Annotated in this window: 229 protein-coding genes, 1 tRNA gene, 3 pseudogenes and 2 riboswitches (1 of these 235 only partly in view); of the genes and pseudogenes, 80 read left to right on the forward strand and 153 right to left on the reverse strand. The window is 38.9% G+C overall.

Annotation, left to right across the window (positions count from 1 at the left end; translation table 11 throughout):
• The 9 genes from ACLHK8_RS04585 to ACLHK8_RS04625 form a co-directional block, all read right to left on the reverse strand.
• Nucleotides 1–647 carry the 5' end (the start) of a peptide ABC transporter substrate-binding protein gene (locus ACLHK8_RS04585; protein ID WP_323707575.1) on the reverse strand. Its footprint begins 1,330 nt before the window's first position, so 647 of the gene's 1,977 nt are visible here — the first part of the coding sequence; the start codon lies at nucleotides 645–647; its stop codon lies beyond the left edge, outside the window.
• 249 nt (nucleotides 648–896) lie between these two features.
• Entirely contained in the window at nucleotides 897–1,550 is a 654-nt protein-coding gene (locus ACLHK8_RS04590) for an amino acid ABC transporter permease (protein ID WP_057774119.1), read from the reverse strand.
• Nucleotides 1,551–1,563: 13 nt separating this feature from the next.
• Nucleotides 1,564–2,202: an amino acid ABC transporter permease gene (locus tag ACLHK8_RS04595; RefSeq protein ID WP_057774121.1), complete on the reverse strand. Its 639-nt coding sequence runs from the start codon at nucleotides 2,200–2,202 to the stop codon at nucleotides 1,564–1,566.
• Nucleotides 2,199–3,032, reverse strand: coding sequence for a transporter substrate-binding domain-containing protein (locus ACLHK8_RS04600; protein ID WP_323707574.1), 834 nt, complete (start codon nucleotides 3,030–3,032; stop codon nucleotides 2,199–2,201). The genes ACLHK8_RS04595 and ACLHK8_RS04600 overlap by 4 nt, the downstream gene beginning before the upstream one ends.
• Before the next feature lie 12 nt (nucleotides 3,033–3,044).
• On the reverse strand, nucleotides 3,045–3,785 hold the full coding sequence (locus ACLHK8_RS04605; RefSeq protein ID WP_057774125.1) for an amino acid ABC transporter ATP-binding protein: 741 nt from the start codon (nucleotides 3,783–3,785) through the stop codon (nucleotides 3,045–3,047).
• Between the two features lie 204 nt (nucleotides 3,786–3,989).
• Complete coding sequence (locus ACLHK8_RS04610) at nucleotides 3,990–4,847, reverse strand: DUF6681 family protein (protein ID WP_057774127.1); 858 nt, start codon at nucleotides 4,845–4,847, stop codon at nucleotides 3,990–3,992.
• Nucleotides 4,848–4,866: 19 nt separating this feature from the next.
• Complete coding sequence (locus ACLHK8_RS04615) at nucleotides 4,867–5,334, reverse strand: hypothetical protein (RefSeq protein WP_057774130.1); 468 nt, start codon at nucleotides 5,332–5,334, stop codon at nucleotides 4,867–4,869.
• A gap of 166 nt (nucleotides 5,335–5,500) precedes the next feature.
• Nucleotides 5,501–5,938 (reverse strand): Fur family transcriptional regulator, encoded by a 438-nt coding sequence (locus tag ACLHK8_RS04620; RefSeq protein ID WP_057774132.1) that lies wholly within the window; start codon nucleotides 5,936–5,938, stop codon nucleotides 5,501–5,503.
• A 76-nt stretch (nucleotides 5,939–6,014) separates the two neighbouring features.
• Complete coding sequence (locus ACLHK8_RS04625; protein ID WP_057774134.1) at nucleotides 6,015–6,584, reverse strand: hypothetical protein; 570 nt, start codon at nucleotides 6,582–6,584, stop codon at nucleotides 6,015–6,017.
• A gap of 254 nt (nucleotides 6,585–6,838) precedes the next feature.
• Here ACLHK8_RS04625 and ACLHK8_RS04630 point away from each other — a divergent pair, with 254 nt between their 5' ends.
• Nucleotides 6,839–7,018, forward strand: a complete 180-nt coding sequence (locus tag ACLHK8_RS04630) for a hypothetical protein (RefSeq protein WP_046871436.1) — start codon at nucleotides 6,839–6,841, stop codon at nucleotides 7,016–7,018.
• Nucleotides 7,019–7,071: 53 nt separating this feature from the next.
• On the opposite strand, the gene ACLHK8_RS04635 is transcribed toward ACLHK8_RS04630, so the two are convergent.
• Both ACLHK8_RS04635 and ACLHK8_RS04640 read right to left on the reverse strand, forming a co-directional pair.
• Nucleotides 7,072–7,623 (reverse strand): ECF transporter S component, encoded by a 552-nt coding sequence (locus ACLHK8_RS04635; protein ID WP_057774136.1) that lies wholly within the window; start codon nucleotides 7,621–7,623, stop codon nucleotides 7,072–7,074.
• Nucleotides 7,624–7,627: 4 nt separating this feature from the next.
• Entirely contained in the window at nucleotides 7,628–8,473 is an 846-nt protein-coding gene (locus ACLHK8_RS04640; protein WP_057774138.1) for a PfkB family carbohydrate kinase, read from the reverse strand.
• A 404-nt stretch (nucleotides 8,474–8,877) separates the two neighbouring features.
• Between ACLHK8_RS04640 and ACLHK8_RS04645 the strand changes: the two genes are divergently transcribed.
• Nucleotides 8,878–10,281, forward strand: coding sequence for an APC family permease (locus tag ACLHK8_RS04645; protein ID WP_057774140.1), 1,404 nt, complete (start codon nucleotides 8,878–8,880; stop codon nucleotides 10,279–10,281).
• A gap of 96 nt (nucleotides 10,282–10,377) precedes the next feature.
• Nucleotides 10,378–12,816 (forward strand): Xaa-Pro dipeptidyl-peptidase, encoded by a 2,439-nt coding sequence (locus ACLHK8_RS04650; protein WP_057774142.1) that lies wholly within the window; start codon nucleotides 10,378–10,380, stop codon nucleotides 12,814–12,816.
• Nucleotides 12,817–12,855: 39 nt separating this feature from the next.
• On the opposite strand, the gene ACLHK8_RS04655 is transcribed toward ACLHK8_RS04650, so the two are convergent.
• Nucleotides 12,856–13,734, reverse strand: coding sequence for a biotin--[acetyl-CoA-carboxylase] ligase (locus ACLHK8_RS04655; RefSeq protein WP_158694965.1), 879 nt, complete (start codon nucleotides 13,732–13,734; stop codon nucleotides 12,856–12,858).
• An 87-nt stretch (nucleotides 13,735–13,821) separates the two neighbouring features.
• Here ACLHK8_RS04655 and ACLHK8_RS04660 point away from each other — a divergent pair, with 87 nt between their 5' ends.
• Complete coding sequence (locus ACLHK8_RS04660; protein WP_057774146.1) at nucleotides 13,822–14,376, forward strand: DUF2179 domain-containing protein; 555 nt, start codon at nucleotides 13,822–13,824, stop codon at nucleotides 14,374–14,376.
• 53 nt (nucleotides 14,377–14,429) lie between these two features.
• Nucleotides 14,430–15,338, forward strand: a complete 909-nt coding sequence (locus tag ACLHK8_RS04665) for a proline-specific peptidase family protein (protein WP_057774147.1) — start codon at nucleotides 14,430–14,432, stop codon at nucleotides 15,336–15,338.
• 205 nt (nucleotides 15,339–15,543) lie between these two features.
• Here ACLHK8_RS04665 and ACLHK8_RS04670 read toward each other — a convergent pair whose 3' ends face one another.
• The 6 genes from ACLHK8_RS04670 to ACLHK8_RS04695 all read right to left on the reverse strand — a co-directional run bounded on the left by ACLHK8_RS04670 (nucleotide 15,544) and on the right by ACLHK8_RS04695 (nucleotide 21,471).
• Nucleotides 15,544–16,512: an IS3 family transposase gene (locus ACLHK8_RS04670; RefSeq protein WP_226997409.1), complete on the reverse strand. Its 969-nt coding sequence runs from the start codon at nucleotides 16,510–16,512 to the stop codon at nucleotides 15,544–15,546.
• Nucleotides 16,440–16,973: a helix-turn-helix domain-containing protein gene (locus ACLHK8_RS04675; protein ID WP_002331365.1), complete on the reverse strand. Its 534-nt coding sequence runs from the start codon at nucleotides 16,971–16,973 to the stop codon at nucleotides 16,440–16,442. The genes ACLHK8_RS04670 and ACLHK8_RS04675 overlap by 73 nt, the downstream gene beginning before the upstream one ends.
• Nucleotides 16,974–17,052: 79 nt before the next feature.
• The gene (locus tag ACLHK8_RS04680; protein WP_245080610.1) at nucleotides 17,053–18,342 is read right to left on the reverse strand and encodes an ISL3 family transposase; all 1,290 of its coding nucleotides are present in this window, start codon (nucleotides 18,340–18,342) and stop codon (nucleotides 17,053–17,055) included.
• Between the two features lie 166 nt (nucleotides 18,343–18,508).
• On the reverse strand, nucleotides 18,509–19,357 hold the full coding sequence (locus tag ACLHK8_RS04685; RefSeq protein ID WP_320531864.1) for an IS3 family transposase: 849 nt from the start codon (nucleotides 19,355–19,357) through the stop codon (nucleotides 18,509–18,511).
• A 20-nt stretch (nucleotides 19,358–19,377) separates the two neighbouring features.
• A complete protein-coding gene (locus tag ACLHK8_RS04690) occupies nucleotides 19,378–19,863 on the reverse strand; it encodes a helix-turn-helix domain-containing protein (protein WP_063698689.1) in 486 nt (161 codons plus the stop codon).
• 60 nt (nucleotides 19,864–19,923) lie between these two features.
• Nucleotides 19,924–21,471 (reverse strand): ABC-F family ATP-binding cassette domain-containing protein, encoded by a 1,548-nt coding sequence (locus ACLHK8_RS04695; protein ID WP_323707571.1) that lies wholly within the window; start codon nucleotides 21,469–21,471, stop codon nucleotides 19,924–19,926.
• A 139-nt stretch (nucleotides 21,472–21,610) separates the two neighbouring features.
• On the opposite strand from ACLHK8_RS04695, the gene ACLHK8_RS04700 reads away from it, so the two are divergent.
• Nucleotides 21,611–21,988: a VOC family protein gene (locus tag ACLHK8_RS04700; RefSeq protein ID WP_057775264.1), complete on the forward strand. Its 378-nt coding sequence runs from the start codon at nucleotides 21,611–21,613 to the stop codon at nucleotides 21,986–21,988.
• A gap of 69 nt (nucleotides 21,989–22,057) precedes the next feature.
• On the opposite strand, the gene ACLHK8_RS04705 is transcribed toward ACLHK8_RS04700, so the two are convergent.
• The 6 genes from ACLHK8_RS04705 to ACLHK8_RS04730 all read right to left on the reverse strand — a co-directional run bounded on the left by ACLHK8_RS04705 (nucleotide 22,058) and on the right by ACLHK8_RS04730 (nucleotide 27,348).
• A complete protein-coding gene (locus tag ACLHK8_RS04705; protein ID WP_057775265.1) occupies nucleotides 22,058–23,305 on the reverse strand; it encodes a glutamate-5-semialdehyde dehydrogenase in 1,248 nt (415 codons plus the stop codon).
• Nucleotides 23,302–24,132, reverse strand: a complete 831-nt coding sequence (gene proB, locus ACLHK8_RS04710; protein WP_057775267.1) for a glutamate 5-kinase — start codon at nucleotides 24,130–24,132, stop codon at nucleotides 23,302–23,304. Before proB ends, ACLHK8_RS04705 begins: the two co-directional genes overlap by 4 nt.
• A 158-nt stretch (nucleotides 24,133–24,290) precedes the next feature.
• Nucleotides 24,291–25,106, reverse strand: a complete 816-nt coding sequence (map, locus tag ACLHK8_RS04715; protein WP_057775270.1) for a type I methionyl aminopeptidase — start codon at nucleotides 25,104–25,106, stop codon at nucleotides 24,291–24,293.
• A gap of 48 nt (nucleotides 25,107–25,154) precedes the next feature.
• On the reverse strand, nucleotides 25,155–26,054 hold the full coding sequence (locus ACLHK8_RS04720; protein WP_057775272.1) for a DegV family protein: 900 nt from the start codon (nucleotides 26,052–26,054) through the stop codon (nucleotides 25,155–25,157).
• Nucleotides 26,055–26,058: 4 nt separating this feature from the next.
• On the reverse strand, nucleotides 26,059–26,379 hold the full coding sequence (gene trxA / locus ACLHK8_RS04725) for a thioredoxin (RefSeq protein WP_057775274.1): 321 nt from the start codon (nucleotides 26,377–26,379) through the stop codon (nucleotides 26,059–26,061).
• Nucleotides 26,380–26,607: 228 nt separating this feature from the next.
• Nucleotides 26,608–27,348 (reverse strand): TerC family protein, encoded by a 741-nt coding sequence (locus ACLHK8_RS04730; protein WP_057775276.1) that lies wholly within the window; start codon nucleotides 27,346–27,348, stop codon nucleotides 26,608–26,610.
• A gap of 182 nt (nucleotides 27,349–27,530) precedes the next feature.
• Here ACLHK8_RS04730 and ACLHK8_RS04735 point away from each other — a divergent pair, with 182 nt between their 5' ends.
• Together ACLHK8_RS04735 and ACLHK8_RS04740 are read left to right on the forward strand one after the other, a co-directional pair.
• Nucleotides 27,531–28,451 (forward strand): magnesium transporter CorA family protein, encoded by a 921-nt coding sequence (locus tag ACLHK8_RS04735; RefSeq protein ID WP_323707570.1) that lies wholly within the window; start codon nucleotides 27,531–27,533, stop codon nucleotides 28,449–28,451.
• Nucleotides 28,452–28,594: 143 nt separating this feature from the next.
• Nucleotides 28,595–31,276 (forward strand): MMPL family transporter, encoded by a 2,682-nt coding sequence (locus ACLHK8_RS04740; protein WP_434520423.1) that lies wholly within the window; start codon nucleotides 28,595–28,597, stop codon nucleotides 31,274–31,276.
• Between the two features lie 53 nt (nucleotides 31,277–31,329).
• On the opposite strand, the gene ACLHK8_RS04745 is transcribed toward ACLHK8_RS04740, so the two are convergent.
• Genes ACLHK8_RS04745 through ACLHK8_RS04755 form a run of 3 tightly spaced genes read right to left on the reverse strand, consistent with a single transcriptional unit; the run spans nucleotide 31,330 to nucleotide 33,682 of the window.
• Nucleotides 31,330–32,094: a YibE/F family protein gene (locus ACLHK8_RS04745; protein WP_057775449.1), complete on the reverse strand. Its 765-nt coding sequence runs from the start codon at nucleotides 32,092–32,094 to the stop codon at nucleotides 31,330–31,332.
• Nucleotides 32,091–33,209: a YibE/F family protein gene (locus ACLHK8_RS04750; RefSeq protein ID WP_323707569.1), complete on the reverse strand. Its 1,119-nt coding sequence runs from the start codon at nucleotides 33,207–33,209 to the stop codon at nucleotides 32,091–32,093. The genes ACLHK8_RS04745 and ACLHK8_RS04750 overlap by 4 nt, the downstream gene beginning before the upstream one ends.
• Before the next feature lie 44 nt (nucleotides 33,210–33,253).
• A complete protein-coding gene (locus ACLHK8_RS04755; RefSeq protein WP_057775451.1) occupies nucleotides 33,254–33,682 on the reverse strand; it encodes a GNAT family N-acetyltransferase in 429 nt (142 codons plus the stop codon).
• A gap of 178 nt (nucleotides 33,683–33,860) precedes the next feature.
• Here ACLHK8_RS04755 and ACLHK8_RS04760 point away from each other — a divergent pair, with 178 nt between their 5' ends.
• Nucleotides 33,861–36,020: an LTA synthase family protein gene (locus ACLHK8_RS04760; RefSeq protein WP_057775454.1), complete on the forward strand. Its 2,160-nt coding sequence runs from the start codon at nucleotides 33,861–33,863 to the stop codon at nucleotides 36,018–36,020.
• Between the two features lie 60 nt (nucleotides 36,021–36,080).
• On the opposite strand, the gene ACLHK8_RS04765 is transcribed toward ACLHK8_RS04760, so the two are convergent.
• Nucleotides 36,081–37,064, reverse strand: a complete 984-nt coding sequence (locus tag ACLHK8_RS04765) for an NAD(P)/FAD-dependent oxidoreductase (protein WP_057775456.1) — start codon at nucleotides 37,062–37,064, stop codon at nucleotides 36,081–36,083.
• A gap of 724 nt (nucleotides 37,065–37,788) precedes the next feature.
• On the opposite strand from ACLHK8_RS04765, the gene ACLHK8_RS04770 reads away from it, so the two are divergent.
• Nucleotides 37,789–38,748 carry a nucleoside hydrolase gene (locus ACLHK8_RS04770; RefSeq protein ID WP_057775422.1) on the forward strand — a complete coding sequence of 320 codons (960 nt, stop codon included), beginning with the start codon at nucleotides 37,789–37,791 and terminating at the stop codon, nucleotides 38,746–38,748.
• 146 nt (nucleotides 38,749–38,894) lie between these two features.
• Nucleotides 38,895–40,892 carry a cation:proton antiporter gene (locus tag ACLHK8_RS04775; RefSeq protein ID WP_434520424.1) on the forward strand — a complete coding sequence of 666 codons (1,998 nt, stop codon included), beginning with the start codon at nucleotides 38,895–38,897 and terminating at the stop codon, nucleotides 40,890–40,892.
• Between the two features lie 64 nt (nucleotides 40,893–40,956).
• On the opposite strand, the gene ACLHK8_RS04780 is transcribed toward ACLHK8_RS04775, so the two are convergent.
• Nucleotides 40,957–41,892 (reverse strand): alpha/beta hydrolase, encoded by a 936-nt coding sequence (locus tag ACLHK8_RS04780; protein ID WP_057775426.1) that lies wholly within the window; start codon nucleotides 41,890–41,892, stop codon nucleotides 40,957–40,959.
• A 259-nt stretch (nucleotides 41,893–42,151) separates the two neighbouring features.
• Between ACLHK8_RS04780 and ACLHK8_RS04785 the strand changes: the two genes are divergently transcribed.
• From ACLHK8_RS04785 to ACLHK8_RS04795, 3 genes are all read left to right on the forward strand, one after another.
• Nucleotides 42,152–42,577, forward strand: coding sequence for a helix-turn-helix domain-containing protein (locus ACLHK8_RS04785; protein ID WP_057775428.1), 426 nt, complete (start codon nucleotides 42,152–42,154; stop codon nucleotides 42,575–42,577).
• Between the two features lie 39 nt (nucleotides 42,578–42,616).
• Nucleotides 42,617–43,468, forward strand: coding sequence for a hypothetical protein (locus ACLHK8_RS04790; RefSeq protein WP_057775432.1), 852 nt, complete (start codon nucleotides 42,617–42,619; stop codon nucleotides 43,466–43,468).
• Between the two features lie 312 nt (nucleotides 43,469–43,780).
• Nucleotides 43,781–44,407 carry a VTT domain-containing protein gene (locus tag ACLHK8_RS04795; RefSeq protein WP_057775430.1) on the forward strand — a complete coding sequence of 209 codons (627 nt, stop codon included), beginning with the start codon at nucleotides 43,781–43,783 and terminating at the stop codon, nucleotides 44,405–44,407.
• 222 nt (nucleotides 44,408–44,629) lie between these two features.
• Here the strand turns inward: ACLHK8_RS04795 and ACLHK8_RS04800 are convergent, their stop codons facing one another.
• Together ACLHK8_RS04800 and ACLHK8_RS04805 are read right to left on the reverse strand one after the other, a co-directional pair.
• A complete protein-coding gene (locus ACLHK8_RS04800) occupies nucleotides 44,630–45,559 on the reverse strand; it encodes an IS3 family transposase (RefSeq protein ID WP_406827452.1) in 930 nt (309 codons plus the stop codon).
• On the reverse strand, nucleotides 45,508–46,044 hold the full coding sequence (locus ACLHK8_RS04805; RefSeq protein WP_320531966.1) for a helix-turn-helix domain-containing protein: 537 nt from the start codon (nucleotides 46,042–46,044) through the stop codon (nucleotides 45,508–45,510). Before ACLHK8_RS04805 ends, ACLHK8_RS04800 begins: the two co-directional genes overlap by 52 nt.
• A gap of 165 nt (nucleotides 46,045–46,209) precedes the next feature.
• Between ACLHK8_RS04805 and ACLHK8_RS04810 the strand changes: the two genes are divergently transcribed.
• Nucleotides 46,210–47,448, forward strand: a complete 1,239-nt coding sequence (locus tag ACLHK8_RS04810) for an ISL3-like element IS1165 family transposase (RefSeq protein ID WP_105782166.1) — start codon at nucleotides 46,210–46,212, stop codon at nucleotides 47,446–47,448.
• Between the two features lie 266 nt (nucleotides 47,449–47,714).
• Here the strand turns inward: ACLHK8_RS04810 and ACLHK8_RS04815 are convergent, their stop codons facing one another.
• Entirely contained in the window at nucleotides 47,715–48,359 is a 645-nt protein-coding gene (locus tag ACLHK8_RS04815) for a L,D-transpeptidase (protein WP_082623340.1), read from the reverse strand.
• Between the two features lie 8 nt (nucleotides 48,360–48,367).
• Nucleotides 48,368–48,826: a hypothetical protein gene (locus ACLHK8_RS04820; protein WP_057775501.1), complete on the reverse strand. Its 459-nt coding sequence runs from the start codon at nucleotides 48,824–48,826 to the stop codon at nucleotides 48,368–48,370.
• Between the two features lie 647 nt (nucleotides 48,827–49,473).
• Here ACLHK8_RS04820 and ACLHK8_RS04825 point away from each other — a divergent pair.
• The 3 genes from ACLHK8_RS04825 to ACLHK8_RS04835 all read left to right on the forward strand — a co-directional run bounded on the left by ACLHK8_RS04825 (nucleotide 49,474) and on the right by ACLHK8_RS04835 (nucleotide 51,667).
• Nucleotides 49,474–49,932 carry a universal stress protein gene (locus ACLHK8_RS04825; protein ID WP_057775503.1) on the forward strand — a complete coding sequence of 153 codons (459 nt, stop codon included), beginning with the start codon at nucleotides 49,474–49,476 and terminating at the stop codon, nucleotides 49,930–49,932.
• A 73-nt stretch (nucleotides 49,933–50,005) separates the two neighbouring features.
• On the forward strand, nucleotides 50,006–50,896 hold the full coding sequence (locus ACLHK8_RS04830) for an RluA family pseudouridine synthase (RefSeq protein WP_057775505.1): 891 nt from the start codon (nucleotides 50,006–50,008) through the stop codon (nucleotides 50,894–50,896).
• Between the two features lie 24 nt (nucleotides 50,897–50,920).
• Nucleotides 50,921–51,667: a nitroreductase family protein gene (locus ACLHK8_RS04835; protein ID WP_323709059.1), complete on the forward strand. Its 747-nt coding sequence runs from the start codon at nucleotides 50,921–50,923 to the stop codon at nucleotides 51,665–51,667.
• 57 nt (nucleotides 51,668–51,724) lie between these two features.
• Here the strand turns inward: ACLHK8_RS04835 and ACLHK8_RS04840 are convergent, their stop codons facing one another.
• The 3 genes from ACLHK8_RS04840 to ACLHK8_RS04850 form a co-directional block, all read right to left on the reverse strand.
• Entirely contained in the window at nucleotides 51,725–52,186 is a 462-nt protein-coding gene (locus ACLHK8_RS04840; RefSeq protein ID WP_057775509.1) for an AP2 domain-containing protein, read from the reverse strand.
• A 167-nt stretch (nucleotides 52,187–52,353) separates the two neighbouring features.
• Nucleotides 52,354–54,720, reverse strand: coding sequence for a phosphoketolase family protein (locus tag ACLHK8_RS04845; protein WP_323709058.1), 2,367 nt, complete (start codon nucleotides 54,718–54,720; stop codon nucleotides 52,354–52,356).
• A gap of 508 nt (nucleotides 54,721–55,228) precedes the next feature.
• Nucleotides 55,229–55,951, reverse strand: coding sequence for a GntR family transcriptional regulator (locus ACLHK8_RS04850; RefSeq protein WP_057774522.1), 723 nt, complete (start codon nucleotides 55,949–55,951; stop codon nucleotides 55,229–55,231).
• A 122-nt stretch (nucleotides 55,952–56,073) separates the two neighbouring features.
• Between ACLHK8_RS04850 and ybaK the strand changes: the two genes are divergently transcribed.
• Entirely contained in the window at nucleotides 56,074–56,577 is a 504-nt protein-coding gene (gene ybaK / locus ACLHK8_RS04855; RefSeq protein WP_323707583.1) for a Cys-tRNA(Pro) deacylase, read from the forward strand.
• A 33-nt stretch (nucleotides 56,578–56,610) separates the two neighbouring features.
• On the opposite strand, the gene ACLHK8_RS04860 is transcribed toward ybaK, so the two are convergent.
• Nucleotides 56,611–57,042 carry a MarR family winged helix-turn-helix transcriptional regulator gene (locus ACLHK8_RS04860; RefSeq protein ID WP_323707567.1) on the reverse strand — a complete coding sequence of 144 codons (432 nt, stop codon included), beginning with the start codon at nucleotides 57,040–57,042 and terminating at the stop codon, nucleotides 56,611–56,613.
• 105 nt (nucleotides 57,043–57,147) lie between these two features.
• Here ACLHK8_RS04860 and ACLHK8_RS04865 point away from each other — a divergent pair, with 105 nt between their 5' ends.
• Nucleotides 57,148–58,503, forward strand: coding sequence for an FAD-dependent oxidoreductase (locus ACLHK8_RS04865; RefSeq protein WP_057774516.1), 1,356 nt, complete (start codon nucleotides 57,148–57,150; stop codon nucleotides 58,501–58,503).
• 69 nt (nucleotides 58,504–58,572) lie between these two features.
• Here ACLHK8_RS04865 and asp1 read toward each other — a convergent pair whose 3' ends face one another.
• The 4 genes from asp1 to ACLHK8_RS04885 all read right to left on the reverse strand — a co-directional run bounded on the left by asp1 (nucleotide 58,573) and on the right by ACLHK8_RS04885 (nucleotide 64,152).
• A complete protein-coding gene (gene asp1, locus ACLHK8_RS04870) occupies nucleotides 58,573–60,102 on the reverse strand; it encodes an accessory Sec system glycosyltransferase Asp1 (RefSeq protein WP_057774513.1) in 1,530 nt (509 codons plus the stop codon).
• Nucleotides 60,103–61,662: a glycosyltransferase gene (locus ACLHK8_RS04875; RefSeq protein WP_057774510.1), complete on the reverse strand. Its 1,560-nt coding sequence runs from the start codon at nucleotides 61,660–61,662 to the stop codon at nucleotides 60,103–60,105. It lies immediately after the preceding gene.
• Between the two features lie 143 nt (nucleotides 61,663–61,805).
• On the reverse strand, nucleotides 61,806–63,206 hold the full coding sequence (locus ACLHK8_RS04880) for an aldehyde dehydrogenase family protein (protein WP_057774507.1): 1,401 nt from the start codon (nucleotides 63,204–63,206) through the stop codon (nucleotides 61,806–61,808).
• A 403-nt stretch (nucleotides 63,207–63,609) separates the two neighbouring features.
• Complete coding sequence (locus ACLHK8_RS04885) at nucleotides 63,610–64,152, reverse strand: DUF1836 domain-containing protein (protein WP_057774504.1); 543 nt, start codon at nucleotides 64,150–64,152, stop codon at nucleotides 63,610–63,612.
• Nucleotides 64,153–64,304: 152 nt separating this feature from the next.
• Here ACLHK8_RS04885 and ACLHK8_RS04890 point away from each other — a divergent pair, with 152 nt between their 5' ends.
• On the forward strand, nucleotides 64,305–64,640 hold the full coding sequence (locus tag ACLHK8_RS04890; RefSeq protein ID WP_057774501.1) for a hypothetical protein: 336 nt from the start codon (nucleotides 64,305–64,307) through the stop codon (nucleotides 64,638–64,640).
• Nucleotides 64,641–64,649: 9 nt separating this feature from the next.
• Nucleotides 64,650–65,216, forward strand: a complete 567-nt coding sequence (locus tag ACLHK8_RS04895) for a DUF5067 domain-containing protein (RefSeq protein WP_057774498.1) — start codon at nucleotides 64,650–64,652, stop codon at nucleotides 65,214–65,216.
• 196 nt (nucleotides 65,217–65,412) lie between these two features.
• Here the strand turns inward: ACLHK8_RS04895 and ACLHK8_RS04900 are convergent, their stop codons facing one another.
• The 4 genes from ACLHK8_RS04900 to ACLHK8_RS04915 all read right to left on the reverse strand — a co-directional run bounded on the left by ACLHK8_RS04900 (nucleotide 65,413) and on the right by ACLHK8_RS04915 (nucleotide 70,403).
• Nucleotides 65,413–66,357 carry an aldo/keto reductase gene (locus ACLHK8_RS04900; RefSeq protein ID WP_063696673.1) on the reverse strand — a complete coding sequence of 315 codons (945 nt, stop codon included), beginning with the start codon at nucleotides 66,355–66,357 and terminating at the stop codon, nucleotides 65,413–65,415.
• A gap of 190 nt (nucleotides 66,358–66,547) precedes the next feature.
• Nucleotides 66,548–66,976, reverse strand: a complete 429-nt coding sequence (locus ACLHK8_RS04905) for an Hsp20/alpha crystallin family protein (RefSeq protein ID WP_057774491.1) — start codon at nucleotides 66,974–66,976, stop codon at nucleotides 66,548–66,550.
• 232 nt (nucleotides 66,977–67,208) lie between these two features.
• Complete coding sequence (locus ACLHK8_RS04910; protein ID WP_057774488.1) at nucleotides 67,209–67,589, reverse strand: hypothetical protein; 381 nt, start codon at nucleotides 67,587–67,589, stop codon at nucleotides 67,209–67,211.
• A 75-nt stretch (nucleotides 67,590–67,664) separates the two neighbouring features.
• Entirely contained in the window at nucleotides 67,665–70,403 is a 2,739-nt protein-coding gene (locus tag ACLHK8_RS04915) for an HAD-IC family P-type ATPase (protein WP_057774486.1), read from the reverse strand.
• 245 nt (nucleotides 70,404–70,648) lie between these two features.
• Here ACLHK8_RS04915 and ACLHK8_RS04920 point away from each other — a divergent pair, with 245 nt between their 5' ends.
• Nucleotides 70,649–72,034: a hemolysin family protein gene (locus ACLHK8_RS04920; protein ID WP_057774480.1), complete on the forward strand. Its 1,386-nt coding sequence runs from the start codon at nucleotides 70,649–70,651 to the stop codon at nucleotides 72,032–72,034.
• 166 nt (nucleotides 72,035–72,200) lie between these two features.
• On the opposite strand, the gene ACLHK8_RS04925 is transcribed toward ACLHK8_RS04920, so the two are convergent.
• Nucleotides 72,201–73,013, reverse strand: coding sequence for an HAD family hydrolase (locus ACLHK8_RS04925; RefSeq protein WP_063696669.1), 813 nt, complete (start codon nucleotides 73,011–73,013; stop codon nucleotides 72,201–72,203).
• A gap of 165 nt (nucleotides 73,014–73,178) precedes the next feature.
• On the opposite strand from ACLHK8_RS04925, the gene nrdI reads away from it, so the two are divergent.
• Nucleotides 73,179–73,658, forward strand: a complete 480-nt coding sequence (gene nrdI / locus ACLHK8_RS04930; protein WP_434520425.1) for a class Ib ribonucleoside-diphosphate reductase assembly flavoprotein NrdI — start codon at nucleotides 73,179–73,181, stop codon at nucleotides 73,656–73,658.
• Nucleotides 73,659–73,721: 63 nt separating this feature from the next.
• Here nrdI and ACLHK8_RS04935 read toward each other — a convergent pair whose 3' ends face one another.
• Nucleotides 73,722–74,582 carry an aldo/keto reductase gene (locus ACLHK8_RS04935; RefSeq protein WP_057774651.1) on the reverse strand — a complete coding sequence of 287 codons (861 nt, stop codon included), beginning with the start codon at nucleotides 74,580–74,582 and terminating at the stop codon, nucleotides 73,722–73,724.
• 143 nt (nucleotides 74,583–74,725) lie between these two features.
• Here ACLHK8_RS04935 and ACLHK8_RS04940 point away from each other — a divergent pair, with 143 nt between their 5' ends.
• The 3 genes from ACLHK8_RS04940 to ACLHK8_RS04950 all read left to right on the forward strand — a co-directional run bounded on the left by ACLHK8_RS04940 (nucleotide 74,726) and on the right by ACLHK8_RS04950 (nucleotide 77,232).
• On the forward strand, nucleotides 74,726–75,382 hold the full coding sequence (locus tag ACLHK8_RS04940) for a YczE/YyaS/YitT family protein (protein ID WP_057774648.1): 657 nt from the start codon (nucleotides 74,726–74,728) through the stop codon (nucleotides 75,380–75,382).
• 88 nt (nucleotides 75,383–75,470) lie between these two features.
• On the forward strand, nucleotides 75,471–76,262 hold the full coding sequence (locus tag ACLHK8_RS04945) for a tyrosine-protein phosphatase (RefSeq protein WP_323709131.1): 792 nt from the start codon (nucleotides 75,471–75,473) through the stop codon (nucleotides 76,260–76,262).
• 25 nt (nucleotides 76,263–76,287) lie between these two features.
• Nucleotides 76,288–77,232, forward strand: coding sequence for an alpha/beta hydrolase (locus ACLHK8_RS04950; RefSeq protein WP_057774639.1), 945 nt, complete (start codon nucleotides 76,288–76,290; stop codon nucleotides 77,230–77,232).
• Between the two features lie 101 nt (nucleotides 77,233–77,333).
• Here the strand turns inward: ACLHK8_RS04950 and ACLHK8_RS04955 are convergent, their stop codons facing one another.
• Nucleotides 77,334–77,744, reverse strand: coding sequence for a Spx/MgsR family RNA polymerase-binding regulatory protein (locus tag ACLHK8_RS04955; RefSeq protein ID WP_057774636.1), 411 nt, complete (start codon nucleotides 77,742–77,744; stop codon nucleotides 77,334–77,336).
• A 234-nt stretch (nucleotides 77,745–77,978) separates the two neighbouring features.
• Here ACLHK8_RS04955 and ACLHK8_RS04960 point away from each other — a divergent pair, with 234 nt between their 5' ends.
• Nucleotides 77,979–78,461 (forward strand): TspO/MBR family protein, encoded by a 483-nt coding sequence (locus ACLHK8_RS04960; protein WP_063696665.1) that lies wholly within the window; start codon nucleotides 77,979–77,981, stop codon nucleotides 78,459–78,461.
• A 262-nt stretch (nucleotides 78,462–78,723) separates the two neighbouring features.
• Complete coding sequence (locus tag ACLHK8_RS04965; RefSeq protein WP_057774634.1) at nucleotides 78,724–78,981, forward strand: hypothetical protein; 258 nt, start codon at nucleotides 78,724–78,726, stop codon at nucleotides 78,979–78,981.
• Between the two features lie 39 nt (nucleotides 78,982–79,020).
• Here ACLHK8_RS04965 and ACLHK8_RS04970 read toward each other — a convergent pair whose 3' ends face one another.
• Together ACLHK8_RS04970 and ACLHK8_RS04975 are read right to left on the reverse strand one after the other, a co-directional pair.
• Entirely contained in the window at nucleotides 79,021–79,800 is a 780-nt protein-coding gene (locus ACLHK8_RS04970) for a tyrosine-protein phosphatase (protein ID WP_434520426.1), read from the reverse strand.
• An 11-nt stretch (nucleotides 79,801–79,811) separates the two neighbouring features.
• Nucleotides 79,812–80,582 (reverse strand): tyrosine-protein phosphatase, encoded by a 771-nt coding sequence (locus ACLHK8_RS04975; protein WP_063696660.1) that lies wholly within the window; start codon nucleotides 80,580–80,582, stop codon nucleotides 79,812–79,814.
• A gap of 202 nt (nucleotides 80,583–80,784) precedes the next feature.
• On the opposite strand from ACLHK8_RS04975, the gene ACLHK8_RS04980 reads away from it, so the two are divergent.
• From ACLHK8_RS04980 to ACLHK8_RS04990, 3 genes are all read left to right on the forward strand, one after another.
• Nucleotides 80,785–81,246: an ASCH domain-containing protein gene (locus tag ACLHK8_RS04980; protein ID WP_063696658.1), complete on the forward strand. Its 462-nt coding sequence runs from the start codon at nucleotides 80,785–80,787 to the stop codon at nucleotides 81,244–81,246.
• Between the two features lie 90 nt (nucleotides 81,247–81,336).
• The gene (locus ACLHK8_RS04985; protein WP_057774622.1) at nucleotides 81,337–81,696 is read left to right on the forward strand and encodes a hypothetical protein; all 360 of its coding nucleotides are present in this window, start codon (nucleotides 81,337–81,339) and stop codon (nucleotides 81,694–81,696) included.
• Nucleotides 81,697–81,790: 94 nt separating this feature from the next.
• Nucleotides 81,791–83,014 carry an MFS transporter gene (locus ACLHK8_RS04990; RefSeq protein ID WP_063698269.1) on the forward strand — a complete coding sequence of 408 codons (1,224 nt, stop codon included), beginning with the start codon at nucleotides 81,791–81,793 and terminating at the stop codon, nucleotides 83,012–83,014.
• Between the two features lie 209 nt (nucleotides 83,015–83,223).
• Here ACLHK8_RS04990 and purB read toward each other — a convergent pair whose 3' ends face one another.
• Entirely contained in the window at nucleotides 83,224–84,519 is a 1,296-nt protein-coding gene (gene purB / locus ACLHK8_RS04995) for an adenylosuccinate lyase (RefSeq protein WP_063698271.1), read from the reverse strand.
• 243 nt (nucleotides 84,520–84,762) lie between these two features.
• Here purB and ACLHK8_RS05000 point away from each other — a divergent pair, with 243 nt between their 5' ends.
• Together ACLHK8_RS05000 and ACLHK8_RS05005 are read left to right on the forward strand one after the other, a co-directional pair.
• Entirely contained in the window at nucleotides 84,763–86,052 is a 1,290-nt protein-coding gene (locus ACLHK8_RS05000) for an adenylosuccinate synthase (RefSeq protein WP_063698274.1), read from the forward strand.
• 25 nt (nucleotides 86,053–86,077) lie between these two features.
• Nucleotides 86,078–87,043: a GMP reductase gene (locus tag ACLHK8_RS05005; protein ID WP_057774612.1), complete on the forward strand. Its 966-nt coding sequence runs from the start codon at nucleotides 86,078–86,080 to the stop codon at nucleotides 87,041–87,043.
• 137 nt (nucleotides 87,044–87,180) lie between these two features.
• Here the strand turns inward: ACLHK8_RS05005 and ACLHK8_RS05010 are convergent, their stop codons facing one another.
• From ACLHK8_RS05010 to ACLHK8_RS05020, 3 genes are all read right to left on the reverse strand, one after another.
• Nucleotides 87,181–87,624 (reverse strand): MarR family winged helix-turn-helix transcriptional regulator, encoded by a 444-nt coding sequence (locus ACLHK8_RS05010; protein WP_323715234.1) that lies wholly within the window; start codon nucleotides 87,622–87,624, stop codon nucleotides 87,181–87,183.
• 71 nt (nucleotides 87,625–87,695) lie between these two features.
• Nucleotides 87,696–88,586 carry a YihY/virulence factor BrkB family protein gene (locus ACLHK8_RS05015; protein WP_063698278.1) on the reverse strand — a complete coding sequence of 297 codons (891 nt, stop codon included), beginning with the start codon at nucleotides 88,584–88,586 and terminating at the stop codon, nucleotides 87,696–87,698.
• Between the two features lie 44 nt (nucleotides 88,587–88,630).
• Nucleotides 88,631–90,052, reverse strand: coding sequence for an MFS transporter (locus tag ACLHK8_RS05020; protein ID WP_323707561.1), 1,422 nt, complete (start codon nucleotides 90,050–90,052; stop codon nucleotides 88,631–88,633).
• A gap of 182 nt (nucleotides 90,053–90,234) precedes the next feature.
• On the opposite strand from ACLHK8_RS05020, the gene ACLHK8_RS05025 reads away from it, so the two are divergent.
• Nucleotides 90,235–90,687, forward strand: a complete 453-nt coding sequence (locus ACLHK8_RS05025; RefSeq protein ID WP_057774600.1) for a Fur family transcriptional regulator — start codon at nucleotides 90,235–90,237, stop codon at nucleotides 90,685–90,687.
• Nucleotides 90,688–90,766: 79 nt separating this feature from the next.
• Here the strand turns inward: ACLHK8_RS05025 and ACLHK8_RS05030 are convergent, their stop codons facing one another.
• From ACLHK8_RS05030 to ACLHK8_RS05045, 4 genes are all read right to left on the reverse strand, one after another.
• Nucleotides 90,767–91,675 carry a dihydroorotate dehydrogenase gene (locus ACLHK8_RS05030; RefSeq protein WP_323715235.1) on the reverse strand — a complete coding sequence of 303 codons (909 nt, stop codon included), beginning with the start codon at nucleotides 91,673–91,675 and terminating at the stop codon, nucleotides 90,767–90,769.
• A 1,008-nt stretch (nucleotides 91,676–92,683) separates the two neighbouring features.
• Nucleotides 92,684–93,661, reverse strand: coding sequence for a phosphate acetyltransferase (pta, locus tag ACLHK8_RS05035; protein ID WP_434520427.1), 978 nt, complete (start codon nucleotides 93,659–93,661; stop codon nucleotides 92,684–92,686).
• 43 nt (nucleotides 93,662–93,704) lie between these two features.
• Nucleotides 93,705–94,907 carry an acetate/propionate family kinase gene (locus ACLHK8_RS05040; protein ID WP_320531946.1) on the reverse strand — a complete coding sequence of 401 codons (1,203 nt, stop codon included), beginning with the start codon at nucleotides 94,905–94,907 and terminating at the stop codon, nucleotides 93,705–93,707.
• A gap of 236 nt (nucleotides 94,908–95,143) precedes the next feature.
• Nucleotides 95,144–95,854 (reverse strand): glucosamine-6-phosphate deaminase, encoded by a 711-nt coding sequence (locus ACLHK8_RS05045; protein WP_434520428.1) that lies wholly within the window; start codon nucleotides 95,852–95,854, stop codon nucleotides 95,144–95,146.
• 768 nt (nucleotides 95,855–96,622) lie between these two features.
• Nucleotides 96,623–96,733, forward strand: a riboswitch (TPP riboswitch).
• Between the two features lie 105 nt (nucleotides 96,734–96,838).
• Here ACLHK8_RS05045 and ACLHK8_RS05050 point away from each other — a divergent pair.
• From ACLHK8_RS05050 to ACLHK8_RS05075, 6 genes are all read left to right on the forward strand, one after another.
• Entirely contained in the window at nucleotides 96,839–97,135 is a 297-nt protein-coding gene (locus tag ACLHK8_RS05050; RefSeq protein WP_057773424.1) for a thiamine-binding protein, read from the forward strand.
• Nucleotides 97,107–97,871, forward strand: a complete 765-nt coding sequence (locus ACLHK8_RS05055) for an ABC transporter permease (RefSeq protein WP_323715236.1) — start codon at nucleotides 97,107–97,109, stop codon at nucleotides 97,869–97,871. The genes ACLHK8_RS05050 and ACLHK8_RS05055 overlap by 29 nt, the downstream gene beginning before the upstream one ends.
• Complete coding sequence (locus ACLHK8_RS05060) at nucleotides 97,868–98,875, forward strand: ABC transporter substrate-binding protein (protein ID WP_434520429.1); 1,008 nt, start codon at nucleotides 97,868–97,870, stop codon at nucleotides 98,873–98,875. Before ACLHK8_RS05055 ends, ACLHK8_RS05060 begins: the two co-directional genes overlap by 4 nt.
• Nucleotides 98,876–98,885: 10 nt before the next feature.
• Nucleotides 98,886–99,620, forward strand: a complete 735-nt coding sequence (locus tag ACLHK8_RS05065; protein WP_323715239.1) for an ABC transporter ATP-binding protein — start codon at nucleotides 98,886–98,888, stop codon at nucleotides 99,618–99,620.
• Between the two features lie 161 nt (nucleotides 99,621–99,781).
• Nucleotides 99,782–100,021 carry a hypothetical protein gene (locus tag ACLHK8_RS05070; protein WP_057773416.1) on the forward strand — a complete coding sequence of 80 codons (240 nt, stop codon included), beginning with the start codon at nucleotides 99,782–99,784 and terminating at the stop codon, nucleotides 100,019–100,021.
• Nucleotides 100,022–100,059: 38 nt separating this feature from the next.
• The gene (locus tag ACLHK8_RS05075; protein ID WP_323715241.1) at nucleotides 100,060–100,323 is read left to right on the forward strand and encodes a helix-turn-helix domain-containing protein; all 264 of its coding nucleotides are present in this window, start codon (nucleotides 100,060–100,062) and stop codon (nucleotides 100,321–100,323) included.
• Between the two features lie 215 nt (nucleotides 100,324–100,538).
• On the opposite strand, the gene ACLHK8_RS05080 is transcribed toward ACLHK8_RS05075, so the two are convergent.
• Nucleotides 100,539–100,739 (reverse strand): cold-shock protein, encoded by a 201-nt coding sequence (locus ACLHK8_RS05080; RefSeq protein WP_057749326.1) that lies wholly within the window; start codon nucleotides 100,737–100,739, stop codon nucleotides 100,539–100,541.
• Nucleotides 100,740–100,992: 253 nt separating this feature from the next.
• On the opposite strand from ACLHK8_RS05080, the gene ACLHK8_RS05085 reads away from it, so the two are divergent.
• Genes ACLHK8_RS05085 through ACLHK8_RS05095 form a run of 3 tightly spaced genes read left to right on the forward strand, consistent with a single transcriptional unit; the run spans nucleotide 100,993 to nucleotide 102,990 of the window.
• Nucleotides 100,993–101,682, forward strand: coding sequence for a sunset domain-containing protein (locus tag ACLHK8_RS05085; protein ID WP_323715244.1), 690 nt, complete (start codon nucleotides 100,993–100,995; stop codon nucleotides 101,680–101,682).
• Nucleotides 101,683–101,700: 18 nt separating this feature from the next.
• Nucleotides 101,701–102,648 (forward strand): DNA/RNA non-specific endonuclease, encoded by a 948-nt coding sequence (locus tag ACLHK8_RS05090; protein ID WP_323715245.1) that lies wholly within the window; start codon nucleotides 101,701–101,703, stop codon nucleotides 102,646–102,648.
• A 9-nt stretch (nucleotides 102,649–102,657) separates the two neighbouring features.
• Nucleotides 102,658–102,990: a DsrE family protein gene (locus ACLHK8_RS05095; protein ID WP_057773409.1), complete on the forward strand. Its 333-nt coding sequence runs from the start codon at nucleotides 102,658–102,660 to the stop codon at nucleotides 102,988–102,990.
• A gap of 365 nt (nucleotides 102,991–103,355) precedes the next feature.
• On the opposite strand, the gene ACLHK8_RS05100 is transcribed toward ACLHK8_RS05095, so the two are convergent.
• The 7 genes from ACLHK8_RS05100 to lysA all read right to left on the reverse strand — a co-directional run bounded on the left by ACLHK8_RS05100 (nucleotide 103,356) and on the right by lysA (nucleotide 110,680).
• Nucleotides 103,356–104,417 carry an aspartate-semialdehyde dehydrogenase gene (locus tag ACLHK8_RS05100; RefSeq protein ID WP_323715246.1) on the reverse strand — a complete coding sequence of 354 codons (1,062 nt, stop codon included), beginning with the start codon at nucleotides 104,415–104,417 and terminating at the stop codon, nucleotides 103,356–103,358.
• Between the two features lie 35 nt (nucleotides 104,418–104,452).
• Nucleotides 104,453–105,646 (reverse strand): aminotransferase class I/II-fold pyridoxal phosphate-dependent enzyme, encoded by a 1,194-nt coding sequence (locus tag ACLHK8_RS05105; RefSeq protein WP_057773405.1) that lies wholly within the window; start codon nucleotides 105,644–105,646, stop codon nucleotides 104,453–104,455.
• Nucleotides 105,647–105,664: 18 nt separating this feature from the next.
• Nucleotides 105,665–106,447, reverse strand: a complete 783-nt coding sequence (gene dapB / locus ACLHK8_RS05110; protein WP_063698293.1) for a 4-hydroxy-tetrahydrodipicolinate reductase — start codon at nucleotides 106,445–106,447, stop codon at nucleotides 105,665–105,667.
• Entirely contained in the window at nucleotides 106,440–107,363 is a 924-nt protein-coding gene (dapA, locus tag ACLHK8_RS05115) for a 4-hydroxy-tetrahydrodipicolinate synthase (RefSeq protein ID WP_434520430.1), read from the reverse strand. Before dapA ends, dapB begins: the two co-directional genes overlap by 8 nt.
• Nucleotides 107,364–107,386: 23 nt before the next feature.
• Entirely contained in the window at nucleotides 107,387–108,553 is a 1,167-nt protein-coding gene (locus ACLHK8_RS05120) for an N-acetyldiaminopimelate deacetylase (protein ID WP_323715248.1), read from the reverse strand.
• A gap of 4 nt (nucleotides 108,554–108,557) precedes the next feature.
• Entirely contained in the window at nucleotides 108,558–109,268 is a 711-nt protein-coding gene (gene dapD / locus ACLHK8_RS05125) for a 2,3,4,5-tetrahydropyridine-2,6-dicarboxylate N-acetyltransferase (RefSeq protein WP_323715249.1), read from the reverse strand.
• A gap of 104 nt (nucleotides 109,269–109,372) precedes the next feature.
• Nucleotides 109,373–110,680: a diaminopimelate decarboxylase gene (gene lysA / locus ACLHK8_RS05130; RefSeq protein WP_434520431.1), complete on the reverse strand. Its 1,308-nt coding sequence runs from the start codon at nucleotides 110,678–110,680 to the stop codon at nucleotides 109,373–109,375.
• Nucleotides 110,681–110,783: 103 nt separating this feature from the next.
• Nucleotides 110,784–110,967: riboswitch (Lysine riboswitch) on the reverse strand.
• A 168-nt stretch (nucleotides 110,968–111,135) separates the two neighbouring features.
• Here lysA and ACLHK8_RS05135 point away from each other — a divergent pair.
• Together ACLHK8_RS05135 and dapF are read left to right on the forward strand one after the other, a co-directional pair.
• Complete coding sequence (locus tag ACLHK8_RS05135) at nucleotides 111,136–112,524, forward strand: aspartate kinase (RefSeq protein ID WP_057773394.1); 1,389 nt, start codon at nucleotides 111,136–111,138, stop codon at nucleotides 112,522–112,524.
• The gene (dapF, locus tag ACLHK8_RS05140; protein WP_057773392.1) at nucleotides 112,514–113,515 is read left to right on the forward strand and encodes a diaminopimelate epimerase; all 1,002 of its coding nucleotides are present in this window, start codon (nucleotides 112,514–112,516) and stop codon (nucleotides 113,513–113,515) included. Before ACLHK8_RS05135 ends, dapF begins: the two co-directional genes overlap by 11 nt.
• Nucleotides 113,516–113,620: 105 nt before the next feature.
• Here dapF and ACLHK8_RS05145 read toward each other — a convergent pair whose 3' ends face one another.
• Nucleotides 113,621–114,139 (reverse strand): DUF4811 domain-containing protein, encoded by a 519-nt coding sequence (locus ACLHK8_RS05145; protein WP_057773391.1) that lies wholly within the window; start codon nucleotides 114,137–114,139, stop codon nucleotides 113,621–113,623.
• 1 nt (nucleotide 114,140) lies between these two features.
• Nucleotides 114,141–115,444 (reverse strand): annotated as a pseudogene (locus ACLHK8_RS05150) (MFS transporter).
• A 206-nt stretch (nucleotides 115,445–115,650) separates the two neighbouring features.
• Here ACLHK8_RS05150 and ACLHK8_RS05155 point away from each other — a divergent pair.
• Nucleotides 115,651–117,051 carry a L,D-transpeptidase gene (locus tag ACLHK8_RS05155; protein ID WP_434520432.1) on the forward strand — a complete coding sequence of 467 codons (1,401 nt, stop codon included), beginning with the start codon at nucleotides 115,651–115,653 and terminating at the stop codon, nucleotides 117,049–117,051.
• Between the two features lie 653 nt (nucleotides 117,052–117,704).
• On the opposite strand, the gene ACLHK8_RS05160 is transcribed toward ACLHK8_RS05155, so the two are convergent.
• Nucleotides 117,705–118,415: a uracil-DNA glycosylase family protein gene (locus tag ACLHK8_RS05160; RefSeq protein WP_057773389.1), complete on the reverse strand. Its 711-nt coding sequence runs from the start codon at nucleotides 118,413–118,415 to the stop codon at nucleotides 117,705–117,707.
• 417 nt (nucleotides 118,416–118,832) lie between these two features.
• On the opposite strand from ACLHK8_RS05160, the gene ACLHK8_RS05165 reads away from it, so the two are divergent.
• Both ACLHK8_RS05165 and ACLHK8_RS05170 read left to right on the forward strand, forming a co-directional pair.
• Complete coding sequence (locus tag ACLHK8_RS05165; RefSeq protein ID WP_434520433.1) at nucleotides 118,833–119,120, forward strand: AbrB/MazE/SpoVT family DNA-binding domain-containing protein; 288 nt, start codon at nucleotides 118,833–118,835, stop codon at nucleotides 119,118–119,120.
• Complete coding sequence (locus ACLHK8_RS05170; protein ID WP_057773385.1) at nucleotides 119,114–119,479, forward strand: type II toxin-antitoxin system PemK/MazF family toxin; 366 nt, start codon at nucleotides 119,114–119,116, stop codon at nucleotides 119,477–119,479. Before ACLHK8_RS05165 ends, ACLHK8_RS05170 begins: the two co-directional genes overlap by 7 nt.
• Nucleotides 119,480–119,670: 191 nt before the next feature.
• Here ACLHK8_RS05170 and yjeM read toward each other — a convergent pair whose 3' ends face one another.
• From yjeM to ACLHK8_RS05245, 15 genes are all read right to left on the reverse strand, one after another.
• Nucleotides 119,671–121,197 (reverse strand): glutamate/gamma-aminobutyrate family transporter YjeM, encoded by a 1,527-nt coding sequence (gene yjeM, locus ACLHK8_RS05175; RefSeq protein ID WP_434520434.1) that lies wholly within the window; start codon nucleotides 121,195–121,197, stop codon nucleotides 119,671–119,673.
• 159 nt (nucleotides 121,198–121,356) lie between these two features.
• Nucleotides 121,357–121,572, reverse strand: coding sequence for a hypothetical protein (locus ACLHK8_RS05180; RefSeq protein ID WP_057773383.1), 216 nt, complete (start codon nucleotides 121,570–121,572; stop codon nucleotides 121,357–121,359).
• 18 nt (nucleotides 121,573–121,590) lie between these two features.
• Complete coding sequence (locus tag ACLHK8_RS05185; protein WP_057773380.1) at nucleotides 121,591–122,175, reverse strand: hypothetical protein; 585 nt, start codon at nucleotides 122,173–122,175, stop codon at nucleotides 121,591–121,593.
• Nucleotides 122,176–122,200: 25 nt separating this feature from the next.
• On the reverse strand, nucleotides 122,201–122,641 hold the full coding sequence (locus tag ACLHK8_RS05190) for a MarR family winged helix-turn-helix transcriptional regulator (protein WP_434520435.1): 441 nt from the start codon (nucleotides 122,639–122,641) through the stop codon (nucleotides 122,201–122,203).
• A gap of 151 nt (nucleotides 122,642–122,792) precedes the next feature.
• Nucleotides 122,793–123,296: a hypothetical protein gene (locus ACLHK8_RS05195; protein WP_434520436.1), complete on the reverse strand. Its 504-nt coding sequence runs from the start codon at nucleotides 123,294–123,296 to the stop codon at nucleotides 122,793–122,795.
• Nucleotides 123,297–123,738: 442 nt separating this feature from the next.
• The gene (locus ACLHK8_RS05200; protein WP_057773375.1) at nucleotides 123,739–124,056 is read right to left on the reverse strand and encodes a metal-sulfur cluster assembly factor; all 318 of its coding nucleotides are present in this window, start codon (nucleotides 124,054–124,056) and stop codon (nucleotides 123,739–123,741) included.
• Nucleotides 124,053–125,450, reverse strand: a complete 1,398-nt coding sequence (gene sufB / locus ACLHK8_RS05205; RefSeq protein WP_057773373.1) for a Fe-S cluster assembly protein SufB — start codon at nucleotides 125,448–125,450, stop codon at nucleotides 124,053–124,055. Before sufB ends, ACLHK8_RS05200 begins: the two co-directional genes overlap by 4 nt.
• Nucleotides 125,447–125,890, reverse strand: a complete 444-nt coding sequence (gene sufU / locus ACLHK8_RS05210; RefSeq protein WP_434520437.1) for a Fe-S cluster assembly sulfur transfer protein SufU — start codon at nucleotides 125,888–125,890, stop codon at nucleotides 125,447–125,449. The genes sufB and sufU overlap by 4 nt, the downstream gene beginning before the upstream one ends.
• Complete coding sequence (locus ACLHK8_RS05215; RefSeq protein WP_323715256.1) at nucleotides 125,880–127,115, reverse strand: aminotransferase class V-fold PLP-dependent enzyme; 1,236 nt, start codon at nucleotides 127,113–127,115, stop codon at nucleotides 125,880–125,882. Before ACLHK8_RS05215 ends, sufU begins: the two co-directional genes overlap by 11 nt.
• Complete coding sequence (gene sufD, locus ACLHK8_RS05220; protein ID WP_434520438.1) at nucleotides 127,108–128,301, reverse strand: Fe-S cluster assembly protein SufD; 1,194 nt, start codon at nucleotides 128,299–128,301, stop codon at nucleotides 127,108–127,110. Before sufD ends, ACLHK8_RS05215 begins: the two co-directional genes overlap by 8 nt.
• Before the next feature lie 2 nt (nucleotides 128,302–128,303).
• Complete coding sequence (sufC, locus tag ACLHK8_RS05225; protein WP_323715258.1) at nucleotides 128,304–129,101, reverse strand: Fe-S cluster assembly ATPase SufC; 798 nt, start codon at nucleotides 129,099–129,101, stop codon at nucleotides 128,304–128,306.
• 11 nt (nucleotides 129,102–129,112) lie between these two features.
• The gene (locus ACLHK8_RS05230) at nucleotides 129,113–129,718 is read right to left on the reverse strand and encodes a VIT1/CCC1 transporter family protein (protein ID WP_434520439.1); all 606 of its coding nucleotides are present in this window, start codon (nucleotides 129,716–129,718) and stop codon (nucleotides 129,113–129,115) included.
• A 111-nt stretch (nucleotides 129,719–129,829) separates the two neighbouring features.
• A complete protein-coding gene (nrdG, locus tag ACLHK8_RS05235; RefSeq protein ID WP_057773363.1) occupies nucleotides 129,830–130,411 on the reverse strand; it encodes an anaerobic ribonucleoside-triphosphate reductase activating protein in 582 nt (193 codons plus the stop codon).
• Nucleotides 130,356–132,563 carry an anaerobic ribonucleoside-triphosphate reductase gene (gene nrdD / locus ACLHK8_RS05240; RefSeq protein ID WP_434520440.1) on the reverse strand — a complete coding sequence of 736 codons (2,208 nt, stop codon included), beginning with the start codon at nucleotides 132,561–132,563 and terminating at the stop codon, nucleotides 130,356–130,358. The genes nrdG and nrdD overlap by 56 nt, the downstream gene beginning before the upstream one ends.
• Before the next feature lie 277 nt (nucleotides 132,564–132,840).
• The gene (locus ACLHK8_RS05245; protein WP_434520441.1) at nucleotides 132,841–133,803 is read right to left on the reverse strand and encodes a serine hydrolase; all 963 of its coding nucleotides are present in this window, start codon (nucleotides 133,801–133,803) and stop codon (nucleotides 132,841–132,843) included.
• Between the two features lie 260 nt (nucleotides 133,804–134,063).
• Between ACLHK8_RS05245 and ACLHK8_RS05250 the strand changes: the two genes are divergently transcribed.
• Nucleotides 134,064–134,285 (forward strand): hypothetical protein, encoded by a 222-nt coding sequence (locus ACLHK8_RS05250; RefSeq protein ID WP_057773356.1) that lies wholly within the window; start codon nucleotides 134,064–134,066, stop codon nucleotides 134,283–134,285.
• Nucleotides 134,286–134,382: 97 nt separating this feature from the next.
• Here the strand turns inward: ACLHK8_RS05250 and ACLHK8_RS05255 are convergent, their stop codons facing one another.
• From ACLHK8_RS05255 to ACLHK8_RS05280, 6 genes are all read right to left on the reverse strand, one after another.
• On the reverse strand, nucleotides 134,383–136,023 hold the full coding sequence (locus tag ACLHK8_RS05255; protein WP_434520442.1) for a peptide ABC transporter substrate-binding protein: 1,641 nt from the start codon (nucleotides 136,021–136,023) through the stop codon (nucleotides 134,383–134,385).
• 275 nt (nucleotides 136,024–136,298) lie between these two features.
• Complete coding sequence (locus ACLHK8_RS05260; RefSeq protein WP_434520443.1) at nucleotides 136,299–137,204, reverse strand: alpha/beta hydrolase; 906 nt, start codon at nucleotides 137,202–137,204, stop codon at nucleotides 136,299–136,301.
• Between the two features lie 109 nt (nucleotides 137,205–137,313).
• Complete coding sequence (locus tag ACLHK8_RS05265; protein WP_434520444.1) at nucleotides 137,314–138,384, reverse strand: hypothetical protein; 1,071 nt, start codon at nucleotides 138,382–138,384, stop codon at nucleotides 137,314–137,316.
• A gap of 109 nt (nucleotides 138,385–138,493) precedes the next feature.
• Nucleotides 138,494–139,627: a glycosyl hydrolase family 8 gene (locus tag ACLHK8_RS05270; RefSeq protein WP_434520445.1), complete on the reverse strand. Its 1,134-nt coding sequence runs from the start codon at nucleotides 139,625–139,627 to the stop codon at nucleotides 138,494–138,496.
• Nucleotides 139,628–139,792: 165 nt separating this feature from the next.
• On the reverse strand, nucleotides 139,793–140,455 hold the full coding sequence (locus tag ACLHK8_RS05275; protein WP_434520446.1) for an EAL domain-containing protein: 663 nt from the start codon (nucleotides 140,453–140,455) through the stop codon (nucleotides 139,793–139,795).
• Between the two features lie 14 nt (nucleotides 140,456–140,469).
• A complete protein-coding gene (locus ACLHK8_RS05280) occupies nucleotides 140,470–145,311 on the reverse strand; it encodes a mucin-binding protein (RefSeq protein WP_434520447.1) in 4,842 nt (1,613 codons plus the stop codon).
• A 431-nt stretch (nucleotides 145,312–145,742) separates the two neighbouring features.
• Between ACLHK8_RS05280 and ACLHK8_RS05285 the strand changes: the two genes are divergently transcribed.
• The gene (locus tag ACLHK8_RS05285; RefSeq protein WP_434520448.1) at nucleotides 145,743–146,714 is read left to right on the forward strand and encodes a hypothetical protein; all 972 of its coding nucleotides are present in this window, start codon (nucleotides 145,743–145,745) and stop codon (nucleotides 146,712–146,714) included.
• 221 nt (nucleotides 146,715–146,935) lie between these two features.
• Here the strand turns inward: ACLHK8_RS05285 and ACLHK8_RS05290 are convergent, their stop codons facing one another.
• From ACLHK8_RS05290 to ACLHK8_RS05300, 3 genes are read right to left on the reverse strand one after another with little or no spacing between them, the layout of a single operon-like run.
• Nucleotides 146,936–147,820: a hypothetical protein gene (locus tag ACLHK8_RS05290; protein ID WP_434520449.1), complete on the reverse strand. Its 885-nt coding sequence runs from the start codon at nucleotides 147,818–147,820 to the stop codon at nucleotides 146,936–146,938.
• Nucleotides 147,821–147,841: 21 nt separating this feature from the next.
• Complete coding sequence (locus ACLHK8_RS05295) at nucleotides 147,842–148,135, reverse strand: hypothetical protein (RefSeq protein WP_434520450.1); 294 nt, start codon at nucleotides 148,133–148,135, stop codon at nucleotides 147,842–147,844.
• A gap of 1 nt (nucleotide 148,136) precedes the next feature.
• Nucleotides 148,137–149,051 (reverse strand): hypothetical protein, encoded by a 915-nt coding sequence (locus ACLHK8_RS05300; RefSeq protein ID WP_434520451.1) that lies wholly within the window; start codon nucleotides 149,049–149,051, stop codon nucleotides 148,137–148,139.
• A gap of 313 nt (nucleotides 149,052–149,364) precedes the next feature.
• Here ACLHK8_RS05300 and ACLHK8_RS05305 point away from each other — a divergent pair, with 313 nt between their 5' ends.
• The 8 genes and pseudogenes from ACLHK8_RS05305 to ACLHK8_RS05340 all read left to right on the forward strand — a co-directional run bounded on the left by ACLHK8_RS05305 (nucleotide 149,365) and on the right by ACLHK8_RS05340 (nucleotide 154,167).
• Nucleotides 149,365–149,712 (forward strand): hypothetical protein, encoded by a 348-nt coding sequence (locus ACLHK8_RS05305; RefSeq protein ID WP_434520452.1) that lies wholly within the window; start codon nucleotides 149,365–149,367, stop codon nucleotides 149,710–149,712.
• Nucleotides 149,713–149,809: 97 nt separating this feature from the next.
• Nucleotides 149,810–150,088 carry a hypothetical protein gene (locus ACLHK8_RS05310; protein WP_434520453.1) on the forward strand — a complete coding sequence of 93 codons (279 nt, stop codon included), beginning with the start codon at nucleotides 149,810–149,812 and terminating at the stop codon, nucleotides 150,086–150,088.
• Nucleotides 150,085–150,744, forward strand: a complete 660-nt coding sequence (locus tag ACLHK8_RS05315) for a hypothetical protein (protein WP_434520454.1) — start codon at nucleotides 150,085–150,087, stop codon at nucleotides 150,742–150,744. Before ACLHK8_RS05310 ends, ACLHK8_RS05315 begins: the two co-directional genes overlap by 4 nt.
• Nucleotides 150,745–150,991: 247 nt before the next feature.
• Nucleotides 150,992–151,282, forward strand: coding sequence for a type II toxin-antitoxin system Phd/YefM family antitoxin (locus tag ACLHK8_RS05320; protein WP_323715271.1), 291 nt, complete (start codon nucleotides 150,992–150,994; stop codon nucleotides 151,280–151,282).
• Complete coding sequence (locus ACLHK8_RS05325) at nucleotides 151,257–151,541, forward strand: Txe/YoeB family addiction module toxin (RefSeq protein WP_434520455.1); 285 nt, start codon at nucleotides 151,257–151,259, stop codon at nucleotides 151,539–151,541. Before ACLHK8_RS05320 ends, ACLHK8_RS05325 begins: the two co-directional genes overlap by 26 nt.
• Nucleotides 151,542–151,631: 90 nt before the next feature.
• On the forward strand, nucleotides 151,632–151,988 hold the full coding sequence (locus tag ACLHK8_RS05330; protein WP_323715273.1) for an MmcQ/YjbR family DNA-binding protein: 357 nt from the start codon (nucleotides 151,632–151,634) through the stop codon (nucleotides 151,986–151,988).
• 151 nt (nucleotides 151,989–152,139) lie between these two features.
• Complete coding sequence (locus ACLHK8_RS05335) at nucleotides 152,140–152,676, forward strand: hypothetical protein (RefSeq protein ID WP_434520456.1); 537 nt, start codon at nucleotides 152,140–152,142, stop codon at nucleotides 152,674–152,676.
• Between the two features lie 207 nt (nucleotides 152,677–152,883).
• Nucleotides 152,884–154,167, forward strand: a pseudogene (locus ACLHK8_RS05340) (ISL3 family transposase).
• A gap of 138 nt (nucleotides 154,168–154,305) precedes the next feature.
• On the opposite strand, the gene ACLHK8_RS05345 reads toward ACLHK8_RS05340, so the two are convergent.
• From ACLHK8_RS05345 to ACLHK8_RS05380, 8 genes are all read right to left on the reverse strand, one after another.
• Nucleotides 154,306–154,824 carry a YjbQ family protein gene (locus tag ACLHK8_RS05345; protein WP_434520457.1) on the reverse strand — a complete coding sequence of 173 codons (519 nt, stop codon included), beginning with the start codon at nucleotides 154,822–154,824 and terminating at the stop codon, nucleotides 154,306–154,308.
• Nucleotide 154,825: 1 nt separating this feature from the next.
• Nucleotides 154,826–155,509 (reverse strand): triose-phosphate isomerase, encoded by a 684-nt coding sequence (locus tag ACLHK8_RS05350; RefSeq protein WP_434520458.1) that lies wholly within the window; start codon nucleotides 155,507–155,509, stop codon nucleotides 154,826–154,828.
• A 17-nt stretch (nucleotides 155,510–155,526) separates the two neighbouring features.
• The gene (locus tag ACLHK8_RS05355) at nucleotides 155,527–156,360 is read right to left on the reverse strand and encodes a class II fructose-bisphosphate aldolase (protein ID WP_434520459.1); all 834 of its coding nucleotides are present in this window, start codon (nucleotides 156,358–156,360) and stop codon (nucleotides 155,527–155,529) included.
• 11 nt (nucleotides 156,361–156,371) lie between these two features.
• Nucleotides 156,372–156,656 (reverse strand): PTS sugar transporter subunit IIB, encoded by a 285-nt coding sequence (locus tag ACLHK8_RS05360; RefSeq protein ID WP_434520460.1) that lies wholly within the window; start codon nucleotides 156,654–156,656, stop codon nucleotides 156,372–156,374.
• Between the two features lie 67 nt (nucleotides 156,657–156,723).
• A complete protein-coding gene (locus ACLHK8_RS05365; RefSeq protein WP_434520461.1) occupies nucleotides 156,724–158,019 on the reverse strand; it encodes a PTS galactitol transporter subunit IIC in 1,296 nt (431 codons plus the stop codon).
• 27 nt (nucleotides 158,020–158,046) lie between these two features.
• Complete coding sequence (locus ACLHK8_RS05370; RefSeq protein ID WP_434520462.1) at nucleotides 158,047–158,508, reverse strand: PTS sugar transporter subunit IIA; 462 nt, start codon at nucleotides 158,506–158,508, stop codon at nucleotides 158,047–158,049.
• Nucleotides 158,509–158,523: 15 nt separating this feature from the next.
• Entirely contained in the window at nucleotides 158,524–158,964 is a 441-nt protein-coding gene (locus ACLHK8_RS05375) for a PTS sugar transporter subunit IIA (RefSeq protein WP_434520463.1), read from the reverse strand.
• A complete protein-coding gene (locus tag ACLHK8_RS05380; protein ID WP_434520464.1) occupies nucleotides 158,942–159,292 on the reverse strand; it encodes a hypothetical protein in 351 nt (116 codons plus the stop codon). Before ACLHK8_RS05380 ends, ACLHK8_RS05375 begins: the two co-directional genes overlap by 23 nt.
• A 169-nt stretch (nucleotides 159,293–159,461) precedes the next feature.
• On the opposite strand from ACLHK8_RS05380, the gene ACLHK8_RS05385 reads away from it, so the two are divergent.
• Both ACLHK8_RS05385 and ACLHK8_RS05390 read left to right on the forward strand, forming a co-directional pair.
• Nucleotides 159,462–160,703, forward strand: coding sequence for an ISL3 family transposase (locus ACLHK8_RS05385; protein WP_105782168.1), 1,242 nt, complete (start codon nucleotides 159,462–159,464; stop codon nucleotides 160,701–160,703).
• 11 nt (nucleotides 160,704–160,714) lie between these two features.
• Nucleotides 160,715–161,890: an ISNCY family transposase gene (locus tag ACLHK8_RS05390; protein WP_434520491.1), complete on the forward strand. Its 1,176-nt coding sequence runs from the start codon at nucleotides 160,715–160,717 to the stop codon at nucleotides 161,888–161,890.
• Nucleotides 161,891–162,085: 195 nt separating this feature from the next.
• Here the strand turns inward: ACLHK8_RS05390 and ACLHK8_RS05395 are convergent, their stop codons facing one another.
• Both ACLHK8_RS05395 and ACLHK8_RS05400 read right to left on the reverse strand, forming a co-directional pair.
• On the reverse strand, nucleotides 162,086–163,396 hold the full coding sequence (locus tag ACLHK8_RS05395; protein WP_434520465.1) for a PTS sugar transporter subunit IIC: 1,311 nt from the start codon (nucleotides 163,394–163,396) through the stop codon (nucleotides 162,086–162,088).
• A gap of 9 nt (nucleotides 163,397–163,405) precedes the next feature.
• The gene (locus ACLHK8_RS05400; protein WP_434520466.1) at nucleotides 163,406–164,773 is read right to left on the reverse strand and encodes a glycoside hydrolase family 1 protein; all 1,368 of its coding nucleotides are present in this window, start codon (nucleotides 164,771–164,773) and stop codon (nucleotides 163,406–163,408) included.
• Nucleotides 164,774–164,878: 105 nt separating this feature from the next.
• Here ACLHK8_RS05400 and ACLHK8_RS05405 point away from each other — a divergent pair, with 105 nt between their 5' ends.
• Nucleotides 164,879–165,646 carry a GntR family transcriptional regulator gene (locus tag ACLHK8_RS05405; RefSeq protein ID WP_434520467.1) on the forward strand — a complete coding sequence of 256 codons (768 nt, stop codon included), beginning with the start codon at nucleotides 164,879–164,881 and terminating at the stop codon, nucleotides 165,644–165,646.
• Between the two features lie 89 nt (nucleotides 165,647–165,735).
• Here the strand turns inward: ACLHK8_RS05405 and ACLHK8_RS05410 are convergent, their stop codons facing one another.
• Nucleotides 165,736–166,068 (reverse strand): hypothetical protein, encoded by a 333-nt coding sequence (locus tag ACLHK8_RS05410; RefSeq protein ID WP_434520468.1) that lies wholly within the window; start codon nucleotides 166,066–166,068, stop codon nucleotides 165,736–165,738.
• A 332-nt stretch (nucleotides 166,069–166,400) separates the two neighbouring features.
• Here ACLHK8_RS05410 and ACLHK8_RS05415 point away from each other — a divergent pair, with 332 nt between their 5' ends.
• From ACLHK8_RS05415 to ACLHK8_RS05425, 3 genes and pseudogenes are all read left to right on the forward strand, one after another.
• Nucleotides 166,401–167,246 (forward strand): metallophosphoesterase family protein, encoded by an 846-nt coding sequence (locus ACLHK8_RS05415; RefSeq protein ID WP_434520469.1) that lies wholly within the window; start codon nucleotides 166,401–166,403, stop codon nucleotides 167,244–167,246.
• A gap of 389 nt (nucleotides 167,247–167,635) precedes the next feature.
• Complete coding sequence (locus ACLHK8_RS05420) at nucleotides 167,636–167,857, forward strand: hypothetical protein (RefSeq protein WP_434520470.1); 222 nt, start codon at nucleotides 167,636–167,638, stop codon at nucleotides 167,855–167,857.
• A gap of 25 nt (nucleotides 167,858–167,882) precedes the next feature.
• Nucleotides 167,883–168,266: pseudogene (locus ACLHK8_RS05425) on the forward strand (type II toxin-antitoxin system death-on-curing family toxin); the annotation flags it as partial.
• 247 nt (nucleotides 168,267–168,513) lie between these two features.
• On the opposite strand, the gene ACLHK8_RS05430 reads toward ACLHK8_RS05425, so the two are convergent.
• From ACLHK8_RS05430 to ACLHK8_RS05460, 7 genes are all read right to left on the reverse strand, one after another.
• Nucleotides 168,514–168,585: transfer RNA gene (locus ACLHK8_RS05430), tRNA-Arg, on the reverse strand.
• An 81-nt stretch (nucleotides 168,586–168,666) separates the two neighbouring features.
• On the reverse strand, nucleotides 168,667–169,485 hold the full coding sequence (locus tag ACLHK8_RS05435; RefSeq protein ID WP_434520471.1) for a Cof-type HAD-IIB family hydrolase: 819 nt from the start codon (nucleotides 169,483–169,485) through the stop codon (nucleotides 168,667–168,669).
• Nucleotides 169,486–169,501: 16 nt separating this feature from the next.
• The gene (locus ACLHK8_RS05440) at nucleotides 169,502–169,825 is read right to left on the reverse strand and encodes a hypothetical protein (protein WP_434520472.1); all 324 of its coding nucleotides are present in this window, start codon (nucleotides 169,823–169,825) and stop codon (nucleotides 169,502–169,504) included.
• Nucleotides 169,826–169,957: 132 nt separating this feature from the next.
• Nucleotides 169,958–171,853, reverse strand: a complete 1,896-nt coding sequence (locus ACLHK8_RS05445) for an ABC transporter ATP-binding protein (protein ID WP_434520473.1) — start codon at nucleotides 171,851–171,853, stop codon at nucleotides 169,958–169,960.
• Nucleotides 171,840–173,576 (reverse strand): ABC transporter ATP-binding protein, encoded by a 1,737-nt coding sequence (locus ACLHK8_RS05450; protein ID WP_434520474.1) that lies wholly within the window; start codon nucleotides 173,574–173,576, stop codon nucleotides 171,840–171,842. Before ACLHK8_RS05450 ends, ACLHK8_RS05445 begins: the two co-directional genes overlap by 14 nt.
• The gene (locus ACLHK8_RS05455) at nucleotides 173,576–174,028 is read right to left on the reverse strand and encodes a MarR family winged helix-turn-helix transcriptional regulator (RefSeq protein WP_434520475.1); all 453 of its coding nucleotides are present in this window, start codon (nucleotides 174,026–174,028) and stop codon (nucleotides 173,576–173,578) included. The genes ACLHK8_RS05450 and ACLHK8_RS05455 overlap by 1 nt, the downstream gene beginning before the upstream one ends.
• A gap of 166 nt (nucleotides 174,029–174,194) precedes the next feature.
• Entirely contained in the window at nucleotides 174,195–174,875 is a 681-nt protein-coding gene (locus ACLHK8_RS05460) for a YjjG family noncanonical pyrimidine nucleotidase (protein ID WP_057774380.1), read from the reverse strand.
• Nucleotides 174,876–175,202: 327 nt separating this feature from the next.
• Between ACLHK8_RS05460 and ACLHK8_RS05465 the strand changes: the two genes are divergently transcribed.
• Nucleotides 175,203–175,391 carry an LBP_cg2779 family protein gene (locus ACLHK8_RS05465; RefSeq protein WP_057774383.1) on the forward strand — a complete coding sequence of 63 codons (189 nt, stop codon included), beginning with the start codon at nucleotides 175,203–175,205 and terminating at the stop codon, nucleotides 175,389–175,391.
• Between the two features lie 160 nt (nucleotides 175,392–175,551).
• Here ACLHK8_RS05465 and ACLHK8_RS05470 read toward each other — a convergent pair whose 3' ends face one another.
• The 4 genes from ACLHK8_RS05470 to ACLHK8_RS05485 all read right to left on the reverse strand — a co-directional run bounded on the left by ACLHK8_RS05470 (nucleotide 175,552) and on the right by ACLHK8_RS05485 (nucleotide 178,961).
• Nucleotides 175,552–176,055: an O-acetyl-ADP-ribose deacetylase gene (locus ACLHK8_RS05470; protein WP_434520476.1), complete on the reverse strand. Its 504-nt coding sequence runs from the start codon at nucleotides 176,053–176,055 to the stop codon at nucleotides 175,552–175,554.
• 12 nt (nucleotides 176,056–176,067) lie between these two features.
• Nucleotides 176,068–177,234, reverse strand: coding sequence for a hypothetical protein (locus tag ACLHK8_RS05475; RefSeq protein WP_434520477.1), 1,167 nt, complete (start codon nucleotides 177,232–177,234; stop codon nucleotides 176,068–176,070).
• An 11-nt stretch (nucleotides 177,235–177,245) separates the two neighbouring features.
• Nucleotides 177,246–178,439 (reverse strand): MFS transporter, encoded by a 1,194-nt coding sequence (locus ACLHK8_RS05480; RefSeq protein WP_434520478.1) that lies wholly within the window; start codon nucleotides 178,437–178,439, stop codon nucleotides 177,246–177,248.
• A 141-nt stretch (nucleotides 178,440–178,580) separates the two neighbouring features.
• Nucleotides 178,581–178,961, reverse strand: coding sequence for an iron-sulfur cluster biosynthesis family protein (locus ACLHK8_RS05485; protein ID WP_434520479.1), 381 nt, complete (start codon nucleotides 178,959–178,961; stop codon nucleotides 178,581–178,583).
• A 140-nt stretch (nucleotides 178,962–179,101) separates the two neighbouring features.
• Here ACLHK8_RS05485 and ACLHK8_RS05490 point away from each other — a divergent pair, with 140 nt between their 5' ends.
• Nucleotides 179,102–179,626 carry a GNAT family N-acetyltransferase gene (locus ACLHK8_RS05490; protein WP_434520480.1) on the forward strand — a complete coding sequence of 175 codons (525 nt, stop codon included), beginning with the start codon at nucleotides 179,102–179,104 and terminating at the stop codon, nucleotides 179,624–179,626.
• Here the strand turns inward: ACLHK8_RS05490 and ACLHK8_RS05495 are convergent.
• The 3 genes from ACLHK8_RS05495 to ACLHK8_RS05505 form a co-directional block, all read right to left on the reverse strand.
• On the reverse strand, nucleotides 179,623–180,486 hold the full coding sequence (locus ACLHK8_RS05495; RefSeq protein WP_434520481.1) for a ribonuclease H family protein: 864 nt from the start codon (nucleotides 180,484–180,486) through the stop codon (nucleotides 179,623–179,625). The genes ACLHK8_RS05490 and ACLHK8_RS05495 overlap by 4 nt on opposite strands.
• Before the next feature lie 144 nt (nucleotides 180,487–180,630).
• Nucleotides 180,631–180,810 carry a hypothetical protein gene (locus ACLHK8_RS05500; RefSeq protein WP_057774402.1) on the reverse strand — a complete coding sequence of 60 codons (180 nt, stop codon included), beginning with the start codon at nucleotides 180,808–180,810 and terminating at the stop codon, nucleotides 180,631–180,633.
• Nucleotides 180,811–181,767: 957 nt separating this feature from the next.
• Nucleotides 181,768–183,081, reverse strand: a complete 1,314-nt coding sequence (locus ACLHK8_RS05505; RefSeq protein ID WP_057774408.1) for an NCS2 family permease — start codon at nucleotides 183,079–183,081, stop codon at nucleotides 181,768–181,770.
• Between the two features lie 285 nt (nucleotides 183,082–183,366).
• On the opposite strand from ACLHK8_RS05505, the gene ACLHK8_RS05510 reads away from it, so the two are divergent.
• Nucleotides 183,367–184,332, forward strand: coding sequence for a hypothetical protein (locus tag ACLHK8_RS05510; RefSeq protein WP_434520482.1), 966 nt, complete (start codon nucleotides 183,367–183,369; stop codon nucleotides 184,330–184,332).
• Between the two features lie 311 nt (nucleotides 184,333–184,643).
• Here ACLHK8_RS05510 and ACLHK8_RS05515 read toward each other — a convergent pair whose 3' ends face one another.
• Nucleotides 184,644–186,563: a M13 family metallopeptidase gene (locus ACLHK8_RS05515; RefSeq protein WP_434520220.1), complete on the reverse strand. Its 1,920-nt coding sequence runs from the start codon at nucleotides 186,561–186,563 to the stop codon at nucleotides 184,644–184,646.
• A 70-nt stretch (nucleotides 186,564–186,633) separates the two neighbouring features.
• Entirely contained in the window at nucleotides 186,634–187,605 is a 972-nt protein-coding gene (locus ACLHK8_RS05520) for an asparaginase (protein ID WP_434520221.1), read from the reverse strand.
• Between the two features lie 198 nt (nucleotides 187,606–187,803).
• Here ACLHK8_RS05520 and ACLHK8_RS05525 point away from each other — a divergent pair, with 198 nt between their 5' ends.
• Nucleotides 187,804–188,562 carry a potassium channel family protein gene (locus ACLHK8_RS05525; protein WP_434520222.1) on the forward strand — a complete coding sequence of 253 codons (759 nt, stop codon included), beginning with the start codon at nucleotides 187,804–187,806 and terminating at the stop codon, nucleotides 188,560–188,562.
• 60 nt (nucleotides 188,563–188,622) lie between these two features.
• Here ACLHK8_RS05525 and ACLHK8_RS05530 read toward each other — a convergent pair whose 3' ends face one another.
• Both ACLHK8_RS05530 and ACLHK8_RS05535 read right to left on the reverse strand, forming a co-directional pair.
• Nucleotides 188,623–188,949, reverse strand: coding sequence for a heavy metal-binding domain-containing protein (locus tag ACLHK8_RS05530; protein WP_434520223.1), 327 nt, complete (start codon nucleotides 188,947–188,949; stop codon nucleotides 188,623–188,625).
• A 451-nt stretch (nucleotides 188,950–189,400) separates the two neighbouring features.
• Entirely contained in the window at nucleotides 189,401–190,051 is a 651-nt protein-coding gene (locus tag ACLHK8_RS05535) for an MIP/aquaporin family protein (protein ID WP_057774425.1), read from the reverse strand.
• A gap of 215 nt (nucleotides 190,052–190,266) precedes the next feature.
• Here ACLHK8_RS05535 and ACLHK8_RS05540 point away from each other — a divergent pair, with 215 nt between their 5' ends.
• Nucleotides 190,267–190,704, forward strand: a complete 438-nt coding sequence (locus tag ACLHK8_RS05540) for a hypothetical protein (protein WP_323715343.1) — start codon at nucleotides 190,267–190,269, stop codon at nucleotides 190,702–190,704.
• 206 nt (nucleotides 190,705–190,910) lie between these two features.
• The gene (locus ACLHK8_RS05545; RefSeq protein ID WP_434520224.1) at nucleotides 190,911–191,642 is read left to right on the forward strand and encodes a C40 family peptidase; all 732 of its coding nucleotides are present in this window, start codon (nucleotides 190,911–190,913) and stop codon (nucleotides 191,640–191,642) included.
• 481 nt (nucleotides 191,643–192,123) lie between these two features.
• On the opposite strand, the gene ACLHK8_RS05550 is transcribed toward ACLHK8_RS05545, so the two are convergent.
• The 9 genes from ACLHK8_RS05550 to ACLHK8_RS05590 all read right to left on the reverse strand — a co-directional run bounded on the left by ACLHK8_RS05550 (nucleotide 192,124) and on the right by ACLHK8_RS05590 (nucleotide 200,885).
• The gene (locus tag ACLHK8_RS05550) at nucleotides 192,124–192,276 is read right to left on the reverse strand and encodes a hypothetical protein (protein WP_156486311.1); all 153 of its coding nucleotides are present in this window, start codon (nucleotides 192,274–192,276) and stop codon (nucleotides 192,124–192,126) included.
• A 476-nt stretch (nucleotides 192,277–192,752) separates the two neighbouring features.
• Nucleotides 192,753–193,076 (reverse strand): DUF4870 domain-containing protein, encoded by a 324-nt coding sequence (locus tag ACLHK8_RS05555; RefSeq protein WP_063696630.1) that lies wholly within the window; start codon nucleotides 193,074–193,076, stop codon nucleotides 192,753–192,755.
• A gap of 144 nt (nucleotides 193,077–193,220) precedes the next feature.
• Nucleotides 193,221–194,762: a MucBP domain-containing protein gene (locus tag ACLHK8_RS05560; protein WP_063696628.1), complete on the reverse strand. Its 1,542-nt coding sequence runs from the start codon at nucleotides 194,760–194,762 to the stop codon at nucleotides 193,221–193,223.
• Nucleotides 194,763–194,975: 213 nt separating this feature from the next.
• Nucleotides 194,976–195,965, reverse strand: coding sequence for a ribose-phosphate diphosphokinase (locus ACLHK8_RS05565; RefSeq protein WP_063696626.1), 990 nt, complete (start codon nucleotides 195,963–195,965; stop codon nucleotides 194,976–194,978).
• Nucleotides 195,966–196,052: 87 nt separating this feature from the next.
• The gene (gene glmU / locus ACLHK8_RS05570) at nucleotides 196,053–197,462 is read right to left on the reverse strand and encodes a bifunctional UDP-N-acetylglucosamine diphosphorylase/glucosamine-1-phosphate N-acetyltransferase GlmU (RefSeq protein ID WP_057775191.1); all 1,410 of its coding nucleotides are present in this window, start codon (nucleotides 197,460–197,462) and stop codon (nucleotides 196,053–196,055) included.
• Nucleotides 197,463–197,478: 16 nt separating this feature from the next.
• Nucleotides 197,479–198,306 (reverse strand): pur operon repressor, encoded by an 828-nt coding sequence (gene purR, locus ACLHK8_RS05575; RefSeq protein WP_082623323.1) that lies wholly within the window; start codon nucleotides 198,304–198,306, stop codon nucleotides 197,479–197,481.
• Nucleotides 198,307–198,503: 197 nt separating this feature from the next.
• Nucleotides 198,504–199,295 carry a metal ABC transporter permease gene (locus ACLHK8_RS05580; protein WP_057775193.1) on the reverse strand — a complete coding sequence of 264 codons (792 nt, stop codon included), beginning with the start codon at nucleotides 199,293–199,295 and terminating at the stop codon, nucleotides 198,504–198,506.
• Nucleotides 199,288–199,983: a metal ABC transporter ATP-binding protein gene (locus ACLHK8_RS05585; RefSeq protein WP_063696623.1), complete on the reverse strand. Its 696-nt coding sequence runs from the start codon at nucleotides 199,981–199,983 to the stop codon at nucleotides 199,288–199,290. Before ACLHK8_RS05585 ends, ACLHK8_RS05580 begins: the two co-directional genes overlap by 8 nt.
• Nucleotides 199,980–200,885 carry a metal ABC transporter solute-binding protein, Zn/Mn family gene (locus tag ACLHK8_RS05590; protein WP_063696621.1) on the reverse strand — a complete coding sequence of 302 codons (906 nt, stop codon included), beginning with the start codon at nucleotides 200,883–200,885 and terminating at the stop codon, nucleotides 199,980–199,982. The genes ACLHK8_RS05585 and ACLHK8_RS05590 overlap by 4 nt, the downstream gene beginning before the upstream one ends.
• Nucleotides 200,886–201,488: 603 nt before the next feature.
• On the opposite strand from ACLHK8_RS05590, the gene ACLHK8_RS05595 reads away from it, so the two are divergent.
• A complete protein-coding gene (locus ACLHK8_RS05595) occupies nucleotides 201,489–202,667 on the forward strand; it encodes a GNAT family N-acetyltransferase (RefSeq protein WP_063696619.1) in 1,179 nt (392 codons plus the stop codon).
• Nucleotides 202,668–202,744: 77 nt separating this feature from the next.
• Here the strand turns inward: ACLHK8_RS05595 and ACLHK8_RS05600 are convergent, their stop codons facing one another.
• The 6 genes from ACLHK8_RS05600 to ACLHK8_RS05625 all read right to left on the reverse strand — a co-directional run bounded on the left by ACLHK8_RS05600 (nucleotide 202,745) and on the right by ACLHK8_RS05625 (nucleotide 206,319).
• Nucleotides 202,745–202,948, reverse strand: coding sequence for a hypothetical protein (locus tag ACLHK8_RS05600; protein ID WP_057775205.1), 204 nt, complete (start codon nucleotides 202,946–202,948; stop codon nucleotides 202,745–202,747).
• A gap of 34 nt (nucleotides 202,949–202,982) precedes the next feature.
• Nucleotides 202,983–203,327 (reverse strand): CPBP family intramembrane glutamic endopeptidase, encoded by a 345-nt coding sequence (locus ACLHK8_RS05605; RefSeq protein WP_063696617.1) that lies wholly within the window; start codon nucleotides 203,325–203,327, stop codon nucleotides 202,983–202,985.
• Between the two features lie 36 nt (nucleotides 203,328–203,363).
• Nucleotides 203,364–204,293, reverse strand: coding sequence for an IS3 family transposase (locus ACLHK8_RS05610; RefSeq protein WP_320532114.1), 930 nt, complete (start codon nucleotides 204,291–204,293; stop codon nucleotides 203,364–203,366).
• Nucleotides 204,242–204,778, reverse strand: coding sequence for a helix-turn-helix domain-containing protein (locus ACLHK8_RS05615; RefSeq protein ID WP_063696809.1), 537 nt, complete (start codon nucleotides 204,776–204,778; stop codon nucleotides 204,242–204,244). The genes ACLHK8_RS05610 and ACLHK8_RS05615 overlap by 52 nt, the downstream gene beginning before the upstream one ends.
• Before the next feature lie 236 nt (nucleotides 204,779–205,014).
• Nucleotides 205,015–205,701 (reverse strand): hypothetical protein, encoded by a 687-nt coding sequence (locus ACLHK8_RS05620; RefSeq protein WP_063696603.1) that lies wholly within the window; start codon nucleotides 205,699–205,701, stop codon nucleotides 205,015–205,017.
• Between the two features lie 30 nt (nucleotides 205,702–205,731).
• Nucleotides 205,732–206,319 (reverse strand): hypothetical protein, encoded by a 588-nt coding sequence (locus tag ACLHK8_RS05625; RefSeq protein WP_063696601.1) that lies wholly within the window; start codon nucleotides 206,317–206,319, stop codon nucleotides 205,732–205,734.
• Between the two features lie 399 nt (nucleotides 206,320–206,718).
• Between ACLHK8_RS05625 and ACLHK8_RS05630 the strand changes: the two genes are divergently transcribed.
• Nucleotides 206,719–207,354: a TetR/AcrR family transcriptional regulator gene (locus ACLHK8_RS05630; protein ID WP_406827444.1), complete on the forward strand. Its 636-nt coding sequence runs from the start codon at nucleotides 206,719–206,721 to the stop codon at nucleotides 207,352–207,354.
• 50 nt (nucleotides 207,355–207,404) lie between these two features.
• Here ACLHK8_RS05630 and ACLHK8_RS05635 read toward each other — a convergent pair whose 3' ends face one another.
• From ACLHK8_RS05635 to ACLHK8_RS05685, 11 genes are all read right to left on the reverse strand, one after another.
• Nucleotides 207,405–208,277 (reverse strand): lysophospholipid acyltransferase family protein, encoded by an 873-nt coding sequence (locus ACLHK8_RS05635; RefSeq protein ID WP_063696599.1) that lies wholly within the window; start codon nucleotides 208,275–208,277, stop codon nucleotides 207,405–207,407.
• Complete coding sequence (locus ACLHK8_RS05640) at nucleotides 208,264–209,250, reverse strand: glycosyltransferase family 8 protein (protein ID WP_057774971.1); 987 nt, start codon at nucleotides 209,248–209,250, stop codon at nucleotides 208,264–208,266. Before ACLHK8_RS05640 ends, ACLHK8_RS05635 begins: the two co-directional genes overlap by 14 nt.
• Nucleotides 209,247–210,083, reverse strand: a complete 837-nt coding sequence (locus tag ACLHK8_RS05645) for a glycosyltransferase (RefSeq protein WP_057774974.1) — start codon at nucleotides 210,081–210,083, stop codon at nucleotides 209,247–209,249. Before ACLHK8_RS05645 ends, ACLHK8_RS05640 begins: the two co-directional genes overlap by 4 nt.
• The gene (locus tag ACLHK8_RS05650; protein WP_057774977.1) at nucleotides 210,080–210,667 is read right to left on the reverse strand and encodes a hypothetical protein; all 588 of its coding nucleotides are present in this window, start codon (nucleotides 210,665–210,667) and stop codon (nucleotides 210,080–210,082) included. The genes ACLHK8_RS05645 and ACLHK8_RS05650 overlap by 4 nt, the downstream gene beginning before the upstream one ends.
• A gap of 400 nt (nucleotides 210,668–211,067) precedes the next feature.
• Complete coding sequence (locus ACLHK8_RS05655; RefSeq protein WP_057774980.1) at nucleotides 211,068–212,153, reverse strand: DUF871 domain-containing protein; 1,086 nt, start codon at nucleotides 212,151–212,153, stop codon at nucleotides 211,068–211,070.
• A gap of 18 nt (nucleotides 212,154–212,171) precedes the next feature.
• Nucleotides 212,172–212,633 (reverse strand): hypothetical protein, encoded by a 462-nt coding sequence (locus tag ACLHK8_RS05660; RefSeq protein WP_057774982.1) that lies wholly within the window; start codon nucleotides 212,631–212,633, stop codon nucleotides 212,172–212,174.
• A 614-nt stretch (nucleotides 212,634–213,247) separates the two neighbouring features.
• On the reverse strand, nucleotides 213,248–214,567 hold the full coding sequence (gene celB / locus ACLHK8_RS05665; protein ID WP_057774987.1) for a PTS cellobiose transporter subunit IIC: 1,320 nt from the start codon (nucleotides 214,565–214,567) through the stop codon (nucleotides 213,248–213,250).
• 315 nt (nucleotides 214,568–214,882) lie between these two features.
• Nucleotides 214,883–215,647 carry a MurR/RpiR family transcriptional regulator gene (locus ACLHK8_RS05670; RefSeq protein WP_063696597.1) on the reverse strand — a complete coding sequence of 255 codons (765 nt, stop codon included), beginning with the start codon at nucleotides 215,645–215,647 and terminating at the stop codon, nucleotides 214,883–214,885.
• Between the two features lie 120 nt (nucleotides 215,648–215,767).
• Nucleotides 215,768–217,219: a 6-phospho-beta-glucosidase gene (locus ACLHK8_RS05675; protein WP_057774995.1), complete on the reverse strand. Its 1,452-nt coding sequence runs from the start codon at nucleotides 217,217–217,219 to the stop codon at nucleotides 215,768–215,770.
• Between the two features lie 77 nt (nucleotides 217,220–217,296).
• Nucleotides 217,297–217,653 carry a PTS lactose/cellobiose transporter subunit IIA gene (locus tag ACLHK8_RS05680; RefSeq protein ID WP_323707556.1) on the reverse strand — a complete coding sequence of 119 codons (357 nt, stop codon included), beginning with the start codon at nucleotides 217,651–217,653 and terminating at the stop codon, nucleotides 217,297–217,299.
• A gap of 133 nt (nucleotides 217,654–217,786) precedes the next feature.
• The gene (locus ACLHK8_RS05685; RefSeq protein WP_057775000.1) at nucleotides 217,787–218,101 is read right to left on the reverse strand and encodes a PTS sugar transporter subunit IIB; all 315 of its coding nucleotides are present in this window, start codon (nucleotides 218,099–218,101) and stop codon (nucleotides 217,787–217,789) included.
• A gap of 430 nt (nucleotides 218,102–218,531) precedes the next feature.
• Between ACLHK8_RS05685 and ACLHK8_RS05690 the strand changes: the two genes are divergently transcribed.
• Nucleotides 218,532–219,236, forward strand: a complete 705-nt coding sequence (locus ACLHK8_RS05690; RefSeq protein ID WP_063696595.1) for a GntR family transcriptional regulator — start codon at nucleotides 218,532–218,534, stop codon at nucleotides 219,234–219,236.
• Nucleotides 219,237–219,288: 52 nt separating this feature from the next.
• Here ACLHK8_RS05690 and ACLHK8_RS05695 read toward each other — a convergent pair whose 3' ends face one another.
• Complete coding sequence (locus ACLHK8_RS05695) at nucleotides 219,289–220,005, reverse strand: GntR family transcriptional regulator (RefSeq protein ID WP_057775005.1); 717 nt, start codon at nucleotides 220,003–220,005, stop codon at nucleotides 219,289–219,291.
• A gap of 198 nt (nucleotides 220,006–220,203) precedes the next feature.
• Here ACLHK8_RS05695 and ACLHK8_RS05700 point away from each other — a divergent pair, with 198 nt between their 5' ends.
• The 3 genes from ACLHK8_RS05700 to ACLHK8_RS05710 are packed head-to-tail and all read left to right on the forward strand — an operon-like array spanning nucleotide 220,204 to nucleotide 223,147.
• Entirely contained in the window at nucleotides 220,204–221,577 is a 1,374-nt protein-coding gene (locus tag ACLHK8_RS05700; RefSeq protein ID WP_323707555.1) for a glycoside hydrolase family 1 protein, read from the forward strand.
• Nucleotides 221,578–221,603: 26 nt separating this feature from the next.
• Nucleotides 221,604–222,959, forward strand: a complete 1,356-nt coding sequence (locus tag ACLHK8_RS05705; RefSeq protein WP_063696591.1) for a PTS sugar transporter subunit IIC — start codon at nucleotides 221,604–221,606, stop codon at nucleotides 222,957–222,959.
• 11 nt (nucleotides 222,960–222,970) lie between these two features.
• Nucleotides 222,971–223,147, forward strand: a complete 177-nt coding sequence (locus ACLHK8_RS05710; protein ID WP_156406527.1) for a hypothetical protein — start codon at nucleotides 222,971–222,973, stop codon at nucleotides 223,145–223,147.
• A gap of 54 nt (nucleotides 223,148–223,201) precedes the next feature.
• Here ACLHK8_RS05710 and ACLHK8_RS05715 read toward each other — a convergent pair whose 3' ends face one another.
• Nucleotides 223,202–223,513, reverse strand: a complete 312-nt coding sequence (locus tag ACLHK8_RS05715; RefSeq protein ID WP_057774197.1) for a hypothetical protein — start codon at nucleotides 223,511–223,513, stop codon at nucleotides 223,202–223,204.
• Nucleotides 223,514–223,630: 117 nt separating this feature from the next.
• Complete coding sequence (abc-f, locus tag ACLHK8_RS05720; RefSeq protein ID WP_063696589.1) at nucleotides 223,631–225,139, reverse strand: ribosomal protection-like ABC-F family protein; 1,509 nt, start codon at nucleotides 225,137–225,139, stop codon at nucleotides 223,631–223,633.
• A 595-nt stretch (nucleotides 225,140–225,734) separates the two neighbouring features.
• On the opposite strand from abc-f, the gene trpX reads away from it, so the two are divergent.
• Genes trpX through ACLHK8_RS05735 form a run of 3 tightly spaced genes read left to right on the forward strand, consistent with a single transcriptional unit; the run spans nucleotide 225,735 to nucleotide 228,407 of the window.
• The gene (gene trpX, locus ACLHK8_RS05725; RefSeq protein WP_063696587.1) at nucleotides 225,735–226,727 is read left to right on the forward strand and encodes a tryptophan ABC transporter substrate-binding protein; all 993 of its coding nucleotides are present in this window, start codon (nucleotides 225,735–225,737) and stop codon (nucleotides 226,725–226,727) included.
• Nucleotides 226,724–227,650, forward strand: a complete 927-nt coding sequence (locus tag ACLHK8_RS05730) for an ABC transporter permease (protein ID WP_063696585.1) — start codon at nucleotides 226,724–226,726, stop codon at nucleotides 227,648–227,650. The genes trpX and ACLHK8_RS05730 overlap by 4 nt, the downstream gene beginning before the upstream one ends.
• On the forward strand, nucleotides 227,643–228,407 hold the full coding sequence (locus tag ACLHK8_RS05735) for an ABC transporter ATP-binding protein (protein WP_057774206.1): 765 nt from the start codon (nucleotides 227,643–227,645) through the stop codon (nucleotides 228,405–228,407). The genes ACLHK8_RS05730 and ACLHK8_RS05735 overlap by 8 nt, the downstream gene beginning before the upstream one ends.
• Before the next feature lie 77 nt (nucleotides 228,408–228,484).
• On the opposite strand, the gene ACLHK8_RS05740 is transcribed toward ACLHK8_RS05735, so the two are convergent.
• Nucleotides 228,485–230,020 (reverse strand): multicopper oxidase family protein, encoded by a 1,536-nt coding sequence (locus ACLHK8_RS05740; RefSeq protein ID WP_063696583.1) that lies wholly within the window; start codon nucleotides 230,018–230,020, stop codon nucleotides 228,485–228,487.
• A 97-nt stretch (nucleotides 230,021–230,117) separates the two neighbouring features.
• Entirely contained in the window at nucleotides 230,118–230,567 is a 450-nt protein-coding gene (locus ACLHK8_RS05745; RefSeq protein ID WP_063696609.1) for a universal stress protein, read from the reverse strand.
• Nucleotides 230,568–230,686: the final 119 nt, after the last annotated feature.

Below are 230,686 nucleotides of genomic sequence, written 5' to 3' on the forward strand. Positions count from 1 at the left end.
AGAATTCCATCGGCTTGTGCCTTACCAAAGTCTTTACCCTTTTGAGCTAAGAACTTAGCATTAACTGGGAACATAACCCCATAAGTTAATTTAGAATTCCAATATGTTTCTGGTTGATTCAAAGTGTATTGCACTGTGTATTTGCCAGTTGCTTTAACACCAACCTTTGAAAAGTCTTTTGTCTTGCCACTTACATAATCGTCAAGGCCTTTAATGCTGTCTTGAACCACATATAAGGTTTCTGATTTAGCAGCAACCGCATGCTTCAAACCAGTTACAAAATCCTGAGCTTTGACGTCGGCGTAATCATTACCTTCGCTATCAACCCATTTGACGCCCTTACGCAAATGATATGTATAAGTCTTGCCATCTTTGCTGACTGACCATGATTTAGCTAAGGCCCCTTTAAGTTGCCCCTCTGGATTGCGTTCCAAAAGTCCGTCCTCAAAGTTTGAATAAATGTCACTATTTGATGCCCGTGATGACACTGTATAATCCAAATTATCTGGATCAAGTGTATACACATAATTATAACTTGAAGCTAATTTACTAGAACTACCTGAGTTTGCTTTGCTATTACCACAGCCAGCTAACACAAGTGCGCCAACCAAAAACGTTGCGACTAGCCATCCTTTTTTTACCTTCATACGCCCAACTCCCTTATTTTTTTATCTCCTCAAACGCCCGTGCTCTTTTTATGAGATTATTTAAATAATAGCTTCACTTTTTTTTAATGTCAATGATAAATTTAATATTTTTTAAATTTTGTCTAATACTATATTAGATAAATGCCTTTATAAAGGGATTAAAAATGATTTTAAAAAGTTAGAAAGATTAGAAACAAATGAGATAAAAAAGGATGCATGCTTTCGCATGCATCCTTTTCAATCGATTTTTTAAGCCAAGCGTTTTTCCAAATAGTGTGACAAAATTGAAAGCATATAACACACCACAAAATACATAACAGCTAATGCCAGAAACATCGGTAAAATATAATTACTGTTTTGTCCGTAAATAATTTGTGCGTGATACATTAAATCCGGTAACACGATGATTGTCGCCAAGGAAGTATCCTTAATCAATGAAATGAATTGGCTCACAATTGTTGGAATCATTTTCTTTTGTGCTTGTGGCAAAACAATGTGCCACATGGCCGCCCAGTATGAAAGCCCGTTTGCCCGGGCCCCTTCCATTTGACCAGAGTCCACTGCACCAATCCCACTACGAATAATCTCTGCTAACATGGCTGATTCAAAGATCGTCATCGCTAAAATGGATGACCAAATCGGATTTAAACGAATCCCTATGTTTGGAAGACCAAAGTAAGTGAAGAAAATAATCAGCAACAATGGTAAATTACGAATCAAATCAATGACAAAGCCAACAACAGCTGATAAGTATTTAACTTTGATATAACGAATCAGCCCTAAAATAGCTCCTAAAATATAACTAAATACAATCGAAACCACCGAAACCTCAATCGTAATCCAAAGTCCTTCAAGGAGATAATGAATATTTACCCAAGAATAAGCATTAATAAAATTTTGCAATTTTCTTCACCCCCTAATCCAAACGTTTTTCAAGATATCGCATATAATAGCTAAGCGGCATCGTGATGATTAAGTACAAAATTCCTACTACAAAGTAGGCATTCAGTGTATCAAAACTTGTTGAAGCGATTGTATTACCTTGATACATCAAATCAAATCCAGCCACAAAGGCCAAGACAGAGGAATTCTTCACTAAATTAATAAATTGGTTACCCAATGGCGGAATAACAATTCGGAATGCTTGTGGTAAAACAACAAACCGCATTGCTTGCGAAAAGGTCATCCCGTTTGCGCGGGCCCCTTCCATTTGGCCAGGATCCACTGACTGGATTCCCGAACGGACGGTTTCTGCAATAAATGCCGATGTATAAATCGTCAGGCCGATCGTTCCGGCAGTAAAGCCGTTTACCTTCACAAAGAACATTGGAATGACCACGTAAAAGAACATGGTGATTACCAATAAAGGAATGTTTCGGAAAATTTCAATATAGACTCTCGCAATGATTCTCAGTGTTTTACTGGGAACCACTTCAAAAATGGCAAAAAACGAACCAATAATCAGACTAAAAAAGAGCGCTAAAATACTGCATAACAACGTTTGACCTAATCCATAGAGGAGGTCTTGCCAATGATTCGCGATAATACTAATCATTTCTCTGCCTCCTTATAGTCAAATCCAGAAATGTTACCAAACCACTTTCTAACAATGCGATCGTACTCACCATTTTCGCGAAGTTTTACCATGGCTTGATTGATCTTATTTACAAATGGTTTTTGTCCCTTGTTCACGGCAATTCCATAAGGTTCCTTAGTAAAGGCGCCACCCACAACTTTATATCCTGGGTTTTCAGCAGCCATTCCTAGAAGAATCCCATTATCCGTTGTCAGGGCCTTTCCTTGACCAGACTTCAAGGCTTGTAGTGCTTGGGCGTAATCTTGTAATTCCAAAACTTTGGCCTTAGGCGCCACTTTTTGGAAGTTTTCAACCGAATTAGCACCTGTAACAGCCAAAACCTGAGTTCCTGTCTTGTTTAAATCTTTGACACTTTTAATTGAACTGCCGTCTTTTACCATCAAGGATTGACCGGCATTAAAATAATGATCAGAAAAATCAACCACTTTTTGACGTTCAGGTGTAATGGTCATTGTGGCAATAATGGCATCAATATTACCGTTCTTCAACAGTGGAATCCGAGTTTGACTAGAAACCTGAATAAAACTAGCTTTTCCACTTGGTCCTAGAATTTGTTTTGTGAGCGCCTTGGCCATATCAACATCAAACCCTTTAATGGTCGAATCATTTACGTCCATCAACCCAAACAGTTTGGTGTCAGCTTTGACACCCCAAACAATTGTGTTGCTCTTCTCTGCATTGCTCAAGACACTTTGACTCTTGGTTGTCGTTGCACCACAACTACTAAGAATCATGACGAGCGCACACAGCGAGGTCAGCAATCCTAAATATCGAATTATTTTTTTCATGCGGATCCCCCTCTAGTGCTTAATAATCTTGCTAAGAAACTGCTTTGCTCGTTCATTTGAAGGCTGCCCATCAAAGAATTTCTCCTTGGTATCATCTTCCAAAATATGTCCATCAGCCATGAAAATAACCCGATCACCCACTTCACGCGCAAATCCCATTTCATGTGTAACAACCAACATTGTCATGCTGGAATCTCGCGCGATATCTTTCATAACGTTCAAAACATCATCGATCATTTCTGGATCAAGGGCACTTGTGGGTTCATCAAACAAGATACACTTAGGTTCCATGGCTAAACTACGAGCAATGGCGATTCGTTGTGCTTGGCCACCAGAAACTTGAGCAGGATAACTTTGTGCCTTGTCGGCCAACCCTACCTTGTCCAAAAGCTGCATAGCAAGTTCTTTATTCTTAGCTTCATCCTTTTTTAAAACAATTCGAGGAGCTAACATAATATTTTCCAAAACCGTTTTATTTTGATAAAGATTAAAATGTTGAAATACCATTCCGACATTTTTACGGATTTTGTTCATATCCGTTTTCTTATCAGCCAGATCAAATCCATCAACAATTAGTTGGCCTTGATTGATGCGTTCCAATCCGTTGACTGTTCGAATCAACGTACTTTTTCCAGAACCAGATGGTCCAATTAAAACAACTGTTTCTCCGGCTTCAATTGTCAAATTAATATTGTGTAAGGCATGGAAATCTCCATAGTACTTTTCAACATCGTGAAATTCAATCATTGACATGTAATCTTCCTCTTTTTCTTCAATATACGACTTGTGCTTAAATTCATCTCTGCATTTACTCGTCGTGTTTGGTACTCCTTAGCAAAATGAAAATTAATGTTCATTATCTATTATATCAATTTTAAGGTACAAAAAAGAGCCTGTCAAAAATTTAATAATTTTGATAGGCTTTTTCTCATTCTTATACATTTATAATTCATGCTTTTAATACGATTTTCTTCTTACTTGGGTAGTTTCATCTTCCCTTTTTTTGTACGCCATTTGAATTTTTGCTTGATAAGGTGCTTCTTCAGTCATCAAACTGGAACGCCCGGCAAATTTTCGCTGTCCACCAATCAAAACGGCCTGTGCCAAATATAACTCATATTGTTTTTTGGCGCTAAAGTAATCTGATAGGCCAACACTAGCTACTTTACCAATTCGCACTAAGCTCATCTGATTCATCCCAGCGTACACATTAGCCTCACCATCTTCTTCACGAAGTTCAAAATATGGAAAAGGCATCCCTTGACCAATGGCATTCATTTCCGTTTCGTTAGATTCCTGCAAATGATTTAAAATTTCATCATCGCTAAGGCCTTCATAGTCTGCCATCGCAAAATTATTTTGAATCATTTGTTCTGCAAGTTGCTGAATATTGTGTAGATCGCTCTGATTAGATTTGATTGTGGCTGGTAAAATTGAATTTTTCTCAAAAATTCCGGTGGAGGGCACAATTGCTGTTCGACCTCGGTTTGCCCGGTTACGCAGATTTTCGTTTTCGATTGCTTCTCGTGGCTTTCCGCCTAATATTTTTTCGATTTTGGGCGAAATATCAAACGGCGCCTTTTTAGTGGTGAAATAATAATAAATATTCATAATCAAAAAGTAGAGAAAAATAATAAAAACCGCAATAAATCCAAGGCCCCGGAGCCAGCGACCATTTTCGAAGAAGCGATATGCCAGATATAACATGTAAAAGTTACCGACAAAACCAACAATGGTATAAATGCGATTTTTTAGTTTTAGATTAACGTTAATATAACCTAAGTAATGGTTAATCATATCAATAATTGAAAACAAGTCTGATCACTCCTCCCTTTTAGTCACCCGTATCATTTTGAGTCGTTGTCGCCGTGCTACTTGATGAGCTAGCCGCTTTTGTAGTTGCCGAACTCGCTGCGCTAGACGAAGCCGAAGTTGCACTTGAACTATTGGTTGTCGGAGCAGTTGAAGAACTACTACTGGAGTAGACACTACTGCTTGCGGCCGACGAGGACCCACTATTTTGTGCAGAACTGGACGAGCTATTAGAATCAGAAGACGAACTTGAGCTATCGTCGCTCGAGCTGCTATCTTCTTTTTTACTACTATCATCAGAGCTCTTCTTTTTTGAAGCAGAACTACTTGAGTCTGAATCAGAAGTTTTATTAACTGTTTGTGTTGTTCTTGCGGATCCACCATCCGTCGTGCCCGTAACCTTGTTGACCACAACGTTTGTGGCACTCAAAGCAATTAGAATACTTACAATGGCAAACGGCGTAATAAAAGGTGGTGTTCGATAGACCATAACATTTCTCCTTCACGGTTATTTCTTAGTTACTTAAATTTTAACAAACCAAACGGTATTTGCATCTCAAAACTTAAAAAACATAGTAATTCTTTAAAACTATTATTTGAATATTAAAGACATTAAAAATGCCGTACAAATTATCAGAACGGCAAATTTAATCTTATTAGGCTTGCTGCTTTTTTGCACAGTTGGCACATAGTCCGTATAACTCAAAGCGATGCCCTGAAATCTGATAGCCCGGTAATTGGCGTTCAAAGAAATCAAGTGGACACATCTCCACTTCTTCTACCTTGCCACAATTCGTACAGATAAAGTGGTGATGATGTTGTTGAGTGACGTCACACTGATACTTTACTTGGGCATGCTCACCTTGAATAATTTGCTCTACCAAGCCGATGGATTCAAATTCTTTTAAGTTACGATAAACGGTGTTATGACTCATTTTAGGATAATGGGTCCGCATTTGTTCATCTACTTGAGTGACATCAATATATTTGTTTTCATGTTGCGTCATAATCTGAATTAAGGTTTGACGTTGTTGCGTGATTTTTAAATTATTTTGTTTTAGTACTTCAATTGCAGCGGTTAACTTGGTATCCATTTTTAACTCCTCTAATCCTAAATAGTAATAATTACTCTTTATAAAAGTTTAGCATACCTAAGCCAAACTTGATAGATTATTGATTGGCCACAACTTTTTGTAAATTCTGAACAATCTCGTCAATTTGTTTGCGGGCATCTTCCCATTGATCATTTAAAATCACGTGTGCCTTACCTCGAAGCGCTGTCGGCAACTGAAGATCGCGTTGATATTCTTCACTCGCGAGCCTTTTTTCAACCATTTCGGCATCATCCCCACGTTCGTGGAGGCGTTTGGCCAAACTTTTATGATTTGAAACTGTCATGTATAAAACGACCACTTGTGCGCCAAGTTTTTCTACATAGGTCACAGCACCCTTGGTATCTAACACAATACTGGCAAGCGCATTTCGTTTCCAGCCCCGCTCTAATCCTTCATACGAAGAACCATAATGATACCCTGCATAAACCACATTTTCAAGATAATGATTATCGAAAAAACTTTTATCCGTTTCAAAATAATAGTCTTTTCCAGAAATTTCATCCTTGCGCGCAGGTCTTGTTGTGTGAGTGATGACTTGCGGGATCCGATAATAAGTTTTTAAGTAGTCACTAACAGTTGTTTTACCAGTCCCCGTGGCACCAGTAATGACAATGATTTTATTCATCAATTTTCCACTCCATAGTTATTTCATTTGTCTTTTATTGTAACATGCTGTAGAATAAAAAAATAAAGTTAGATGTAAGCGATTTCTAAAGTTTTCTGAAATCTTTTCAACTTAATAAAATAAATGTGTCAAAAAGCTGCTTCTATCCGATTAGCTTAGATAATCAAACGATTCCCAATTAGGATCATTTGACTATCTAAGCTTCTCTGACCGCTAAGCCTTTTGCGACACTAAAACAAAGGAGGGTCAACATTATGACCTTTGAAAAATATAGCCACAACTGGTTCAGCATTGCTCTTGATACGGAAAAACAAGTTTTTATCGCCAATGACAAAGCTGACCCAACATTTGAAGCGACTGGAATCACCATTGAATCAGCTGTTCAAAACTTAAAAACGATTATGGCCATTCAAGGTAATCTACAGGATGCCTAACCAAATAAATAAGGGGTCAGAGAAATTTTATCATTTCTCTGATCCCTATTTATTTAACCTAATCCTGAGCGTTTTAAGATATTTTTTAATGGATAATAAAGAATCATCACTAGTACAAACGTGGTAATCGAATTAACGATGGTCGCGGGTTCGCTGGCAATCGCCCCAACAACTGCCGCATGTAATTGCATCCCTTCATACGCAACCCCTTCAATCACTGAGTTCCCAAATGAAGTAAAAATTTTCGTGAATCCAGCTACAAATGCGACAAGGACAATATGCCATTTTTTTGTATCATCACGCCGCAAAAGTCGGAACACCAAGGTGACAACTGCCGCCACAATAATCACTTCAATGATTGTGAGATAGGCCGTACTTGCATATCCATGGGTGACATCAAACAGTCCCAACCCAATTGCCCCTGCTAACGATCCGTATCCGAAACCTAAAAACATAATTGCTAAAGCGGTCAAGGCATTGCCAAAGTGGACAAATGGCCGGCCAATCATGGCAGGAATTGGAATTTGAAATACTGAAATACCAATAAAAATAATTGCAGCAAATAACGCCGTAACGATAATTTTTCTTAATTGATTGTTATGCATAACGTTAACTCCCCTTGTATGCTAATATTTTTGAAAAAACAGTTTGTAACCGAACTCCCATTCGTGGGTCTCGTGAAATTTGTTTGATTGTATCAGCTACTGCTTCACTTGTCCATTGATTGGCAAGGGTTAAAGCAGTCTCAAATGATTCTTGATTTAAAAGAAATTCAAATACCAAACTCGAGAAAAGATCTCCAGTACCAAAATAATCTCCGGAAACTTTTTGGGAAGAAACATATTTAACTTGTTGGTCACTCATAAATACCATGCCAATTTGGTTATCTCGTTCAATTCCAGTGATGGCAACTTTAGAGAGACCCGTTTTTTTTGAAAGCTCGGCAAGAATTATAGCCAATTCTGATTTAGTGACATGCTCAGGTACTTTCCGATTCAAAATCAAGCAAGCTTCTGTAAAATTCGGCAGAAACACTTGAACATGCTTACACAACTGCAAATAGTTCTCCACAACTACCGCAGTCATCCCTGTGTACAACTTTCCATGATCGGCAAATGCGGGATCTAAAACCACCAGATTAGGCTGATCCGCCTTTAACAAGTTGTTTACTTCATGATAGACTTTTTGATTATTACCTAGATATCCAATTAAAACATTTTTAAAACGAACATCGGCTGTTTGCCAATGGTGACGAAATTCTGGGATTGCTGTTTCCATGGATACTGAGGCAGGTTGCCCAAAACCACCGGTGTGTGTGGACAAAAGGATTGAAGGCAAAATGGCTGGCTGTTCCCCGAATACAGTTACGACTGGCGTGGCAATACTCATAGAAACTGATCCAACTGTAGATAAGTCTTCGATTAACAATGCTTCATTTGCCGTAATGACCGCCACCTTTGCTCAGATTTTAATTTTTTTCATTATACCATGAAGACGAATAGCTAATGGTAGATGTTGTTTTGGTGGTCTGCAATCACTGTTAATGTTTCTGCTAGGCAGTAGGACAACTCCACAAGTCAGCAATGAATATATAAGTAAGGTTCCCACTGCTACGCTTCAGTTGTTGGTTTTCGGAACGAAAACCTTTTATGCTTCGGTCGTTGTCGATTCTTGTGGCAAAGTTCGGCCGCAATAACTCGCAGCGGGATGCGATCCCGCTTCCACCTCACTTATATATTCATTGCTTAACGACTTGTTACGTTCACTTTTATTTTTTCTCATTGACTTTTAATATTTTTCTGGATATAGTCTAATAAACTGGTTACAGTTTGAGTCACTACATTTAGGGAGTGTTGTTTATGTCATTACGCGGACGAATTTTCCGCAAAGAAAGTCGTGATCGTTACATTGAGCGCGACAACCGTTTCGAAAAAACCATGAACGGTTGGGATTTAATTGCCCTTGGAATTGGTGCCGTCATTGGTACCGGAATCTTTATTTTACCTGGAACCGTCGCCGCAACCAAAGCTGGTCCTGCCATTATTCTTTCCTTCGTGGTTGCTGCCATTGTTTGTTCTGTCGCTGCCATGTGTTACGCTGAATTTTCTTCCGCGTTGCCCGTTGCCGGTAGCGCCTATTCTTATGGGAACGTCGTGTTTGGTGAAATCGTCGGTTGGATTTTAGGTTGGGCCCTCATTTTAGAGTATGTCCTGGCCGTCGCGGCGGTTTCCACCGGTTGGTCGGCCTACTTTAGTTCATTTATATCAGGATTTGGCCTTCATATTCCTCAAGCCTTGTCTGGCCCATTTGATCCTGCCCATGGGACTTACATAAATATTGTGGCCATCATAATCGTTTGTATCATTGCGTTATTTCTATCGAAAGGATTGAAATCATCCCTTCGAATTAACAACATCATGGTCATCGTCAAACTTGTGATTATCGTGCTATTTTTACTAATTGGCGCATTTTACGTCAAGCCAAGTAATTGGCATCCCTTTATGCCCTTTGGTGTTAAAGGGATGTTCCAAGGCGCTTCTACCGTTTTCTTTGCTTATCTTGGGTTCGATGCCGTTTCTTCTTCGGCAGCCGAAGTAAAAGATCCAGATCACAACATGCCATTTGGAATTATCGGGACTTTGATTATCGCAACCGTCCTGTACATTGGCGTTTCAATCGTATTGACTGGGATGATTCCATTCACCAAATTAAACGTCGCAGATCCCGTGGCCTTTGCTTTACAAGCTGTTAATCAAAACTGGCTAGCTGGTCTTTTATCTTTAGGCGCATTAGCCGGGATGACCACCATGATGGTGACAATGATCTTTAGTAGCTCCCGATTAGTTTATTCCACTGGTCGTGATGGCTTATTGCCAAAAACATTGGGCAAAGTTAGTGCTAATCATTCGCCACTCCATGCCATGACGGTTGTCACAATTGTCATTGCCATTTTGGGTGGTCTAGTTCCTTTGGACCAATTAACTAACCTTGTTAACATTGGTACACTAATTGCGTTTGCCGTTGTATCCTTTGGAATTATTCCCCTTCGGAAACGAAAAGATATCCCTAATCATGGATTTAAAGTCCCATTTTATCCAGTATTACCAATCATTTCGGGATTCTTATGTATCTTCTTAATGACCACTTTATCTAAGGAAACCTGGATTGCGTCTCTATTGTGGTTTGCATTTGGTCTACTAATTTACTTTACTTACGGAATTCATCACAGCCAACTGGCACAAAAAGATAACGAAAAAAAGTAAATTAGATCATTAAAAATTAATTAGTTAAATTACCTCCGAATAGTTGCAGAATGGCGTATAATTGGTGCCATACAACTTTTCGGAGGTTTTTATATTATGAAAAATAACCAATTTGCAATTGAACCTGTCGATAGAACAACCGAACTTAAAGAGTTACGAGCGACCCACTTTATCGATGACTCAATTGATCAATTAGATGATCCAATCGCAGTTTGGCAAGAGCTTTTACACAAAACAGTCCTTGAAGCAAAAAGCCAAACCGTCTTCAAACAAAAATTGAATAATTATTTAGCTACCCCAGAAATGACCTTGGGAGACTTTTTAGACTCCCAACAGGCACTTACCAATGACATTTTTTATCGTGTGGCTATGCAGCTTCTTGAATTCGATGTAGATATCGATTTTAAGCTTGATAACCCCATTGAAGCCATGAAACAAATTAAGCTCCCCATCGTTGGTGAGCCAATCAAAACCAAGTCTGACTTACTGCATGCCTGGTATCTATTGCTTTGTACCCATACGAAAAAGGGCCAGACTTACTTAGACAAGTTAGCACAGGCCGGCTATTTTGTATCTTTCTATGCAACAACCACTAAACCTTTATTTTTCAACGGCAAGGCCCAAGCTGTTTTTGATCCTCACCAATTAATTCGTGACGTTGTTTATGTGGAGGCGCCGCTAGACACCGATGAGGATGGCAAACGAGATCTATTGAAGGTCGAAATCCTTCGGGCTAAACAAACCGCAGATGACTATCGTGCACCAGTTTTATATACGGCTAGTCCTTACAATCAAGGTATTAACGACGAAGCTGGCAGTGCAGCTATGCATAATGTTGACGTACCTTTAGAACCTAAAGAACCCAATCAACTCACTTACGCAGACGTCCATTATCAAGAGACACCAAAGAAGTTACCTGCTAAACGCAAAATTGCTGGTGAACAACAAGAAGCCGACGAAACCTTTGCGATGGAATCGCCTTATACTTTAAACGATTATTTCCTAACCCGCGGATTTGCCGTTGTTTATGCAGCTGGAATTGGAACTAAAGATTCTGACGGAATTCGGGACACAGGGGCCGTTTCCGAAACAGTTTCAACCATTGCCGTTATTGAATGGCTCGCTGGAAATCGTACGGCTTTCACTAACAAAACTGATAATATTGAAATCAAAGCTTCTTGGTCTAACGGTAAGATTGCGATGACCGGCCGCTCTTATTTAGGTACTTTAGCTGTCGCAGCTGCCACAACCGGCGTGGATGGACTAAAGACAGTCGTGTCTGAAGCAGCAATTTCAAGTTGGTACGACTATTATCGTGATGGCGGTTTAGTTGCCGCGCCCGATACTTTCCAGGGTGAAGACATGGATGTCCTCGCTACGGAAGTATTTAGCCGGATGCAAAAGCCTGGTGACTATTTGAAGATCAAGGACTTCTTTGATCAAGTTTTACAAACCATGACCAAAGATCAGGATCGTCAAACTGGGAATTACAGCCACTACTGGGACGAACGTAATTATGTCAACAATGTTAAAAACATTAAAGCTGATATGATTATGGTGCATGGTTTAAATGACTGGAATGTTAAGCCACGTAACGTTGGTAATTTATGGAACGCCTTAAGAGATGCCCCAATCACTAAAAAGTTGATTCTGCATCAAGGTCAACACATTTACGTCAATGGATTTCGTTCCCTCGATTTCACTGACATGATGAATCTTTGGTTTAGTCATGAACTCTTTGGTTTAGATAATCATGCAGAAGATTTATTACCTGATGTGCTAATTCAAGATAACGTGCAGCCTGAAACATGGACTAGCTATGAAGATTGGCAAGCACCAACTGATCAAAAACAGGTTTTCAATTTTGAAGCCAAAGAGTTGGTTCCAGAAACCGTTCCAGTTCGGACTGCCGCAGCTTCGTTTAGCGATCATCTTGATCCTGAAGTATTCGACTTCTATAAAAAACATTTAAATGTCTGGGAACGTGATTTACTAACCACAAACCATGACACAAAAGGTGAAAATCAATTGCGTGATAATCGCTTGATCTTCAAAACCAGTCGCTACGATCATGACACTTATATTGATGGGTGTGCACAACTCAAAATTCGTGTAGCCGTCAACGAACCATTTGGAATGCTGAGTTTTCAGTTGGTTGATTACGGCGATGCCAAACGCCTCACCGTAAGCCCAACGATTCTAGCAGGAAAATCATTGAGTGGTGCTTATGATTGGCGTCGTGATAATCTCCGCGAGTTCACCTTGCAAAAAGAGGCCACCCCTTGGAAGATGATTACCAAGGGCCATATTAATTTGCAAAATCGTCATAATGCTTATCAAGTAGATGAACTGAAGGCAAATGATTTTTATGATTTGACCGTCGATTTACAACCCACTTTTTACCATTTGTTAGCTGGTCACCAGCTTGGCTTAGTCGTTTATGCAACTGATTTTGCAACAACTGTTCGTGGTAACCAAGAATTACAATATTCATTACAAATTAATCAATGCAAAATAACTTTACCAATCAAATAAATAAAAAGGCGTCCGGAAAATTAATTTCCGAACGCTTTTTTAATTGGATTTAGTTGGACTTACGTGAATAATTTCGCCACTTGAGATGACTAGCCTTTGTTGTGTGGTTTGTAAAATTAGTCTTCCTTGGTCATCAATCGTTTCAACGACGCCAACAACGGTCTTATTTTGAAACTGAACTTGAACTTGCTGGCCAATTACAGATGATAGCTGCCGATACTTCGACATAAAATCTGCGTTTTGATAAGTTTTTAGGTGGTTTAAAAAGTTATTCACAAAATCAGCCAAAAAGTCCGTTTGGTCCTTAGCCTCCGCTTGATCACTTAAAGAGGTCGCAATTTGTTGAATCTCTGCTGGAAAAGATTGGGTATATAAATTTACACCAATCCCGATCACCACTCCTGCTAATTGATTGGTTATCGGATCAGTGATTGCCTCAGCCAGAATTCCGCCCACTTTTCGCTTATTTAAAATCAAATCATTTACCCATTTGATCTGCAACTGAACCGAAAAATGTTTTTGAATCGCTTCTGCACTGGCCACCGCAGTCATTGTTGTCAATAATCCCGGATTAAATGTCTTCCCCACCACTGGAATTAAAAAACTAATGTATAAGCCACTGTCTTCAGGTGAATAAAAATCACGTTTTAATCGTCCATATCCTGCTGTTTGATGATTCGCAATAAAAATTTGCGGCTGGGTTATGCGTTCAAGTTGCCGACCCACTCGTTTGGCCTCTGAGTTAGTCGAATCAATCTGATCAAAGATGTGAAAGTCAATATTAAATCCCGCTGCGATACTTTTTTGTTGAAGTTTTTTAAAATTAAATTTGATTGCGAAAACTTCCTCTACTTTTTTCTTAATCTTATCAATTGATTGAGATAAGAACAAGCAAACGTCTTTTAGTGATTTTAACAAAAATTCACTTCCAAACACCTTGCATGATTTCCTTGCACTTTGGTATACTTTCCTAATATTCAAATTTCTTGAAAGAAGGCCCGCACCATGAATTACGGACAACTTGCACTTATTTTTACCCTTAGTTTTGCTTACATTACCATGAACACTATCCGAACTCTTTTAGAGATGAAAGGCTATAAACTATGGGCTTCCTTACTTTCGATTGCAGAAATTGTGACCTACGTGGTGGGTTTAAGCTTGGTGTTAAGCAAACTTAATAATGTCTGGAATATTGCTGCTTACGCCCTCGGTTATGGCGCCGGTATTTATTTTGGAACCTGGCTGGAGGACAGACTACGCCTCGGATTATTGAATGTAAATGTCATTCTACCTAAAACGGACGAAAGCAAAAAGTTTGCTGAAAACATCCGTGACGAAGGTTATGGTGTAACTGTCAAAAATGCCCAAGGACGTGAAGGTGCTCGCTTAGAATTTGAAATCTTAACCCCTCGTAAACGAGAACAACATCTCTACAACTTTATCGAGGCCAACAATCCAGACGCTTTTATTATTTCTTATGAACCAAAATTCATTAAGGGTGGCTTTTGGCGCAAAAATTTACGAAAACGGGTTCAAAAACAAAACCGAAACATTGAGTAGTTGCCTTAGTTTTGCTAGAATAAGGGTTAACTAAAACGAAATAGGGTGATCTAGTGAAACAAGGAACAAAGATTTTAACGTTGAACAACGGCTACCATTTGTGGTCACACACAGATGGCGAAGATAGTCAGATTCATTTACTAGCATTGCATGGTGGCCCTGGTGGGAATCATGAATACTGGGAAAATTTCCATGATGAGCTCAAGAAACAAGGCTTAAACGTGCAGGTTCATTATTATGATCAATTAGGATCATGGTATTCTGACCAACCTGATTATTCAGATCCAAAAATTGCTGCTAAATACCTAACTTACGACTACTTCTTGGATGAAGTTGAAGAAGTTCGTCAAAAGTTAGGGATTGACCACTTCTACTTGATTGGTCAATCTTGGGGCGGTGCATTAACCATGCTTTACGCTTTAAAATACGGTAGCCATTTAAAGGGTGCCATCATTTCCAGCATGGTAGATAACATTGATGAATATTTAGAGCACCAAGACGCTATCCGTGATGAAGCTCTTTCTCCTAAAGATGCCCAATTCATGCGCGATTGCGAAAAGAATGGTGATTGGCATAATGAACGTTACCAAGAGCTTGTTGAGGTTTTAAACGAAGGCTACGTCGATCGTAAGCAGCCACCAGCAATTTCTCATTTGGTTGACACAATGGCTGTCCCTGTTTATAACGCTTTCCAAGGTGACAATGAATTTGTTGTTACTGGGAAACTAAAAGAATGGGATATTCGTGATCAAATCCACAAGATTAAAGTCCCAACGTTGTTAACTTTCGGTGAACATGAAACAATGCCACTGAAGTCCGCACAACGAATGGCACAAGCAATTCCAAATTCACGTTTGGTCACAACGCCAAACGGTGGTCACCATCATATGATTGATAATGCCCCTGTTTACTTCAAACATTTGGCAGATTATCTCCGTGATGTCGAAAGTGGCAAATTTTAGAGTGTGAGACAAGGCGGTTAGCTTCTGAGCATAGCCTAGATTGACGAATGGTCCGCACTTGGGACCGTTTGTTAATCGTAGCTAAGCGGAGGAAGCTGCCTTATCGAACACATTTTCGGGTCTCTGTCAAACTGTATTGGTAGAGATTTTTGAAGGCATGTTCACTTTAAAGTGCAACACAAAAGTTAGACAAAATTGAATATTTTTAAACTGCTAAGGCATGTTCCCTGTATTCGCAGGGAGTCATGCCTTTTGTTTTCTGTGATATTCGTCGATTGTTAAACCAATCGACGTAATTCTTTGTGATTTCCTTGAATTCTCCAATATCTTTACACTGTGGAAATCCATTAAGACATTCTGTTTTAAGAAGATGAAAGAAGCTTTCAATTGGCGCATTATCAAGACAGTTTCCCTTACGAGACATGCTTTGTATAAATTTTTTTTCAGAGAGTTTATCGGTATAGTAATTCAATTGATAATGCCAACCTTGATCTGAATGAATTATTGGTTTTATTCCTTCCGGAATATTTTCTGTGAGTTCATCGAGTGTATCCATAATTAGTTTACTGTTAGGACTATTACTTACTTGAAATGCTAAAACTTCCTTGCTTGCTTCGTCAGTAATAGCTGAAACGTAAGCCCACTTAGTATCGGCCAAGCGTACTTGTGTAACATCGGTATGTAATACTTTGAAAGGTACGGTTTCATTAAAATGCTGATGTAGAACGTTACGGGCCACTTTTCCAACTGTACCTTTATAAGATGAATATCTACCATTTCTGTGGCGGTTATAAAGGCTTACTTGAACATTTAATTCATCCATCAAACGACGCACTACGGCGTCTGATAGATGGATATCTAATTTAATGAGCTCTTCTTGAACGCGACGATAACCGTAGGTTAGACGTCCGCGATATCTTCCGCTTTCGGCAATTTTTAGTATCTCTACTTTTACATCTTCATACTTATCTACATAATTTTTGATACGTTTACGTTCATCATGATAAGTCGCTTTCTTAAGTCCAATGGTCTTAAGAATATCGCCGACTTTATACCGGTTAGATTTCGGAAGAGACTCTTGTTCGACCCTGATCTGATCAACTATTTGTGTTTTCTTTCGTCCTTTGAGGTTCCGAACAGGGTCATTGATTTTTTTAAGATTTCGTTCTCCAATTTTGCATCATATAATTCTTGATTCTTTTTCGTCAATTCTTCACGAAGTTGATCGATTTCGTTCTTGTTTACTAACTTACGTAATTTCTTCTTATTATGTTTCACTTTGGTTTTTCTGCCTTTCGGATGAGGCTTCAAGGCTTCTATACCATACTGATTGAAGGCTGTCCTCCAAAGACTGATTTGACAAGAATTAACATCAAATTTTGCGGATACTTCGGCTAAAGTTTCATCATGAGTTTGATAGTAGTTTATCACATCAACTTTAAACTCAACTGAGAAACTTCGTTTAACTCTTCTTCGTTTAAGAGCGTCTGCGCCGCTCAAACGAAAGTTTTGTATCCATCTACCTACTTGTATTCGAGGCAAGTTACGTTTCTTTGAAAGAAGACTGATACTAATGTCACCTTGAAGATATTCACTAACGACTTCTGCTTTTAATTCTGAACTATATTTGACCATAGAAAAAGGTGCTCCATAACTGTTAGATTTCTTGTCTAACAATTATGGAGCACTTTACTTCGGTGAATGTGCTTTTTGTTTACTCATGAATTAAACTGATACGAATGAAGAAGTTATGAATATTTCGAAAACCAAAACAGCTACGCTTTAATACCTTGATTTTACGATTAAGTCCTTCAATAGGACCGTTAGAATACGGATAACGACAACTGTTGAGCACTGCTGAGCCGTTCTTAACGAAGGTTGAAATGGTGACGTCCATTTGATTACCAGCTACTTGGTAGTTGGTAATCAAATTTTTAAATTCCGTGGCATCCTTTTGGTGAATAGCGGTTAGAATGCCTTGATAAGTTTGATACACAGTTTTGAATTCTGGAAATTCATCTAAGGCAAGGTCGATGGCGTTCTGTTGGGTCATATACTCGTTAATGCCTCGTAAATAGATAAGCTTAGTGTCATTGATTTTCTCTTCTGCCAAATGAAATAAACGCCATTGAGATTTAAGGATGCGGTAAATGCGTGAATGCTTATCTTGAAAAGTACGGATAATACATGTACGTTCATTGTCTAGTGCACGACCAGCAAGCTGAATAATGTGGAAACGGTCAATAATCGTGACAGCATTCGGGAATAAACGATGAATAAAGCTAGCATATTCGGCGTTCATATCAATAGTAATTGTTTGAACTTTCGCACGTTCTTGAACTGAATAACGAGCTTCAAAGTAATCAATGATATCCTTACTGAGACGATCTTTGAGGGTCACAATGCGGCGATGACTAACGGCATCGCAACAGTTAAAGGACATTAGATGATTACAGGAACGAAATTCATCGAAACAAAGATTTGGCGGAAGTTGCTTAACACGGTAAGCCAAGTGAATATTTGCATTTAAAATACGTTGCACACTACTTGGTGAAATGCCACAAATTTTAGCGATTTCTTTACTGGTCAGCATGTCACGAGCTAGCACAATGACCTGATGTTTAACATTGTGGGTAAAAGTTTCATTACGTCTAACGAGGTTAGTTTTAGCTCCACAGGTTTTTAAACAATGTTGGCATTGATATCTTTGTCGTCTTAGCTGCATTTCATAACGTCCGCCTGATAAGGTTCCCAACCTTAGATGACTAACGTGGGTACCGTTTTTAATTAGACTTTTATGGCCACAATGGGGACATTTCACAAGCTGATAAGAAAGGTTGGCGTGAACGACATGAATTCGTTGTCCATTCGGGCAACGTTTCTTGGTAACACCAGTTACGGTTATATTTGGGTCTGTCATTTCAAACAAGCTTAAGATAGAATTAGTTAGGGACATCTGTTTTTCCTCTTTTCGATTTTGTTTGGCGATTAAATCGTAGCACAAAGAGGACAGATGTCCTTTTAATTTTCAAAATAAAAACTGGTATCAGTTATTCACCAATACCAGAAAGTGTAGACCCACATTTTCGACAATAAAATCTAAAGATCACAAAAAAGGAACCTGAGATTTTTTCTCAGGTTGAACTGAACCCCATAATTTGGAGTGAATTTTAAGCAACCAACTGGTCGGATAGGTTTCGGTATTGTACCGGAGTTTTTCCGGCCAGTTTTGTTCTAATTCTTTTATTATTATAATAACTAACGTATTCAGTTATGGCTATTCTTAATTCTTCGTAGGAGGAATAGTGGTTATTATGCACCGTTCCAACTTTTAAAATATGGAAACAACTCTCAGCAACCGCATTATCCAGACAAGTCGCTTTGCGACTCATACTCTGCATAATGTGGTTTTTCTTTAGCTTGGAAACATACTGATAATTCTGATATTGAAAACCTTGATCTGAATGAATTGTCATCTTATAAGGTAATTGTGGTTTTGAACGAATTAAATCCATTAAAGGTTTTGTGACAAACGCTACATTAGGGCTAAGACCAATATTCCATGACAATATCTCGTTACTGTAAAGATCAACAAATGAAGTAAAATAAGCACGCTCAGAAATCGAACCAGAACCCCAGCGAACTTCAGTCACATCGGTCACTACTTTTTGATAAGGTCGATCCGTATTGAATCTGCGATTCAGTTTGTTTTTAGCAAGTTTACCAACAGTACCTCGATAAGAATTATATTTTCTAGTTTTTCGATCAAAAGCATGACAAAGCACGTCATTTTGTTTCATGATCTTTAATACCACTTTATGGTTAACAATTTTACCGTTGTTCCTTAATGCATCGGTAACCGTACGATACCCGAAATCTGGATTATCTTGTCTAATTTGAAGAATTTCATCCACTAAGTCCTGGGAATAATTAGTTTTATATTGTCGGTTAAGTGCATCATGATAACTACTACTTGACATACCGACAACTTTTAAAATAAAGCTAAGCACTTCGTTCAAATCACGCCTTAATTCAGCAACTATTTGTGCTTTTTCCTGGTTTTTAATGCTTTCTTTTTCTGAACCAAGGCGTGTAATTTTTCCAAATAAGCTAATTTAACTCTCAATTCACGGTTTTCTTCTTCTAATTCCTTTTTAGACTTTTCATTATTACTATCTGACATGGTATTTGACCGCCTTTGATTAGGATTAAGGCGTCCTTGTTCAAGAGCTCGTTCCCATTGCCAAATTACAGCTGGATGTTTAATTCGAAACTGCTTAGCAGTTATCGGCAAGGATGCATTTTGATCTAAACGCCATTTAATTACTTTCATTTTAAACGAATAATCAAAGTAAGTCTTCTTATGGTTTAAACTTAGACCTTCAACACCGAACTGTTCTAACCTGCGTTTCCATTCATATAAAGTGGCAGAGCCCTTGATACCGTACTTTTTCATGATAATACTTTGCGGCAGGCCACTAGTTAATTCTAAAACTGCATTTATTTTATTTTCCTTTGAGAACATAACAAAACCCCGATAATTTGGATTACTCCAATTATCGGGGTTCAGTTCAGGTTCCTTTTTTTACTTATCAATTCGTAATTTTTCAACGTTCAATTCTTTGTCAATCCAGTCAGTATAAAACCCATCTTCATGACTGACGACAATCAAATTACCCTTAAATCTCTGCAAAGCCTCACTCAAAGCTGATTTCGTTTCGTCGTCCAAATGGTTTGTTGGTTCATCCATAACTAAGAAGTTTGCTTCAACCAATTCCAACAAACAAATTTTAACCTTCGTCTGTTCCCCACCACTTAAAATACTCATCGCCTTTTGGGTATCCGCCGCATTAATGCCACATTTGGCTAACTTTGTGCGGATTGTTCTTGGCTGCATATCTGGATACACATTTTGAATCGTTTGTAGCGGCGTTAATTCAGGCTTTTCCCAAACTAATTCTTGGCTAAAATAATTAACCTTAGCCGAAGGTGAAAATGAAGTCGTACCACTAAGTGCTGGAATTTTTCCCAAGATCGACTTGATCAAGGTAGACTTACCGGCACCGTTAAAACCAGAAAAGGCAATTTTTTCACCAGCCGTCAAACTAAAGGTGACAGGTTCCAGCAATTGTCGTTTGCCATAACCAACTGCTAACTTTTTAACAGTTACGGAATTCTGCGAACCAGTTTCCAAATATGGAAAATCAAAATGCGCACGTAGATTTTCGCTTGGTGGATCCACCCGATCAATATGTGACAACATCTTTTCCCGTGATTTGGCCATCGTCGAATGAGATCCAGCCTTATTCTTGCGAATAAATTTCTCGGCTTTTTCAATCACAACCTGTTGTTTTTCAAAAGCCTTTAGTTGGGCTTCTTTCCGAGCTTCTTTTTGACGCATAGCAGACTTGAAATTACCACGATACTTAATAATTTTGCCAAACGCCACATCACAAATACAATTAGTTACTTCTTGCAAAAAATCATAATCATGAGAAATTACAATAAAAGTACCATCAAAAGTGGTTAAATAGTTCTCTAACCATTCAATGTGCGCCGTATCCAAGTAGTTAGTCGGTTCATCCAAGAGAAGAACATCAGGATTTTGTAAAAGCAATTTTGCCAAAATAATCTTTGACCGTTGTCCCCCACTCATCTCACTCACAATGTGATCTCTACCGATGTCATCTAACCCAAGTCCACTCATTACCCGCGCAATTTCGGTATCAATTTCATAAAAATTCTTAGCTTCCAAAGTTTCTTGAATCCGACCAGCTTTTTCAAGCAGATCGTCGTCTAAGTTCTCTGCATAATCGGCATAATCTTGATCCATACGATCTTTCAACTCAAACAAATGAGCATAGGCTGTTGTTAAAAATTGGTAAAGCGTATCGCCAGCCGGAATATCTGCATATTGATCCAAATAACCATAAGTAACTTTATTCTGCCACTTAATTGATCCCTCATCAGGCAAGATGGCACCAGTTAATATTTTGATTAAGGTACTTTTTCCAGCCCCATTTTGACCAACGATCCCCATATGATCCTGTTTATTGAGGTCAAAATTGGCATCGTCATACAATCTTTTGTCCGCAAATCCATGTGATAAATTTTCAACTGCTAGTATACTCATATTTCTCACTTTCTATCCGTTCGTAAATTACTATCATCAACCGTATCACAAACGGCCAAACAGCGTCAACTACAGCAATTCACAATCAGGAAATATGCTATACTATTGGTAATTAAATTCAGTAAGGAAGTTATCTATTATGAATGTACGTGAAATTGACCACATTGTCTTAACTGTTACCGATATTGAAAAGAGCCTCCGTTTTTATCACGAGGTCTTCGATATGCCAATCATGACCTTTGACGATGATCGGAAGGCAGTTTTATGTGGGAAACAAAAAATTAATTTTCAACTCAGCGATCACCCTCACAATCCGGTCGCATCCGAGCCCACCCCTGGATCAGCAGACTTGTGTATTGTGGTAAAAGACAAGTTACCTGAGGTCATTAATCACCTCAGGAGCTACTACGTTGATATCATTGAAGGCCCAGTTCAAAAAACCGGTGCTCACGGAAAACTGACTTCCGTATACGTCCGCGATCCCGATGGTAACTTGATTGAAATCAGTAACTATTAATTTTCCATTGATACTAAAAACAGCTTTTGGTTTAGAAAAATTCTAAAACCGAAAGCTGTTTTTTTATTTTTATTTTCGAACTTGTCCGTTTCCACGAACCACATACTTCGTAGATGTAATTTCGTTTAAGCCCATTGGTCCACGGGCGTGTAGCTTTTGAGTACTAATGCCAATTTCGGCACCAAATCCAAATTCCACCCCATCCGTAAATCTGGTTGAAGCATTTACGTAAACAACTGCAGCATCGATTTCTTTTGTAAATCGTTCACTATGCGCATAATTGTTGGTAATGATGGCTTCACTATGCTTGGTGTTATAGCGATTAATATGCGCAATTGCCTGGTCTAAATCATCCACCACTTTGATTGCCATTATATAATCGTTGTATTCCGTACCCCAGTCGGCTTCTGTCGCTGAACTGATTTCTGGCAAAATTTGCTTGGCACGTTCATCACCACGCAAATCCACGTTAAAAGGCTTCAGCGCCTCAGCAACCATTGGTAACAGTTTAGCTGCAACAGCTTGGTTCACAACTAATTTTTCCATCGCGTTGCAAACAGAAGGTCGTTGCGTTTTGGCGTTAACCACAATATCTGTGGCCATTTGCAAATCAGCACCTTCATCCACATATACGTGGCAATTGCCGGCTCCTGTTTCGATTACCGGAACTTTGGCCTTGTCCACAACCATCTTGATAAATTTGGCGCTCCCACGAGGAATCAAAACATCCAAATAGTCTGTCAACTGCATTAAAGCCGTCGCCGTTTCATGTGAAGTATCAGTAATTAGTTGAATACTGTCCACAGAAACCTCTTCAGTTTGCAATCCCCGACGTAGGGCGGTAACCAACGCCTGATTAGAATTGATGGCTTCTTTTCCACCCCTTAAAATAACCGCGTTACCAGCTTTAAAAGTCAGTGCTGCAGCATCGACGGTCACATTTGGCCGAGCTTCGTAAATCATCCCGATCACACCCAAAGGAACCCGTACCTGAGAAATATCTAGTCCAGCTTCAGTCGTCCAGCCTTTCAGTTCTTCGCCAATTGGATCAGCTAACCCAGCAACTTGTTCTAGGCCCTCGGCCATGCTATTGATCCGCTCTTTATCTAGTTGCAAACGGTCCAACATCACTTTTCGAACACCATTTTTTTCAGCATTTTGCATATCAATTGCATTAGCTTTCAAAATTTCAGGGGAGGCTTGACGAACTTGTTTAGCCATGGTTTTTAAAACTTGATTTTTCTTGACAGTCGCTAACTGAGAAAGCTGTTGTTCTGCAGCTTGCGCCTGTTTACCCATTTCTATTAAAGTAATCATGCTAATCCTTCTTTCGTAGCTACCTGTTTGGGTTCGAAAAGCGTCCCCACCGGTTCACCGGCCAAAATATTATAAATTATCCGCGGATTCTCTCCATTTGCCAAAACCATTTTCTGATTATTACTTAAAATCCGTTTTGCGGCTTTTAATTTAGTCACCATTCCGCCTGTGCCAAACTTAGTTCCCCGGCCACCAGCTGATTGAATGATTGAGCTATCAATACTAGTCACGGTATGATACAACTCTGCGTTAGGATCTGTTAACGGATTGCTAGAATAAAATCCGTCAATATCTGACAACATAATTAACAAATCTGCGTTTATCAAGTCTGCAACAACTGCTGATAATTGGTCATTATCACCGAATTTAGTTTTATGGTCCAATTCATCAACCGAAACTGTATCATTTTCATTTACAATCGGAATCACATTTAGCTTCAATAACTCCTGAAAAGCATTAAAGACGTTCTTTTTGCTTTGCGGATAAACCAAAACGTCGCGAGTTAACAGCATTTGGGCAACTGATTTTCCATAATTCTGAAATTCACGCTCATAGATCCCAAGTAACTCACCTTGACCAACAGACGCCACTGCTTGTTGAGCAGGAATTGTTTCCGGTCGTTTAGTTAATCCCAATTTACCCATTCCGACCCCAATAGCTCCCGAAGAAACCAAGACAACTTCTTTGCCTTGATTTTTCAAATCGCTGAGCACAAATGCTAAGCGCTCAATGGCTCGCAAATTTAGTTGGCTGGTATTTTGATAAAGTAATGAGCTGGTCCCAATTTTAATTACAATGCGTTTTGCTTCTAAATCTCTTTTATTCATACTGCCACCGTTTTTCATTTATAAAGTTTAAATCGTAATGTTCTACACGCGTACTATCATACCGAAATTTCTGTGTTTGTCCAAGTATTCGTCTTTTGCGGATACAAAAAAGTTGGCTACTTAAAAGTAAACCAACTTTTATTATTTTAAGTGAATATTTATTTTAGAATTTTAGCATCAAATTCTGGCTTTAATAAATACTTAGCATCAAACTCAGGATCCTGTGACGTTAAGATCTTTGGACCATCGTTTGTAACTACCAAAGTATGTTCATACTGACAACTTAAGCTGCCATCCATGGTGGTCACTGTCCAGCCATCAGGAGCAGAGGTGTCACAACGCCAATCACCAGTGTTCACCATTGGTTCGATGGTAATTGTCATACCCGCCTTCAAACGCAAGCCACGACCAGCATCACCATAACCCGGGACCATTGGATCTTCATGCATGGTTGGTTGAATACCATGTCCGACAAATTCACGTACATCACCATAGCCATTTTCATCTTCAATATAGTGTTGCATTACATGACCAATATCGCCAATTCGGTTACCCGGAACAGCGGCATCAATTCCAAGGTACAAAGCCTTTTTTGTCACGTCCATTAACTTTTTAACTTCATCGCTCACATCGCCCACTGCGTATGCCCAGCATGAGTCTGACATGTAGCCATCAACACTAACCACTGTATCAACCTTAACCAAATCGCCGTCTTTGATCAGCAAATCTTTGCGGGGAAAGCCATGACAAACTTCGTTATTAACACTCACACAAGTTGCATATTCATAGCCTTCAAAACCTTTTTCTTCAGCTTTAGCATTGTTTTCTGCAAGGTAACGAACAGCAAACTTTTCAATATCCCAGCTCGAAATTCCAGGCTTGATAATATCACGTAAGCCAAGATGCATGCCGGCAAGCACTGCGCCAGATTTTTGCATCCCTTTTACTTCTCGTTCTGATTTTAATGTAATCATTTCTATATCTCCCAATTTTTTAATTCAACAATACTATCTTAGCACAAGTCACACTTTTGGTTTAGCCTGACCCTGACCATCCTCAATCATGTCTCGCCAGTCAGGCGCCCAAACAATCGCCATTGATTTGTATCCTGCGTGAACACCTAAAAAAGGACCAATTTTTCCTGTTTCAACAACCGATTGGGAATAAGTCTTCGCAAGTTCATCACTCCACTGCTGACTTAATTCTTCGTTATCAGCATCCAAAACACTGATCCGGACATGTGTTTTTTGTTTTTGAAGGTCAGTATCTAGTCTCAGTTTAGCTTTCTTAAAGGCACGATTCATCCGATGCGCATTGGTAACTAACTCCAAACGGCCGGCCTCATTAAAGGTTAAAATTGTTCTCGTTCCAAGAATTGCCCCCATTAATGGCGAGCGACTCACAATGCGACCGGTTTTAGATAATGCCCGCATATTATAAACAATTAACAAAAAATGCGTGGCTTTCTGTAAGTCCTCTACCTTACTCAAAACGTCATGAACGGCATAACCCCTAGCAACCAGCTCTGCGGCCAACAGCGCCAAATTGCCTTCAGCCGTTCCGGCAAATTTAGAATCAACTGTGTAGACCTCTAAGTCTTTTACAGATGGCGCAAAGGCTGCCAAATTAGAAATAAATCCACTTAAACCACTAGAGATTCCAAAACAAATTGCTGCTTGGTACCCTTCACTAGCCAATTTTGTGAAAACATTTTGCATTTCCGTCATCGCCACTTGTGAAGCAGTAGGAACAGTTTTATCCTTTGTGAGTCGTTCGTAAAATTCAGTTGAAGTTAGATCAACTCCTTCACGATAAAGATGATTACCAAATAAAATCGGTTGGTTAATTACAACTAAATGATATTGTTTGACCAGTGCTTCCGGAACATACGCAGAACTATCAATCACAATTGCGGTTTTCATTTTGTCACCTTGTCTCTACTTTGGAATCCAGATATTTCGTTAATTTGTCTTTTGGATAATAGCCTGTCACTTTTTCAACAGCTTTCCCGTCTCGAAATAAGACCAGGGCCGGAATACTCATGATCTTATACTGCTCAGCAATTTCTTGTTGATGATCGACGTTTAATTTTGCAAATTTAATTTTTCCAGTATACTCAGTTTCGAGCTGATCCAAAACAGGTTCCATCATTTTACAAGGGCCACACCAAGGAGCCCAAAAATCAACAATGGTCAGGCCTTGGTCTGTCTCTTTATCAATATTATAGCTTGTAAGTGTTACAGCCAAATTGCTTTCCTCCGTTTTCAAATCTTATGGGTAAATTATAGCATAGTGAGTGAATTCAGACGTTTTGTTTTGAGGTTTAAGAATGTCGTTAGCGAGATTGCATCTCGCGGTTAGCATGCTTACAAATTCGTAACTGACTTACTGAACTGTCCTTGAATAGTGAGCGAAGTAAGTTGGGAGTTACGGAATTGCAAGAAGTCTCACAAAACTGCAAACCCCCTTTCAAATTTACCGTGCTTTACGAACTCTAAAGTAATGAATAACCAATGTAATCAATACCGCAAAAACCACAATCAGCGCAAATATGCCAGATGGAATTTCCCAACCAATCATTGGAATGGACACAAACAGTTTCACACCAATAATTGCAATTAACACATAGGCCATTGTTTCCAATTCTGGGATTTTACGCATCACATTCATGATCACTTCGGCAATTCCCCGCATACATAAAATTCCGATCATTCCACCAATTAGTACTACAACTGGATTGGACGAAATCGCCAGGGACGCTAAAACAGAATCCACTGAGAAAATGATATCCATCATTTCAATCTGAATAACAACGGACCAAAATAACGATATGTGACGTTTCTTTTTGATTGATTTTTGTGGTGTTTTGCTCGTTTTTTTCGTTTTAGGCGCAAAATAACGATAAACCATGTACAGTAAGTACAGGGCCCCAGCAATTTTAATCTCCCAGATATGAATTAGATACGTCCCAATTCCAATTACTAGAAAACGAAAAATATACGCTCCCCAAAGTCCATAAAACAAAGATTTTTCTCGTTCTTTTAAGTTTGTTAAGGCCTGCGTTTGTGTTGCAAGCACAACGGCATTATCAACGGACAATAGACATTCAATCATAATTAACGATAAAATAATCATCCAATCACTACTGGATGTTAAGACGGTTTCCCAATTATGTAGATCAAAAAAGGGACCATATAATTTTGAAATTATTTGCACATTTCTGCACTCCTTGTTCACTATATTTCGAAACTTTCATTGAGTAGAATCATACCACATTCACGAATATTCTTTCAAAATTAAGTTTTGTTTTTACATCGCATAGACGGCGGCGTTTTAATGGATTAAAATTGGGGTGGTGCAAGATTTTACAATTTCCACTTCAAATGAGGATAAAAATTATGATTACTGAAAAAAAGATCAATAAACAACACACTTGGGTTGCAATTAATGAACCAACTCAGGTAGAAAAAGAAAAATTAATTCACCACTACCAGGTAACTGATGAAATGATTGGTTACGCAATTGATCCAAATGAAAGAGCCCGCATCGAAACCGATCGTGACGCAAATATTTTTTTGCTTATTTTCGATGTTCTTTCTAAAGATATTACTGCCAGTGGGAGTACAGAGCCTATCGGGATCATGTTAGTTAATGATTATGTTTTAACTTTTACTCGATCTTCTACAGAATTTGTTAATACGGTTTTTGCCCGTCATCTCAACAACGCCTTACTTCATAGTAAAGAAGAAGTTGCGCCATTAACCATCATTTTCCGGACCCTCTATGAGCTTTCGGTTCAGTATTTTGACGCTGTAAATAACATTAATCGGCAACGGCAACAAATTCAAAAATCGATGACTCATCGCATTTCACGAAAATCTATTTCTGACATGTTGGGTTTAGAAACTAGTTTAGTTTATTATTTAACCTCTCTAAGATCTAATAATGCCCTTTTAACCAGTATGAACCGGATGCAAGAAATTCAGATGACCACTGGCCAACATGAACAACTAGAAGATGTCATTGTTGAATCACAACAAGGCGAGGAAATGGCGCAGTTAGCGACCGACATTATTGAACGGGTCGCAAACGCCAATTCAAATATTCTCGATAGCGATTTAAATAATACCATGAAATTTTTAACTGTCTTTTCAATTGTGTTGGCAGTTCCTTCAATCGTTTTTGGCTTTTTTGGTCAAAACGTCCTTGTTCCTTTTAGTCACTCCATCATTGGCTGGGAACTCACCATTTTAATCACTGTGATCCTCATTTTGATTGTCCTGCTCATTTTGAATTTGAATAACTTTTTCAAAAAATAATGGCATTATAAAAAATATGCATCTAAATTACGTATTTTCTCTTTATAGCGTAACCAATCTTTTATTTTCAGCTTAAACACAAAGCATCGTCTATGGTAAACTCAGAATAGCAAATACGTAATACATAAGGAATGAATAACGAAATGTCAAAGACAAAAAAACTTAAAATTGCCAGTCTGATCACGTGGGCCGTTCTTCTGGTTGGCTTGATCGTCTTACTTCCCAATTCACTGACTTGGAACAATCGTTACAGTCAGCAATTGCCTACCGACACAAGCACAAATAAGAAGCAGCAACGAACCTCGGCGACCATTGTTTATACAAATCCTAATGGTTCACTGACAAGTAAACAAAAAAAGGCTATCCAAGATACTCAAGAAAAATTACAAGCAAACAAAAAATTTCTGGGCATCCAAACCATTGAGTCTGCTAACGATTCGAATGCATCCCATCGTTTAAATTCGGCAGATAAGTCAACCGAACTAACCATTCTTCATTTCAAAAATAAACAATCTCAGTTTCATATTCTCATTCCCCAAGTCTATAGTTTGGTTCATACACCCGGTGTTACGACCTACGTAACTGGAAATGATGTCCTCCAGGTTGCAAGAGCTCAGGCCATTCAGACGGCCACAAAAATTATGATTGGTATTTGTTGTGTACTGATGCTAATTTCAATAGGACTCATTTTTCGATCAGTGATCGCCCCATTAATCACGCTGTTACTCTCTGGAATTACCTACCTAACCAGTCTTTCCGTTGCAGCAAGTGCAGCTCATTTTTTTAATGCACCCTACACTGCTCAAACCGATTTGATTATGGCATTTATCAGCTTTGGCATCTTGCCAATTGTTATTGCTGTTTTCTATCACTCTTACAGTAATCATTTTGAGACTCTTCAATCTGCTGATCCACTTTACAAACGGTCGTGGCTACCTTCGCTGATCACAATTGTTCCTTTAATCATCACTGGATCCGCTTTACTTTTAGCAAAGAACGAAACCCTTAGTTCGTTGTGGATTATTGGCGTTTCTTTGGGCTTAGGCTGGCTAATTTTTTACACTTTAATGCCTGCTTTAACCGAGTTTTTGGAAGATTTATTTTTCTGGCCCGGTTCCGCAAGAAAGCTATCCACTACAGTGAATTTTTGGCACTTCAATACCACTCTAGGAAATAAACATGCTATTTTAACCTTAGTTGGTATTTTTATTGTTATTTGTGCGGGTCTTTTCATAAAAACTCGGCCGCTTAACTGGTCTTCTTCGACAGACACGCCGTTTTCAAGCCAAGCTAAGACAGGCGCAAATGTTGTTTCCAGTCATTATCCGACCGGAAAGCTTTCACCAATCACCATTTCGCTAACCAATCAATCTGCAATAACCACAACTCAGGATCTAGCGGTGATTAATCAGTTGACCCAAAAGTTAAAACCCGTACCAAACGTGGCAGCTGTTTTCTCTGTAGTGCAACCTGCCGGAACACCGTTATCCAGTTTATACGTGAATCAACAACTTAAACTCATTACCAGCCAGCTTTCGGCGGCCAACTTGAACTTAACTAAAACACAAACGTCACTTAAAAATTCTCAAAAACAATTAAAATCCTTAAAACTTAGTTCCACTTTAAAGACCTTATCAGAAAGTCTCACCAATTTAGATGCCATCGGATCTCAAAGCTCACAGGTATCCGAACAAGCAAGTGACTTGGCTAGTGATATTACCACGATTGAAGACCAACAAACCACATTGACTAATTTGCTTAACTCACGAAGCCTATCACAGGGATCAAAAAACACGCGACAAGTTTTGACTTCTTTAAAAACACATAATAGAAATCCATTAAGTGATCTTAAAACATTGCATCGCAACATCAAAGTGATCAGTTCCAACAACTCGGTCATTGCTGATAATATCAGTCAAGTTGAAGATGACCAACAAACCGTTAATGATGATTTTCAAGATGCTGAAACGGCCATTGAAAATACTAAGACTGCCCTATCAAAGGATAGTAAGAACGTAGAAATTGCCCAACAAAACTTGGCTGCTGATAATAGTTACCTAACTGGCTTAAGCAAATCTGGTATTGTTAGCACCCTGTACATGACGGCAGCAGACTTAAAAACGGCCCCAATGAAAAATGCATTAAATCAATTTAATCTAAATAAGAACAAAACAACAACCATCTCAATTGTTTTAAATAAAGAACCTTCTTCCAATTCTGGCGTAAAAACACTTAAACAATTAAAAACAACCACGAATTCGACCTTGCAAGGAACGTCGTTATCAAAAAGCAACTTAGCCTATTCTGGTGAGACTGTTTCAGTTACCAATCAAAAACAAGCTCTTAAACATGATGTTACTCATCTGTTACCTTGGCTAATTGGTTTTCTGATCATTTATTTATTGGCTATTTCACAGTCTTTGTTTGCTATTTATGCGAGTGGTACTTTATTAGTCGCCTTTGGAGGAAGCTTTAGATTAATCAATCTATTATCGACTAGTCTTTTAAAAGAATCTTTATTAGCGGATGTTCCCATGCTTGCTGGAATTCTTTTTACCTATGTCAATTTAGCTTTGATCATTCCAATTATTTTACGAACGGCTCGTTCCTCAACCACGCAATATTTAAATGCCATGAATAGTTTTGATAAAATTCTTGGTTTTATTGGCCTATTAAGCTTAATTCCATTGCTTGCACTTGGTTTTACGCAACTACTTTCGTTCATTCAAATGGCACTGGTACTTTTCGTTGCAGAGGTTATTTGGCTGTTCTTATTTCCACTTGGTATTTCGGCTGCCCTGCATGTAACTTACGATAAAGTGTGATCTAAAAAGACATCTCAGACAGAATTTTTTCTGCTGAGATGTCTTTTTTAATATTATTGATGGGCGCGTTTTTGATGACCCACTTTTAAGCGAATCACCCACGTAGTAATCGGGATTGTCAAGATAACCCCAATAAACGAAATTAAAATCATTAAAAGCTCTGAGACAAATATTTTATTATTTAAAAGCTCACCAAACGTATAATTCAACCGTTCAAACCAAATGAACAATCCTAAAAAGCCTCCAAAGAATCCAAAAAATAGCGTATTGAAGGTTGTTCCAATAATTTGTTTGCCAATGGCCATGCCATCTTTAAAGAGCTGCTTAGCTTCTAATTCTGGCTTCTGTGCCAAAATTTCTCCTAACCCCGCAGAAATAGCAATTGCTGCTTCTGCGATTGCCCCTAAACTACTTAGAATGGTGGTTGCAATACTGACATCTAAGAATTTAATGCCCACCAATAGTGATAAGCCTTCCAGGTCTTCGGTATTTTCATTACCAAACCCTTGAACCGTGGCCCAGTGTTCAACCGGAATAATAAGAATCACAATGATAACCATCACCAAGACAGACCCGTAAAACGCTGTTTCGGTTGTCAGTGGATCATCATCCCCCAAATAAATTGTCACGGCTAAAATAATTGTGGCGTTTAAAAGCGTAACCCACATGATCGGAAAATTCAGCCCGATCAAGACGACAGTCATAAAAATAACTGCAAAATTAATTGTTAAACTCAAAAATGATTTTAAGCCTTGGCCACCACCAACAATGAGCATGAGAACAAATAAGATCAAAATTAAAGCTGAAATGGTACTCACAGTTGGTCACCTCTTTTTAAGATACTGCTGGCAAACCAACTGGCGGCAGGAATTGCCAATACGATCCCAATTCCACTCACCAAGCTTTGAACCATTCCTAACGACATATTCATTGTAAATGCATATGCCCAGCTATTACCGTTACGCAAGTACAAGACCATCATCCCAAATGTGTCGGCCATAAAAATAAGAAACAACACATTGATTAATGGTCCCATAATCGATTTGCCAATTTCTCTGCCCGATAGAAACAATTGCCATCTGGTCAGGCTTGGTGTCTCTCGGTGAAGGGCAAATAAACTGGAAATAATATCCGTGGATTCATCCATCACAGCCCCTAGAGATCCTAAAATAGTTTCTGCTAAGAAAACCGTTTCCGGATTCTGGGTAACATACTCCATCGTCTCAAAATGAAGACACTTTTCATGCGTCACGGCTAACACTAACAAAGTGACCAGGACTGATCCTACCGTGCCTAACACCGTAGCACCAAATGTCACAAGCATTTGCTTTGTTTTGCCAAGTACTAAAAATAAAGTGAGTCCGGCAAAGATAAAAGCTAAAACACTAAAAATTGCTAGGACATTAGTTGCCTGCAACATGACATCCAATTTAATGGCCAAAAAGAACAGCACACCATTCAATAAAACGCTCAGCAATGCCATCAAGCCACTAAATTTCATCGTTAACAATAACAAACTAATTGCTAGCCAACTTAAAAATACAATCACTGTATCCCGTTTTAAATCCGTAACCGTTGCTTGTAATTTTCCGTTTGATCCTTTTTGAATGTGTAAAAACACCTGCTGATTGCCACGAAAAGCCTGATCCATTGCTTTAGACTCAGAAAAAGTGTTTTGTGCGCGTAACACCTTGCCCCGATCTTTGCCATTAAGCACCTTCACGGTTAAAATCTGTTTTTGCTCATAATCATGATTATGAAAGTTATCTACTTGAGAAACACGTTTCTGGTTTGTCACGTGCGTTATTTGGGCAACCGGTGCTTTATACAATTGCGCATCATGCTGCGTTAAGAAACATAAAATTCCTCCAAGTACCAATACTAACAAAATCGTCACCCAATTCACTGAATATTTGGGTTGAATTTTATTCACGATATCTTCATCTCAATTCAATTTTAACTAAACCACAAAATCCATTAAATTTCTTTGACCATTTTGTGGTGCGGAATTCCAGCTTCCATAACTTGATCCCCAACCACTGTAAATCCGTTATTTAAATAAAACTTTTGGGCGTGATCTTGCGCAAATAGCCAGACCTGCTTAATTTCCTTTGCTTTTGCATCTTGTTCAATAGCTTGAAAAATTTGCGAAGACAATCCTTGGTGGCGATAAGCTTTCAAGGTACACACCCGCTGAACTAGGGTTCCTTCATCTGTTTGCATGACTCTAGCCGTCGTGACTGGCTCCTGATTTACATAGCCGACGTAGTATCGACACCGACTTTCATTTTCGTCTTGTTCTAACGCAGCATCAATATTTTGTTCTTCAATAAAAACGGCCTTTCTTATTTTCATCCCATCTTCATAAACGGTTCCGTTATTTCCAAACGCTGACTTTATATCCATTTGATCACCCATTCATAATTTGTATTTATTTTGAATTATAAGCTTTTTTTGCCTGGGAAAACAAACTGAACCCAAATTTAAGAATTTGCTTAATAAAATTATGTTAAAATGACTCTATATTTGTGAATCAAATTTACACTAAAAAGTCGATTTACACGGGAAGGTTAACAATCTAATTATGAAACGGTTTATTGCAAAAATTAACACCAGAATGGGGTTTTTCTTTCTATTAGTCTTTCTTTTCTGGCTAAAAACACTCCTCGCTTATTTCGCTGATTTTTCTCTTGGGGTAACTGGTGTTTTTCAGTGGTTTATTCTTTTAATTAATCCGTTGGCAACCACCTTTTTCCTATTCGGGTTAGCGCTTTACGTAAAAAAAGCAAAAATTTTCTACCCATTAATCTTATTGATCGATATCGGTAATACACTGTTACTCTATTTGAACGTCATCTACTATCGTGAATTTACAGATTTTATGACGGTTAACACCATGTTAGGTTACTCCAAAGTTAACCAAGGACTAAGTGGTAGTTCCCTAGCCTTAACTGAACCACACGATTTATTGTTTTGGCTCGATATTGTCATCATTTTAGTTTTAATGCTCATGCGCAAAATCAAGTGGGACAAAAATAGTTTACCTAAGCGGTTAGGCTTTCAAGTAACTTCATTATCTGTTTTGCTTTTTGGCTTTAACCTGATGTTTGCCGAAATTGATCGGCCTCAGTTGATCACCAGAACCTTTGATCGTTCTTACATCGTTAAATATTTAGGGATTGATCCATTCACAATTTACGATGGTGCTAAAACTGAACAAACGAGTAAGATGCGTTCTAGTGCCACCAAAAGTGAATTAAAAAACGTTGAAAAGTACGTTAAAGGACACTACGCAAATTCCAACAAGAAGTATTACGGAATTGCTAAAGGTAAAAATGTCATCGTGATTCATCTGGAAAGTTTCCAACAATTCTTGATTGATGATAAGGTTGAAGGCCAGACGGTAACCCCATTTTTAAACAGTCTTTATCACAGCAAGAGTACCTATTCGTTTTCTAATTTCTTTAACCAAGTTGGCCAAGGGAAAACCAGTGATGCTGAAAATATGCTTGAAACTGGTACATTCGGTTTACCCCAAGGTTCCTTATTTGCCCAGCTTGGAAATGATCAGACTTTCCAAGCGGCGCCGGCCATTTTAAAACAGCAACAAGGTTACTCGTCTGCCGTTTTCCATGGCAACGTAGCTAGTTTCTGGAACCGAAATAATGTTTACAAAAATATGGGTTATCAGTACTTCTTCTCAGCTAGTTACTATGATACTTCTGGTGACAAGGCCACTGGTTACGGCCTAAAGGATAAGTTACTGTTTAAGGATTCCATCAAGTATCTGCAAGCTTTACAGCAGCCTTTCTATGCCAAATATATTACAGTTTCTAACCATTTTCCTTATGATCTAGATTCAGAAGATTCAAGTTTTAAAGTTCCTGACACTGGAAATACTTCTGTGAACAACTACTTTAAAACAGCTAATTACCTTGACCAGTCAGTCAAAGAATTCTTCACTTTCTTAAAAAAATCAGGCCTATACGATAATTCCGTCATCATTTTATACGGGGATCATTATGGGATTTCTGATTCTGCAAATAAAGATCTAGCGAAAACATTTAGTCAGGACCCAAGTCATTTCACTTCGTATGGCAAAGACCCTGTTGATAACTGGACTGATTGGGATAATACCCAGTTACAAAGAGTGCCGTTTATGATTCATATTCCAGGAGTTAAAAACGGTGGCATTCAGAAACAATATGGTGGCGAAATTGATGTCTTACCTACCTTATTGCATTTGTTGGGAATTAACTCAAAACCTTACATGCAGTTTGGGACTGATCTCTTCTCTTCAGAACATGATCAAGTTGTCGCGTTCCGTAATCAAGATTTCATTACCCCAAACTATACATCGATTGGTGGTACCATTTACAACAACTCAACTGGCCAAGTCGTCACGCCAACTGGTGCTTTAAAAAAACAAGTTGCCAAGGCTCAAACGGCAGTCAATAAACAGCTTAATATGTCTGATGCTTTGAACGAGAAAAATTTACTCCGTTTCTATACACCTAAAGGCTTTAAAAAGGTTAATTCGACAGCCTATAATTATTCAAACGGTTTAGAAAAAGAACTCGCTATCCAAAAGAAATTAGGCTTAAAGTCCACGTCGATGTACTCTAAAAACCGAGATCGTTCCCTTGAGGATCTATATAAAACTGATGCTCCGGAAGCAACGCATTCAAAGTCAAAGAATAATCGAATTGAAATCACAAATCCAGATTCCACTTCAGGAAACTAACAGTAGAGTGATCAAAAAAAGTTCTAGACTTCAAGTAAATTCTTGAAATCTAGAACTTTTTTATAACTCCATAGAAGTGCTGTGCAATGGTCCTCGCCGGTCCGGATAGAGTTCCTTCATAATTGCACTTACTGCCATTGGACCCTCAGCAAAAGCGGTCGCAATCAAATCTAGTTTCCCGTCATAATCTACTCCGTCACCGATTGCATAAATTAAGGGGATGTTTGTTTTCATTTGGCGATCTACGGTAAACATCCGGTGTTGTTGTTCGGGTTGAACCTCCCATTGCCGAATTGTTTTGTTGTTCGAAATAAATCCATAATTCACCACGACATCGTCCACTTGTTTTTGAAGCAGACGTTCTCCTCTAACTTCTTTCATCGTTAATAAAAGATGACCGTCAGTTGGATCAATTTGTTTTAACAAATAGGGGGTTAACAGTTCAACATTTGATTGTTCCAGAATTTTAACGCTATGTTCCATCCCTCTAAATTGAGTCCGTCTATGCATTAAGTAAACGTGTTTTGCAACCTTTTCAAGCATCAGTGCCGTATCAATCGCTGAATCGCCACCGCCAGCAATCAACACAGTTTTATCTCGAAACCGTTGTGGATCAGGGATTGTGTAAAAAACATGGGTGTTTTCTAATTTATCGGCGCCGTCTACGGCCAAGCGCCGCGGACTGAAAGCCCCCACACCAGTTGCCACAATGACAGATTTTGAGTGATAAGTATCATGATTGGTCACAATTTCAAAATTATTTTCTTGTTGAATTAAATTAGTGACCGTTTCGTTTAACCGAATATCAATTGGTAGTTGTTCGACTTGTTCTTGGAGATGCGCGACTAAATCATTAGCCTTGATCCCCATAAAACCAGCCACATCATGAATATACTTTTCGGGATAAAGTGCACTAACCTGCCCACCCAATTGAGAAAGGCTTTCGATAATTTGAACTTTAGCTCCTCGCAATCCGCTATAAAAACCGGCGAACATCCCAGCGGGGCCCCCACCAATGATTGTAATGTCATAAATTTCGGACACGTTTATCCCTCTTTCTTTTTTAGCTAACAGTTTATTTCGATCATAATTTAGTTTTTGGGGAATGGCGTAATTCTAATAGCCTCAAAAACCAGCTTTCACTTCATATGCGTTTCCCATCGGTGATCCTGAATTTGGAAAAACCTCTCACCATTTTTTTTGAAAGATTTTTCCCGAAGCTTTTGTTTTTGCTTCTTAATTTTACATGACCAAGGCGGAAAGCCCAAGGATAAAAAATGACTAATCTAATAAATATTACTCCAAGTAAGCAAAATTTTAAAACTAGTGACATGGCGGCTTATGTATAAAGAATGTGCATACGTAGTTTAGCAACTTATCACTAAAAAACATGCGAGGCTGATAAGCTAGCCACACGGCCAAGTGAAAAAAGCCTTTTTAAAACACGAGAAGACCGTTAATCTTCTAATTAGGTGTAGTGGAGGCGTTGATGAGAGAGTGTGTCGATGTCACTTGGCGATTTTATCGCTTAGTGACATGGGAAGACTGGAGAGATCCACTTCTGGCCTGAAGGGCGAGAAGTTAGCTCGTAAGCGACCCACACGACCCACATCAGCGCCGGAACGGAACCAAAAGCAGATAAAATCTAATTAGAGGTACTACTTACTAAATCTTGACACATACCTAATAGACAACTATTTTTTGATTGTATTTAGGATACTTATTTCGTATGATTAAGATGTTAAAAATAAAATTTGGGAGGCTCCTCATGGCAACACGCAAAATGATCTTAGATTTAGATACTGGTATTGATGATGCAATGGCCATCGCATATGCAGTGGCAGCCCCAGATGTTGACTTAATTGGAATCGTCTCTTCATATGGAAATGTGTTAACCCCGTTGGCAGCTCAAAATAGTTTAAAAATTCTTGAGTTATTGGGTCACTCTGACATTCCAGTTTACCTTGGTGAATTATATTCTTCAACAACTACTCATTTCGATGTGATGCCAATTAGCGCCCAAATTCATGGCAAAAACGGGATCGGAGAAGTGCCTCTACCAACTGCAAAACGCCAACCAGAAACTGAATCTGGAGTCGACTTTTTAATTCAGTCTGCGCATGCCTATGGTAAAGATTTGATTTTGGTGCCAACCGGTCCCATGACTAATTTAGCAAAAGCTTTAAAAATCTCCCCACAAATTCAAGACGAAATCGGTAACGTCACACTTATGGGCGGTGCATTAACCGTTCCGGGTAACGTTTCACCAGTGGCAGAGGCTAATATCAACCAAGACCCTCAAGCTGCCGATGAAGTCTTTGAGAGTCGGCTCAATCTTACTATGGTCGGTTTAGATGTAACCTTGCGCACCTTGCTAACTAAATCAGAGACTGCCAAATGGCGAGCACTAAAAACTGCAGCCGGGGAAAAGTTTGCTGACATCGTTGATTATTACATTGATGTTTACAAAATTACAAGTCCCCATTTACATGGGTGTGCCCTTCATGATCCACTGGCTGTTGGCGTTGCCTTAGATCCTTCCTTGGTTTCAACGCTAGATTTAAATATGTTTGTCGATACCACAAAAGAAATGTGGGGCCGTACCATCGGTGATCCCGCTAGACTAACAGATAAAAATCCAAACGTAACTGTCGCTTTAACCGTTGACCAAGATAAATATCTGGCCCGCTTTATGGATTATCTTACCAAACTCTTCTCTAAAAACTAATTATTTCTAATTTAAAGCCCCCCTAGGCAAAGGTGTAAGAAACTTTGTTTATGGGGGCTTTTTTAGACACTGCAGACCGTTGTCCACCATCATTTTATAATCGCTATGGTAAACTAGAATTAGATTAATTTTTAGGAGTGAACATTATGGAAGTTGTTATTCTAGTTCTAGTCCTCGTGATTGCTGTGCTCATTTCCAATGTCATTGCCAGCAAAATTACGCAGATCCCATTAGCTTTCATTGAAATTGCAGTGGGCCTGTTGATGGCCTTTTTTGTCCCTTATTATCGTCACTACACCATGAATCCTGAACTTTTTATGTTAGCCGTTTTGGCACCTTTAATGTTTTACGAAGGCCTAAATACCAATATGCGGGCCCTCCGTCGCTCGATGTCGACAACCTTTTCATTAGCTGTTGGTTTAGCGCTGGTTACCGTCAGCATCGTCGGTGTCGTAACTCATTTAGCACTCAGTGAATTAGCCTTACCTCTGGCATTTGCCCTTGCCGCGATCATCACGCCAACCGATGCGGTAGCCGTTTCCTCTGTCACCGCCAACATTGCGATGCCCGAACAGGCCATGGAAACTTTGAAAAATGAATCTCTGTTTAATGATGCATCTGGAATTGTAATCTTTAATTTAGCCTTACAAGCTTTTACCACCGGGAAATTTTCCTTTACATATGGGTTCTTCGATTTCTTGTATGTGTTTATAGGTGGCTTACTATTAGGTCTTGTATTGGGAAGTTTGTTGGTTTCTTTACGGACACTACTAATCAACCATCGCATGGATAATTCTTCCGTCATTGTGACCCTAGGCATCTTAACACCGTTTTTTGTTTACTTTGTCGCAGAATCTATTCACGTTTCTGGTATCTTGGCAGTGGTGGCTGCCGGACTTGTTCACGGGGTTCAACAAGGACGTCTCCGTTTGACTTCCACAAAACTGCAGGTGGTCGGAAACACCACGTGGGAAGTCCTTTCAGATAATTTAAATGGTTTTGTGTTCGTGCTCTTGGGAGTTTCTTTACCAACCGTTATTTCTGATATTTCCTATCGAAACAACTCTTTTTTACTATTTTTAACCGGCTTGGCTGCTTTACTATATGCAATCATGACTGTCCTACGTTACTTATGGGTTCGGTTTGGATTAGCAACGGTCCGTGTCCGTCCAGAATATAAAAACACTAATTCTTGGATTATTGCCCTCAATGGGATTCACGGAACCATTACTTTAGCAATGGCCTTCTCGCTGCCTTTGACCTTTCATGGCGTCACATTTCCTTATCGAAATGATCTCTTATACATCGCAACCGTTGTAATTGTTTTAAGTATGTTAGTGCCATCCGTCATTTTGCCAATTCTACTCCCCAAACAAAAGCAGCCATATTCCGCGGCGGACGCTAAAAGAGCTCGTAAGCAAATGATTAACTATACAATTAAAAAAATTAAAGACTTAAATCAAAATCCACTGGAAACACAAGCCGTCATTGCCACTATTCATAGTCAAAACCGACCGGAAATTATAAAAAACAGACGAATTTTAAAGCAACTATTTGCACAAACCCGAGATGTTGAAAACGAAGTTCTGACCGATTTGGTTTCTAATGGCGACATTACCGAAAAAGACCGGCGGCTTTACCAGCGGACCATGTTTACCCGTGACTTTCACTTAGATAATAGCTTGTTACGCAGTATCTGGTTGCAAATCTCTTATCGGTTTATCTACACCGTCAAACGAATTACCCATGGCAAAAAGCTTAAAAACAAGCAGCAACAACTTAGTCATAACCCAGCTTTAGCCAAAAAATTTAAGAGTAAGCATGAACTTCTTGCCCAAATTGAGAACCAAACTTCTCAGGAAATATTTAAATACCTCCGGAGTCCGAAAGTTAATAAAGAAAGTAAAACTGATATCTCAATTGTGCAGCGCTATTATCGCGAACGTCAGCGCCGCTACCAAAATAATCCCGATAGTAATGAAATTCAAGAGGAATTATTTATCAATGCTTTTCAGTTTGAATATAACTTTGTTCAAAACCAGTTAAATGAAAACAAGATTACAAGAGAACTCGCCAGTGCTTTGTACGAACAAATTTCAAATGATGAACTTGTTTATATGCAAAACGACGAAATTTACGACTAACCATAAAAACAGGATTGAAATTAGAAGGAACCACCTTCAATTTCAATCCTGTTTTTAATAAGTCTTATTTAACGTACTGGCTCAAGAATTTTTTAACTGTTCTAATATATAGTTTCGGCTGAGTTGCCATTGATTTGGCATGTGCTGCACCCTTTATAATCAGAAGCTGTTTTGGTCCGTTATCCGCTCGGTACAGTGGATATACCATTCTCGTTGGCACAAACTTATCCTTACTACCGTGAATAAATAACATTGGTCGATGATTTTTTGCAACTTGTTTTAAAGCACTTGCCTCTTTAAAGTTATACCCAGCTCTCACTTGTGTCATTGCACTCAATGATGGTACAAGTGGCCAGTATGGTAAGTGATACATCGATTTAGCTTCATACGTGATTTCATCATTAACTGACGTATATCCACAATCTTCAACGTATGCTTTTAACTGCTTAGGGACGTTCTTTTCACCACTAACCATCATCGTTGTGGCACCGCCCATGCTCACACCATACATGACAAGTTGTTGATTCTGCCCATTTCTTTTAAGCAAAAGGTTCATCCATTTAATATAATCAAGGCGATCCGGCCAACCAAATCCAATATAATTACCTTGGCTGTCTCCTTGACCACGATCATCGGGAATCAAAACGTTGTATCCCATCTTATGAAACATTGCTGCAGATGCCCCCATTTTGGTCTTATCATCCATGAATCCATGAGCAATGACGGCCGTTTTTGTACTTTTATGTGCCGCCGGAATATAATAGGCATCCAACTTTAAGTTATCTGTAGCTGAAGTCTCATGCCATACCTGCTTATGAGCGCTTTGAAACCAACTTTTTTGTTTATATAGCGGATCACTTTTTTTCAGAGCCGTTTGACTACTCAAAAAATCTTTGTGCCCCGGGACAACCGCCACGTGGTAAAAATAGGCAGTCGCACCAATATCTGCCACAAGTAGAATTGCAATTACAATTAAAAACCATTTCCAAAATTTTTTCACTAGTTTCATCCCTCATACTTAGATTCAAAAAAACGTTGCTTGATTATTATTCCGCGATTTTAATTTTTATGCAAAGTACCCAGAACCGTTTGCTGGATTGTATTCGCCATCAATCCCTTTTCTGATGCCACTAAAACTTTTTTAACAAAGTGTGACACATATATAAAACTGTCGCACCTAAAAAAGAAAATTCGCCTTTCAAGCCACCTAACAGCCTGTGGTTATGCTAAAATTGAGATAACAGAAAGGGAGTAATCATATGTTTCCTGAAAGACTTCGTGCACTCCGCCATGGTCAAAGTATTACTTTGGAACAACTAGCGGCGGACTTAAATAAACAATATCCTGGACCTGACGAACGGGCCAACACTTCTTCACAAATTGGAAATTGGGAGCGTGGCGTTCGAACTCCCTCTTATATTGAGATCCGCAAATTAGCTGAGTATTTTGATGTCACCATGGATTACTTAAGTGGTAAAGCGGATCACGACGAATATGATCTTGGTAAATTGTTCTTGTCTGGTAAACAGCTCTCCTTCAACCATAAACTTCTTACTAGTGAAGACCGCTATGGTTTATTTCAGTTAATTGAAGGATACCTGCACGGTAAAAAGCGCCGAACAGTTCATGATGAAAATGATCAACAAGAAGAACTGGACCTTGGTTTGGACGACAGTAAGAAATAAAATTTGCTCACCAATCGACCAACAGAATGGATTGATAGTTTGAACTCAAAAAAATTAAAAAAGCTTCGCCATCAAGCTAAAATTAGCAAGAAGCAGGAGCAAGAACCCGATTATATCGGCCAAATAAAAAAGTATGATAACTTATTTCAGGAGTTTCCGCAAATTACTTTTTTAACCCACAATGTGTTAGAAAGTGATCGATTAATTGCCCAGAATCTCCTTCCCCAGTCATTACCTGTCCTGCAAGTCCCAGATGATTTTCAAGACACACTTTTCCAAAGTCTGCTCCAAAAATATCCAATGGGCGATCCTAAGGGCGATGAGTTGTGGAATCAGTACTCACAGGCTCTTCCTAAATTAGACAAATTGTTGCGCTCATTCCGAGACTATTTAGAAAATCATTACGGAATGTGGGCTTATATTTCTGCACCATTCATCAAAGATCTGGCTAAGTTCCTCAATGGTGCTCCAACCCTAGAAGTAATGGCTGGTAACGGGACGATTTCTGCAGGCCTTCGTGAATTAGACCAGCCAGTGATTGCGACTGATAATAAAGGCTGGATTGCTGAAAATGAAACAGGAAAACATTCTGTTACTGAAATTGAAAAATTAGATGCTCTGGAAGCCTGGAAGAAATACCAAGATCAAGTTAAGTTTGTGATTATGTCATGGTCACCAGATGGTGTCTCAATTGACTGGAACTTGTTACAGAAAATGCGTGAAACAAATCCCGATGTAACGCTTATATGTATTGGTGAAAAATTTGGTAGTTCTGGTAGTAAGCCCTTTTGGCAAGGTGCGCACTACGTTAATCCCAAGGCTACCGAACAGTTAAACCAGCATTTTGCTCGGTTTGATTTAGTTCACGATCAAGTTTATTTAATTCAATAAAAGGACGTAAAAAAAGGCTGAGACTAATGTCCCAACCTTTTTTTGAACGGTACTTGATTTCTCAAATAGATCTCGCACGGTTCACACATGTTTAATCAGATACGCCACACAATCCGGTGGAAGAAAAGTATCCCGTTCCAAGCAAACCACTAGTCACTCGAAAGTGAAACAACCGAAGTTATCTGGTTTTTACTCGACTCATCGCATAAATTTATAATAACACAGTTTTATCCTTTTGCAAACACACCCCTAGTCTTTTAAGACGTTTCATTATATGATTAGGGTAGATTTTTACGGGAATGGAGTTCCATCATGTTAAATTTAATCATTAATTTCTTTATACATCCACTCGCTTATATTGTGCCAATCGCAGACCAATTAAACGGCTGGATTTACTTATTCTTATTTATTTGGATTTTTTTAGAAACGGCGTACGTTATTTTTTCGTTTTTACCTGGGCAGTCAGTCCTATTTCTAACTAGTACCATCGCCGCCAGCCCACATTCCAGCCTGAATGTTATTTGTTTATTTATTATCTTTTTAACCGCAGCTACTGCTGGTGCCAATGTGAAATATCACGCCGGAGCCACTTTAAATCAACGTTCTAAGCTCTCACAAGAAATCCAAGCCTCAGATCAAATGGAAAAAACCCAAGCCTACTTTGATCGTAACGAAAAAAGCTCCCTGTTATTGTCCCGCTTTGTTCCCTTTGTCGGCCTGTTTGTCCCTATTATTGCAGGTAATTCCGACATGAGTTTACAACGATTCAATAAATTAAACTTTCTGGGCGCTTTAATCTGGGTTGGTGTTTGTTGTTTGGCAGGTTATTATTTAGGTGCCACCCCGTTTGTCCAAAAGTATTTCAGCTTGATTTTCTTCCTATTGGCTATAATACCAGCCATTTTTAAACCAGTATTCAAGCACCTTTTCCAAAAATAAGCTGATCTTACCGTTTTGCTTGATAGATTTCCCAACTATGCCAGGCTACTAAAAGCACCATGTAAAATATGGTGACTCCAATAATCTTTGGCCAACTCAAGAAAACAATTCTTGTGAAGACATAACCAATGAGACGATATAAAACCAAAAGGAGAAAAAGGCTCAAAATGCTGATTCCAGCATCTTGATACCTGAAGTGAACCCATAAAATTGGACAAATATTTATGCTGCTTTTTGAACGGCGAGTTCTCGGTATTTTACCGGGGACTTGCCGTTCAATTTTGTTTTAATTCGACGATTATTATAAAAACCTATCCATTCGGTCATTGCTTGGATTAAGCTAGCTTTATCTTCAAAATGTTCATCCATCATTTCAGCTTTCATAATGTGAAAGAATGACTCCATCGCCGCATTATCAAGACAAGTTGCTTTACGTGACATGCTTTGATAAGCGTGATGTTGCTTTAAAACCTGCTGCCAGTGTCGATGTTGATACTGAAAGCCTTGGTCAGTATGGACTGTTGTCCGGTAATTTAGTTTTGGTAGCTTTTCTAAAGCCTCTTTAAGCGGTTTAATTGCGAATTTAACTGTTGGATGTTCACTAATATTGAATGCTAGAATTTCTCCAGAAAACAAATCAAGAACTGGTTCGAGGTAAACTCGTTCGTTCATTCCCATGTTTCCATATCTGAATTCACTAACGTCTGCGACGAGCTTTTGATAAGGTCTATCGGTTTTGAAGCGTCGCTTTAAGCGATTAGCGGCGATTTTACCCACTAAACCTTTATATGAATTATATTTTTTGGTTTGTCGATTAAAGGCATGACACAACCACCCGTGTTCCTGCATAATTCGCAAAACGCGTTTATGATTAACTTTAAATCCTAAATCATGTAATGCATTTGTAAGTCTTCGATAGCCGTATTTTTTGGTGTATTTTGGATCTTTTTGGCGAATCTCGTCTATTGCTTGAATAATCTGGTCATCATCAAATTTACGTCTCTCATGACTCTGAGTGTAGTAATAGGTACTGCGTGGAATTTGGATTACTTTAAGAATCAGTTTGATAGAAGTTTGGAATAGTTGCCTTAACTCGATGGCTATTTCTGAGATTTCTTTTGTACTGATTTTTTCCGAGTTAAGGCCTCTAATTTTTTTAGGTAGGTGTTCTCAATCTTTAACATTTCATTTTCTTTTTGAAGCTGTTTTAAATCCTCTTTGGCTGTGGAATTGTCCTTTTGGACAATGGGTTTGCGACTTTTATTCTTGTGTTTTACCATGTTCTTGGCGTTGCCTCGCTTTCGCTCTAGACCCACAATTCCTAATGCCTTAAACCGACTTTCCCATTGCCAAATGGTACTCGGCGAGGATAAATTAAAATGTAAGGCAGTTACTGGAAGCGAGGCCTGATTTTGTTTTCTCCAGTTTAATACATCGACTTTGAACTGGCTAGCATATTCTAAATCCATTGCTTTGCGTTTAAGACCGTTAAGGCCAAATTTCTCATATCTTTGAATCCAATTGAAAACTGTGGCACTACTACCAATCCTGTATTTGTGTGCTAATGAATTAACGGGCAGACCACCTAAATATTCAGTTACTACTTTCACTTTGAAATCAAAATTAAATTTAACCATAAAAGAACCCCCAAGATTAGATTTTATGGGTCTAAAATTTTTGGTGTTGGAAAGTATTTCCATTCCAAAAGTACTAGGCCCTTTTTGATAACAAAAAAAGGCATCTAAGCCTCCCTAGTGCTATGCTTTAAGCGACGAAACTCAAGATAAGCGGGGTAGGAATAGATGTCTCAACTAGATAATACACTTAAATTACTGGGAATTACAGACACAAACATTCAGGTGTTCGGTACTCGTGATGAATTTCATGGTCGGGGCTCGGGTCGCAAAAAGTATTTGGTCATCCAGGCAGAGCTTACCTACACACTCAGGCGCTGTCCCAGCTGTGGATACAATACGTTGCACCCTAACGGACACAAGCTCACTCATGTCCACATTGCAGGACCCATGGACCGGCCCGTAATTCTAGAGCTAAACAAGCAACGCTGGCGTTGTAGTAACTGCCATAGCACTTGTACGGCCACCACTCCAGTGGTATCAACCAACCACGCCATCGGTCACGGACTAGCGACTCATGTGCTGAAGCTAGCCAGTAAATCACTCCCGGCTAAGACTATCGCCAGTCTCACCGGTATTTCGACAAACTCAGTTCAGCGTATTTTGACGGCTAATATTCATCCACACGCGAGCCGCCGGTTACCGATTAATCTATGCTTTGATGAATTCCGTTCCACGCACGGCTCCATGTCGTTTATTTGCATTGACGCCGACACTCACAAATCAGTTAAAGTACTTAGCGACCGCCTTAATAGAACCATCAAACAGTTCTTTCTTAGTCAGTACAGCACCGCAGAACGGGCCGCGGTTCAACGCGTCATCATGGACATGAACGCCTCCTATCAGGCATTCGTGCACGAACTATTCCCTAACGCCGAACTCATTATTGATCGGTTCCACATTATTCAATTAATGGGCCGGACGATGGATACCATTCGCACTCAATGTTTGAAGCAACTCGACAAGCATTCGCGGGAATATAAAGTACTGAAATCACTATGGCGCCTATTCCACAAGGCCACCCCTGACGCACAAAAGAGCCGCTACCTCTTCGGCCTGAATGAGTACTCGACCGAACAGAACGCTATTGATATTGGAACCGATACGTTTCCGGCCTTCAAAACAGCTTATGAAACCTACATCGATCTCCACGATGCTTTGATGGGGCGTCACGCTGATGAACTCAAGAATATCATCACTAACTATCAGCCTAACGGCACGCCCCTAGATACGGCCATGCATACCCTACGAAAGAATCTTAATGGAGTAATTAACGCCGCCAAATCGTCCTACTCTAACGGACCGATAGAGGGCATCAACCGTAAGATCAAGGAGCTCAAACGTGCTTGTTATGGCTTCTCCAATCAGGCCAATATGTTCACACGCGTCTACCAGCTGATTGCCTAGATTATCTACCACAATAACGTCACGATGGTAGGCTTATTTGTTATGCCTTCAAGTACGATATTCAGACAACACACCAGATTAAACGCTGCAACTAATAAAACAACAAAAAAGATCTCCCACACGAGGAGATCTCCAAAGGATAGAAACTATCCTTCAACACCATTTGACAAACTTCCGATTTTATCTGTCCAATCTTGGGGGTTCACTTCAACCATTTTCTTTTTTTATTTAAAAATTCGCGAATTTTATTTTTCATAACTTAACCCCTAGTGAATGACAACTTTCGTTCCTTCTTGAATATTAGTGTACAACCACTTTGCATCTGGTACTGCCAATCTTATACACCCATGCGAATTAGCTTCTTTTCCAAGCTTTTCAGCCTCTTTCACCAGAAACTGCCCTTGTTCATTAGTTGGGACGGAATGGAATAAATACACGCCATGATCTTTCCAAGAAACGTAGTATTTCGCGCCTTCTTTAGATTGCGCGTTATAAAAGAACGTTCCCCGTTCAGCCTGAATATGATAAGTTCCGGTTGGTGTTGGCGAACTCTTTGACCCTGTAGAGGCATACATGGTGTATAAACGAGTTTTATTGTTAAAAATGTAAACACGTTGTTTAGCAATTGACACTTTTATCCACACATCACTATATTTTTTTAAATCCGGATAAGCTTTAGTTTCTGAAGATTTTTTCCAATTAACTGCCCGCATGTACGCGGGGCGGGCTGCCTTTTTCTTAGCTTTAGACTTTGAACTTGATTTCTTTTCTTTTGGTAAATTAGAGACCGAAACCTGATTCAAATTTTGTTGCTTTGTTTTTGTAGCTGCCGGATGAAACCGTAAGCTAATCAAGAACACAGCCAGAAACAAAATCCCGGCTACTGTTAACATTTTAAGTAAACGATTCATAGGCACCTTTACTCCTGTTTTGTTTTATCTGAATCTAGTTTTTCGAATTGCAATGCTAGCCAATCCGTAATATTTTTATACACATCCGCATCCCCAGCTAGAAAATTATCTACCGTGCCCATCAAATCAATTCTGAGGTGTGAAGCATTAATATCTTCTGCTTCAAAAATTGCATAGAGTTGAAGCTCATATTCTGTGTCGGCGTCTGTTAGTTGCTCAATCTTGTTTGGATAATTGTACGGTAGATTAATAATATTTGTTTGAAACTTGCACACAACGTCCTTTTTAATTGTGACAGTTGCTTCCACAGCAGTTGGATTCTTTAGGTTTTCTTGTAAATATCCAAAAACTGGTGTTAAGGCCATTTTTGGATCCTTTTTAAGTTTCGTGCTTGTAATCTTAAATGTCTCTCGTTCAATTTTTTCGTCTCGAATACTTTCTAGTAAATCACTTGGTTTAATTTTCATTTTTGCACCGTCCTAATATTGGTTAAAGCCTACTTACATAGTCTAACATCTCAATAAAAAGTTACAACTTACATTTATATTTCAATTGAACAAAAAAACACCGCGCTAATCGAAACTAGCCCGGTGCTTAAATATTAATGGCGGTATTTGTATCGCCATCATCTATATACACATATTGTAACCGTATTCTTTTGAAAAGTATAGTAATTAGTTCTGGTTAAACTACGAATTTTAAATAAATTGCCAGAATTTTCTGCTAAGCTTTAGGACAGCTCGGCAAATCAGAGAGATAAAAATAGACACGACTCACACTGCTTCGCCTTGCTGGTGGTTTTCATACAGAAAACCTCCTGTTCTTCGGTCGTTGTCGATTTTTGTGGCACAAACCAGCCGCAAAAAATCGCAGCGGGATGCGATCCTGCATCCGTCGCCTGCTCGGCAATTTTCTGCTAAAACTTAGGACAGCTCGGCAAATCAGAGAGATAAAAATAGACACGACTCACAGCGGGATGCGATCCCGCCTCCATCATGTCTATTTTTATCTCTCTAGCGATTTGCCTCACTCACTTTGAACTAAAACACTTACATTTCCTTCAAAAAATGATATAGTATTCATAGGAACCCATATGAAATGGAAGGTGAGCAACATGTTACAACAATATAAAAACATTTTAGCTCCAATCGATGGCTCAAAGGTTACAGACACCGTTTTGAAAAAGGCAATTGAAGTTGCCAAACGGAATGACACCCATCTTGATATTCTAAATGTTCTTGAAGTGAACCAATTCAGTGACACATATGGGGGTGCTGTTAGCGGCGACGTCATTTACAAGCTATCCGAAGACGTTCAAAAACGCTTAGCAGAGCTTAAAAAACAAGCTGAAGACGCTGGCGTAAAAGATGTTAGTGTCCACGTTCGTTTTGGTAACCCTAAACCAGTTATTGCTAACGAATTCCCCAAAGATCATCATAATGAACTTATTATGATTGGTTCAACTGGACTTAATGCTTTGGAACGCTTAATGGTTGGTTCAGTAGCTACATATGTGGGCCGAAACGCTATTTGCGATGTTTTAGTTGTAAAACCTGAAGCAGAAGCTAAGTAATTTTAGATTTTAAAACCTAAGGGCCTCACAAACACTGGTTTGCGATGGCCCTTTTGTATTGGAGTGATTTAAAATGAAGTGGACCTACAAACGCATTTTATCAGATGATTTTCAACCAACCGCTCTAAGACAACTTCTTCAAAAAAATTGGGCTCTTTCCAAAAAAGAAGTCCACTTTTTACGTATCGACAGAAGTGTCTTAGTAAATCATCGCTACCAATCGATGAACACGGTATTAGCGCCCCATGATCAAATTGAAATGACCTTTGATTCACAAAATTTTTCCACTCCAATTCCAAGCTTTTTACCCGATAGCACCGCTAATCTTCAAGTTTTGTTTGAAAACAACGATCTTCTTATCGCAAATAAGGCAACCGGCGTAAAAACGCATTCCAACCAACCAGGTGAAACCGGTAGTTTGATGAACCATCTGGCCGCCTATCTACAAAATACCGATAGCTATCCTTACAATGTGCATCGGCTAGATCAACAAACAAGCGGTGCTATTCTGGTAGTTAAGAACCCGGTTTTAATTCCTATCTATAATCGTTTTATTAAAACAAAGGTTGTGCATCGAACCTATCTTGCCGTTGTACAAGGTAAATTTCAGCACGCACACGGCATTATTTCACTGCCTATTGGTGAAACCTTGGCTGACAAGCGCAAACGTGTGGTGAACGGCACACAGGCCGCCATGGCTGTGACAGAATTTAAGGTTCTCAAAGAAACTGACCATCAGTCGTTAGTAGAAGTTCAATTACAAACCGGGCGCACCCACCAAATTCGTGTGCACTTTGCGAGCTTAGGACACCCAATTATTGGCGATCCGTTGTATAATCCTAAGTATCACTCTGGTGAACGATTGGCTTTACACTCTTGGAAAATCGAATTTCCACTTCCTTTTTCAAACGAAACTAAATGCGTAACCGCTCCGATTCCTGATTATTTCCAGTTTGAAAAATAGTTTTATAGAAAGAAGATTCTGACTTTGGAAAATAACAAAACCTTACATTTACTGACGCACCACCGATCCATTCGCCATTTTAAAAACCAAGCCTTATCTGCAGACGTTATTCACACTTTATTAGAGGCGGCACAACGAACTTCTTCAAGTATGTTTATGCAACAATTTAGCGTCATAAGTGTAACTGATGCTAATTTAAAGAAACAACTTGCCGACATTACAACTTATCCTTTCACAAAAAGTAGTGGCCACCTCTTTGTCATGGTTGCCGATCAGCGTCGAAACGAATTTATCGGTCAAGAAGCCGATACCGATACGCACTTACTTCATGATGGTGACCGAAGCCTTGCTGCATTTGATGATGCCGCTCTGGCTGGTCAAAGTATTGTGACTGCTGCAGAAAGTATGGGACTTGGCGCAGTCATTCTAGGTAGCATTTTAAATGATGCCCAACAAGTAATTGACCTCCTTCATCTCCCAAAATTAACTTTTCCAGTATTCGGAATTGCGATTGGTTATCCAGATGAAAAGCCTAATTTAAAACCCAGATTGCCGTTAGAAGCTGTCCACTTTGATAATTACTATCAAGATCCAGACAAAAAAACGCTTGATGCTTACGATCAGACCATCGAAAAATACTATGCGCAACGCGGGACTAATAATCGTGTTGAAACCTATCGTCATCATATTTTGCATGACATGCAGGTCAGCCCCCAAAAACGGTCACAGATATTAATAGTCTTAAAACAACAAGGATTTTTTGAAAATTAATTGTCTTCAAAAAAGGGTGAAAATCAAAATTGATTTTCACCCTTTAACTATCTATGATTACCGATTCTTTCCATAATATTTAAGTTCTGCTTTTTTTCGGGCCGCAACTGCATCATCAAAGTCTTTAAAACTCTTGGCAAGCACATATTTATAATTAATCATCAAATGCGCAAACCAAGTATCCGATGCCTTATCATATGACACACCAACCACTCCGGTTTTATTACGTTTTGTCAGATCTCGTGAAGTATAGTTAATACCGTCCTTGTCGGTAAGGTTATTTGCATTTCCCACATTTTTTTGGAACGCAGGGTTATGTTTGATGCTTTCACGAGAAGTTTCCCGTTTTAAACAACCGCAACTTCTTGTTTGCCCACAACGAAGGGAATAGCCATCAACCACAACTTGATTTCCGCAATCACATTGACATAACCACAGCGCGTTACCATTATTCGGATTAGAACCTGCCCTTTTTAATACCAGCAGCCGAGCAAACCTTTTTCCAAGCATTGGAACCATTATCATCATCGCCTTTAATTATTCGTTCAATATTAATATACGCATATTATGACACTAACCACGTAAAAAGTTCAATGATTTGAACGATTTTTTTGGTTTGATTATATTCTTTTCCAAAACAAAATGCACAACGTCGTATGATTAACGTTGTGCATTTTTATGATTTTTTATTTTAAATCTTTCCAAGTCCAATCTTTCACTTCAGGAAGATCGTCTCCGTGATCCCGGATATACTGATAATGTTCAGCCAATTTGTTATCCATCTTCTGAATAAAGTCAGCGCCACTTTCAGCAAACTCAGGAATTGCCATAATCGCTTCTTTTGATAAATTGAAACGATCAAGCTGGTTAACTACCCGAATATCAAATGGAGTGGTAATATCTCCGTTTTCACGATAGCCGTGCACATGCACATTGTGATTATGACGATCAAAGAATATGGACTTCACAAGATCTTCATAGCCGTGGAATGCAAAGATCACGGGTGTGTCTTTGGTAAAGTAATGATCAAATTCTTCATCAGAAAGTCCGCGTGGATTAACCTTTGGACTCTGTAACTTGAGTAAATCAATCACATTGATAAACCGGATTTTCAAATCTGGAAATTGATCATGCAAAATGTTGATAGCTGCTAAACTTTCCATATTAGGTTCTGTTCCGGCAGCCGCAAAAATGACATCTGGTTTGGCACCTTGATCCGTACTTGCCCAATCAATAATTCCAAGGCCATTTTTCGCTAATACTTCTGCTTCTTCAATTGAATAAAATTGAGGACGCAACTGCTTTGAAGTAACCAAAACATTGACTTTTTCACGGTCATTCATAATTAACGGGCTAACTGCCAACAATGAATTAGCATCTGCAGGCAAATATTCACGCACAAATTCTGGTTTCTTTTCCGCCATATGGGTCAAAATACCTGGATCTTGATGAGTGTAGCCATTATGATCTTGTTGGAAACTAGTCGATGTTGAAACCACGTTCAAAGATGGATAATCTTTCCGCCATTTCAACTCACTAGCTTTACGTAACCACTTGAAGTGTTGGGTCAACATAGAATCCACAACCCGTAAAAAGGCTTCGTAACTTGTGAAAATCCCATGACGACCAGTCAATGTATAACCTTCTAACCAGCCTTCAGCTTGATGCTCAGATAATTGAGCATCCAAAATCCGCCCAGCAGGTGCGAGATCTTCATCCCAATCTTTTTTGATAGGGTCGATCCACTGTCGGTCAGTTGTTTCAAACAATCCATAAAGTCGGTTAGACATGGTTTCATCTGGACCAAACATCCGGAAGTTCTCAGGATTCAATTTAACGACATCGCGTAAGTAATCAGACCAAACAATCATATCTTGTTTGACAGATTGGCCCCGTTTGCTGGTATCCACTGCGTAATCTCGAAAGTCAGGCAAACGTAAATCTTTTGGATCAACGCCCCCATTGGTAATTGGGTTGGCAGCCATCCGTTTGTCACCTTTTGGGGCAATCGCTGCAATTTCTGGTTTAAGTTTACCAGCGTCATCAAATAATTCTTCTGGTTTATAAGATTCCATCCAATCCAGAAGCGCATCAGCATGTTGCATGTCTGCTTGGTCAACTGGAATTGGAATTTGATGCGCACGGAAAGTTCCTTCAACGACCTTACCGTCCCATGTCTTTGGACCTGTCCAACCCTTTGGTGAACGGAAAATGATTAAAGGCCAACTTGGAAGAGATGGATCGTTATTTTCACGCGCATTCTTTTGAATCGCTTGGATCTGCTCAACAGCCGTGTCCATTGCTTTGGCCATTTCCGGATTCATCTTTTCAGCGTTATCGCCTTCAACAAAGATTGGACTCCAATTCAAGCCTTCAAAATACTGCTTAATTTTTTCATCTGACATCCGACTAAACAACGTTGGATTGCTTAGCTTATACCCATTAATATCAAGGATTGGCAAAACTGCCCCATCATTAATTGGATTAATAAACTTATTTGATTGCCATGATGTTGCCAGTGGACCAGTTTCAGCTTCACCATCGCCCACTACAACAGCCGCAATTTGATCAGGACTATCTAAAATTGCACCTACTCCATGAGATAGAGAATAGCCAAGTTCGCCACCTTCATGAATGGAACCTGGTGTTACAGGAGCGGCATGTGATGCCACACCACCAGGCCAAGAAAACTGTTTAAACAGCTTCTGCATCCCGGATTCATCCTGTGTAATTTCTGGATAAGTTTCAGTGTAACTACCGTCCAAATAAGAGTTTGAAACCATTACTTGACCACCATGACCAGGGCCTTCGATATAAAACATGTTTAAGTTGTACTTATTAATGACACGATTTAAATGAGCATAAATGTAATTTTGACCAGGAATTGTTCCCCAGTGTCCAATTGGATGAACCTTTACATCCTCATTTTTCAATGGACGTTTTAATAACGGATTATCTTTTAAATAAAGTTGCCCAACTGACAAGTAATTTGCAGCCTGCCAAAATTTATCAAGATTTTCAAAATATGATTTTGATGAATAATCAGTTGCCATTGTATTGCTCCTTTTCATGTATAAATGTCTATTTTGCTCTCGCAAAATCCTATATTCAAAACGGATGTCCATCCTCTCTACTCTGCTAAAGCAGTTAGTCGGACTGGCTCCTTTTCATGTATAAATGTCTATTTTGCTCTCGTAAAATCCTATATTCAAAACGGATGTCCATCCTCCCTACTCTGCTAAAGCAGTTAGTCGGATTGGCTCCTTTTCATATGCTAATGTCTATTCTGCCTCTCGCAAAACCTCACATTCAAAATGTTTAGTTTTTTTGAAGTTGTTACCGAATACAACATAATAATAACCCGATATTTCCTTGTGGTCAACTAATTTGAAAATTGATACGGTCCAATTTTTTAAAAATAAAAAAACTGTTGATTACACGTTACATGATGTAATCAACAGTTCAACTTTTATGCTTACAGTGCCGCGAAATTCTCACCTCATAACCCCACTCGTTGGTTATGATTCGTTCATCTGGCTAGATAAATTTATAGTAATTTTCCTATTTCAGCTCAACCACTGCATTATACTTCATATATTTATAATGCAATCGCATGTTTGATAACTCAAATGGCGTCCCATCATCCAAGAAAAAGATTCCAGACATGACCCCCACTGGCTCTTGGGGTGTCAAATGCAAAAGTTCTTGATCATCAGAGGTTGAAGGTTGGGCTTCAATTGACAAGAAAGATTTAGTGACCGTTTGATTCTTTTTATCTTCTAAATAATTAAAAATTGATTTTGAGACAATTGTTCGTGATAACTCAGGGACAATTTTAATGGGAATATACCCCGTCTCAATCATGACTGGTTGATCGTCCAACAACCGTAACCGCCGAATTTGATAAACAAAATCTTCTGCTTCCAAGAATAAATCTGTCTGCATTTCTTTTGTTGCCGGAATAACAGAAAAGTCCAGGACTTTGATGCTAGGTTTTCGCCCATCCGCACGCATACTGTCGGTTACCCCAAGATTGGAGCCCTCATATGTAAACAACGAGCGATTCTTTAAATAAAGTGGATTCACAAAAGTTCCGGAACCACGCTTTTTAAACACAATCCCTTCATCTGCTAATACACTTAACGCGCGTTTGATCGAACTACGACTCACACCATACTGGCTCGTCAACGTTCGTTCATCTGGTAACTTTTTAGCAGGAAATTCATTATTGAAGATTCGTTTTTCCAAATCTTTTAAAATTGTTTTATACAACAAATCAGCCAAATCATTCCCACCTTTCAGTTACCCGTTAATTTATACCTTTAAATTATAGCATACCCCAAAATTTCTCGGTTCCTCTTTTTTAAGCCACTATGCTAAAATGAATTTGCAGGAAGGTGAACAATATTTCTAAAAAAAGCAAAAAAAATAAAATTGATAAAACTCTAGTCGAAAAGATTCTTGATAAAGCTAATATGAAGTATGAACAATATATCTTCCCCACAAAACAGGAAGGTGACGTCGAACAACTGCAAGTCGACCATCTCGCTGAAGATGAACATCATATCTATAAGACGTTAGCCCTAACTGGCAACAAAACTGGTCCGCTTGTTGGCGTGCTGCCAATTGATGAACACCTTAGTTATAAAAAGTTGGCTAAGGTTTCTGGCAATAAAAAAGTTGGAATGATTCCGCTGAAAGAACTGGTTAAAACCACAGGCTATGAACACGGGGCCAACACACCAATCGGAATCTATGAATCTAAACATTTCCCAATCTATATTTCTGACATTGCGCAAAAACAAGGTGAGATTATTGTCTCCTCTGGAAAGATTGGCCGCTCTGTTAAAATTGATGCGCAAGATCTAAAAAAATTAGTCCATGGTACCTTCGCAGATTTAACTGAATAACAAAAATCCACTAACTGTGAAAGTTAGTGGATTTTATTTTACCTTGGCCTCAATTGTTGTCGTCCACTCATTCAAATTTGCGACCACCCTATCGCGTTGTTCAGCACTTCCAAACACGCGACAAGTTTCTTGATCCATTTTTGCTAAACACTGATACGCAATTTTAACCATTTGCTTGCCAGAATCAGTCAGGCTCAACGCTACTTTGCGCCACTGATAATCCCTAGCGACGTACCCTTTCTTTACCAGGCTGTCCACAAATCGGGACATGGTAGACGGTGAATAATCCATTAAATCCGCTAAATCATGAAGTAAAACGGTCTTTTTTTCATCAATTGCCATTAACACATAGCTATACGTGGGATTCATCCCCGTTGGTTGATAAACTTTTTTTGCAATTTTCTCCGTTTCTCGTGCCAAACGGTTCGACACAAAATACGTACACGACTCTAAAACTGATGCCATGCAATAACCTTCTCTCTACCAATCTAATCTGTTGACAAAAGTATACCAGCATTTTACTATGTATGTACAGTAATATGTATGTACATATTAAAGGAGGAATTATTCATGATTACAGCAAAAAATGTTTTTATCGGATTTGGTAAAGCTGCGAAAACGCTCGCTGGTGCCCTTGCCTCTCGAGGTGAATCGGTCATTATGATTGAAGCGTCCGACAAAATGTACGGCGGAACCTGTATTAACGTCGCCTGTATTCCAACTAAAACACTACTAACTAGTTCCCAAAATAATCAACTTGGCAATGCTCAAGAAAATTATACCCATGCTATTGTTAATAAAAATGATGTAACTGGCACGCTTCGTGAAAGTAATTTGCACAAAATTGCCGACAAATCAACCGTAACTGTTTTGAATGGCCGCGCTGAATTTGAAGCTCCCAAACAACTTAAAGTTACTTATCAAAATGGAAAAACTGATGAAATTTCAGGAGACCACATCTTTATCAACACGGGAAGCACGCCAATCTTACCTGATGTTCCTGGTTTACAACAAAGTACCTTTGTTAAAACTAGCGAATCCTTAATGGACCAGCGCCACCTTCCTAAACATCTTGTAATTATCGGGGGTGGTTACATCGGCTTGGAGTTTGCATCCATTTACGCAAACTTTGGATCACAAGTGACCATCATTGATGCAGGTAAAAAGTTTATGCCTCGCGATGAACGAGAACTTGCGCAAGAAGTCAAAAAGAACCTTGCTGAAAAGAACGTGCGTTTTGAATTCAATGCCCAAATTGCAAAAATCGAGGATAATGATGGCTTTGCCCAAATTTCATTTACACAGGGCGACCAGGCTAGGACCATTGATGCCGATACAATCTTAGTGGCGACGGGCCGAAAAGCTAATATTGCCAATTTGGGTTTGGATAAAGCCGGTATAGAAACTAACAACCACGGTGTCGTCGTCAATGATCATCTTCAGACTAATGTCAAAGACATCTGGGCAATGGGTGATGTTCGGGGTGGTGCCCAATTCACTTACATCTCCTTAGATGACTATCGCATTGTCCTAGATCAATTGGTCGGTGATGGTAAACGATCACTTAAAGAACAAAGCCTTGTGCCTCACGTGGTGTTCTTGGATACACCTGTCGCAACAATCGGAATGAACGAGGAACAGGCCAAAGAAGAAAATGTCGCCTATCTCAGCGGTAAAATTATGACAGCTTCAGTTCCCAAGGCTCACGTTATTGGGAACACAACCGGTTATCTTAAAGTGCTAGTTTCACCAGATAGCCATGAGATCTTAGGCGCAACTCTTTATTGTGTGGACGCTCAAGAATTGATCAACACGATTTCATTAGCCATGCATCAACACATCCCTTATGAAGTGCTTCGTGATCAAATTTATTCTCATCCAACTATGACCGAAGCGTTTAACGATCTGTTTGGGGCTGTTAAATAATCAAACTTAAGAAACTAAAAACGAGAGTAAGATCAGATTTAAATCTGATGCTACTCTCGTTTTTAATTTTTAATTATCATGTGTCAACAATAATTGCCAGTCAGCCAGGACATGTTCTTCTGAATACCGATCGCCAATTTCATAAGCTTTCTCACTATATTCAGCCAGTAAGTCCGGATCACTCAACAAATCAATCACGGCCCGGCTAAAGAGGAAGACGTCTTCATCGCCCTCTTCAATTAGGCGCCCATTTTGCTTATCATCGATGATTTCGCTTGGACCATAGTGACTTGCGTATGCAACTGCTGGAACCCCATGAGCCATGGCTTCCACCATCGCTAGTGGCATTGCATCAGAATGACTTGCACTAACAAACAACCCCGCCTGGTTATATACCGTTGTCAAATCGTAGACAAAGCCTTTGAAGTGGACTAGCTGATCAACCTTTAAATCCTGCGCAAGCTTCTTAAAGGCGTTGACATCCTCTTCGCTACCATAACCATACAAGTCCAAAGTGACATCAGGAATCTTTTGACTAATAATTTGAACCGCGCGAATTAACCGCTCAATCTGCTTATCAGGCGTCAAACGCCCTACATACAATAAACGATCTTGTACTCGATTTCGGTACAAAACATGTGGTTCATTTCGGGTTTCATTAAGAACAACCGCTCCAGGAATAACATAGATTGGCGTTTTGGGATGATTCAAACGTTTACCTAAGTCACGTTTTTGCGCTTGAGTCATGACAATAATGCCATCTAATTCATCAATTCGGGGACCAAACACGGTTGTGTATGCAGGATCAAAATTGCTATGGACCTGATCATTTGGATCCACACCATGCACAATTGGTAGAGAAACATATTTATGTGCCAACGTCACCATATTCATCATTGGCATGTTTGTCTGGGCTGGTCGATCCGCAATAAAGGTCTGGTGACTCCCATCACGACGATTTAACTCATCTAAAAAGAACGTGAATAGTTCCTCTAAATTATCAAAATTATGGTCTTCACCTTTATAATCAACTAGTTTCAATAAAGAATTTACAGGATTTCCGTTCACATCATTCATGTAATATGACTCGTAAACGCGTTTTCCTTCGGGTGTAAATAAAAATTCGGCTGCCGGAGCTCCCGTCGGCGTGAAGTACTTATCCATCGACTTAAACCCACGCCAATCATAATACTCTGTTTTGGCAACATTCATATAGGCATCAAAATAATTCACATACGAAACGCGGCCAAAGGTGCCACTGGCAAAATGAACATCGGCCACCACGCGATCACCATCAGTTACGCGACTAAAATCGGCCCCTTGATCAATTTCGTAACTTTTTGGCAAATTTAAATCAATCGTTTTGAGGACTTTTGGTGTTTCAACATGTTCTGCATGCTGGAAATAGTCAAACATGTTGACCATGTCATCCGCTTCTAAACCCAGAGTCTGCATATTACGATGCAATTCCTGATTGTAATCTCGGGTTACAATTTTGGCTGGGACATGATTATTTTTGAGCAGTTTAATCCGATTAATTTCAGCATATTCTAGACCAGAGTTTAAAGCCATCAAATACTCATTTAAAAAATAAATCATCTACTCCACCGTCCCTTTCGTTTGAATTTGATCAAAAAATTGATCGGCATTATCAACCACCTGCTGCCATGCTTTCCAAATGGCTGCTTCACTGTAACGTTCACGGCTTACATAGGCGTGATTACTATATTCCTGAAGTTTCTTTTGATCACCCATAAGCGCAATTAGCGCCTGGGCAAAGCTCTTATAATCACCTTGTTTAACTAATGTTCCGCTAAAACCATCTTCGATAATGTCAGATGGTCCATAAGGAATATCGTAGGAAACAACTGGTAACCCATGAGATTGGGCTTCCAAGACTGCCAACGCAAATCCTTCAACATTACTGGTCAACGTTGATACCTGCGCGTGATCCATCACGTCGCCAATATTTGGCGTATAGCCTTTAAACTGCACGACTTTTTCAAGGCTTAAATCTTGAACTAGTTGTTTTAATCCTTTATCTGTTTTTCCATCCCCATATCCCCAGAGATCCAGTGTAGTTTGGGGTAATTGTTTATGCACAATCGCAAAAGCTTTGATGAGATGATCCAAACGTTTTTCCGGAAACAGACGCGCAACCACAATAATTTTCCCTGGTGTCCGATCACTGAAGGCTACCTGTGGTTTTTGCATCAACTCATTTGTCACAATTCCAACTGGAACGGTGTAAATTGCCGTTTGTTTGGAATCAAAACGTAATTTAACATCTTTGGTTTGCCGATCTGTAGAATCAATTACCGCATTCCATTCTGCAAAATTGTTTAAGGAGAATTCAAAATTATTATTTAAGACACGATCCATGGGGTCATTTGCGTCAGCGGTATGGGCATTATGCAAAAACAACGCCTTGTAGGCTGGAGTTTTCATATGTAATAAAGCCCACTCAGTTTCAACTGCTCGGTCAGAAGTAAAGACATTTTTGCCGTTGTCGACTTTGTTTAATTGATCGAAGAAAAATCGTTGTAACCCTCGTAACCCTGTAAATTCGTAATCTTGTCCGTGAAAATCTACCACGCGCAACAATGAATTCACAATTTTACCTTGGCCATCTTTAAAATAGAAGGATTCATAAACCAATTTGCCTTCAGGAGAGAAGATTTGTTCATTACTAACCCCTCCTTGAGGATTATGAATTTCTGCAATCGATAAAAAGCCACGATGATCATAGCGCTCGCGACGCAATAAGTTACCCGCGTAGTCATAATAATTGACTGCCTGCACTTGTGAATCATGTTCGCCCCAAACTTCGATCCGAACGGCCAACCGATTCTTAATATCTTTGGCCACAAAGTAATCTTTTTCAGCCTTTAGCTTACAACCGTGGGGCAATTTAATATCACGTGGTTTAACCTGTTTTGGCTTAAAATTTCCCGATCCTTGTAGGAATTCAAATAAATTTACATGGTTTTTTTCGTCGATTCCTGCGACTTTCAGATTATGATGTAAATCCACTTCAAAATTACGGGTCACAATTTTATTTGCAACCTTATAATTGTTAAATAAATTTACCCGTTTTATTTGGGCATGTTCAATGCCAGATTTATTTAAAGGAATGGTCGTATTCAAAAAATAATACATAAAATCCCACCTTTTTCTCAAATTTAAGTTACTGATACAATTATAACAGAAAGCGTTATCTACGTTTAGAAAAATAACGCGATCACTAATTTCAAAGAGCTAATTGAAATTAATGATCGCGTTATTTTACTCAACACATTTATTTAGAAATCCAAACTTTCATGGCGAAGTTTTGGTAAACGTTTTGCGACTGTCTTGATATTCAAGAGATCCCAATCCTCTAAGTTATGTGAAAGGGAGTTTTTACCCCATGATCCACAGCCCAAAGTTAGAGAAGGCGTCACATTATTATATTTGTAGCCAATTGCACCTTGTGAAGTTGGGGTATTAATTAAGATTCGGCAAGCGTCCATTTCTAAGGCAAAACGGTTAATCAAGTCATCATCTTTTGTGTGCAAGCCAACTGTATGACCAAGGCCACCAAGATTCAATCCCCGTTTCATTAAATGAACAGCATCATCTTGGTCTTTAGCCTTAACCATTGTCAAAACTGGAGACAACTTTTCGTGAGAAAGAATATATTCTCCACCGAGTCCATCCATTTCAGCAACCAAGAACTTAGCATCTTCAGGACAATCCTCAATCCCAGCCCACGTTGCAATACTGTATGCAGATTGACCGGCCACTTTAGGATTAACTGATTCTTTTTCCCGATTCATGACTGTTGACTCAAAGTTTTCCATATCAGCGTCTTTAACGAAGTAAGCACCTTGATCCTTCAAACCTTTTTTAACTTCATCATAAACTTCGGCATCAACGACCATATTAGATTCAGATGCACAAATCATCCCATTGTCAAAAGTTTTTGATAAGACGATATCATCAATTGTTTGTTTGAGATCAGCTGATTTCTCAACGTACACTGGAACGTTACCAGGGCCAACTCCAAGAGCTGGTTTACCGGTAGAATATGCGGATTTAACCATCCCAGCACCACCAGTTGCGACAACGGTTGCGACACCATCATGGTTCATTAAATCTGTTGTTGCTGCCATGCTAGGTTTTGTAATCCACTGGACACAGTTCTCTGGGGCACCAGCTTTTACAGCTGCCTCAGCCATAACCCGACCAGTTTCCACACACGTTTTTTGTGCAAATGGATGGAAGGCAAAAATAATTGGATTCCGAGTTTTAATTGCTAACAAGGCATTGTGAAAAGCTGTTGAACTAGGATTTGTTACGGGAGTTGCACTCGCAATCACACCAACTGGCTCAGCAACCTTCATGATTCCTGTTTCTTTATCATCGCTAATAATTCCAACTGTGCGATCATTTTTAATTGAGTTGTAAATATCTTTTGTAGCGAATTGGTTTTTAATCACCTTATGTTCATAAACACCACGGCCAGTTTCATCGACTGCCATCTTGGCCAACTTCTGACGAGCATGATATCCTGCTTCTGCCATTGCATGCACAATCTTGTCGATCTGTTCCTGATCCATGACACTGAGACGATCTAAAGCAATATGAGCTTTTTTAACAAGATCATTGACCATTACTTGTGGTTCATCAATTTCCTTCTTATTATCCAAATCTTTAATCATATTATTATTCTTCCTCTCAGAATGAGTATGTTATTCGCTTCACAAGTTTCATTGTAGCTTTCAACTATTCGTTTGTAAATACGTATTGTTTACATAATATGAAATTGATAGAAACCATTGTTCATCACGATATACTTAAGGTTTCGCCTTGTGAAAATTATGAAATTACCGAATGCTTTCAGATAAAGAGTTTGTGAAACAGAACACAAAAAGTAATCGCTTTCTTCACAAACTATTTACGGATTGGTTGATTTAAGTGTTTTGAGAAACCTATCTAATTATTAAGTGGACCGTTCCACTTTTTAAAGAATCATTCAATAAACAAAAAATTCCACAAAAATACATCTACTACGGAATTTCTCCGTTTATAGTGCATTTATGTGGAACTAATTACTGATTTGTCTTACTTACTTTTTTTATTTAACGTCGTCGGCTTATGTTCTGCCGATTTTTGTAATAATCTGATCAATTCACTGGTTTGCACTTGATCCACAATCATATTTGATGTGACCTGCATCAACTGTTCAGCTAAATTTTTGGCCACCATGGTTGTATGCTCCACACCGATTCTGGCAATCTTTTGGTTCACAATATCAATAAAACGATCATACGCCTGTTTTGGATAATCTGTTGCCGTAATGCGATCAATTCCGGAACGAATCACATTAATTGGATATGACTGTTTTAATAAAGTAATCAATAAAATGTCTGCCACTTGCATAACCTGGTACTTCTTTTTCGTAGGGGCAACCACGGCTTTTTGTTTCACATAGTTATTAATCATTGTCGAAGTTACAGGATCCATTCCTAATGGCCCGGTAAAACCGGTCAAAAGGGCAACTACTTGATCCATATACAAATCGAAGTTGGGTAATTCGTCCCAGTGAGGCAGCCTTACGTCTCTAACTGTTTTTAACCACCGATTATATGTTTCTAATTCATTCATTTCTTTTCACCTCATCCATAGATGTTACCGTCAGTATAACACGATCAGCTAGTTTTTATAACTAGATTGCCCATTTTTAGCCTATTTGCATGACGAAACTAAGGATAGTGTGCTATTCTTAGAAAAATACTAATGAATTGAGGCACTTTATTTTGTTTGAAATCACGAAGAAACGACGCGTAACCGATGAGGTTAAAGAAACTATTCCCCAACCCGTAATTGACGGAATTTGGAGAACACTTAAACAAATGCAGGCTGATGACTTAGTTGTTTCATCAGTGATTGCTTTTGTTTTCAGTGATGATTATACAGAAGACACCATTTATGTAATGGGCTTGCAAAACTCTGGTGATGTTGCTAAAGAATATGATCTTGCCTACAATGGAAACAAAGACTTTTTAGGTAAAGGGACAATTATCATCGTGAAAGATAAACCCAAAACTGTCAGCATGAGCATTAGCGCCTTGAACGACCAAACAAAGGAGTAACACACAATTTTGAAAAGCTTCAAAAAAATATTTTTAATTTTACTGATTGGTTTTGTAGCGAGTGGCGTAACTGCCTGTAGCGCTGGAAAGGCTTCAAATTCCGGGAAAACTAGCACTTCAAGCGCCAAAAAGACTAGTTCGGTCAAAAAAGTTGTGCAGAAAACAGCTACTTTGGCTGGGCAAACTTTTACAACCAAGCAAGGAACATTTTTAATTACCGAGAATCATGTCACGGCATCCGCTACCAAAAATAAACAAGTCTTAATTTTAAAATATACCTTCACCAATACCGGAAAATCTCAGCTCGTTCCATCGGACTGCTGGTATAAATATGTTAAGGCGACTCAAACCGTCAATGGTAAGCCTAAAACGCTTGAACAGGGATCCCTTCCCTTCTCAACGTCAGCAACCAATGATGATAATTTGGAAAATGCCTCGGTTAGTGAAATTAAACCTAACCACCATATCAAGGCTGAAGGTTCATGGCAGCTTGTGAAAAACGGCGCCCCCGTGAAGGTTAGTTTTTATGATACGCATCATCAATTGATCGGCACACGCCAATACAGTACTGATTAATTAGATTTTTAGAAGAATTCTGACTCAAACAATTGAAATTTGAGCTAGGATTCTTTTTTGGTCCATTATCTACTAAGATTTCTTAGGCCGGTTAAAAACAACAAAAGGTTCATAATAACCACGACTACTGCGGGAGTTTTCTCGCATACGTCGCACTTATTATGAACCTTTTTCGCGTTATTTTTACCCACTGGATTTAAGGCATATCATTTCCAGCTGCGTAGTAAATGTCGTACCACTCTTGGCCTGTCATTTCTACATCACTACCTGCCAATGATTCCTTAATATTTTGTGGATTCATTGAGCCCACTAATACTTGGAATTTAGCCGGATGACGCAAAATCCATGCTGTAGCAATAGCATTTTTTGTGACCCCATACTGATCAGCCAATTCTTGCATTTTTTTATTTAATTCAGGGAATTTAGGATTGTCAATAAATGGCCCATTGAAATTTCCCCATTGATATGGTGACCAAGCTTGGATCACGATATCATGAATTCGAGAATATTCGAGGAATTGCCCGTCATGATCAACACTATGGTCATCTTGCATGTTTGTATGCATCCCAAAATCAATCATGTTGCTGTGCATAATTCCAAACTGTAATTGATTAAACATCAGCTTTTGTGAAACTGCGCCTTGCAACATTTCAAATTGCATTGGATTGAAATTAGAAACACCAAAATGACGCACTTTACCAGCTGTTTGCAATTCATCAAAAGCTTCTGCAATCTCATTTGGTTCCATCAATGGGTCTGGACGATGAAGTAAAACGGAATCCAAATAATCCAGATTTAAGCTCTGCAACTCATGATTCACGGCATCAATAATATGTTGTTTAGAGAAATCGTAACGGTTTCCATAAGGCTTGCCTGAACCGTCATCATTGCCATTACGAATCCCAACCTTGGATTGAATCCATAAGTCATCACGATCTACGGATGATTTAGCTAAAGCATCACGGAAAACGAGATCTGATTTACCGCCTCCATAAATGTCCGCAGTATCAATAAAGTTTACACCGTTATCAACGGCTGTCTCAATTACTTTTTTTGCAGCGTCTGTATCCAACGCGTCCATTCGCATAATTCCTAAGGCTACGTTAGAAACCTTTTTGCCACCAATTGTAATTTGTTTCAAAATTATCACTCCTAAAATTATAGATTTAAGAAACTATCCAAGTTCCAGCTTAACACCTTTTTAGGCGAAACAAAATTAATTTGATATCGGTTACATAAAGAATTCAATTTATAAGCAGTTTTTGGCCCCATGATTACGCAAAAAAGCTGCGACAGTGTAGTCACAGCTTTTTAAAGAGTACCATTCAATTTTAGTTAATTTGAATTTGTTTGCCAGCTTCTAACTTTTCTTCACTCTTTGGCAATATTACTTTTAAAACGCCACCGTCATATGAAGCACTGATCTTTTCACGATCGATGTCTGGTAAATAAAATTGACGTGAAGTGTTACTGAAACTCCGTTCTTGACGAATCAAATTACCTTTTTCGTCTTTCTTTTCCTTTTCAACGTTATGCTTGCCTTCAATAGTCAACGTATCGTTGTCATAATTCAAAGAGATATTTTCCTTCTTGAAACCAGGTAGTTCTGCGGAAACTTCATAATTTTTATCGTTTTCACGGATGTCCGTCTTCATTGAGCTACCTTGAGTCATCGATTTGAAGAAATTCTTCCCAAAATTATCGAAAAAATCAAGTGGTGCAAAATCATCAAAATCTCTGTTTCTTAACTCGTTAGCCATAATTCAAGACTCCCTTTTAATATTATTTTTTGTACCTCATTTCTTGGTACATTTATATAGTATGACCTTTTAGAAACGAATGCAAGAATTTAGCACTCTTTATGTAAGAGTGCTAAATGTGTGTCTTAAAAAGCCGGTATCATAGGATTAACAATTCATTAATTTTAACAATAAAAAAGTTTCTAAACTAGCTTAACGCAGTTTAGAAACTTTTAATTTAGTCCGCTATTGTTTAATAAGTAACTACTTTATGTGTTTCATTAGGCTTATCTTGAACCTTTAAATCTGAAGCATCCCCTAAAATATGCAATGCTTTTTCTCTTGTTTCAACTTGGTCCATGTCGAAGATAATTGATTCAATGGCACCACCGATAAAGTCAAAACGTTCAAAGAAAATGTATGGATCTTCGTTATCACGATGATGAAATTCATCTTCAATTTGTTCGTAAAATCCTTCGCTCCACAGCCGATCTTTTAAATCGGGAAAATCATTTCTAGTAACGAAACCTTTTTCTGCGATCATGTCAGCTGCTTGCTTAACATCTTCTTTATCGAAGTCGATTTTTGCAATCCGTTCTTTATCTGTTTCAACTTTAACTGCTTCTTTTGCCATTTTCGAAATCTCCCTAATCATATTTTTACGACTTCATCCTAGCACCACTTTTTAAAATGGTAAAATGAAACCCCTTTATTTTTGATTACGAGACGTCGCTAAATGCAGTCGATGGCGGAGATCAAACAGTTTATCAAGCTCAGTAACAATTAAAACAACAATTCCGGCCACAATTGGCAATAACCAAAGGGGGGCGCTTAACCCAGCAGTGCTAAAGATACTCTGCATAAATGGTAAATAGGTAATTCCGGCTTGCAATACCAGGAGAATCCCGATGATGACAAAGGCCATCTTATTACGTAAAACATCTTTTGAAATTGCTGGCTTGGGCGTCCGAATGTTAAAGAGATAAAAGATTTTTCCGAATACAATTACGTTTAAGGTAACGGTACTTGCAACGGTCGAACTAACCCCTTGCATCGTTAACCAGTTGAAAGCTCCAATTCCCAGAGCAGCAATCAAAATTGCCACATAGATAATTTGCCAAACATCTTTTCTATTTAAGAAAGACTGATTACTCTTTCGTGGCATCCGCTTCATGATACCTTCCTCAGCTGGTTCAAATAAGAACGCGAACTGAATTGTGACTGCGGAAACCATGTTAATCCATAATAACTGGGTTGGCACCAAAGGTAATTCTTGTTGGAACATAATCGATATCAACACAATCAAACCTTCAGCAAAACTAGTGGGTAATAAGAACCGAATCGTTTTTTTGATATTATCGTAAACGTGACGTCCCTCTTTAATTGCGGTCGTCAACGTTGCAAAGTTATCATCTGCTAAAACCATATCGGCAGCTTCTTTCGCAACATCGGTTCCTTTGATCCCCATCGCAATTCCAATATCAGCTTTTTTCAAGGCTGGCGCATCATTAACACCGTCACCCGTCATGGCAGTGACAAGCCCATTAGCTTGGTATGCTTCCACAATTCGCAACTTGTTCATCGGCGTTGTCCGCGCAAACACATTGTAATCCTGGATAACTTCTTTTAGTTTTTCATCTGAAAGCTCATCAATTTGCGCACCTGTGATGGCCGAAACATTTTCATCTAAACCAAGCTTTGCAGCAATCGCAGACGCCGTTTCAGGGTGATCACCAGTAATCATTTTAACTTTAATTCCGGCTTCACGCATTTGCTTCAATGCCACGATGGTTTCTTCTCTAGGGGGATCAATAATCCCAGTAATTCCTAGAAAATGAACTCCTTCTGCCATAACTTCTGGGGTAAGGTTATGGACATCACGCGAAACTTCACGATAACCCAAGGCCACCACTCGTTCACCGTCTCTTGCCAACTGAGATACCCGGTTTGTCCAGTCTGGAATATCAAAGCTACTATCTGCTTGTTTGGCCATTGTAAAGATCTTATCTGGAGACCCTTTCACCAAAATAACGCGTTGTCCGTCTGAATCCTCATCCAGTTTAGCAATATAACGATATTCTGAATCAAATGGAATTTTGTCCAATTCAACTAAGTCAGGCTCAGTTTCTTTAAACACCTTATGATACAGTGCTAAAAATGCGCCATCAGTAGGTTCTCCGTTGATTTCCCACTTATCATCATTTTTAATCAGGCGTGTGTCATTAGCTTCGTGTCCAGCAACCATCAACCGGTCTAAATCTTCATCTTGACCGACAGCGACCGGTTGGCCATTTTTAGTAATATGCCCAGTTGGTGTATAACCCGTTCCGGTTACCGCATACTTACCATTTTTGGTAATCAGCGTATCAATTGTCATTTCATTTTTTGTTAAGGTTCCCGTTTTATCAGTATTAATCACATCAACTGACCCAAGGGTTTCTACAGCCGGCAAAGTTTTGACGATCGCATTTTGTTTCGTCATTTTTTGCACACCCATGGCCAAAACCACTGAGGTACTAGCTGGCAAGCCTTCTGGAAGGGAACCCACCACCATGGTAATCACCGCCACCATCAAGGCAGAAACCGAGTAAACTCGTGTCACTAAACCATAAACAGCTAATAAAACGGCTACCGCCACAATCGCGTAAGAAATATATTTACCTAAACCATTAATTTCTCGCATTAGTGGGGTTGTTTTTGATTTTACACTTTCCATGCTGGCGTTAATTTTACCAATTTCACTATTTGCACCAGTGGCCGTCACAATTCCTAGCCCACTACCATTTGTCACCGCAGTTGATGCATAAGCCATATTCAAACGGTCTCCCAATGGCGTTTTAGGATCTGTTAACGGTTCATCATTTTTTAAAACGGAGTCAGTTTCTCCAGTTAATGAAGATTCCTGAATTTTTAAATTATCAGCAGCTAAAATTCGGAGATCCGCCGGGACGTTATCACCAGCTTCAAGGAAAACTAAGTCCCCTACAACTAACTCCTCGGCCTCGATATCATCTCGTTTACCATCGCGAATAACCGTTGCAGAAACTTGCAACATCTGTTTAATATTATCGATAGCTTCCGAAGCTTTACTCTCTTGAAAATAACCGATCAGTGCGTTAACAATTACAACCAGCCCAATTACAATCGAATCTGAATATTCTCGCAATAGAAAAGTCGCGATCGCGGCGACAATAAGAATATAGGTAATACTGTTATTGAACTGTTTGAAAAAGCGTACCCACTTGCTTTGCTTCCTTTGGACCAATGCGTTGGGCCCATCCTGTTTCAATCGTTCCTGGGCTTTCTCACTTGTCAGGCCTTGATCAAGCGCAATCTGATCTTTAGCCAAGAGTTGATCCGTTGTCTGAGTTATAAACGCATGAGGAGGTTTACTCTTTTCTATTTCCCCACCATTGTCAGTACTACCAGAAGCAGAACCTTTTGTCATAATTTAAATTTCCTCCTATATATTGAATTATCTTTTGTAAGTAGTATCATATCCAATTATCACTTAAATGTCAAAAGATACTTATCGGACTTATAAGAATTCTAATATCATTCATCATTTTTTCAAACTTTTTTATAAATATGTGACAAATTAACTGGTATCCTTGACTAATTTGAAAGATTTTTCTCTAGAGACGCGCTATAATATAAAGATAATGTAATTACAAAAGAAATGGGGAATGGTCCTTGGACAGTGGTCAGATAATCAGCGATACTATTATCATTTTGATTACCTTTATCATGGCATACTTTTTCGTCGCTGCTGAATTTGCGCTTGTCGAAAGTCGGTTAAGTGCCTTAGAAGAAGCAAGAGCAACAGCAGTTGGTGGGCGGCTCAAAAAGCTCGATCGAGCAATCCACATGGTTTCAAATCTAAATGAGTACCTTTCTACAACCCAGGTTGGAACATCCGTCTGTGGGATTATCCTAGGTTGGATTGGTGAATCGTACGTTGAATACTTTATTATTTTGTTTTTCGGTTCTACACATCTAATTAACCAGACTTCTCTGCATGCCATTGGAGCGGTGATTGGGGTTCTTCTTTTAACCTATTTAGAAGTTGTTATCACAGAAATTGTGCCAAAGAATATTAGTATTGATATTCCCTTAAAAGTTTTAATGAGGCTTGTAACCCCATTACACTGGTTTCATACCGCGTTCTATCCCTTTGTTTGGTTACTAAATGCTTCAGCAAATGGTATTGTCAAATTAATGGGGATGGAACCTGCTGACGAAAGTAATGAAGTCTTCTCACAGGCTGAAATTTTAAGCTTATCAAAAAATGCCGTCACTGGTGGTGAACTTGATCAAAACGATTATGTTTACATGCAGCGGGCGTTTGACTTTAATGATAAAGTTGCTAAAGACATCATGATTGATCGTACTCAATTAGTTGTTTTAGATGTTGACGCAACGGTTGATGAAGCATTGCTACTATATTTACAGAAACGTTTTAGCCGTTTCCCAGTCGTTGCTAATAACGATAAGGATAAGATCCTAGGTTATGTTTACAACTACGATTTAGTTCGTCAAAGTCGTGTAGACGGTAAAGTTAAGGTTAGCAAGTTACTTCGAAACATCATTACCGTTCCTGAAACAGTCCTTATTCAAGAGGTTCTCCAAAGAATGCTGCAAAAGCAAACCCCCATTTCCGTTGTTGTTGATGAATATGGTGGGACTAGTGGGATTATCACGGATAAAGATATTTATGAAGAAGTTTTCGGAACAATTAGTGATGAAGTTGATGATGTTTCTGGCGACTATATTCACAAAGAAACAGATGGCTCCTATCAAGTCAGTGGTAAAACTACGATGTACGATTTTGAACGGTACTTTGGAATCGATGTCCCTGGATTTGAAGGAGAAGATGTTGTCACACTTGGTGGTTATGTCATTGATCATCACCCAAATATTCAAGTGCACGATAAAGTTCGCATCGATCGGTATAACTTCGAAGTTTTAGATAATGAAAATGCTCATATTGATTGGTTCCACGTCACAAAAATCTCTGATGAAGAATTCAAAAAGCTAAAAGACAAAGCTGAAACAGATCGATTAAACATGGATAACTAAATACGAAAGACCAGTTTGAGTTTCATCAAACTGGTCTTTTTTGTTATTACTTTTTTTGAGGACGGCTCGGCAATGCAAGAGGCAGAAAATAACTATCCTTCCCGCGGGATTGCGATCCCGCATCCAGGACAGTTATTTTCTGCCTCTTAACGCATTGCCGAGCCCACTAATCTAAGAACCTTCTCTTCAAATACTTGGGCAATCCGTCATCTTCACTTGCTTCTGTCACCGCGTCCGCTTGGGCCTTTATTTCATCCGCACTATTTCCCATTGCAACACCCGTTCCGGCCGCCTTTAACATTCCCAAATCGTTTTTATCATTTCCAAACGCAATCGTATGGTCTACCGGAATTCCATATTGATTTGTAATCGCGCGAACCGCACTTGCCTTATCAATTCGTTTTGGAATCAACTCAATATTATCCGGACTCGAAGACGACACACTCAACACATCTGCCTCTACTAATTTTTGGCGCGCAATTGACAGTTTGTCCAATTGTCCTTGAGCAATCACGATTCCATTTATAATTTGTTCACTAACCTCATTCAAATGATCGCGATCATGCACATCTTCAAACTTACCAGCACCATCCTGCATAACCCGCATTCTCGCGAGTCGACTCAGATCCCAGGGCTTATTCCTTGTATAAAACGTTCGATCTGTACTAAAAAAATTGGTCGATAATTCTAATTCCGTTGTGATGTCATAAACGGTACTAATTGCCTTCCACCCCAAATGATCTTGGTGCAAATGATGTCCTTTTTGATAAACGGAACCATTCGAAGCAATTATTTCTACCTTTGAATTAATTCTTTTTTGAATAACTTGCGCTAACGATAACATTCTCCCCGTCGCAATATAGAAAATAAATCCTTGCTGTTGCAATTGTTCGATTACTTTTTTAGTCATTGTAGAAACGTTTTGGTTATGTGAAATCAGCGTCCCATCAATATCCATAAATACAATATAAGGTTCCAAATTAACGACCCCAATTCTTTTTCATTTAATTTGTTATAGGTCTAGTTTACTACTTTGTTAAAACGGTTTCAGGATTTCAAGAAAACTATTTTCCAAAAATTTTAAGTGGTACAATATCCTTAATGACTTACAATTATAAACGGTAATCCTTAAGGAGGTCCCACCATGTCAATTATTAATATTTTATACATTTCTGTTGCGGGAAATACACGGTCTTTTACACAGGATCTTCAAGATTATGCTGAAGAACAGCATTCAAAAGATGCAGCCAATCCTCTCGTTTCTTTAAAAGAAATCTCTGAAGAATCCGATTTTGATAGCGAACAAGAACCTTATTTTGCTTTTGTGCCTACTTATCTTGATGGTGGGAATGGTGTGGATAATGGTGTTAAGGAGCTTATGACTAACGTTTTAGGCGAATACATCGCTTATAAAAATAATCGTAAACTTTGCCTTGGCGTAATCGGCAGTGGTAATCGCAATTTTGGTTTGCAGTATTGCTTAACCGCTAAACGATATGCCCGCGATTATGGCTTCGACTATTTAGACAACTATGAGTTGCGTGGAAATTCTACTGATTGCAAACGCATATACGAAACTATGAAGAAAAATAATGTATTAAAAAACTCTACCGAAGAAGTTTAATTAATAACCGATCTAAAAAAATGCCCGATTCATAAAAATGAATCGAGCATTTTACTTTGCTGACTACCAAGTAATGGTATCTGGATCCGTAGCTAAACCTGCAAGCCCCCGTAAACCATCAATTGTTTTCATATCTGCATCATCAATTACAAAATCAAACAATTTTGTATTTTCAATAATTCGTTCATTATGCACAGACTTTGGTAGTGGTAAAAATCCGTGTTGCAAAGACCAACGCAAGACAACCTGCGCGACTGACTTATGGTATTTTTCACCCATAGATTTCAGCTCTGAAACACCAAAGATTTTTCCTGTCCCTAGTGGGCTATATGCTTCAGATAAAATATTATGTTCATCATTGTATTTCACAACTTCTGGCTGTAAATCGCTTGGGTTAAGGAAAATTTGGTTAACCTGAGGGACAACCGTTGCCGTTTTTAAAAGTGCATCCAAATGCTTAGGACGGAAATTAGAAACACCAATCGTGCGCAGCTTGCCAGCTTTTTGAGCCTCTTCCATTGCACGCCATGTATCCGCATTGGCTTGTTCCCAAGTATCCCGATAAGCAATTGGATTTGGCCAATGAATTAAGAACAGATCCAAGTAGTCTAACCCTAAATTGGTTAAGGATTTATCAATCGCCTGCTTGGTATTTTCATAGCCATGATCTTTACCATCTAACTTAGAAGTAACCCAAAGTTGATCGCGAGCAATCCCACTATCTTTAATTCCTTTGCCAACACTTTGTTCATTCCCATAAGCGAAGGCGGTATCGATATGGCGATAACCAGCCGCTAAAGCCTCTTCAACTGATTTCTCAGCAACGTCACCATCTGGTGTTTGCCAAGTACCAAAACCGACAATGGGAATTTTTACCCCATTATTTAATTCATAAGTATCTGTTAATTTCGTTAATTTTGCCAAAATATACCCTCCTGTCAAGTAATGGTTCCATTATAGAGCAAATTTGTAAGCGTTAAAAATATTTGGCATCTTTCTGCAAAATATTCTATGATGATCACATACATACTGTGCTGTATGAATTCAGCTAAAAAGGAAGTTCCGTTGTGGACAAACATGCAGATTTTAAAAAAAGGCTCTTTTTCTTGGCCGTTTCAATCGTCTTAAACTCATTTTCAAACGCACTGACGGTTGCTAGTCACTGCGGAAGCGCCCTTTGGACTTCCTCATCGGTCAACTTAAGCAACTGGCTGCATTTCTCTTTAGGGAGTGTTTTATTTGTCGAGGGAATCGCGGTGGTTATTGCTAACGCTGTGTTACTCAAAAGGTTTGACTGGCACCGGGCGCTTGGAAATTTAGTATTTATGATTCCATTTTCTTTTCTGGTGGGCAGTATTAGTACTGGTTTAGATGCCCATGGCTTTTTAAACTTGCCACTGTGGGTCAGAGTCGTAGCTGACATTCTTGGGATCGTCGGAATTGGTGTTGCAGTCTCTATTTATCAACGTGCTAATATCGTGTTGCATCCTAACGACGATCTGACCTACATCGTGCGGTTTAAATTTATGCACGGTCATGCGGCCAAAGCACAGTGGATCAGCTATATTCCGGCAATTTCAATCATCTTGCTGACATTTATAATGACTCATCATGTTTATGCGGTCGGGCTTGGAACCGTGTTGGCCTTTGTTTTACAAGGTGCCGTCACTGGTTGGGCAGATCGCCATGTCTTCACCACACTTAAACATCATCTAAATGTTTAAGTAAATTTAATAGGAAGAAAATCAGGACTGTGCTATCATTTTTTATATAGGTTGTACGTTAAATAAAGATACGGGAGGATTTATCATGGTGAGATCGCGAATACTACAATTGCAAAAAGGCGGTAATTTTAGAGAGCTTGGTGGCTATCAAACAATATCCGGTGAAACTATCAAATGGCACAAAATCATTCGATCAGCAAAACTGGCGGATTTGACAGATGCTGACCTTACTTTTCTAAGCGATTATGGATTAAAATATGACATTGACTTTCGCTCTCCAGAAGAAAAGGCAACCTCTCCAGATCGTGTTCCAAATCACGCAAAGTATTTATTCATCCCCGTTTTTTCAACGGATGAAACTCAAAATTCCAAACAAACTGACCGCTTGCAACGAAAAATGGATACCGATCCCACAACCGGCCGTCAACAAATGCAACGTGCTTACCAAGATATCATCACAAATCCTCATTCTCAAAAAGCCTACCGAAGTTTCTTTGATGTGCTACTTGAAAATGATGACGAGAAAAGCACCTTATTGTTCCACTGTACCGCTGGCAAGGATCGCACAGGTATGGGAGCCGTCTTCTTTTTAAGTGCGTTAGGTGTGAATGAAGACACCATCAAGGCCGATTATCTCTTGACCAACAAAGTCATTCAACCGCAACAAGCTGCGATGATTAAATCCTTAAAACTCCAAGGAGCTTCTTCAGCATTTATTCAAAGCATGCGCGACTTACAAAGTGTCCAAATTTCATTTTATAACACGGCCATGGATCAAATTCAGAAAACCTCAGGGGATATGCCCACGTACCTCCATGACTATTTGAACCTTTCAAAAAATAATATCCAAGATTTACGTCACATTTATCTCGAAAACTAGTACAAACTAACAAGGATGGTGATTTATGAAGAGAAAAAATTTAATTGGCCTCGGTGTTGTAGCTCCTTTAGCTTTAGGAATTACCGGGCTAACTGCCGCGAGTGCTAAATTATATGATTATGCCTTTCGCCGCGTAGATTACGTTCCCGAAACTTCAGCTGATAAACAAAAATATGCAGATGATTATTATACCTATGTCAATTGGTTTCACGGAGTAACTTCCCATCACTGGACATTACATCACGACGATTTAGAAAACCGCGTCGAGGCTACTTTTATTCCAGCTGCCCAGGCCGACTCAAAAAAGACGGTTATTATTGCTCATGGCTATAAAGGAAACGGCGAAACCATGTCCAACTATGCCAAAATGTTTTACGATATGGGTTACAACGTCTTATTACCAGACGATCGTGCTCACGGACACAGTTCCGGTGATTACATTAATTTCGGCTGGATCGATCGGTTAGATTTTGTGGATTGGGCTAATTCTGTAGTCAGTCGGATCGGTTCGGATTCCCAAATTATTATGTTTGGGGTTAGTATGGGTGGCGCGACGATACAGATGACCAGTGGTGAGGATTTGCCCTCTCAAGTCAAACTTATGATTTCTGATTGTGGCTATTCAAACCTACGTGACGAACTTTCTTATTTATTAAAAGAACAATTCAATCTACCTGCCAAAATATTTGTGCCCCTGATTAATGCAATTAATCGCCACCGCATGGGGTTTTCGATCGATGCTGTTTCTTCCATCCGACAGCTACGCAAAAACACCCGACCATTTTTATTTATTCATGGGGAAAAAGACATTTATGTCCCGACCTCCATGGTTGATGAAAGTTTCGAAGCTTGTGGTGATCCTAAAGAAATTTGGATTGTGCCCGAGGCCTCTCATGCGGAGAGCTTTTGGATAAATCCTCAGGCTTACCAAGAAAAAGTTCAACAATTCATTGATGAATATTTAAATTAGCTATCAAAATAAAAAGACTAAGTAAGAAATCACCAGCTGCCCACGTTTATTGGCGTGGTCGACTCTGATTTTTAGCTTAGTCTTTTTTTATTATCTAATTATTAGGCATCATGTAAAATGCTCAACATTTGCGCAAATGACACGCGTCTCGTTTCTCTTGGGATAAAGCTACGAATTTCATCTTCATTGAACCCAATTTGTAATTTATTGTGTGTAAAAATAATTGGTTTTTTAATTAAACTTGGATAGTTCACTAATAGTCGATGTAATTGACTGATAGTTAGTGAATCAATATACTTCCGCCCAAATTTTTTGAATGCCTTTGATCTTTCGGAAATAATCTCTTCCGCACCATACTCAGTAAGTGATAAAACTTTTTTTAAAGTGTCTAGTGTAATGGCTGTTGAAACAACATTAACTCTGTCATAAGCTAAATCATGTGTATCTAACCAGTGACACGCGCGCCGTGCGGACCCACAACTAGGTCCCCATAATACTGTTATCTTTTCCATACTTGAAACACTCCTTTTTGTTTTACTTATCATTTACATAAGACTAACTATAAACTAAATAATTAGTTTTGTCTACTGTTTTTCATAATTAAAATAAATTATTTTTTCAATTAGTAACTCGGCTTGTCGGAAATAGCTAAGCGCTTACTTTTTGAGCATTTCTCTTTAGCAGTCCCGGTGGGGTTGGTAAACTCTAGGTAATTACTAAAACTTTTATCTGGGAGGATCAGAATAATGAAAACCAAAAAATCGATTAATTGGATAGTACTTATATGCTTCATCCTTGGAGTTGAGATTCTAGGAAGCCTTTCATCTTTGTTTGCGGGAAACATTAAGGCCATCTATAATGCTTTGTCTCTACCACCATTGTCACCGCCTGATTATATTTTCGGGATTGTTTGGCCACTACTCTACTTATTGATTGCACTCTCTGGTTATTTTATCTTTCAGTCAATTGCCTTTAAGCGTGACAAAGTAGCTAGTTTCATTCTATTTACGACCCAACTTGTTTTAAATTTCGTATGGAGTATTGTTTTCTTTGGCGGAGATTTTTATTGGTTTGGACTGTTAATCGTAGTTATTTTAGACCTAGTCGTTCTGGGGTGTATCTGGCACTTTTATAGAGTCAGCCGAATTGCATCCCTGCTCTTGTTACCTTATTTTGTCTGGATTCTGTTTGCGACCTACCTTACCTTAGGAGTTGCCGTGTTAAACTAGTGTTAATAAACCTTTTAACTTTTCGTCACAAAAAATTCATACATGCAAGGTATTATATAAATATAGATAAAGCCAATAACTTTACCTATATGAAATTAGCATACTCCTCCAAAGTTACTATATTTCATTGTTTTTCATGATAACAACCTACTCCCCTATATAAAGAACCCAGCCATGCATGGCTGGGTTTCTTTTTTTTCATTGTTATTTATTCGCCAAATAAGGTAGTATAGAAACAATAATAAACATAGGATGTGTTAATGTGCGTGTAAAATATTGGTCAGATTTTGTCATTGGAATTATCGTCATCATTGCCTGTATCGTGGGCTGGTTTACTGGTTACTTTAACAATGGTAATAGTTATTCAGAAATCGAAAAAATGCTGATTCTCATTTTAGCTTTTAGTGTTTTGTTTGGCTTACGGATGGATATGAAAGGTGCCAATCGTTTTGAAGCCGTTTCGGCCGCATTCCTCGGAATCGCCTTTCTGCTGGCCGTTGTTTTATTAGTATTTCTATAAAATAAAAAGTTTGAGACAGATTATCTGTTTCAAACTTTTTTATTCGGTATAGAGATCTCTTAACTGCTCCAACTTTTTGTCAGACAGGTTCATCGCCTCGTGAAGATAATTTGTCATCCCTTGATAGGAAACATCAATTGCCTGTTTAGCTAAATGTAAACTTTGTAGATTTACGTTTCTGGCTTGGTTCATCCGCTCAATGGCCGCACTTTTTGTTCCAGAAGCCGATTTTAATGACGGCATTTTCCCAAACAAAACTTGATTTGATAATAAGTAATCTGTGTCAATCGTTTCTTGATCGACACCTAAAGCACTTAAAACCAGGAAAGCTGCAATTCCAGTGCGATCTTTGCCTGCTGAACAGTGGAAAACAACTGCCTGGTTTGGTTGATCATTTTTAAGCAAAATTTGAAATAATTCTTTAAACGCCGCTTGGGCATGTTGATCAAGCACCATTAGCTGATACGGATCAGAAAGGATGCTCGGCTGATGCGCATCTTTATGAAAAATATTTTTCCACCACTGCTTTAGACTCATCTTTTTATGAGCCGTAAACGGATAAACTGACGCTGAAATGTGGACCATTTCAGGAATTGTCGGATCCGGATTTCGCGAAATTTCGTAATCTGACCGTAAATCAACATCGTAACGAAGCCCATAATCTGTCAGAAACTGTTTGTCCGTTTTCTTAAGCACAGATAGATAGCCGGAACGTAAGAGTTTGCGCCATTTAATTGTTTTACCATCCTGTGTCGGATAACCACCTAATTCGCGAAAATTCAATCCCGACTGAATGGGCAAGATTCGCTGCTTTTCCATAATTAGCCTCTTTACTCCAGATATATTTTCTTGAGTGCATCTAAATCACTTTTTGAAAGGCCCATCGCTTGATCAAAATAAGTTTCATAATCACCATAATTATCCATAATCGCCTGTTTAGCAATATCCAAAGTATCCCCTTGCACTTGAAAAACAGTATTCATTTTATTGACAAAACTTGCTGCCTTGTCGTTTTGCAGCTGTTTTCGTAAACCATCTTGATCCATTGTGCTATATACAAGGTTAGTCAAAACAAAATCCTGTTTAATCGTCGCATAATCGACACCCAAAGCGGTTAGGATTAGGAATCCAGCGACCCCCGTTCGATCTTTACCAGCCGCACAATGGAACAGTAACGACTTCTGCGGTGTTGAATTAGCCAACAAATCTTGAAACATTGTTCGAAAGGCCAACTGACTTTGGGGATTTAAAATCATCAAAGCGTATGGATGTGAATAATCGGTTGATTCTAGTTTATCGGGTAGTGGTGGCAAATCAGATTCATCATTTTGGGCGATCGGGTAAACGGGATATGACCGATAAATCGTATCTTCAGGTAAACGATCCTGTAGCCAGCTGGCTTCTGAAGGAGAACGTAAATCGATATCATAGTGAAGTCCATAATCTGCCAGATTTTTAACATCTTTTTCTGTTAATCTACTAAGATCACCAGATCGCAATAGTTTTTGCCATTTAATTGTTTTACCATCTTTGGTTGGATAACCGCCAAGTTCACGGAAATTGACACCGCCAGTTATATTTAAAATCCGTTCTTTCTTCATTGTTATCCCTCCAAGCCACTTTGCGTCCATTATACCAAAGAAAAGTTAGTTCGTTTAGAAATGAACATCACATTTTATCACCTAATCTTCCTCATATATAAAAGGCTTACATTTTTCTTAAATTCCAGCCTTGTTTCGTTTTATTTCTGCTCTCAAAGTGCTACACTACAGACATTAAATACGAAAACGAGGATTGATTATTATGGCTTTAAGTGCAGAAAAAATTTGGACCGATTTTGCGGAATCCCATCAACTTACTGACAAGACTTTTCAAACACGCTGGTTTGGTGAACAATCTAATTCCGAAGAAGTTAGTGAACTTACCGAAAAAATTCTTGCTGGTGACAAGACTGCTACATCAAAACCATTGGCCTACTATTCTTCTAAAGATGAACCAATCCCTCAAGTTGGCGATTACTTCGTCCTTTTGAACGCCGACATGCATCCTGTCGGAATTATTGAAACAGTCGTGTCAGAATTGGTTCCATTTTTCCGTGTTTCAGCAGAACATGCTTATAATGATGCTGAAGGAGACCGAACTCTTTCCGATTGGCAAGAACGCAGTAAAGAAAAATTCTCCAGTCAAATGCGTAAATTTGATCGTGAATTTTCTACAAATGATCCGGTTGTTTGTGAAGTTATCAAAGTCGTTTATCGTGTTTAGCTTTTAGTTATCATATGGCTTTACTTATAATATTCATGCATGTATAATACACATTATAGAAAATTTATTCCGACAAAAAGGAGAATGTGTATGAAAATTTATCCAGCTATTTATTCTGTTCAAAACGGTTCTGTTGAGCTCTTAATTCCAGATTTTCCGGGAATGCTAATTGAGGGTGAGACTTTGGTTCAAGCTACTGAAAAAGCAGAAAAACTAATTCTGGCTCAAGACAAAATGCCTGCCCCTTCTGATATGAAAAGTACTCATTTAGTCGAAGGTGAACATGTCATTATGGTCCCGATTGCAGAGCACGAAACAAAAAACACAAAACGCATTCGGCGGAATGTTACCATCCCTCAGTACTTAAATGATTGGGCCAAGCAGACCGGCATCAACGTTTCACAGATTCTGACTGAAACGCTAGATCAACAGTTTAAAACAACTGAATAAACTAAGCTTCCAAGAATCCTCTGCACTTCAAGAGATTATTCTTGGGAGCTTTTTTTCCTTCGTGGTAGAATAATGGCAAAAGGAGTTGTTGGACATGCACCCAATTGCATCACACAGTTGGAAACAAAATGTCGGCTATTTTTTAGCCGCTCAAAATTTTTTCTTATTCGGATCTTCTTCAGTTTATTTTGCCATTCTTTGGTACATTGCTTTAAAAGCATCTTCTGGAACCTGGATTATGCTGGCAACAATGGCTACTACCCTTCCACAAATTTTAATTTCTTTGTGGGCCGGAATCTGGTCTGATCAATATAGCCGCAAAAAACTAATTATCGCGTCCAGCTCATTGGTCACCTTATTAACATTTGGAACTGCAATTATCTATTTTTTCTTTTCGCGTGATCTATGGCTTCTTCTTTTAATTGCCGCAATTCGATCCTTAGGGTCAGGTGTTCAAACCCCAGCTGGCAACGCGCTATTACCCGAAATAACACCAAAAAAAGAGCTTTCCCGCATAAATGGCTTAAATCAGTTTATTAGCTCCGTTCTCTTGCTAATTTCACCAATTTTAAGCGGATTTATTTTAGGAAAACTCGGAATTATGTTTGTCTTTGTCGTTGATTTGGTTACAGCCACATCCGGAATTATTTTGATGGCCTGTGTTCATGCTCCCCAGCAAGAACAACAGCAACAGGAACACGTCGCCGGTTTATCTGGAATTAAGGATGGCTTAAAATATACTTTTTCACATCGCTATCTCCGAAACTTTATGGTATTTACGTTGATTGCTTTTGTGCTTGTTGCACCATCTTCACAATTATCCACGCTATTCGTCAAACGGGCATTCGGATCTGCCGTTTGGCGCCTAACACTAAATGAACTTCTGTGGACGATGGGAGCTTTATTAGGCAGTTTTTACATTACGATGCAAAAACGTTTACCACACAAAATTAAATTAATTACGCTCGGATTTATTGGATCAGGTATTAGTTTTGCGGTGATGGGGCTCCCAGAACCTTTTTGGACATACTTACTCTTTATGTTCTTCTCTGGAATTTGCATGCCAATCATTCAGGCAACCACCAACATCTTAATTCAAGAAAATGTGGCTAAAGAAAAAATGGGTCGTGTCTTCTCCATTCTCCAAATTGTGTCTACCGGTATTTATCCAATTGCAATGCTAGTTTACGGTCCCTTAGCGGATCAAGTTTCAATTCGGTATATTTTGATTGTCACTGGCGTTTTGTTGATCCTGGTTGGCTTTGTATTTCAGAAACGATTAACGTCACTCGCCGGTTACCTGAAGGACCTGAACTAGGCTTAAAAAACTTTCTCTATTTGCTATGTTAACCAAACGATTCTAAAGTCAAATCATTTGGCTAACTAAGCCACCAACTTTTCCTTATGATCTGAAACGTGATTAAAAAAACAGCTTCCTCCGCTTAGCTACGTTAACCAAACGATTCCAAGACCAAATCATTTGGTTAACTAGGCTATGCTCAGAAGCTGACCGTTTTTTTAATCACTCTACTTTATTCCCACCCGCTCAAAAATATAATCCACATTCTTTAGATGATACCTATAATCAAAGGCATCATCTATTTCTTTTTCTGTGAGGTGCTTTTTAATTACTGGATCATTTTCAACCAGTGGTTTAAACTGAATTTCTTCATCCCATGCCTTTGCCGTCAACGGCTGGATCCGGTCATACGCATCCTCTCGTGACATTCCCGCATCAATTAACTTCAATAAAACACGCTGACTGTAAATCAGCCCAAAACTACGACCCATATTGGCCTTCATATGTTCTGGGAATACAGTCAACTCCCCAATAATCTTATTCATTCGCGTCAAAATATAATCCACCAAAATTGTCGTATCTGGTAAAATAATTCGCTCTGCTGATGAATGAGAAATATCACGTTCGTGCCATAAATTTACGTCCTCATAAGCTGTTTGCACATGTCCACGAATCACCCGTGCCAGTCCGGAAATGTTTTCTGAACCAATTGGATTGCGCTTATGGGGCATTGCTGATGATCCTTTTTGGCCGGGCGCAAAATGTTCTTCAACCTCGCGAACTTCGGATTTTTGCAAGCCACGAATCTCCGTCGCAAACTCTTCAAGACTGGTTGCAATCAAAGCCAAAGCTACAATATATTCCGCATGTAAATCACGTGGTAAAATCTGTGTCGAAATTTCTTGAGCGTTTAATCCTAAATCTTCACACACAAATTCTTCAACTTGGGGTGGCACGTTTGCAAAAGTCCCAACTGCGCCACTAATTTTTCCAGCTTCAACGCCTTTTGCGGCATGTTCAAAACGTTCGATATCGCGTTTAATTTCTGAATACCAGCGAGCTAGTTTCAAGCCAAACGTCATGGGCTCAGCATGAACACCGTGCGTACGTCCCATCATGACCGTATATTTATATTTTTTTGCTTGAATAGCCAGAGTTTGTTTAAAAGTTTCTAAGTCGCGACGAATAATTTCATTAGCCTGTTTCAACCGATAACCTTGCGCCGTATCCACCACATCGGTACTCGTTAAGCCATAGTGCACCCATTTCTTTTCGGCACCCAAAGATTCCGAAACATCGCGTGTGAAGGCAATGACATCATGATGCGTCACAGCTTCAATTTCAGCAATTCGATTTTCATCAAACTTCGCATTCTCTTGAATCTTAGCCACGTCTGCGGCAGGAATTTTTCCAAGTTTCCCCCATGCCTTCACAGCTGCAACCTCAACTTTTAACCATGAAGCGTATTGATTATGTAAACTCCATACGTTCCCCATTTCTTCACGTGTATATCTTTCTAACATTCGTATTCCTCACATTCTTCAAGCAAAAGTAAGCTATCTAATATCCGTATAATACTATATCATATAAATATCGGATATTCCATTTGATTTAATAAATAATCAGCTTCTTATAAAGAACAGAACGATTAAAAGCATACTTTAATTTAGTTATTTTATATTATTATTCGTGTTTTACTTGTATTTTCTTAAAAAACTTGCTACACTTATCTGGTTGCTTAAATCAAATTATTTGGGGGTCATTAAATGTCATCAATTGTAGTTGTAGGTAGTCAGTGGGGCGATGAAGGAAAAGGAAAAATCACCGATTTCTTAGGTCGCAAAGCTGCTTTAACCGTTCGTTTCTCTGGTGGAGACAATGCCGGACATTCAATTGTTTTTCAAGGCAAAAAATTCGCATTACAACTTATTCCATCCGGAATTTTTAATCAAGATGGTTTGAGTGTCATCGGAAACGGCGTTGTGGTTAATCCAAAATCCTTACACAACGAATTGCACTACTTAGAAAGTAATGGTATTCCCACAAGTAATCTGCGAATTTCAGATCGGGCACAGGTTATTCTGCCTTATCATATTCGTTTAGATGAATTACAAGAACAATCCAAGGCTGCCGGTAAAATTGGTACAACACACAAAGGTATCGGCCCAGCGTACATGGATAAAGCTGAACGCATCGGAATTCGGATCTGTGACTTGTTAGATCGCGAAACTTTTGAAGAAAAATTAAGAACCAACCTAAAAGCGAAGAACTTATTATTCACCAAGTTATATGAAACAGAACCACTAAAATTTGAAGATATTTTTGAAAGCTACTATCAATATGGTCAAGAAATCAAAGACCAAGTCACTGACACATCGGTCCTTATCAACGATGCGCTTGATAACAATCAAAAAGTGTTGTTTGAGGGTTCACAAGGTGTCATGTTAGATTTTGATCACGGTACTTATCCTTATGTAACCTCTTCTAACCCCATTGCTGGTGGTGCTGCAGTTGGTGCTGGCGTTGGACCACAACGGATCAATCACGTAGTTGGTGCATGTAAAGCTTACACATCTAGAGTTGGTGATGGTCCATTCCCTACCGAACAGCTCAACGAGATTGGGGACTTCATTCGTGAAGCTGGCCATGAATATGGTACTGTTACTGGTCGCCCTCGTCGCATTGGTTGGTTGGACACCGTTGTGTTGCGCCATGCTAAACGGGTTAGTGGTTTATCAAGTCTTTGCTTAAACTGTTTAGACGTTTTGACCGGTTTATCAACCATCAAGATATGTACAGCCTACAAGTTAAACGGTGAAACAATTTATCATTATCCAGCTGCTGAAAAAGCGATCGAAAATTGTGAGCCGATTTACGAAGAATTACCCGGTTGGAACGAAGATATTACGTCATGCAAAACTTTAGAAGAATTACCAGAAAATGCACGTAACTATCTCAAACGAGTTTCCGAGTTAGTCGGAATTCCCCTATCAACATTTTCAGTAGGCCCAGATCGTGAACAAACAAATGTTTTAACCGATACTTGGAATGCCTAATTATTAAAAGAAGGGACCTTATATTATGAAAGTTTTTGATTATTCAGATGTTCAATTAATCCCTAATAAGTGTATTATTGACAGTCGTTCAGAAGCAGATACCACCACAAAGCTCGGAAAATACACCTTTAAAATTCCGGTTGTGCCAGCTAACATGGCCACGGTTATTAATGAAGATCTCTCTGTGTGGTTAGCAAAAAATGGTTATTTCTATGTGATGCACCGTTTCGAACCTGAAACTAGGCTCGCTTTCATTAAAGATATGCACGCTCAGAAGTTAATCGCTTCGATCAGTGTCGGCGTGAAAGAAGAAGAATTTGAATTCATCTCCCAATTAGCAGAACAAAAGGCTAATCCAGAATTTATTACAATTGATATTGCTCATGGTCATGCCAATAGTGTTATTCGCATGATTAAACACATTAAGTCCCTCCTTCCAGAAACCTTTTTAATCGCCGGAAACGTCGGGACACCAGAAGCAGTACGCGAATTAGAGAATGCAGGTGCTGACGCAACCAAAGTAGGAATTGGGCCAGGAAAAGCTTGTATTACCAAGCTAAAGACTGGATTTGGAACTGGTGGTTGGCAATTAGCTGCCATTCGCTGGTGTGCCAAAGCTGCTAGCAAGCCCATTATTGCCGATGGTGGAATTCGGACAAACGGTGATATCGCCAAATCAGTTCGTTTTGGGGCTTCAATGGTCATGATTGGCTCTATGATGGCCGGTCATCAAGAATCACCTGGTAACATGATTACAATTGATGGAAAAAACTACAAACAATATTATGGTTCGGCCTCAGAAACTCAAAAAGGTCAGCACAAAAATGTGGAAGGTCGTCAAATGTTGGTGCCTTATCGAGGCCATATCCAAGATACCTTAGAAGAAATTCATCAAGATCTTCAATCAGCAATTTCTTACGCCGGTGGTCGTTCCCTTTCGTCCATCCGCAAAGTTGATTATGTCATCTTAAATGGTGTAAATGATTTCTAAATTAAACGCAAAAAAAGGCAGAAACCTTATTTAGCATTCCCGTAAAATTTAATAACTTGTTTTCCTAACCTTGGAGCCAACGAGTTATCCAAATTCTATGGTGCTAGTAAAGTTTCTGCCTTTTTTCTATACGTAAATTATTTTTGATTCATAATCTTTTGGCCAAACTCTTCCAAAAGATCTAATAATTCCGTCACTTTTTCTTCGCCCATCTTATCAATCCAACTCTTAAAGACTTTATGGACGTTTTGATCAATTAATTTTTCTACCTCAATGCCTTGGTCCGTCAAACGCAAATATAACTTTCGCTGGTCTTTAGGTTCCGGTGTTTGGGAAATATAACCAAGCTGCAATAACGATTTGATTTGTCGGGCAATGGCACTTCTTGTGACTCCACGTTCAGCCGCAATCCCCATTTGCGTCACATCGTCACGATAGCGCACATTTCGTAAAATTAAAAATTGTTCAAAAGAAATATGGTACTGCTTTGTTGGTTCTGAAAGCACATATTCCAAAAATTTTAGTGTCGACATATAAATCTCAATGGAACCTTCAAACAGTTTTTCATTATCTTTTTCCATAAAAAAACAACTCCTCCAAATACTCACTCATTTAAACAAATTTCGAACAATAACGATCCCCTAGATTGCAATTATTTCCAAAATCTTTTAAGTCTTTGATTCCATTCTTTAGTTGTATCCTCTAAATCACCATACCTCAACTCCTGATTGGTGGCATTAATCACCCCGCCAATCATAATAACCAGAGCAGAAAATTCCAGCCAGAACATCAAGGCAATAAAGGTTCCAAGTGTTTTATAACTATTCACAGAACGCGCAAAATAGCGAAGGTACAAAGTGAAGAATTGAGAAACACCCATCAATCCAATTGTGGCCGCCGCAGATCCCCAGATCACACTACCAAATCGAATGCGCGTATTAGGCACGACATAATACAAAATGGTTAAACTCAAAAAAATGATAATCAAAGCCGATGGTAATTTAACGTTTCCGACAATGTGAAAAAGGCTATGCGGTAATTTAAGAATTGGGGTGAGATACGACACAATTGTTTGTCCGAAACTAAAGAAAAACATCATCAAGGCAATCAATCCAACTAAGAAAATTGTGAAGAAAAAACCACCAATTCGATTAATGATGGGATTTTGGAATTTTGCAACTCCGTAAGCCCGATTAATTGAACGTTGAAAAGCGGACACAGCTTGACTCGATGACCATAACATCAAAATGGCCCCCACAGACAGCACTTCCCCATTGCCTTTCTCCAAAAAATCTTTTACAATCGGTTGACTAATTTGATAAATCGTACTTGGGACAACCGTCTCAATATATTCCAGCACCGTTCCCACATTGATATGAAATAACGGCAACAAATTTCCTACAAAGATAATCGCGGGAAACATTGCCAGCAACGTGTAAAACGCGAGAACAACGGCATTATTTGCCGCGTCAGCCCGGTTAAACCGAACCATAAATCCTTGCCAATATGTTTTGCATTTATGGCCAAACATCTTCCAAGTCATGTTATATACCTCATTTTTATTTAACTTTAATAGTATACAACAGTTTATCGGTTTACCCCTTGTTTTTCTGAGTTTTTAAGTGAAATTGCAAGTAATAATCCAACAATCGCAACTAAAAAGAATGTGAAAAACACAGCGCGGTATCCCATTTGAGAAGCGATTGCCACATGTTCGCCTTTAGCCAAGTGATTGTTAGTGACGACCGTCAAAATAATTGTCGCACATGCCACACCTAAAGAGCCTAAAATCTGTCGAACGGTGGTGATAACCGCTGTTCCATGAGCGATTAATTTATCTGGCAAAGAATTTGCACCCAAGGTTACAGCTGGCATCATCACAAAGGCATTTCCGCCTTCAATTAGCATCGCCAAAACGATCATGCCAATTAAGTGAACGCCACTGGAAAAGACAAATAAAATGCCCCAACCTAATGTGATCATACTCATCCCAATCAATAACACCCGTTTAAACCCAATTCGGTCCGCCAGTTTTCCTGAGACAGGATTTAAAATACTCAAGAAGACGGCTCCTGGAACCAATGCCATCCCTGATACAAATGGCGAAAGATGGAGGATTTCTTGATAATAAAGGGGAAAAATAATTGTTGTCACAATCAAGGCAATGTATGAAACGCCAGTTAACAATACCGCTAAATCATAATTAAAAGTTTTAAGAACTCGTAATTCCAACATTGGTGTTTTTTGATGAAACTGTCGAAATACAAAATAACCTACTGCAAGAATACTAACAACTAATAAAATCAGTTGTTGCGACCAATTGACCTGCGTTTTACCAATCTGATTAATCACATATAAAATTCCAATGAAACCTAACGAACTGATTACAGAAATATAATCTAATTTAGTCCGCTTCAATGTCATTACATCAGAAATGAATTTAAATGATAACAGCCAAACCACCGTAATAATGACGGCAAAAACGATAAATAATCCTTGCCACGTCGTAAATTTTAAAACAATTCCAGAAATAATTGGCCCTACTGCCAAAGCTGATCCCATGACTAATCCAACCACGCCCATGGTGACCCCACGCGATTCTTCAGGCGTGATCGTCAACATGACACTTTGGTAGGACGGAAATAAGATTCCGACCCCCATTGCCTCTAGAATTCTTCCCAGCATCATCACCGGAAAACTTGGTGCAAATAAAATAATTAACGTCCCCAAATCAAATAAGAGCAATACCGCTTGAAATAGATGCTTGAACGAGACGTTACTGAGCAACCAAGGACTAATTGGCATCATAATACACATTACCAACATAAACCCAGTAGTTAGCCACTGAATGGTGGTTGCAGACACACCAAAATAGCGCATCAACGTTGGATAAGCCGTGGATAAAGAAGACTGGCTAATGGACATCGTAAAGGTGCCCGCTAATAAAATCCCCACAAACCAGTTATGCAGGCTCCGATTCCCTTTAAATAAATCTGTTTCTTCTTCCATACTGAATTCTCTCCCTGCCAAATTAGAATCATTTTAAATCGATTTAATTGTATTTCATATTTGGTTTGGTGTAAACTGATTTTTGAAAATAAGCTTTTATCCCCATTTTAGAAGTTGCTGTAATCTTAAAAAAGTGATTAAATTAGTTTGACACTACCCAACTCATGAAAGAAGGCCAACCTATGGAAAATGATGAAGTCGCTGAGGCACTTGAAGAATTACAAAAAAAACACGTTAGAATCACGCCACAACGACAAACAATTTTGACTTATTTGGTAACTCACCATAACCATCCAACGGTTGAAACTATTCAAGCGGACTTGAGCACCAAAAAGCCTAATATGAGTTTGGCTACCATTTATAATACCTTAAAGTTGTTTGTCGACTTAGATCTCGTCATTGAATTGGCAAGTGGCGAAAATGGTGTTCACTATGATTATTACAATAAACCTCATTACCACATAATCTGTACCAACTGTGGCAAAATTGCCGATGTTTTCTATGACGGCTTCGCAAAAGACGCCCACCACATGGAAACAGAGGCTGCCAACCAAACTGGTTATCAAGTTTCTGGTAATCATTTTGAGATCTACGGACTGTGTCCTGAGTGCCAATTAAAGTTAAAAACAAACTAACCAAAAAAGGCTCATCCAAGTACATCGAAGTTCTCATTTTCGATGAAACGCGGATGGTCTTTTTTTAATGACATATTTTTTATTTTTCAGTTATATCAGTAATATTTGCAATTCCTAAATTATCCAAAACAACTGGCAAAGCCGAAATGATTTTTGGACAAGCCAGTGGGTCATCATAATTGGCCGCTCCCACTTCAATCGCATTCGCACCCGCCATCAACAATTCCACTGCATCTTCTGCCGTGTACACACCGCCAACGCCAATAATCGGCAAACTCACGTGTTTCCTTACCTCTGCTACCATGCGAATCGCCACTGTTTTAACAGCATGCCCTGAAAGCCCACCAGTCCGATTGGCTAAAATTGGCTGGCCAGTTTTTATATCAATCCGCATGCCTAAGATTGCGTTAATCATTGTAATTCCAGCGGCTCCACCTGCTTCAGCTGCCTCAGCAATTTCACTAATATCAGTTACATTTGGGGACAATTTTACATACAAGGGAACTTTTGAAACGGCCACACACTGTTCAGTGATGGTTTGAACTGTTTTGGGATCCACGCCAAACGCCATCCCCCCATTTGCTACATTCGGACAAGAGACATTCAACTCAATTGCATGCACATTTGGCACCTGACTCATGCGCCCAACTAAATCGCGATATTCTTCAATCGAGTCTCCCGCCACACTGCCGAGAATGGGTAGTTCTGGAAAATGGCCAGCCAACCAAGGCAATTTTTCAGCCATCACAACCTCAATTCCTGGATTTTTTAATCCAACTGCATTTAAATGACTATCCGTGGTCGTCGTAAACTGAGGTGCCGCGTTGCCAACTCGTGGTTTGGGAGTCGTCGTTTTGATAACTAGTGATCCCAACTGATTTAGATCGTATTGTTTGGCAAAGCCGTCCCCGTAACCAAACGTACCACTAGCTGGAATAATCGGATTCTTCAAATCTAATCCTGGTAATTTTACTGCTAATCGATTCATATACGTAAACCTCTTTCTTATATCTATTTTGCGTAGAATCGATCCAAAGAAAAAGGAACCCAAAACAAACATGACGTTTGCTTCAGATTCCAAAATGGTTTTATTCAGATAGCCCCTTAAACGGGCTCTTCATTTATTGATAGATAACACAACCATTTTGTCTTCTCTGAAACAATTAAACGGTGTTCTCTTAAATTATTCATTATTCAGAGGCTTTCGTGCCTTCGAATTAATACTCAGTTTAGGGATCTTTTTGGCTTCTGTCAAGGTGTAATATGTGGCAAGGTGTAATATGTGGCAAGTTTTAGTAGGTAGTGCCGCTAATTAGATTTTATTTAAATTTTTTTATCTGATTTTAGTTCCGTTCCGGCGCTGATGTGGGGACGTGTGGGTCGCTTGCGAGCTAACTTCTCGCCCTTCAGGCCAGAAGTGGATCTCTCCAGTCTGCCCCATGTCTCCAAGCAATAAATCGCCAAGTGACATCGACACACGCTCTCATCAACGCCTCCACTACACCTCTTATTCAAGTTTCACGAAATAATCTTCACCAAATTACCCATGGCACTGCTGGTTGCCGCATACTTAAATTCTGTTCTGCATTAAATATACTATTACTATCCTTTAAAACTTTACACTAACTAGACCGAAAGCATAATTTTTCGGGACGGTTCCATAAACCAAAAGCAAACCATAACTATCCTTACCGCGGGGAATATGCCATGCTGTCTCAGGACGGTTCAGAAAGTCAAAAAGGGAAAAATAAGTATGACTCCCGCGGGATTGCGATCCCGCATCCGTCACAGCCTTTTAACATTTAATTTCCGCTGAGCTTCAGGACGGTTCCATAAACCAAAAGCAAACCATAACTATCCTTACCGCGGGGATGTGCCATACTGTCTCAGGACGGTTCAGAAAGTCAAAAAGGGGAAAATAAGTACGACTCCCGCGGGATTGCGATCCCGCATCCGTCACACTTATTTCTCCCTTTTTAACGACTTTCTTCACCCACTATTTAATTGCCTGGGCCGCCGTCATTATCGCTACCTTATAGACATCTTCTTCACTAGCACCCCGTGACAAATCTGACACCGGTGCATTCAATCCTTGAAGAATTGGTCCAATTGCTTCGAAATGACCCAAACGTTGCGCAATCTTATAGCCAATATTTCCTGACTGCAATTCTGGGAACACAAACACCGTTGCGTGTCCTGCTACCTTTGAATCCGGTGCCTTACTTGCCCCAACATCCGGCACAAATGCGGCATCAAATTGTAACTCGCCGTCAATTTCAACTTCGGGTGCCTTTTCTTGTGCTAACTTAGTTGCTTCTTGAACCTTAGTGACCATCTCACCTTTGGCAGATTCTTTTGTTGAGAAACTCAACATAGCTACCTTAGGCTCAATATCAAATATTTTAGCCGTTTCTGCACTTTCGACCGCAATTTCAGCCAACGTTGCAGCATCCGGATCAATATTAATGGCCGTATCTGCAAAAATATAGCGCTCGTTATTTCGTTGCATCACAAATGCTCCGCTAATGCGTTTCACACCCGGTTTAGTTTTAATAATCTGCAAGGCTGGACGAACTGTATCTCCCGTTGGATGAACAGCACCAGACACCATTGCGTCAGCTTTTTTCAGGTAAACGAGCATCGTCCCAAAGTAATTGACGTCTTCCAACATCTTTTGAACTTCTTCAACCGTATTCTTACCTTTGCGACGATCGACCAAAGCATCTACCATTGCTTGCTTATCAGCTTCTGGATAAGTATTTGGATCAATAATTTTGACATCCTTTAAACTGACATCTTCTTTTTCCGCTCGCTTTTCAATTTCAGCTTTCTCACCTAATAAAATAGGTTCAACTAACCCTTCTTGCGCTAACCGGGCTGCAGCCATAAAAATCCGAGACTCTTCGCCTTCTGGGAAAACTACTGTTTTATTCTGGCCCTTAATCTTTGCTTTCAAACCGTCAAATAAATCCATCGTTAAATCCTCCTTCAAAACTTTAGTATGTTTAACAAACAGTTTATGCTTTAGTACCCTTTTTAAAACGCTCAACTTCGCGGGCAATCGCTAATTCTTCATTTGTAGGAACAACCAATACTTTTGCCTTAGAATCAGCTGTACTAATGTCGCGTAGTTCACCTTGGACTTGGTTTTTTTCGTCATCAACTTTAAGACCAAAGTAATCCAATTCATCTACAATCAATTTTCGAATCAGCATCCCATTTTCGCCAATTCCTGCTGTAAATACCAATACGTCAATTCCGTGCATTTCGGCAATGTACGCGCCGATATACTTCACAATGTTATTCACAAAAATTTCCACGGCTAATTCGGCCCGGCGACTTTTATGTCTTGCTTCCAAAACATCACGCATATCAGACGAAATGCCCGAAATACCTAACAATCCCGATTTGGTATTCAAGATCTTAATCATTTCAGAAAAATCGGTAATCTGGAGTTTTTCCATTAAATAATTTACTAATGAAACATCGATATCACCTGAACGCGTTGCCATCGTGATTCCTGAAACTGGCGTAAATCCCATTGAAGTATCGTATGATTGACCATTCAAAATTGCATCAATCGAAGAACCCGCCCCCAGATGTAAGGTGATCATCTTTAGAGAACTTAACGGTTTCCCAAGCAACTTAGCGGCATCTAAAGCCACGGATTGATGACTCGTTCCGTGAGCCCCATACTTCCGAGCCCCGTAATCTTTATAATACTCATACGGAATACTATATAAATAATTCTTAGGTGGCAACGTTTCGTGGAACGAAGTATCAAACACGGCAACACTAGTCACATTGGGAAGGACCTTTTGCATTGCCCGAATACCCATTACATTGGCTGGATTATGCAACGGCGCATATTCCGACAAGCTCTCAATTTGTTTAATCACTTTTTCTGTAATGAGCACAGAACCTTTAAAGATTTCACCACCAGCTACAACGCGATGGCCGACGCCGGTAATTTCGTCAAAGCTTTTAATAATTTTTAAATCAATGAGGGAATTCAAGACAATGTTAATTGCCACCTCGTGATTTTTAACTGGTTTTTCAATACGAATATTTTGCTGATCACCATAAATGATTGTAAACGTAGAACCGTCAATACCGATTCGATCCACCTGCCCGCTTGCCAAAACCTTTTCGCTTGGCATCTCAAACAGCTTGAATTTAAATGATGAACTTCCAGCATTAATCGAAATTGTTTTTTCCATAGTTTTACTCCACTCACACTCTCTAGGTTTTTACTAATTTAGGTTAATAATTGTGTCTAGAACAACTCTAACGCGCTTAGCATAAATTCTCAATAACTACTCACATAAATTATACCTTATTGTTATGAATATGAAAACGAAATAGCTAAGCAACATAAACTTTAAAACTAAAAAAGATCCATTCTATTTGGCCTAAACACCGGATAGGATGAATCTTTTCAAATCAAAATAGCTAATTATTTATTTGTTAATTTACTTGCAGCAGCTTCATCAAGAATAACTGTCACGTTGTCATGGTTTTGAAGAATACTTGCAGGTAAGTCAGCTGAATCTGGGCCTTCAATCATGCCCCTAACTGCATCAGCTTTTTCTGCGCCGTATGCTTCCAACAAAATATGTTTAGATTTCATAATTGAAGCTAAGCCCATTGATAAAGCTTCCTTAGGAACATCTTCTTCACGTTCGAAGAAACGCGCGTTAGCATCGATTGTGGACTGTGTTAAAGAAACACGGTGTGTACCGATTTCGCGTGAAGTTCCTGGTTCATTAAAACCAATGTGACCGTTACGGCCAAGACCTAAAATTTGAAGATCAATTGGGTTGTCTTCAATCACTTTGTCATAACGTTTTGCTTCAGCATCAATATCTTTTGCTAATCCATTTGGTAAATATGATGTCTTGAAAGGCTTTTGGTTGAACAAGTTTTTGTGCATGAAGTAATTGTAACTTTGATCATTATCAGCGGATAAACCGATATATTCATCTAAGTTAATTGAGATTGAATCGCTAAAATCAAGGTCGCTAGCAATAATATCTTTGTACGTAGTAATTGGTGTACTACCTGTAGCTAAACCAAAAACATGAGCACCATTCTTCTTTGCATCCGCAAAAATCTTGTAGCCTTCTTGGCCGCCTTCAACTTCATCTTTAACAATAATAATTTGCATAATTACTCTCCTTTTCGTTTTTAATGTCTATTTTGCTTCAGCAAAATCTTATCCTCAAAACGAATGTCCATTCTCACTACGCCGTAAAACGACTAGTCGAACTGGCTCCTTTTCGTTTTTAATGTCTATTTTGCTTCAGCAAAATCTTATCCTCAAAACGAATGTCCATTCTCACTACGCCTTAATACGGCTAGTCGAACTGGCTCCTTTTCGTTTTTTAACGTTTATTTTGCTTCCGTAAAACATCATTCGTATTGGTATAGCCCAATTATATAATCTCTCCGTTTGAAATGCAAGGGTATAGACCAAAAATATTCGTTTTATTTTTCTTATCGTGCTTTTATAAAAACTTCCGACAACTCCACACAACGTTAGTGTAAAGTTTTAGTAGGAAAGTGAAAAAAGCCTTTCAAAACACGAGAAGATCGTTAATCTTCTAATTAGGTACAGCAGCCAGCAACGCCATGGGTAATTTCGTGAAACTTGAATAAGAGGTGTAGTGGAGGCGTTGATGAGAGCGTGTGTCGATGTCACTTGGCGATTTATCGCTTAGTGACATGGGAAGACTGGAAAGATCCACTTCTGGCCTGAAGGGCGAGAAGTTAGCTTGCAAGCGACCCACACGGCCTCACATCAGCGCCGGAACGGAACTAAAAGCAGGTAAAAACTTAAATAAAATCTAGTTAGTGGCACATTTACTAAATCTTGACACATACCCACATAACAAATTAGTTGCTCAAAATGACGTTTATAGCTATACTAAACTCATATTTAATACAGGGGTGCTGGATCCAATCCGGCTGAGATAAAAACTAGTGGTTTTTGACCCTCGAACCTGATATGGATAATGCCAGCGCAGGAAGTCTTTAACCTTAATTGTTATTTGATTTGGATAAATCTCATGATAATTAATTTAATTATGTCCTGAATCAGCTGGCGAAAACTCGTCGGCTTTTTATTTTGCATCAAGAAAGGATCGCAATTATGAATACAAGTGTCGCAATTCAAGTATTACCAATGTTAGAGGACGACAAAAAGGTCGTCGCCGTTGTCGATAAAGCAATTGAATACATTCAATCAACCGGAGTTACTTACGTGGTCGGTGCCTTTGAAACCACCATCGAAGGTGATTACGATCAGTTAATGGAAATCGTTAAAAACATCACAAAAATTGCCGCGGATGCAGGTGCACCCCAAGTGATGACTTACGTTAAGATTGACTATAAATCAGCAGGTAAGGTTTTAGGAATTCATGAAAAAACAGACAAGTATCAACATTAATTTTTTACCAGCCATCGTTATTCTATTGTTATTAATTGTCTGGCAGCTCATCAGTAGCTTTCAACTTGTTCCAACTTTCCTTCTGCCATCTCCACTAAGCGTTGTTACAGCGTTTGTGAGTGACTTTTCATTGCTCATGAGTAATGCTTGGGTAACTTTCTTAGAAGCTTTCTGGGGCCTATTATTGGGTGTTTGTGGCGGTTTGCTAATTTCTATCTTGATGGATCTCTTTAACCCCCTTTACAAAGCTGTTTATCCGTTATTAGTAATCAGCCAAACCGTGCCAACCGTGGCGATCGCGCCTCTGCTCATTCTATGGCTCGGCTATGGAATGTTGCCAAAAATTGTCTTGGTTATTCTTACAACGTTTTTTCCAGTCGCAGTTGAGATGCTGACTGGTTTTCGTTCCACGGACCCAGACTTAATTAAACTCATGCAAACCATGGGAGCTAGCAAATGGAAACTATATTATTATGTAAAATTTCCTAGTTCCTTAAATCATTTCTTTTCTAGTTTGAAAATTTCTGTATCTTATGCGATCGTCAGCGCAGTCGTTTCTGAATGGGTAGGCGGATTTAACGGCCTTGGAGTTTACATGACCCGCGTCATGAAGGCTTATACCTATGATAAAATGTTTGCCGTAATTTTTCTAATTTCGGCATTAAGTCTTCTGCTCATTTGGCTCGTATCTTATGTTCAGCGAAAAGTTATGCCCTGGGAGGTAACCAAAAAATGAAACACGATGGACGCAAATGGCTAATCTTACTGTTCAGTTTTTCTTTGATTGTGATTCTCAGTGGATGTCAGTCTAAACAAACCAAGTCCAAAAGCCGGACAATTACGGTCGTTTTAGACTGGACGCCAAACACAAACCACACTGGGATGTATGTGGCAAAACAAAAAGGTTACTATAAAAAATATCATTTGAATGTAAAATTTATCCAACCACCTAAAGATGGTGCGGAACAGCTTGTTGCTAGTGGCAAGGCTGACTTTGGTATTTCTGCTCAAGATACTTTTGCAGGCGCGATTGCTCGAAAGAATCCATTACCAATCACCACCATAGCCGGGATTATTCAACACAATACCTCTGGAATTATGTCTCGAAAAGCCGATGACATTATCTCTCCCCAAAAAATGATGGGAAAACGTTATTCTACCTGGGATTTGCCCATTGAACAGGCAACAATCAAGCAGGTGGTTAATGACGATAACGGTAACTACAAAAAATTAAAGTTAATTCCGAATAACATCACCGATGAAGTTGCCGCGTTAAAGGCAAAACAGACAGACGATATTTGGGTATTTTATGGATGGGCCGGTCAAAATGCTAAAGTTAAAAACTTTCCAATTGATTACTTCTCGTTTCGATCTTTGAATAAAGTTTTCGATTATTACACACCAACCCTAATCGGTAACAATAGCTTTTTAAAGAAGAATCCCCAAGTTGCCAAAAACTTCATGAAAGCCACAACGAAGGGCTATAATTACGCTTCTAAACACCCCCATCAATCAGCTGATATTTTAATGGACCAGGTTCCAGAACTCAAAAGTAATCGTAAACTCATATATGCCAGTCAAGCTTATCTATCTAAACAGTATTCTCTTGGTTCAACCCAATGGGGAAAAATCAGTGCAAATCGCTGGAACGGGTTTTATACTTGGCTAAATCAACATAATTTAGTTTCCGTAAAACTCAAAAAAGATCAAGGATTCACGAATAAATATCTTCCAAAATGAGGTTTTCACTATGGTATTATTGCAAACACAGCACATCACTAAAAACTATGAAGAACGAAAAATTCTCTCGGATGTGAATATCCACCTCAATCAAGGCGAACTAGTCAGCATTCTCGGAATTAGCGGGATCGGTAAAACTACCCTGTTTAATATCATTGCCGGTCTGGAAGCTCCTCAATCCGGTCAGGTACTGCTTGAAGATCAGACAATCACCAATACCACTGGACATATTAGTTATATGTTACAAAAGGATCTCTTACTTCCCTATCGAACAATCATGGGAAACATCATTTTACCAGCGCTTATGCAAAACATTCCTAAAAAAGAAGCGGAAGCTAAGGCAGCCCCTTTTTTCAAAATTTTCGGTTTAGAAAAAACTGAAAATTTATATCCAAGCGCTTTATCTGGCGGGATGCGGCAGCGAGCTGCTCTATTGCGAACCTACATGTTCTCAAAAGAAGTCTCATTATTGGATGAACCTTTTAGTGCCTTAGACGAAATCACCAAACGTCAAGTTCACAGTTGGTATCTTGAATTAATGAAAAAAATTGATTTATCAACCCTACTAATCACCCATGATGTTGATGAAGCCATTCTGTTATCAGATCGTATTTACATTTTAAGCGGTCGTCCGGCCTCCATTACTAAAGAAATTACGATTGAGCCAGATTTAAAGAAACAACCGGAATTTGATCTCAGCGCTGATTTTTTAGCCTACAAACGTGAAATCTTAAATTTATTATAGAAAGCAAAAGATTCGGCAATTAATCAGTCGAATCTTTTGCTTTCTATAACATTCTAGTATATATTCTACTTAGGTTGGACAATGAGCGATATGATAGTTACTCAAAATTTTACTTGCACTGTTTAATCTATCTGAAATATATCTAAAAGGGAGTTGTTTTCATGGCAAACGAAGTTGTACTTTTCAATCCTGGAGACTCTTTAGGAAATTTTCACGATTATAATGAGGCTATTCGAAGCGGACAGCTGTACAAAAATAAAGATAAAACGCCCCATGAAATTGTCATTGCTACAGATCCCAAAAGTGACGAAGACTATTTGGTCTTTTATGTCAAGGATGCTGTTGACCCAGCAACTAAGAACCATCACGGTACTCAATACAACATCTCAAAACATATCTAAAAACTTTCGCGGAATTTGCAACAAAAGGAAAACCCGCAATGACCTTTGCAGATCAACTTATTAGGCAACGCAAACGGGCCGGCTACACAAGAAGCGCCTTGGCCAAAGAATTAGAAGTTAGTCCTGATTTGATTACTGAATGGGAACACGGCGAAGCGGAACCAAATTTAGATGATTTAGTCAAACTTCATTCAATCTATCAAATTAGCTTGGATGAACTGGTTTTAAGCGCAAAGCCCTACAAAACGGTGAGCGCTTCTAAGTGGTTAAATCAGTTTGATCGTGCTTTAAAGAAAAAGTAGTTCATTTCTATATCAAAATAACCCCTGTAATTTTACAATTACAGGGGTTATTTTGTACGTCCAGCTTTAGTAGACATCGACATTAGAGCCGAATTCAGCCTCTAAATCTTCTAATAACGTATGTTGTTCTGTTTTGCATTCTTTGTCAGAATATTTAATAAATAAAACCTCGCTTTTTAATTTGCCTAAGAAGTAACTTATCAGGCGCGAAAGCTTTACTGTTTTTGAACGTTAACAGCTTGTGGTCCACGGTCACTGTCTTCAACGTCGAAAGTAACTTCTTGGTTTTCTTCCAATGTCTTGAAGCCGTCGCCTTGAATAGCTGAGAAGTGAACGAATACATCGTCACCATTTTCGCGATTGATAAAACCAAATCCCTTATCAGGGTTAAACCATTTAACTTTTCCTTTTTCCATGTGAATGAATCCTCCTTGCGCAATGCGCGTTTTAAAAATTTTTGTATCCCACAAGCCAATTACGAAAGGAGTGACGCTCTTAGAACTCCGTACCCTTAATAACCAAACTGATAAAACACATTACATAAAGCTTAACAGGAATCCCCTTTTCTTACAAACAAAACGACTCGTACAAATTCGTCTATCTCCAGTGTTCCCTATTGTTTTGCGTCCTACAGCCAGGTATGATAGTTAATAGGGAGTGAAGTTTATTATGAATAATTTTTTTGCGGGGTTACTCGCACTTAGTTTTCTAGGAATGATAATTTTGGAGATTATCTTCCTATACAATAAAGTTACGCATCATTTGCTTTTTCATGTGCCAAATAAAAGAAATAAAACATTTCTTTTGTGCGCATTACTAATTTTCTGTGTATCAATTTTTGGATTTCAGAGCACTAATCCGGCTCCGTCAACTGCCAAACCACCTGTAAAAAAAATCTACAAAACTAAAACTGTGGGAAAAAAAGATTTGGCTTCTGCCAGAATTCAAGCCTACCAGCTCGAAAAAGATTCTTCAAAAGTGGACAAGCAATCTGAGTCCGTTGAAAAGCTGGTCGACAAAGTTAGTTCACAAAAAGTAGTCTCCTCTGAAGCTATCTCTTCAGAAAAAGCGGCTTCTTCTGAGTCCATTGCTTCACAAAAAGCAGACAGTGTGTCAGAAAGTCAGCAGGCAAAAAAAGCATCTCAGCAAGCTCAGGCTTCGAGTTCCACCAAAGCCAACCGCACTTCTACTCAAGGCGATTTAGACACTGGGAATACTAAAAAAATTGTCGGCAATGTAAATTCTAAAATTTACCATACACCCGATCAAGCCGGCTACCATATGAGTTCCAAAAACGCGATCTATTTTAATACCGAGGCTGAAGCTCAAGCCGCAGGATATCGAAAAGCTAAAAGATAGTCAGGAGAGAATTTGAATATGTTTATTGGAATTATATTTTTAATTATTGGTCTCTTCGCCATCATTGTGGCCTTCCGTCAACGTAAGGACCGCCTTTGGTTCGCTCTTTTAGCAATCATTACCTTGTTATTGAGTTGGAATCAGGCAGGTACATATGCGCGACACAAGTCTAATCATTTAAAAGATGTTATGTCGACCAAAGTGGTAACCCGGGTTGACTCAAGTGCATCTAGACTGGCAACCTCATTACAATCTAAAAATAGCAAATTAGAAAGCACCCTTTCGTCACGCTCATCTTCTTTAAAAAAGAAAGCAGGCAGTCTTCATTTATCAATTGCCAAATCACAATCAGACACCAGTAAAACAAGTAGTACCCCTTCGACTAGTCAGGCTGAATTAGCCACTAAGCAATATGCCGGACAGCAAACAATTACCATTAATCAAAATGAGCCTGATTTTTCAAATACTGACCTCTCAACTAGCCGTAGCGCCTGGCAAACATATGGCAATTTGGATAGTTATAATCGCGTTTCCGCCGCTAATGCCCTTTTGAACAAGCGCCTCATGCCAAAAACAGAACGTGAATCATTGGATGTTGATCCCACTGGTTGGCATAATAAACGGACAAGTAACGGTTGGTTATACAATCGATGTCATTTAATCGGCTATCAATTGACTGGTCAAAATAATAACGCTAAAAATTTAATGACTGGTACGCGTTCTTTAAATGATCCCGAAATGACCACTTACGAAAACGAAGTAGCCGCCTACGTTAAGGAAAATAAAAATCATTACGTTCGCTATCGTGTGACCCCTGTCTTCCGCGGAACAGAATTAGTTGCTCGTGGGATTCACATGGAAGGTCAATCGATTGGTAGTAATGCTGTTCATTTCAATGTTTATATTTTTAATATTGAATCTGGTTATACAATTAATTATCAAACTGGAACTAGCGTAAAGAAATGAGGCTAAGCTATGAAAATTGTTTTTCATATTGATGAACGTGAGAAATGGCAATCAGCCCTTTCAAACATAAAAAATGCAATTAATTTTTCCAAAGAACAACAGATACGCATTGATTTGATCGTTGTTGTAAACGGCCCAGCCATTAGTGATTACTTAACGCCGGAAATTGGTCGATTCATTGAAAACGCAAAAGACTTGGTGAGCTTCCATGCTTGTCAAAATGCAATGAATAGCCATCAAATTCAGGCAAGTCAGTTACCCCGAGCCGTCAAAGTTGTGCCGGCCGGCATCATTGATTTGGCACAGCTTCAAGACCAAGGATATCGCTATATCAAGCCATAATTCAGTTTGAATAAGCCTGGCAAATGCTGATAAATTGTGTTTATTCTCCTAGTTGTCAATTTTTTAGAGACGTCGGAAATAAAATCAGAAAAAACTATTGCCTTGGTATAGAAGTCTTTTACTTCTATACCAAGGCGATAGTTTTTTAATATTTCGCGTCGTTTTGAGGACAGCTCCACAAATCAGACCAAAAAATATAAGCAAGGCTCACACTACTTCGAATTAAGGATGATTTTCGATTCGAAAATCTTTTTTCCTCCGTTCGTTGTCGATTCTTGTGGCCAAATTCTGCCGCAAGAACTAGCAGCGGGATGCGATCCCGCTTCCGCCTTGCTTATATTTTTAGGTCTAACGATTTGTTACGCTCACTTTACTCTCACTAGTTTCTGTTCCACCAACTTCTCCGCAATCTGCACCGTATTCCACGCAGCACCCTTCAACAAGTTATCCGAAACCACCCACATGTGATAGCTTCCTAGATTCTCTTGATCACCACGCACTCGGCCCACAAACGTCTCTCGTTTGCCTTCTGCATTAATCGGTTGTGGATACAACTGTTGGTCTGGATCATCCTGCAACACAACCCCAGGAGCCTTTGCCAATGCTTCTTGAATCTTCTCGCGACTCGCCTGCTTTGGATCAGCCACCTCAAAGTACACCGTCTCGCCATGTCCAATTCCAACCGGAACGCGGACGCAAGTTGCCGTCACCTTGATATCTGGGGCATCCATATCATCCAACATGATTTTCTTTGTTTCATGGATCATTTTCCACTCTTCATGTGTATAGCCATCATCTTCAAAAACATCAATTTGAGGTAAGAGATTAAAAGCCAATGGATAATGCTTTGCCCCACCCTTTACAGGAAAAATAGTACTTTGCATTTCTTTGCCATCTAAATGTTCCTGAGCTTGGGTATTCATCTCGTTCCAAGCCTGTTGACCCGCACCAGATGCAGCCTGATACGTAGATACTATCACTTGTTTTAATCCAAATGCCTTACGAATGGGTTCCAACGCAACCACCATCTGGATCGTTGAACAGTTTGGATTAGCAATAATCCCATGGTGTCGGTTAAGAGCCTCCGCATTGACCTCAGGCACAACCAACGGCACATCAGGGTCCATTCGAAATGCGCTCGTGTTATCCACACAAACAGCACCCCGTTTAACCGCTTCTGGCAATAGACGCTTGGAAACATCCCCACCTGCAGATGCCAATACTAAATCAACACCTTCAAAAGATTCTGGTTTAGCTTCTTCAACCACTACTGGTGCATCCCGGAACTTCAATTGTTTCCCAGCTGATCTTGCTGAAGCTAAAAATTTTATTGATTTCACTGGAATAGTAGATTGCTCTAATTGTTGAATTAAACGCGTTCCGACAGCACCTGTTGCACCTAAAATAGCCACATTATATTCGCCCATTTAATTTTCCTCTTTACTTGATGAATTTTTAGTACCTAAGCCACACTTGTTTTAGCAGCCATGAAACCCTTCATATTTGTCATTGCAGCATGCAAATCTTCCACACTTGCCGCATACGATAAACGGATGTAGCCTTCACCACCAGGTCCAAACGCGCTTCCTGGAATCACACCAACTTTGCCATCTTGAGCAAGCTCGGTCGCAAAATCAACTGAATTTTGCGTAAAGGCCGCTGGAATCTTGGCAAAAATATAGAAGGCACCTTTTGGTGGAACCGTTTCGAAACCTAATTTATCTAAGCAATCAATCACATAGTCCCGACTCTTTTTATACTGCACACACATTTTTTGAGGATCTTCCAAGCCATTTGCTAAGGCTTCTGCAGCTGCTGCTTGGGCTGGATTTGAAGGCGCTGTGACTAAAAAGGCATGCATTTTAGCTGCGTTTTTAACAAAATCAGCCGGGGCCGCGATATAACCAATTCGATATCCAGTCATGGCATGTGATTTTGACAAACCATTAATTAAAATTGTTTGTTCTGGAATCATTGCTGCAATTGAATGATGGGTAATATCATATGTAAGTTCGCTATAAATTTCATCTGCGATAACAAACATTTGTTTTGTAGCAATCACGTCTGCTAACCCTTGTAATTCAGCCTCTGTGTATTCCACACCCGTTGGATTATTCGGATAGGTCAAGATGATTGCTTTAACAGCATCGCCTTCATTGGCAAGGGTTTCTTCTAAACGTTGTGGCGTTAGCACAAAGTTATCGTTTGAGGTATCTACTTCAACCGGAATTCCACCTGCAATAGTAATCAAGGGCACATACAAAGCAAACGCTGGGGTTGGCACAATGACTTTATCACCAGGGTTCAAAATTGCCATTAAGCTGGCGGCTAAGGCCTCTGTGGCCCCAATTGTAGTGACAATTTCCGTATCTGCATCGTAATCCAAATCGTAACGAGTTTTTAGAAATCCACTAATGGCATTTCGCAATGCGGGAGTTCCCTTTTGAGCCGAATAATGAGAATCATTATTACGAATGCTCTCTACTGCGGCCTCTTTGACGTGTTCTGGGGTGTTAAAACCGGGTTCGCCCAAAGTCAATTTAACTAGTCCAGGAATACCTGTCACCTTTTGGTCAAAAGCACGAATCCCAGATGGCCCGATCGAATCTAAACGTTGATTAACTTGATTTTCTAAAGCTGCATTTAATTTTGGCATTCTACCACTCCTTAATTTTTACGATAAAACGTTCTCTAAACCGACGACCAATTCAGATAGTTTCCCGACATTTTTAACGGCTACTTCCACACCCTTCATGAAGGAATCGCGGGTAAAGGAATCTTGACGAATCGTTAAGGCTTCTCCTTCACTACCGAATAAAACCTGTTCATGAGCCACGTATCCTGGTAACCGTACTGAATGAATTCTGATCCCTTTATAATTACCACCACGAGCACCTGGTAAGGTTTCTTCAAACTTGGCATTATCAGCCGCTTGGGGCTCACGGGCTTCACTAATTTGTTTTGCAGTACTTAAAGCAGTCCCTGAAGGAGCATCGATTTTATCAGCATGGTGCATTTCAATAATTTCTGCTTCAGGGAAATATTGAGCAGCTTCTTTTGCAAATTTCATCAACAAAACGGCCGAAATTCCAAAGTTAGGCACAATCAGTCCAGCCATATGCTGATCTTTTGCGTAGGCTTTGAGATCTTCAACTTGTTGATCCGATAAACCACTCGTTCCCACTACCGGGCGAATTTGATGACCCAAGGCAAATTTAGTATTTTCAAAAACTGCTTTTGGTGTGCTGAAATCAATCCACACATCGGCATCCGTCTTGATGTTCGTAAGATCATTAAATACCTGAACCTCATCTGCTAAATCATAGCTGGCTGGCTGTAAATCAGTGACTACCGGGCTGTATACAGCAACTAATTGAAAGTCTTTTGTGTCATTCACAAGTTTGACGGCTTTTTGGCCCATCGAACCATTAAATCCCGCAATAATTATTTTAATCATCTGCAACTCCTAACTCGCCTAAATCAGTTGTTTCCAAGGCTTCCTCATTTAATCCCAAAGCTTTTGCCAATGTTTGGCGCTCTTCGTGATTCAATGGCAAGATCGGTAAACGACTACCGCCCACTTGAAATCCTTGGGCCTTCAAAACAGCCTTAACAGGTGATGGTGATGGATAAAGGAATAAAGCTTCCATTTTAGGGGTCAAACGCCGTTGTAAACTTGCCGCTAACTCTCTGTTACCATCATAAAAAGCATCCAACATTGCGCGCATATCTTTTCCATATATATGTGCCGCTACAGAAACCACCCCGTTTGCGCCAATCGCAATCCCGGGCAAGGTTTGTGCATCTTCACCTGTGTAGACCATGAAATCATCTGGGGTATTTTGAACTAAGTATTCCAAATCTTCTAAAGAAGTGCACTGTTTAACCGCCTGAATATTTGGATGTTGTGCTAACTGAACAACCGTCTCATTTTGCATGGTGACACCCGTTCGACCAGGAATGTTATAAATTGCAACTGGAATTGGTGACTGATCGGCAACGGTTGTAAAATGAGCAACCATCCCGCGTTGATTAGGTTTATTGTAATAAGGGACAACCACAAGAGCCATATGAATGCCCTTAATTTGGCCAACTTCTTTAGTGAAACGGGCCGTTTCCAAGGTGTTGTTACTACCAGTCCCAGCAATGATTGGTCCTCGTCCATCAACGATTTCAGCAAACCGGGTATACAATTCAATTTTTTCATCATGCGTTAAATTAGGAGTTTCCCCTGTAGTTCCACCAATAATAAAGCCCCGACTACCAGTATCAAAAAGATGATTGGTTAATGTTTTTAAAGCCGGAAAATCGATTTGCCCCTGATCATCAAACGGCGTCACAATCGCAGTTAAAATATCTGCATTTTTAAACATAATTTTATTTCCTTTCCTATTAATTATTTATTCATTCGATCTAGTAAGAATCCCGTAATGGCACTAACTCCAAGCTGAATCGCTTTTAGATTCGGTTTTAATGTGGCTGAATGCAACTGTGAGGCATCTTCAACTCCCAGCCAAAACATGGTCCCTGGAAACTTCGCTAATAGGTACCCAAAATCTTCTCCAGTCATTGCCGGCTGCGTTTCAACAAATTGTACATTCTCTGCTTGTTTCATATAGGAAATAAAGTTTTTCGTTAAAGCCGAATTATTTTCAACTGGCCAGTAACCACCTTGGTTAAGTTTCACTTCCACCGTTGCTTGATAGCTCTGGGCAATCCCATTCGCAACTTCTTTGATCCGCTGATCAATGTGTTCAATCATCGTTTGCGTCAATCCGCGAATGGTTCCCTCCAAATGGGCTCGGCCCGCAATCACATTGCGAATCGTTCCAGCTTCAAACTTGCCAAACGTAATTACGCCGCCTTCGATAGGATCCACGCTCCGTGACACAATCGTTTGCACCTGATTAATAAACTGGCTAGCAGCCACAACCATATCGTTAGCATCTTGGGGAAACGCTGCATGGCCACCCTTACCATAAAAATCAACATCAACTTCGGTAGTACCAGCAAACAACGTGCCCATCCGACAGCCAATCGCTCCAACTGGTAAATCAGGATTATCATGGAGGCCATAAAATTCATCAGGACGCCATTTACCAGTAAACACATTTTTTTCATAAGCTGTTTTTCCGCCATTCAAGCTCTCTTCAGCTGGTTGAAAGAAAAACAAAAGATTATCTTTAGGCTGATGACTGGCAAAATAATTCAGTGTGCCCAAAGCAACTGACATGTGAATATCGTGTCCGCAAGCATGCATCACATTTGGATGTGTTGAAGCGAACGGCAAATCCGTTTCTTCCTTTACTGGCAAACCATCAATATCTGTCCTATAACCAACGGTTCGTTTTGGCACACTCCCATGAACTAAAACTAATAGGGCCGTTGGCATTTGCGCTGGTGTTATCATATCTAAGTTTGTTTGGTCAAATTGACGAATAATTTTTTCTAAATAAGCATGCGTTTGAACTTCTTGCATTGCTAACTCTGGGATTTGATGTAAATCCTGATAGATTTGAATTAATTGCGACTCTGTTAGCGGTGCTTGGCTTTTATTTTCCATTGGCTTACAGCTTTCTTAACGTGTCCTCTAGTTCTGTTTTTGATCGTGTTTGGTCGTCAATATCCTTCATCTTGCGAGCAGGAACTCCGGCTACCATCGTGTTAGGCTCAACGTCTTTGGTCACAACCGCACCTGCTGCCACAACTGCGCCTTTACCGACGTGTACTCCTTCTAAAACAACGGCGTTTGCGCCAATCATCACATCATCATCAATCCGAACTGGTTCAGCTGATGCTGGTTCAACAACCCCTGCTAAAACTGTTCCGGCTCCAATGTGTGCGTGTTTACCAACCGTTGCTCGACCACCCATGACAACGCCCATATCAATCATCGTGTCTTCACCGATTTCTGCACCAATGTTGATTAAGGCTCCCATCATAATCACGGCATTGTCACCAATGACAACTTGATCACGAATGATGGCACCTGGTTCAATACGAGCATTGATATTTTTGGTGTCCAACAAAGGTACAGCCGTATTGCGACCATCATTTTCAACAACGTAATCATCAATTACTGCTTTGTTTGCTTCAAGGAAAGGTTTAACGTCGGCCCAGTCACCGAAAATTGTTCCAGCCTTGGATTCTACAAAGCTTTGAATAGCGTTCGGAAAATCAAGTTTATCCAAATCACCTTTTAAATAAACTTTCACCGCCGTTTTCTTTTTAGCATTACTAATAAAATCAATAATTTCACGTGCGTCTAACTGTGCCATATCTTGAACCTACCCTTCGAATTTTGTGTGTATGTATATTTTAAGATTGCCGGATTAAGCCAACCTTAAAAAATTATTTTTACTCTTCTTCTATTATACGACATCTAAATGTAATCCTGATCCAAACTCACCAGGTCTTCGTAACTTTCTCGTTTAACAACCACTTTGGCTTGCCCGTTTTCGACAAACACTACAGCCGGGCGCGGATTCCGATTATAATTGGAGGCCATTGAATACCCGTAAGCACCGGTTGATAGGATTGCCAAGGTATCCCCAGGTTGAGATTTTGGCAACGCCTGTTTTTGAATCAAAACATCACCGGATTCGCAATATTTTCCGGCTACTCGTACCGTTTCTTCATTTTCATCAGCGGCCCGGTTGGCTAAAACAGCTTCATAATCTGCTTGATACAACGCCGGACGAATATTATCTCCCATGCCCCCATCGACCGTTACATATGGTAAGTGTCCCGGAACTGCTTTTCGAGAACCTACTGTGTATAAACTGTAACTGGCAGGACCCACAATGGAGCGGCCAGGTTCAATCCAAATTGCAGGCATATTCAATTGACGAAGTGCAACTCGTTTTTGAACCGCTTTAACAATCGCATCAACAAACATTTCTGGTGCAATTGGATCATCATCTTTGGTGTAACGAATACCAAATCCACCCCCTACATTTAGAACTTGAATATTCAAACCAAACTTGGCCTGCCAACCCGCCGCCAAATCAACTAATTTATTGGCCGCCATCACAAATCCTTCAACTTCAAAAATCTGTGAGCCAATATGGGCATGAATTCCGAGCATCGTCATACGATGATTAGCTAAAACCTGTTGCAAAGCTTCTTCAGCTTGCCCCGATTGGATATCAAAACCAAATTTGCTGTCTTCTTGGCCAGTTTGATCGTACTTGTGCGTGTGGGCAGAAATTCCGGGAGTTAAACGTAACATGACGTTTATGGTCTGATCCTTTTCTGCCAAAATTTCACTAAGTAATTGAATTTCATAAAAATTATCTAAAATTACGACCCCAATTTGCTGGTCAACTGCCATTTCCAGTTCGGCCCGCGACTTGTTGTTCCCATGGAAACTAATTTTGTCCATCGGGAATCCCGCTTTAATAGCCGTATACAATTCTCCACCTGAAACGACGTCAATATGCCCTTTTTCTTGGGCAACAACTTGAAACATGCCAACTGTCGCAAACGCTTTGCTGGCGTAGCTCACTTCATAGGCAACTTGATCTTCTTCAAACACCCGACTAAAATTTTGAATCTGTTGGCGAATCTTCGCAACATCATAGGCAATCAATGGTGTGCCGAATTGATGTGCCAAGTCGGCAGCATCAATCCCACCAATTGTTAAATGTCCCGCTGCATTAATTTTTTGAATTCCTAACTGCTTATCCATTGTATTTCTCCTGTTATTTTGCCATTTTAAAATAAAAAAAGGGATCTTTTTGTTTTGCGCAAACAAAAAGATCCCAGAATTAAGTTATCGTTATTCTGTATCAATTGTCGATAGCGCCCCGCAGCCGACATGTTTTGCTGCGACAGTCCGTAGTCTCTTAAACTGCGTCCCAGCTAACTAAATCTCTATCCAGATTCAGCGCTTCGGCAACCGCCCCTTTTACAAGCTTCTAAGTTTGATAGAAACTCAGCTTGTGACTCATGTTGGTTGCAACCTCTTAAATTATTAAAAAGTTTATAATACTTTTCACAGATAGTCAACCCTTCCGATGAAAATTAAGTCCTAAATCAAATTTTTTTATTGCTATTCATAGATTTAATGCTAAAATTCACAATAACTAATCAAATTCTAATAAAATCTTTTTTAATTTATTTTAAGGAGTGGCATAACTAATCATGAATGTTGTAAAATTTGGCGGAAGCTCGCTGGCAGACGGTCCCCATTTTCAAAAAGTTATCAATATCATCACGGCTGACCCTAAGCGACAAATAGTCGTTGTTTCAGCCCCCGGTAAACGTTTTTCCACCGATACCAAAGTAACCGATCTTCTAATTAGCTATGCACAAGCAGTTATTGACCATACGGATGCAAAGCCGGTTATAAAAATGATTGCGGATCGCTACGAGGCCATTGGTCAATTTTTTAGTTTACCAGCTAGACCAATTCAAAAAATCATTACCAAATTAAAATCTTTACCTGATGAAGATTATCCCAGCAATGCTTATCTGATGGCCGCCTTTAAAGCTCATGGTGAACGTTTAAACGCGATGCTTTTAACTAGTGTTTTAAATCAACTCGATATTAAAGCCCGCTTTGTTGATCCGTTTGAAGCTGGCATTATCGTAACCGACGATCCAAGCGATGCAACTGTTCGCCCGGAAACCTATGACAATCTTGCCCATTTAAAATTTGGTGGTGAAAAACTTATTTTCCCGGGCTTCTTTGGTTTTACGCCCAATGGCCAAATTGCCACCTTCTCAAGAGGTGGCTCCGACATTACAGGCGCCATTGTAGCTCGCGGTCTTCATGCAGATTTATACGAAAACTTTACAGATGTAAATGCCATCTATGCAGTCGACCCTCGAATTGTAGCGCATCCCCAGGCAATCAAAAAGATGACCTACCGCGAAATGCGTGAACTTTCTTATGCTGGTTTCTCGGTATTTCACGATGAGGCCATCATTCCAGCCATTGAAGGCCAAGTCCCAATTAACGTCAAGAATACCAATCACCCAGAGCTACCTGGTACTCTGATTGTGCCTGAAGAAAATTTCCAGCCAAAACATACGATTACCGGAGTTGCCAGTTCTGATCGCTTTGCTGCCCTATATCTGCATCGTTATTTGCTCAATAAAGAAGTGGGATTTACATTAAAACTCCTTCAAATTTTGTACAAATATGATGTTTCATATGAACACATGCCTTCTGGGATCGATGATTTAACGATCATTTTTGATAAGCAACAGCTAGATGACCACACAATTCATGAAATGTGTTATGATATCAAAAATACACTGCACCCCGACCAACTCGATTGGATTGACGACTACGCCATTATTATGGTCGTTGGTGAAGGCATGCGTTCTAAAATTGGGACAATTGAAAATATCATTCGTCCTCTTGCTCAAAATAATATTGGCGTCCACATGATCAATCAAGGTGCTTCTCGGATTTCCATCATGTTAGGCACAGAGCGGGCGGACGCCAAAAAAGCTGTTAAACAAATTTATCAACAATTTTTCACGCTAAAAAGTAACGAAGGGAGCAACACCCATGCAAATTGATAAAGTCCATGGCTCAGAAAACCACTTTTTCTTGTTAGATCAAACCAAACTAAAAACTCGGCTCTCCGATCAAGAACTAATAAAATTCACTAAAAAGATTGCCGATCCGCAAACCGGTATTTTGAATGGATCTGACGGCGTTTTGGTAGTTGATCAATCAAATCATGAAGGCGTAGCAGCCCAAATGCGTGTCATCAATGCGGATGGTAGTGAAGCATCCATGTGTGGAAATGGTTTACGGACCGTTTCACGCTATTTAGCTCAAGAATCCAATATAGACCAATTTAAGGTTCAAACATTAAACGCTGATCTACAAGTTAGTAAATCCGGCAATTTTGCAACCAGTGTGCCCGCCTTTAGCGTTGAAATTTCGCCGGTTTCGTTTGCAGCCGAAAAATTACCATTTAAAAACTTAAATACTGAGAAATTAATTGATCAACCAGTCCCCGAATTTCTTCCCAATCTTAAATTTACAGCTATCGCGGTTCCTAATCCCCACCTAATCAGCTTCGTTTCTGCCGAAGAATTAGCATCCGATGATTTAGGAATTTTAGGCAAACGATTAAATGCGGAAAATCCCTATTTTCCAGATGGTGTAAACGTCAGCTTTGCTCAAATTCTTGAGGACAATAAACTTTTTGTGCGCACGTATGAACGCGGTGTTGGGTTTACAAATGCCTGTGGAACTGGCATGTCGGCCACTAGTTTAGCCTTTGCAATCACCCACCCTGATCAAGGCCATTTTGAACAAGAAATTACCGTTTATAATCCGGGTGGCATGGTCAAAACGATTGTTCATCAAATTGGCAATACGTACACGATCGATTTAACTGGAAATGCTACCGTAACGCATCACATTGAGATTTCTGAAGCTGATTTACATGCAGCAGACTTAGACAACGTTGCAATTACAGAAACTCATGAAGAATCCGCGTATCAAAAATTTGTCACCCAATTGCCAAAAGTTAGTGATATTGCTGTTAAATCATAAATGCACTCGATCTCTCTGAATTCTGGAGAGATTTTTTATTTAAATTAAAAACGATGCGTGAGTTTACACTTACACATCGTTTTTGTTTGCTTTTAAGTAAAATTTCTAGCTTTTCTTATCTTGTACCGCAATTTTCTTCAGTTTCCAACCACTCATTAATCTAAATTCATAATTTTGGCTGACAAACTGATGATTAGGAATCCCATTACTAAATAAAATTCGTAACCCATCATTTCGATAGACTCGATAAGTGCGCGTAATCTTAACTTGGCTCATTTTAGAATTATGCGTCACTTTTGCAGTTCCAGTACTTGGATTGGTTTTGGCTAACTTTTGTTGCATTGGATTTGTCGCATAAAAATAAACACGTTCATTCTTGGTCCCCAGCTGTTGATAAGCAAGCGCATGTTGTCCTTTCACGCTTGATGTCAGCGGATAGGTTTGCGTTTGACTAACCTTTTTCATTCCCAAAAAAGTATTGTAATTTAGGGTCATGACCACTACGGCACCGATACTGAGAATCAATCCAATCGACACCCATATGATTTTTTTGACACCCGGATGGATAAAAATCATGCTGATCGCAAAAATTAAGGCACCAGCAATTAAGAAAATAACAATCATATTAATATGCCTCCCGTGTGTCTTTTTTCAAGAAGAAGGTTAAGGCCAACCCAATTAACGCAAAACAAGTTGCAATGAAAAAGGCATATCTAAACCCAATGACATTTGCATTTGATGACAGTTTTTGAAACAAGATTGGAGTAGCTTTCGCAATCGCGTGAGAAGGCATATGATTTAGCGTCACACTAGCCATCACAGAAACTAAGATGGCTGTTCCCATTGAAGCAAAGACCTGGCGCGCCGTATTATTGACCACCGTTCCATCCCCGATTAAATTAAGGGGCAATGCATTCATCCCGGTTGTCGTAATCGGCATCAAGACCATTGAAATTCCGAACATCCGCACTGCATACAAGCAGACCAGATAGAAAACCGGTGTCTCAGCAGTAATCGGAATAAAGGCCGCAGTTGTTAATGTTAGTAAAAACATCCCAGCGATGGCCATATTTCTAGCTCCTAAACGATCAAAAATCCGCCCTGTAATTGGATTCATAACCCCGATTGTAATCGCACCTGGTAATAGAGTCAGTCCAGAAACTAATGGCGACTCCCCACGGATTGTTTGGAGATACAAAGGTAAAACAAGGGTAAAACCGTTCATGGACATGTTTGAAATAGATACTAAAATTGCGGATAAAGTGAAATCTGAATGTTCAAAAACTTTAAATTGTAATAGCGGATTCTTGATCTTTAAAGATCTCATAATGAAAATTGCCACTACGACAACCCCGAGGATCAAAGTTCCGTAAACCACTGGGCTGGTCCATGAATAAGTTCCTACTGATGAAAATCCGAATAGCATCGCCCCAAATCCAACCATGGAAAGTGCAACGGAAGACCAATCAACGGGCGCCTTTTTGGTAGGCAATACTTTTCGTAGAGTGAAAAATCCCATGATTAAAACTAGCAATGAAATAGGCATAATGGCGAGAAATAGTATTCTCCAGGAATAGTTCATAAGGACCCACCCAGAAAATGTTGGCCCAATCGCTGGTGCTAAGCCAATAACCAGTCCAGCTGTGCCCATTGCTGCCCCTCGTTTTGAGGGTGGAAAAATCGTTGCAGAAAGAAGCCGGTAATCGGAATAACAATTCCCATCATTAGCATGAATCCAGTCGTTAGCCACTGGACAGTCGTTGTTGAAATATTAAATGATTTCATTAACGTCGGAAAAGCAGTCGTGAGCATCGTTGTTGTTAGAAAAGTACTAAATGTCCCAACTAACAGCGTAAAAACTAATGCAAGGCGATTGTATGGACGGCAATTTTGGTCGACCGGTTGATCAGGTTTATCAAAAGTATTCATTAAATAACCACCTTAAAAAGTTTATTTTATAATTATGTAAATCGAAAAAATGCCACAATGATAATTGTACCATAAAAAATCAAGTCCCAATTTCGAGTAATTATCAAAGTTTACTTAAAGTAAGCTTTTTGCATTGACTTCCTTTACACCACGCTTCATAATTACTCAAGACGTTTCAGAAATTTAAAATTTGGGGGAGAACTAAAGTGACCAAAAAAAATCATTGGTTAGCATGGACTGTTTCAGTGTTGATTATCATAATTATCGGGGGTGGCGTGTTTGCTTGGCAGTATGGCCAAACTCATTTTGCGCCAGGCACTATTATTAACGGACAATCCGTTTCCCGTTTAACGGTGAATCAGGCTGAAAAGAAGCTTGCGAACTCTTCTTCTACCGTGAGCAATCGCGTTTATCTAAACAATAAATTACTAGTTGATGGACAAGATCAACAATTGGACAAAGTAACCAAAGCTCAGATAAAATCTGAATTAACAAAACACCACGGATTGTTCACTTCGAAAGCAGCCGTTGACGTCAGCAATTCTAAAACAACTCTGACTTATCGAAACACTTCATTGAAAGATCAAGTTACCAAGGCTGTTGCTGCTTATAATAAAAGTGCCACTGTTGCACAACCGACGTCTTACTATTTAAAGAATGGCGCCATTAAAAAACAAGCTAGCAAAACTGGTACTCAAGTGGATGCCGCGAAAGTTCTCGCCAAATATAAGAACCAAGTTAACAAACTCCAAGATATTAAAATCAGCACAAACTATGTGAAAGCTACCAAGGCCGCAACATTTAGTGCAGAAAAATCAAAACAAGCTTTGCAGCAAGGATTATCAAAAACCTTGGTTTATCACGTAGGTGGCAAGGATTACAAATTAAGTGGTTCTAAATACTTGGTCAATTCAACTCCTGGTAGCACACCATCGATTGATTTATCTGCTTTAAAGGCTGAGTTAACAACTATTAATAATTCTGACAGCACTCAGGGTAAAGTCATTAGTGTAAAGCTTTTAAACAGCAACAAGACAGTTTCAACCAATACATCGACAGCTTCAAATTATGGCTGGTCACTCAATGTAAATGCAGAAGCCGCAATGTTGGCTAAGAAGTTTATTGATTCCTCTGTTAAAACAAACGCGACTGTGGATATGAAAAATTATTCTGGCCAAAATATTAGTTACAATCGTTCCACTGCAATTGGATCAACCCGGGTTGAAATTAATTTGACTACCTTACATGAATATATTTATGTTGATGGCAAACAAAAAGCCGATATTCCGGTTATGAGTGGGACCCTTTCAGGAAATCATGAGACTCCAACTGGGTTGTTCCACATTCTGTACAAACAGAGCCCTTCAACTTTGACTGGGAACAACGATAACGGTTCAAAATATTCTAGTAAAGTTTCTTATTGGGAGCCATTAACGGAAGATGGCGTGGGAATGCACGATAGCCCATGGCAACCGGCCAAGGTTTATGGAAATCCAAGTTACCGTGATACGTATCACTCACACGGTTGTTTGAATAATCCCCCAAGCAAAATGAAATTGGTTTGGGATAATACTTCGACAACGGAACCTGTAATTATTTACAGATAATACTGTCTACAAAAACGTTGAGAATTTAAATTCTCAACGTTTTTTTTGGACTTATTTATCAGTTTCTTTAAATCAAGTACAATTTTCCAACATTATTTTATTTGTTCAAGATAATATTCGTTACCACCAATTAGGTCATCTCGATCAATAAAACAGCTGCTGGTTTCATACAACACCCCAAAATAGAAAAGTTAAACCTATATAAACCCATTCTTTAGATAATACTGTTCTAAGGTCTGGTCAATATATTTTTCAAAAGCTTGATCTTCAACACTCCCGCTACACATTCATGATCAAATTGGAGATAGTTGCATTTGATTATTCTTAATCATTTTTTTCACATCATCAGGGTCAAAAAAATCTGTTAATTTCATGTAACCAAATGTCTGCGATATTTTTTAAACGACTGCTCTGTTTGATAATTAGGTAAATATTAATTAAGCTTAATTTTTTTGTAGCTTTATTAATAGTTTTAATGGTCATCTCTTCAGCCGCCCAATAAATCCCAGCGTTACCGCTCTCCAATTAGATCTAGTTGCTCTTTATATTTTTCTGCCAATTCCGTTATCGAATCCCCGTCAATCGCAACAATTTCATCTCCTAAATGTAATCTTTTTTCTCCAGCAACTGCGGTCACTAATAAATTATCTATATTAATCGCGCCTTAAGGCGGTGATATATTTTTCCATATATTTATCTTTATTTTGGGAATTGTATTGCATGATAAAACGCGGATGCTCTAGCGGAATGATCGTCTTAAAAAAATGATAGTCATTATTGATTTTTGTTAATACTTTGTAATTTTCCCCACTCCCGATACAGTAGCACACAGATGTATCTATTCCGAAGTTAATTTGCCGACGAATCGAGCGTACAATAAAAGGTAGTAAAAGCTTCTGCACCTGTTTGCTTTCATAATAATTACAATTTACTTCATTTCCTTTTGCGTTTATTCTAGTTAAACCTAATGGACACACAAAATTTAAATAAAAATTAGCATAAAATTTCTTGCTTCCACCATAGTTACTTATGACATCGTATAAAAAATTCGACGAAGACTGGTTGATGTGAAAATTATCAATCAGAATCCCGGTTTCTTTTTTAAGATGATCTGCATCCTCAAAGGGGATTCCTGTTCTAGCAGTCCCGCGCCGTGCAGGAGAACTCCCTAGTATTAATCGACGAGGCAAAGTATCGTTAAAATATTTCTGATAGAACGTAGTAGTTATACGATGGACAGCTTCTCTCTGCTCTCCATTGTATGGATTCACAATTCTAAAGCCCTCAGGTAAGTCTATAGAAATGTGTGATAACTCTTTATTAAACTCTAGTACTTTTTTAGCAAATGTTACTCGCTCATTCATATTTTTCCTCCTTTGTTATGCTAATCAATTCGCCTTCATGGTATATCGTCTCCATTCCGGTAAAGCTTTGATCAACGTCTAAACAAATCTAGCTTTTTCATTATTTTGTAGTTTTTTCCATTTACCAGAAATAATCTGAAGTGTGCTTTCATCAGGACATTTCTCACCACAATCAAAAATACGTTTTTACATAACTCTGACTTGCTATCTTTATTTAATAACTAATTTAAAAATAGTCCACGTCACGTTTAATGTCCACTGCTAAAATTAAACGGTCAAAGTTTTGTTGCGTAGTGCAATTAAATTTCCGTCCGGCTACTTTTTAAGTTCCGTCGAGTAGCCACATATATCCTGCAATCTCCAGTTTGGTATTTACAATAGATACATGATAAACTATAGATACAAAGGAGTGTGAGTATGATGGATTCCGAAAAATATTTAGGTATTTATAAAACAAGACGTCAAGGAAATTCGGTCACCGTAACTATCCCAAAAGAAGCAAATATTAATGCTGGCACAGAACTGGCAGTTACACAGACCAGTGCTGGAATTATTTATGTACCCATTAAGCCCACTAAAAAAACAAATCGTTATGCAACACAGGCAGCTAAAAATCATAACTATCAACAAGACATCGATGATTTAGGTTATGATCCCAACACGCAACCTCCAGTTGGTTCAGAAAGGATTAATGACTCATGGTGAAAAAACCACAACAAGGCGACATCATTTGGTTAGATTTTGAGCCTCATTCTGGACACGAAACAGGCGGTCACAACCCTAATAAAAATAACATCCGGCGTCCATGTTTAGTGGTTAGTGCCACCGAATATAACGAAACCACGCCACTAGTACAGGTTATTCCTGTTACCAGTACAGTTCGCGAAAATGATCCTTTTCGCCAACAGATTGTTGATCCAAGATTAGGCATCAAAGGCATGTTACTCTTTCAACAGTTACACGGATTTGATTTTCAAAGTCGGCACGGAGAAATTGTAGGCCAGGCAAATTCAAAACTCGTTCGGTTAACTTTGGAAGCCGTAAAGGATATTTTTAATTTTTAAAAGAACTACTTTCCAATAAGTCCAGACTGCTGTGGTCAAAGACAATCTATCGGTAAAGTTTAAAATTTGTACACTAATCTAAAATAATTACATTAAAAATAGAGATTGAAAATTTTTCAATTAAAATTTTCGATCTCTATTTTCGTTTAGTATTATTGACCACTTACCCTAAGTTTTCTTGTTAGCTTAGACTAATCAATATCATCAATATCTGGCACATCGATTTTCCTCTTTTTAACCGACACTTCATAAAATATCCAAGCAACTAGCGCAAAGAATACCGGTCCAATTACTGTCCAAAACGCCGTGTAATAATCGTGAATTGAAAGAGGTTCAACCACGGTGAAGATAATGCCAATTAAAATCACAAACCAAGTGATGATGGTAATTGACCAGGTCATGGTCTTGTTTTTAAAGAAAACAAACGGCCGCTCTAAGTCAGTCCGCTTTTTAAAGAACGGAAATGCCCCAACCAAGAATAAGTACGGAACCGCTGAAGAAATATTTTCCATATCCTGTAAAACCGTGTAAAACGACTGTGCATTACTGCCACCAAATAAAACTGCAAATATGATGACCACCACAATAATGGCTTGAATCCACATCGAAAATGCGGGTACGCCAAATTTGTTTAGTTTCGTCATTTTCTTCGGCCAGAACTTGGCTGGTGATCCCATGATAAATGACTTTAAAGGTGAATAAACAAGCACGAAAAAGGCACCCATATCGGATAAAAATTCTTCAATTCCGATTACCCGCGCAAACCAGTTACCCATCGTAATGCTGGCGGCTCCTGATAAATGCATAGTTTTGCCAATGGAAACCCCTAAATTATTCATTAAAACGTACAAAACGTTGCCCAAATCACTCGTCTTATTGCCAAGCACCGCCTGCCAGTTCGCGCTCACTCCCCAAAGAAAGATGCCAAGTGAGTAAGCCACTAACATAATGATGGTGGAAATAATCATAGCCCGCGGAAATGTCTTAGATGAATCTTTGACATTATCGACAACCCCGCCCATCGTTTCCATTCCACCATAAGCAAAAATGGCGTACACAATAAACGACATAATCGCAATTGGTGATCCGAATTGCCCGTTTGGCGAATGAATAATTGAGCGTGCGGTAAACGGCTGGGCCAAATGACCACTGTGAACTGCTAATAACACTAAACTAATCAACAGAAATAGAGCCGTGATGGTCAGGGTAATAATTCCTCCAAACGCTGCAAAACGCGCGATTTGATTAATCCCGTGTGTGGAGAAAAATGTCACTGCAATCATGAATACAATTGCAATCAGACCAATCGTTTGAATGCTGTTCAATCCTAGAAAGTGCCACGATTGGGTGGTGTCATGTCCAGAAAACATTGTCGCAAACGGAATCCAAATTTTCGAAGCTTCCGACACTAGCCAGACAATCCACCCAGATAACCAGATGAACGTGCCAATAAAAGCTAGTTTTTCGCCAATTGATCCGGCTAGCCACGAATAGATTCCTCCGTGAGCCTCTTTAAAACTCGATCCATATTCGGCAAACATCATAACGCTGGGAAGGAAAAATAAAATTGCCCCCAACACATACCACAAAATCGCGCCGTAACCCATTTGATCATAGGCAACCGTAGTATTTGAAATTCCATAAATGGAAGTGAACACCATCAAAATTAGGCCAACCAGACCAATCTTATGCTGGTTGGTGTTTTCCAAATCGTCCAAAACAAATCCTTCTCTCTAAAATAGAAATACTTGCCTATTTTAGCACTAATTATTCCCAAAATATGCATCTTTTAATAATAATTATTCAAAAAATAAAAAAAGGATGCCAGAACAAACCCTGCACCCTTCGTTATTCAAAATTTTCAAGTTAGCACTTTATCAATACTGTTTGGGCTCGTCTGCCAATTTATTTTCCGCCAATTCAATTGATTTATTCACAGATTGAATTGCTTCTAAAATCTCATTTAAAGTTAAACCGTCAGAGCTATACCCCTTGTACGAGGCCGTCACGTAATCATCTTCCTCTAATCGTCGCAAACGTTCTCGCAAACTACCTAGTTTCTTAATAGTTCGGTCATACTCAACATCGTTCATCTAACACCTCACATTTTTCTAGGCCAATGCTTCCGGAGCTGCTAACTGTGGCCCTTTGCCTTCTCTTGCAAGAACCCAGTTATCATAATTCCATTCCTCAGTGGCACGTCTGGACCGCATATAATCCCAATGAGATTCACGTTCAACTTCCATTATCTGACCGCCGGGACCAAAAGTAACCCAATTATAGGAACCATTGCGATGGGCAAATTTGACCCAAAGCACTGCAAATTCGTTTAGTTTTCCTTGCTCATCAAAATAAAAACGTTTCAAATTATCGATTCTCATAAAGTCTAATCCAGCAGCATACTGGGCATCCAAATTTTGCCATACAGCCATCGCTTGCTGAACCAAAGCATCTTTAGCTGGCAATGGTGCATTTAAATCGCCAACAAAATTATTGTAACTAATTAGACGTTCATCTTCACCAAACACTAAAGTCACATGGGCATTGTTGGGCACTACGTTTTTGCCGTGTTGGTAACGTTCAACCCGAACTTGTTCACCATTCCGTTTTCGTAAATCTGAAGAAACTAGTCCAAATTCATCTGGCATCACTAAATCTTGATTAGTTTTACCATAAACTTTTACATATTCAGTCATGAGCGACACGCTCCTTTTTTTAATCTCATTTAATTAAACTGTCCAAATTTGTTTCCATATTTTTCATAATTTGTTTAAAATCGTTCACCTGGTTTGCGGTTAACGAGTCGACAAGGAATACGTTAATAGTTGGTAACCGATTAACTAACTGGTGGTACTTTTGCTTTCCAAGTTTTGTTAATTTAAGCATCTTCATTCGCGCATCAGTGGCAGACTGTTCTTTTGACATATACCCTAGTTTAATCAAACGATCGACGCCGCGCGTGATATTACTTGGGTTTAAATGAATTAAATTAAACAATTCATCTTGTGATAGTTGACCTCTCTCGCCCACTTTTAAAACGAAAAAATAAGTGCTAGAAGTTAATCCCAAATCTTTTAATTGTGCATTTACGTATTTTTTCAGTTTATGAGACACCGTATTTATCGTCCGAATATACGTATCTATTTCATCTGCTTTAGGCATGCTTGTACCCTTTCAAACGTATTATTTTTGATTCCACAGGTATCATGCACTATTTTATTTGCTTAAGCAAATAAAACGATTTACTTTTTAAATAAATGTTCAACAAAAAAGCAGCCATGAAATATACAAATTTCATGGCTGCTCTCCTTATTCAAATCAACTTATGTTTTTGACCCATTCCAATATTTACTACCACCGTTCCCACGATAAACAAAACAAATGCTAAATTGAAAATAATCGCTAAACTAGAAGCCACCGTTAAAAGTGCAAATCCAATTAAAATAAAGACCCAAGACTGCGCAATTAACCAAATAACTAATCCATCCAACAAAGAAAACTTCCACAGTTTAATATTTAACATTTCAAAAAATGCAGGTAATTTAAAAACATATTTATCACTGCACCCATCATTTAGATGAAGGCTAACCAGTCCGATCAAGGTTTCAGCTAGGAAAAATACAATTAACGTAATAAGTAATGAATTAATTTGATCGCCGCTCTCAACTGTATACTCATAAACAGGACGGCCCCAAAAATTAATCAGAGTCGGAATTTGCAGCTGCATAGCCCCACCGAAGAATAGCACAACTAAAACTTCCACAAAAATATTTATCAACATTACACAACTCAATTTGTATTTAAATTTTGGCATCATAATAATCCATCCTCCCTTTACACAGCTCTTTTGAAAGCGCTTTAATTTACAACTTCATTATACAACCTCTGAAAAAAATATCAAACCTCAATCAAATTAGGAATCCTTTAGAAACCTAAAAGAGTAAGTGAATTATGGAAAATACTTCAATCGGCAATCATGCGGGTCGAAAAGGGAGAAAATACTAGTATCGAAACTTTATCTAAGCTGACCAGTCCGCTAGATAAAAAGTTGAAGATTACCTACGCATAAATTCAAAAAATCTTATAATCTATGTTTTACTTTAAACACGCCCATACTGTGTGTTTTTCATCTCCAAACCTATGCAACAAGAAAAAGTTTGTAAAATAATAATTTAAAGCAATTTTTGAACAACTCAAAATAGCCAGTCAAAAAGTACTTACTTGTCGTTAAGTTCTTTTTGACTGACTATTTATATGTTCTACCACATCCCCAACTCTACCCGGGCTTCACGGCTCATTTTGTCGATGGTCCAAATTGGTTCCCATACTAAATTGATTTTCACTTTTTTAACCTGATCTAATGTCAACAAAGCATCAGTTATTGATTGATTCAAGACATCAGTCAACGGGCAGCCCATCATGGTTAGTGTCATCGTGACTGTGCAAAGACCAGTTTCATCACAGGCAACTCCATAAATTAGCCCTAAGCTCACCAAATCAACTCTAATTTCCGGATCAATCACACTTTTCAACACTTCATAAGCTTGTTTTTCAAAATCTTCATCAGCTATCATCATCCAATTGCCCCTTCCATTTCAAAACTAATCAGACGATTTAATTCGACCGCATATTCCATCGGTAATTTCTTGGTAAATGGCTCAACAAAACCCATCACAATCATTTCAGTTGCCTTACGTTCCGAAATTCCGCGACTCATTAAATAGTACAGCTGTTCTTCTGAAATTTTAGAAACTTTCGCTTCATGCTCCATTGAAACGTTACTATTTAAAATTTCGTTGTACGGGATAGTATCACTGGAAGACTGGTCATCCATAATAATCGTATCGCACTCCACATGGGCAAATGACCCGGCAGAATTCCGGGCGAACTTCACATTTCCCCGATAATCCACAATACCCCCATCTTTGGCGATCGATTTCGACACAATCGACGAAGATGTATCAGGTGCATTGTGAATCATTTGTGCTCCCGTATCCTGATCCACATTATGGCCGGCAACTGCTATTGAAAGCATCGTTCCTCGAGCCCCACGTCCATTCAAATAAACGGAGGGATACTTCATTGTCGTTTTAGACCCAAGATTACCATCAACCCATTCCATCGTGGCATTTTCCAGAGCCTGTGCCCGTTTGGTCTCCAAACTATACACGTTGGTTGACCAATTTTGAATCGTTGTATAGCGACAATAGGCATCCTTCAAAACGTTGACTTCAACCACGGCCGCATGCAAACTATCCGTGTCATATTTGGGAGCGGTACACCCTTCCACGTAATCAATTCGGCCACCTTCATCCACAATAATCAACGTGCGTTCAAACTGACCGGAATTAGCAGCGTTAATCCTAAAGTAGGCCTGCACCGGGATTTGTGTTTGTACCCCTTTCGGAACATAGAGAAAGGTGCCACCTGACCAAACTGCCGCATTCAAAGCCGCAAATTTATTGTTTGTCGGTGGAATTAGCTTGCCAAACCACTTTTTAAAAAGTTTGGGATACTTTTGGAGCGCAGTATCCGTATCCGTGAAAATAATTCCTTGTTTGGCAAACGATTCGCGCATATTGTGATAGACCGCTTCCGATTCATACTGAGCAGACGAGCCCGCTAAGTATTCTCTTTCAGCTTTGGGAACTCCCAAACGATCAAACGTCTTTTTAATCGTTGGCGGCACATCATCCCAATTCCGATATTTTTTGTCCGTGGCCTTTTGATAGTACAACATATTTTTTAAATCTAAATCATCTAAATTGGGGCCAAATTTAGGAATTGGCATGCTTTGATAAATTTTGTAAGCTGCCAATCGATAGTCCAGCATCCACTTAGGCTCGTGTTTTTCGGCTGAAATTTGGCGAATGATTTGTTCATTCAAACCTTTACCGGTGGAAAAAACTGGCTTCACATCGTCATGAAACCCATATTCGTATTCATCGGGCATTTCTGTACTCGTACTCATTTTACCTCTCCTTTTAACGCTTCTTTAGCTGCATGCCACGCTAAAGTTGCACATTTAATCCGAGCCGGAAACTCTGCTAAACTCCCTAAAATTTCCGCATCTCCTAGAACTTTCTTGGCTTCATTTGAGATTGAATTTCCCATGGCTAACTGAAAAAAAGCGTCACAACTTTTAATTGCCTCTGAAATTTCAAGATTAGTCAGGGCATCGGTCATCATGCTTGCCGAGGCTTGTGAAATGGTACAGCCATTTCCAGTAAACGAAATTTTTGCAACCCGGTTCGCCTTAGTTTTGATAAATACTCGAATATCGTCTCCACAAGAAACATTATGTAGTTCCACACTTTGAGTCGCATCGCCCAACTCATGTTTATGATGCGGATGATCTGCATGGTCCATCACCACTGCCAAATAAAGTTGATTTAACTTATTAAGACTCACGGTTGAAGAACTCCTTTACCATTTTTAAATCATATACAAACCGATCCATATCGGCCAATGAATTATAAAAACTCATGCTAGCGCGAACGGTCGACTCCACTCCCAGAGTTGTCATTAACGGTTGCGCACAATGATGCCCGGCACGAACTTCAACTCCCAACATATCCAAACCCGTCGCCACATCGTGTGGATGAAGATCTCGCAAATTAAATGCCACGATGCTTTCGTGTTTGGCAACTGTTTTGGGTCCATACATTGTCAGTCCAGTTATTTGGGCCAATTGAGGGAGTAAATAAGTGACCAATCGATGTTCAGTGGCTTCAATCCACGGCATCCCCAGTTTGTTAAGATAGGTAATTGCTGCCCCCAAACCGATCACGCCCCCAATATTCGGTGTGCCCGCTTCAAACTTCCACGGTGCCGTTTGCCACTTGGCTTGTGTACGACTCACCGTTTCAATCATTTCCCCACCAAATTGAATGGGCGCCATTTCGTTTAATAAATCTAATTTACCATACAGCACCCCGATTCCCGTGGGTCCCAGCATCTTGTGCCCGGAAAAAGCCAAGAAATCGGCATCTAAGTCCTGCACATCAATCGTTTGATGAGCCGCAGATTGAGCAACATCCACAACCACATAAGCCTGCTGCTGATGTGCCAACTTGGTAATTTCTTTAATCGGATTGGTCACTCCCAGAACGTTACTTGTTTGGGTGACTGCCACAATTTTCGTCCGCTCCGTCAGTTTGCGTTTAAAATCCGCCATATCTAGCGTTTGATCGGCGGCTAATTCCACATATTTCAACTTCGCATGTTTTCTTTGTGCGAGCTGTTGCCACGGAATTAAGTTGCTGTGGTGTTCCATAATGGTAATCAAAATCTCATCATCTTCGTGAACGACCAGATCTCCAAAACTGCTTGCCACCAAATTAAGGCCGTCAGTTGTTGAACGCGTGTACACGATTGATTTAGCGTCATCGGCATGAATGAACGCCGCTACTTGTTCGCGGACGTTTTCATATGCCGTCGTGGCGTCATTAGCCAATGTATAAACTCCGCGATGAACGTTAGCATTGGTGTTTTGGTAAAAACTTACAATCTGGTCTAAAACGGGATTAGGCGTTTGCGAAGTCGCCGCATTATCCAGATATAGGAGTGGTTCATCATTAATTTTGCGCGTTAGGATTGGAAAATCCTTAACTGCCTCTTCAAATTTTTTATCCATTAGTTAACTTTCTTTCTAACACTTTCCGGAAGGTTTCCCGTGCCTGTTGATTTTGGATTTCTTTCGCAAAACTGCCAATAAAGCCGCGGACGACAAGCCGTTTAGCGGTGGCTTTAGGTAAGCCACGACTCATTAAATAGTACAATTGCTTCTTATCTAAGCGTCCGACACTGGCAGCATGACCCGCCACCACATCATTTTCATCAATCAACAAAATTGGGTTAGCATCCCCACTTGCCTGATCCGATAACATCAAAATTCGATTTTCTTGTTCCGCAATCGTACCGTGAGCCCCATGCACAATCTTGCCAATTCCGTTAAACACTAGCCGCGACTGATCTAAAATAACGCCCCGTTGGCGAATCTTGCCAACTGTATAAGGTGCTAAATTGGTCAAGCGTGTATTCATTCCTTGAATTTGATTTCCAGATGTGATTGCCGCATTATTAATTGTCGCTGTTGCCCGTCTACCAACCAGTTCCGCATTCATTTCGGCAACCACTTTTCCATCGCTAAAGGACCCAATTGTCCAATTCAACTTGGCATTTTCACCCACATAAGCTTGGCGATTAACATAAACCGTTTCCTCAGTAGAAAAACTGTCCACGTTTATCAGTGTTAATTGGCTGTTTGCTTCCAAAACAATTTCGGTAATACGATGTATTTTTGAAGCAGTTTGTTTTGCATCACCCGCTAAACAAATGGTGGCCTTAGCGCCTTCACCCAATACAAGCAAATTGTGACTAATTTCTGCAGAATTTTCTGGAAGATCAATTTGATCCAGCATAATTGGCTCGTCTAATTGGGCCTGTTTTGGAATGTATAGAAAATTTCCTGCGTTCACGAACGCCGTACTAAAATTGGTTAATCGATCAGCCGGTTCAGTTAACGCTTTTTTCATATAATATGTTTGAAATAACTTTTCATGCTTTACCAGAGCCAGGGCGATGGGACACAAGATATACTCACGTGTACTTTGATCAACAAGTTTCATATTTTCATCAGTAGCCACCGCATTAGCTGGGGTTTCTCCCAAGCCCCAATCTCGATAGTCGACTTTAGCAAAACGTGGATCCTTGGTTGTTTGTAATTTTTCAAAAGCCTTTTTACGCAGATTCGTAAACCAAGTCGGTTCATTTGGAAATAAAAATGAGGTTAGATTTATCTTACTGTCTGTTTCAATCATTCCTAAACCTCCGAATCTACCAAATCGACGTCAATTCCTAACTCATCTCTCAAACCAGAATACCCTTCGTCTTCCAAACGATCCGCCAAACTAGCATCCCCCGTTTTAACAATGCGACCACCCATCATGACGTGTACTTTATCAGGCTGGATATATTTCAAAATTCGCTTGTAATGCGTGATCATCAGCGTTCCAAAATCCGGTCCAATTACGTGGTTGACACCCTTGGAGACAACTTGAAGCGCATCAATATCTAGGCCTGAATCCAATTCATCCAGGATCGCAAAAGTGGGTTTAATCATTAGTAATTGCAAAATTTCGTTTCGTTTCCGTTCCCCACCAGAAAAGCCCTCGTTTAAATAGCGCTCCGCCATATCGCTTGTCATGTTCAAGATATTAAGCGCGTCATCCAATTGAGCCAAAAACGCCTTGATCGGAATGGGTTGCTCACTTGGCCGCCGGGCGTTAATTGCCGCCCGCAAGAACTCCATATTGGTGATACCTTTAATTTCGGCTGGATATTGCATCGCTAAAAACAATCCGGCTCTGGCGCGCGCATCCACAGGTTCTGCCAACAAACTTTTATTATTCAAAAGAATATCGCCTTGTGTAACGTGATAATGGGGATTTCCCATTATGGTTTCAGATAAGGTCGATTTCCCGGTTCCGTTGGGGCCCATAATGGCATGAACTTCGCCTGTGTGCATGACTAAATTCACCCCAGTTAAAATCTCTTTTTCTACCTGTGTGTCGTCATCTTTAACCGCTACATGTAAATCTTTTATTTCAAGTGTTTCCATTTTGAATCCTCCTACGCAGAAATCGTCATCCCTAATAGACTACCAATTAAATAAGTCGCCACTGTGGTAAAAACGCCCACCGCAACGTTGCGAATAACTGCTTTATAAACTGGTGTTTCTGCTTTGTTGTAACCAATAATTGCATTAATCGAAAGTGCAATGATCATTGCTAACGCGGTATTGGTTACTCGCCAACGACTATTAGACAGGCTGATTGCAAGCAACGGAATAATGGCGCCACATAAAAATGAGAAGAAAGAGGCTGTTGCTGCATGAATCGGATTTAACACATCCAGTTCGCTAATTTTGGTTTGGTAGAGATTTTTGGTGCTCAGCTGGCCTGCAGCCTGAATGTTTAGGCGTTTCAGTTGCACTTCTTTTTGAGCACTCACTGAAATGTACTCTCCCCCAGCCATCGAACAGGCGCCAGCTAGCATCCCTGAAACGCCACTAATGAACAAGGTACAACTGCTAAGATTGGCTGCCGCGGCACCAAGGACAATTCCTGAAACCGAAATAATCCCGTCGTTCGCACCCAAAATCCCGGCACGTGTAATATTTAAACTATCCCAAAAATGAAATTTTTTAGCCTTGACAAATTTTCGAATTTCTAACATTTTGTTTCCCCAATCCATAATTTGCTTTGTTTTCCAAAACTTTTCCTCTTTTGTTGTGAGAAAATATGCATGAAAATTCAACTTTTCAAATCTTCATGCACATCAAGTTTTTTATCGCACCAATTTGTCCCAGATGATAACTTTATCCGCTGCTAAAGATTTAGGGACATCGATAATGCGTTGGTTAGAGCTTCCCCGAAATTGGAGCGTTAAATCCTTCTTTTCTTCTAAGAAACGACCATCCACCAAAATATCAATTAGTGACAGCATTTCTAGTTTGTCATCAGAATCTTTCAATAGTTCATCCCAGTTATAACCAGTCCAGGACCAAATATCTTTGGTATGGCCGAATTCTTGCCGAATTCGTTTGCAAATTCGAATACATACTTGTGTATTTAAAAATGGTTCGCCACCCAGCAACGTTAATCCTTGGACATAATCTTGGCTCAAATCTTCCATAATTTGATCTTCTAATTCTTGCGTGTAAGGTTTGCCATAATGAAAGTTTTGCGCCGCCACATTGTAACAACCTGGGCAATGAAATGGGCAACCACTCACATATAAACTACAGCGAACTCCTTCGCCATCGACAAAGTTAAAAGCCTTGTAATCGGCAATATATTGTAAACTTAAATCTTTAGCCAACCACTCTTTCGGCATCGGATTGTTTGGACCGTGCGTTTTTCGCTGCATTTTGGATCATCTCCGTTGTTAAATTTTTCCGTCTTGAAGCAATTTCCACGTGCCGCCCGTGAACCATCGGGCGTTGTTGTGGATTGCCGAGATACCCACATGTCCGTTTAACCACATCACAGAACTGAGGATCATGATTACCACATTGCGGACATTGGAAGCCCCGCGCCGTTGCTTTAAATTCACCCTTAAATCCACATTTATAACATTTATCAATTGAGGTATTGGTTCCCAAATAACCGACATGATCATAAGCCCAATCCCAGACTGCTTCTAAGGCTTTGGGATTTTGGGTTAGATTTGGATATTCACAATAATGAATAAAGCCACCGGAAGCATACTTAGGAAAATCTTGTTCAAAGGTTAATTTTTCAAAAGGCGTTGGATGTTTGCGAACATCATAATGAAAACTATTCGTGTAATACTCTTTATCAGTCACATTGGCGACCTTACCAAACTTGGCAATATCATCGCGACAGAAAGTATCGGTCAACGATTCGGCTGGTGTGGAATACAGGCTGTAATGATAGCCGCTTTCCTTTGTCCAATCAGCACATTTTTTCCACATCGCTTTGACAATCTGTTCCGCAAAATCATGGGCTTCGGCATTATGCTCCCAGTCTGGACCATAAAAGACGGTACAAACTTCATATAAACCGATGTAGCCTAATGAAACTGTTGCGCGTTCATTTTTGAAAAGTTCATCCACATCGCCATCAGCTGGCAAGCGCTTACCAAAAGCGCCGTACATATAGAGTAATGGCGCATTTTTGGGTTCTGCCTCTTTGGTCCGTTCCACGCGATAAGCCAACGCTTGATGACATAGAGTCATGCGTTCTTCAAAAATTTCCCAGAATAATTTTTTATCACCGTTTGATGCCAACGCTAATCTAGGCAAATTAACGGTCACGACGCCAAGATTCATCCGACCTGAATTAACTTCTTTACCATTTTCGTCACGCCATCCTTGTAAGAATGAACGACAGCCCATGGGTGTTTTAAAACTACCCGTCAGTTCTTTGATTTTGTCATACATTAATAAATCGGGGTACATGCGTTTAGTAGAACATTCAATCGCTAATTGTTTAATGTCATAGTTAGGATCGGTTGGATGCAAATTCAAATCACGTTTAAGTGTAAAAATTAATTTCGGAAAAATTGCTGTTCTGTGTTCGGTACCTAATCCTTTAATTCGAATTTTTAAAATGGATTTTTGAATTTCACGTTCAATCCAACTGGTTCCGAGCCCGAAATTCACCGTTGTAAAAGGCGTTTGCCCCTGGGAAGAATACAAAGTATTAATTTCGTATTCCAAAGCCTGCATCGCATCATAAATATCTTTTTTAGTTTTACTTTTGGCATAGGCTTCTTGCTTATCTGGAGAAACCCAATCTTTAGCGTCAGCCAAGTGTTTTTGATAATTAATTTCGGCATATGGTGCCAATAATTGATCTACCCGATTAGCAGAGCAACCGCCGTACTGAAGTGACGCCACATTGGCGATGATCTGAGCCATTTGCGCCGTCGCCGTTTGAATGGACCGCGGCGAATCGACTTCGGCATTACCAATTTTATAGCCGTTTTTAAGCATCCCATCAAAATCAATCAAACAACAATTAGTTTCCGGGGTAACTGGTGAATAATCCAAATCATGCCAATGGATATCGCCCCGTAAATGGCCCTTCGCAACTAATTCTGGTAACATCTTCAAGCCCATCGCCCGACTGGCCGCACCGGCTTCCAAATCGCGTTGTGTATTAAAAATAGTGCTGTCCTTATTGGCATTTTCATGAACAACTTCGGCATCCCGTTCGAAAACTTTTTCGATGCGCTTTTGCACATTGGTGGCATCAGAAAAATTCTGCTGCTCTTTATCAAAATAATCTGCATAAGCCGTTGCTGAATCTTCTAAACCACAATTTTTTAATTGCTCAATCACCGCATCATGAATTGCTTGGGTGCTAATCACTGCCTGATCATGAAATTGATTGACCAATGCTTCACAAATCTGATCCTGAATTTTTTTATCTGCCACTACCTGTCGAAGACTAAAAAGTAACTTATACGGGTAAAATTTAGTCTGTTCACCATCTCTTTTTTGAATAAGTGATGTTCGTAATAGTCCTAATTTGTCCTGAAATGTTGATATCATATTGTACCTCCTACTGCTTTATATGTAATCGATTATTTCCTTTTAGTAAGCAAAAGTACACAATCAGTTGTGTTTTTATTTGCTGTGCATACTATATATAGTAGACCGTTTAACTATATTTGTATATGACTTTTTTGGGAAATTTTTTAACCAAGTTGACTAAAGGTGTGGTGCTGCCGTTTGCCTCGAAAAAAGTTTTTTTAAAGTAATCACGCCAACAAAAAAAGGATCAAAAATTTCGGTTAAGAAATTCCTGCTCCTTATTTAAACTCAAACCTTATTTTCCTGCATTTGTCCCATAAACGATCGTTTGAACTTTTTTGGTGATTTCAGCCATTTTAGGAAAACCACTAAAGCCCGATTGTCCGTGACCATGGGTCATAATAACCAATATATATTTCTGACCATTGGGTAAGGTCACTATTCCAGCATCATTGTTGGTATCATTTAGAAAGCCAACTTTATCAGCCACTTTGGTTCCCGTCTTGGCAGCACTTGCGCCAGCGGGAATTCCCGTTCGATAAATTTGTTCACTCATTAATTTTAGAATTTTTTCCCGATCACTGGCATTTTTAAATGGACCGGTTCCGGCCGCCAACTGTTTAAGCAAGAGCATCAGGCCGTGACTGGTCGTCTTGGCGATAACCGTTTGTTGAAATACCGGCGTATACCAGCCCTGACTGCCGATAAATTTATTAACAGCTGCCATCCCATAGTTTTCAAGCTCGCTATCAGCAAAGGTGTTGGCACTATCCACAATCATCTGATAAAATCCTTCTGTATTACTCGACGTCCAACTAAATTTACCATTTTGCTTTTGGTGCATCAGATAAGCTGCAATAAATAATTTATAAGTGCTAGCCGCAGTTTGCGCGGTGTGAGCATTGGCTTCAGTTGCCAAACTCCCCGGCTTATAAACAGCTGCGTCCGTGCTAGCCGCTGCCTTACTTTTTGGTGTTGCACCTAAATTATAAAAACTGACACTGACTGTCCCATCTTTGGTCACCGTTTTTAAATAGCTCGCAAGTTCGGCCTTAATTTTTTTCTGTTTATTCGTGACTTCAGAAGAACTTGAACTGACAGTGGTCTGTTGACTACTATCAGTGCCTGACTTAGATTGGGCTTTACTGCTATTACTATTAATTTGAAGGAACACCAAAATAATCAAAAGAACTCCCATGACCCATGGAAAAGCTTTAAAAACTGTTCGGTTAAGCTGCCTTCTTTTTTTATCATTCATTTTTTATTTCCTTTTATAAAACCATCATGATTGCGTGATAAATCTCCATGTCCAAGCATACACTTCAAACTTATTATTTTATAGAGATTTTTGAAAGATTCACAAAATATTCAGATTTTTCGTCTTCAAAATGAATGCCACTCTAAAAAACTTAACGTCATTTTAAGTTTGCTATTTTGTAAGGGTTTACTTTTAATCCTCTTTATTATAGAATTTACTTGATCAGATCAAACAAATACATAAGACAGGGAGATATACACATGATTATTGTAAATTCACCACAAAAACAAGATGAAATTGTTGAGCTTTTAACTAACTATACTGACGGCGATTTTAACTTTGAATTCGTCAAAAAAACTGGAATGCGCATGGAATTTAAAACCTCTGCCACTGATTTAGATGCCGCTGCAAAGACTGCAAAAGGCTTAATTAAATCAGAAAAATGGGGATCAGTTCTCTTTTTCCAAGTTGTCGCTGGTTAAATTTAATAACGTTTAGAAATTTTAAAAAGGAAATTGACGGCCGTCGAAACTAAGCGAGGCTATCAATTCCCTTTTTTAATAGTTATTTATTAATGCATCATTTAGTCACATAAGCATTCTTCAGGTAAGTTCCACCATCAGTTGTTGAAACGGCATTTTTAACCTTTGGATTGTGCAAATAGGTTGAGGCGCCCTGATCGATAACCGCAACTCCTTGTTGTTTCATCAAAACTTTTTCAGCTTTCACATAATCGTCATATCGTGCTTCTGAATCGTTGGCGTCAGTCGTAATTGCAGCTTTCATGTACTTATCAAACGTCTTATTACTAAACGAGCCAAAGTTATAAGGGTTTCCGGTCTGTTCCAATTGAAGGACATCCATCAAATCAACAAAATCCGGACTCCAACCAGTCAATGCCATATCAAATCCCGTATGACTGGACATCTTAGTAATAGCTGATTTCTTTGGCAAGGTGCTTACTTTTACATCTGCGCCATTAAGAGTTTGGTTAATCTCACTTTGCATGTATTCAGCAACTTGCGAATTAGTTCCCTCATCCCAACACATTAATTGAATGGTTAGTTTTGTTTTGCCAAGCTGTTTCATCCCTTTTGCCCAGTATTTTTTAGCAAGCTTCTTGTTTTGGGTCGTGGTATTAGCAACTTCAGCATCGGTTGCAAAATCAGTCCCCGTCTTTGGATTTTCAGTAAGTTTAGACGGCACAAATCCTTTTGGTGCAATTGATCCATCTGCTAATACCTTGCTAGTTACTTGTTCACGATTTAAGACTAGTGACAGTGCACGACGGATATTAATATTTTGCATAGCTTGATTTTTAAAATTATAAACTGCGTAGGTCATCGAATTAGCTAATGAAGAATAAAAATCTTTATTGCTTTTCTCTTGAGTAGCTTGTTCACCAGACAATGAAATATCATCAAGCTTTTTCACTTGGTATAGATTCAGTGCTGTACTTGAGTTTTGGACCACCTGCATGTTAACCGTTGATAAGTGAACCACTTTTTTATCCCAATACTTAGTATTTTTCTTCATCTTCCAAGTTAAGTTAGACCCAGTCCAACCTTCTTGAACAAACGGACCGTTGTAAACAGTTTTGGCGCTAGTTGTCCCATAAGATTTTCCGTATTTTTCAACCACTTTTTTATCCTGTGGGAAGAACGCAGGGAGCGCCGTCATTTGTTTCAAATAAGGGGCTGGTTTTGATAATGTCACTTTAAAAGTTGTTTTATTAACTGCCTTAACTCCGAGTGTCTTAGCACTCTTCTTATCGTTCATAATGGCATTTGCGTTTTTAATTGGGGCAAACAAAAAGGCGTTTGGAGCCTTGGTGTCTGGGTCAACAGTCCGTTGCCAGCCATAAACAAAGTTTTGAGCAGTAACCGGATCTCCGTTACTCCATTTCATCCCTTTATGTAATGTAAATGTATAGGTTAATCCATCTTTACTAACTTTGGTTTTAGTAGCTGCTTCAGCCACTAATTTACCATTCTTATTTGGATGATAAAGACCTTCATTGGTATTATTCAATTGCAAAAGTGACGCCGAGTCGTCCGCTAATGAGGGATCCATCGTTTCGACCTCAGTATTAGCCATTAAATTGTAACTTTGCTTCGTCGCGTACTTATGCGTCCCTGCACTAGCACTCTTACTTCCACAACCCGCCAGCAACATTGCTGCTGCTACAAAAAATACTGATACTTTCCATTTTCGATCCATACACAACACCCCTTAAATTTGGATAAAAAAATGCCCGCTACACTTCATTTACGAAGCACAGCGAGCAACCCAATTATCCTTTTATGGTAATACTAAAAAGTTATTAGCCAAGGATTGAAGTCACATTACTGTGCACTTTAATTAATAAGCTAATAATGACTAAAATACTTAAAATAGCTTTAACAAAATGTGTCATGTGACTTCACCCCTTTCAACTTGATGTTCCTTATTATAGAATTATAAAATTAGAGGTCAACAAGTTTTTTAATTGTTTTTTAACGTTTCACAAGACCGCGGAAAAAGTCTGCTTCATCATGATTTGCCTCAGCTGCAATCGCATCTCGCTGGTTCAGTTGAAAGACGTGCTCTCTTGGATCTTGTTCGGTACCGTAAGTTTTAAATTGATGGGCCAGCTTGTGATCCAACAAAAATTGATCCAGCCGAACCCCCTCATCACGTAAGAAATCATTGGTGGCTGTCATAACGTAAACCGGTGGGAATGCGGTGGTTATAAACTCCGCCGTATTTAATTCTCGATCATAGTGTTTCATTACTCCCGGCGTGTAGTATGCTGCCATTAAACTATCTGCAGTGACTGCTTCCGAACGTTTAATAAAGTAGAAGCCACTGTTAAGACCGCCCCCTCTAATCGTCAATTTAGGACGCTCACCTAATTTCAAAGCTTGGCGATAATCTGGATTGGTATAAGCTGTTAAATACTGCTCAGCTAAAGTTCCTCCAGCGCTATCACCCACAATAAACACATTGTTAAGGTCCAATCGATATTTTTTACCATGTTCCACAAGCCATTTCAAAACTAAATCAGTGTCTTGTAACGCCCCCGGAAAAGGTGTTTTTGGTGCTAATCGATAGTTAAAGTTCACCACGCCAAATCCAGCTTGGGGCCAGCCTAAACAATAATGCTGATACAATTCTTTTGAACCGTAGACATTTCCGCCACCATGAATATTAATAATCGTTGGCACTGCTTTAGCTGTATCTTTGGGCGTATAAATGTCCAACAAATTTTCACTTTCTGCTGGTCCGTAACTCAAATTATCAAACCGCGTCACATCTGAAAATGTCGTCGGTAACCCAGCATCACGTTTTTCATCAGACGCTCGCCAAAGATCAGTGGTCTGTTTAATTGCGGCCAGCACTTTTTGATTTGCAATTGTCATCTCAAAACTCCCTTTCATAACTAAACGCCTTTATTCTAGCACTCATAATAAGCGCTTTCATATTTTTAATTTAAAAAAGCACAGCCCTAATAGCTGTACCAGTCACCACTTAAAATTTAATTTCATAACAGAATTCTAGCTTTTTATAGTAGTCCAACTCAATGAAATCAGTTGGCCGAACGTCTCCAGCTGGTTTATCAAAATAATCAACGTGCGCCAATTTCAGCATTTGATAAACAAACTGCGAACAAAACATAATGTTAGGTCGCAATGAATGTTTGGTCACTAGCCCTAATAGATTATAAGCACTACCGGTTGAGTTAATCTCTTTGATTTTATCGATAATGATCTGTTTTTGGGCCCGTGTGACAGCCAACTGATAAATCAAAACCGAGGCATCGTCTTTTTTGTGAAAAGCTTCAACCATCTCAGCATTTAAACCTGGCGGATACACTTTTTCTCCACCGTTATAGCTGACAATCGTTTTTAAATCAGCATCAAAACTAAGTGAAGCATGATTATATTGTTTTTGGGTAAACAGAGAAATAATTTCACTGGCGCTACTTCCTGTATTGGAAATGACCAAGTATATATATGGATCAGCTAACGTTTGATTAGCCAACTCAAAATATTCATCGGTCAACGAGCCATTATTAATATACCTGGTGGAACTATGGCGGTGCAGGTCTTCAAACGTTTCTTTCAAATTATCACTTGCGAGAGTGTGCCTAACCTTGTTAAACCCTTGCAGGGACTCTTTGATGGTAGATTTATTATTCCGTAACTGTTCAAAACTAATGGTCGCCATTTCTTTGACAGACGGTAAATAAAAATCAGTCCGTTTGCGAATAATAATATTCCGTTCGACCGCCAAAGGAAGCAAAATAAACGCTGCGGCAACCACCCGGCTCAAAATTTCTGTAAACACATCATTATTGAAGGCGCCAATGGTATTCGCGGCAAAAATACATTGCAAGATCGCCAATACAAAATAGGTAATTATCATCGGCACCTTAACCTTTTTGGCTAATTGCATCTGCGTCGTTCTGAGAATCATAAACGTTGCCACCGTCAAATAAGTAATCACAAACAAGGGCACGTTGCCAAACAACGTTACGCCGATGAAGAATATCCACAGTGCCGTGTTGATTACTTTTCGATCTGAAATGAGATCTTTCATTTGGTTAAGCTCCTAAAATTTAGTTTTCGAGCGTTTTAAACTTATCATTCGGGTATTTTGATGTCAACATCATTTTTCATATAAAAGGATTATCACAATCTTTAATTGATCATTGTAATCCAGTGACCACCTGCAAAGTTGCTGAGAAATAATTTCTCTTCTCAATTGATTTAGGCAACTGTTTAGCCGTTTTCTTTTTCAAACTGGTTTGTTTAAGGGTTCTAGCAGCCATATTGACAGGCGCGGTAAAGGCTGTATTTGTGTAATTATTAACCGCTTTACCACTCATCGTATAAACAGCCGTAATTTTCTTTCGTTTGTTAAAGAAAGCCAACTGCTTTTTTAACACCCGCTTCGTGGTGCCATCTTTAGTAATCAAGTATGTTTGCGCCAATCGCCACGGCACCCGACATGCATTGTACCCATATTGGTTATCACGGCCGCTTTCAATCTGATAGGGCTTGACTGCTGATAGCTTAATAGTTTTCCTTGTTGCTTTAATAAAATCTGGAAATAGGCCTGATTTATTGCGTGAACTCAATTTTACGATTGCTTTTTGACTCTGGCTGGCCACTTTGGTCCAAGTACGATCCTTAGTGTACTTGGCAAATGTTTTGAAATAGCCCGTCATCAAATCCGACGTGCGCAATTTGCTTTGGTCATAACTGCTAGTCGCCCAATTACCCATCTTGGGTAGATAAGTTGTCTTGTTAATTTCGCGTTTCTTAATCGCCGCTAGAAGCGCCTTAGCAGCAGCTTTGTAATTTGTTTTTTTGCTTCCCCATTTTTTATCAGCCAAAATCAAAGAATAAGCAATATCCAAATCACCGTCAGTGGCACTGTTCTTCTCAGAACCGACGCTGGTTAGTCTCCCGCGACGGCTTGTTTGTTCCCAGCTCATCAACGGATTCTTACTAGAAATTCGATGTGCGCGATAGTAGCTATACAATTGATTAAACGTACTATGCGTGTTAGCTCCTTTTTTGGCGGCCAACACTGTCACCAGCATTCCATAGCCTTGACCCTCAGAGATGACCTTCGTAGCTCCCTGACTGTTATTGGACTTTACGTACTTTTTCGACCCACCCGCAACATAGGCTTTCTTCCATTGATTATATAAAGTAACTGACTGGCTCGTTTTGGCCTGTACAGGAGCTGTCGGCTGCATATTTGTGAATCCAACTACAATTCCTGCCACAATCGCGATTCCTAAAATTCCCCAAAGTAATGTTTTCCGCTTCAATTTTTTCAAACTCCCCTTCGAATAAATCTGTTACCTTTATTATAGCGATAAATATTTGAAATAGCTGATCTTTTCTACTGATTCTATCGCATATCACTATAATTTTCGAAAAGTAACTAAAAAGGCCCATTCATCTACGAATGGGCCTTCAACGATTTTGATCTTCTAATAAAATTGTTGGGGTCGGTCAAAATAGAAACCCTGACCGTACTCGATATCTAGTTGTTGAGCTATCACCAAATCTTCGCCCGTTTCGATTCCCTCCAAAACAAACTTTTTGTCCAAATAGTTAGCCACTTGATTCCAGAAAGCCAGTTTATTATAGGCCACACTGATTTCCGGCTCAAAGTTTTGAAGCGCAAACTTCAGTTCTACGACATAAGGTAATAACGGCTTTAAAGTATCGAAACTATTGACACCTGAACCAACGTCATCGAGACATAGCAGAAGACCTTTTTCTGTAAGATACATTGCGGAAGTTAACAATTCGACATTCATAATAGTTTTCGCATTATCCCGCTCTGTCAATTCTACAATCAAAGTATAATCTGGCATCTGCTTGTGGATGGCAATTAAAGCATCCAACATAGTGTGATCCACAAATTGGTCATGATCTAAGTTAATCATGATTCGCGAGTTAGAAGGCAAATGCAGCAGCGCGTCTGTCACAATTTCTGAAAAAGCCTTTGGTGTCAGCATATTAAAATCAATTGGCGCCAGCCATCGATAGCCATCTTGTTTGCGCATCAGCAATTCATAGCTATCCACTTTTTCATTATCGAGATCAAAGCAAGTTTGTCGAAATAAACGGTAATTTTCAATTTTCAAAATTCCCACTACCTTTAGTTATCTTCTTTTTTCTTTAGTCGTAATCCAAATAGGCTTAAAGTTGCAGATAATAATGCTACACCTAAGACAGATAGGCTTGAATTTTTATTATCACCAGTTTGTGGTAAAATTCCAGCTCGCTTAACTTCACTAACTGCTGCTTTCTTGGTCTGAGACTCTTTATGAAGAACTAAATTATTAGTCTTAACTTGTTCTTGCTTTGAAACAGCTTTTGTTTGCGTATTTGAAGTCTCACCAGTTGCTCCCGGTAATTCTGTAGATGGTTGCTCTGGGGTCTTATCACCGCCATTGTCGCCTGAATTACCAGCTGGGGCTTTTGCTGTATAAGTTACAGTTGCTTCAATATTATCAGAATCCCCGCTAACTGTTTGTGCAGCATAAACCGCTTGGCTCGCAGTATATCCAGCAATGGTTGGTGATGTCACAGCATCAAATGTGTTATCTCCATTAACTGCTTTCCAATCACCGTATGAAACAACTTGACCAGTTACTTCATCAATGGTGATCGTACGATTAAATGATACGGAATCCGTATGATCTTCAGCAGCTTTTGACCCATCTGCATAAACATAATGGATCGTTTCATTCACCGTTTGATTCATTTCGTCAGTGTAATCCGCATTAGTTGGTCCATCGGGATTATCAGGATCAACCGGATCAGTACCAGGGTTACTTGGATCAACCGTAAGAATCTTATGTGTCAAATGCACGGTTAAATTATCACTATCATCAGCTGTAATTGTGTAATCCATTGAACTATTTTGTCCATCAGCTAATGTATAACCTGCTGGAATATTGACCTTGTAACTGCCGCTCGCACCAAGTTCTCCAGAAATTGTATCAGTTTTAACTGTCGAATCATCAGTATCATCAATATACTTAATAGTTAAATCTTCATTTTCAATCGCTGTCTTGCTATACGTAATTGTACCGACAACATTGCCATGATCAGCTGTAACATTATTTACTGCTTTATATGTGGCTTGACTTGGTGTGTAGCCAACAATTACTGGTGATTCCACTGCCGCAAAGTCATCACCATTAACTGCTGTCCAGTCGCCATAACTGGTTACCTCACCCGTGACGCTATCCGTCGTAACCGTCCGTGTAAAGTCTAAACTAGCCGTCGCCGGATCATGAGCCTGTGTGCCATCGGCATACACATAATTAATTGTTTCATTTACGCTTTGATGCGTATTATCATAGTTCACATCATCCGGATCTGTTGGTGTAGTTGTGACGGTTTTATGCTTAAAAGTAACCGTGTAGCTCTGATCAGTCTTGCCATCGGTATCAAATACAATGCCACCTACCGGTACCGTATCACTAACTAGTTCATAACCTTGTCCTTCTAATGCCGCAATTTCATCAGCTGTACTGTAATTGCTAGTTGTATTGCTATCCCCATTAATCGGATCAGTCTTAAGTGTGTCGCCTGTTGTTTCATCAACGTATTTAATGTTTGCTTTTTGATTATCTACTGAATAAGTTACTTTCTCAGTAAGATCGTCCGCTGCCGCGTCCACATCGTTTACCGCAGCGACGCTGCTAACATCTGGTGTGTAACCGACAATTACCGGTGATTCCACTGCCGCAAAGTCATCACCATCAACTGCTGTCCAGTCACCATAACTGGTTACCTCACCCGTAACGCTATCCGTCGTAACCGTCCGTGTAAAGTCTAAACTAGCCGTTGCTGGATCATGAGCCTGTGTGCCATCGGCATACACATAATTAATTGTTTCATTTACGCTTTGATGCGTATTATCATAATTCACATCATCCGGATCTGTTGGTGTAGTTGTGACGGTTTTATGCTTAAAAGTAACCGTGTAGCTCTGATCAGTCTTGCCATCGGTATCAAATACAATGCCACCTACCGGTACCGTATCACTAACTAGTTCATAACCTTGTCCTTCTAATGCCGCAATTTCATCAGCTGTACTATAATCGCTAGTTGTATTGCTATCCCCATTAATCGGATCAGTCTTAAGTGTGTCGCCTGTTGTTTCATCAACGTATTTAATGTTTGCTTTTTGATTATCTACTGAATAAGTTACTTTCTCAGTAAGATCGTCCGCTGCCGCGTCCACATCGTTTACCGCAGCGACGCTGCTAACATCTGGTGTGTAACCGACAATTACCGGTGATTCCACTGCCGCAAAGTCATCACCATCAACTGCTGTCCAGTCACCATAACTGGTTACCTCACCCGTAACGCTATCCGTCGTAACCGTCCGTGTAAAGTCTAAACTAGCCGTCGCTGGATCATGAGCCTGTGTGCCATCGGCATACACATAATTAATTGTTTCATTTACGCTTTGATGCGTATTATCATAGTTCACATCATCCGGATCTGTTGGTGTAGTTGTGACGGTTTTATGAACTAAGTGAATCACAATATTATCACTGTCATCAGCCATTAGCGTTACTGTTTTGTCTACAGCAGTTTCTCCTGAGGCCAATTCATAATTAGCTGGAACAGTAATATTATCAAACGTAACCGAATCGCCCGCAAAGCCACTTTGTGTAACTGAATCACCCACAGGTTCTTCTTTATTGTCATCATCAACATAAGTCAAAGTAACATTGACAGTGGCATCATAAACAACATAAATCACTTTATTCGTCAGACTATAAGGGCCTGTATATTCTGCCTGACTTTCATCATCCAATCGGTATGCTTCTCCATTACTATCAGTCAAATTTTTGGCTGCAGTATAGTCATAATTTGTTGCCGTTTGACCAACACTATTGCCATCCGCCCAACCCGCTAGAGTTGTTGAAGCTGGAACTGAATTACCGTCTGAATCTGTTGTAGCTCCAATAAGATTACCATCCTGATCCACATTCACAAATTGAACAGTATTTTGACCTGCCACCGCGACACTCGTTGGCTTTGTTTCAGCAGTTAAATTACTAATCGGAGTCGCAAAACTATTACTGCTTGAATAAACAGTTATTTCAAATGGTGTTACATAGTTAGGATCAATTGGAATTCCATTGACTTGAATACCAGCACTAATAAAGGATCCATTAATGGCATTGTCGCCAGTCAAAGCAGTAACTGCTTTTTCATCTGCTCCTTCATCAGCAGTCCAGGGATTATCATTGACACTATCAGTAACCCAGTCAGCAGTTGTCTTTACTGCATCGTCAGTGCCAAACTGACCAAAATTAACTGCTGCATACCAATTTCCATCGGCATCCTGGTAAGTTGTATACCTGCCGACTGGCAAAACATTTTCAACGTCCGCAATTGCTGTATCACTTGGAATTGTGTAAAATTTTAAGCCATCAAAACTTCCATTGGTATAATGTCCATTATTAGCAATATCGCTAGCATCCGGCATAATACCTTGCATTCCAGTTGTGCCACCATTTTCATATATTTGGGGTGATGAAACACTTTGTAAATTTGGATTGGCCGCAAACTTCCATACATAAACGAGGTCCTGGTCTGGATAAGAAGTATCCGTTGTTATTGTGCCATCTGATCCTAGTAAGTCTTTATATGGAGTTGTACTACCAAATTGAACGCCTGAATATACATAACCGGTCGTACCATTTGTATATGAATTTTCAGTAAAACCACCACCATTATCCACAACTGCTGCTGGTGTAACTGGTTCATAGTTAATTGTTATTGTTTGACCTAAATAAGTTTCAGAAATTTTCAGACTGCTGTCGTCAATATTTTTAGTCGTATTTGAACTTATATTTGTGGGAAAATTGATACTAATTGAGTGGTCTACAGAATCATTATAAGTATCATCCAACGTAATCACAGAGCCTGATAGCGTTCCAATTCCTGTTAGAGTTGCTGAACTCAGATTCATTGATGCACTACCGGTTAATTGACCCGTAATTGAAAGATTTCCCAAATTGATTGTATCTCCGGCTTTTAACCCCGAATTAGCCTTAATTGTTATTAATCCATCCGTTGGGACAGAAAATTGGTAATAATCCATTGTGCTATTATCAGCAGATGACCAATTTAGACTGTTTAATATAATTTCACCGCTATTTATTAAATCAGCTGCCGTGTAACTTGTCGCAGTATCAGCATCCTTAGCACTTAAGGTCACTGGAAATTCAATATCCATATTTTCAAGAATGGCTTTTACAGCTGTTGGATCATCTCCAGCTGATAGATCAATATGAAGAATACCATTATTCTCTGTAACTAAAGTTCCTGTAGGTAATTGGTCTTGCAAATTTTCAATTTCTGTACTCGAAATACTTTTGTTCGAACTCAGACTTTCGGTACTGCTCATGGATCCACCTGTATCATAAGAAGTGACAGTACTTTCAGAATTAGTTTGAGCAACACTCGCACCTGTCTGGTTAGTACTTGATGAACTAACCACACTTACAGCAGAACTGTTAGTTTTATCACCGCTATTATTCAGATTTGCCGCACTACTTACGGGAGAGCTTTGCGAAACAGCCATAGAACTAGAATTACTTTGTGAAACAGTAACATGTTTTGAAGCCACACTGTTCGTATTAGTAGCACTGGAATTGCCAGCTGAGGTGACAGAACTGCTTGCACTTGCATTACTTGTAGCTAAACTGAAATTAGCTGCTGAACTCAAAGCTTTAGCAGTGGAAGCAGATGAACCGTTAACTTGTTCTGTAGCCACAGTAGAGGCAGCAGTAGTATCTGCTTTGATACTTGGTAAATCGAAGAAAGTAGCGGCTCCAAAAACTAGAACCGTTACTCCGGAAAATAACCAGGTTCGCCCCACTTTGTACATTTTGAAATGTTCTTTTAGCCGGCCACTATCGTGTAACAACTTTAAACGCTTATTTTTTTGCTGATTGTCAATCATAATCTTTCCTCCGTTTTTTATAAACCCATATGTAAAATTCAATACATGTAAACGATTAAATAATAGCACTTTTTCACCAAAAAAACATTAAAAATAGGGCAAATGCAAAGATATATTTTGGTATTTTACGTATAATCAAACGATTGCACATCAATAATTTAGTGGTTAAAGTTTATATTTGCTAAATATAGAGCCTTTCCGTTTAAATAATAGGCAAAAAAAACGCTACAAAACTTTTCGAATTATAAATATAGCTAACTTAAACGTCTAATTTTATCTAACCTCATTCTACAAAGTAGGATATAATAATAAAAAAAGAAAGGTTCGACCTCATGCACATAAACCTTAAACAAGAGCTGAGCTATGCATTTTATTTTGCTATCGCTATATTTGGTTTGCTGCTCTGCCAAAGCAATTTTCAAGGTGTTAAATTGGTAGGCCCAAAAACCATTGATCAAATTACGGTTACCCAGAGTAACACGGGATCCATTGCCTCTTATGTCGGAACCACAACCGATGATGAACATGTGCAACTAACCAAAAAAGATTATCAAGCTTGGATTGATTCCCCCATCCAAACAATCAAACGAACAGTTTACCATCGTTATGATGGCCGACTAGCAGTTAACAATTTAAAAGTTGATTGGCGATTTTTTCCTTTATTTATGGGTGGCTCGCTTTTAGTGATTATCGTCTATCTCATTCGTCTTATTTTAAAGGTGCTCGCCTATTTTCAACATAATCAAGTTCAGCCTTTGTTTCATAATCTGATTCGTCTTGACCTCCTGATCGCCATTTTCATTTTCTTGGTTGGCTTTACACAGTGGACTTATACAAATGTCTTGAATCCGATGGCCTTTGACTTTTTTCAATCTAGTCACGCTACTGCCCCAACCAAAGCAAAAATTGTCCACAAGCAACAAACCATTTTAAATTCACTTACCAATCATGGCCATATTTCGACCACAACTGATGCCTTAACCCTAAGATTTCAAAACGAATACGGCATCACACAAAAAGTCGTGCGCAATGTTCCCCCATTTTTCTATCGTCACCAAAAAATCGGTGATTCTTTAACCGTGCTGCCTTACGTTGATAATTCCGGTGGCGTAAAAATTGTTAAGAGTCCGCTTTCCCTTCCCAATTTTTTTCAGGCCCTTTTGGTCTTGCTAAATTTTGCATTGATCTGGGTATTGCCGCGACTCTTCGGTATCTTGCATTTATTACTCACTAATCTGCACACTAAAAACGATTTCAAAAAAATACCCAAACGCCACTGGCTGAGCGTCGGTATAATTGCCATCCTTCTAACTTGTAGCGCTATTCAAGGTGCCATCCAGGCTAAGTCTTTCTCATCAAATTATGGAACAAACCAAATAAAACAGGTCCAGAAACTAGATTAACCAGCTTCTGAACCTTTTTTAAATTTTAGATGTTTCCGTAAAATGGGGACGCTTATTTTCGATTTGAAAAGCCTTTAAATGAAACCATCTCAGGATCAAGGCTGGATATCCGTGCCAAAAAATAACGACTAAAATTACCCCTAACATGATCACTAAAATATCAAAACTATTTTTAATATTTGATTCAAACAACATGATTGCGGTACTAATCAGCAAGGTCGTCAAGCCAATCCGCGAAATGATAAAAAAGGCATAAATAAGGCGCACTCGACCAGAAATTTCATACGCTCACGTACATAACTGACCGTATTTTTAATAAAAATTGGGATTTGAAAGTTTCCGCGTCTAAAAATAAGATCCCGACCATCCGGAGTTGAATGCCAGCCTATACGAAAAATAAACCAGTAGCAAAATTCGGATAATCCGAGAAACGTTGGAACAGCAATTAAGAAATAGATAAAACTTGCTAGGCCATCATTTTTAGTGACAAAAATTTGGTTAGCAACCGTTCCTAGCCTGTACGCTACAAAGAAGGCGATTACCTCCAAGCCGGCCCACAGCCACCAAATTTTCAGCGATACTTTTTCAATATATTGATTTTTATATTCGTTTTCTAGAACCTCAATATCAAGCGCAGGTACCTGTTCACTTCCAGCCTGCTGAACCGTATTAAAGTGTGTAATGCCCCCTTGAATCACATATAAGGCCTCGTCAATATCTTTTTGGGGTACGCCAACTAAGGGGATTCCCATTGAATCTTTTCCATTGATAGACTCTTTAAAACTCAACCCTAGCGTAGTAATTAAACTACGGTGACTAGTTGTCACACTGCCAATATTATTCCAGGCAATCATCGTACGGCGTTTTTGAAAAATCGCCCCACAATTAAAGATTCCCTTTCGAGAAACGATCAGAACAGTCGGTCTAATCATTCTGTAAATAGTTTCGATTAGCCCAACCCCAAAAAGGAGAATTATCAAAAGACTAATCCCATATTTTTGCGAATCAAAAATAAGCATTAAAACGCCAACTGCCACAAACATCATGAACAATAACAAATAAGCAAATTCATACAAGCGACTGGCCATTATGTCTAAGTTTTTCATAAAGATCCTCGATTTTAAATACTATTTTTTTACAGAGACAATCAAATCAGTAATTGTTTTGAGGACATTTTTTCGTTTTGAAACCACGAAGAAAAATTCATCGGTTGACGTGCGCACTTTCACACCATTGGGGACAATTCCTAAAGTCATCCCCTTATCTACTGACACTAACAAATCTGCTGCAACAAAAAGATCCTCAGTTTGCACATTTAGCGCATGTGGATGAAAATACAGCCCTTTATCATCAATTGTTAGATGACCTCCAACATATTCCGTCCCTCTTTGTAAATTAGCTTTTACCTTTAAATTTTCCATATTAGTCTCCATAGGGGTTGTCCTGATAACGTTTGGTATCTGTCAATTTTCCATCATGAATGGTTAACAGACAGTCATCCAAATTATCGTTTTCTTTACCTTTAGTTGTAAACCAGACTTCCACCACATATTTTCCGTCTGGCAGATGAGTCAAATCCAGCTTTTTCAATTGGGTGAACATCTGGTTGTACATCACATTAATTTGCTTTGCACCTTTTTTTGACTGGCTATCGTGCGCCATTGGATATTGCATATCCACATGCAACCACATGATATTTTGTGCCATAAAACGCTGTACCGGGAAATTATAGAAACCGTTGAAAGCCTGGGCCGTTTTAGAAGCACTACGCCGATTTTTTGTAATTTGATTGGTGAGAGTTTCTCGTACGCCCGCATTTTTCTTTCCTGAAGGCAGGAATGCATAGTTACGTTCCAACTCACCGCCAACTTCTCCGGTAACTTTTTTGTAGGACAATCCATGCACTTTGGTTGCCAACTGTTTGAACACCCGCTGTGTCCTCGCAACAACCTTTTTAGCTTTGGGCTGTTGCCAAGCGGCTTGCTGGACAAAAATCGCGATATCCTGTGAAAAATCGGGTTTCCCATCATAATACATCGTGGTGTCATACTTTTTCCCATCTTCATACTTATCAAAACCCGCTTCATCTGAAATACTTACTTTACGACCATTGACCTTTTCTGTATATTTATATTTTAAATCTAAATATGTATACATTTCATACCCAGTATGTTTAGCGTTAATCACTGTAATCTTCCCTGGGTAACCATTCGCATGATAATCATGCGTTAATAGATTAACCGCATTAGTCACCTCTTCGTTCTTTGGAGAACATGCTGTCAAAATTAAAACCATTGCTACTCCCAGAATTACCAAGGCTAAAAATTTTCTTTTCATAATAAACTCCTCAAGGCGGTGTTTTTACTGGTCTAAAAACTGCATCATTTTTTTAAATGATTGGTAAAATCTAATTACTTTTGTTTCTCACCTTGATAATATTATTTCGTGATTTTTAAAATTATATTAATACGAATTTCTCTCAATTTTATCAAATAATTTCTTCTAGTACAATCACTTTTAACATTAGCTAAAAATTACTTAGAAAAATTAAATAGGATAAAGATACTCATTTTCATTGAAGAATCAGTTGACGATAGCCAAAATTTCTGTATACTTATATTAATAATTGAACCATAAGGAGGAACCAAAAATGCTTGTTTGGAAAGGTAAAGGTCTGTTAGTTCTAGTTGCAGGTTTTCTCGGAATCTTCGTTGGGGCAATGTTTGAAAGCTTAAATTTGCCAAACGCACTGCAATCTAGTTTAATGTGGCTTGTTGCAGGAGCCGTATCTGCTGGAGTAAATTACCTATTCTGTCGATTCTTTATTTCCACCGAAAAAAGGATCTACATTGATGAACAAACGGGACAGCGTGTCGAAGTCATGGACAATTCCTCTCTCTTTTTCATTCGCAACCGTATTTGGACATACATATTTGGCATCCTTTTTGGGGTGCTTGGCGTCTTAGGACTCGGAAGCTATGTCATCTCACTGTTTTAAACATTTAGATAGCTAAACAAAAAAATGGCCGCATTTCAGTCTCAATCCGAAATGTAGCCATTTTTAATAACTTGCTTAAAAAGGAAGATTCACTCATATGGAAAATTCGGATAAAAAAACAAATCCCATCTATACTGCCATTGGTGTCATTGTGATTAACCTTGTCATGTTTTGGGGTGCCTGGTATTTGTTTACACCGCATATAACTAACCAACTTCCAGCTAACCAAACCATTTCTAAAATCACGGTCCATCAAACGCAAACCGGATTAGTCGAAAGTTACACCGCCTACTATAAATCTGATGACGGTTCACTGGAACACACACCAATAAACAAAGCTGTTTATAGTTTATGGGACAAAAATAATGTAGTTTGAGTACCAATATTGCCAATCGCCATCGACAGTCTCATGATGTCATGCTAACTTGGTTGGCTGCTATTTTAGTGGCTACCATTTTTCTGGAAATTTGTATTTTTTTAGACTCCTTATTCTGGCCAAATAAAAAAGGCCCCAAATGGTTCTCGGCAATTTCATTTAGCCCCCTTTTGATTGCGATCGCTGGCCTTCTCTTAACGACCGGCATTATTCCGACCACAAAAAGTTTAGCCACCCGCTATACTGGTACATCAGTAACGGGTTATATTGCCAAACGAAACCTCGAATTTGAGGGTGGAAAAAATATCCGTTATCACTATTTTTTAACTATTCAATATCATTCCAAACAAGCGCAGTTAAACACTATTAAACACGAGTTTAGTGATGCCATCTATCATAAATATCCCACCGGCCATTCCGTAACTATGCGTGTAATGCGTGATCATAGCGGTGGTGTTGTCCTGACCCACATTCCTTTTTGGGCATCATTTCGGACAATTGTTTGGGGAATGCCTGGCTTAATCACCTTTATGACGTTGTTTTTATTGATTTACTATGTGACTCGCCGCTGGTATCGACGACGCCTTGCAGCGTTTGAAAATAAGCCTAAAATTGTCCATGGTGGTTATGTGACTAAACGGAAAAAATCTAAGTAAGGCAATTAGTTATCTATTCAAATAAGGAATAAAACTCTTTCATAGACTAATTGCACCTAAACTTAATAACTTGAATTAACTGAACCACTAAATTTTTTTGTATAACCTGTATAATAGTTATACACCCTTTGGTCTATCTGCTTGATATGACTTTTTCTTCCAGACATTTTGCGTTGACGTACGACGTTAAGTACGTTATTATGTAAATGTGTTTAGAGAAGTAAAATTATACAAGGGGGAATTTACTATGCAAGACATTTACACTCCAACAAAAGCACGCCAAAATCTATATAATATCTTAAAAGACGTTAATAAAAATAGTCGGCCCATTACAATTGTACGTGCCAATGGTGATGAAAGTACTTCTGCTGTTATTGTTAGTAAAAGTGACTGGGAGGCGCAGCAGGAAACTATGGCACTTCTTTCTAACGGTCAACTACAATTCTCACTTGCACACGAAAAGGACCAGACAGAAGATATCGATGACATGTTAGCCGATATTGATAAAGAAGTTGATTCGGAAAAAACAAACGACTGAATGGAAAGTTAGAGCAGTCAAGTCAGCACGATCTGACTTAAAGAAAGCTCAAAACAGTTATTTACGTGATTCTTTAAGAGACATTATTGAAACTTTAAAACAAAACCCATACGACCCAATTCAATACTTTGAGAAACTTACACCACCTGGTCAAGGCAAATATTCGCGCAGATTAAACGGACAACATCGCGTAGTTTATTCAATTGACAAGAATAATCATATTGTCACAATCTTATCTGCTTGGTCCCACTACGAATAAATTAATAAGGATACTAAAAAATGACTATGAACTAATAATTGAGGTTCATAGTCATTTTTGATTATCCTAATCAAAAAAGAAGGCAGAAAAATGGTTACACGTGAAGAAATAATTAACTATGTAACTGAAAAGTACGATATTCAACCTGAATATCCATTCAAAAAATATCCCACCTATTGTGTTTTCAAAAGCAAACGTAATAATAAGTGGTTTGGCTTAATGATGCTTATTCCACAAAACAAATTGTATGGTGATCAGCAAACGGAAATTGAGGTTATCGACTTCAAAGTAAATCCTGAACTGGGTGCAATTTTAAAAAGCAGTAAATCTTACTACCCTGCCTATCACATGAATAAAGAACACTGGATTACAGCCGACCTCACTGCAATTGACGATCCCGATCAATTATTTGGACTACTCGATGACAGTTTTGAATTAACTCAATAACCTGATAAAATGGACGGCAATCAGATTAGGACAATCACCATATTTTTCTAAGCTCACAAAATTTCATAATCAATCGTAGCTGTACCCTAACAGACCAAAAATCGTTTATAATGAAGTTAACAACTCTGGTTTAGGAGGTACGCTTTGACTTATGAACCGAAGAAATCTTTATCTTAATAAACACGGAAAAAAATCACGCATTAAGATCATATCTTGGATAGCGGTTGCGCTACTGTTTATCGCGACCACGACCTTCGTGTACATTCGGCATGCCCAAATGGAGCCCCCTGCCAATAACCTGACTCCTAGTGCTGCGAGCTCACGGAAGGAAAAACGTGCGGAATCGGCCTCGATCGCTAAATTTAAATCAAGCCTTAGTGCGAAAGACCGATCTAACGCGCAATCCTCATCAATTTTACGGGCCCGCAGTTCAATTAGTAAGGCCAAAGAATCTCTCGCACGAGAAAAGGCTTCTAACAATAAAGTTGCCGCTTCTTTAAAACGTGAACAGGCCAAGGTTGCCAGAGACGCCAAACAAAACTCGACTAATGCCGAAAAAGTTTCTAGTGAATCTGAATCAATCAAGGCAACTTCTAGTTCACCAACTAAAGCTAGTTCAAGTAGCAAAGCAAGCAGCAGTTCCAGTCAATCCAAAAGTTCCGCTAGTAACGCTAGTTCTAGTGATTAATAAAAATATAAACAAACAAAAATCTCTTTCTTTAAACTGGGTTTCCAGTTAATTGAAAGAGATTTTCGACTCTATACTTTTTCCTGTTGATGGACTACCAATGTGGTAATCTATTAACAGGATTTTTTTGTAAAAAAAAGAGGCCCATAGGCCCCCACACACAAAAAAATCCACCCACTACAGCATCATCAAAGGATGTGAGAAACCATGAACCCTATAGATAATAATATAAAATTTTCACTCAGTATTAAAGACCCAAATGTTATTTTTTTCAGTTATAAGCATCAATTCATAAAATCAAAACCTGCTAAAGTCTATGTTGCCAATGTTAAAGCCACTTATAAAAGGTGTCCTCAATGTGGTTTTGAAAACTTTAGTCATAATGGACACTATGTGTCACGCGTTTCATATCCGTCGGCCAACGCTAGTGAGCCCGTCTATCTTGAACTGCATAAAGAACGATTAATCTGTAAAAATTGTGGAAACTCGGTAATGGCAACAACAGATCTCGTCAATAAGTATTGTAATATTTCCAAAGCTACCAGACAAAAAATATTCATGCATCTTCAGGATGATCGTACTCAGACTAGTATTGCTTTAGACAATAGTGTTTCTCCCAGTACCGTTTGTCGCTATTTAGACAACTATGATGATCTATTTCGGAGAAATTATCATTCTTTACCTGAGCACTTATCTATGGATGAATTTCGTGGTGTTGGCGGCGATTTCCACTTTCTCTGTATTAACGGTGATGGTGATCATGAAATTCAACAGATCCTACCGGATCGCTTTAAACAAACTATTATTGATTACTTTAATAAGTTTGACAGCACCGCTAGAAAGCAAGTAAAGACAGTTTCTCTGGACCTTAATAGTTACTATCAAGATATCGCCAGATTGGTATTTCCAAATGCCAAAATAATTGTCGATCGTTTTCATATTGTTGCGATGATGACTAGATCTTTTAACCAAAGTCGCGTTCAAATTATGAAAGAATACAAGAAACAATCCAAGGAATATCGGATGCTTAAATTCTCTTGGAAACTTTATTTAAAACACTTCGATGAACTTGAGGTTAAAAAAACATTTTTCGATCGACACCTTAGGTAACAAGTAACTCAACTCGAAAGAGTTCAGTTAGGTCTAGATGTTGATGAAAGGCTGTTAAATACTTATAACGCCATGCAAGGCATTATGATATGTCTTAAAAATCACGACAAAGATGGTCTCGTTCGATATTTATATAACAACGATAAGCTTAGCTCGCAAATGAAAGATGTTTTAACCACATTTAAAAAGAATCTTGAAATAGTCCTCAATGCCAGTGAATCAAAGTATTCTAATGGTCCAATTGAAGGGATCAATAGAATGATTAAACAAATTCAAAGAACCGCCTTTGGTTTCCGAAATTATCACCACTTAGTTTCAAGAGTTAAATTACAACAAATGAGAACTAAACCAAACAAAAAGACACTGTTAGAAGTTGCATAACTTCTAACAGTGTCCCAAATTCATCTATCAACAGGATTTGACAAAGAGCCAAAATCTCTACCGATAAAGTTTGACAGAAACCCAAAAACATTTCATATGAAAGTCTTTTTGTTAGATAATCAAACAAACACTCCCTACCTATTCGCCCATTACTAGAATATGGCAAACTCGGTTTCTAGCACGGTTCTGATCCCAATCAACAAAATAAACATAGCCAACAGAACCTGTTAATAATTGCTTGTCTTTAACTGCAAACGTCTGGTTTCCCCCAAATAAGGATCCACGAATATGTGCATCTCCGTTAAGAATTGTCCCAGGATCGTTTGGATAATTCTTATCCTTTTGGGCCAGATCTGCTAAAAACTGAACATGTTTTGGGCCAGGATAACGATAATTCGAATTTTCGGTTAGTTCTCTTGGCACTAATGTGTCAAGAATATTGTTTAAATCCGCCTGTAAATATTCATCTCCATTAAAATCATGATCATGAACATACTCTTCAAATAAAACAGAACAAGTAGTGTGCGAAGTTTGTACTAAGCAGATACCATTAGATACTTGACTCTCTTTCACAATCTTTTTAATTTCTTCAGTAATGTTCTTATAGGTTACTCGATCTTCCGTAGTAACTTTTATATCTTTTTGGTATACATTCATATTAGCTCTCCTTCAGATCTACCATGGCAGACATCATTTCATTTAACTTTTCTTCCCAGTTTGGTGCCTTAATAATACCGCTGGTACCACCTGTTCCATCTGCGCCAAGGCCCAAAACCTTCTTTACATCATCAGCAGTACTAACTCCTGCAGCTTGCATTATAAGAATGTTCTTGTCTACGTCCCGTATTGCACGATTTGTTTGCTCAATATATTCATCATTACTTATATTACCAGTGCCAATTAGGCTGTTGGGTTCACAGATCATCATTGTTGGATGCATTTCAGCAATCGCCGCACATTGCGCAGGTGTGTCAGAACATACTATGCTCATTATGCCTACTTCTTTTGCACGATTAATACTTCTGTCCAGTGTGGCAATCGTTAAAGGATTCTCTGCATGATTTAAAACAACCGCCTGTACGCCAATATTTTTTAAAGCTTCAGGTAAAACGTGCCCCATACCTCTTCCAGGTTTTAAGCTATCCATGTGTTGTGCTGTCAAAACTAAATTTGGTGCGGCTTCATGGATTGCCGATAAATCAACTAATTGTCCTGTAAATATACAATCGATATCATATCTTGCAGATACTTTGTCTGCGAGTTTAGCTAACTTAATGACATCCGCACCATATAAATATGATTTTGGATTTACTATAAAAAATGGTGTTTTTATTTTAATCAAGTTCTAAACCTCCAATCCTAAATTGTATATTGATAATTAACAGTGCCAAACACTTTATAATAATGCTCCGCCAAATCCTTTACCGCTTTTCGTTGTGCAAATGCCATATCAGGTTCTGACAAGAATGAATTTTTCTGGGTAGCATTCAACGCAGCATTTGCAAGATCGGTATATATATTTACTTTGGTAATTCCTTGTTTAGCAGCACGAGCTAAGTTTTCATCTCCAGATGAAGACCCCCCATGCAACACTAATGGAATAGGAACTGCTTTTTCCAATTCTGCCAATCGCGAAAAACTTAATTTTGGTGTTCCTTGTTTATACACACCATGTGAAGTCCCAATAGAAACGGCTAAAGAATCAACATTTGTCAATCTAGCAAATTCTTGGGCAGCTGCTACTTCCGTGTACATACTCCCATCTTTTGTAGAATTTGTGCCAACATGCCCAATTTCGGCTTCGACAACTATTCCTCTTTCATGAGCATAAGAACCAATGATTTTTGTTTCTCTAACGTTTTCGTTAAAATCCTTATCGGAAGCATCAATCATGACAGATGTAAAACCATGTGTAACCCCGTATTCCACAGTATCAACGTCTACACCATGATCTAAATGTAAAACTACCGGTACATTTGCCTTATTCCCATAGTACTTACCAAGTGCCAGAGCATCTTCTATACCAATTTCTGGGGAATGTTTTTGTGCCCAAGCTAATATTACTGGTAACTTTAATTCTTCCGCGGCCATAATTTCTGCACGAATTGAGTTACTATCCCAGAAATTGAAGTGTGGAAATGCATAATGATTTTGTTTTGCGTTTTTGAGTAATTTCGATGACGATATAAGCATTTATAACCCCTCTATTCATTTAATTCTTTTTTTATTTCTGAAAAAACACGATCAGCACCAATACCAGTTAGTAGAGGAACTCCATTAATTACCCTATCTTTAATATTCTCAGGAACTAATGTCGTAGATACAATAATGTCATAATCATCAATATGATTAACCTCTTCAGCAACTTTACTTTGATATAATTTTACTTTATCAAGCTGCCCTTCACTTTCTAACCAAGTTTTAATTTTACCAGTGACAACTGTTGAAGTTGCAACTCCGCTGCCACACATAATCATCATTTTCTTCATAATTAATGCTTCCTTTCAAAAATAATTTTTATTCTTTTTCGACTGGTGTTTTACGCAATTTGTTTAACTAAATTAATAACCCAAGAGCAATTACAAATAATATAACAACACCGACCCACTGGAATTTTTCACCCATCATGAGGTAAACCCAGTTGGTCCATAATCCTCCATCACTCAACGCTGAAATAGAAGAATTATTCCCCATATTAAAGCTTGCAGCCTTAGCCAGTTTCGTAATGACTGGTGCAAGCCAAGTTGCTGCATATAAGCTAATCGAAATGTCAACCTCACCTGCAATCACAGTTCGTAAAATATCACCTTTGAATACTGCCGCAAATAAAGCGATGAAATAAGGAATTGTTGCAAGATCACCAAAAGGTAAAACCTTATTTCCGGGTAAAATAACAGCTAATAATAATGTAATAGGCACAAGGAGTAACGCCGAAGATAACACACTCTCTTGACCAATTGCTAGAGCACTATCCATACCAATATATAATTTTTTGCCTGGGAATCTTTTCTTAATCATGGCATTAGCACCCTCAGAAATGGGTGTAAGTCCTTCCATTAATAATGAAACCATCCTAGGCATTAACATCATGACAGCGCCCATACTAACTGCTAAATTTAATGTTTTAGCAACATCAAGTTTTGCTAAAAGACCAATGACAAGACCAATAATTGCGCCTATTACCGTTGTATCACCAAAAACACCTAATTTTTTTTGAATGGTTTCCGCGTCTAAGTGAACTTTATTTAAGCCTGGAATTCGATCAAATAGCCAATTAAACGGAAGAGCAAAGATATAACCTGGTGCAGATAATCCATGAGGAAATGAGATTCCTTCCAACCCATAGTATTTCTCTACAGTCGGTGCACTTAAATCTGCCAAAAAATAATTGAACATTGTGACTACAATCATTAAAGCTGCACCAAGCCACATGTTACCGGTTAGCATATATAGAACAGAGCCTGCAAAAGCAACATGCCAGTAGTTCCAAATATCAACATCTAAAGTTTTCGTTAGTCCAAGAAGCAACAGAACAACATTTACTATCACACCTATTGGAATTGCCATTGCTCCGAGCGTTGTACCATAAGCAATAGCTGAAGCAGCTGGCCAACCAATATCTATAGATGCGAGATGTAACCCATAGTTTTTAATCATCAACTTTGTTGCTGGTCCTAAACTTGTGGTTAAAAGCGTGATAACCAGATTTAGTCCAATAAACCCAATACCAACCGTTAAACCTGCCTTGAACGCTTTACCAGGTCTGATTCCTAATATTAATCCGAATATAAATAATAGAATTGGTAAAAACACACTTGCTCCTAGATTGACTATCCACTGAATAACTTGCATAATTTAGCCCTTCTTTCAATAATCATCTTAATTTTCTAAAACATGAAAAAATTCTTTTTGATTGTGGCACTTGATAAGTTGCATCATAAACTCATTATTAGTAAAAAGTGCCATTAAGTTTTGAAGCATATCTAATTGATCATGTGGTGATTTCAAGCATAAAATAAAAATCATATTCACAGGCACAACCTCCGTTTCGCTCGCCATCTGCCGAAAAGTGATCGGGTTTTTAAAAGACATAAACGCAATTTGGTCTTGATTAACCTTATCTGCATCAGTATGAGGAATAGCTACTCCTAAATTATTTGATAACTGTAATCCAGTTGGATAATTATTTTCTCGGATTAGAATAGCATTTAAAAAGGAGGACTTTACAATATCCCTATCAAGTAACTTGTTACTCAATTTAGTTATAGCTGCTTCTCTAGTTACAGCATCGTCATCAAAGAGCATAATATTTTCATTAAACATTTTTTTATCCAGTAACATTAAAATCCCTTCTTCTTATAACCAATTGATTAAATTGGTATTTTTCTCGTACATTTTCAGAAATTGTTTTCTCCCTGTATCGGGAAATTGCAAAAATTTAGATAATTGTTTAAATTCTAGATCTTGCTTTTTAGGATTAATCACTAATACAACAAAATTCATTACTTGATGATTCTCTTCACTATATGCGGATTTCCAAATCACCGGGGTTTTTTCTAACGCATATAAACAGAATGGTTTTTCTATCTTTTCTGACGATACATGCAAAATTACCGTTTGATTACCAATAAAAGTATCACCAATCTGTTCTCGAGATTTTATACAATCCTTAATTTCAAGCACGGACATACCTGGTAAATACGGAGTAATAGCTTTTGCTAATTGATTTATTGGCAGAATCGTAGGTATGTTTTCTAAATATAGTATTCCCTCTTTAACGTATTTTCTGTAATGCACTATTGATCATCTTCTTATCCGTTTCATTTAGTAAAGCACTAATTAAGATGCTCTTAGCGGATTGAATTTTCCGTGGGAGAACAACTGTTGAAATAATTAAATCTACATCTGTATTTTGATCAAGGTATAATTCATCATCAAAAGAGGAAAACACTTTATCCACAGTTATATTATTAAAACTTTTTTCTATCTTTACTTTTAGTAGCTCTGAGGTCCCGATACCACTAGCGCATACTATCCATACATGAAATTGATCCGCCTGTTCTTCTAAATATTTAGCAAAATATAAAGTAATAAAACCGACCTCATTATCAGATGCATTTGGCAATTTAAAGCGCTTACAAATAATTGTAAGGGCAATTCTAATTTTATTGGGTCTACACTTTCTGGTATTGGTGAATAACTGATACCAGTTTTTATTTTGAAAATTAAAAGGACATCTGTCCTCTTGGTGCTACGATTTAATCGCCAAACAAAATCGAAAAGAGGAAAAACAGATGTCCCTAACTAATTCTATCTTAAGCTTGTTTGAAATGACAGACCCAAATATAACCGTAACTGGTGTTACCAAGAAACGTTGCCCGAATGGACAACGAATTCATGTCGTTCACGCCAACCTTTCTTATCAGCTTGTGAAATGTCCCCATTGTGGCCATAAAAGTCTAATTAAAAACGGTACCCACGTTAGTCATCTAAGGTTGGGAACCTTATCAGGCGGACGTTATGAAATGCAGCTAAGAAGACAAAGATATCAATGCCAACATTGTTTAAAAACCTGTGGAGCTAAAACTAACCTCGTTAGACGTAATGAAACTTTTACCCACAATGTTAAACATCAGGTCATTGTGCTAGCTCGTGACATGCTGACCAGTAAAGAAATCGCTAAAATTTGTGGCATTTCACCAAGTAGTGTGCAACGTATTTTAAATGCAAATATTCACTTGGCTTACCGTGTTAAGCAACTTCCACCAAATCTTTGTTTCGATGAATTTCGTTCCTGTAATCATCTAATGTCCTTTAACTGTTGCGATGCCGTTAGTCATCGCCGCATTGTGACCCTCGAAGATCGTCTCAGTAAGGATATCATTGATTACTTTGAAGCTCGTTATTCAGTTCAAGAACGTGCGAAAGTTCAAACAATTACTATTGATATGAACGCCGAATATGCCAGCTTTATTCATCGTTTATTCCCGAACGCTGTCACGATTATTGACCGTTTCCACATTATTCAGCTTGCTGGTCGTGCACTAGACAATGTACGTACACGCATTATCCGTACTTTTCAAGATAAGCATTCACGCATTTACCGCATCCTTAAATCTCAATGGCGTTTATTTCATTTGGCAGAAGAGAAAATCAATGACACTAAGCTTATCTATTTACGAGGCATTAACGAGTATATGACCCAACAGAACGCCATCGACCTTGCCTTAGATGAATTTCCAGAATTCAAAACTGTGTATCAAACTTATCAAGGCATTCTAACTGCTATCCACCAAAAGAATGCCACGGGATTTAAAAATTTGATTACCAACTACCAAGTAGCTGGTAATCAAATGGACGTCACCATTTCAACCTTCGTTAAGAACGGCTCAGCAGTGCTCAACAGTTGTCGTTATCCGTATTCTAACGGTCCTATTGAAGGACTTAATCGCAAAATCAAGGTATTAAAGCGTAGCTGTTTTGGTTTTCGAAATATTCATAACTTCTTCATTCGTATCAGTTTAATTCATGAGTAAACAAAAAGCACATTCACCGAAGTGAACATGCCTTCAAAAATCTCTACCAATACAGTTTGACAGAGACCCAAGTTTCTGAATCAACTTTACGACGAATACTTAGAACCCATCGGGTTCTGTCACCCAAAGCTCATCACAATACCAAAAGACAAATACGCAAAGAATTAAAGCTCAAGGAACAACGGCAGGCTTTGTCTAAACGTGACGAAAAGACCTTACAAGTTGTTGAACCAGTGGAAGCAATAAAGGCTCATCCGTCACGCGCTAGGAAAAAATTTGCCGGTGAACTTATTCAGATGGATGCCTCGGTTGAGCTCTGGTTCGGCAATACAAAGACTTATCTACATGCCGCGATTGATGATTATAGTGGTGCGATTGTTGGCGCCTACTTTGATACCGAAGAAACGTTAAACGCTTATTATCAAGTTATGGCTCAAATATTGACTTCTTTTGGAATCCCGTATGAGATTTTAACAGACCGAAGAACGGTTTTTAACTCAAACAAAAAAGCAGATTCTCCAACGAAGGAAAACCCACTCACTCAATTCGGTTATGCGTGTAAGTCACTGGGAACCAAACTCTCAGTGACTAGCATACCGCAAACCAAAGGCAGAATTGAACGCCTTTTTGAAACACTACAAAGCCGACTTTTAAATGAACTTAAACTAGCAAATACAACGACAATTGAGCAAGCTAACGACTTCCTCAACCCATTTGTAAAAGAATTCAATCAAAAGTTTGCTTTACCTATTAAAATTAACACGAGTGGCTTTGACAAACAACTTACATCTTCAGAAATTGATCAGATTTTAATCACAACTCGAGAGCGCTCAATTTCATCTGGTCACACTGTCAAATTAAATAATCAGGAATATCAATTATTTGAATCAGATAAGCTAGTTTGTTTAAAACCACGAACTAAGGTCTTAATCGTTAAAACTTTAACTGGTAAGCTTTACGCTACTACAGATGCAGATCAAATATTTGATTTACATCCGCTTGCAGATCATGACTTAGTTTCGCCAGCTTTCGAGGTTATTATTGAAAAACCATCTAATATGGCCCCAAAGAACAAGAAGCCCAAGGCTTCTATGAACCACCCATGGAGGAGAGCCAATTATCGCGACTATTTGCGTACAATTGGGTATTCCGAAAAAGGAGCAAATCATATGGCATATGAGATTTAAATTTGACAAGGATGTTCAATGATTATTGAGACATTTTTCCTTACCGATTGACACTTTCGCCCAAATAATTGCCACGTTTTTTAATTTTTTTGCCAAATCTGTTGATTATTACACTAAAAACAGAACCCGACAATTTGGAATACTCCAATTAACGGGTTCTGTTTTATTTATTTTGTAAACTGATTCTTAATTAAACTAACCTTTTTCTGCTTGATGCATTGTAACTCGTTCTGAAATCTTCATAAATGGTAAATAGAAAAATACTCCAAATACAATTGAAATAAGTTGTACAAGAACTGCCCTCCAGTCACCACCAGTAGCTAAAAAGCCATTAAGCAGAGGCGGAGTCGTCCATGGAACCATGACAACAGTTCGATTCATAAATCCAACTGCTGTGCAAAAATAAGCAAATAATAAGGCAATAACAGGAGTCAAAACAAACGGAATTAATAATGGTAAATTAAAAACAATTGGATATCCATAAATAACTGGCTCATTAATATTAAACAAACCAGGCACAATAGAAAGCCCTGTGATCTCGCGACTAGCCTTCATTCTTGAAAATAGAATAGTTGCAATTAACAGACAAATTGTACTACCAGTGCCACCCAACATACCGAAAGTATCACGAAAAACACTAGTAATAATATATGGAACATGTTGTCCAGCTGCAAACGCCTGCATATTTTTGTTTGTATTAATCAATAATACTGGATCCAGTAGTGTTGCATTGATAACAGCCTGGTGAATACCAAAACCAAATAATAAATTACCAACACTGTATATCAGTAGAAAACCAGGCAAACTTGTATTAACCCGACGTAAAGGCTCTTGTATAATCATTGTAATTAGTTTAATCATATCCGTATGTGCCAGAACGGTTAGTAGTGCGGCTATAATGGCTAATAAACTCAAAACTACAATTGTTGGAATCAAGGTCATGAAAGAATCACTAACTGCAGGTGGAACATTTTCACCCAAATTAATTCGAAGCTTTTTCACACTAGATAATTTAATATAAAGCTCAGTGGCAACAATTCCAATAATAATCCCAGCAAACATGCCAGTGACACCGATATTTGTGTAAGATAGGTATCCTGTAATATTAACTGATGCGTTTTTTCCAATTGGGAGTGCTTGTAATGTACTTGGCATCATTACAATCAACCCTGCTAATGAGATAATTGCTGCTCCTAAAGCATTATTAAATCCACGATTTTTTGCTAAGCAGTATCCAACAACTGGTGCAATTAACATCCCCGCGATATTCAGAGTTCCATTAACTAACAAATTTCCAAATATTTGAAAATTAGCTAATGTGCTACCTTTTAGAAATAGTGTGAAAATAACATTATTTATTAGAACTCCTAAACCAGCCAGTATAAATAAAGGCATCATCATTGCAAATGCATCTCGCAATGATCTTAAGTGAATTTGATTTCCAATCTTGATTGATACTTTTGTGAACCCATCAATAAATTTTTTTCCTATTCCATGATTTTGCATTTTTTCACCTCACCCATTCTTTTCGTTTGCAATCATGTCTTTAAACCAGTAATAACTTTTTTTTGGTACTCTACGTAAATCACGAAGATTATGATTGTCACGATTAACGTAAATCAAGCCATAGCGTTTCTCCATGTTTCCGGTTGAGCTTGGAATATCGATTAATCCCCATCCTAGATATCCAATAACATCTGCACCATCAATATGAATTGCTTTTTTCATCGCTTCAATATGGTCTTTATGATACTGAATACGATAGTTATCAATAATTTGATGTGTACCATCCCAGTTCTCTTTAGCCCCAATTCCATTTTCCACTGAGAAAATTGGCAAGTCGAATCTATCGGCCATCTTGGTAATACAATTTCTGAATCCCTCAGCATCAATTTGCCAACCATATTCTGAAGTTTTTAAATTAACATTTGAAACCTTTCCTTGACTCATATAATAATTAGGAGCTGTGCCTTCTGAAATTTTTGCTGAATCAATTACCAAACTATAATAATAGCTAAATGCTAAGAAATCGCTCTCAATATTTTTATAAGTGTCAACAGTCATATTCAAATTTTCAATCAGATCAGACATTCCGTTGTTTTCCATAAATCTCAGTACTTCATTAGAACGAACACCTTTTGCAAAAAACGAAAGAAAGTCGTTATTAATAAACTCATTTGCCTTTCGAGTGATCATGACATCTCTTGGCTTTGTAGAATTTGGGTACATCTCCTGATAAGCTACCATTCCACCAATTTGTAGTCCCTCAAATTGATGAACATAATTTGCAATTTCTGCGTAGGCAATAAGGGTATTAGTTGCAATTTCATATTGATCCTGAACTGTTTTATTCCCCTTAAAATAACCACTATTTTGAAATCCCTCTTCAAACATTGTGCAGTTTTGCTCATTGAATGGAATCCAATATTTAACTTTACCAGCAAGAGATTTTATCATTATTTTTGAAAAACGTACAAATGCGTCTCGTACATGATTATTTATAAATCCATTGTATTTCTTCGCCAATGCTAACGGCATATCAAAATGATACAAGCAAACAACAGGTTCTATATCACGTTCTAAAAGTGCATCCACAAAACGTGTATAGTATTCAATACCTTTTGTATTAATTTCTCCGTCACCAGTTGGAATAATGCGAGACCACGAAACCTGAAAACGGTAACAATTCATTCCAGCATTTTTCATCAAGTCAAAATCTTCTTCATACCGATGATACTCATCAATACTAACTTTCCAATCTGCAGTTTCTGAGGTCTGTTCCCTAATATCATAAACAGAAGGCCCTTTTCCGTCTTCGTCCCATGCACCTTCTGTTTGCATACTTGATACCGAATTACCCCACAAAAATTTAGAATTTTTCATTTGCACCCTCCTTGATTAACTATAGTATAACTCATTTTTTAAACTTGTAAAGTCAAATGTTTTATTTATAAACTCAAATGCTTAAACTTGGAAAAGTAACTTAATATGATAAAATTAAAAGTGGAAAAGAAGGTGGTTACTATCAGCCAATATAAAGAAATTGCAAACACATTAAAAGAACGCATTAGGAATGGTGACTATAGACCTGGACAGCACCTTCCCAGTCAAAAAAAATTAGGGAATGAATTTAATACCTCACGGGTTACAATTCAGAAAGCCCTTGACGAATTATCAAATGCCAATTTAATTTTACGTAGACAAGGAAGTGGAACTAAAGTTGCCCCAAACTCTCAATCAACTTTAGATATTCTATCCAGTCAATACGAAGGTACAACAAAACTTTTTGAAGGACGTGGCAAAGTTAGTACTAAAGTTCTAAAATTTCAAATTAGACTGCCTTCCTCGCATGAACAAAAAAGACTGGCTATTTCTGATTCAACACCCGTTTATGATGTTCTGCGTTTACGAAATGTTGATGAAGAACCTTACGAATTAGATCATTCTGTTATGCCCCTTTCGGTTATTCAGAACTTAACTGAAACAATTGCTAGTAAATCAATCTATGATTTTATTGAAACCACTTTAGGATTAAAAGTTGGAAGTTCTATCAGAAAGATAACAGCGGACATTCCGCAAAAAAATGACATCGAATACCTGAAGTGTGACCATGGGGAGCCCATTTTACAGGTTTCGCAAACCGTTCACTTGTCTGATGGAAGAGCCTTCGAATATTCACAAACACGACATCGTTATGATAAAGGTGGAATTATTGTTATCAATAATACACTGAGCACCAACGGATTAGACGCATAAAAAATGTTAAAAATAACATGCATAGGAATTCTATGCATGTTATTTTTTGCTTATTCTATAATGGGTACAGTCCAAGTTTTCATCTCATTTTAAAACTCGAAATTATATTTTTCGTAATGTTGCTCATGATAATGCGGCTCGGCCTCAAACATCGCTTCAAAAACATAAAATTGAAATCTATCAGGACCAATTTGGGCCACAACGTTATCTGTATATGAATCCGATCCAGAACCAACTAATATATCTCTCAACTGGGGCAACGTCATTTCATCATTCTCATATTTTCCAATCTCTAATAGATAATCTCTAGTATTGCTGGCGTTGTGTTTGATGTGGCCCACGCGAGGGTGCTCTGTTTGGTCTAACCTCGTATTAACTCGTTGTAACTGATCTGGATCAGTAATTTTTTCCGATTCAAGCATAGAATTCCTCCCGACTATCTTAAAGTTATTTAGATAAATCAAGTTCATTATACGAACACACGTTCTTTTAGTCAAGGAGGTCTTTGTTATTAACGCATAGGCAATGGCGCGCTTTATTTAGATTAGTCAGCTCTGTTTTCGGTTCAACAAAGTAAGTTTAGACTGTCATTCTGAAAGCTTTTGACTTATCAGAATTAAATACTGTTATATAATATGCTGATAATGTTATGCTGTGTTTGTTTCATACGAGATTAGCTTGTTCGAAGAAAATGTAGCTGTAATAACGCTCAGCAAAAGAGAACAAGCAGAGATACAAAATCAGAAAGAAGCTGATGATTACGAGTAATAATTCAGTTAAGAATGTCATTGCCATCTCTGACATCCATGGCAATATGGCCGTTTTTACCGAACTTGATAAGCTTATTAAGAAATATCCCCTTGCCCAAATTGTTTTCCTTGGCGATTATATTGATGGACATAAGCAAGGCTTTCAAGTACTTAATAAAATTCGAGACTATCAGTCTAAGTTGCCGACTCAAGTACTTGTCTTGAAGGGTAATCATGAACAAATGTTTCTGGATTACATGGATACTGAAGACCAGCTCTGGTTTGTTAACGGCGGCCAAGCAACGCTAAAAGAATGGGCTTATCAATTGACTGGACGTGGCTACTCCATCGATAAGGACCGGAAACTGGTTAAACGTGACAATCCTGAGATCTTAGATTGGATTAATAATATGCCTCTTACATATTCAATCGGTCACTTATTCTTTGTTCACGCTGGATTAGATTGGAACAAATCTGATCCACGTACCCAAACACAACCCGATGAAATGTTGTGGATTCGCGATGCCTACATTTATCAAATGTCATCATCTGATCCTGTTTTTGAACATAATCCTTTGAATCAGGCACTTATCACAGGACATACACCTACACTTTTGATTTATGGTGAATATGATGACAACCGTCCAGGTTTCAAGAATGTATTTACTAATCAGTCTGACCCATGTCCCATTAAACAAGTTCAGTACCCTGGTGAATATGCACGGTTCTTTATTGACGGTGGCAACCATGGCGGTTTGGCTCGCTTAGGGCATTTTTTTAATGTTTCTGACAAATATTTTCTGAATTTACAAAACGATATCGATAGTCGTAATACCAACACTAAGTTTTGAAGACCATTTTTTAAGTCAACATCTGCAAAATCAAAATATGAATATAGATAGCAAAAGAGGCTAGATGAACAATTCTTCTGTTCCAGCCTCTCCTTTTATTGTATTTAATTTGGAAAACGAAGTTTATCTAGATCGATCGTAAAAAAATTCTTAGATCCAAGGTTTTCGCACTCTCCTATTCAGTTGATATGTTGCGAAAACACGCATCATTGCTATCCAATAAGTAACAAATTTAAATTTTTCCTCCACCGTTCAATAAAGAAGTAAGTAAGCAGAATTAGTTGCGTTTTGTACAATAAATTCAATTACATTCTGTAATACAGTCTGGCATACGTCTTGTATATACCGTCATCACGTGTTAACTTATGCTATTGAAAGGAATGATACTCATGCCAAAAACTGTTAAAACTCGTAAGGTTGCTAAATCTACTGTCATCACTGTTCCAAGCGAATTAAATGTGCCCATTGATGTTCAATTTAAGCCGTCAGTTAATGAACACGGAGACTTGATTTTTAAACGAATTGACCAATTAAATCAAGAAGAAGCTACGAACATTACTGAATTTGTTGATCAATTTAAACCTGTTCTTGAGTATTTAAAGGACCGATAGTACGAAGCTTAGATACTTAACAGTCCAGCAGCTTAACGAGATAAACAAGCAAGTTGTACTGCAGGTCGGTGAAACCAACTATGGCGCTCAATCTGTTGAAAGTTTGCACGTTGTGATTGAGCAACCGGCTCAGATCGTATTCGGTCACGAACTGTATCCGACAATTTGGTTAAAAGCTGCTTTCATCCTGCAAAAAATTATCCAAAATCACGTTTTTGTGAATGGTAACAAACGAACCGCTTTGATGGCGAGTCTTTATTTTATTAATCAAAATGAATACCAACTAATTAACAACAAAATTGTTAATCAAGCTGGCGGCTTTGCTCTCTCAGTTACCAATTCGCCTGACAACGAAGAAACCATGCAGCAAATAGCTAACTGGCTGCAAGAAATTCACAAAAATAAATAACATCATTATTAATTAACACGAGGATTCATCTACGCCACTACGTTACATCTGCAATCAAAAAGCCCATGCCTCTTATACCAAATGAATAAAAACAGTGGATTTAGAGGTTTACAATCATTTTAAAAATCAGCTGGAACATCCAAGCTCAAACAGGTTCAAATAGCCCGTACCCATTTTCGTACCTATTTGGCCAAAAAACAAAAAAGCACAGGCCATAAGCCCATGCTAAATGCTGTTATATCAATGATGCGTCAGGAGGGAATCGAACCCTCATCATGAGGACCGAAATCTCATGTGCTATCCATTACACTACCGACGCGTATAGTGTAATTCTAATGAACTTAGACCCAAATTTCAACCTTAAGTTTCACGTACCAATGGAATTTTAGCTTTTTTACAGCTAAAACTGTCCGTTTAACACCCGATCAATCATATCCAGCACACCACCATGATTATTATCAAGCGGCGTCACTAGCGAGGTTACCGCCTTAGCTTCTGGCGCCGCATTTTTCATCGCGTACCCATATTTAGCATGCTGCAACATTTCAGCATCATTTTGATTGTCACCAAACGCCATCGTTTCCGCCATTGAGACGTTCCAGATCCGCTGTAATTGCTCTAATCCATACGCCTTAGTGACATGTGGTTTAATGATATCAATCCCACCAAGACCACTCATCACTTCTGTGAGGTGGTCTCCAAACTCAGCCGACAATGCAGCATGCTTATCCCGCACATCACTCAAATTGGGCCAATTAACATCCACTTTATAAATATCATCTGTAACGGACAGAAGATCATCCCTATGGATAAGCTTTTCATAAAAGTATCTAGTTCGATCCCAGGTCTCACTTTGGGGTGTGATATTTGTAGAGGCTGCTTTCTCACCAGACAAAATAATGACGGCATCCGCAAACATCGGCTGTTTCATCACAGTAGTTACAACTTCTTGCCACAATTCTGGTTCAATCGGACTGGAATCGAGCACTTGGTCTTTTTCCACAATCAAGGCCCCGTCTTCCACCACATAGGTGAGATCACCGGTAATCCCGGCCATCACTTTTGTACAGTGCAAATACTGATTTCCACTAGCTACAACAAAGTGAATGCCACGTTGATTCATCTCGTCAAGTTGTGTTTGAAACCTAACTCGGTCAAACTCGTGCTGATCATCTAAGAATGTGCCATCAATGTCGCTCGCAATTAATTTAATGCTCATTTAGAACTCCTTTAAATTAGCGTTGATTAATAACTCTGCTGATTTCTTTACTTAAATAAATTAACATACCATTTGCATCCTTACGGAAATCATCTTCAAAGGAAGCCCCTTGAGATTTAACAGTTCCAGCTGGTTTTTCAGGTGTTTCGTAAACAGTAATTGTGTCGTTATCTAAGGTACAAGAATAATAATGGCCTTCAAGTTGTTCATCTAAAATTGATTGCGCATTATCTTGAATGGCATCAAAAATAACTTCTTTTTCATCGCTGGTATGTCCCAGTTCTTCTAGTTGTGCAATTTTAAATTTAACCTCTGTCATGTCTTGAGGAATTTGAATCATTTTTCTCACGTCTCCCTATGATTAATCTATTTAAACGCGTCAAAAAAGGCCGGCCTTTAAAAGCTACCCACCTTTTAAGAACACTTCTTCATTCTAGCATTGTCCGTACCAACTTCCCAATAATGTTATTCATCATTCCAGAATAGTTTTACCGGTATAAAGTTCGTAGTACTCGCCTTTTTCTTCCATCAAGGATTCATGATTACCAGCTTCGATAATTTTTCCGTCTTCAATCGCCAAGATCTCATCAGAGTTATGAATTGTGGACAACCGATGGGCAATCACAAACGTTGTTCTCCCCTTCATCAAATTATCCATCCCTGACTGGACCAAAGCCTCAGTACGTGTGTCAATACTTGAAGTAGCTTCATCCATAATCATCGTTGGCGGATCGGCAATGGCAGCTCGCGCAATTGATAATAATTGACGCTGCCCTTGTGATAAATCAGACCCAGAACCGTCAATCACCGTGTCGTATCCTCTAGGCAAATTACGAATAAAGCTATCCGCATTTGCCAATTTAGCCGCCGCGATCACTTCTTCATCCGTGGCCTCTAAACGACCATAGCGAATATTATCACGAATTGAAGCCGTAAATAAATTCGTATCCTGCAAAACAATTCCCATCGATAACCGCAAACTAGCCTTTTGGATTTGTTTGATATCGATACCGTCATAAATAATCTGACCACTGGAAATATCATAGAAACGATTCAACATATTGGTAATGGTGGTCTTACCGGCTCCGGTTGCCCCGACAAACGCCATCTTTTCCCCAGGTTTCGCATCTAATGAAATGTGATGCAAAACGGTCTTTTTACCATCATAGCTAAAGCTGACATCTTTAAATTGAATGTGGCCTTTGACCGGTATGAGTTTAACAGTGCCATCGGCTTCAACCGTTTTCCAGGCCCATTTATCAGTCCGGTCACTGGTCTCTGTCAAGTCGCGCTGCTCGTTTTCAGTCACATAAACTAAAGTTGTATTTCCTGAATCCTGTTCAACCGGTTCATCAAACAATTGAAACATCCGTTGCGCACCAGCCAACCCCATGATTATCGAGTTTAACTGCATGGTGATTTGCGCAATTGGTTGACTAAAAGAACGGCTCAACTGAACGAACGCGGCAATTTCACCTAACGTAATGGGCGTGACATGATTTACTGCCAAATACCCACCCACAACGGCAATCAGCACATATAAAATATTGCCGACATTTCCCATGATTGGGAATAACATCGTTGAAAGGCCATTAGCCATGCTGGCGTCTTGACGTAATTCTTCATTTCGTGTATCAAACCCCGCTTTAGATTGTTTCTCATGAGAAAATACTTTAATAACTTTTTGACCATTCAGCATTTCTTCGATATAGCCATCAATATTTCCTAACGACTTTTGCTGCATGCGGAAATAATAACTACTTTTCGAACTTAATTTTCGTACAATAAAGACGCTCAGCGCAAAAATTACCAAACTAATTATGGTCAACATTGGGCTCAACGTAATCATGGCTGTTAATGTAAAGACAATGTTAAAAAGCGCGTTGATAAACATGGGGAAACTCTGTTCTACCATTTGCCGCAAAGTATCCACATCGTTGGTATAACGGCTCATGACATCCCCATAATCGTTGGAATCAAAATAACTCAAAGGCAACTTTTGCATGTGGGTAAACATTTCATCCCGAATTCGTTTTTGCAATTTCTGCCCAGTCATAATCATCAACTGTGAATATAATAAGGTTCCGACGACCCCCAACAAATAAATTGCCCCCATTAAAATGATCATATGCAATAATGGGGTGAAATTTGGATGAGCAACTTTCATTAAAGGCGTAATATAGTCATCAATTAACCGCTGAATAAACAGTGTCCCAATGACCGATGCTCCAGCCGAAACAATCACAGAGAAGAAGGCAATAAAAAGGGCAAAGTGACTTTTCTGCAAAATATATTTCAATAACCGCCATAAAATCTGCCACGCTGAGCCATCTAGTTTAGCTCTTCCGGCAACTCTAGTTCTTTGCATGCGCTTCTCCTCCTTTGATTTGTGAGTTATAAATATCTTGGTAAAGTTCGTCTGATTTCATCAGTTCATCATGCGTGCCGATTGCTTCAATCTTGCCTTGATCAATGACCACAATTCGATCTGCACCTTGTACGGAAGAAATCCGTTGGGCAATGATCAGCTTGGTCATTTCAGGCAATTCATCACGAAACGCCTTTTGAATCAAGCTATCTGTATGCGTATCGACGGCACTGGTTGAATCATCAAGAATTAAAATCTTAGGCTTTTTCAACAGGGCTCGAGCAATTGTCAGCCGTTGTTTTTGACCACCAGACACGTTACTCCCGCCTTGTTCAATATGTGTATTGTAGCCATCTGGCAAACTTTGAACAAAGGCATCCGCTTGAGCTAATTTGGCAGCCTGCACTAATTGTTCGTCAGTAGCTTCTTCATCACCCCAGCGTAAATTATCCGCAATGGTCCCTGAAAACAAAACGTTTTGTTGCAGCACCATGGAAACATTATCCCGAAGTGTTTTAATGTCATAGTTTCGCACATCTTGACCACCAACTTTGACGACCCCTTGATTAACATCATAAAGGCGAGGAATCAGCTGTACAAGCGTACTCTTCCCACTTCCAGTTTCACCAATCACCCCAATAGTCTCGCCTGGTTTGATATGCAAATTAATACCTTCCAACCGCGTTACTTGGTCATCTTCATAGGCAAAATCCACATTATCAAATTCAATGTCGCCATCTTTTACCTCAGTTACGGGGTTTTTCGGATTTATCAGCGTACTTTCATACGTCAAAACTTCATTGATCCGCTGTGCAGAGGCTAAAGAAATTGTCATTTGATTAAACACATTTGATAACATATTCAAACTCATCAAAACTGACATGGCATAAGCTATTAAACTAACTAATTGACCAGTCTGCATGGTGCCATCCACAATCCTTCTAGCCCCAAACCACGCCAAGAACAGTAATGTGCCATACATCACAAACTGCATAATGGGACTATTTAATTGGAGAATCCGTTCTGCTTTACTGAAGACTTCATAGATCCTAGAAGAAGCTTGCGCCGCTTTTTTATCTTCCGTTTCAGCACGATTGTAAGTTTTTACTACCCGAATGCCACGTAAATTTTCTCGAACAACCTGGTTCAATCCATCATAACGTTGGTAAACCTTCTTAAACAGCGGTCGACCAATGGCGATAATCACCGTTAATCCGATTACCATGGCCGGTACAGACACAACAAAAACCATGGCCATTTGCGCATCCACCGTGAAAGCCATTGTGATTGAAAAGATTAGCATCAACGGCGCTCTGGCAGCCATCCGAATCAACATTTGAAAAGCTTGTTGAATATTCATGATGTCCGTTGTAAGCCGCACCACAATACTAGAGGTCGAAAAATGGTCCACATCTTCAAAGGAGAAATCCTGAATGTGATGATATAAATCATGGCGCAGATTTTTCGCAAATCCCGCACTAGCCTTGCTTGAATACCAACTAGCTCCTGCACCACCGGCTAAGGAAATTAGTGTCCCCACTAACATAAAGGCCCCTAATTTTTCGATATACGCTAAATTTCCGGGAACAATTCCCTTATCGATCATTTTTGACATTAAAAACGGAATAAACGTTTCGATAAAGGTTTCGATGGCTACCAATATCGGTGAGAGCAAGGCATACTTTTTATACTCTCTTACTGAATGTCCAATTCGTTTTAGCACTAGTTGTCACCTCCTATTTTTGCATCTTTTAAATTTTTCGTCATTTGTTGAGTTACTCTTTGCCAAGTAGCAATGTCGTCTACAGAAACTCCTTGGATCATCTTATTTTCAAAATCGATCGTCCCTTGGACAACACTTTTCTGGAATTTTAAAGCCTTGGGGGTAAGCACAATTAGTTTTAATCGGGCATCATTTTCGACCGCTTCACGGGTAATGTAGCCATTGTCTTCCAATTTCTGTAACAGACTAGTTACCGATGACCGCCGAATACCAAATTGTTTTTCGATGTCTCGTTGGTAAACTGCCTGCTTTCCCGCGCGTATCAAGAGAAAGTGTAAAACGCTCCCTTGTTTACCAGTGATATCATCATCCAAAAAGCTTTCATTAAATTTTCGGGTTGAGCAATTCGCCAGAATATGAATTTGCCGATTAATTCCAAGATGTTTTTGCATAAGTTGCCTCTGTATTTTTTATTGTTAGAATTCTAACAACCTAAGATAACACTTTCAAAATGACTTGCAATTATTCGGATTTTGGACAAAAAAATAGACAGTCCGCTCCCCTAATTCGGTTTTTACTCTCGAATCGGTTGAGCGACTGTCCTGTTTAAAATTAAGATTACAAAATTGCTTTTAGATCCAGTAAGTCGTCAATTTGATAAGTTGGACTCACTGATGAATGATTTGGTTGTAACGCAGGATTAAACCAGACTGAATCGATTCCCGCATTGGCGCCACCCTGAATATCGGACGTTAATGAATCACCGATTATTAAAGAATTTTTGGGAGTAAACCCAGCAATATGTTGGGCAATAAAATCGAAAAATTCAATTCTTGGTTTTTGATAGCCAACTTCTTCAGACACAAAAATATGTTTAAAGTATGTAGTCAATCCCGAATCGTTTAGCCGTTGCTGTTGAACAGATCCAATCCCGTTGGAAACGATAAATAGATTAAATTGGTCTTTCAAACTGTTCAGTAATTCTACCGCGTGCGGTTCTAACTGGTGACCCTGATTCAAAAATTCTCGATAAATTTTTTCATACTTAATCCCATCAACTGCCTCATTAAAATGGGCGAAAAGTTTGGTAAATCGCGTGTTAACCAGTGTTTGGCGATCTAATTGGCCAAGCTCAAAGCGTTGCCACATATGCTCATTAAGTGTGCGAAAATAGGTAACCATGTCATCTGTTAGTGGATATTTAATTTCTGTAAACAGCCCTTTAAGCGCCTGATTCTCAGCTGCTTGAAAATCTAATAACGTATCATCCACATCAAATAATAAATTCTGATATTTCATGCTTTTCACCTCAATCCCTCTTGTGTTGCATTATACCAAATTCTACCCAATTTTGACGAATTTCTTTGGAATATCCGCGTAAATAATGGTCATTTCACTCTCAACTATGGTACATTAAATGTAAGGGCTCAACATTACGAAAAGGATCAGTCCGGCTGGGTGTCGAAATGCCGTAGTGATAATGGTATTTTGCGGACGCAAAATAGTCACTAAAAAACGAGGAGGGCCAGTCCGACTTGGCGTTATTGCCTTAGCGAGGATGGTCACCGTAGCGAAAATAAGATTTTGCGGATGCAAAATAGCCATTAAATATGAGGAGGATTTACCATGAACGATTTAACGAAACTTGCAGAAGAGATTATTAATTACCAAAAGAAACATGATATGACAGATGCTTCAGTGGCATTTGGCACACATTTATCTGTGGAAAAAATCCATAACATCAAAATTAACAAGTATAATCCAACGGAAGATGATGTTCGCCGGATTAGTAACTTTATGAGAGATAATAAATAGTGAAAGAAGTCAGTTGTAAAAAGAGACCCATAAGTGTGACGGATACAGGATCGTGATCCCGTGGAAGTCATACTTATGGGTCTCTTTTTGACTTGCTTAGTTGTCCTGAAAAATAAAGGCAAAGTTCCAAGTCATTTCAAAGCCGATTTTTTAGATTTTATTATACTTTTTGCGCTTCTACATAGGCCTGATAAGTTTCCTCATCAAAACAAACCATTGTCACATCTTTGACATTTTGGGCAGTTTTTAAAAATTCATTGATAGTCGTAACCGCAAGCTCAGCTCCCGCTTGCAGTGGGAACCGGTACACACCTGTGCTAATCGACGGAAACGCCACACTGCCACAGTGATTTTCTTCTGCTAATCGTAAACTATTTTGATAACTACTTCGGAGCAATTCAGCTTCATTATGCTGGCCACCACGCCAAATGGGACCTGGTGTATGAATGACAAACTTAGCTGGTAATTTAAAACCAGGCGTTATCTTAGCCTCACCCGTTTTACAACCATGGAGCAATCGACAAGCCGCCAATAACTCTGGACCGGCTGCGCGATGGATCGCCCCGTCAACACCGCCCCCACCAAGTAATGTGGTATTAGCTGCATTCACAATTGCGTCCACGGGCATGGTCGTCACATCCCCACGAATTACTTCAAATGCCATTTCTTTCACCTCTTACAAAAGTCCCTTATCACGCAAATGATTTTCAATGAGAACCGCATTTAAGAAATCAAACGACAGTTCATCCACCTCTTCAATCGCAATTTCCACGCCCGTTTGATCGACATATAAATCAGGGTCAATCACATGGAACCGGAAAGTGTCAGCAGTCACATCCGTCACATAGCCCATTTCGCGTGCGCTACTTAGTAAAGCGATGCTCAAGACCCGTGAAAAGGTCTCAGTTTGTTTGAGTAACGCCATCATCAAATCATCCGTAGCATCAAATAAACGTTCCTCATTAAGCACCGGTTGTACGAAGGTCTGGTTCTTTTTTTGATACCCAATAAAAGCCTTCATGACCTGCATATAATCGGATTGCAACGTGATACTGGCGATTGCATCAAGCCGAATTAGTGAATAACCACCGAATTGCCCGGCCATATCCACTAAATTGCACAAAACTTCTGTCTCATTAACGGCATTTACAGTCCCCACAAAAAAGTTTGGTGATTTAGTTTCGTCATTAATTGTAATCAGTTCTTGCTTTTGTTCCGCGTTTTTCAAAACCGCATAAAACCCTTTTGCATCGGTTAATGTTAACCGGGATTCGGGTTGCTGTTGTGCAATTTTGGGCCAGGTCGCCGTTTCAACTGCTAGTTCTCGTCCAGAAAACTCCACAATTTCGGCTTCTGTATATTTAAACGTAGTCGTGATTTCATGTGTCAAATTAAATTTATCCACTAAATGCATTTCAAAATCATTTTCATGGATTGCAGTAACAGCGCCCTCTTGATAATGTTCTAGATCGCTTCTAGTTAAAACTAAAAACTGTTTGTTTTTATAAGCAGCTTCCACCACTTGTTTAATTAAATCGCTAGTTGAAACGAAAACCGGAATCTGATCCGTTACCGTAAATAGCTGATCGTTTTCCGCAATCTGAATGGTTTCCAACATGTTATCCAGATCAGGGCTGTCAAACTCCACATTATCAATGGCATCAAATTGAATGTAGACCGCGCCATCAGCTTGGCCAGTATCATCGTAAGTGTTAAGAATGACCCCATCCGCACCAATACTATTAACAAAGCCGGTATAAAATGTTTCCTGTTCTTTTGGAAAAACGTTAGCTAACCGTTGATCATTCTTGGCAAACTCCAAATCATATAAAATTGAATCCATCGAAACACCCCCTAATCTGAATTTCTTCTCATTATATATACAACTAACAAGCCCAAGAGAACTAATCCTCCGAGCACAAAAAATGTTCCATGATTAAACCAATCAGAAATGAATCCGAAGACAAACGACCCGAATGGATGCATACTGTCAAAACAGAGAAACCAAATCGAGAAAACCCGTCCTAAAAAGGCCACATCTGTCAAATCTTGAACAATGGTCATCATGCGGATTCCCATTCGTGAAGTATAAAATCCGTAACCAAATGCAGAAATTAACAACAGCCCATAATTAACCCAAACGCCGGTCAATATTAAAATGATTGCTAAAATAAAAGCATCCTGATAATTCGTTTTAATTTTTGGTTTATGTTTATTTAAAACTAAAGATAGGCCTCCCAGCATACCGCCCACAGCTACCAACGTCAAGACATAACTATATAATTTCTCATCGCCGTTATAATAGCGGTCCACATCATAAGGAAGCAACAGTGTGTAGCCGGCGTACATGGCGGCTAAAAACGCGTCAAAAATAATCAGCTGGAACACGTCTTGTTTATTCCGAACGTATGCCAAACCCTTGGCTAAGCTCTCTAAAATCGGCATTGATTCTTTAGTATGATCTTTTTCCGGCTTGTACTTCAGTGCCAAAGTCAAAATAAAAGATAACAAAAATGAACCGGCATTGATAAATAAAAAGGACCGAAAATTAATCCAGTGCAAAGTCAGTAAGAAGCCGCCAAACAATGGCGCAATGATGTCTGCCAGGGTCAGGCCCGTGTTTGACCAAGAATTAAATACCGACAATTTATCACTGCGAATGATTTCTGGAATTACCGCTTTAGCAGCCGGAAAGTTAAATGCCAACCCAATATCAATGATGCAAGTTAACAAAACTAATTGGTAAAATACCGGCTCATTGACATCCATAATCCCGGCCATAATTAAACACGCGAGGAAACTAACGAGATCAGCAAGTAACATAACGAGTTTTCGATTATATTTATCAACCAACGGACCAGCAAATAAATCACCTGCCACTAAAACAATTCCCCCGATTCCTTGCACAATCCCTAACAAAGAGGCGTGACCGGTAGCCCGAACAATAAACCAGTTTAGCCCAAAAATAAAGAGCGCATCCCCTAGTCGCGACACAAATGGGCTAAAGAATAATGGCCAACTAAATTTTTGTTTTGTTCGATCATCCATTTCACACACCTCCAAGTAGTACGTCTCTTCATTCTACAAGAGTTATGCAGACGTGACAATGCTTGAAGACAGCCAAAAACAACCACCCAAGTTTTTAAACAAGTGTGGTTGCCAGTTAATTATTTAAATTAGAAAAAAACTTTATCTTGCCGGATTATTTTTAATTCCATTTTTGTCCGTAAAATCAATAAAACCAACGTTATCGTCAATGGCACCACCATCTCCGCTTAGTTGCAAAGTTCCAAGATGGCTGTTGAATTTCATCGTCATGTTTTCTTCCAAATCATCAGTTGAATAGTCCTTAATTAATAAATCACCAATGTTAGACTTCACAGTCTCGTTATAGCCGGTTACCGGCATATCCTTAGCTACAATATTAATGGTAAACTGGACTTGCATATGAATCATCGCGTGTTGGGAATAGTCTCCCACCCCATCTTCAAAAGTTAATAATAAACGTTTATTGTCATCCAAATGCGCTTGAATTTTTTCTGCAGATGCTGAATCAAATTTAATATTCATTATGACGTCCTCCAATTCGATTTTTCTTCATTGTAATCGCTTAATCACAAAACACCAAGCATATTTACTTGGAACTTCACAAAAATGCTTTATGCTAGAGTTATACGTTTAAACTGAAAAGAAAATTAAAAGGAGTAACCATGGAAAAATTCGAAAAATATCGCCCAATCCTGACCCCCCATTTCACTCTGGATTGGCTTACAGCCACAAAAGTTAAAGATATTTATACGCTGCGCCATGACGAAAACATCGCCAAAATGAGTGATCGGACAATTGATCCCACGATCCAAGATACCGTTGATTACGTGAATCAAGCCATGCGTCTGATCATGAACAACGACTCTTTGTTATGGGGAATCTCTGATCGTAAAATTGATGAATTTTTGGGAACTTTTTGCATTTGGAATTTTAATGACCCCAAAACGGCCGCAGAAATTCGGTTTGAAATCCTTCCCAATCAACAAAATCATGGCATCATGACCGAAATTCTTCAACATATGACAGAATTTGCCTTTAATGAGTTGGGTTTAACAACTTTATATGCGGTCGCAAAGCAGGCCAACACACCAGCAATCACGATCTTAAAGAAAACCGGCTTTGAAATTGATCCAACCTATCCCGGTGGGAAAAACACTTTAAGTTTTTCAATCTCCAAATCCGTTTAGTCGTTGTACCATTCCAATTTTTCTAAACTTTTTTTAATCGCGTCCAGTGACTTTTGTGCATCTGAAGTCGGGACGCTTTTTTGTTGCACTTTTTTTGGAGATTTCGGAGTTGTTTGGGACATAACGGGCTTACTAGCAACTGATTGTCGTTGTGTACCACTCATTTTATCCATCGTTTGATTTAATAAATGATCCACAAAAACATTGCCTTCATTAGTGGCGTGGCCTTTTGTCCAATGAAACTGCAAATGACTGAACTTAGGTAAAAGCCCGTCCAATTGTCGCCACAACTCGCTGTTAGCTAATGGTTGCCCCGTTCCACGTTTCCAGCCGCGCCGTTTCCAGCCAGCTATCCAGTGCTTTTGAATCGCATTTAAAACATACTGGGAATCCGTCACAATTGAAATAGCAGCCGCTTGTTTTCGATTGGCTTCCAGCCATTCCAAGGCACGAATCAACGCCATGATTTCCATGCGGTTATTCGTTGCGCCAAACTCACCTTGAGAATCCGAGACTTGTTGACCATTTAAATTAATCAAATATGCCCAAGCTGCTTTATCCTGTTTCTTAACGTGTCCGCCATTCACATTCCCCGTATTTCGGGATCCACCGTCTGTATACACCACAAGGTCGGAATCATTTGGTTGTTGGCTTGGGGCAGGAGTTATTTTTTTAGAAACTGTTTTTTTCGTAATTGTCCCACCATCATCTAACCATTGACGGGCCTCAGCTTCCGTTGTGAACCCTTTGTATCTTGCCCCAGGAAAACCATCAATCATTGCCTTAGTCTCGTTCCAGTCTGTAAAAATACCGGTTTGCTTGCCTTTTGCGACTGCGTAAAATTTTTTCTTACTTGCCATGTTAGTTTTCTCCAATTCATATGTATAAAAAAATTCCTCTAGGATAAGTTTAATACCATTGTATCAACTTATCCTAGAGGAATCGAACACGTTATCCGAAACGGAATCATTAGCATCCAAAATTGCTAGACCTCGAATTTCTTATTAGTTTGCGTACTGTTGTACTAGACCATTAGTTTTTTCGTTTAACTTGTTAAGTGCTTCAGTGATTGTCACACCACTGGCTTTAATATTTGGATCGCGTTTTTCACTTGCCCAGAATAATTGTGTTTCTGTATCCAAAGCAATGCGATAATCACGATTACTAAAATTTCCAAATCTCATTGTAAAACCTTCTTTCCTTATTGTTTCTCAACAAAGGATTAGAATGAGATACGAAATATCAATGCTTCAAAATGAATATCTTTTGCTGCAGCCGCGTTCTTCCCTTCAAAAATGATATGTCGTACCAACTACCTTTGTTAGCTGTAGTTACTGTACTTGCATTTGTAACTACTATTTTGAATACTAACACTAAAATAGAATTAAAGGCAAGCAAAACGATTCAAAAATAAGAAGTAATGCATAACGTTCACCGATAACTTGAACTAAATGAAACTAAAAGTACGCTCATCTACTCATTCGGGTATATAATATAGTCATTTAAAGCGTTTTCGAAAGCTGACTTTTGGATGCATGCTCAGTAATTGCAGAGAGGAAGTTTAACATGAAAAAAAAATTACGTTATCTTACTTTATCTATTGTTGGTTTAGTACTGGTATGTTTAATATTTATCAGTTTATCATCGTATAGCAAACACAAGGCCTCCTTTGACACTAATGTTGTTAGCTCCAGTAAACAAGATAGCACTAATGCCGCATGGTGGGCACACACGTGGTCAGTTCCTGATAAAAAGTCGTCATCTACTACCAAAAAATTCAATCCAAGAAAAACTTCTGTCACTAATTTTAGTAATGATACTAACACGACAAAAAAATGAAGAAAAAAGCGTTAAATTCTGACTGCCATTTTACATGTGAACCATCTTTTATTCCATAAGTTTTTACCTTTTAGTCATTTACCGCTAAGCCTTACTTAGGACAGCTTAACAAGTCAAAAGGCCGGAAATAAGTATGCTTCCAACGGGATTGCGATCCCGCATACTTCCCTTACCTGCACCTCTTCGCTAAGCCTTAGGACAGCTCGACAAGTCAAAAGGCCGGAAATAAGTATGCTTCCCGCGGGATGCGATCCCGCATACAGCACACTTATTTCCGGCCTTTTACCGACTTGTCTCACTCACTAGCCTTTGTTCAAAATATACAAGAAGAAGATAAACACGAAGAACAATCCGTACATAATCGGATGCACTTCCTTACCTCGTTTTGCAGCAATCATTGTAATTGGGTACGTAATAAACCCAAGGGCAATCCCATCCGAAACACTATACGTCAATGGCATTCCGATCAAAATCAAAAATGCTGGAATGGCAATTTCCATTTTTTCCCAAGCAATATGTTTCATGGATTGTGCCATCAATACCCCAACAATAATCAACGCTGGTGCTGTTACCTGACTCGTGACAACAGCTAACATTGGTGAGAAGAATAATCCCAAGATAAACAATACTCCGGTTGTCACAGCCGTTAATCCAGAACGACCACCAACGGCAATTCCGGCTGAAGATTCAACATACGCGCCAACTGGTGAAGTTCCAAAGACTGAACCAGCCAACATTGCAGTCGAATCTGACATCAAAGCTTTACCAACTCGTGGCATTTTATTATCTTTCATAAATCCAGCTTGCTGTGCTAAACCAACCAAGGTACCAGCTGTATCAAAGAAAGTAACCAATAAGAATGTTAAAACAACCACCCATAATTGGACTGTATTAATATCACCAATATGTCGCACACCAACCATAAATGTTGGTTTCAAACTTGGAGCAGCTGATACCCATTGAGCTGGTGCTTTAATCAAACCAGTTAACAAACCTAAAATTGCAGTTGCTGCCATACCAATAAAAATTCCACCTGGTACACGACGAACCATTAAAATTGCAGTTAAAATTAAACCAAAAATTGTTAACCAGGTTGTGGCAACTCCCAATGAGCCTAAACCAACCACTGTCGATTTATTCGCGACGATCAAACCACCATCATGTAAACCAATAAAAGCAATAAACAACCCAATCCCACTAGAAATCGCGTATTTCAAATCTGCAGGAATGGCATTAATAATCATTTCACGTAATTTAAAAATTGTAATGACAATAAAAATCAACGAAGCAACAAAAACGCCGGCCAATGCTGTTTGCCAAGGAATCTTCATCCCGATACAAACTGAATAAGCGAAAAAGGCGTTAATTCCTAATGCTGGTGCTGTTGCAATTGGATATTTAGCAAGCACTCCCATCAAAAAACAACCCAACGCACTAGCTAAGGCTGTGGCTGTAAACACAGCCCCTTTGTCCATTCCTGAAGCTCCCAAGACACTTGGATTCACAAATAAAATGTAGGCCATTGAGATGAACGTGGTAAATCCTGCCAAGATTTCCCGTTTCACGGTTGTATGTAACTGATCGATCTCAAAATAATTCTTAATCTTTTCTCCCATAACTGCATTTCTCCCTTAGCCTTGCTAATTTTAAATTAGCTCTCTATGTTTGTTCGTGTTTTGCTATCAAAACTACAATATACATCTTACTATAAAATCGTTTCAAAGTAAAACACAAACTTTATATTATTTTGCATTTGCAAATGGTTTAAAAAAGCAATCTAAATTTATTTAAAATTCAGATGATTGGCTCTCGTATTTCTTATAATAAGGGTGTATAATTCATGTTTATGACAGTTTGTCATATCGGACACGTATAAACGTAAAATTAAAGGATGGTACATTATGAAAAAGTTGTTAACTGGGGTTATTGGTCTATTGGCGCTCGCCACGTTAGCTGGTTGTGGCAATCATAAATTATCCGTTGGCGCATCCACGAAAACGCCGAGTGGAATGGTAGCCGTCATTAAAGGAAAGACGAGTAAAAATGCCAAAATAAGTTACAAAATTGATAACCAATCAAAAAAGGCTGTCAAAAATACTGATGGTGCTTATATAATCGAAGTTCCCGCTAAAACTAAGCAGCAAACTGTTGTCGTTACATCTCAAAAAGATTCTGACGTCATCACTAAAAAAGTTACTATTAATAAAACCAAGGCACTTGGCAAATACAAAACAATTTCCGCTAGCTATAACCAGGCAGTCATTGGGATGTCTCTATCAAAAGCTGATCAAAAGAAAGCTAAGGATTTAGCGGCGGCTGAAAAAAAGGCTAAAGCTAGTTCATCGACAACAACTTCAGCAGCTAAGGCCAAAGCAGTGATTGCTAAACTTCCTGCATCCCAACAAAAGGCTGCTCTTGCAAAATTACAGGCCCAAGCAAAAGAAATGACTGCCCTTCAAAAAGAAGGCAAAGAAGTCCAGGCTGCAATGGCAACTGCTAAGAAAGAAAACAAAGACAAATTATTACCTACTACCCTATCAAATGGTGTAAAAAATGTGATTACCCAAAACAATTACACCGTTCGGGCCAACTATCAGGACAAGAACTTAATGGGCTTAACCCTTATCGTGCCTGTAAAAGCCATGAAACAAAAAGATGGTCAAAAAGATTTTGGAACTGTTTTTGCGCTATTGTCTAATGAATTAGGCGCAAACTACAAGTCAGTTATGAAACAATTTGAAAAATTACAAAAAGATGCAAAAAATAGTAGCAGTACTTCGACTGCGACTAACGTGATTAAATCTAACGGTGTCAAATTTGCAGTTGGTTATTCAACCACTCACCTTTATATTTATATTACTAAATAAATTTTGGTATCTAAAAACACCAACTGATCACTTCAAAAATGATTGGTTGGTGTTTTTTTATTCTTTGAATTTTATGCACTGTTTTTAGGACAGCTCAACAAACCAAAAGATCAGGAATAAGCACGCCTCCAGCGGGATTGCAATCCCGCATCCAGGACAGTTATATTCCGGCCTTTAACGCTTTATCTCACTCACTACCCTTAGGACAGTTCCTTGAAGCAGCACAAAAAATATAAGCATGCCTACCGTGGGATTGCGATCCCACTATCGGCACGCTTATATTTTATTGTCCTACCGCTTCAATCCACTCACTACCAGATTTGCACCCGTTTCTCCGGTGCCAAGTACATACCATCGCCAGGTTGCACATTGAAAGTCTCGTAAAACTCATCAAAGTTTTTAACCTGCACATTTGCCCGCAACTTATCTGGGGCATGCACATCAATTGAAAGGAGTAATTGTTTGCGTTCCTTTGTCGCCTTACTACGCCATACTGTTGCCCAGTTTACAAAGAACTCTTCTAAATCAGGATCACCAGTCAACTTGGCTGCGCCCAAAGCACAACTCAAACCACCATCATCAGCCACGTTTTCGGTTACCACTAACTTACCGTTAACCTTACCGCCAGCATATGGAAGTCCATCAAATTCATCAATCATGGCTTGCGAACGCTTCTTGAATTCCTTCATATCATCGTCTGTCCACCAGTTATTCAAGCTTCCGTTTTCATCAAACAAAGCGCCATTCGGATCAAACGCATGCGAAATTTCATGAGCCATAACTGCTCCGATACCACCGTAATTTTGGCTTGCTGTTTGTTTTAAACTGTAAAATGGTGCTTGAAGAATCGCTGCTGGGAAACAAATCAAGTTACCTTCTGGTGAATAATACGCATTCACAGTGTCAGCACTCATTTCCCACTTTTCTTTGTCGACTGGTTGATTAAATTTGCTGAGTTCGTCTTCAGTAAACACTTTAGAAAAGGCCTGAATATTTTCTAGCAAACTACCACCTTCTGCAGCTGTGGTTGTATGCAACTTCTTGAAGACGTCTTCCATTTTGTCTGGATAACCAACGTGGATATCCATCGCGTTTAACTTCACAACCGCTTTTTCACGAGTCGCCTTGCTAAGCCATGTGTTGTTCTGGAGCTTTTGTTTATAGACACCTGTCATGGCTACAACCATATCATGAACATCTTGCTTAGCTTTTTCACCAAAATACTTCTTGCCATAGTAGTCACCAACAACTTGACTAAAGATCCGCCGTGCCAAATAAAAGGCACTCTTTTCCTGTTTCATTGCAGCTTTCTGACCAGATAAAGTTCGTGAATACGTTCCAGCAACTTGACGGAAGTCTTCACCCAAATACGTTGCCAGATGACGAACGACATTGACAATTGCCCAATTTTTAAATGCTGGGAAAGTCTCTTTATTAACAATTTTAGTAAAGTTTTCAAAGAATTTCGGTTCCGTGACGATCACTTGCTTTGGTTTTTCACCTAACAATTCAACAACGGCATCCCCAATCTTAAATTCACCTAATTGTTTGACAAATTCATCAAATTCAATCGGATTATATAAGTTGGCAACATCGCTCATCTCTTCAGAATTTTTCTTAAACGGTGCCATCGAAGCATCAAATTGTTTGGCATCCGCCACCATTTTTTTAGCTTCATCTTCAGATTTGCCCACCATTGTGAGTAACTTCTCTACCATTTGTGTAAAGACTGCTAAAAGCTGGGGACCAGCCTGATTATCTTTATCATAATAGGTTTTGTCAGGAAGAATCAAACCGCCACCTTCAGCCCAGAGCACATTGAGTTTAGTTTTGCCCTGGCTCTTAAGATCAGGCTGCACACCAATATCAAATGGCGTTGGTAAGCCCTCAACGGACCACTCTTTAAATTGTTTGCTGAGCTCTTCAAAACTAGAAATTGCTTCAACTTTATCAATATATGGTTTCAAAGGAGCGGCACCATCTTGATCCCGTTTTTTAAAGTCTGCTGCTAATTCATAAAACTTCAAAAATTCTTTCATCAATGGGTCTTCATTAACGAGCTTGCCAGATTTCATATCAGCAAAATCACTCATTAATTTTTCGTCCACATCATCTACTAAATCCATAAAACCACCTGTCGAAGAGTGGTCTCCTGGAATTACTGCAGTTTCAAGCCATTCGCCATTTACTGCATCATAAAAATCATTTCTTAATTTTGTTTTATCAGCCATTTCATCCCAACCTTTTTCTTTAGATAGCAATAGTATAGCGCATTTTTAATTTTCTCACAAAATTTTAATTTTACGATACTGCATTACTAATATAATCGCGCAACTTTTGACCAGTTAACCCGGCACTAATTCCGACCAGTAGCTTGATCCGCGCCTTAGGTCCGTTTAATCCCTGGCAGAATGTGACACCCATTCGTTCCAGCGCAATCCCGCCACCCGGATAATCATAAATTGGTTCAGCCACCCCGTTATAACAGCGAGAAACCATCACTACCGGAATATCATCGGCGATAAGTTGCTGAATCGCTTCAACCGTTTCAAGTGGCATGTTCCCGGCACCTAAGCCTTCAATGACAAGCCCATTTGTATCTTCTTGGTCCAAACAATTCAACAAACTAGCCGGCATGCCGGCATAGGCCTTCAACAAATACACATTATGTTTAAGTTTATCAACTTGCACATCGGCTTGCTGAATTAATTCTTGAAAATAGTGAATACCGCGCTTGCCAACTAACCCAATTGGTCCAAACGTGGGGGTGCGAAAAGTATCGACATTCGTAGTATGCGTTTTAGTCACATAGCGAGCCGTGTGAATTTCGTCGTTCATAACCACCAAAACGCCTTTATCAACAGACTCGTCTGCAGCAGCCGTTAAAATTGCGCTTTGAAAGTTATAAACACCATCTGAACCGAGCTCGTTAGAAGACCGCATTGCCCCTGTTAAAACGACTGGTAAATGATTTGGCAAGGTTAAATCCAAAAAATAGGCCGTTTCTTCTAACGTATCTGTCCCATGCGTAATCACAATGCCATCATAATCCTGTGTTTCAGCTTTTTTTACGCGTTGTTGCATCTTAAACATATCTGCGGGTGTGATGTGTTCTGAAGGTTTATTTAAAATCGTTTCGTTTGTCAATTCAATATTATCGTCAATAAAACGGCTGTCTAACAAAGGATTTTCCTTATTTGTCGAAACTTCGCCCAGTTCATTTGCCGACATCGAAATTGTGCCACCTGTATGTAGTGCCAATATTTTTTTCATTGTTGGGCCTCCTAATTTAGATTGTGCTTGGAATCGTTTTGAGACACTCTCCCTCGATTCTAATCGATTGAAAGCAGACTTGCTAGCCCAATTTGGCATTTCAATCCTAAAAATTTTCTTGCAATCAAAATTCATCTATTTACACAGCTTGTGAAAGGTTTAAAATGAGCTTAACAAGTAAAAGTATGGGTGAATAATATGTCTAAAAAACAACAAAAATGGCTTATTTGTTATCACTTAGCGATTGGCGGACTGGCGCTTATTTCCAGTGGGTTAGCCTTTTCAACTTTCTTTACACATGGAAACTTACTAACCGGGCCATCTGGGATTTTTATGAACAGTATGCTGGCAATCTTTTTGGTCGACTATTTAGTTCGGTTTCGATTTTCCAAAAATAAGAAAAGCTTTCTCATCGACAACTCGTTTGATATGTTAGGACTAATTCCGTTACATCCTATCTTTGCAATTTTTCGAATTGAGCGCGTCATCCGTCTCATTCGTTATTACCATATTTTTTGGCGTTTAGGATTAGACGGTAAATTAACCAAGTCTGTGCATCGCTTCTTTTACGCAACCGGCTTTGTGTATCTCCTATATATCAGTGTTGTGATCGTTGTTTTAAGTGCCCTTCTCTACTCAATCGTCGAAAAAATTTCTCTTTCAAACGCTTTGTGGTGGGCCATTACAACTGCAACCACCGTTGGATACGGTGATATTTTTCCCCATACGACAATTGGAAAAATCATCGCGGCAGTCCTGATGTTAGGCGGAATTGGTTTTATTGGTTTGTTAACCAGTACAATTACCGGATTCTTCACTTCCGACACAGCAAGCACGCAGGATAACGATTTAAGTTTGCTCTTAAAGAAAATTGATGACCTTTCCGATCAAGTGAACCAACTGCAAAATCAAGTTTCCAAAATTCAGAAAAAACCTCATCATAAAAAGAAATCTTAAATTCAAATAAGGTCCAAGAAAACTATTTCTAGCTTTCTTGAGCCTTATTTTTTTGAAATATTAATCAACCAACTTAACTGCTGTGCCATAAGCCACAACTGTTTCCATGTCTTGGCTAATCGAGTCCGAATCAAAGCGCATCATCACTACCGCATCTGCACCCATCTCTGTAGCATTATCGCGTAACCGACTAATTGCCGTATCCCGAGCTTCTGTCAACAATTCGGAGTATGCTTTAATCTCACCACCGACAATGCCTTTAAGCCCCGCGCCAATATTTTTAAATACATTTTTAGATTGCGTAGTTAACCCAAATACTTCGCCGATCACTTCATAATTATGTCCTGGAATAGTTTCTGTTGTCGAAACTAAAATTTTGTCTGCCATTTTGAGCTCCCCCAGATCTTATTTGATGCCTGTATTATAGCATGAAATCGGTCTCAATTCTTTAGACTGGTTTTTAGGTTTAGTTTCGGTTTTGCGGCAACGTTGGTGCTGGAATTCGGTTCGGGCGTAAAAACTTTTTGGACAGCACGTCCTTGACTGCCTTTTTCCGCCGAGCTTTAGGACAGTTCCATAAGCCGTCCTTGTTTACTTCTTCTGCTGAGCTTCAGGACAGTTCCATAAGCCAAAAAGTTTCCTATAAGCACGCCTACTGCGGGATTACGATCCCACTTACGGTGCGCTTATAGGAAACTTTCTACCGGCTTATTCCACTCACTTTTTTTAGGACAGCTCGACAAATCAAAAGGCCGGAAATAAGTATGCTTCCCGCGGGATTGTGATCCCGCATCCAGCCCACTTATTTCCGACCTTTTACCGATTTGTCTCACTCACTTTATTCTTCACTACCCAAAAACTGACTCACACCCGCTGCCAACACTGCACCTACCAACGGAGCCGTCAAATACAACCAGTAATGTGCCATTGCCGAACCGCCCGCAAAAAGCGCTGGCCCGAAACTTCTTGCCGGATTCAATGAACCGCCCGTTAAGTTTAACGCCACAATGATCATCAATCCCAATGTCAGTCCAATAACTAAACCAGCAAAATTTGGATTTCCCCATTTTTTACTCGTTACCAACAAAATAACTAACACAAATAAGAATGTGACCAAGGTTTCTGTAATAAAAGCCCCACCCACAGAAATATTTGGAAAGTCTGTTTGACCCAAGCTTTTTGTTGACAATCCTAGTTCATGAACTAAATCAAACACCATTGCGGAGGCCAAAATTGCACCAATAAATTGCGAAATCACATAACCAATAAAATCTTTTCCACTAATCCGTTTGTTCAAAAGCATCCCTAAAGAAACTGCCGGATTAAAATGACCACCTGAGATGGCACCCACTGAGTAGGCCATAATGGTAACTGCCAATCCAAAAGCCAATCCAATTGTCAAAGTACTTCCCTTAGCAATTACAACAGTACCCGTTCCAACAAAAACTAAAACAAAAGTTCCAATGATTTCTGCGACATATTTTCGCATATTGCCATCTCCTCGTATGTATATTAATAATAATGAATAATCTCTATCTAGTAAAAATTATAGAAGATTTTGACAAAATACTCAATCCGGAAGCTCTATGAATTGCAGTTATTTTTTTAAAACTCTTTTAAAATTGTACTAATTACTGGGTTTATATAAGTAAAAAATTAATTCTTATGGTAAAATATAACTATTATATCTTAGGGGGAATGACCATGAGTCAAATCGATGTTGAACTAATCACTGAACCAACAGCTAAAGAATTTTTAACCGATTATAAAGAACAAAAACGCAATAATAACGTTCCAGAACTCAAATCACAAGGCCATTTTATTTTACCCGATTACAAACTGACAAGGCAGCGTAAAGCTTTCAAAATCATGAAGCATACCTACCTTACAAAGCACTATAAATCATACGTTGCGTTTGATTCGGACAACGGTCACACATTATGGATGAAGAATTTTGCAAGCTTAACCGAAGCTGTTTTCTGGCTTGAAACTGGTCTTGAAATTGGTGACACGGATACTCGATCTACCTACAAAGACTGGAAAATCAAGCATGACGATAAAATCCAGAGCTTGAAAGATCAGCTTCGTCTCCTCAAGAAAAAACATGCTTCAAAACAAGTCCCTTTAGATAATGCTAATTAATTTCATATTTTGCAATCATTAAGAGTCCCCATTTTGTGGCTCTTTTTTTGTTTTAAATCGATATTACTAACTCAATTTACCTTTGAATACTAGTCAATTTGTTTCAATCCTTCTTCTTTACTTAATCGCATTGAGACAGCTTAGTTACTTCGTTGTAATATTTAACCCGTATTATAGTAATTAAACATTTAGTACGGGGGTACGTCATGAGATACATAATAAAACTATTCGCGATTCTTTCTATTTTTATCGGCATCACCGCCGTTTCAACAACGCAAGCACACGCTGCAACTAAATTCCGGGTTGTTTCTACAAAGAATGTGGCCGTAAAGCCTTACGTTCGGACAAGTGCTAAGGGAAACATGTTTAGCTTGAACGGTAAGCTACCTTATGTAAGTTTCAAAACTATCCACTATTTAAAAAATTATCCAAGAACCACTTGGCGGGTCACCAAATCACGTGTCATCTTAAGAAACGGTGTTCGCACTCAATACTATTATGCAATTAGCTCTAACGGTAAGGCTTCTGGTTGGGTTTGGCATGGCTATCTTAAAGTTAAGCCAGGAACAGCGCTCTACTCTAAGGTTTATAGTTATGCTCATAAGCAATTAGGCAAACGTTACGTTTATGGCGCTGTTGGTCCCAATCGTTTTGATTGTTCCGGTTTATCAAAGTATGTTTACAAGAAATCCGTTAACAAGACTTTGCCAAGAACCGCACAATCTCAATACAATAAGTATAAAAAAGCTTCCACTGGTTCACGGAAAAAAGGCGATTTGGTTTTCTTCGGTAGCAGTAAAAAGCGCATCACCCATGTTGGTATCTATGTAGGTAGCGGTAAAATGATTGATGCTCAAAATCGGGGCGTAATTACCGAAAAGGTTGCTTCTCCATGGTGGCATTGCGTTGGTTATTCTCGTCCAGCCACTCTCTATTAAACTAAATAGTTCGCAAATAGTAGCGCTCCATGGCTGCTATTTTTTTGTTTTTAGACGCAAAAAAAGTAGACTCTAAGTTCTTCTCAAAGCTTAAAGTCTACCTACGAGGAAAGGATTTCGCGATTAACATCTTCAAAATCAAATTTGTTAATAACATTACACCTTCATTGTTCTATTGTTCTACCGTCGTGAACCTGACCTACCTGTGATCGTCGTTATCAAAATCTGCTAATATGATCAGCGTAAGTTTGAACCCCACTTGATACATACACAAAATACAGGCTAACGGTGATTAAAGACGGTTTTGGAAGCATTAAGTTTTTTTATGCTGAATACCCTCCGCAAACGTACTTCTATTTGTTCTTACTACACAATTTTTCTTATAATTTGGAACTCTGTAAGTTATTTCTAACTTACGTTTTCTCTTGTCATTGGCAACACCTACTTAAACCGAAGTTCAACTACATATCAACAAAAACATTTAATCTAAATCTAAACCAGTTGCAACATTTACCAAGAAGATCATGCACCCATCATTCGCACATCCAGATTTTTGAGCCAAGTACCAACTACTTTGACTGCTCTTGATATCTTTCAACATCAAAACTTTTTTGAATCGATGCTCATGACTCATGACGTTTCAAGTCACGAACCGCACATCCAGGTTTTTCGAGCCAAGTACTAACTACCTTAACAACTCATAATGTTCTTCAACACCAAACTTTTATCTATCGATGCCCATGATTTACGGTATCAAATCATACTCTCGTAAATCGCGCATCCAAACTTTTGAGTTAAACACATAATTCTGACTGTAAACTGCTCACATGTTTTTCAACAAGCAAAACTTCTACGTGATGCCCATGAATGATAAGCCTTCACAACATAATCTTCAGCTGCGCCTCTACGTTAGATCACCATCGGCAACTATCGACTGACCTAAGGCGCTTTGAGAATTTTGAGTTAATCGGAAATTTTAACTTTTCCCTTTCCTCACTTATTATATTACCACGTGATGTAACCGTTTGCAACGAAAACACTTAACTTTTTTAATTATTTTTTATAAGCCTGATAAGTCCCATTGTAGCGTGCTTTATAGCGGACATATCATTAATCAACCAAAATTTTAATTCCTTTGTAAATACTGTAAATAGTTAACGTTATTGCAACGATTGCGCAGAGCCCACCAAAAATCACAATCATCCAACCAGTTGACTGGGCGTTATTTGTAATCAGCCCATGAACACCTGCCAGAATAAGGAGAACAAATATTAAAAGGGCCGGAAAAAGATGTAACAGTAATGCATTCAAGGCATTGCGATGAGTTTCAGGACGACTGGCCGTTACTAACCAAACGATCAGCGGAAATATAACGGGAAGAAACAAAATACTTAAATAAGAGAGCGAACTGAGTAATTTATTTTCAATTGTCATGATTGCAACCTCCATATTAGTTTATGACCTTATTTTACCTAATTTTTTCTGATTTACATAGAAATATGAGTACCAAAAAAGGCAGTAAATAGAATTCCACTGCCTTTTTCTTTAAATTAGTACCTGAATGCTCATAACTCGGGTTTAATAGCGTTTCTTTCTAGCTAATCCAAACAGCGCAAGAGTTGCCATTAAAAATAGTCCAATAAATCCGACGTTTCTGCCGGCAATACTACTTGCTTCACTTGTTTGTGGCAATTCTTTGTTTGCCGAAACCGAACTAGTATTTTTTTGCACATTGTTGGTTCCTGAAGTTTCTTGACCAGTAGCTGTAGGATTTTGATTTGTCCCTTGGCCTGATCCATTGCCTTGATTACCGGATTGGTTCTGGTTGGAATTCGTTCCACCATTACCATTTGAGTTTCCACCGTTTCCGTTGTTGCCGTCTCCACCTGGTGTTCCGGGATTTTCTGAGCCACTATCAACCGCTACAACAACCACGCCAGTCGCCGTTACAGAGAGTCCTGTAGTTGGATCTGTATACGTAAATGTGTAAGTCCCACGATTACCAACAATATTTGTATTAAAATTGCTTGGCCCAGTTACAACTAAGCTCCCATTAGCAATCGCTTCAGCATAACTTAGCGTTGTTCCTGTTGAAGAAACAATGGAATTAAATAAATCTTGTTGATTAAAGCTAGATCCCTTTTTAATTGTAAGCTTTGGCGTCACATTGATGGTTGGTTTTACTGCGTCGTATTTGTAAGTTAGCGTAATTCCATAGTCCTTGCCAACTGCCCCAGTAGGAACTTCTTCCTTATTAATATAATTCAACACTGTCTGCCAATCTGATGTCGTCCAAGTGCTTGGATCACCGTCAACGCCAGCAGCTTCTGCGAAGTCCGTTACCGAACCACTGTTGACCCCATCTTCATTATTTAACGTGTAAGTGCTTTGCCCATAATTTACCTTGTATCCCGCAATATTCTTGGGCGCACTTAAACTATAACTGTCTCCAGCTTTAAGATCTGAAATCGTGGAATCAGCAATCGCATTTCCAGCAGCATTTTGATACTCAGTCGTTTGTTTAAACGTTCCTTGTGTTTCAGCCACATCATATTTATAAGTTAAGGTAATGCTGTAATTTTCACCAATGTTGTTAACAGTTGTCTCATTTAGAAAAGCTAAGACTTGTTGCCAGTCTGAGGCTGTCCAACTACTTGGATCACCACCCACACCAGCTGCAATTCCAAAATCTGCGAATGAGCCAGTATTCGTGCCGTCCTCATTAGTCAACGTGTAAGTACTTTTAGCGTAGTTAACCTGATAACCCGCAACGTTTTTAGGTGCCGAAAAACTATACTTTTCACCAGTATTCAACTCCGACGTATCAGCAGTTGCCAAACTTGCTCCAGACTCACTCTGATACTCAGTTACCTGTTTGAATGTATTCTGAGTTGCCTTTTGACTTGTTGCCTTATCAGCATCCTTCTTTGTTTGCGAAAGATCTGCCTTTGCTGTTTCAGACGTTGAACCAACATTTTCTTTGGAAGATGCAGCTACGTTTGAAGTATCAGCATTTATTTGATTTGGTGTCACACCCATCCCTAAAATACCTGCTGAAAATAGCAATGTACTTGCGAGTAGCGCATACTTCCGATTTTGTTTCAATTCAGTTTTTTTCATTTTTATCTCCTTCAAATAAAATCAGCCAAATGTGCAGAATCTTTTTATTATCCTTCACTTAAATCTTACCACCTTGCAAGTATTAATGATAGCGTTAACACTAAATTTTGTTTTATATTTTTAATCTAACCGTACAAACTAATACCGCTGTTAAAGATAAAAAATCCAGAAAGAAACATTATTCATTTCTTTCTGGATTCAAACATAAATTATTTAATTTCGTGATGCTTCTTCTTTACTGAAACGATTATTAAACAGTGGACTAACTGGTTTGTCTTCATGAATCAAGCGAATTGCTTCTCCAATTAGAGGACCAACTGAAATCTGGGTAATTTTTTCAATTTTCTTTTCTTCAGGTAAATTAATCGAATCTGTCACAATTAATTCTTTAATTGGTGAGTTAGCGATTCTTTCAATGGCTGGGCCTGACAAAACAGGATGCGTACAACTAGCATAAACTTCAGTTGCGCCAGCATCCATCAAGGCTTGTGCACCTAAAGTAATGGTCCCGGCTGTATCGATCATATCATCGATCATGATACAACGTTTGCCTTTAACTTCACCGATAATATTCATAACCTCGGCCACATTAGCACGTGGACGACGTTTATCAATGATGGCAATTGGAGCCTTTAAAAACTCAGCTAACTTACGAGCACGTGTCACACCACCGTGATCAGGAGAAACCACAACAGAATCTTTATCAAGATGATGCTCAATAAAGTAATCTGCTAACAATGGTGCGCCCATTAAGTGATCCATGGGAATATCAAAGAATCCTTGGATCTGGGCCGCATGTAGATCGAGGGCAATAATGCGGGTTGCACCAGCCTTTTCAATCATATTAGCCACAAGTTTTGCGGTGATTGGTTCCCGCGAACGTGCCTTACGATCCTGACGTGCATAACCATAATATGGAATCACAACATTGATGGTCTGTGCACTTGCTCTCCGCAGTGCATCAATCATAATTAGAAGTTCCATCAAGTTATCATTAACAGGAGCCGAAGTGGATTGAATAATATACACTTGGTCCCCACGAATGCTTTCTTCAATATTAATTCTAATTTCGCCATCGCTAAAACGATCAACAGAAGTCTTACCTAGCTTAACACCAACTGCTTTAGCAATTTTTTCTGCTAAAGGCTTGTTTGAATTCAAAGCAAAAATCTTCAGCTTTGGATCAGAATATTGTCCAGACATGAAATCCTCCAATAATGATTTTTAAGAATCTGTTCGATTACCACTCTATATCATAAGTCATTTACAGGGCCAAAAGCAAGTCCAAATCTAGTCTTTTTGGCGTTCTGCCTCTTCTTTTTTGGCTGCTTCATACACTGGAAGCTTCTTAAAGTATCCTGGTTTGGTAGTTTGCCGTTCACGGGCAATTCCCATATCATATTTCGCCAAATCATCGGTAATGGTTGACCCCGCTGCAACGTATGAATAATCTGCCATCTTAACTGGCGCAATAATATTTGAATTACTACCAATAAACGCGTGATTGCCAATGATTGAGGTGTGTTTGTTAATCCCATCGTAGTTCACAAAGACCACCCCACAGCCGACATTGATATCAGTTCCTAATTCAGCATTTCCCACATAAGTTAAATGGCCAACTTTGGTTCTCGCACCCAACTTAGCTTTTTTAATTTCACAGAAATTACCGATATGCACAAACTCACCAATTTCAGCTTCGGGCCGTAAATGGCTGTTAGGACCAATATCACTATCGTCATGCATAATTGATTCTTCAATTGTAGAAGAAGTCACATGCACGCGATCCCCGATTTTAGATGATACAATTTTAGAATTAGCTCCGATCACACAATCAGAACCAATTTCAGTTTTACCAGAAATCGATACCCCAGGCTCAACGATTGTGTCAGAACCAATTTTGACATCAACATCAATATACGTGTTATCAGGATCAATCAAAGTAACACCGTCAACCATGTGTTGTTCATTAATCCGTTCTTGCATAATCTTTGTAGCATGGGCAAGCGCTTTTCGATCGTTGACACCCATTGACTCTGAGAAATCCTTCATTTCGTACGCAGCAACGATTTCACCCTCAGACTTCATGATTTCAATCACGTCTGGCAAGTAGTATTCACCTTGGGCATTATCATTTCTTACTTTATGTAACGCGGCGAATAACTTTTTGTTGTCAAAACAGTAAACACCTGTATTAATTTCATGAATAGCTGCCTCTTCACGAGTGGCATCCTTTTCTTCAACAATCTTAGACACAACGCCAACATTATTACGAACAATCCGGCCGTAAGAGAATGGATCATCGGCATCCGCCGTCAAAATTGTGGCTGCTGCACCTTTTTCTTTGTGATATTCAAACAAGTCTTCAAAAGTGCTTGCCCGAAAAAGGGGGGTATCGCCACTCACAACCATTGTCATACCATCCTGATCTCCTAAAATAGATTCAGTTTGTAAGACAGCGTGACCAGTTCCCAATTGTGACTCTTGATAAGCATATTCAGTCCGTTTGCCAAGTTCTTCTTCAACTTGTTCAGCGCCATGGCCCACAACCGTCACAACTTTATCCATGTTGGTTTTTTCAACTTGCGTCAAAACATGATCGACCATTGATTTTCCACAAATTTGATGTAAAACTTTGTATAATTTAGATTTCATCCGTGTTCCTTGACCAGCTGCCAAGATAACCGTATACTTTCCACTCATTGTAAATTCTCCTTATTTAATTAGACTGATTAAAAACCTTGGTTAAATAATTACCAGGTTGAATTTGAATTTCATCGTTGCTAGCATCTACGTTCAATAATGATGTTACATTATCAATCATCCGTTGTCCCGTAAAACTACCTTCTGCAAAAACAGTCGTGCCAATTAGTTCAGCTTCAAACTCAGTAATCAGCGCCTGCATCCCTTTTAAGGTGCCGCCGCCTTTCATGTAGTCATCGACCACGAGTACTCGAGTGCCGGCCTTCAAACTGCGTTTAGAAAGCTCCATTTTTTTAATTTGCGCAGAAGATCCAGACACATAGTTCACGCTGATCGTGGAACCTTCTGTGATCTTTGAATCATGACGCACAATAATAAACGGCACTCCTAAATAATTGGCTACACTCTGAGCAATCGGAATGCCTTTCGTTTCAACGGTCATAATTGCATCAACTTTTTCATCTGCATATTCACTAGCAATCAAGCGACCCACTTTTTTAAGAACGATCGGATCACTCAATAAATCAGACATATACAAATAGCCACCGGGTAAAATTCGATCCGCTGTCGAAAGCTGTTGAATCAAATCCTCAATAATTTCACTAGCTTCACCTTTTTTGATGGTTGGAATAAATAAAGCTCCACCGGCTGCTCCTGGAATCGTTTCTAATCGTCCGGTACCGCGATCCGCGAACGTTCGCTTAATGATGGCCATATCCTCGCTAATTGAGGATTTTGCAGACGCGTAACGTTCGGCAAAAAAGCTTAACGTTACTAACGTATGTGGTCGTTCTAAAAAATATCTTGTCATATCGATTAATCGATCACTTCTTCGGATACTCACCGTTAACACTCCATTCTAATTTAAAAACTCTTTACTCTTGATCATAGCATAAATGTTCGTGTTTTGGAGAAAAAACAGAAAGTTTTCCCGTCATTTTTTAAATTTTTAGATGGATAATGCTAGTTTTACTTATAAAATAAAAAATCCGTTGCAAGCAGCGGATTTATGATAGCTATTTATAATCGGTAGTTTTTTACTTAGCTTTTAATTCGGTTCCAGCCCAACGCAGTAAAATAAATCGCGCATTCGATAATGGCAATAAAGAAACTAACCGGTAAATTGGTGACATAGCCTAAGTACAAGCCAAGCCATACGCCGATTAAAGCAGCTCCAATCGCAAATATCATCATGCCACTAACGGTTCGCGTAAAGTACTTAGCGCTCGAAGCTGGCAAGGTTAGCAAAACAAAAATCATTAATGAACCGACAATCTGAGCGGCCACACTCACACTCAAGGCCAAAATCACCAAGAAGATAATGGAAATGGCTTGCGTGTTCACGCCCTTAACGGCCGCCCCCACATGATCAAACGAATCAAATTTAAGGTCTCGATAAACCAGAAAAATAACGATCAGTACCGCCAACGATAGCCACATAATCTGTTTCACTTCAGATGAGCTAATGCCAATCATACTCCCAAACAAAATGCTGGTAGCATCACTCGCATTTTTATTTGCCAAGGAGAGAAATAGAATTCCTGATCCTAAAAACAAACTGGAAATCGCGCTAATAGAAGATTCTCGGCGTGACGATTTCGAACTCATTTGTCCAATTAAAACAGAACTAATGATCGTAAAAATTAACATTCCGTTTAACGGTGGCCAACTCATAAAAATTCCAAACGAGGCCCCAGAAAAACCAATCTCAGAAAGCATGTGACTCAGAAACGACATGTTACGGCCAATGACGTAGACCCCGATAATACCGCTAATAATCGCAATGATCGTCCCCGCCATATAAGCATGGCGCATAAATGCAAAACTAAGCATGTTCAGCCTCCTCTAAATCAGTTTCTTTGAATTGACCAATGGGACCACTCTGATAGCTGCCGTGGCGCATAAGTAAATATTGATTGGCGTATTTTTGGGCCAATTCAATATCATGGGTAATAAACAGCACCGACACATTCTGATGCACATTAAAATCCTGAACCAAATCCAACAATTCAAATTTACGAACGCTATCTAAACTAGCGGTTGATTCATCCAAGATCAAAAGATCGGGATCGTTAATAAGAGCTTGTGCTAGATAAGCTTTTTGTTTTTCTCCACCAGAGGCTTCCCCAAGTGGAGTGTTTTGAATCGATTCTAAGTTAGTATCTTTAATAATGCGATTCAATTTTTGCCGCTCGTTTTTCGACAGCCAAGGTAAATGACTGTCGTGCAAGTTCAAACCTATAAAATCACGAATAGACAAAGGATACTCTTCATCGATATTCCGAAACTGAGGGACATAACCAATCTTCATGTGTTTAAAAGTAGGCGTATATGTGACACTCCCCTTTTGTGGCGTTAACTGATGCAAAATGACCCGCACCAACGTCGTCTTTCCCACACCATTTTGGCCAACCACACTCAAAAAATCACCTTTATTTAATTCAACCGAAAGATCATTTAAAACTAAGTGATCCGGAAATGATACGGTTAAATTTTTGATATTTAATACGGACTCACTCATTGCAATCTTTCTTTCTTTTGAATTTCTGCCACTTGCTGATATTGATCTGTCATCCACTCTATATAAGTTTTATTGGATGGCTGTGTTTCTGTCACATTCAAAACGGGAACATTATGCTTCTTAGCCAGCGTCACCATATTCTTTACAATCGCATCTGAAGCCTGCGGATTATTAACAAAAAACGCAATTTTATGTTGTTTAATATCCTTTTGCATTTGGCGAATATCTTGAGCCGAGGGATCCGAGCCATTCTCCACAGCTAAAGCAAAATGTGAATTATTGATCTTATATCCCATTTTGGTAAGCGCATAGTTAAAGACTGGTTCACTCACATCAACCAATGATTTTTGTCGGTTTTGCTTGAGAGCTGCTACTTTCTTTTGGATAACTTTCAATGAAGCCACGTAATTTTTAGCGTTCGCTTCAAACTGTTTGCGATGTTTGGGATCTTTTTTTGCATAGATCTTAGCTAATCGATTCGCCAGCTTTGCCATTGTTTGATCGTTATACCACAAATGCGGATTATCACCCGTTTGTTTATTCATCACGGACTTACCCACATTTAAAGCTTTAACGTTCCCCTCAGAGTCAGAGCTGATCAGTCTTTGCATCCAACTGTCATAACCCAAGCCGTTATACACCACAACATCTGCCTTTGCGACTGCTTTAGCTGAGTTTGTAGTTGGCTCAAAATCATGCGGATCTACATTGGGACTTTTAATAATAGAGGTCACCGTGCCATACTTTCCCGCAACGGCCTTCGCAGTTTCACCATAGAAATTTAAGGAAGCTACAATATGTAATTTATTAGAAGTTTGTGTTTTGCGACCACAACCATTAAGCACGATCATTAGCACGCCCATAAGTACCAAGGCGCCATAAAGCCACTTTCTTTTTCGCATATCTTCCTCGCTTTTAAAAAGTAATCATTACTATTTAGCAACGAATTATATTATAGCAAAAGAAGACCGTTTGTAGCAAGCCCAGCGAACAACGTAAATATTGTCACGAAATGGATAGCTCCGTTCTGGTGTTTGCTAGGGACGTGTGGGCTCGCCTCCAAGCTAACTTTTGCTACTCGCAAAAAGTGAATCTTTCCGGCCTCTCACGCCAACACCTCTACTTCGCCTATTTATAAACGTCCATTACAATCGATTAATTCTATTTTTAATCTTTAATGTAAATTTTTAGTAAGAAAAGTTATTTCATAAATTAGATAAGACAGGTGTAGCGGAGACGTTGGTGCAAGAGTGTGTCGATGTCACTTGGCGATTTATCGCCTAGAGACATGGGAGACTGGAGAGATCCACTTCTGGACAGAAGTTAGCTCGTAAGCGACCCCACACGGCCCCAGCACCAACGTTGTAGCGAAACTCAAATAGATCATTAAATCTAATTTGAACGCTTTCCTACTAAAACTTAACTCATAATTTTAAATTTTAAATCTGTCTATACCACTGCTAATTATGCTAGAATTAGGGTATCAACTAACCACGGAGGTTCCTATGAAATCACGTTTTGTGCTCGATCAATCTGCAAAATCTGCGCTTTATGATTTATATCTCTATGCATTTAATAAATCAGACAGCGACTTTCGCAAACAATTTTGGTCCACTCGCTTCGATCATGGCATCCCTTATGGCATTTATGAAAACCACGATCTAGTCAGTGGCCTCTTCAGCATGCCATATAAAGTAAACTTTCATGGCCAAGCCTTTCTGATGAACGGCATCACCGACGTCATGAGCGTTCCTGAATACTCGGGTAAAGGGGCGGCTGGTACGCTCATGAAAACGGCGCTTAGCGATATGTATGAAAATGACGTTGTGTTGTCTTATTTGGCACCCTTCTCGTTTGCCTATTATCGTAAATTCGGCTATGAACAACTTTTTGATCACCAACTTTATCAAATTGATGGCGACAAACTCCCTCGGGTGCGGCCAAGCAAAACCGGCCATGTCCGCCGAACTAGTTTAGCCAAAGCCATTCCGTTGATTCAAGAAGCCTACCTTAGTTCTCCCCTCAGTCAAAATGGCGGATTAATTCGGGCTGATTGGTGGTGGCACTACTTAACTGAAAAGCATCCCGAATGGCAAGTTGCCTATTTTGAGGACGATCAACAAACCGTGACTGGATATCTCATTTACACAAGAACTGCCGATGAATTTCATGTTCAAGAATTTGTCCATCTCACCCCAGCTAGTTATCAATCCCTTTTAAGTTTTGTATTCAAACACGGCGCTGGCTATCAAAGTTACACGTTTGAAAATGCTAATCCTAATTACCAGGGTGATTTATTGGCTGATCCTTACGCCCTAAAGGTAACGACGCAGCCATACATGATGGGTCGGATTGTGAACCTGCAGGCATTTCTTGCCAAATATCCCTTTGCACAAACTGACTTCAAGCCAGTTAGTTTTAATATTTTGGATGAAACACTGGAACAAAATCAGGGCACTTGGACAATTTCGGTAACCACTGGAAAAACGGGGATTGAATATGACTCAGAGTTAAAAGAGGCTGTCCCAACCTTCACAATTCAACAATTCACAAAAGCCGTTTTTGGCTATCGTTCATTAGCCGCTCAACGTGCATTTGGGCAGATCGCAGCTGATGCCGAAAAATTAGCTAAACTAGACAATTTATTCATTCAACAAAAACCGATTTTGGCGGACTATTTCTAATCTCTGCAATCAATTAAATAGTTTCCGAAACTAAAAATACTTTTCCAACTAAATTGGAAAGGTATTTTACTATGCATTTAAAACCACGAAAAGAGTGCTCCTAAGCCAACGACTAACAAAATAATCCCGAAAAACAAACCTGACCAAAGCGCAAACCCAATAAATACTGACGTTCCTTGATTAGCATTATTTTTCAAATTTAAAAACGATTTTCTAACGGCGTAGAACTGCCAACAAGCTAGTAAGATCACGGCAATTCCGATCAGTTTCAAAGTTAACATATTTAGATTCCCCCCAGGTTACTCGTTAAGCGTTTCAATAAACTAACGATTTTTGAATTGCTAGTTTTCGTTTACCGGTGACTAAGAATAGTGCCACTGCCACAACAACAATCAACAAAATCCAGGTTTCTACCCAGCCAATGTCATCCGGGCTAGCCATTAAGAAGTTCCCATTCGCATATGAAAAGGAAAAGACATCCAAAAGAAAATGGACAACCATGGTTACTGCAATGCTCTGTGTGTATAGATAAACAGCCGCAAACAGCATCCCCATTCCCACAGCAAATACCATTTGATTCAAGGTAGCATTTATGGCTTGGCCCGCAAGTAAATTAGAGGAATGCCACAATCCAAATAAAACACCATTAATGACAATCACCCAAACTGAAGTGAACCCATAAAATTGGACAAATATTTATGCTGCTCTCTGAACGGCGAGTTCTCGGTATTTTACCGGGGACTTGCCGTTCAATTTTGTTTTAATTCGACGATTATTATAAAAACCTATCCATTCGGTCATTGCTTGGATTAAGCTAGCTTTATCTTCAAAATGTTCATCCATCATTTCAGCTTTCATAATGTGAAAGAATGACTCCATCGCCGCATTATCAAGACAAGTTGCTTTACGTGACATGCTTTGATAAGCGTGATGTTGCTTTAAAACCTGCTGCCAGTGTCGATGTTGATACTGAAAGCCTTGGTCAGTATGGACTGTTGTCCGGTAATTTAGTTTTGGTAGCTTTTCTAAAGCCTCTTTAAGCGGTTTAATTGCGAATTTAACTGTTGGATGTTCACTAATATTGAATGCTAGAATTTCTCCAGAAAACAAATCAAGAACTGGTTCGAGGTAAACTCGTTCGTTCATTCCCATGCTTCCATATCTGAATTCACTAACGTCTGCGACGAGCTTTTGATAAGGTCTATCGGTTTTGAAGCGTCGCTTTAAGCGATTAGTGGCAATTTTACCCACTAAACCTTTATATGAATTATATTTTTTGGTTTGTCGATTAAAGGCATGACACAACCACCCGTGTTCCTGCATAATTCGTAAAACGCGTTTATGATTAACTTTAAATCCTAAATCATGTAATGCAGTTGTAAGTCTTCGGTAACCGTATTTTTTGGTGTATTTTGGATCTTTTTGGCGAATCTCGTCTATTGCTTGAATAATCTGGTCATCATCAAATTTACGTCTCTTATGACTCTGAGTGTAGTAATAAGTGCTGCGTGGAATTTGGATTACTTTAAGAATCAGCTTGATAGAAGTTTGGAATAGTTGCCTTAACTCGATGGCTATTTCTGAGATTTCTTTTGTACTGATTTTTTCCGAGTTAAGGCCTCTAATTTTTTTAGGTAGGTGTTCTCAATCTTTAACATTTCATTTTCTTTTTGAAGCTGTTTTAAATCCTCTTTGGCTGTATAATTGTCCTTTTGGACAATGGGTTTGCGGCTTTTATTCTTGTGTTTCACCATGTTCTTGGCGTTGCCTCGCTTTCGCTCTAGACCCACAATTCCTAATGCTTTAAACCGGCTTTCCCATTGCCAAATAGTACTCGGCGAGGATAAGTTAAAATGTAAGGCAGTTACTGGAAGCGAGGCCTGATTTTGTTTTCTCCAGTTTAATACATTGACTTTGAACTGGCTAGCATATTCTAAATCCATTGCTTTGCGTTTAAGACCGTTAAGGCCAAATTTCTCATATCTTTGAATCCAATTTAAAACTGTGGCACTACTACCAATCCTGTATTTATGTGCTAATGAATTAACGGTCAGACCACCCAAATATCCAGTTACTACTTTCACTTTGAAATCAAAATTAAATTTAACCATAAAAGAACCCCCAAGATTAGATTTTATCTGTCCAATCTTGGGGGTTCACTTCAAACTAGCTGATTTTTTCGTTTGCTAAACGCTTTTAAGCTTAGAAATAATACAGCAAACCGAAAGGCCCATTCTTCAGAAACAGTCTCAAGTGCACTCAAAATTACTTTCAAACTAAAATGTCCCAGTGTAAAATCAAAACTCGTAAACATATTCGAAAGTTTGTCTCCAGAACCAAAGGCGTTTCAAACCACAATTGCTAACAACAACACAAGGACGAAACTCAGAATTAACCAATTTACATTTCGCGAAATTCGAAATCCCGGTAGCTTAAAGCCCCATAAATACATCAAAAATCCGACTGTAATTATAAAAGCAAACGCATTTACCACCCCGCTCATATCAATCGTCTGTAAAACAGAACCAATTTCATGTTCCCGGGTGTACATTAATGCAAGCACGGATCCAGACCCCAACGCTTCAAAAATGATGATCGTGACCAAAATAATTCGACCAATATAAGACTGAATATTTACAAGCACATAGTACGCAACAGGTAGATACATAATTAATAAATACAGCAAAGCTAAAATCGCCAGAAACGGATAATTAAGAAGCAACACCTTATGAAAGATCAAAACAATCGCTGCTAATCCGAGTGGTAATAACAATAATTGAATGATTGACTGAAAATAATAATTACATTTTCTAAGTCCGCTTCGCAACTTTTGATCAGTTCTTAAAGGCTTCTCGAAAGGAATGCCAATGCCCAAAATCACTGTTGCCAATCCCAAAACCACTTCAACCAATCGCGTCGGTCCAAATGGTTCCCAGAAAAAGGTCAAACAGAATGCTACAACCGCGACCACCAATTGCCAGAGGTACCATTGTTTTAACACCCGTACGTATTTTACTGATAAATTATTAGTCATAAGTCACTCCCCCCAAAAATCAAATCTCGATTAAAAACCTTTCACACCATAGTTTGAGCCATACGACACGGGATAGTTCGTGCCTTTGCAGAGTTCCTCATAATTTTTGTTAAAATACTCATCTCGTTTTTCATTACTTGGTAACGACGCAATGTTAAAGGGATCTTCAACATTAACCGATTGGGCCTTATATAAGGCGACTAATTCTTTAAACGGTGTAAAATCAGAGTTCAAAATATAATAACTCCGGTCTTGCATCTTGATTGCGATGGCCATTGCACTAGTAAGGAATGGAACTCGTGCAGCAAATCCCATTTTTCGAATCACGCCAAATTGCACATTTTGGAAATCCCTAATTTTTTCGTTTTTAACAACCTGATCTTTTTCATTGTGAATTTTCATTTCATCTTGGGTAAACTCAACGGTCGCTGCTGCCGGTAAGCCGAGAAAGCTTCTCCCAATTTTGACCATTTCACTATTTGCTTTCTTTGGAAACGTAGGATACTCTCGCCCACCAACCAGAATTCTCATTGAGGTGAAGGACTCTGTCACGGCCTTCACTTTATCAGTTGAAAAACTATTAACCATTTTAAATGCTGATGCTGAAATCATATACATAATAAGATCTCCCCATAATTTATTTTTTGAAATCGCTTACTTGATATTACACTGATATCATAGCACCCTTTATCCAAATTAACAATAGAAAGTAAAATTAATTTTTAAAATAAAAAATCCCATCACAACACTATTGTGGTAGGATTCATATTCATAATTTTTCCAAACTAATTTTCACCGTCATTTTTATTTAGCACATGCATTTAATATCATTACTTACTTTTGTTCACTAATGCTTCAAGCAATTTCAAAATCAGCAGTTTGTTACCAAACGTTACCTTATCTTTCTTCTAACCATTGACAAATTAACCCAACACCGTATACTCGACTTTGAGTGGTAACTTAAGCACTCGCTTACACGAGGTAAAATTTACGAACAATTCTAAAGGGGCCCATACCGTGACTAATTCTGAACGAAAACTTTTTGAAGACGCTCATGCTTTTGACAACATGACGGATAAACAAATTAAGATCTTAGCTGCTGCCATCGACGTCTTTGCAGAGAAAGGCTATGCCAACACGAGTACCAAAGAGATTGCAGAAAAGGCTGGCGTCGCTGAAGGCAATATTTTTAATAAATTTGTGAACAAACGTGGCTTACTGCACGCCATTGTGACACCAGTGATGCAAAGCTTCTTTCCAGCCAGCATGGATACCTTTGTAAAAACCCAGCTGACAAAAGTTTATCCATCCTTGAATGCCTTCATTACCGCATTAGTTCAGGATCGCTTCGCTTTTTTAAAACAAAACTCAAAAGTAATTAAAATTTTCGTTTCCGAAATGCTATATGATCAAGAAGTTCGTGCGCAACTTACTACTGAATTCACTGGTGCTTATTGGCATCGGATCAACCAACAACTTGATTCCTTAAAAGCTAACCATTTGATCGTGGATTGGTCCAACATTGAGATTCTCAAAACCATGTGGTCAATCACCGGTGGCGCAATTCTTGGCTACTTATACTTTGATCAACAACTCACCAAAACGAGTACTGATCATGCGATCACTGCTTTAGTCAAAGCCCTGAGCTATTAAATGTAAAATTCAAAAAACGTCTCTGAATTAAATTCAGAGGCGTTTTTAAATTATTTATGTGGTATCCATCCCGCAATATCACTTGATTCAAACTCATAGGTTAGGGGTTTTCCGTAGGCCTTTTCGTATGCGTTGCACTTTTGTTCATAGTCTAAATGCATCATCATCAAACTATTTTCGCGCACACTTTTGCTGGGATCTGGATAAATCGGTTTTAACACGTGGCACACAAAAGAAACTTCTTTAAAAGAATCTGACTCCGCTTTATCTAAATCCTTAATCTCCACAAAACACGAAATAATTGGCACGTTAAACTGGGCCGCATAGTAATAAGCACCGCGCTTTGGTGGCCGTGGCTTTCGGTAATTAAACCACATTTCTTGTTCTGGATAAATTAAAATCAAGCGATTCTGAGCTAGAATTTCTCGTAATTGTTCTGGAAACTGGTGACCCATATAATCCGTACTGTCATCAATTGGAATTGTATCAGAATACGTCATAATAAAACCAAGAATTCCCGGCATCTTTAGGTTGGCCAATTGACTAACCATAAAAATCTGTCCTTTTCCAGCTTGGCGCATCGCTTTACGAACCGCTAAATTTTCCATCGGATTAAAATGATTACTCGTGACAACTCCACCACCTGAAATATTCTTCATATTTTCAATCCCCACGACTTTAGTTTGTTTAGAAACCAGCGAAATGGCCATACTAGACAGTTCATTAGCAAAAATATGATTAAACTTGTATCCAAAATGATTATAGTGTTTCAAGTAGTTTGACAAGATTACTTGTTCTTGCCCACTTGATAATTTTGCGTCACTAACTTCGACTTTGGCATTAAACTGATTTTTAGCCACAGCCTTTTGAATATTCGCAATCACTGGTTCTCGTTTGCCAGGAACTAGATTAGTCGTTCGCATAATTCACTCCCCGATTTGGTTTGTGATCTTGCTTATAAAGCTCTTTGAAAGTTTTTCCTGACCTGATAATCTTTTGGGTATTTTCAACTAAGCCTTTATAGTTATCTTTATCAGCCTGAATTTGTTCTGGTGTATATGCTGCTTGCATTGCCTTGGCTGCATCATAACTGCCAGGAATTTGTTTCGCATATTTCCAGAAGTAGTCTCCATAGGCCACATTCGCATAACTCCATGGCTTATTAAATAAATTGTAGTGGACTAGTTTAGGATTCTCTACTACCCGTTCTGGATAACCTGCTTGTGCATTCCATTCATCACCTAAATGATAAATTCGTCCCTGGCCAATCGCATTTAAATAGTCCTGATCTGGGGCAATGGTTTCAAAATGGTATTTGTTATATAAGTACAAAAATTCATTAGAAAATTCTTGCGCCCGGAATTGTTTCAAATTCATAATCAAAACACCAGAATTAACATAGTCGGCAGCAGGAACGCCAACAGAATTTTTACTGTAGTCGGCTAAAAATGGATTGCCACCAATAAAGAAGTCTGAGGTTGCCGCAACCAAGTTATCCCCGATATCAGTTTGGTAAAGTTCACCAATATCCCCAGGGACAATGATATCAGCATCAAGATAAACGGCTTTATCATATTCGGCAAACATATCAGCAATAAAGAGGCGGAAGAAAATTGTAAACGTGAAATAGTCTCCACGTAATTTTGCTTCTTTACCTGTCATTACTCTTGCTAATTGACCCTTCATTGACACAAACTTAATATCAAATTGATCATTAGCTAAGTCTGAAATTTGGTTCTGATTTTCTTCTTTAATACCTTCGTGCAAAATAATAATTTCATATTTGTATGCTAACTTAGCGTTGGCAATCATAGATTTTAAGGCAACCAATAAAAATGGTACGTAATGGTCATCCACAGAGAAAAAGAGTGGAAGTCGTTCTTGAGTTGTTTTCATGATTTGAGTGCCTCCATTTGTGGTTTCAAGTCTTGGTACTCACTTAAAACATCATCGTATTCGTATAATTTTAGTTTGTCATGAACCGCCTCAACATCCCATGGTTTAACGGTCAAAGTATGGATCCAAGGAAATAACCGGAAACTCGTAGTGAAATGCTGGAAAACTGTATTTCTGTGGAGACGTCGTTGCTCATTGTAGCGGCGGGGCACAATTTTTTTAGTGACTGCTAATTTATTAATTGCCGTTTGATCAGGCATGAACATTTTCTTTGTTCGACACAAATCACGACATCTGCGTAATAACTGAGTTTGCTTGATTAACGCAAGGTTCATCAACAAAACTCCTGAATTCATATAACTAAAGTGGCCTTTTTTGTGTTTAAAAACCCACTTGCCATAATAATCTGCCACCCCAACAACTTCATGTTCAGTAAGATCCTGATCATAAAATGCTTTAAAATCTTTTCGACAAATCACGTCAGTATCTAAGTATAAAATCTTATCGGGTAAACTAGGACATAAATCGGCAAATAAGCGCAACATACAGTAAGGTGTAAAGACTGTTTCCATGTTGGCGGTTGGTGCTTGTTGTTCAAATAGTTCGGTAAGATCGAGTCTGGTGACTGAATTAGCTGGATTAGCTTGTTTGACTTCGCTATCTAAGAAATTTACCGTTGCTTCACTGAGTGGATAATAATTTTTTTCGTTTGTTTGAATAAATGCAGTCATAATATAAATATTCAGTGTTTGCTTGGTATTTCTTAGTAACGAAAGAATTGAGATCAACAAACCATCTGCCATCTTTTCATTGCCACAATACAAGATATTCATGCTTCCTCCCCCTTTTTTTGATACTTAATATATTCGTACGTACTGGATCTACTGCGTTTAACCATGCAGTTGTAAATTTCTTGGTGTAGTTGCTCCTGCTGCGCCTTTTTGTTCAAATCCGCCTTGGGTAGAAATGGGCCATCGATATAGACCGTCCGGCGTGGTTTTGAACCAAATTTTCGTTTTTGGTAAGTCGTCGTCACGCAAAATGACGGTGCCTGCTGCTGAACTGGATAATGAAAGGCACTATCTGGAAACGGGCGAATTTTTGTATAGTACGGCCACACATGCGCCTCCGGATAGATCATAATACCATGTTTTTGGTCAATGCGCTTCTTAACAATACGATCAAACTCACGTAATTTCCGCCAAGAGTCAGGCACAATGATTGCCCCACCCATTGTAAGCATGGGTCCCAGAATCGGCAGTCCTAAATTAGCCGGACTAGCTAAGGTATACATACTTTTAAACGGACTAATGTGTCTTGGGGTAAGTACATCTCCCACTGGCTGTGTATGATTTCCATACAGAAAATAACCCTGATTTTGATAAGCCTTCAACACCCGCCGATTTTTAAAAGTCACGTGACATAAGCGACAATAGCAAAAACTCACTACCCATACTATCATATAAAGCAATTTTGAGAGAAATCTGTAGCCTGGATTTGTATGCTCCCACACATAATCATCCGGTAATTTATACTCCTGATCCTGCGTAGTTACTAAATCATCTGTAAAAGATTTGTAGTACTGAACCGGTATTTTTTCTTTCTGAGATTTTCTCGTGATGACGTCCTCCTCCCTCAAATTAATTAAGTGTTCACTCAATTAACTTACCAATTAGATTATAAGCAAATGCATTATTTAGTCAACCCTAACTTTTATTTAGTCTTTCCTAACTTTGGCCTAAAGCGTTTATTAACAATAGAAAAGTGTACAAAAAAATACGTAGAATCTTTTCAGATTTCTACGCATCATTTGCTAATTATTTTAATTCAAACGTACTCCATGGCTTGATGTAATTCAAAAGGAATAAGTCATCATCCGTCAGATGTCCAACCACGTTCCGCCGGCCATCATTTGGAAATGCTTTTAACGCAATTTGAAGTTCACCTTTGTATCGGCTGTACACATCATTGACCACAATAATGTCACCACGTTTAAAGTCATCTTGTTCATGATGAGCTGGAATTTCTTTATCTTTATACCAAACACGCGGCATGGTGTCTCGCAGCAAATAGTCAGAAGCATCGCCACGATACAAATGGGGTTTGCCCAAAGCAACCAACTTTTCATTTTCCGTTAGGTCATCCACAAAATCCGCATGCAAGACTGGATACTGACCGAAGAAAGCAACCGAAGCAGCTTTTAATTCATCCTCTGAAGCATACGCATTCCCGATCAAGACATCGTCAATCAAGCCCGTCAACAATAAATGTTGAACTTGCGTATCAATTGGCAGGTGGCGGTCATCTTCAATCGTTGGCAAACCATCTTGTACAGGCCAAGGACCGAATTTAGCAGCGTTTGAGCTCACAAAAGCAGCTGTATTGATGTTGTTTTCTCGGAATAACTTCGAGCACTTCACAAAGAAGTCTTCCCCAAGTCCAGTGTATTCCTGTGGATAAAAGTTATGACAGCCCAATAGATTTTGTTTATCGGGCGCAAAACTGAGAATATTTTCCAAATAACGGGTTCCGTTACTCATATTCACTTCGATTTTAATTCCGTATGGATTTCGGGTCATCCGCGATTCTTCCATCCCAGTAAATCCTTCATCCAAACGTAATCCCCACGCACCAAGATCATCAAAGAAAGACAGATCATCATACGTGATTCCTAGTTGTTTAAATAAGGATGGATTCATATCCACCATAACTTTAAAATCTAGTGAATTCGCATACTGCACAATTTTCTTGAAGTTAGCTACAACGGCGTCTTGATCACCATTAATTTGTAATAGCGATGTAAATACCCGTGTATAACCATACTTATGTGCTAGATCTAAATAGGCTTTATCTTGTTCAAATGTTGAATGCTCTGGATATAAAGAAATTCCTAATCGTGCCAAAATAATACCCCCTATATATTAAGCTGTAAATGCTCTAAATAACTGATAAATAAGAACTGCTGAACAAACTACCACAACTAGGACATTGGCAAGAAACGCGAAAATTTCGTTCCATGCTAAATGTTCAATATCTGTAACTTGTTCCGCTTTCCGGCGGATTTTGATACTCACATAACTACCACCAGAAATTAATAAACTAACGAAAGGGATGATGAATAGGGCATTTTTGTTAACCACAAGTCCCCCACCCATGGGAACGCGATCGTTCAGCATAGGTGTTACCAAGACGGCAATGATCAAAGGGATAAAAGAAATCACTTCACTAAGTCCAAACCGCCGGTATGCCAAGTCCTGTGACCAACTAGGTAAATCTTTAATACTAGTTTTTTGAGTCTTAGTTTTTTCTTTAATTTTGTCCACATTAGCTTGTGCGTTACGTTCCACGGCGGAACTTGGTCGATCCTTTTTATGTTTACTCATGGTTCTCGCTCCTCTTTTTAAATAATCAATTTCTCATTCACTCTTAATTATACGCATTTCAATGAAACATTTACCTCTAAAACTAAATTGTTGAAAATTTTTAAGGTAGATCTACGATAGTTATTTGGCATTCTCCGTAAAATTAGTCTGGAACGCTGTGGGCACAAATTGAAGCCAACCAGTTGTCTTCAATATTGACCTTATTGTAAGCGCTAAAGCGCCAACAATAATTTCACAGCTGAGCCTATTTTTACTCCGAAAGCCAGATGTGTATCTTCATCTATGCCCGCTACCCATTTGTATAGTAGTCTTACCATGCGAATGCCTCAACCCTAGTCACAAAATTAAGGATACGTAACACTGACTGGTTTGATACCTTTAGGAGTGCAGCAAGCCAAGTTGTGCCCACTACGTTCCGGCTCAGTTTCACGGAGAAAGTTATCAAAACATTCTGTTATTTAGATTGTCATAAGAACTTGTTGTTTTAGCAACTTTAGCTCTACGGACAACTACAGGATTCTCAGAAGTTAACCGTCTCATTAAAAATTCTGCTTTTCACTAAAAAATCTGCCGAATGATTTCGACAGATTTTATTAAAACTTACAAACGAATGTTTAGTTGTTTGCAGCTTCTGCAGCTTCTTTGTCAGCAATTTCTTTTTCTTGTTTCAATGCTTGACGATCAGCAACCTTGAAGAATGGATACCAGATTGCACCACCAATAACAAAGTTAACTAACTGAAGCACAGCACCGGAAAGATGACCAGTTGCCAACCAACCTGAAATAATTGGAGGCGTTGTCCAAGGAACAGCAACTCCCATCGTTCGTGCAACAATTCCTGTCTTCATTGATACATAAGTAATAATAACAGTTACTAATGGAACAACGATAAATGGAATTGCCATAACAGGGTTCAAAACAATTGGTAAACCAAACATAATAGGTTCGTTAATGTTGAAGATTGCAGGTGCAGCAGCCAACTTACCAATGGCCTTCAAGTTTGCTGATTTAGCAAAGAAGAACATCATTAAGGCAAGTGAAATTGTTTCACCAGAACCACCAGCATGGACGAAGTTATCAACGAATTGTTGACTAACAACGTTTGGAATTGGTTTGTTTGCTTTAACAGCAGCAGCGTTTTGTCCCATTTGACCTAACCAAATTGGTGCCATGATCCCACCAACAACGTTAGCACCATGAATACCGAATAACCAAAGGAATGAAACGAAGAATTCAGCTACTAGAGCTCCCCAGATCGTACCACCAACGGCTGTCAAAGGTTTAGCTAAGATAACTGTGATGATGTTTGGAATCGTCTTGAATGCTGTAAAGCTAACACCAATCCGGAATAACCAAACAACGGTGATAATCACGAAGCCAGGAATCAATGCAGAAAAGGCATTCCCAACTGCGGGTGGAACTGTGTCTGGCATATGGAACTGCCAGTTCTTATGAATCATCCATACATAGAAATCAGTAATGAATAATCCAATTAACAATGCTTCAAACAGGCCCATTGAACCTAACATTGTCAAAGGTACAAATGTGTTTCCTGCTTTATCAGTAGTCAATGGGATCGTTAGGATAAATGCTCCTAAAGAAATCATACTTGCTGACAATGCATCAACACCGTCATACGACTTAGCTAATTGATATGAAATACCAATTACAGCAACTAATCCAATAATATTGAATGTTGCGTTTGTCGCCCAACCAACAACTGTTGCCCAGTTAGGACCGAATACCGAACTCATCCAATTGATGTAGGCCGGAATTGGAAACTGACTGACGATCATGAAGACTGAACCAATAATGATTAGTGGCATTACCAGCGCAAATCCATCACGAAGTGCAACCAAATGACGAGAAGCAGCCATTTTCCCAGCTAAGGGAATAAGCTTATCCTGCACGAAGCTGGATTTTTTCTCACTCATGTAAAACCCTCCCAGATATCACTTGCAACGAAATATAAATAGCAAAAACTAAAATAATAGGTATAACTTCGCAAGTGATAAAGTTTATTTGAAAGAATACTGTGTGCGCTTTCATCTCCTTTAATATAGCACCTTTTTAGATTTGTGCCTACCTATTTTCGAAAGAAAGTTTAAATTTTCGTTAAAAAAAACATGTTTCTTAAAGAAACATGTTTCATATTATTGATTGGTTTGTTTTACAAAGTAAGCAGATAAAGTTAATAATAGCCTTGTTTTTAAACTGGTATGGGCCAATTTAAGCGTTTTCTATTTATTTTAAAAAATCGAATCTTTTTGACTGTTTGTCGATTTCAAAAGATCTTTATGGGCCTTAATACCGATTTGTTCTAAAAGAAAAACGACTGGAATTTGCGACGTGAGATTTAAATCGGCCATCCGCACTTCGGGGACATTATACGAAATGTTAAAATCGACAAGTTGTGCCAGAGTAGAATAACGATTGGCAGTAATCGACATCGTTTTTGCGCCATTTTCTTGATAAAACTTAGCTTGATTCAAAACTTGGGGTGTCTCACCGGATACGGATAACAAAATAAGTAACGTATCAGAAAAGTCTCGCCGCGCCAATGGCTTAGGCTGAAATGGATCTGTAAAATTTAGCGTATAAATCCCATAATTGGCTAACAAACGGGCGCCATATTGTGACAAACTACCGCTAGTTCCTAATCCAAAAAACAAACTGGTATCCGCATCGATAATGAATTGAGCCGCCTGGTTAATTTTATTAAGAAAATGGTCATCGTTGACCTGGTCAAAGAACTGATTCATCGGAACCAACTGTTGTTGTGATGGTTCTTCAACTTCAATTTTTTGTTGCCGTTTCAAAGCATATTTAAACTCGGAATAGCCATCAAAATTCATTTTTCGGAGAAACCGTAAAATTGTCGTTGGTGACACGTGACTTTTCTTTGCTAGTTGCCGGATAGTCATGTCGGCTACCTCAGCTGGATGGGCAATAATATATTTGTAGATACTTAGCTCCAATTGGTTTAACAATTTTACTCTTTCATATGGAAACATACGATTCACCTTCCCCTATATCCACCTATAACATAACACATTGGTCGTTTTTGTGGAACAAGTTTCAAAAGAAAAAAACAGCCAGCCAACTGAACAGCTAACTGCTTTTCAAATCAAATCTTACTTCTCAGAAATGTCTTCTCCGTTTGATGCAATAACCTTCTTAAACCAGTCAAACGAATCCTTCCTAGAACGTTTCAATGAGCCGTTTCCTTCATCATCTTGATCAACATAGATGAATCCGTAACGTTTCTTCATTTCACCTGTGCTGGCCGAGATAAGATCGATGCATCCCCATGGTGTGTAACCGATAAGATCCACGCCATCTTCAACCACCGCTTTTTCCATAGCTTCAACATGATCATGGAAGTAACTAATCCGGTAATCATCGTGGACACTACCATCGGCTCCTTTTTTATCATAGGCGCCAAAGCCATTTTCAACAATAAACATTGGTTTGTGCCAACGATCTTGCATCCAGTTCATGGCATAGCGTAAACCGATTGGATCAATTTGCCAACCCCAATCAGATTTCTCTGTATAAGGGTTGTCGACTTGATCTTTAGATTCGGTATAAACATACTCTGGATTATCTTTACTAAACTTCGTTACAAAGGACATATAGTAGCTAAAGCCAACGTAGTCTGCAGTTCCTTCACGTAAATCCTTGGCATCTTGTTCAGTACGGTCAATCTTAAATCCTTTGCGTGCCCAATATTTTGGCACCCAATTTGGATAGAAACCATTAGCCTGAACGTCTCCATAGTAATAACGAGTCTGCATGGAACGTTCTGCCATCATGATATCTTTAGGATCAGCAGTTAATGGATAAATTGGACACATAGCAATCATGTCACCAATTTGGAAATCTGGGTTGATTTCATGGCCAAGTTTAACGGCTTTAGCACTGGCAACCATTTCATAATGAGCTGCTTGGTACATCGCTTCTTCCCAGTTATCGTCGTCGCCTAATTGCAAACCAGAGTTCTGTAGCATTGGATGAGGATCATCCCAAGTCGTCTGGTTATTAATTTCGTTAAATGTCATCCAATACTTAACTTTATTTTTATAACGTTTGAAAACAGCTTCTGCATAGTTTAAGAAGAAACCGATTAACTTACGGTTTGACCAACCACCATATTCTTTTACCAAATGATAAGGCATCTCAAAATGAGATAACGTAATTACTGGCTGAATATTGTATTTTAAAAGCTCATCGAATAGGTCATCATAGAATTGAAGTCCTTCTTCATTAGGTTCTGTTTCATCGCCATTAGGAAAAATTCGAGTCCAAGCAATTGATGTTCGGAAACATTTAAAGCCCATTTCGGCGAATAACTTAATATCTTCTGGATAATGATGATAAAAATCAATTCCCCAATGGTTTGGATAAACTTCGCCATCTTTAACACCATCAGTTACACGGCGAGGATGATCCTTGTCTCCAGCTGTCATGATATCAGCGATACTGACACCCTTACCGCCTTCTTGCCAGCCACCCTCTAGTTGATGGGCTGCTACAGCGCCACCCCAGAGAAATCCCTCTGGCATTCGCATTTTTTGTTCACTCATTTTATGCACCTCATTTTAATATTTGTACAAAAGAAAGGCACCCAAATGAAACATCATTGGCTGCCTCTTTTGTTTAACTAATCTTCAACTTTAACGCCATCAAGACGTTTGTATAAATCAACAATTTCTCCAGCTAAATCACGGAATGTGATGGCATTCATAATGTGATCTTGTGAATGAACTGTTAACAACGTAACCTTGGCATGAATCCCATTAGCTTCATCAGTTAACATTCCCGTTTGAGAATTGTGGGCTTCTGTCAAGAAACCGTCAGCTTCTTTTAACTTAGCATCTGCTGTTTCAAAATCACCAGTTTTTGCGGCATGGATTGCTTCAAACGATGAGCTCTTTGCATTCCCACCATTCATAATCAAACCCATGATTGCTTCTAAGTTCTGTTCTTGTTCTTCTGTTGCTTTCTTTTCTTCAGCCATGATAGTTAATCCATCTCTTTCTTATGTTATGTAAAAACGGAAGCAATTTCTGTTTCCGCTTTCAAAAATATGTGGACGTTTGGGGTTTGAAGCGTGTTTACAGAGGCGGATTTCTCCACCTCTTCCAGCGCTCTTATTTTACGCCAATCGTCTTAAATGCTTCTGCCAAAACCTTTTCGCCATTCATCATGCCATAATCTTGCATGTTGATTACTTCAACCGGAATATCTAACTTGCTCTTGAAGTTGCTTTCCATATAACGAACCTGGGGTCCAAGCATTAAGATATCTGGATGTTTTTCTTCCAACTTGTTATTAGCATCTGAAGCTGCTGTTGCAAAAATTTCTGCATCAACGCCCTCTTTTTCTGCTGCCTTTTGCATTTTTGATACCAAAAGACTTGTTGACATACCTGCTGCACAAACTAACATAATCGTTTTTTCTGCCATAATAATCACTCCTAGAATTTTGTCTTATTTTTTATTTAAGCGGTTGCATGTAAAACCGCTTTCATTACAACTGAATTGTAACTCGTAGGTACAAATTTTACAAGCCTGATTATCACTTTTTTTAAAATAACCTTGCTATCCCCTTCTGTATCAAGGAAAAATAATTTTTTATTTTTAAAAACTGAATATAATTTGTTCTCTATTCATTTAATTTAAATCCCCTTAAAATCAGCCTTTCAAAGGGAAAACATGTTCTTATTGTAAATAATATGTTCTTTTCTTATAAAAGAGGTTGACTATTAAACCGTTTTCATTACAATTAGTGATGGCATAGGTGGGTACAAATTGGCCTAGTTTAAACTTTAGCAAAACGACCAACAGCTTTTGCTCACGTTTTATTCAAATTATGTAGGATAGGAGGTAACCTTCAATGTATCATGATATTGCAGACGATTTGATCCACTCAATTGAAAATAAGCTCTTCAGTCAAAAGCTTCCTACTGAACATCAGTTAATGGAACGCTATAATGTGAGCCGGAACACCATCCGGAAGGCAATTGATATTGTCGCTCAAAAGGGATTGGTCCGCCGTGTTCAAGGAAGTGGCTACTTCGTAAATGATATTAGTCAAGCCAAACACACGGTTGTCAATTTGACTATGGGAACTAGCCGGACCCGCTATCATAAAGAAATGACTTCAAAAATCGTTACTTTTGATGAAATTCATGCGGACGAAGCTTTAGCCAAAGAGTTTGGGGTCCTAAATGGCGCAGCACTACATCGCATTATTCGTCTTCGTTATATCGACAAACAACTTTACAGTTTGGAATATGCATACTATGTAAAAAGTGAGGTGCCTACCCTAACCCTAGTAAGTATCAACCATTCAATCTTTGATTATATTGCAAAAAAGTATGACATTCGAATTAACAACAGCGATCAATATTTATCTCAAGATGCCCTAACCAGTGAACAGGCCAACCTACTTGGACTTAAACCAAAAACCGCTTGTATGGTATTACAGCAATCCAACTATTATAAAAATGATGTTCTTTTCAATTTTTCACAAACGATTTACGTTTATCCAAACCTTAGCTTTTATTTTCACGCAGCTAATCAATCGGGAAATTCATAATTATAAATAAAGCCTCCTCAAAATTTGAGGAAGCTTTATTTTTTGTCTTAAATTAATTATTCAAATCAATATCTGCCGTTACCTGGCTTGTTTGGTATGGAAACCGCGATTGAGAAAATTCAAAAGGTTCTCCGTCTTCAAGATAACTAACCTGCTCAATAACTAAGACTGGTTCATCTTTTTTCACTCCCAATGCTTCCACGTCTCTTTGCGTTGCCCGATCGGCTTTCACAATTCGATGAGAACCTGAGATTGTTAAATGACATTCGTTCGTTAAATAACCGTAAACCGAGCCTTCCAAGATTTCTTTAGTAATTTGCGCAATTGAGGTCGGCATGATCGTGTGCTCGTAACTATAAGCGGCATTATCAATATAGCGAACCCGCTCAATCACATACACCGGTTCCGTTGCCGTAATCATCAACTTAGCTTGTTCTTCTTTGTTTGGCAAACGGGCGTCCAAATCTAGCACCTTGCTTAGCACTTTTTTATTAGGATGCGTATGCGTTGTGCCAAGTGGTTTATCGATTGCGTTACCCATATCATCCAGATTTTGTAAATAATCCTTACGGACAAAGGTCCCCGCACCCCGCTTTGTATAAACAATCCCCTCAATAATTAAGGCTTGAATTGCTTTTCGAATCGTAATTCGAGTTGTATCAAAATCTTTGGCTAGCTGATTTTGATCTGGCAGTAAACCGCCCGCTTTAAAATTGCCATTTATAATTTTTTCGCGAATTTTTTCAGATATCTCTTGATATTTATACATTTTTATTTTTCCTCGCATCTCTTATTAGTTCTATTTTACCCTTTTAAGCCTTTGTTTCATACTGTTTACTTCAAGTCTTACAGGATCTGCAACTAATCAATCTAAACAAATGTATATACTTTTTAAATAAAAGACTTTACATAGTTATTAAGATGGTTATATAATGAAACCGGATTCAAGAAAGGTGGAGATAGGTATATGTCAAAAGAAATGCCCAAGGGTTTCCTTTGGGGAAACTCAGTCTCAAGTATGCAAACGGAAGGAGGTTATAACGAAGGCGGACGTGGAAAATCCGTTTATGATACATTCCCTGCTACCGAAAATTCTTCGGATTGGAAAGTCGCAGTCGATGACTACCATAACTATCCTGAAGATTTAGACCTCATGGCCAATCAAGGAATGAATTGCTACAGATTTCAAATTGGTTGGAGCCGGGTAAATCCCGATGGCGACGGTGAGTTTAACGAAGAGGGTATCAAATTCTACGATAATTTGATTAACGAATTGTTGGCACGCCATATTGAACCAATGATTTGTCTTTATCATTTTGATATGCCGCTTCATCTCGCTGAAAAATACAATGGCTTTTTAGACCGTCATGTCGTGGATGCATTCGTCAGATTCGGTAAAAAGATGGTTGATTGTTTCGGCGACCGGGTTAAATATTGGATTACCTTCAACGAACAGAATTTATATTCAACTTCAGAAGCATTTCGGATTGCTGGTTACCTGAAAGGTGATCGAACACATGATGAACTTTATCAAATTTCACATCACGTTATGTTGGCTCATGCAGGTGTTGCAAATTATCTACATAAACAAACAGATGACTTAATTGGTGGAATGCTTGCGTACAGCGAAGTTTATCCAGCCTCATCCCTACCCAAAGATGTGCAGTATGCTCGTCAGATCGATGAATTCTTGAATCGCAATTTGTTAGACGTTTTTGCAAATGGTCACTATTCAAATGAAGTCCTTACTTTCGTGAAAAATCATAATATCAATATGGACTTTACCAAAGAAGACCAAGCTGTTTTTGATCAATTATCAAGTGATTTTATCGCATTTAGCTATTATCAAAGTTCCACAATCAGCAGCACAATCGTTCCAGATAATACCCTCCCAAATTATTATCTCGACGCTGGTGGCAAAGAAAATCCATTCTTGAAAGTTTCAGAATGGGGTTGGTCAATTGATCCACTTGGTTTCCGTGATATTCTCACCAAAACGTATAACAGTTATGGAATTCCAATGTTTCCAATCGAAAATGGAATTGGTGTTCGGGAAACTTATGATGGTCATGAAATTCAGGATGATTATCGGATTGATTACCATCGTGCCCATATCCAGGCCATGAAAGATGCCATGTTTGAAGACGGCGTGCCTGTAATTGGTTATCTTGGTTGGGGATTGATTGACATTCCAAGCTCTTCTGGAAATATGGAAAAACGTTACGGCATGGTTTACGTCAATCGTGGCAATCATGATTTACGTGACATGAAACGAATTCCAAAGAAGAGTTACGGTTGGTTCAAAAAAGTTATTGCTTCAAATGGAAACGATCTTAATTAAATTGTTTAACAAAGGAGGAAAAATTTATGAGTGAAGATAACAACAAGAGTACAAGCGACAAACTTGAAAACTCTGGTTTCATTGCCAAATTTACCGAAATATCTGTAAAAGTTGGTAATTGGGTTTATCTCCGTTCCTTGCGTGATGCGTTCGCAGTTATTTTGCCAGTGTTCATCATCGCCGGACTAGGAGTGTTGCTCAATAACACCGTGTTTACTTGGATATTCCATGGAGACACATTAGCAAAAGTACAGGTGTTTGGTAATGCGATTAATAATGGTACTTTAAACGTTGCCGGTTTGTTAGTAGCCCCCATGATTGGTTATGCCTTAGCTAAAAACAAAGGGTTTGATAATCCAATTGCTGCGTCTGCCATGTCATTAGCTTGTTTAATGATTATGATGCCAGGGAATATTGCTTTAGGCACTGTTGCTTCAGGTGGTGCCAAAATGGCTACGGTTACTGGCGGAATTAGTTACCTTAATGCTGGGACACAAGGAATGTTTGGTGGGATCATTGTTGGTCTTTTGGCCACTGGTATTTTCATCAAATTGTCTAGTTACAAGAGTTTACAGATTCATTTAGGGGAAAACGTACCACCTGCAGTTTCATCATCATTCAGTGTGTTACTCCCTGCTTTAATTTTAATGTCAATCTTTGCTCTTATTGCCGCATTATTAGCAGGTCTCTTCAACGCCGATTTGATTAACTTAATCAAAACATGGATTCAAGAGCCATTACGTGGATTTAATACTAATATCGTTGGATTCTGTGTTATTTACACAGTAGCTAACTTCCTGTTTACACTTGGTATTCATCAAACTGTTATTTCAGGAACTTTAATGGATCCACTAGTTTTAATCAACATGAATGCCAACATGACCGCATACGCTCATTCACATTCATTTGCACACATCCCAAATATCATCACCACATCATTTGTAAGTAGTTACACATTGATTGGTGGTTCTGGTAGTACAATTTCATTAATTATTGCTATTTTAATTTTCAGTAAAGTTAAATCGTCTCGACAAGTTGCTAACTTATCATTAGCTCCTGGATTATTTAACATTAACGAACCAATGATTTTTGGTTATCCAATTGTCTTTAACTTACCATTGATGATCCCATTCGTTTTATTCCCAACAATTGGTAGTATCATCGGATACGCGGCAACTGCAGCTGGTTGGGTACGAAGAACAGTCGTTTTGGTTCCTTGGACAACGCCACCACTAATTGGTCCTTATCTTTCAACGGCCGGTGATTGGCGAGCACCATTAGTACAACTCTTCATAATCATCCTTGGTGTTTTCCTTTACTTACCATTTATGAAGATTAGCGAACGAGTTGCACAAGTTCAAGCTGAACAACAAAATGCTTAGGTCGTGATAATATGAACGGAAAATTAATTTTTAGTTTTATTGGTGCTTTACTTATGTTAGTTCTTTCCATTGTGGATCTCGTATCCTTTGGACTAACCATCACAACTATTAGTACCATTGCCATCTTTATTCTATTCAGTTACGATCTCTATAAGGTTTGGAAACTTAAAGATCAAAAATCAAAGTAAATTTAAAAGGTGTTTCGCAATTAAGCGAAACACCTTTTTGATTGAGCAAAAATTCTAATCTAAAACAAATTCATATTTTCGCTGCATTCCCATAAACAAAATCTCTTTGTTCACTTTTTTAATGATATATTTTCCCGCATTAGTGGCCTGAACCTGTTTTCCGACTTGATAGGCATCCCCATTTAAAACACTCAGTTTTCCCGTCTCGTAAAACCAGACATAGGTGTAAAAAATCTTAGAGTCGTCATCTGTCGGTTCAACCTTCATTGAGATCGACTTGTTGGCCCTCATCAATAACCACAGGGGGATAAAAATACAAAGTAATCCAAAAACTGTTAACAAAACTGTATAAATTAAATGAGCCATAGGCGAATCTCCTTTTCAACTAGTTGTCTATACTTTTTATTTTTAAGTATATCCGTATAAACTCATTTTAACATATTTTGTATCCGTTTTCGGCTTTTAATTCAACAAATTTCCAAACTAATTTGACGTTTTTAATTCCACCACATCAGTCGTCACATGTTCAATAAACTCGCGGTCATGCTCGATAATCAGCATCGAAGGTTTTACCGAGGTAATCAGCGTTTCTAACTGTTCTTGATTATAGATATCTAAATAATTTAACGGCTCATCCCACAAGTATAATTCTGCTGGGACCGACAATGATTTTGCTAGTTCCACCTTTTTCTGTTGGCCCATACTCATGTGCTCGATTTTGGTGGTAAACACATTACGTTCCAATCCCAGTTTATGCAAATTATTCAAGAATTCTTGATAATCCAAATGGTGCTGTTCGGCAAACTCCTGAAGGGTTCCTTGATTATCTTGATAGGATTGCCGTACAAAACTTATCTGCAAATGCTTTGGTTGCTCAATTTCACCACTAATCTGACCCAAAAAATCACCTAATAGCGCGTGAATTAAAGTTGATTTGCCGGATCCATTTGGACCCACAATGCCGATTCGATTTCCTTTTTTTAGATCAAACGAAATCGGCTTAAATAACGGCTGTTTGGCGTCCTGATAACGAAGTGAAACCCCTTTTAAAGTTAGCAAACGTTCATGATAGCTAGGCCGAAAGTTTATGGTTAACGGGTCAATGTATTCAATATTTTTCAACAACTTTTCTTTTGATTGAATATCATTTTCCATATGCCGTTTCAAGGTCAGCGACCGTTTCATAGTCCGTGCGGCCCGTGCGCCAATCGCACCTTTATTATACACTGCTCCGCTGCCCTTCTTACGGGGATTACCGAGTTTTTCTCCTTCTTTAGATCGTGACCATTCGGCTTTCTCGGCCGCGGTTTGTTTAAGCCGACTGATACTTTTTTTAAGTTTTGTATTTTCCATTTCTTCATGGAGATCTGATAACTTTTTTTGTTCTTCATAGACAGCAAAATTGCCTTGATACATTAAAATATTGGACTTCTCAATCGATAGGGTGTGATCAACCACCTGATTTACAAAATGGCGATCGTGACTAATCACAATGAATCCTTGCTTCTTTTGCTGCAAATAAGCTGCCACTTGATCACGGGCTTTGATATCCAAATGATTCGTCGGCTCATCGATCAGTGGAAAATTAATTCCCTGTGTAAACAAGCTGGCTAAAAGCACTTTAGTTTGTTCACCACCAGATAAACTGGCAAATTCACGCCACAAAATATCTGGGTCGGTTCCCAACAAATTCAACTCGCGTTCCACTTGCCATTGCTCGTCCACACCCAAATCATTTAGCACATAAAACGTCAGCTGCTTAGGATTAGCGATGGGTTGCGGAAAATAATCAAACGTTAAATTAGAACGTATTTTTCCTTGATAGCCTAACTGATTTTGCAACAATTTCAAAAAAGTCGTTTTACCGCGCCCGTTGCGCCCAATTAGCCCTAATTTCCAGTTGCTATCCAGATTCAAGTTAACGTGATCGAACAACAGATTTCCTTGGCTTTCATAGCCAAACGTTAGATTTTTAATTTCAATTTTAGACATACAGGTACCTCATATTTCTAGCTTTTTTCAAGACTAGCTAAAATGAGCATACAAAAAGACCTGCTCATCAAGAAAAAATAGCTGATCCTGAAAAACTGCAGAGCACCCCCTATGACAGGTTTACTCACAGATTCAACAGAATTGGCTTAATTTCTCAACGGCAGATCCCTCACTTTAAAATTTTTCTAAAGTATAGCATGATTCACAAATATGGTCCATGGTTTCAATTTATCTAATCCACATTTAATAAAAAAAGTTCAAAAACTATCTTGACACCCGCTAAAAAGATATCTATACTCATAATTAATTAATAAAGAAAGTTGGCTAGACACATGACAAAGACAAACACACAACTTAATAATCGTTGGCAAAGCCGGTAATTAGGTTGTAGTTTGTCTTATGGCAAGATACGACCTGGATGCATACAGATCGTATCTGTGCCGGCTAATTTTGACGTAGAAAAAAGCCCGCATGGATTATAATATTCATGTGGGTTTTGTTTCGATTTATTAAGAACAATCCTGCAATGGGATTGTTCTTTTTTTCTTTCTCAAAAATTCCAATCCCATGTGCAAAATATAAAGGAGTCGAGGATATGAAACGTTTAATTACATTTATTGCAGCAATATTTATTTTTCTTGGTTTCGCATTTTTTCAAGGAAACGCTAAACAAACCGCTAAGCCTAAAATTCCAACCGTTGGGATTCTGCAACTGATGAACCAACCAGCTTTAACCCAGATTCAAAAGGGAACCATTGCCGGTTTGAAATCTGAAGGATTCATCAAAGGCAAAACGGTCAAAATTGATTATCAAAATGCGCAGGGTAACCAGAGCAACTTGAAATCAATGAGTGAGAAGTTTGAAAACGAGAATGCCGACCTGATGATCGGGATTACAACTCCCTCTTCACAATCCTTAGCTGATGTTACAACCAAAACACCCATCGTTTTAGGTGCGGTAACTGATCCCAAAGGCGCCGGATTAGTGAAGAACGAATCACATCCCGGTGGCAATATCACTGGTGTTTCTGATCAAGCCCCTTTAAAAGAGCAACTGGACTTGATTCGAAAGTTAATGCCAAACATGAAGACATTAGGAATCATCTACACCTCTAGTGATAATTCGGCCGTGACACAATACAAACTTTTCAAAAAGCTTTGTGCCGAAGAAAACTTAACCTTAAAGGCTTACTCAATTTCCAATTCGAATGATTTAAATCAGGTTTCTCAAACAATGTTACAAAATGTGGACGCGGTTTACGTGCCAACTGACAACACGATTGCCGGTGCGATGCAGACACTTGTTAAAAATGCGAACAACGCCAAGATCCCTGTTTTCCCCGCTGTTGACTCCATGGTTAAACAAGGCGGTGTCGCAACCTACAGTGTAAATCAATACAAGCTTGGTGTAATGACTGGGCAAATGGCTGGCAAGATCTTAAAGGGCCAAAAACCCGCTTCGACACCCATTCAGTTTGTCAAACATGGGGAACTGACCATCAATCTTAAGCAAGCCAAGAAACTCGGCATTCACATTCCCGATTCTCTAATTAAAACCGCCGAAACGAAAGGAGAGATATTCAAATGAGCTTAATAACATCAGCAATTGGACAAGGATTTCTCTGGGGTATCTTAGGAATCGGATTGTTTCTAACTTTTCGGATTCTTGATTTCCCTGATATGACCGTTGAAGGCACCTTTCCAATGGGCGCCGCAGTCTGTGTTGCCGCGATTAGTCACGGTATGTCTCCCATTTTAGCAACATTGTTAGCCATTGTCGTGGGTATGATCGCCGGCTTAGTAACTGGTTTACTTTATACCAAAGGTCGCATCCCCATCTTACTAGCTGGTATTTTGGTCATGACCGCATGTTATTCAATTAACTTACGAATCATGGGGACTTCTAATATTTCACTACTCGGCAAACAAAGTTTATTTACGAATCATTTTCTAGAATCACTACCAAAGTACTTCGACAGTGTCACGCTTGGTCTAATCATTGTGATCATCGTCACCGTTATTCTTGGTATGTTTCTCCAAACTGATTTAGGCCAATCATTCATCGCAACTGGCGATAATGAAACGATGGCCAAGTCGCTTGGAATTCACATTGACAGCATGAAGATCATGGGTTTAATGGTATCAAACGGACTCATTGCCTTATCTGGTGCCCTCGTAGCTCAGAGTGATGGTTATGCAGATGTGAACATGGGAATTGGGATCATCGTCATCGGCCTAGCTTCCATTATTATCGGTGAAGTTGTGTTTGGTAATTTATCGATGAATCAACGTTTGATCGCCGTGATTTGTGGCAGTATTTTATACCGCTTCGTTTTATTGATCGTCTTACAGCTCGGCTTCAGTACAAACGATTTGAACCTAATTTCTTCAATCGTATTGGCCATCTGCCTGATGTTGCCAATGCTGCGTAAGGCGCTCCATTTAGACAATTTAATCAAAAACAGCGTAAAGACGCCACTCCCAGATAAGAAGGTGCGTAATCATGACTAATCCAATTTTAGAACTTCAAAATGTCACCACCTATGTCAATCGGCATACTCCTGATGAACAAAAGATTCTGCGGGGAATTAATTTAAAAGTGTACCCTGGCGATTTCATCACGATTCTGGGTTCCAACGGGGCCGGAAAATCCACCCTTTTTAATACCATTGGTGGGAACTTAGCAGTCGATGACGGTCACATTCTGGTCAACGAGAAAGATATCACGCGTCTGTCTGAAGAAAAACGGACCCGCTTCTTAAGTCGGGTTTTCCAAGATCCAAAACTAGGGACTGCCCCCCGGATGACAGTTTCTGAAAACTTGCTGCTTGCTGAAAAACGCGGTGCGCGACGTGGACTGGTGTTCCGCGGATTAAAACGACAAATGCCCCATTTTCGAGAAATCACCGGAACGATGGAAAATGATTTAAGCAATCGTTTAAACACCCCCGCTGGTGAACTGTCTGGCGGGCAACGACAGGCTTTGAGCTTCTTAATGGCTACTATTAAACGGCCAGATATCCTATTATTGGACGAACACACAGCCGCATTGGATCCCAAAACTAGTCAGGAATTATTGCAAGCGACTGACGATCGGATTCGTGAAGATAAGCTGACCTGTTTGATGATCACCCATCACTTAGAAGACGCCTTGAAATATGGCAATCGTTTAATCGTGTTAGATAAAGGTCAAATTAAAATCGATGTGTCTGGTGACGAAAAACAAAAACTGACGATCGATGATTTATACAAATATTTTGAAATTTAAAAATGTTTCTAATTAAAAAGTGGTTGTTCCCGATTAAAGGTGAACAACCACTTTTTTAGTATTCTGTTATAAGAATCTTACATCTTCATACCCATTTTATCGTAAGATTCCATGCCACCCAACCATAAATCTTTGGGATCAACATTGTTTTCCTTGGCAAATGCATTCATCAAGGTATCCATGTCCATTAATTTATAAGTCTTTGGATGTTCTGGATCAAACGACTCAATTTGAGCCATCATGCCACCATCTTCATGTTCAATGATATGACAGTGATACATGTAAACACCAGTATACTCAAATCGCACTTTGATCTGCACATGCTCATCAGGATTAACACTAACCGTATCTTTCCACCCATGTTCATTCGCATAAGGAGCGTGACCATTTCGAGAAACAACTAAAAACTGGGTTCCGTGAATATGGAACGGATGAATCATGCCACCCACCATATCGTTAGTATTGGTGATGTCCCAGACCACCACATCCCCAACTTTTTGCCGAGCATCAATTCGTTGCATCTCAAACTTCTTACCATCAATCGCCACTTCTTCATCCATGCCAGACATTACTACATGGCGAACGTCAGTCCCAGGTGTTACAGGGAGTTCGGGGTCATCAATCAAACGCTCAGATAGTTTGGTATCATCTTTGGCAAAGCTATGAATCCGGAAACGAACTAAAGGCACATCATCGGACATCAAAGCCACTTCATCGCCATCATGATAGCCTTCAAAATTAACGATGAACTCATCTCGTTCAGCACAAGTAATCATGACTTTTTTAAAGTAAACGGGTTTTGGCATAATGCCACCATCAGAAGCCACTTGGGCAAATTCTAGTCCATCATTAAAGTGTAAACGAAATTCTCGGCGATTAGCGCCATCTAACACACGCAAACGCACCCGCTGTGTTGTGACATCGATGTATGGATTAATTGTGCCGTTAATCATGGCAGTTTTTCCTTGAACGCCATCGGGATCGTAATCTGCTTGATAATTCCACTGATTGTCTTCATGGAAATTACGATCTTGGAGCACAATGGGAAAATCATCAACACCGTAGTTTCTAGGTAATGGTAGTTTTGCTTCAACATCATCAGTCACTACAACCGGTGTTGCAAGGCCATGCCAAACCTGTTGTGCGGTCGATGGGCAAGGATGGGCATGTAGCCAAAGTGTTGCCGCTGGTTGATCACATACAAATTCAATGTCACTAGATTCACCCGGATAAACTGGCGCATGACAACCGCCATCAATGTAAGGTCCTGGCACATTAAGACCATGCCAATGAAAAGTCGTTAGTTCATGAAGGTCATTTTTTAACGTGATATGAATTTTTTTGCCGCGCTTAAAAACAATCGTCTTTCCTAATAAGGCACCATTATATCCCCAGGTTTTCGTCTTAGGCCCAGGTAAGAGTTGTGTTTCACCCTCCTCGGCGATCACCGTGTAATACATATCCGTGTCTGTTTCCTTATCAGGTTCTAAAATTGCCGGTACCCGTAATTTTTGTTGCGGTGCCGTCGATTCTTCAAGCGGCACATACCCACCATCATGCGTATTCCATGCTGGTTCATCAAAAAAATAATCATCATAAACTTGCTTTGTCATTATTTTCAAGCCTTCTTTTAGAATTATTTGTTTCTAGAATCATTCTAACTTGTCACTCACTCAATTTCAACCCGTCTCTAATTAAACCACGAAGTTTTTATCGAATGACTAACACCGAAATTGGCGAGTATTTGGCCATGTAAGAAGCCTGGCTACCGAAGTAACGGGCAACCCCAGCTTTGGAAGAAGACCCGATTACCAACAAATCTGGGTCCACATGTGGAATGACATCTTTGACAATTGTTTCTCCGGCGTCTCCTTCAGCTGTGAAGGTTTCCACTTTTTTAATGCCAAAATCTTCTGCAATCTTTCGATACCCTTGCAGGTGTTTTTCCAAATCATCCCGTTTGTTTTGAATATAGTCTTTGTTTAAAGCTTGGTAAATATTGATTTCATCTTCTTCTAAAATCGAAACAATATCGAGCTCAGCCTTGTCTTGTTTAGCCCGGTTCATGGCAAATCGAAACGCTAACTGCGCATCTGGGGAATCATCAACCCCAACTAAAATTTTTGAAAAACGTTTTGGATCTAAGTGGCTTGCACTCATTTTAAATTCCCCCAATAGGTTATAAATTTTATACCCTAATTTTAACATTGAATTCTCTTTTCAACGACTAAGGGGCTTACAATTCTATTAAAAAACTAGAGAATTTTAGAGAACCGCCC

The sequence above is a fragment of the Pediococcus sp. M21F004 genome (genome assembly GCF_051122535.1).
Taxonomy (GTDB): Bacteria; Bacillota; Bacilli; order Lactobacillales; family Lactobacillaceae; genus Pediococcus; species Pediococcus inopinatus.

Coding starts and splice junctions, on each gene's coding strand:
- ACLHK8_RS05705 (WP_063696591.1), top strand. CDS start 221,604: ATGAGTGAAGATAACAACAAGAGTACAAGCGACAAACTTGAAAACTCT.
- ACLHK8_RS05190 (WP_434520435.1), bottom strand. CDS start 122,641: ATGCCTAAAGCAGATGAAATAGATACGTATATTCGGACGATAAATACG.
- ACLHK8_RS04690 (WP_063698689.1), bottom strand. CDS start 19,863: ATGTTCTCAAAGGAAAATAAAATAAATGCAGTTTTAGAATTAACTAGT.
- ACLHK8_RS05475 (WP_434520477.1), bottom strand. CDS start 177,234: ATGGATTCAATTTTATATGATTTGGAGTTTGCCAAGAATGATCAACGG.
- ACLHK8_RS05710 (WP_156406527.1), top strand. CDS start 222,971: ATGAACGGAAAATTAATTTTTAGTTTTATTGGTGCTTTACTTATGTTA.
- ACLHK8_RS05105 (WP_057773405.1), bottom strand. CDS start 105,646: ATGCCAAAATTAAATGCAGCTTTAGAAAATCAAGTTAATCAACGTTTA.
- ACLHK8_RS05290 (WP_434520449.1), bottom strand. CDS start 147,820: ATGAAAAACTTAGACATAATGGCCAGTCGCTTGTATGAATTTGCTTAT.
- ACLHK8_RS05715 (WP_057774197.1), bottom strand. CDS start 223,513: ATGGCTCATTTAATTTATACAGTTTTGTTAACAGTTTTTGGATTACTT.
- ACLHK8_RS05335 (WP_434520456.1), top strand. CDS start 152,140: ATGAACCGAAGAAATCTTTATCTTAATAAACACGGAAAAAAATCACGC.
- ACLHK8_RS05075 (WP_323715241.1), top strand. CDS start 100,060: ATGACCTTTGCAGATCAACTTATTAGGCAACGCAAACGGGCCGGCTAC.
- ACLHK8_RS05690 (WP_063696595.1), top strand. CDS start 218,532: ATGTATCATGATATTGCAGACGATTTGATCCACTCAATTGAAAATAAG.
- ACLHK8_RS04625 (WP_057774134.1), bottom strand. CDS start 6,584: ATGAATAAAATCATTGTCATTACTGGTGCCACGGGGACTGGTAAAACA.
- ACLHK8_RS04760 (WP_057775454.1), top strand. CDS start 33,861: ATGAAACGGTTTATTGCAAAAATTAACACCAGAATGGGGTTTTTCTTT.
- ACLHK8_RS04970 (WP_434520426.1), bottom strand. CDS start 79,800: ATGGAAAAGCAGCGAATCTTGCCCATTCAGTCGGGATTGAATTTTCGC.
- ACLHK8_RS05515 (WP_434520220.1), bottom strand. CDS start 186,563: ATGGCTGATAAAACAAAATTAAGAAATGATTTTTATGATGCAGTAAAT.
- ACLHK8_RS05295 (WP_434520450.1), bottom strand. CDS start 148,135: ATGGAAAATTTAAAGGTAAAAGCTAATTTACAAAGAGGGACGGAATAT.
- ACLHK8_RS04990 (WP_063698269.1), top strand. CDS start 81,791: ATGCACCCAATTGCATCACACAGTTGGAAACAAAATGTCGGCTATTTT.
- sufD (WP_434520438.1), bottom strand. CDS start 128,301: ATGATTGAAACAGACAGTAAGATAAATCTAACCTCATTTTTATTTCCA.
- ACLHK8_RS05355 (WP_434520459.1), bottom strand. CDS start 156,360: ATGCTTATATCGTCATCGAAATTACTCAAAAACGCAAAACAAAATCAT.
- ACLHK8_RS05525 (WP_434520222.1), top strand. CDS start 187,804: ATGTCTAAAAAACAACAAAAATGGCTTATTTGTTATCACTTAGCGATT.
- ACLHK8_RS05675 (WP_057774995.1), bottom strand. CDS start 217,219: ATGAGTGAACAAAAAATGCGAATGCCAGAGGGATTTCTCTGGGGTGGC.
- sufC (WP_323715258.1), bottom strand. CDS start 129,101: ATGGAAACACTTGAAATAAAAGATTTACATGTAGCGGTTAAAGATGAC.
- ACLHK8_RS04860 (WP_323707567.1), bottom strand. CDS start 57,042: ATGGCATCAGTTTTAGAGTCGTGTACGTATTTTGTGTCGAACCGTTTG.
- ACLHK8_RS05685 (WP_057775000.1), bottom strand. CDS start 218,101: ATGGCAGAAAAAACGATTATGTTAGTTTGTGCAGCAGGTATGTCAACA.
- ACLHK8_RS04770 (WP_057775422.1), top strand. CDS start 37,789: ATGGCAACACGCAAAATGATCTTAGATTTAGATACTGGTATTGATGAT.
- ACLHK8_RS05420 (WP_434520470.1), top strand. CDS start 167,636: ATGCCAAAAACTGTTAAAACTCGTAAGGTTGCTAAATCTACTGTCATC.
- ACLHK8_RS04905 (WP_057774491.1), bottom strand. CDS start 66,976: ATGGCTAACGAGTTAAGAAACAGAGATTTTGATGATTTTGCACCACTT.
- ACLHK8_RS05000 (WP_063698274.1), top strand. CDS start 84,763: ATGTCATCAATTGTAGTTGTAGGTAGTCAGTGGGGCGATGAAGGAAAA.
- ACLHK8_RS04885 (WP_057774504.1), bottom strand. CDS start 64,152: ATGAATGAATTAGAAACATATAATCGGTGGTTAAAAACAGTTAGAGAC.
- ACLHK8_RS05065 (WP_323715239.1), top strand. CDS start 98,886: ATGGTATTATTGCAAACACAGCACATCACTAAAAACTATGAAGAACGA.
- ACLHK8_RS05100 (WP_323715246.1), bottom strand. CDS start 104,417: ATGGGCGAATATAATGTGGCTATTTTAGGTGCAACAGGTGCTGTCGGA.
- ACLHK8_RS05040 (WP_320531946.1), bottom strand. CDS start 94,907: ATGGAAAAAACAATTTCGATTAATGCTGGAAGTTCATCATTTAAATTC.
- ACLHK8_RS05025 (WP_057774600.1), top strand. CDS start 90,235: ATGGAAAATGATGAAGTCGCTGAGGCACTTGAAGAATTACAAAAAAAA.
- ACLHK8_RS04825 (WP_057775503.1), top strand. CDS start 49,474: ATGTTACAACAATATAAAAACATTTTAGCTCCAATCGATGGCTCAAAG.
- ACLHK8_RS04975 (WP_063696660.1), bottom strand. CDS start 80,582: ATGAAGAAAGAACGGATTTTAAATATAACTGGCGGTGTCAATTTCCGT.
- ACLHK8_RS05070 (WP_057773416.1), top strand. CDS start 99,782: ATGGCAAACGAAGTTGTACTTTTCAATCCTGGAGACTCTTTAGGAAAT.
- ACLHK8_RS05545 (WP_434520224.1), top strand. CDS start 190,911: ATGAGATACATAATAAAACTATTCGCGATTCTTTCTATTTTTATCGGC.
- ACLHK8_RS05005 (WP_057774612.1), top strand. CDS start 86,078: ATGAAAGTTTTTGATTATTCAGATGTTCAATTAATCCCTAATAAGTGT.
- ACLHK8_RS04595 (WP_057774121.1), bottom strand. CDS start 2,202: ATGATTAGTATTATCGCGAATCATTGGCAAGACCTCCTCTATGGATTA.
- ACLHK8_RS05020 (WP_323707561.1), bottom strand. CDS start 90,052: ATGGAAGAAGAAACAGATTTATTTAAAGGGAATCGGAGCCTGCATAAC.
- ACLHK8_RS05305 (WP_434520452.1), top strand. CDS start 149,365: ATGCTTGTTTGGAAAGGTAAAGGTCTGTTAGTTCTAGTTGCAGGTTTT.
- ACLHK8_RS05300 (WP_434520451.1), bottom strand. CDS start 149,051: ATGAAAAGAAAATTTTTAGCCTTGGTAATTCTGGGAGTAGCAATGGTT.
- ACLHK8_RS05215 (WP_323715256.1), bottom strand. CDS start 127,115: ATGGATAAAAAATTTGAAGAGGCAGTTAAGGATTTTCCAATCCTAACG.
- ACLHK8_RS05330 (WP_323715273.1), top strand. CDS start 151,632: ATGGTTACACGTGAAGAAATAATTAACTATGTAACTGAAAAGTACGAT.
- ACLHK8_RS04675 (WP_002331365.1), bottom strand. CDS start 16,973: ATGGTCAAATATAGTTCAGAATTAAAAGCAGAAGTCGTTAGTGAATAT.
- ACLHK8_RS05045 (WP_434520428.1), bottom strand. CDS start 95,854: ATGCAAATTATTATTGTTAAAGATGAAGTTGAAGGCGGCCAAGAAGGC.
- ACLHK8_RS05615 (WP_063696809.1), bottom strand. CDS start 204,778: ATGGTTAAATTTAATTTTGATTTCAAAGTGAAAGTAGTAACTGGATAT.
- ACLHK8_RS05265 (WP_434520444.1), bottom strand. CDS start 138,384: ATGAAAGATCTCATTTCAGATCGAAAAGTAATCAACACGGCACTGTGG.
- ACLHK8_RS05080 (WP_057749326.1), bottom strand. CDS start 100,739: ATGGAAAAAGGAAAAGTTAAATGGTTTAACCCTGATAAGGGATTTGGT.
- ACLHK8_RS05185 (WP_057773380.1), bottom strand. CDS start 122,175: ATGACTGAATATGTAAAAGTTTATGGTAAAACTAATCAAGATTTAGTG.
- ACLHK8_RS04795 (WP_057775430.1), top strand. CDS start 43,781: ATGTTAAATTTAATCATTAATTTCTTTATACATCCACTCGCTTATATT.
- ACLHK8_RS04620 (WP_057774132.1), bottom strand. CDS start 5,938: ATGGATACCAAGTTAACCGCTGCAATTGAAGTACTAAAACAAAATAAT.
- ACLHK8_RS05170 (WP_057773385.1), top strand. CDS start 119,114: ATGGTGAAAAAACCACAACAAGGCGACATCATTTGGTTAGATTTTGAG.
- ACLHK8_RS05385 (WP_105782168.1), top strand. CDS start 159,462: ATGTCCCTAACTAATTCTATCTTAAGCTTGTTTGAAATGACAGACCCA.
- ACLHK8_RS04660 (WP_057774146.1), top strand. CDS start 13,822: ATGAATTACGGACAACTTGCACTTATTTTTACCCTTAGTTTTGCTTAC.
- ACLHK8_RS04810 (WP_105782166.1), top strand. CDS start 46,210: ATGTCTCAACTAGATAATACACTTAAATTACTGGGAATTACAGACACA.
- ACLHK8_RS04830 (WP_057775505.1), top strand. CDS start 50,006: ATGAAGTGGACCTACAAACGCATTTTATCAGATGATTTTCAACCAACC.
- dapF (WP_057773392.1), top strand. CDS start 112,514: ATGCAAATTGATAAAGTCCATGGCTCAGAAAACCACTTTTTCTTGTTA.
- ACLHK8_RS05310 (WP_434520453.1), top strand. CDS start 149,810: ATGGAAAATTCGGATAAAAAAACAAATCCCATCTATACTGCCATTGGT.
- ACLHK8_RS05165 (WP_434520433.1), top strand. CDS start 118,833: ATGATGGATTCCGAAAAATATTTAGGTATTTATAAAACAAGACGTCAA.
- ACLHK8_RS05565 (WP_063696626.1), bottom strand. CDS start 195,965: ATGTCTGGACAATATTCTGATCCAAAGCTGAAGATTTTTGCTTTGAAT.
- ACLHK8_RS04775 (WP_434520424.1), top strand. CDS start 38,895: ATGGAAGTTGTTATTCTAGTTCTAGTCCTCGTGATTGCTGTGCTCATT.
- ACLHK8_RS04650 (WP_057774142.1), top strand. CDS start 10,378: ATGAAAAATAACCAATTTGCAATTGAACCTGTCGATAGAACAACCGAA.
- purB (WP_063698271.1), bottom strand. CDS start 84,519: ATGTTAGAAAGATATACACGTGAAGAAATGGGGAACGTATGGAGTTTA.
- ACLHK8_RS05055 (WP_323715236.1), top strand. CDS start 97,107: ATGAAAAAACAGACAAGTATCAACATTAATTTTTTACCAGCCATCGTT.
- ACLHK8_RS04845 (WP_323709058.1), bottom strand. CDS start 54,720: ATGGCAACTGATTATTCATCAAAATCATATTTTGAAAATCTTGATAAA.
- ACLHK8_RS05590 (WP_063696621.1), bottom strand. CDS start 200,885: ATGCGAAAAAGAAAGTGGCTTTATGGCGCCTTGGTACTTATGGGCGTG.
- ACLHK8_RS04805 (WP_320531966.1), bottom strand. CDS start 46,044: ATGGTTAAATTTAATTTTGATTTCAAAGTGAAAGTAGTAACTGAATAT.
- ACLHK8_RS04605 (WP_057774125.1), bottom strand. CDS start 3,785: ATGTCAATGATTGAATTTCACGATGTTGAAAAGTACTATGGAGATTTC.
- ACLHK8_RS05695 (WP_057775005.1), bottom strand. CDS start 220,005: ATGTATAAATATCAAGAGATATCTGAAAAAATTCGCGAAAAAATTATA.
- ACLHK8_RS04755 (WP_057775451.1), bottom strand. CDS start 33,682: ATGGATATAAAGTCAGCGTTTGGAAATAACGGAACCGTTTATGAAGAT.
- ACLHK8_RS05400 (WP_434520466.1), bottom strand. CDS start 164,773: ATGAAAAATTCTAAATTTTTGTGGGGTAATTCGGTATCAAGTATGCAA.
- ACLHK8_RS05095 (WP_057773409.1), top strand. CDS start 102,658: ATGAAAATTGTTTTTCATATTGATGAACGTGAGAAATGGCAATCAGCC.
- ACLHK8_RS04915 (WP_057774486.1), bottom strand. CDS start 70,403: ATGACAAAAGGTTCTGCTTCTGGTAGTACTGACAATGGTGGGGAAATA.
- ACLHK8_RS04785 (WP_057775428.1), top strand. CDS start 42,152: ATGTTTCCTGAAAGACTTCGTGCACTCCGCCATGGTCAAAGTATTACT.
- ACLHK8_RS04985 (WP_057774622.1), top strand. CDS start 81,337: ATGAAAATTTATCCAGCTATTTATTCTGTTCAAAACGGTTCTGTTGAG.
- ACLHK8_RS05680 (WP_323707556.1), bottom strand. CDS start 217,653: ATGGCTGAAGAAAAGAAAGCAACAGAAGAACAAGAACAGAACTTAGAA.
- ACLHK8_RS05405 (WP_434520467.1), top strand. CDS start 164,879: ATGATAAAATTAAAAGTGGAAAAGAAGGTGGTTACTATCAGCCAATAT.
- ACLHK8_RS05135 (WP_057773394.1), top strand. CDS start 111,136: ATGAATGTTGTAAAATTTGGCGGAAGCTCGCTGGCAGACGGTCCCCAT.
- ACLHK8_RS05445 (WP_434520473.1), bottom strand. CDS start 171,853: ATGCAAAGAACTAGAGTTGCCGGAAGAGCTAAACTAGATGGCTCAGCG.
- ACLHK8_RS05550 (WP_156486311.1), bottom strand. CDS start 192,276: ATGAGTCATGAGCATCGATTCAAAAAAGTTTTGATGTTGAAAGATATC.
- ACLHK8_RS05455 (WP_434520475.1), bottom strand. CDS start 174,028: ATGCAAAAACATCTTGGAATTAATCGGCAAATTCATATTCTGGCGAAT.
- ACLHK8_RS05660 (WP_057774982.1), bottom strand. CDS start 212,633: ATGAGTAAACATAAAAAGGATCGACCAAGTTCCGCCGTGGAACGTAAC.
- map (WP_057775270.1), bottom strand. CDS start 25,106: ATGATTACATTAAAATCAGAACGAGAAGTAAAAGGGATGCAAAAATCT.
- ACLHK8_RS04955 (WP_057774636.1), bottom strand. CDS start 77,744: ATGGAAAAGATAACAGTATTATGGGGACCTAGTTGTGGGTCCGCACGG.
- ACLHK8_RS05495 (WP_434520481.1), bottom strand. CDS start 180,486: ATGGCAAGTAAGAAAAAATTTTACGCAGTCGCAAAAGGCAAGCAAACC.
- ACLHK8_RS05345 (WP_434520457.1), bottom strand. CDS start 154,824: ATGAATGTATACCAAAAAGATATAAAAGTTACTACGGAAGATCGAGTA.
- ACLHK8_RS05740 (WP_063696583.1), bottom strand. CDS start 230,020: ATGACAAAGCAAGTTTATGATGATTATTTTTTTGATGAACCAGCATGG.
- lysA (WP_434520431.1), bottom strand. CDS start 110,680: ATGGATAAGCAGTTAGGAATTCAAAAAATTAATGCAGCGGGACATTTA.
- proB (WP_057775267.1), bottom strand. CDS start 24,132: ATGAATAAAAGAGATTTAGAAGCAAAACGCATTGTAATTAAAATTGGG.
- ACLHK8_RS05250 (WP_057773356.1), top strand. CDS start 134,064: ATGATTATTGTAAATTCACCACAAAAACAAGATGAAATTGTTGAGCTT.
- ACLHK8_RS05505 (WP_057774408.1), bottom strand. CDS start 183,081: ATGGGAGAAAAGATTAAGAATTATTTTGAGATCGATCAGTTACATACA.
- ACLHK8_RS05200 (WP_057773375.1), bottom strand. CDS start 124,056: ATGATGATAGCTGATGAAGATTTTGAAAAACAAGCTTATGAAGTGTTG.
- ACLHK8_RS04635 (WP_057774136.1), bottom strand. CDS start 7,623: ATGCATAACAATCAATTAAGAAAAATTATCGTTACGGCGTTATTTGCT.
- ACLHK8_RS05480 (WP_434520478.1), bottom strand. CDS start 178,439: ATGGATGATCGAACAAAACAAAAATTTAGTTGGCCATTATTCTTTAGC.
- ACLHK8_RS04705 (WP_057775265.1), bottom strand. CDS start 23,305: ATGATTACTTTAATAGAAATGGGTAAACAGGCGCAAGCTGCAGAACAA.
- ACLHK8_RS05490 (WP_434520480.1), top strand. CDS start 179,102: ATGGAAAAATTCGAAAAATATCGCCCAATCCTGACCCCCCATTTCACT.
- ACLHK8_RS05580 (WP_057775193.1), bottom strand. CDS start 199,295: ATGCTTAGTTTTGCATTTATGCGCCATGCTTATATGGCGGGGACGATC.
- nrdI (WP_434520425.1), top strand. CDS start 73,179: ATGTCAATTATTAATATTTTATACATTTCTGTTGCGGGAAATACACGG.
- ACLHK8_RS04950 (WP_057774639.1), top strand. CDS start 76,288: ATGAAGAGAAAAAATTTAATTGGCCTCGGTGTTGTAGCTCCTTTAGCT.
- ACLHK8_RS04865 (WP_057774516.1), top strand. CDS start 57,148: ATGATTACAGCAAAAAATGTTTTTATCGGATTTGGTAAAGCTGCGAAA.
- ACLHK8_RS04700 (WP_057775264.1), top strand. CDS start 21,611: ATGAATGTACGTGAAATTGACCACATTGTCTTAACTGTTACCGATATT.
- ACLHK8_RS04910 (WP_057774488.1), bottom strand. CDS start 67,589: ATGGCAAAAGAAGCAGTTAAAGTTGAAACAGATAAAGAACGGATTGCA.
- ACLHK8_RS05370 (WP_434520462.1), bottom strand. CDS start 158,508: ATGTTACTGGATAAAAAAATGTTTAATGAAAATATTATGCTCTTTGAT.
- ACLHK8_RS05600 (WP_057775205.1), bottom strand. CDS start 202,948: ATGTTAACTTTGAAACTGATCGGAATTGCCGTGATCTTACTAGCTTGT.
- ACLHK8_RS05560 (WP_063696628.1), bottom strand. CDS start 194,762: ATGAAAAAAACTGAATTGAAACAAAATCGGAAGTATGCGCTACTCGCA.
- ACLHK8_RS05195 (WP_434520436.1), bottom strand. CDS start 123,296: ATGATGCCAAAATTTAAATACAAATTGAGTTGTGTAATGTTGATAAAT.
- ACLHK8_RS05485 (WP_434520479.1), bottom strand. CDS start 178,961: ATGAATATTAAATTTGATTCAGCATCTGCAGAAAAAATTCAAGCGCAT.
- ACLHK8_RS04740 (WP_434520423.1), top strand. CDS start 28,595: ATGTCAAAGACAAAAAAACTTAAAATTGCCAGTCTGATCACGTGGGCC.
- ACLHK8_RS05090 (WP_323715245.1), top strand. CDS start 101,701: ATGTTTATTGGAATTATATTTTTAATTATTGGTCTCTTCGCCATCATT.
- ACLHK8_RS05700 (WP_323707555.1), top strand. CDS start 220,204: ATGTCAAAAGAAATGCCCAAGGGTTTCCTTTGGGGAAACTCAGTCTCA.
- ACLHK8_RS04875 (WP_057774510.1), bottom strand. CDS start 61,662: ATGTATTATTTTTTGAATACGACCATTCCTTTAAATAAATCTGGCATT.
- ACLHK8_RS05120 (WP_323715248.1), bottom strand. CDS start 108,553: ATGGAAAATAAAAGCCAAGCACCGCTAACAGAGTCGCAATTAATTCAA.
- ACLHK8_RS05465 (WP_057774383.1), top strand. CDS start 175,203: ATGAACGATTTAACGAAACTTGCAGAAGAGATTATTAATTACCAAAAG.
- ACLHK8_RS05745 (WP_063696609.1), bottom strand. CDS start 230,567: ATGAGTGCAAGCCACTTAGATCCAAAACGTTTTTCAAAAATTTTAGTT.
- ACLHK8_RS05280 (WP_434520447.1), bottom strand. CDS start 145,311: ATGATTGACAATCAGCAAAAAAATAAGCGTTTAAAGTTGTTACACGAT.
- dapB (WP_063698293.1), bottom strand. CDS start 106,447: ATGATTAAAATAATTATTGCGGGATTTAATGGTTCGATGGGCCAAAAA.
- ACLHK8_RS05160 (WP_057773389.1), bottom strand. CDS start 118,415: ATGAATGAGCGAGTAACATTTGCTAAAAAAGTACTAGAGTTTAATAAA.
- ACLHK8_RS05730 (WP_063696585.1), top strand. CDS start 226,724: ATGAGCTTAATAACATCAGCAATTGGACAAGGATTTCTCTGGGGTATC.
- ACLHK8_RS05245 (WP_434520441.1), bottom strand. CDS start 133,803: ATGAATGATAAAAAAAGAAGGCAGCTTAACCGAACAGTTTTTAAAGCT.
- ACLHK8_RS04600 (WP_323707574.1), bottom strand. CDS start 3,032: ATGAAAAAAATAATTCGATATTTAGGATTGCTGACCTCGCTGTGTGCG.
- ACLHK8_RS05255 (WP_434520442.1), bottom strand. CDS start 136,023: ATGGATCGAAAATGGAAAGTATCAGTATTTTTTGTAGCAGCAGCAATG.
- ACLHK8_RS05440 (WP_434520472.1), bottom strand. CDS start 169,825: ATGATTCAAATTCCTCAAGACATGACAGAGGTTAAATTTAAAATTGCA.
- ACLHK8_RS05145 (WP_057773391.1), bottom strand. CDS start 114,139: ATGATTGTTATTTTCTTAATTGCTGGTGCCTTAATTTTTGCGATCAGC.
- ACLHK8_RS05395 (WP_434520465.1), bottom strand. CDS start 163,396: ATGCAAAATCATGGAATAGGAAAAAAATTTATTGATGGGTTCACAAAA.
- ACLHK8_RS05540 (WP_323715343.1), top strand. CDS start 190,267: ATGAGTCAAATCGATGTTGAACTAATCACTGAACCAACAGCTAAAGAA.
- ACLHK8_RS04980 (WP_063696658.1), top strand. CDS start 80,785: ATGGCTTTAAGTGCAGAAAAAATTTGGACCGATTTTGCGGAATCCCAT.
- nrdD (WP_434520440.1), bottom strand. CDS start 132,563: ATGATATCAACATTTCAGGACAAATTAGGACTATTACGAACATCACTT.
- celB (WP_057774987.1), bottom strand. CDS start 214,567: ATGAGTGAGAAAAAATCCAGCTTCGTGCAGGATAAGCTTATTCCCTTA.
- ACLHK8_RS05595 (WP_063696619.1), top strand. CDS start 201,489: ATGAAATCACGTTTTGTGCTCGATCAATCTGCAAAATCTGCGCTTTAT.
- sufB (WP_057773373.1), bottom strand. CDS start 125,450: ATGAGTACGAGTACAGAAATGCCCGATGAATACGAATATGGGTTTCAT.
- ACLHK8_RS05085 (WP_323715244.1), top strand. CDS start 100,993: ATGAATAATTTTTTTGCGGGGTTACTCGCACTTAGTTTTCTAGGAATG.
- nrdG (WP_057773363.1), bottom strand. CDS start 130,411: ATGCAGCGAAAAACGCACGGTCCAAACAATCCGATGCCGAAAGAGTGG.
- ACLHK8_RS05535 (WP_057774425.1), bottom strand. CDS start 190,051: ATGCGAAAATATGTCGCAGAAATCATTGGAACTTTTGTTTTAGTTTTT.
- ACLHK8_RS05010 (WP_323715234.1), bottom strand. CDS start 87,624: ATGGAAAAAGATAATGAAAAACTGTTTGAAGGTTCCATTGAGATTTAT.
- ACLHK8_RS05435 (WP_434520471.1), bottom strand. CDS start 169,485: ATGAGCATTAAATTAATTGCGAGCGACATTGATGGCACATTCTTAGAT.
- ACLHK8_RS05645 (WP_057774974.1), bottom strand. CDS start 210,083: ATGAATATCTTGTATTGTGGCAATGAAAAGATGGCAGATGGTTTGTTG.
- trpX (WP_063696587.1), top strand. CDS start 225,735: ATGAAACGTTTAATTACATTTATTGCAGCAATATTTATTTTTCTTGGT.
- ACLHK8_RS05360 (WP_434520460.1), bottom strand. CDS start 156,656: ATGAAGAAAATGATGATTATGTGTGGCAGCGGAGTTGCAACTTCAACA.
- ACLHK8_RS04820 (WP_057775501.1), bottom strand. CDS start 48,826: ATGAAAATTAAACCAAGTGATTTACTAGAAAGTATTCGAGACGAAAAA.
- ACLHK8_RS05410 (WP_434520468.1), bottom strand. CDS start 166,068: ATGCTTGAATCGGAAAAAATTACTGATCCAGATCAGTTACAACGAGTT.
- ACLHK8_RS05460 (WP_057774380.1), bottom strand. CDS start 174,875: ATGAAATATCAGAATTTATTATTTGATGTGGATGATACGTTATTAGAT.
- ACLHK8_RS04630 (WP_046871436.1), top strand. CDS start 6,839: ATGACCTTTGAAAAATATAGCCACAACTGGTTCAGCATTGCTCTTGAT.
- ACLHK8_RS05180 (WP_057773383.1), bottom strand. CDS start 121,572: ATGAACGATGTTGAGTATGACCGAACTATTAAGAAACTAGGTAGTTTG.
- ACLHK8_RS05365 (WP_434520461.1), bottom strand. CDS start 158,019: ATGCAAGTTATTCAGTGGATAGTCAATCTAGGAGCAAGTGTGTTTTTA.
- ACLHK8_RS05635 (WP_063696599.1), bottom strand. CDS start 208,277: ATGCGAACGACTAATCTAGTTCCTGGCAAACGAGAACCAGTGATTGCG.
- ACLHK8_RS05230 (WP_434520439.1), bottom strand. CDS start 129,718: ATGTTAGAAATTCGAAAATTTGTCAAGGCTAAAAAATTTCATTTTTGG.
- ACLHK8_RS05735 (WP_057774206.1), top strand. CDS start 227,643: ATGACTAATCCAATTTTAGAACTTCAAAATGTCACCACCTATGTCAAT.
- ACLHK8_RS04880 (WP_057774507.1), bottom strand. CDS start 63,206: ATGATTAAAGATTTGGATAATAAGAAGGAAATTGATGAACCACAAGTA.
- ACLHK8_RS05260 (WP_434520443.1), bottom strand. CDS start 137,204: ATGACAATTGCAAATCAAAAAGTGCTGGCCGCAATTAAACAGACCACT.
- abc-f (WP_063696589.1), bottom strand. CDS start 225,139: ATGTCTAAAATTGAAATTAAAAATCTAACGTTTGGCTATGAAAGCCAA.
- ACLHK8_RS05470 (WP_434520476.1), bottom strand. CDS start 176,055: ATGGCATTTGAAGTAATTCGTGGGGATGTGACGACCATGCCCGTGGAC.
- ACLHK8_RS05585 (WP_063696623.1), bottom strand. CDS start 199,983: ATGAGTGAGTCCGTATTAAATATCAAAAATTTAACCGTATCATTTCCG.
- ACLHK8_RS05555 (WP_063696630.1), bottom strand. CDS start 193,076: ATGACAATTGAAAATAAATTACTCAGTTCGCTCTCTTATTTAAGTATT.
- asp1 (WP_057774513.1), bottom strand. CDS start 60,102: ATGATTTATTTTTTAAATGAGTATTTGATGGCTTTAAACTCTGGTCTA.
- ACLHK8_RS05060 (WP_434520429.1), top strand. CDS start 97,868: ATGAAACACGATGGACGCAAATGGCTAATCTTACTGTTCAGTTTTTCT.
- ACLHK8_RS05530 (WP_434520223.1), bottom strand. CDS start 188,949: ATGGCAGACAAAATTTTAGTTTCGACAACAGAAACTATTCCAGGACAT.
- ACLHK8_RS05050 (WP_057773424.1), top strand. CDS start 96,839: ATGAATACAAGTGTCGCAATTCAAGTATTACCAATGTTAGAGGACGAC.
- ACLHK8_RS05030 (WP_323715235.1), bottom strand. CDS start 91,675: ATGAATCGATTAGCAGTAAAATTACCAGGATTAGATTTGAAGAATCCG.
- ACLHK8_RS05320 (WP_323715271.1), top strand. CDS start 150,992: ATGCAAGACATTTACACTCCAACAAAAGCACGCCAAAATCTATATAAT.
- ACLHK8_RS04815 (WP_082623340.1), bottom strand. CDS start 48,359: ATGAATCGTTTACTTAAAATGTTAACAGTAGCCGGGATTTTGTTTCTG.
- dapD (WP_323715249.1), bottom strand. CDS start 109,268: ATGGCACAGTTAGACGCACGTGAAATTATTGATTTTATTAGTAATGCT.
- ACLHK8_RS05625 (WP_063696601.1), bottom strand. CDS start 206,319: ATGTATATGATTTCAGCATCAGCATTTAAAATGGTTAATAGTTTTTCA.
- ACLHK8_RS05415 (WP_434520469.1), top strand. CDS start 166,401: ATGATTACGAGTAATAATTCAGTTAAGAATGTCATTGCCATCTCTGAC.
- dapA (WP_434520430.1), bottom strand. CDS start 107,363: ATGTTTAAAAATGCAGATATTTTAACTGCGATTGTGACGCCGTTTGAT.
- ACLHK8_RS04615 (WP_057774130.1), bottom strand. CDS start 5,334: ATGGTCTATCGAACACCACCTTTTATTACGCCGTTTGCCATTGTAAGT.
- ACLHK8_RS05510 (WP_434520482.1), top strand. CDS start 183,367: ATGAAAAAGTTGTTAACTGGGGTTATTGGTCTATTGGCGCTCGCCACG.
- ACLHK8_RS04735 (WP_323707570.1), top strand. CDS start 27,531: ATGATTACTGAAAAAAAGATCAATAAACAACACACTTGGGTTGCAATT.
- ACLHK8_RS05670 (WP_063696597.1), bottom strand. CDS start 215,647: ATGTTTCCATATGAAAGAGTAAAATTGTTAAACCAATTGGAGCTAAGT.
- ACLHK8_RS04695 (WP_323707571.1), bottom strand. CDS start 21,471: ATGAGTATACTAGCAGTTGAAAATTTATCACATGGATTTGCGGACAAA.
- glmU (WP_057775191.1), bottom strand. CDS start 197,462: ATGAGTGGAAAGTATACGGTTATCTTGGCAGCTGGTCAAGGAACACGG.
- ACLHK8_RS04960 (WP_063696665.1), top strand. CDS start 77,979: ATGAAAACCAAAAAATCGATTAATTGGATAGTACTTATATGCTTCATC.
- ACLHK8_RS05620 (WP_063696603.1), bottom strand. CDS start 205,701: ATGACTAATAATTTATCAGTAAAATACGTACGGGTGTTAAAACAATGG.
- ACLHK8_RS04720 (WP_057775272.1), bottom strand. CDS start 26,054: ATGAAAACCGCAATTGTGATTGATAGTTCTGCGTATGTTCCGGAAGCA.
- ACLHK8_RS04645 (WP_057774140.1), top strand. CDS start 8,878: ATGTCATTACGCGGACGAATTTTCCGCAAAGAAAGTCGTGATCGTTAC.
- ACLHK8_RS05520 (WP_434520221.1), bottom strand. CDS start 187,605: ATGAAAAAAATATTGGCACTACATACAGGTGGCACAATTTCGATGTCG.
- pta (WP_434520427.1), bottom strand. CDS start 93,661: ATGGATTTATTTGACGGTTTGAAAGCAAAGATTAAGGGCCAGAATAAA.
- ACLHK8_RS05640 (WP_057774971.1), bottom strand. CDS start 209,250: ATGAAAACAACTCAAGAACGACTTCCACTCTTTTTCTCTGTGGATGAC.
- ACLHK8_RS05015 (WP_063698278.1), bottom strand. CDS start 88,586: ATGACTTGGAAGATGTTTGGCCATAAATGCAAAACATATTGGCAAGGA.
- ACLHK8_RS05500 (WP_057774402.1), bottom strand. CDS start 180,810: ATGAGATTTGGAAATTTTAGTAATCGTGATTATCGCATTGCTTTGGAT.
- ACLHK8_RS04840 (WP_057775509.1), bottom strand. CDS start 52,186: ATGGTTCCAATGCTTGGAAAAAGGTTTGCTCGGCTGCTGGTATTAAAA.